Genomic DNA, 225,403 nt, shown 5'->3' on the forward strand with positions numbered 1-225,403 from the left:
TCGTCTACGCATCATGACCATGCTCGATCTCAGTGCGCATTTCACCCAGTTCCGTGCGGCGGCGCCGAACCGGATCAATCTCGCCTGCCACAGCCATCATGACTGGCCCGACGTGACGCTGGCCGCGCAGGAGTTGTGCTGGCGCGACGCGGCACGGCTCGCCGGCGACAAATGGGGCCTGGTGTTTTCTGAACTGATCCCGACGGTCCAAGCCGCCATCGCGAAACACCTGAACCTGCCTGACGCATCGACCATCGCGGTCGCGCCCAACACCCACGAATTCCTGCGCCGGCTGTTATCCTGCTTTCCGGCTGATCGGCCGACCCGCATCCTCACCACCGATGCGGAATTCCACACCGCGCGGCGGCAGCTCGAGCGGCTGGAAGAAGACGGGCTCGTCGCCGTGACCCGCATCGCTACCGAGCCGTTCGCGAGCTTCGGCGAACGGTTTTTTGCGGCCTGTCGCGCGGGCGGATATGATCTCGTCTTTGTCAGCCAGGTGTTCTTCAACTCTGCGGCAACCTGTGGCGATCTCCAGCAGCTTACGGACGCGCTGCCATCACGCGACACGTATCTGGTGATCGACGGCTATCACGGTTTCATGGCGCGGCCGACCGATCTCTCAGGCATTGCGGCGCGGGCCTTCTATCTGGCCGGCGGCTACAAATACGCCATGGCCGGCGAGGGCTGCTGTTTCCTGCATTGCCCGCCCGGCTACGGCGCGCGTCCCCGCGACACCGGATGGTTCGCCGATTTCGGCTCGCTGGCCGCACCGCCGGGCAAGTCGGTCGGCTATCCCGAAGATGCCGGGCGTTTCCTGGGCGCCACCTTCGATCCATCCGGCCTCTACCGGCTCGCCGCCGTGTTCGACTGGCTCGCGCGCGAGGGCATTGGTGCGGAGCAGGCGCATCGGCATGCGCAGGCCCTGATGGCCCGCTTCCTCGACGCGGTCACTCCCCTGAACATCGCGGGATTGCGCCGCGAGGATCTGATGACACCGTTCGGCCCTGCCACTGAGCATGGCAACTTCCTCACCTTCCGCACCTCGCGCGCCGGCGAAATCGAGACCAGGCTCGCTGCGGTCGACATGCATTGCGATCATCGCGGCGACCGGCTGCGCTTCGGTTTCGGGCTCAGCACCACGGCGGCAGTGGTCGATGAGGCGGTGGAGAGAATCGCGCGGGCTTTGGCTGGCTGAGACTCCTGGCGCAAAGCTTCCATTCGAACAAGGCTCCTGCCCGAAAATAAGTGATTGAAATCGAGGCGATGTTTGGCCACGGTCGGTTTGCCGGACCGTGGCGAGGATTGTGATCGCCATGGCCAAGAAAAATTGGGGAGAAACTCATGAGCGAAGCACCGGCGCATCTGCGCGTGGTTTCGGGCGACAAGAGCGAACTCGAGACCTCGACCATCCGGACGATCTCCTGGCGGATCATTCCGTTCCTGATCCTGGCCTACTTCCTGGCCTATCTGGATCGCGTCAATCTCGGCTTCGCTGCGTTGACCATGAACGACGAGCTCAAATTCTCGCCACTGGTGTTCAGCTGGGGCATCGGCATCTTCTTCATCGGCTATTTCCTGTTCGAGGTGCCAAGCAACATCATCCTGCACAAGGTCGGCGCCAGCCGCTGGATCGCGCGCATCATGGTGTCATGGGGCATCATTTCCGCGCTGATGGCGATCGTCAGCGGCCCCGTCAGTTTCTATGTGCTGCGTTTCCTGCTCGGCGTTGCCGAGGCCGGCTTTTTCCCCGGCATCATCCTCTACCTCACCTACTGGTATCCGGCCGAATATCGCGCCCGCATCCTCGCCGCCTTCGCCATCGCGGTGCCGGTCTCGACCGTGATCGGCGCGCCGGTCTCGGGATTTCTGCTCGGGCTCGATGGTGTCGGCGGACTGAAAGGGTGGCAGTGGCTATTCATCCTGGAAGGCATTCCGTCCATCCTGCTCGGCGTTGTCACCTGGTTCTATCTCACCGATCGTCCGGCCAAGGCCGCCTGGCTGTCGGCGGAACAGAAGCAGTGGCTGTCGACCAAACTTGCGAGTGAGGAGGCGGCCAAGGACGCTGCGCACGGCATGACATTGGGGCAGGCACTGTCGTCGCCGAAAGTGTTGCTTCTCAGCCTGATTTATTTCGGCTTTGTCGGTGCACTCTACGGCATGCAGTTCTGGCTGCCGACGATCGTCAAGGCGTTCGGCCTGAGCAACCTGCAGACCGGCTTCGTCACCGCGATCCCGTATCTGTTCGGTTCGATCGCGATGATCTTCTGGGGCCGGCACTCCGACAGGACGCGTGAGCGGATCTGGCATGTGGCGCTGCCGTTCTTCCTGACCGCGCTGGCGCTCGGGGTCTCGAGTTACCTGACCGACCCGGTCCAGACCATGATCGCACTGACCTTTGCGGCCATCGGCGTGTTCTGCATCTTTGCCCTGTTCTGGACGCTGCCAACCGCGTTCCTGAGTGGCACCGCGGCGGCGGGCGCGATCGCGCTGATCAATTCGATCGGCAATCTCGCGGGCTTCGGCGGCCCCTACCTGATCGGCTGGGTGAAAAACGCCACCGGCAGCACATCGTGGGGGCTGCTGGCCCTGGCGGTGATGCCGCTGATCGGCGGGCTGCTCGTCCTGGTGCTCAAGCACGACAGCAAGACCGAATTCGCCGGAGCGACTCAGACGCGCTGACGACAGCCTCTCAAAATCTCTCGCGACAGGTGTTGCAACTCCAGCGTGTTTTTGGCAAGCCTGTCGCGGGCTAGCATTCTGGGGGCATTATGCTGAAGACTTTGTTGGGGCTGGTGGCCATTGCCGCCATCGTGTCGGGCTGTGCGAGCGAACGGAGCGGTGCCGACTTTCTTGCGCTGTCGCAGAAGATGGGGCCGCCACGCGCGGGTCATTCGCGCATCGTGGTGTTGCGTGAAAAAGGCTATGGCGGAATCGTCGATCAGGGCTGGGACGTGAAGCTCGATGGCGGACCGATGGCCGATCTGAAGACCGGCACGTACGTCTATGCAGATCGGCCGGCCGGCCGCCATGAGCTTTCCGCAAGCGCGGATCTGTTTCCGGGGATCAGTAAGCGCGACTTTGCCGCGGCACCCGGCAAGACCTATTTTTTCCTCACGCGGCCGAGTGACAGAGCCAAAGCCCTCGGTGCCATGTCGGCTGCCGGTGGTGTCGCGGGGCTTGTCATCGGCGCCGCGGTGACCTCCAACAATGCCAACCCCGGTCCGCTCGACTTCTTTCCCATGGAGGAGGCGGAGGCGAGAACCATGATCAACGATCTTCGCCTCGCGCCGTAGCGCATCGTTTCGCCGGCTTCGGCGGTCCCGATCTGATCGGATGGGTGAAGGACAGGACGGGCAGCACGTCGTCGAGGCTGCCGGCCCTGACGGTGATGCCGCGTGCTGCAGCTCGGGACAATTTACAAACAGGGAGTCCGCCCTTGGGCAGGCTCCCTGAGGCTATGAGACCTTCCGAGCCATCCACACTTGCTCATTGCTTAGAGGGCTTTGGTTATTATATAGTCAAGATAGTCATTATGGTCATGAGGGTTTTGGCATGTCGAAAGTCAGCACCACGCCATCCTCACCGCCTCCCGGAGGCACCTGGACTCTTGCGGGGGCCAAAGCTCGGCTCTCCGAGGTGGTCGATCGTGCCCAAGCCGGACCCCAAACCATCACCCGCAACGGCAAGCCAAGTGCGGTTGTCGTCTCAGCCGAGGAATGGGCGCGCAAGACCATCCGCAAAGGCACCTTGGCTGAATTCCTGCTCGCCTCGCCGCTGCGAGGTGCTGATCTCGATCTGGAACGCCAGCGTGACACGCCTCGTGACGTCAAGCTGTGAACTTTCTGCTTGATACCAATGTGCTCTCGGAGGTGCAGCGACCTGCACCCAACCTGAAGGTCGTCGGCTGGCTTGATGTCGTCGACGAAGATCGGGTCTTCATCAGTGTCGCTTCGATTGCCGAACTTCGGCGCGGCATTGCTTTGATGGACGACGGTCGCCGACGCACCGCGCTGGCCGCTTGGCTCGCCAATGATCTGCCGGCTCGCTTCGCTGAACGAACCCTGCCGATCGATCACGCGGTCGCCGAGCAGTGGGGCGAACTGATGGCGCGCAGCCGCCGAAGTGGCGTTGCGCTATCCGTTATGGATGGCTTCTTTGCAGCGACCGCGCTTGCCAAAGACCTCACGTTGGTCACGCGCAATGTCACGGATTTTGCGTCATTCGGCGTACCGCTGTTCAACCCGTCGGAGGAGTGAGATCCGATAGGTAGTGAACTCCGGCTTGGGTGTTCATCGCTACGGCTTAAAATGCATCCTGCCAATTTCGGCCCTTGGGGAAGAACCGCAGAATCGTGACGCGATCGTCCTCCACCATGAAGTCTGTCGCTCAAATCCGACAATGCGCAAGTCTGGGCGGATATCTTCGCGCCGGTGACCGCGTTCCGAAGCGATGTCGAAACCGAGACAATAGATTTCCAGGCGTTCGATATAGGACATGGCCACGCGCACGCCGGCAGCTGCGGCAATATAATCGTAAAGTTCGATAAGATCGTCGCGTGCTTCAGGTGAAAAAATGACGTCTCGACGCCTCACGAGCCGTCCTTCAGCCGCGCGGCATGTCGTGTCTTGATCTCGGCAAAGGCCTGTTCGGCTGAGATGCCGCGGGCGGGATTGGCTTTCATGGCGTCATAGACTGGCGCCACCTCTTCGCGCAGCCAACGTTCGACGGCCGCGTCCCGCTCTTGTAGGGCGCGAAGACCGGCGCGAACCACTTCGCTTCCAGAGGCATACGCCCCCGACGACACAAGCGTGTCGATGAAAGCCGTGTGCTCGGCAGGAAGACTGAAGGTGCGTTTTTCGGAATTGGACATGACAGAGGTTTCCTGGTCGGCAGGATCTTATTCGCGGGTATGAATTTATCATACCCAAATCCGGTTCGCTTGATGACTGCAGCGGCATGATGCCTTGCGATTGTTCACTGACGATTATTGACATTCGTCAGTAGTCAGATAACTTGCCCCCAATCAGCCTTGGGAGCGACGGATGTCTGGTATCTCGGTTTATTCTCATAAAATCAGTGCCTTGATTAAAGTGCCGGCGGTGCTTCTGGCGGTCAGCCTGTTGGCGCTGACCCTGGCCGGCTGCAACGACAAGCCCGCCGAACAGGCTGCGACCGGTCGTCCGGTCCTGGTGGCGACCGTCCATTACGAGGCCGAGGCGCCCGAACGCAGCTTTGTCGGCACCATCCGCCCCCGCATCGAAACCGACATGGGCTTCCGGGTGGCCGGCAAGGTGGCGAAGCGCCTGGTCGAGGTCGGCCAGCGGGTCGAGGCCGGGCAGCCACTGGCGGTGCTCGACGAGGTCGATTTGAGGCTGCAAGCCGAGCAGGCGGAAGCGGAATACCGCGCCGCCACCGGCGTGGTGGCACAGGCGGTCGCGGCAGAGACCCGCGCCAAGGAGTTGCGTGGCAAGGGCTGGTCGACCGATGCCCAGCTCGACCAGACCAAGGCGGCTGCGGATGAAGCCCGCTCGCGCCTCATCCGTGCCGAGCGCTCGGTCGAGCTGACCAAGAATTCGCTCTCCTACACCACGCTAACCGCAGACGCCCGCGGCGTCGTCACCGCGACCCTGATCGAGCCGGGCCAGGTGGTGGCGTCGGGCCAGACCGCGATCCGTGTCGCGCGTTCGGCCGAGAAGGAAGCCGTGGTCGCGATCCCCGAGACGCTGCTGGCACGCGCCCGCGGCGGAGCCGCGCGCGTGACCCTGTGGTCGGAGCCCGACAAGAAATACACGGCGAAGCTGCGCGAACTCGCCCCGATCGCCGATGTCGCGACCCGCACGTATCTGGCTAAGTTCTCGCTGCCGGACGCGACCGATGACATGGAGCTCGGCATGACCGCGACCTTGACGCTGGCGGATGCCGACCAGGAGCGCGTCGCGCGCGTGCCGTTGTCGGCGCTGTTCAACCAGGGCGACAAGGCTTCGCTTTATGTGGTGGATCGCGAGAGCGGCGCCGTGAAGCTGTTGCCGGTGACCGTCAAATCCTACGGCACCGATACCGCCGTGATCACCGGCGGGGTGGAAGAAGGCGCGCGGGTTGTCGCGCTCGGTGTGCAGAAGCTCGATCCGGCCCAGAAGGTCCGGGTCGTCGCGTCGCTGTCGTTCTGAGCGGGGAGGGGATCATGAAGCGTTTCAACCTGTCCGCGTGGGCCGTCGCTCATCCTGCTTTGATCCTGTTCTTCATCGTTGCGCTCGGCGTCGCCGGCTTCTTCTCTTATCGTTCGCTCGGCCGCGCCGAAGATCCCTCCTTCACCATCAAGCTCGCGGTCGTCACGGCGATCTGGCCCGGCGCCACTGCGCAGGAAATGCAATCCCAGGTCTCGGACGCCATCGAAAAGAAGATGCAGGAGCTGCCTTACTTCGACAAGGTAACGACCTACACCAAACCATCGTTCACCGCGATGCAGGTGTCGTTCAAGGACAACACGCCGGCCAAGGACGTGCCGTACCTGTTCTATCTGCTGCGCAAGAAACTGGTCGATATCCAGAGCGATTTGCCGAGCGGCCTGATCGGCCCGAACGTCAATGACGAATACGGCGACGTCGACTCCATCCTCTACATGATGACCGGCGACGGGGCGAACTATGCCCAGCTCAAGACCATTGCGGAGGGCATGCGGCAGCGGCTGCTGAAGGTTCCCAACGTCACCAAGGTCAATCTGTACGGCGTGCAGGATCAGAAGATCTATGTGGAGTTCTCCCACGCCAAGCTCGCGACGCTTGGCATCTCGCCGCAGGCGATCTTCGATTCCCTGGCGAAGCAGAACGCGGTCAATCCCGGCGGCGTGGTCGAGACTTCGTCGCAGCGCGTGCCGCTGCGCGTCACCGGCGCGCTCGACGGCGCCAAGGCGGTGGCGGAGACGCCGGTGGAAAGCGGCGGCCGGGTGTTCCGGCTCGGCGACATCGCGACCATCACCCGCGGCTATGAGGATCCGTCCGACTACAAGGTGCGGCAGGAAGGCAAGCCCGCGCTCGGCATCGGCATCGTGATGGCGAAGGGCGCCAACATTATCGAGCTCGGCGAGGATATCAAAAAAGCCACCGCCGAATTCATGGCGGCGGTGCCCCAAGGCGTCGATCTCAAGCAGATCGCGGACCAGCCGCAAGTGGTCGATCACGCGGTCAGCGAGTTCGTCCATTCCTTCATCGAGGCGCTGGCCATCGTGCTGTTCGTCTCGTTCCTGGCGCTGGGATGGCGCACTGGCATCGTGGTGGCGCTCTCGGTGCCGCTGGTGCTGTCGATCGTGTTCGTGGTGATGAACGCGATGGGGCTCGACCTGCATCGCATCACGCTCGGCGCGCTGATCATCGCGCTCGGCCTGCTGGTCGACGATGCCATCATCGCGGTCGAAATGATGGTGGTGAAGATGGAGCAGGGCTGGGACCGCGTCAAAGCCGCGTCCTTTGCCTGGGAATCCACCGCGTTCCCCATGCTCACCGGCACGCTGGTGACCGCGGCGGGCTTCCTGCCGATCGGCTTCGCCAATTCGTCGGTCGGCGAGTATGCCGGCGGCATCTTCTGGATCGTGGCGATCTCGCTGGTGGCGTCCTGGTTCGTCGCGGTGATCTTTACGCCCTACATCGGTGTCAAGCTGCTGCCGAATTTCGCCAAGGGTGGTGCGCATCATGCCGATCCCCACGCGATCTATGAGACGCGGATGTACCGCGGTCTGCGCCGCGTGATCGACTGGTGCGTGCGCTGGCGCGGCACGGTGGTGATGGCGACGATCGGCGTGTTCGCGCTGTCGATCGTCGGCTTCGGCGCGGTGCAGCAGCAGTTCTTCCCGCTGTCGGAGCGTCCCGAGCTGTTCTTCCAGTTGCGGCTGCCGGAAGGCACCGCCTTCGGTGTCACCGAGAAGTCGGTCGAAAAGGCGGAAGCCCTGCTGAAGGGCGATCCGGATATCGCCACTTACACCAGTTATGTCGGGCAGGGTTCGCCGCGGTTCTGGCTCGGACTCAATCCGCAGCTGCCCAACGAATCCTTCGCCGAAATCGTCATCGTCTCCAAGGACGTCCAGGCGCGTGAGCGGATCAAGGCGCGGCTGGAAAAGGCCGTGGCCGAGGGCCAGCTCTCGGAGGCGCGGGTGCGCGTCGACCGCTTCAATTTCGGCCCGCCGGTCGGTTTCCCGGTCCAATTCCGCGTGGTCGGCCCGGATCCGCAAACGGTGCGCGACATCGCGTATCAGGTGCGCGACGTGATGCGCGCCAACACCAAGACGATCGATGCGCATCTCGACTGGAATGAGAAGACGCCCTACCTCAAGCTCGTGGTCGATCAGGACCGCGCCCGGGCGATGGGCCTCACCCCGCAGGACATCTCGCAGGCAACAGCAATGCTGATCTCGGGCGCGCCGGTCACCACCGTGCGTGACGGCATCGAGAAGGTCGGCGTGGTGGCGCGTGCGGTGAGGTCGGAGCGGCTCGATCTTGGCCATGTCGCCGATCTCACCGTCTACTCCCGCAACGGCGTTGCGGTGCCGCTCTCCCAGATCGCCAAGATCGAATATGCCCACGAGGAGCCGATCCTGTGGCGGCGCAACCGCGACATGGCGATTACCGTGCGTGCCGACATCGTCGATGGCGTGCAGGCACCTGACGTCACCAACGCGATCTGGCCGAAGCTCGAGGGCATCCGCAAGAGCCTGCAGCCTGCCTACCGGATCGAGATGGGCGGCGCGATCGAGGAATCCGCCAAGGGCAATGCCTCGATCTTCGTGCTGTTCCCGCTGATGGCGATCGCCATGCTGACGCTCCTGATGATCCAGCTACAAAGCTTCTCGCGGCTGGCGCTGGTGTTCCTCACCGCGCCGCTCGGCATCGTCGGCGCCGCGCTTGGCCTGCTGGTGGCGAATCAGCCGTTCGGCTTTGTCGCGCTGCTGGGCCTGATCGCGCTGGCTGGTATGATCATGCGAAACGCGGTGATTCTGGTCGATCAGATCGAGACCGATGTCGCCCATGGCATGACCCGCAGGGAGGCGATCGTGGAGGCTACGGTTCGGCGCGCGCGACCGGTGATTCTCACGGCGCTGGCCGCGATTCTCGCCATGGTTCCGTTGTCCCGCTCGGCGTTCTGGGGTCCGATGGCGATCACCATCATGGGTGGCCTGTTTGTGGCCACCTTCCTGACCCTGCTGTTCCTGCCCGGCCTCTATGCGTTATGGTTCCGCAAGAGTCTGGACCAGAGCGGTCCGGTGGAGGATACGGCGCTGGCGCCGGCGCTTCCGGAGGCAAAACACGGCGCGCAGCAACCCATTTATCCGGTTGCGGCGGAGTGACGAAGATACCATCTTCGGAGACCCGCCTTGACGTATTCGTCAGCGCGGGAATCGACCCAACACGGGAACGAAACAAGGGACTCTGAAATCTGAATGGTCATGATCGCCGATAACGTCGAAGCCGATACCCAGGGGCGCATTCTCACCGCCGCCGAACGGCTGTTTCGCGAGATCGGCTATCAGAAGACCACCGTTGCGGATATCGCAAAAGTCCTGCGGATGAGTCCGGCCAATGTCTATCGCTTCTTCGAATCCAAGCGCGCGATTCATGAGGCGGTGGCCAAGCGGCTGATGGACGAGGTGGAGGTGGCGGCCACCACGATCGCCTTCGAGACCGATGAGCCGCGCACCCGGATGCGGCGGCTGCTGTCGACCATTCATCACATGAACGCCGAGCGCTACACCGGTGACGAGAAGATCCACCAGATGGTCGCCATGGCCATCGAGGAGGACTGGGACGTCTGCACCGCGCATTTCGAACGCATCACCGGCATCGTTGCCAAGGCGATCGATGACGGTGTCAAGCAAGGTGTGTTCGAGGCGCCGGACATTGCGCTGGCCGCGATGTCCACCACCACGGCCATGAGCCGCTTCTTCCACCCGCAGATGATCGCCCAGTGCGCCAACAAGCCGGGCCCGTCGCTGGACGAGATGATCGACTTTGTGCTCGCCGCTCTGGCGCCGCGCGCCAGAGCGTGATCCACCACTGTGTTGTATGCGAGACGTATCCATCCCCACTCCGTCATTGACGGGCTTGACCTCAGCGACTTGGCTGCGCCAAGTCGCGATCACAATCCAGCTTTCTTCGATAGAAGCCCAAAGCGTATTGGGCGCTTAAGCTGGATCACCGGGTCAAGCCCGGTGATGACGCTGAATATGATGAACCGCTGCCCGTCATTCTGAGTCATCCTCTCAGGATGAGGGATTTTGGCTCGAGTATGACGCGGGATGACCACCACGTGATCGTCATCCCGCTTTATCTTTTCGCCCGGGCATGATCATGCTTGCGTCCCGCGGTTTGGACGAAGGCAAAAGGTGACATGAGCGGACGCGACTACCATTTCTACGAGCCGAAGAATGGCCACGGGCTGCGGCACGATCCGTTCAATGCCATTATCGGGCCGCGCCCGATCGGCTGGATCTCGTCTCGCGGCAACAACGGCAATGTCAATCTCGCGCCCTACAGCTTCTTCAACGCCTTCAATTACAAGCCTCCGATCATCGGCTTCTCCTCGACCGGGTCGAAGGATTCCGTGCGCAATGTCACGGAGACCGGGGAGTTCGTCTGGAATCTCGCCACCAAGGATCTCGCCCAGCAGATGAACGCCACGGCGGCGCATGTTCCCCACGAGGTCGACGAATTCGAGCTTGCGGGCCTGACCAAAGTGGAGAGCAAGCTGGTCAATGTGCCGCGGGTCGGCGAGAGCCGGGCAGCGATGGAGTGCAAGGTGCTCGACATCATCCAGTTGCACGATAAGGAAGGCAATAGCGTGCCCTCCTGGCTGACCCTAGGCGAGGTCGTTGCGGTTTACATCGATACCTCGTTGATCCGGGATGGCGTGTACCAGACCTTCGAGGCCCACCCCATTTTGCGCGCCGGCCGGATGGGCGACTATGCCGAGATCTCCCCGGACATCATGTTCGAGATGAAGCGGCCGGACTAGCTGGACCAAAGGCCGCGGTCGGAACCGTTCCGGTCCCCCCATCGTTAATGTGGAGCGACGAGTTGCGCGTCAATTTGCTCAACTTTCGCCGCAAGTTATAACGATTCCGCGTGCTAGGGTTGCGATCCGACACCGGTCTTTCGAGGGCATCACCATGACGTCTTCCTCCTTCCGCCGCGACTGGCTCACCAGGCCGATCTTCACCTGGGGGCGCAAGGTGATGCCGGAGATGTCCGACACCGAGCGCGAGGCGCTGGAGGCCGGCGATGTCTGGTGGGACGCCGACCTGTTCACCGGCACGCCCGACTGGTCCAAGCTGCTGGCCTATCCGCCGGCGAAATTGACCGCTGAAGAGCAGGCCTTCCTGGACGGCCCGGTCGACGAGCTCTGCGCCATGATCGACGACTGGCAGATCAATTGGGAGCTGCGCGACCTGCCGCCGCAGGTCTGGGACTTCATCAAGCACAACAAATTCTTCGGCATGATCATCCCCCGGCAGTTCGGCGGTCTCGGTTTCTCGCCCTATGCCCACTCCGAGGTGGTGCGCAAGATTTCCACCCGCTCCTGCGCCGCTGTCGTCACTGTGATGGTGCCGAACTCGCTGGGACCGGGCGAACTGTTGATGCGTTTCGGCACTCCCGAACAGCAGCAGCGCTGGCTGCCGCGGCTGGCCGATGGCCATGAGATTCCCTGCTTCGGCCTCACCAGTCCGGAGGCCGGCTCCGACGCCGCGTCGATGATCGACAGCGGCATTGTCTGCAAGGGCACGTTCGAAGGCCGGGAGGTGCTGGGGCTGCGGCTGAACTGGCACAAGCGCTACATCACGCTGGGCCCGGTGGCGACGCTGCTCGGCCTCGCCTTCAAGGCCTATGATCCCGATCATCTGCTGGGCGAGAGGGAAGACCTCGGCATCACCGTGGCGTTGATCCCGACCGATCTGCCCGGTGTCGAGATCGGCCACCGCCATCTGCCGTCGATGCAGGTGTTCCAGAACGGCCCGAACTGGGGCCGCGACGTGTTCGTGCCGCTCGATTTCATTATCGGTGGCCAGGAGCGCATTGGCGAAGGCTGGAAGATGCTGATGACCGCGCTGGCCGCCGGCCGCGGCATCTCGCTGCCGTCGTTGTCGGCGGCGGCTGCGGTTTATTGCGCGCGCACCACCGGCGCCTATGCCCGCATCCGCGAGCAGTTCAACGTGCCGATCGGCAAGTTCGAAGGCATCGAGGAGCCGCTGGCCCGCATCGCCGGCATCGCGTACCTGCTCGACGCCGCGCGGCGGCTGACCTGCGCCGCACTCAATGAGGGCCATCACCCTGCGGTGATTTCCGGCATCATGAAGCTGCATGCCACCGAGCGGATGCGCATCGCCATCGACGATGCCATGGATATCCATGGCGGCAAGGCCGTGATCGACGGCCCGCAGAACTACATGGGCAATCTCTATCGCGCGGTGCCGGTCGGCATCACCGTGGAAGGCGCCAACATCCTCACCCGCAATCTCATCGTGTTCGGCCAGGGCGCGATCCGCGCCCATCCCTATCTGCTGGCCGAGATGACGGCGCTGGGCGACGACAATGCAGCGCGGGGGCTCGAGACCTTCGACAAGGCGTTCTGGGGCCATGTCGGTCACACCCTCGCCAATACCTTCCGCGCCCTCGGCCGCTGCTGGACCGGCGGCGCGTTTGCGCCGGCCCCGGACGCAGGCGCTGCGACGCCCTTCTACCGGCAGCTGTCGCGGCATGCCTCGGCGTTCGCGCTGTGCGCCGACATGGCGCTGCTGACGCTCGGCGGTGCGCTGAAACGCAAGGAGATGCTCTCCGCCCGGTTCGGCGACATTCTGTCCGAGCTGTATCTGCTCTCGGCTGCGCTAAAGCGCTGGGAAGACGAGGGCCGTCAGGAAGCTGATTTCGCGGCGCTGGAATGGTGCATGGCCAGCGGGCTGAAGACCATCGAGACGCGCTTCTCGGACATCCTTGCCAATCTGCCGAACCGGTTCGTGGCCTTTGTGCTGAAAGTGATCATCCAGCCGTTCGGCGCCCATGCGGTCGGTCCCTCGGACACCCTGGTCCATCGCCTGGCGCAGCTCATCCTGGAGCCGTCGGCGGCGCGGGACCGCCTGACCCCAAACCTGTCCCATGTCGACGATGACCGCGGCGTGGCCCGGCTGGAAAAGGCCTTTGCGCTGGTCACCGGCAATGAGGACATCGCCAAAAAGATGCGTTCGGCGCGGATCAGGGATTGGCGCGAGGCGCTGCGCAACGGGGTCATCAACCAGGCCGAGGCCGACCGGCTGGCGGCGGCGCATGAGGCGGTGGCGAAAGTCATCGACGTCGACGATTTTGCCCCAGAGGTCTTGTCACCAATGAGTGTTAGGCTGCACGATCACAGACGATACCCGCAGGAAGTGACCACACGAGCAGCAAGCTGATGCGCCCCGTTTATATCGTTGATGGAAGCCGGACTCCGTTTCTCAAAGCCCGCAGTGGTCCCGGGCCGTTCACGCCGGTCGATCTGGCCGTGCAATGCGGCCGGCCGTTGCTGGCCCGCCAGCCCTTCGCGCCTGACGCCTTCGATCAGGTCATTCTCGGCTGCGTCAATGTCATCGCCGACGAGATGAATCCGGCGCGGGTCGCCGCGCTGCGGCTCGGCATGGGCGAGAAAATGGTGGCGTTCACCGTGCAGATCAATTGCGGTTCCGGTATGCAGTCGATCGACACCGCCTATCGTTACATCCAGCAGGGCAAGGGCGATCTCATTCTCGCCGGCGGCGCCGAGGCGCTGAGCCATGCGCCGCTGGTCTGGCCCCAGAAAGGCGTGCGCTGGTTTGCCGGCCTTGCCACCGCCAAGGGCGCGCTGGCCAAGGTCGCCGCATTCGCCCGGGCCCGGCCGGCCTATTTCAAGCCGATCATCGGCCTGGAGCGCGGGCTGACCGATCCGATCACCGACCTGAACATGGGCCAGACCGCCGAGGTGGTCGGCCATCTCTTTGGCATCACCCGTGCGCAGTCCGACGCCTATGCGGTGGAAAGCCACAAACGCCTTGCCACTGCGCAGGCGCAGGGCTTCCTGAAAGGCGAGGTCGAAACCGCGTTCGACCGGCAGGGCAAATTCTACGACCATGACGACGGCGTGCGTCCCGATTCCAGCGTGGACAAGCTCGCGACATTAAAGCCGGCGTTTGAGCGTCCCTGGGGGCAGGTGACCCCGGGCAATTCCTCGCAGATCACCGACGGTGCCTGCTGGACCATCCTCGCTTCGGAAGAAGCTGTGCGTAAGCATGGTCTCACGCCGAAGGCGGTGATCGTGGACAGCCAGTGGTCGGCGCTCGATCCCTCCATCATGGGGCTGGGTCCGGTGCTGTCGGCGACAGCGCTTCTGAAGCGCAACAATCTCTCCCTGCACGATGTGGAGACCTGGGAATTGAACGAAGCTTTTGCGACCCAGGTGCTGGGATGTCTCGCGGCCTGGAATGACGACAAATTCTGTCGCGAGGTGCTGGGCCTCGACGGTGCAGCCGGCGAGATCGATCGCGCCAAGCTGAATGTCGACGGTGGCGCCATCAGTCTGGGTCATCCGGTCGGCACGTCCGGCAATCGCATCGTGCTGCACCTGGTCAATGCCATGAAGCGGCTCGGCACTAAACGCGGTGTCGCCACCGAATGCATAGGTGGCGGCCTCGGCGGCGCCATGCTGATCGAGACGGTGTGAGGGTGACCATGGATAGCCAGATCATGGACGTTCTCAGGGACCGTGTGCTCGAACTCGGGCCGGCACCGGTGCCCGGCGGCAGCTACCGCCATTTTCATCTCACCCGCGATGCCGACGGTATTGCGTGGTTGCTGTTCGACCGCGAAGGCGCCAGCGCCAATTCGCTGTCGACCGGCGTGATGGAGGAACTCGACAAGGTCATCTCGGCTCTTGCAAGTGAGCGGCCCGCCGGTCTCGTCATCCGCTCGGCCAAGCCGTCCGGCTTCATCGCCGGCGCCGACATCAACGAATTCCGCGGTGCCAGCGACGCGCATCAGGTCGAAACCGAAATGGTGCGGGCCCATGCGGTGATCTACCGGCTGGAGGAATTGAAGCTTCCCACCGTTGCCGTGATCCACGGCTTCTGCCTTGGCGGAGGCCTGGAAGTGGCGCTGGCCTGCAACATGCGCATCGCCATCGACAATGCCCGTTTCGGTTTTCCGGAGGTGATGCTGGGCCTGCATCCCGGCCTCGGCGGCACCGCGCGTTTCACCGAACTGGTCAATCCGACAGAGGCGATGACGCTGATGCTGACGGGCAAGACCATCGATGCCCGCCGCGCCAGGTCGCTGGGTCTCGTCGATGCGGTAACGCAGGAACGCCATGTCCGCAACGCCGTGAAGGACGCGATTTTCGGCCGGCTCAAGCGGGTGAAGCCGGGCGCTCTCAACGGCGTGCTGAACTTCGCGCCGGTGCGCGGGCTGCTCGCCAACCGCATGCGTTCTGAAACAGCGAAGGCCGCGCCGCGCGAGCATTATCCGGCGCCTTATGCGCTGATCGATCTCTGGGAAAAGCACGGCGGCGACAAGGTGGCGATGCTTGCCGCCGAGCGGTCGTCGTTCGCGAAGCTGATGGTGACGCCGACGGCGCAGAACCTCATCCGCGTGTTCTTCCTGCGCGAGCAGATTAAGAAGCTCGCGGATGGTGCGAATAGCGGTGAGAACACCATCAAGCATGTCCATGTCATCGGCGCTGGCGCCATGGGCGGCGACATCGCCGCCTGGTGTGCCAATCAGGGCCTGCGCGTCACGCTCGCCGACATGAAGGCCGAGCCGATTGCGGGCGCCATCAAGCGTGCTGCCGAATTGTTCGGCAAGATCATTCGCAAGCCGACCGAGGTGCGCGACGCGCTTGATCGGCTGATTCCGGACATGTCCGGCGACGGCGTCGCCGGTGCCGATCTCATCATCGAGGCTGTGCCGGAGAAGCTGGATCTGAAACAGAAGGTCTATGCGTCGCTTGAGCCGAAGATGAAGCCGGGCGCCATTCTCGCCACCAATACGTCCAGCATTCCGTTGCAGGACCTGCGCACCACGCTGGCCTCGCCGCAGCGGCTGGTCGGCCTGCATTTCTTCAATCCGGTGTCGCGGCTGCAACTGGTTGAGGTGGTCAGTCACGATGCCGCCGATCCGCAGGTGTTGTCGGCAGCGCGCGCCTTTGTCGGCGCCATCGACCGGCTGCCGCTGCCGGTGAAGAGCTCGCCGGGCTTCCTGGTCAACCGCGCGCTGACGCCGTACATGCTGGAAGCCATGCTGATGCTCGATGAGAAGGTCGACAAGACCACCATCGATGCAGCGGCCGAGAAGTTCGGCATGCCGATGGGGCCGATCGAACTCGCCGACCAGGTCGGGCTCGATATCTGCCTCGCCGTCGGCGACATGCTGCGCACCCGGATGGGCGACAGCCTGCCGGCCGCGCCCGACTGGCTGCGCAACAAGGTGGCCAAGGGCGAACTCGGCCGCAAGACCGGCCGGGGCTTCTACGAATGGAAGGACGGCAAGGCGCAGAAGACGCCGGCGCTCGCGCAGCCGACCTCCGACATGATCGATCGGCTGATCCTGCCGATGTCGAACGTCTGCGTCGCCTGCCTGCGCGAAGGCATCGTCGACAATGCCGACGTGGTCGACGGCGCCATGATTTTCGGCACAGGTTATGCGCCGTTCCGCGGCGGGCCGCTCAATTACGCGCGCTCGCGTGGCGTGGCCGACGTGGTGGCGACGCTGCAAGGGCTCGCCAACCGCTTCGGCGATCGCTTCAAGCCGGACACCGGCTGGGATGATTTCAAAGCTTCTGTCGTCGACAACGGACCGCAGTCATGACCGATACGCCTCCCACCAGTTCATCCGTCCACGCGCCGCCACCGCCGACCGAGCCGACCGGCGATCTCTGCATCCGCACCATGGCGATGCCGGCCGACACCAATGCCAACGGCGATATCTTCGGCGGCTGGCTGTTGAGCCAGATGGACGTCGGCGGCGGCATTATGGCCTCCAAGACCACCAAGTTGCGCACCGTCACGGTATCGATCGAGACCATGACCTTCCGCAAGCCGGTCTATGTCGGCGACGTGGTGTCGGTACACTGCTCGGTCATCCGCATCGGCCGCACCTCGATCACCATCCGAGTCGAAGCCTGGGTCATGCGGCGCAGGGAAACCGGCCTGATCCTGGTGACGGAAGGCAACTTCACCTATGTCGCCATCGACGAGAACGGCCGGCCGCAGGTGATCGCGAAGGGGTGAGAGTTGGTAGGCGTGTCGCCACCCACTCCGTCATTGCCGGGCTTGACCTCAGCGACTTGGCTGTGCCAAGTCGCGGTTACAATCCAGCTTTCTTCGTCCAGCGTTGATAGGTTTGTAAGCTGGATGCGCGGGTCAAGCCCGCGCATGACGCCGGTATACGATTGGCACCGTTCTGCGGGGGCGTCCGTCTACCCCCGCACCGCCCGCAGCGTCTCCCTGGCCGCCTTCGGCGCCGCCAGCATGTCCGCAATCGTCAGCGTGTCCAGGATCTCCGACATCGCGTCGCGCACCTTGGTCATGGTCAGCCGCACGGTGCAGGTCTTGACGTCCTTGCAGTCGCGGCAGGGCTGGTAGGCGGTGCGGCTGGCGCAGCCGATCGGCGCCAGCGGGCCGTCGAGGGTACGGATGACATTGCCGACCTTGATGGCCGCGGCTTTCTTCGCCAGCGCGTATCCGCCGCCGGGGCCCTTCTTGCTGTGAATGAGGCCGGCGTTGCGCAACTCACCAAGGATGGCGTCCAGAAACTTCTTCGGAATGTTGTTGGAAACAGCGATGTCGCTGGCCTGGGTGGTCTCGCCCGGTTCCAGCGCGGCCAGATGCACCAGCGCCTTCAATCCGTATTTGCCTTTTGCCGTCAGCATGCCGTCGAATCGCCCTTGAGAAAAATCTGCCGCCGCAGAGTGGTCTACTGAAATAATCGAGCTCTGCATAAGCGCTGCCAAAGAATATTTCCAGCGCGTTGCTGCGGGCACAAAAGCGTTTCCGCAACGATATGATGAGCTTATCTGATCAGCCGCAAGGCGTCCAACACGGCGGCGTGATCGGTGCAAATCGTCTTCCAATTCCGCTGGTGGCCTTGGAATAATCGTGTGCTCTGCGCGAGGTCGACAGCATGACTGTCGTTTTCTTCGCCAAATGCTTGATCAAATTGATGGATTACTCACATCTTCTCTCTGGATTGAAGCTGGAGAGTGTTGATGAAGCGCCGTGGGTTTTTACGATGGCTGATCGCGTCAAGCGCGTTTGTGGCGGCGGTCGCGCCGGCGTCGCTGCTGGCGCAAGCGCCGAAAGAGATCCGCATCGGCTATCAGAAGAACGGCGTGCTGGTGATTGCGCGCCAGCAGGCGTCGCTTGAGAAGCATTTTGCCGGTCAGGGCATCCAGATCAAGTGGGTGGAGTTCTCCTCGGGACCGCCGATGCTGGAAGCGATGAGCGCCGGCAGTGTCGATTTCGGCGCCGTCGGCGATTCCCCGCCGATCTTCGCGCAGGCGGCCAATGCCAATATCGTCTACGCTGCGGCGCAGCCGATCACCAACGGGCAGGGCATTCTGGTGCCGGCGTCGTCGACCATCCGCTCCATCGAAGACTTGAAAGGCAAGCGCGTCGGCTTCACCAAGGGATCGAGCGCCCACAATGTGGTGCTGCAGACCCTGGAAAAGGCCGGGCTGAGCTATGCCGACATCACGCCTGTGTACCTGACCCCGCCGGACGCCGGTGCGGCGTTCGCCAACGGCAGCATCGAGGCCTGGGCGATCTGGGATCCCTACTTCGCCATCGGCGAGGTGAAGCAGCATGGACGGATCCTGATCAATTCCAAGGATGTGACCAAGACCAATTCCTTCTATATCGCCAACCGCGATTTCGCCACGACGCAGGGCGCCGCGTTGCGTGACGTGATCGCGGTGCTGACCCAATCCGCGCACTGGGCCGAGAGCCATCGTACCGACGTGGCGAAATCGTTGAGCGATGTCACCGGCGTGCCGCTGGATATCCAGACCGTGGCTGCGGAGCGCTCGTCCTACGCCATCGGACCCGTCACCGATGACATCGTCGCGACCCAGCAGGGCGTCGCCGACCGTTTTCACAAGCTGGGCCTGATCCCGAAGCCGATCGTCATCAAGGACATCGTCTGGAAGCCCGCGCAGAGCTGATCCCCCGCCATCCCTTTCATCCCGCCATTTCAACGCCGAGGATTTGACATGAAGCCGTTGCGAACTTTTGCCGCCGTCGTTGCCGTTGCCCTCGGGCTCGCCGCATCGATCGGTGCAGCCACGGCGCAAGACAAGATGCTGCGCATCGGCTTCCAGAAATACGGCAAGCTCGTGCTGCTCAAGAGCAAGGGCTCGCTGGAGCCGAAACTGAAGCCGCTGGGCTATTCCGTGGTGTGGACGGAGTTCCCGTCGGGGCCGCCCTTGCTGGAAGCCGTCAATGTTGGTGCCATCGATTTCGGCAACACCGGTGAAGCGCCGCCGATCTTCGCGCAGGCGGCCGGTGCCCCGATCCGTTATGTCGCCTACGAGCCGCCGGCGCCGAAGGGCGAGGCGATCCTGGTGCAGAAGAACAGCCCGCTGAAGAGCGTCGCCGAGTTGAAGGGCAAGACCGTCGCTCTCAACAAGGGCTCGAACGTTCATTATCTGCTGGTCAAGGCGCTGGAGAAGGCGGGCCTGAAGTACTCCGACATCACCCCGGCGTTCCTCGCGCCGGCCGACGCGCGCGCCGCGTTCGAACGCGGCTCGGTCGATGCGTGGGCGATCTGGGATCCCTACCAGGCCTCTGCCGAAGTGGCGCTCGAGGCCCGCGTGCTGTCCGATGGTACCGACACCGTCGCCAACACCCAGTTCTATTTCTCGTCGGAAAAATTCCTCGCCACGGATCCCAAAGTGCTCGATGTGCTGCTGGACAGCCTGCGTGAGGTCGACGCCTGGGCGAAGACCGACATTCATGCTGTGGCCGAGCAGCTCAGCCCGTCGGTCGGCCTTCCGGTGCCGGTGATCGAACTCGCGCTGAAGCGCCAAGCCTACGGTATCAAGCCGATCGATGCCCAGGTGCTGGCCGAGCAGCAGAAATTGGGCGATACCTTTCATCAGCTTGGGTTGATCCCCAAGGCCATCACCGTTTCCGATATCGCACGAAAGTCAGGTTCATGAGTGTTGCTCCATCCCCTAATGCCAACGTCCTTTGGTTCCTGCCGACTCACGGCGACGGCCGTTATCTCGGCACCACCAATGGCGGCCGGCATGTCTCGCTGTCGTATCTGAGGCAGATCGCGCAGGCGGCCGACGATCTCGGCTATTTCGGCGTGCTGCTGCCGACCGGACGCTCCTGCGAGGATTCCTGGGTCGTGGCCTCGGCGCTGGTGCCGCTGACCAAGCGGCTGCGTTATCTCGTGGCTGTGCGCCCGGGCTTGCAGTCGCCGAGCGTCGCCGCGCGCATGACCGCGACACTGGATCGCATCTCCGAGGGCCGGCTGCTGATCAACGTGGTTACCGGCGGCGATCCCGTGGAGAACAAGGGCGACGGCATCTTCCTTGGACATGACGAGCGTTATGAAGTCACCCGCGAGTTCTTGAGCGTCTACAAGGATCTGCTCGCCGAGAAGACCGTCGAATTCAAGGGCAAGCATCTCGCCATCGAGGATGGCCGGCTGCTGTTCCCGCCGCACCAGGCGGGTGGGCCGCCGCTGTATTTCGGCGGATCGTCCGATGCCGGCATCGATGTCGCCGTCGACACCGTGGACAAGTACCTGACCTGGGGCGAGCCGCCGGCCTCGGTGGCGGAGAAGATCAATCGCGTCAATGAAGTGGCGCAGGCGCGCGGCCGCAAGGTGTCGTTCGGCATCCGCCTGCACGTCATCGTGCGCGAGACCAATGCGGAAGCCTGGAAGGCCGCGGACGAACTGATCCATCATGTCAGCGACGAGACCATTGCCTCGGCGCAGAAGATCTTCTCGCGGATGGATTCGGTGGGGCAGCAGCGCATGGCGCAGCTGCATGGCGGTCGCCGCGACAAGCTCGAGATCAGCCCGAACCTGTGGGCCGGTGTCGGCCTGGTGCGTGGCGGTGCGGGCACGGCGCTGGTCGGCGATCCCGAAACCGTCGCGGCGCGGATCAAGGAGTATCAGGCGATCGGCATCGATACCTTCATCATGTCGGGTTATCCGCATCTCGAAGAAGCCTATCGTTTTGCCGAACTGGTGTTCCCGCATCTGTCGCTCAACAAAGGCGACAATGTCGCGCCGCTGCGCGTCAACACCGGGCCGTTCGGCGAAACCATCGCCAACGAGCATCGTCCCCTCATCAAGGCGTCGCAGTCATGAGCCTGATCGATTCCCTGCCGCGGGTCGGCGGCCTTCGTGCCCCGCGGCTCGACGGCCTGACCCAATGGATCGTGCCGATAACGATCATCGCGATCTGGCAGCTGGCGAGTGTCGCCGGCTGGATCTCGGTGCGCGTGCTGCCGGCGCCGAGCGACGTCGCGCTGGCCGGTTGGAAACTGCTGCTATCAGGTGAGCTCGCGCGCAATATCTGGGTCAGCTTCTGGCGCGCCATTGTTGGTTTTGTCATCGGCGGCGGCATCGGTTTCGCCTTCGGCCTTGCCAACGGGCTGTCCAGGCTCAGCAACAAGCTGACCGACACCACGCTGCAGATGGTGCGCAACGTGCCGCATCTGGCGCTGATCCCGCTGGTGATCCTGTGGTTCGGCATCGATGAGGTGGCGAAGCTGTTCCTGGTGGCGCTCGGCGTGTTCTTCCCGATCTATCTGAACACCCTGCACGGCATCAAGACGGTCGATCCGCAGCTGATCGAGATGGGCCGCAGCTACGGCATGAGCGATGGCGAACTGTTCCGCCGCGTCATCTTCCCGGGCGCATTGCCCTCGATCTTCGTCGGGCTTCGTTTTGCGCTCGGCATCATGTGGCTGACGCTGATCGTGGCTGAGACCATCGCTGCGTCCTCCGGCCTCGGCTACATGGCGATGCAGGCGCGCGAGTTCATGCTGATCGACGTCGTGGTGCTCAGCATCCTGATCTATGCGCTGCTCGGCAAGCTCGCCGACAGCGCGTCGCGCGTGCTCGAACGGCTGACGCTGTCGTGGCATCCGGCTTTCCAGAAACAGTGAGAATGGTCATGCAGCAGCCGCTCCGTTTTGCTCCAGTGTCCGCGCGTCCGGTCGACAGTGCCGACTATCTCCGCGAAGCCGACGCCGCGCGCACCAGTGTGCCGTCGGTGTCGCGTGGGCTTCCCATCACCATCCGCGGCCTGCGCAAGGCGTTCGGCGACAACCAGGTGCTGCGCGGCATCGACCTGCATATTCCTGCCGGCCAGTTCGTGGCCATTGTCGGCCGCAGCGGTTGCGGCAAGAGCACGCTGCTGCGGATGATCGCGGGTCTCGACAAGCCCGATGCCGGCACCATCGCGTTCGGCGACCAGGATTCGACCGAGGCCGGCGTGCAAAAGCAGGTGCGGATGATGTTCCAGGAGCCGCGCCTGCTGCCCTGGGCGCGGGTGCTGTCGAATGTCGAGGTCGGTCTCGGCGCCGATCGCAGCTCGCCCGATGCCAAGCAGCGCGCCGAACGCGCGCTGCACGAGGTCGAGCTCGATGCCAAGCGCGATCAGTGGCCGACCGTGCTGTCGGGCGGCCAGCGGCAACGCGTGGCGCTGGCCCGCGCGCTGGTCAGCCATCCGCGGGTGCTGGCGTTCGACGAGCCGCTCGGCGCGCTGGATGCATTGACCCGCATCACCATGCAGCGGCTGCTGGAGCGGGTATGGGCCGATCAGGGCTTCACCGGCATTCTCGTCACCCACGATGTCACCGAAGCCGTCGCGGTGGCGGATCGTGTGCTGGTGCTCGAAGAGGGGCGCATCGCCAACGACATCCATGTCGATCTGAAACGGCCGCGCGGCCGCGGCTCGGCGGCGGTTGCGGCGTTCGAGGAAGCGATCCTGCGCGATCTGCTCAAGGACGCGACCGACGACAACTGAGACGATAAGAAGAATCAAGGTGCCATCATGAACTCGCTCGTTCGTATCGTGCAGACCGACCTGGATGCCTCCGTCGCAAGCTTCCGCAGCGCCATGCGCCAGCTTGCCGGCGGCGTCAGTGTCATCACTGTCGGCCGGGACAAGGATATCTCCGGCATGACCGTCACCTCGGTGACGTCGCTGTCGGCCGAGCCGCCGAGCCTTCTGGTCTGCATCAACCGTTCCTCGTCGTCCTGGCCGTTGTTCGAGAAGTACGGCGCGTTCGCCGTCAACATCCTGAATGGCGATCAGCAGGATATCGCCGATCGGTTCACCGGGCGCGGCGGCGCGACTGGCGCGGCGCGCTTCGACGGCGCGCAGTGGACCACGCTCGCCACCGGCGTGCCTGTACTGGCCGATGGGCTCGCCGGAATCGACTGCAAGATCGAGGAGGTCATCCATCGCCACTCCCATGCCATCGTCATCGGCCGCGTCGCGGCGGTGCGGGTGGCGGGACAGACGGCGGCGCTGGCTTACTGGCAGGGTGAATATGTCGCACTCGATCGCGACCAGGATGCGGTGCGGCTGGCCGCGGTGAGCCTGCCGTCCGGATACGGCAAACCGTAAGCGTCAAACCGTAAGATGGGTGTCATGGCCTTGTCGCGTGAAGCATCTAGAGCGGCCGCACGGAGCACGATCCGGGTGCGGGAGCTTGTGAACGCGCAGTGGCCTGGTTTGAACCTGACCAACTCGCATCCGGGGTTCCCGAATCCAATGGTGTTGGATTCAAGCGCCGATTCCATCGCTATCACCTTGGAATTGGAACCGTGGCTCTGCCTGCGGCATCTCTCCGCAGCGACCGGCTGTTGTCGCAACAGACCCTGAACTTTTCCACGTCTTCATCGTTAATGGGCGCAAGGGTGGGTGACCGTGAGTTCCCCGCATCTTGCTGTTACTGGAAGCGCCGGCTCGTCCGGCGGCGGGAAAACCATGTCTGATAGCTACGTCATCGAAGTCAGTTCCAAAACCGCAGGTATCGTTGTTCGCGACAAATCGGGATTCAAGTTCTTTGCCTCGAATCACGATTTCAACTCCCTGGAAGGGCGCTATTTCCGCAGTGCAAGAGAAGCGGAACGCGCGGCCATCCTCTTCATCCAGGCCAAGGACAATAACAAGGATGACAGGGCGCGCGACAAGGTCGCATGATCGCGTCGACGGACCTATTGCAGCGCAATTCTGCTGTTGCGCTCACGCAGGCAACCTGAAAATCGCAAGTTGACCCCATTGTGGAACACGATCACCATGTGACGTTCTCTTGCGCTGCGTGGTGATCGTCGTGACCGGACTAACCCATCGTCAATCCGAAATCCTCAACATCGCCCGCTCCATTGGGCGGGTGACGGTGGAGGATTTGTCCCGCCGCTTCGAAGTCTCGGCGCAAACGATTCGCAAGGATCTCAACGATCTCTGCGATCGCCGCTCGATGACCCGGGTGCATGGCGGCGCCATCATCGCGTCAGGGGTCGAAAACCTGGCCTACGAGGCACGGCGCTTCGTCGCCGCCGAGGAGAAGAAGGCGATCGGCATTGCCGCGGCCGAGCAGATTCCCAACGGCTGTTCGCTGTTCATCAACATCGGAACCACCACCGAAGAGGTCGCGAGCGCGCTGGTCTCCCATGAAGACCTGCTGGTCATCACCAACAACCTCAATGTGGCGATGGCGCTCTACCGTCATCCGCGCATCGAGGTGATCGTCGCCGGCGGCAATGTGCGGCGTTCCGACGGCGGTGTGATCGGCTCCGCCGCCATCGACCTGATCGGTCAGTTCAAGGTGGATTATGCCATCATCGGCGCGTCGGCGATCGACGAGGAGGGCGCGCTGCTCGACTTCGACTATCGCGAGGTGCAGGCGGCGCAGGCCATCATCGCCAATGCCCGCAGCGTGATGCTGGTGTCGGACTCCACCAAGTTCGAGCGCAGCGCCCCGGTCCGTATCGCCCACATCGGCCAGATCCAGACCTTCGTCACCGATCCCGGGATTCCACCGCGTTTCCGCGCGTTGTGCCAGGAGCGGGGCATCACCGTGATCGAAGCCGGCTCCAAAACCGCCGATGACGACGAAGTCCCGGCAGAGCCCGCGGAGGCAGTTTCGGCCAGCTAACCTGACGCTTTCGGTTATCTTTCGCTTGCTTTCGTTTTTGGGTGTGTTTTAATCCCGATACGAAAGCGAAATCGCCTTTCGATTAATAAGGCGAGCGCCAGGGGAAGCGTCTGTTGAATCAAGCCACCGATCAGGTTTTCGACCTCGCCATCATTGGCGGCGGCATCAACGGATGCGGCATCGCGCGCGACGCGGCCGGCCGTGGCAATTCCGTTTTCCTTTGTGAAATGAATGATTTGGCCAGTGGCACGTCGTCGTGGTCGACCAAGCTGATCCACGGCGGCCTGCGTTATCTCGAATATTATGAGTTCCGCTTGGTGCGCGAAGCGCTGATGGAGCGGGAGGTGCTCTGGCAGATCGCCCCGCACATCATTCGCCCGCTGCGTTTCGTTTTGCCGCACCATCGCGGCTTGCGGCCGGCCTGGCTGCTGCGCCTCGGGCTCTTCATGTACGACCATCTCGGTGGCCGCAAACTGCTGCCATCGGCCCGCTCTGTCGATTTGCGCCGTGATGAGGTCGGGCGCCCGCTGGCGCCGGACCGCTTCAGCCGCGGTTTCGAATATTCCGACTGTTTCGTCGACGATGCGCGGCTGGTGGTGCTGAACGCCATCGATGCGGCCGAGCGCGGCGCCGTCATCCGCACCCGCACCCGTGCGGTGCAGGCGCGCCGCGTCGCCGACTGCTGGCAGGTCACCGTGCAGGATACGATCACCGGCGCGCAGGAGACGATCCGCGCCCGCACCCTGATCAATGCTGGCGGCCCCTGGGTCGACGAGGTGCTGTCGCAGCGTGCCGGCGTCAATGCCAAAGCCAAAGTGCGCCTGGTGCAGGGCTCGCACATCGTGGTGCGCCGGCTGTACGAGCATGACCGCGCCTACATCTTCCAGAACGAAGACGGCCGCATCATTTTCGCCATTCCCTACCAGAATGATTTCACGCTGATCGGCACCACCGACCGCGACTATGACGGCGATCCGGCCAAGGTGAAGATCACCAACGACGAGATCAATTATCTCTGCGAGGCGGTCAGCGAGTATTTCGCCAAGCCGGTGCTGCCGGAAGACGTGGTCTGGACCTATGCCGGCGTCCGGCCGCTCTATGACGACGGCGCCAGCGATGCCAAGGCCGCGACGCGCGATTATGTGTTCGAGCTCGACACCCCCGGCGGCCTGCCGCTGCTGTCGATTTTCGGCGGCAAGATCACCACCTACCGGCGCCTGTCCGAAGAGGCGCTGGAGCATGTCGCCGCTCATCTGCACGGCACCAAGGCACGTGCTGGCTGGACCGCCACCGCGGCGCTGCCCGGCGGCGATCTCGACGTCTCGGCGATTCCTGCACTGAGCAACGAGCTGCTGCGCGAATTCGCCTTCCTGACCCGCACCCATGCTGACCGGCTGGCGCACGCCTATGGCAGTCGCGCCAAACTGGTGCTGGGCCGCGCCAAATCGCTTGCCGATCTCGGCCAGTCGTTTGGCGCCACCTTGACGGAAAGCGAAGTCCGCTACCTGATGGCGAATGAATGGGCGCGCACCGCGGAAGACGTGGTGTGGCGGCGTTCCAAGCTTGGCCTGCGCTTGTCGGTGGATGAGATCGCTGCTCTCGAGGCCTGGATGGCCACACAATCGGTCCCTGCAAAGCCCCTGCAGGAAGCGGGATCGCGGCGATGAGCATCACCCTGGACCATGTGTCGCGCGAGGTGAATGGCACGCCGCATATCCGCGACGTGTCGATGACCCTGGAGCGCGGCACCTTGAGTGTGCTGCTGGGGCCAACGCTCGCCGGCAAGACATCGCTGATGCGGCTGCTCGCCGGCCTCGACAAGCCGAGCCAGGGACGGGTGCTGGTCGACGGCACCGACGTCACCGGTTTCGACGTGCGGCAGCGCTCGGTGGCGATGGTCTACCAGCAGTTCATCAATTATCCCTCGCTCACGGTCTATGAAAACATCGCCTCGCCCTTGCGGGTGCAGGGCCGCCCGCGCGAGGAAATCGAGCAGCGCGTGCGCGAGGCCTCGCGTCTGCTGAAGCTCGATCCGTATCTGACCCGCACCCCACTGCAGCTCTCCGGCGGCCAGCAGCAGCGCACGGCAATCGCGCGCGCGCTGGTCAAGGGCGCGGACCTGGTGCTGCTCGACGAGCCGCTGGCCAATCTCGACTACAAATTGCGCGAGGAATTGCGCGCCGAATTGCCGCGAATCTTCGAGGCGTCCGGCGCGATCTTTGTTTATGCCACCACCGAGCCGTCCGAAGCCCTGCTGCTCGGCGGCGACACCATCTGCATGTGGGAAGGGCAGGCGCTGCAAATCGGGGAGACCGCCAAGGTCTATCGCCGTCCGGATACGGTGCGCGTGGCCGAGGTGTTTTCCGATCCGCCGCTCAACACCATCGGCATCGAAAAGAAAGGCAATACCGTTGCCTATGCTGTCGGTCTGGAGGCGCCGGCGAGCGGTCTTTATGCGGGTCTTGGCGATGGTCACTATCGCGTCGGCTTCCGTGCGCATCAGGTCGCGGTCGCGACCGGCGCGGCCAATCGCCACGCTTTTTCCACCGAGGTTGTGTTGACGGAAATCACCGGGTCCGAGAGTTTCGTGCATCTGCGGCAGAACGGTTCCGACTGGGTGGCCGTGCTGCCGGGCGTGCACGAATTCCAGCCGGGAAACCGGCTGCAGGCGGCGCTCGATCCGGATGATCTGTTCGTGTTCGATTCGACCGGCCGGCTCGTCGCCGCGCCACAGTCGATGTGAGGCCCGGCCATGGCGCGCATTGACCTCGTCGATCTTGCAAAATCCTACGGTGGCGACGCCGCTGATCCGGATTCCTATGCCCTGAAGCCGATGTCGATGACCTGGCGGCAGGGCGGCGCCTATGCGCTGCTCGGCCCCTCCGGCTGCGGCAAGACCACGCTGCTCAACATCATCTCCGGCATCGTCGCGCCGTCGCGCGGCAAGATCCTGTTCGACGGCGCCGACATGACGCAGCTGTCGACCCAGAAACGCAACATCGCCCAGGTGTTCCAGTTTCCGGTGATCTACGACACCATGACGGTGGGCGAGAACCTGGCGTTTCCGCTGAAGAACCGCGGCGTGGCCCGGGCGCAGATCGATGCCCGTGTTGCCGAGATCGCCAAGCTGCTGGACCTCACGCCCTATCTCAACCGCAAGGCGCAGCGCCTCACGGCCGACGCCAAGCAGAAGATCTCGCTGGGTCGCGGCCTGGTGCGCTCCGACGTCGCCGCGGTGCTGTTCGACGAGCCGCTGACGGTGATTGATCCGCATTTGAAGTGGGAGCTGCGCTCCAAACTCAAGGCGCTGCACAACGCGCTCGATTTGACCATGATCTATGTCACCCACGACCAGACCGAAGCGCTGACCTTCGCCGACACCGTGGTGGTGATGCATGACGGCCGCGTGGTGCAGAGCGGCACGCCGCAGGAGCTGTTCGACAAGCCGGCGCACACCTTCGTCGGCTATTTCATCGGCTCGCCCGGCATGAACATCCTGCCGGCGCAGGTGCATGACAGCGAGGCCAGTCTCAGTGGCCATGTCATCCGGCTGCAGCGCAGCTATGGCGCGCTGCCCGTTGGCGCCAAGATCGAGATTGGGGTGCGGCCGGAATTCGTCACCGTGGCGCAGCCGGCGACCGATCTGCTCACCGCGCAGGTCGAGCGCATCGATGATCTCGGACGCGCGCGTTTCGCTCGCGTCCGTGTCGGCGACCAGAAGCTGTCAGCCCGGATGCCGAACGGCTTTTCCGTGCAGGGCGACAGCGTCGGTCTGGCGTTCGATCCGTCGCGGGTGCACGTCTATGTCGACAGCCGGCTTGTCGAGGGGGCTGTCTGATGGACAAGACCTTCAACAACAGGGCCTGGTTCCTGGTGCTGCCGGTGTTCCTCATCGTGGCCTTCTCGGCGATCCTGCCGCTGATGACCGTGGTGAACTATTCGGTGCAGGATACCTTCGGCAACAACCAGTTTTTCTGGAACGGCATCGGCTGGTTCAAGGAGCTGCTCGATCCCTCCACCGATCTCGGTGGGCGCTTTCTCGCCTCGCTGGGACGCAACCTGTTCTTCTCCGGGGTGATCCTCGCCATCGAGATCCCGCTCGGCATCCTGGTGGCGCTGTCGATGCCGCGTGATGGCTGGACCGTTGCCGCTTGTCTCGTGATCATGGCGCTGCCGCTGCTGATCCCGTGGAACGTGGTCGGCACCATCTGGCAGGTGTTCGGCCGGCCCGACATCGGCCTGATGGGGTATGCGCTGAATGCCATCGGCATCAACTACAACTACGTGTCCAATGAATTCGACGCCTGGGCCACCGTCATTGTGATGGACGTCTGGCACTGGACCAGCCTGGTGGCGCTGCTGTGTTATGCCGGCCTGAAGTCGATTCCCGACGCCTATTATCAGGCGGCGCAGATCGACGGCGCCTCGCGCTGGGCGGTGTTCAGCGCGATCCAGCTGCCGAAGATGAAGCGGGTGCTGCTGATCGCCGTGCTGCTGCGCTTCATGGACAGCTTCATGATCTACACCGAGCCGTTCGTGGTGACCGGTGGTGGCCCCGGCAATTCCACCACCTTCATCTCCATTGAGCTGGTGAAAATCGCGCTGGGTCAATTCGACCTCGGCAAGGCGGCGGCGCTGTCGCTGGTTTATAACCTGATCATCCTGATCGTGTGCTGGGTGTTCTACACCGTGATGACCAATACCGGCACTGAGCGGCAACCGCAGGGAGAAGCCTGATGCAGAGCATCCCCGGCCGTCGTGTCATCATGATCCTGTTTCTGGTGTTCCTGCTGCTGCCGATCTACTGGCTGGTCAATATGAGCTTCAAGACCAACAGCGAGATCGTCTCCTCCATGACGCTGTGGCCACGGCAGCCGACCATCGCGAATTACGTGCGGATCTTCACCGATGCCAGCTGGTATTCCGGCTACATCAATTCGATCAAGTATGTGGTGATCAACACCGTCATCTCGATCACTTTCGCGCTGCCGGCGGCCTACGCATTCTCGCGTTATCGTTTTCTCGGCGACAAGCATCTGTTCTTCTGGCTGCTGTCGAACCGGATGGCGCCGCCGGCGGTGTTCGCGCTGCCGTTCTTCAACCTCTATTCGGCGATCAACCTGTTCGATACTCCATGGGCGGTGGCGCTGGCGCACTGCCTGTTCAATATCCCGCTCGCGGTGTGGATCCTGGAGGGATTCGTCTCCAGCGTGCCGCGCGAGATCGACGAAACCGCGTTTCTCGACGGCTACTCGTTCCCGCGCTTCTTCATCAAGATCCTGGTGCCGCTGATCGCCAGCGGCATCGGCGTGGCCGCGTTCTTCTGCTTCATGTTCTCCTGGGTGGAACTGCTGCTGGCGCGCACCCTGACCTCGGTCAACGCCAAGCCGATCGCGGCCACCATGACCCGCACGGTGTCGGCCTCCGGCATGGACTGGGGCCTGCTCGCCGCTGCCGGCGTGCTGACCATCATCCCCGGCGCATTGGTGATCTGGTTCGTTCGCAACTACATCGCGCGCGGCTTCGCGCTTGGCCGGGTGTAGGAGGGGCCGATGGAAAACATCGCATGGATGGCCTGGACGCTGCCGACCGCGATCTTCTTCGTGCTGCTGGCATCGACACTCGGCGTGATGACATGGCTGGCCGCGGTCTATCCCGAGGCCGAGCGCGTTGGGGTCTTGAGGATTCCGACCACCCGCGGCGACCGTCTGTTCATTTCACTGATTGCGGCTGCGGTGATCCATCTGGTGTGGATTGGCGTGGTCGGCACCAATCCGATTTTCACTCTTCCGATCGGAGAGGAAGGCGTTGAGGTTTCGAGCCTGTGGCTCGCGACCATCATTTCGCTGCTCACGGCTGTTGCAATCTTTCGCAAGGTCTGAGCGGTGAACAATTGAGGCAAAGCGAATGGTTCGCTTTGAATAATACTGGCAGATCCGGGAATAACCCGGGCCTGAGTTGAAGTTTTGTCGCATCAACGGAGGAAACACATGCGATTCAAGACCGGGACCAATCGTCTCCTGACGATGACAAGCGCAGCGGCGCTGATGCTGGCGTCGGCGGCCGTCGCACCGTCCGCATTTGCGGACGATGCCATCAACCAGAAATGGATCGACAGCGAATTCCAGCCCTCGACGCTGTCCAAGGCCGACCAGCTCAAGGAGCTGCAGTGGTTTGCCAAGGCAGCCGAGCCCTTCAAGGGCATGGAAATCAACGTCGTCTCCGAAACCATCACCACCCATGAATACGAAGCCGGAACGCTGGCCAAAGCGTTCAGCGAAATCACCGGCATCAAGATCAAGCACGACGTCATCCAGGAAGGCGACGTGGTCGAGAAGCTGCAGACCCAGATGCAGTCCGGCAAGAACGTCTATGACGGCTGGATCAACGATAGCGATCTGATCGGCACGCACTTCCGCTACGGTCAGACCATCGCGCTGTCGGACTACATGACCGGCGAGGGTAAGGACGTCACCGATCCGATGCTCGACGTCGATGACTTCATCGGCAAGTCGTTCACCACCGGCCCCGACAAGAAGCTGTATCAGCTGCCGGACCAGCAGTTCGCCAACCTCTACTGGTTCCGCTACGACTGGTTCAGCAATCCCGACTACAAGGCGAAGTTCAAGGCCAAGTACGGCTACGACCTCGGCGTTCCCGTGAACTGGTCGGCCTATGAGGACATCGCCGAGTTCTTCACCAACGACATCAAGGAAATCAACGGCGTCAAGGTCTATGGCCACATGGACTATGGCAAGAAGGACCCGTCGCTTGGCTGGCGGTTCACCGACGCCTGGCTGTCGATGGCCGGCAACGGCGACAGGGGCATTCCCAACGGCCTGCCGGTCGACGAATGGGGCGTGCGCATGGAAGGCTGCCGTCCGGTCGGCTCATCGGTCGAACGCGGCGGCGACACCAACGGCCCGGCGGCGGTCTACTCCATCGTCAAGTATCTCGACTGGCTGAAGAAGTATGCCCCGCCGCAGGCCCAGGGCATGACCTTCTCCGAGTCGGGTCCAGTGCCCGCGCAGGGCAACATCGCCCAGCAGATGTTCTGGTACACCGCCTTCACCGCCGACATGGTGAAGCCGGGTCCGGTCGTCAACGCGGACGGCACGCCGAAATGGCGCATGGCGCCGTCGCCGCACGGCGCTTACTGGAAAGAGGGCATGAAGCTCGGCTACCAGGACGCCGGCTCCGCGACGCTGCTGAAGTCGACGCCGCCGGATCGCCGCAAGGCAGCCTGGCTCTATTTGCAGTTCATCGTTTCCAAGACGGTGTCGCTGAAGAAGAGCCATGTCGGTCTCACCTTCATCCGCGAGTCCGATATCTGGGACAAGTCGTTCACCGAACGTGCGCCGAAGCTCGGCGGCCTGATCGAATTCTACCGCTCGCCCGCGCGCGTGCAGTGGTCTCCGACCGGCAACAACATCCCGGACTATCCGAAGCTGGCGCAGCTGTGGTGGCAGAACATCGGCGATGCGTCATCCGGTGCGAAGACCGCGCAGGCGGCGATGGACTCGCTGGCGGCGGCACAGGACTCGGTGCTGGAGCGGCTCGAGAAGTCGGGCGTGCAGGGGGCCTGCGGTCCGAAGCTCAACAAGAAGGAGACGGCCGAGTTCTGGTTCGCCAAGTCTGAAAAGGACGGCAACATCGCGCCGCAACGCAAGCTCGCCAACGAAAAGCCGAAGGGCGAAACCGTCGACTACGACACCCTGATCAAGTCGTGGCCGGCGACCCCGCCCAAGCGCGCGGAAGCGAAGTGAGCTAGCTGTGCGCTGAAGTTACGCCAGCTGTCGGGTCCGCAATCCCCCGACGACAGCGGAGAGGCCGGGAGCGATCCCGGCCTTTTTTCTTTTTCAGTGTCCGATGCGCTTCCATGCATTCTACGTCATGGCCGGACTTGTTCCCAGCGACTCGGCTACGGCGAGTCGCCGTGACATCCGCGTCTTTCTTGTCGTGCGTCCGTAAAGACGTGGATGCCCGCGACAAACGCAGGCATGACGTTGGTGGGTATTGATGTGCCTCAATACATTCTCGCAGAACCTACACCCGCCGCCGCACCAGGTCGTCGATCATGCCCTGCACATGGGCGAGCCAGGCCTTGCGGCGCTCGTGGTCGGCGAGGTCGATCTGCATGTAGTTCGACAGGGTGTAGAGATTGGCGCGGTAGAAATAGGTCAGCGACAGGATCGACATGAAAACGAGGAAGCGGTCGCAGTCCGGCCTGAATTCGCCGCGCTCGGTACCGCTCTGCAGCACCCGGTCCAGCATGCCGAGCTGGGTATTGGCGAAGATGCCGCGGATGTTGTTCTTGACGTGGCGTCCCCTGAACAGGTTCTCCGAGGCGAGAATGCTCAAGAGCTCCGGATTGTCCCAGTAGTAATTCCAGTTGAACGCGACGAGGTCGGCGAGCGCCGCGCGCGGCCGACTGAAGTCCAGCGCCAGCGCCTCTTCGCTGGCGACGAGGTCGGCGTAGCAGTGCTCGATGACGTGATGGAACAGCTTCTCCTTGCTGGTGAAGTAGTAATACAGCATGCGGTCGTTGCTCTTCGCCGCCTTGCTGATGCGATCGACCCGCGCGCCGCCATAGCCTTCGCGGGCGAACTCGGCGACGGCGGCCCGCAGCAGCGCCTCGCGGGTCTGGTCCGGCGCGCGGGTGCGGCGGCCGGCGCGCTTCGCAATGCTCTTCGCTTTGGAAGGGGCTTTTTTCAGCATCGAATCCTCGTGTCCCTCTTCATAGCGCATTTGTCGGCTGCTTGCTTTTTGGCAAAGCCAGCCACTTTTTAAGCGTTCCAGGCTGTTGACAATTCGGCGGTGGCGTGATGCGTTATGAAGTAAGTACTACATACATAGCTCCGGCCTGCGACAGGAGGGTAACGTGCGGATATCGCGTGCGGCTCAAGTGGTGGTTCTTGCGTTGTCGGTGTCCGGCGCGCCCGCGCTGGCGGCGGACCCGCCGCCGATCCGGATCGGCGAAATCTCCAGCTATTCGGCGCTGCCGGTCGGCACCCGCGGCTATCGCCAGGGCTGGGAACTGGCGCGCGACGAGATCAATGCGCGGGGCGGCGTGCTCGGTCGCAAGCTCGAGATCATCGCCCGCGACGATGCCGGCAAGCCCGATGTCGCCATCACCGCGGCCAACCAGCTGGTCGAATCCGAGCGCGTCGATCTCCTGACTGGAACCATCCTCTCCCATGTCGGGCTCGCGGTCGCCGATTTCGCCAAGCAGAAGAAGGTGTTCTTCCTGGCCTCGCAGCCGCTCACCGACGCGTTGATCTGGGAGAAAGGCAACCGCTACACCTTCCGGCTGCGGCCCTCGACCTACACCCAGGCGTCGATCCTGGCGAAAGAGGCGGCCAAATTCCCCGCGCGCCGCTGGGCCACGATCGCGCCGAACTATGAATTCGGCCAGTCGGCGGTGGCGAGCTTCAAGAGCGAGCTGAAGCGACTGCGGCCCGACGTGGAGTTCGTCTCCGAACAATGGCCGCCGCTCGGCAAGATCGATGCCGGCGCGGTGGTTCAGGCGATGACTTCGGACAAGCCGGAGGCGATTTTCAATGCCACCTTCGGTCCCGATCTCGCCAAGCTGGTGCGCGAGGGCACCACGCGCAACACCTTCGTGGGCCGGCCGGTGGTCAGCCTCATGACCGGCGAGCCGGAATATCTGGCGCCGTTGAAGGACGAAGCGCCGGTCGGCTGGCTGGTGACCGGATATCCCTTCAGCGAGATCAGGACCAAAGAGCACGATGCGTTCCTGAAAGCCTATGTCGACCGCTTCAAGGACACGCCCAACATCGGTGCGCTGATCGGCTACATCAACACGCTGGTGCTCGCCAGGGCCATCGAGACCGCCGGCAACACCAACACCGATGATCTGATCAAGGCGATGGAGCATCTCAAGGTCGATACGCCGGCCGGCCGGGTGGCGTTCCGCGCCATCGACCATCAATCGACGCTCGGCGTCTATATCGGGCGGATCGCGGTCAGGGACGGGCAGGGCGTGATGACCGACTGGCGCTATGTCGACGGCGCCGACTTCCAGCCCACCGACACCGAAGTCGCCGCCAAGCTGAAGAACTAATTCGCCGCGTTCTCATTCCCCATCTCCGAAGGTCCGCCATGACGTCGAACGCTCCCCGCAATGCCTGGTATCCGCTGACATGGTCGCGCAATGTCACGCGCTCGCTCGCTCGCCATCGCCTGTTGGGGGGCGATCTCGTGGCCTACCGCAGCGAGGCCGGGGTGCCGGTCGCGCTCGACGACATGTGCCCGCATCGTCTCGCACCGTTGTCCATGGGCAAGCTCAAGGGCGACGCGGTCGAGTGCGGTTATCACGGCATGACGTTCGCCCCGAACGGCCGCTGCGTCCGCATTCCCGGCCAGAGCATGATTCCCGCCAACGCGCGGGTGCCGTCCTATCCGTTGCACGAGAAGATGGGGCTGGTCTGGATCTGGCCGGGCGATCCCGACCGTGCCGATCCCTCACTGATCTACGACCTGCCGCAATACAACGATCCCGGCTGGCACGCCGCTCATGGCGATGCGCTGCGGATCGAGGCGAACTATCTCAATCTCGCCGATAATCTCTGCGATCCGGCGCATGTCAGCTTCGTGCATCTCTCCACGCTGGGCAATGCCGCCAGCGAAGAGATCCCGGTCGAGCACACCTTCAGCGACAGCGGTGTGCTGGTCTGGCGCTGGATCAAGGACGCGCTGCCGATCCCGCTGTTCGCGAAATACGGCAATTTCCGCGGCAATGTCGACCGTTGGCACTATTATGATTATGCGGCGCCGTGCAGCGCCGTGATCGATTTCGGTAGCGCCGACGCCCATGTGATCAAGAATCCGGAGGACCGCGGGCAGGGCTTGCGCATCTTCGCTTGCCATTTCATCACGCCGGTGGACGAGCACGTCTGCATCGATCACTGGCTGCATGTCCGCAACTTCGCCATCGACGATGCCGACGTCGACCAACGCCTGCACGCGGATTTCCGCATCGCCTTCAATGAGGACAAGGAGATTCTCGAGCGCATCGAGGCGATGGAGCGGGCGCGGCCCAATGCCAAGCGTATCCGGATCGGCATCGATGCGGCGCCGCAGCGGATGCGCCGGATCGTCGAGCGTATGGCCGCGGGCGATGCCGCGGCACCAGCCGCCTGAGCGGATGGCGGGGCGGTTGCGATGAGCGGCGTGGTCATCATTGGTGGCGGGCAGGCGGCCGTACAGCTCGCCGCATCTCTGCGCGAAAACGGATACGGCGAACGCGTCACGATTGCAGCCGCCGAAGCGGCACCACCGTATCAGCGCCCGCCATTGTCCAAGGCGTTTCTCAAGGGTGAGGTCAGCAGCGCGAACCTGCTGTTGCGCGCGGACAATTTCTACACAGGCAACGTGATCGATCTGCGGCTCGGTGACAAGGCCACCGCGATCGACCGACGCGGGCGCAAGGTGCAACTCGCCTCGGGCCGTTCGCTGCCTTACGCGCATGTGGTTCTCGCCACCGGCAGCCGCAACCGAAGGCTCGATGTGCCAGGATCGGATCTGGACGGCATTTTCTATCTGCGTTCCCTGGCCGATGCCGAGACGATCAAGGCGCGGTTGGGTGGCCTGACCCAGGTCGTCGTGATCGGCGGCGGTTTTGTCGGCCTCGAACTCGCCTGCGTGATGCGCGATCTCGGTGCTTCCGTTGTCGTGCTGGAGGCCGCTGATCGCCCCATGGGGCGCGCGATTTCCCAGAAAATGTCGCATCACCTGATGGAGGCTCATGCAGGCTCGGGTCTCGATTTCCTGCTGGGCGCGAAGATCGCCAGGTTTTCCGGTGCGAGCGGTCGGGTCGCCGGCATTGAAACTGCTGACGGCGTGACAATCCCTGCTGATATGGTTCTGGTGGGCATCGGTGCCGATGCTGAAATGGGATTGGCGCGCGACTGCGGACTCGCCGTCTCCAACGGTATCCATGTCGATGATCATCTCTCCACCACGGATCCCGCCGTTCACGCCATCGGTGATTGTGCGCTGTTCGAAAACCCGGTCGCCGGCCGCAGGCTGCGCCTGGAATCGGTGCAGAATGCAGTTGATCAGGCCCGCTGCCTGGCGGCGACGTTGTCCGGTCGCCCGCAGGCTTATCGCAACGTCCCCTGGTTCTGGAGCGATCAGGGCGATCGCCGGCTGCAGATCGCCGGGCTGACCGAGGGACACGACAGCTCGATCGTCCGCGGCGATGTTGCGCGCGGCCGGTTCTCGATCTTCTGCTATGCGGGCGAGCGGCTGCTCGGCGTCGAATCCATCAATCAGGCCTCCGATCACATGATCGCGAGGCGGCTGCTGGCGTCACGCGTGACGCTCGCGCCCGAGCAGGCCGCGGACGCATCGTTCGATTTGAAGGCGCTGGCGGTTGCCGCGGAGAAAATTCCGGCAAACGCCTGAGTGTTCTTGCTGGAACGGAAATGTATCACTCTGCGTCATGCCCGCGCTTGTCGCGGGCATCCACTTAGTAGCGTTGCAGCAAGGAAGACGTGGATGTAGCGGCGACTCGGCTACGCCGAGTCGCTGGGGACAAGCCCGGCCATGACGAGTTCACAATGATCGTTCGTTTCCGAACAACGGCCACTTACTGCGCAGCCTGCGCCGCTTCCAGCGTCGGATAATCCGTATAGCCCTTGGCGCCGCCGCCATAGAACGTCGCCTTGTCGAAATCGTTCAGCGGCGCGCCCTGCTTCAGGCGTTCGACCAGGTCCGGGTTGGAGATGAACAGCTTGCCGAACGCGATCAGGTCGGCGTCGTCGGCCGCCAGCACCTGGCTCGCGAGGTCGAGCGAATAGCCGTTGTTGGCGATGTACGCTCCCTTGAAGCGTTTGCGCAGCGACTTGTAGTCGAACGGCGCGATGTCGCGCGGGCCGCCGGTGGCGCCTTCGACGACATGGATGTAGACGAGCTTCTGCGCGTTGAGCTGGTCGACGATATGATCGTACAGCGCCTGCGGGTTGCTGTCGGAGGCGTCGTTGGCCGGTGTTACCGGCGAGATGCGGATGCCGGTGCGCGCGGCGCCGACTTCGGCGACCACTGCCTGCGAGACTTCGAGGATCAGTTTGGCGCGGTTCTCGATCGAGCCGCCGTAGGAGTCCGTGCGCTTGTTGATGCCGTCCTTGGCGAACTGCTCCAGCAGATAGCCGTTGGCGCCGTGAACCTCGACGCCGTCGAAGCCGGCCGCGATCGCATTGGCCGCGCCGCGCTTGAAGTCGTCGATGATGCCGGGAATTTCAGCAAGCTCCAGCGCGCGGGGCTCGGAGACGTCGGCAAAGGTGCCGCCGACGAAGGTCTTGCCCTTGGCGCGGATCGCGGAGGGGGCGACCGGCGCGCCGTTGTTGGGCTGCAGGTCGGTGTGGGAGATACGGCCGACATGCCAGAGCTGGAGATAGATGTGGCCGCCGCGCTCGTGCACCCGGTCGGTCACCTTGCGCCAGCCGGCGATCTGCTCCTGTGAATAGATGCCGGGCGTGTCCTGGTAACCCTGGCCCTGCTGCGAAACTTGCGTCGCTTCGCTGATCAGAAGACCCGCGGAGGCACGCTGGCCGTAATACTCCACTGCCAGCGGATTGGGCACGAAACCGGCGAGCGCGCGGTTGCGCGTCAAGGGTGCCATCACGGCGCGGTTTGCGAGGGTGACGGAGCCGAGCTTGTACGGCTCGAAAAGTTTGGCGGTGCTCATGTGAAGCGGAATCCCCGAAGGTTGATAATGACATTCACGTGGACACGGCCGCCGCAAAACGCAAGCGAGGGGCTGCCATACTCAAGCCGTCGGGCTCCGCGCGATACCGCCCATATGTCCGCCATCGACGAACAAAGTATGAGCATTGACGTAGGACGATTCATTCGAAATCAGGAACAGGGCAGCATAAGCCACCTCCCAGCCGGTGGCCTGGCGGCCGAATGGCACTGTCACCGCCCGGTCCGAGCGCCGTCGGCTGGCATCGCGCCCCATCGGGGTGTCGACATAGCCCGGCGCGATCACATTGCAGCGAATGCCCTTGGGTTCCCCAGCCAGCGCGATGGCCCGGGCCAAAGCGATCTGCGCCGCCTTGGAAGATTCATAGGCCGGGTTGTGCCCGCTCGCCCGCTGGCTGGCGATCGACGAGGTTAATGTGATGGCGCCGCCGGGCGCCATCACCTCGAGCGCCTGCTGCGCGAACAACATGTGGCTGCGGACATTGACGGCGAAGTCCAGGTCCCAGACCTCGGGCGTCAATTTGGCAAGCGGCAGTCCCTGCGAGATCCCGACATTCAGCGCCAGGCCATCAAGCCCGCCGAGCCGCTGCACACAGCGCGCGAGCACCGGCGCGATGGCCGTGGGATCGGCGACATCGGCCACCTCGGGAAACGCCTTGCCTCCCTCGGCCGTGATCAGCATGCAGGTTTCCTCGGCGGCCTCGCGCGAGGCATCGACGCAGGCGACCCGCGCACCTTCGCGCGCGAACAGGATCGCCATCGCGCGGCCATTGCCGATCGGGGGCTTTTCGTCGACCACTCGGCGTTGCCCGGCGCCGACCACGATGATGTGGCGGCCGGTGAGCCGATGCCGTCCGGACCCGCGCCCCACCGACTCCGGATGCAGCGATGCGCCGGGGTCGAGATGCAGTGGCGCTTGGGTTGTGATCGACATGGCGTCCTCGCTGTTATTCTGCTCGAGGCAAGCCTAGCACGCTCCCTTGGCGAGGGAGTCCGCAAAGTGCGAATGGCGCAATGTCAGCCGCGCGACGCTCCGCGCAGCCGTCCGACCACGCCGGTCGGGAAGAAGTAGACACTGGCGATGAACAGCAGCCCGAGCCACAGCAGCCAGCGGTCGGGATGCAGCAGGCCCGGCAGCAGCGGCAGGCCGGCGTCGGCCGCGGCGCTGGAAGCCGCTCCCATCAATGCCTGGAGGTAATTTTGTGCCAGGATGAAGATCACGGCGCCGATCAGGGCGCCGTAGATCGTGCCCATGCCGCCGATCACCACCATCAGCAGGATGTCGAGCATGATCGAGAACGACAGCGAGGTGTCGGGGCCGGCATAACGCAGCCACAGCGCGTTGAGCACGCCGGCGCCCGCGGCCACCAGGGCCGCGATGCAGTTCGCCCAGGTCAGGTGAAACACCGTGCGATAACCCAGCGCTTCGGCGCGGAAACGATTTTCGCGGATCGCCTGCAGCACCCGCCCGAACGGCGAATTCACGATCCGCAGTAGCCCCAGGATCATCGCCGCCGACGCAATGAAGATCATGTAGTAGGTCAGCGTGCGGCCGGTGATCGCGATGCCGAACAGGTTCTTGACGAACACCGTGCCCGGGCGCAGCAACTCCGGCAACTGGAAGCTGCGGCCGTCTTCGCCGCCGGTCAGCCACGACAGTTGCGAGGCCAGCACCAGGAATGCGGACGCCACCGCCAGTGTGATCATGGCAAAGAAGATCGCCTGCACCCGCAGCGAGAACAGCCCGATCGCCAGCGCCAGCAGCGCGGCCAGCGGCAGGCCGACCACAAGCCCGGTCGCGACCGCGGCCCAGCTCGGCCCCATGCCATAGAGCGCAATGGCAATGGCGTAACTGCCGATGCCGTAGAACATGGTGTGGGCGAACGACACCGTGCCGGTGTAGCCCAGCAGCAGATCGTAGGAGGCGACCAGGGCCGCGAAGATGCAGATCTTGGTCGCGACATTCAGCGCCTTCGCGCCGGGAAACAGGAACGGCGCCGCGGCCAGCGCCACGACGATGAGCAAGAGCAGGGCGCTGAGCACGCGGCTGCGCGGCGGATCACCTGAAAGAATCATCATCGGTTGGTCACCGCATAAAGCCCGCGCGGCCGCCACATCAGGATGACGACCATCAGGAGGATGTTGGAGACCAGCGCCAGCTTCGGCACCAGGAAGCCGCCATAGTTGGCGACCATCGCCACGAGAATGGCACCGATGAAGCAGCCGCTGACCGATCCCAAGCCGCCGATGATGACTACGATGAAGATCAGCACCATCAGGTCGGCGCCCATCGAGGCATGGATCTGCTCGCGATACAGCCCCCACATCACCCCGCCGAGACCGGCCAGCGCCGAGCCCACCATGAACACGCCGAGGAACAGCCGGCGGATGCGATAGCCCAGCGCTTCCACCATTTCGCGGTTCTCGACGCCGGCGCGGATGAGCAGTCCTATCTTGGTGCGGTTGAGCACCAGCAGTGTGGCGACGAACACCACCAAGCCGACCACCATCGCCAGCACGCGATATTTGGCGATCGCGATGTCGCCGATAATGAACGAGCCGCGCAACGCCGCGGGCAGCGGCATCGGGATTTGCGCCGGGCCCCACAGCGCATAGAGCGCCTGCTCGGCAACGATTAGCCCGCCCATGGTGATCAGGATCTGCTTCAGATGATTGCCGTACACGGGAAGGATCAGCACCCGCTCGAACACCAGGCCCAGCGCGCCGGACACCGCCATCGCCAGCAGCACCGCGGGCGCCAGCGCCGCAAGGTTGGTCCAGAGCGCGTCAGCCTGGATCCAGCCGGCCAGCGGCCCAAGCACCAGCGTCGCCACATAGGCGCCGACGGCGATGAAGGCGCCATGGCCGAAATTCAGCACGTCCATCAGTCCGAACACCAGCGTCAGCCCGGACGCCATGATGAAGATCATCATGCCCATGGCGAGGCTCGCCACGGTGAGGGTAACCCAGGACGAGGTCGAACCGATCAGCGGCAGCATGATGGCCGCAAGCACAATCGGCAGCAGCACCGGGATGATATCGCGCGGCGGTTGCGGCAGGGTGTCGTCCAGCGCCGTATCGGTCATTGATGCGCCTCCAGGCTGAGGCCGAGAAAACGTTCCTGCAGCGTGGTGTTCTCGGCGAGCTCGGCCATCGCGCCGCGATGCACGATCCTGCCGTTGTCCATCACGGCGACATCGTCACCGAGCTGTTGCGCCACGCGAAAATTCTGCTCGACCAGCAGGATCGTGGCGCCGCGGCGCTTGATCTCGGCCAGGCAATCGATCAGGGCCATCACGATCGCCGGAGCGAGGCCCTTGGTTGGCTCGTCGATCAAGAGCAATTGCCGCGGCTCGACAATGGCGCGGGCGATCGACAGCATCTGTTTTTGGCCGCCGGACAGCGTGCCGGCGCGCGACAGCCAGAATTTCTTCAGCGCCGGAAAGAACTGGAAGATCCACACGAGTTGAGCGTCGTCGAGCGGGCCGTTGCGGGCGGCAAGGATCAGGTTTTCCTTCACCGTCAAATCGGAGAACACCGCCATGGTCTCCGGCACATAACCGATGCCTCGGCTGGCGATCTCGGGCGTGGTCTTCGCCTCGATCCGCTCGGTGCCGAGCGTGATGCTGCCCGACGACGCCGGCCACAGGCCCATGATGGTGCGCAGCGTCGTGGTCTTGCCGGCGCCGTTGCGCCCCAGCAGCATGGTGGTGCGGCCCTCGGCAACGCCGAGATCGACCCCCTGCAGGATGTGATAACGCCCGATATGGGTGTGCACGCCGGTGAGGGACAGAAGTGCGCTCATGCGGCGCTCTTTCCCGGGGCGATGCCGAGATACGCCTCCTGCACGATCGGCGAGGCGATCACTTCCGCCGGCTCGCCATCCGCGACCAGGCGGCCGTTGTGCAGCACAATGATGCGATCCGCCAGCGAGCGCACCACGTCCATCTTGTGCTCCACCAGGAGGATGATTTTGGTCGGGTCTCGTTTCAGTTTTGCGATCAGGTCGAGCACCACCGGCACTTCGTCCACGCTCATGCCGGCGGTCGGCTCGTCGAACATGAACACCTTCGGCTCCAGCGCCATCATCAGCGCCACTTCCAGCTTGCGCTGGTCGCCATGGGACAGCACGGTCGCCGCCACGGCGCGCTTGCCGCCGAGCGCCACGCTGTCGAGGATGGCGTCGGCGCGTTCGACAAGATCCGTGCGCTTCATCCAGGGCCGCAGCATGTCGTAGTGCACGCCGGCCGCCGCCTGCACCGCAAGGCGCACATTCTCTTCCACACTCAAATTCGGAAACAGATTGGTGAGCTGGAAGGCGCGCCCCAGTCCCGCGCGCGTGCGCAGCGGCGCGGAGAGTTTGGTGATGTCGTTGCCGTTCAGCAGCACCTGGCCTGCGCTGGCCGTCAGCTGGCCGGAGATCAAATTGAAATAGGTGGTTTTGCCGGCGCCGTTCGGCCCGACAATGGCGGTGAGTTCGCCGGGACGAAATGCGCAGCTCACGCCATTGACGGCGACATGGCCGCCGAAACGAATGGTGAGATCGCGGGTTTCGAGGGTGAGGGTCATGGGGATTATGCCGTTAGATCAGCAAAGACGCTTCGACACTCTCAGCGTCATGCGCGGGCTTGACCCGCGTATCCAGCTTTCTTCACAGAGGTTCGTGTTGCGAAGAAGCTGGATTGCCGGGTCAAGCCCGGCAATGACGCAGTGGGGGACGATACGTCTGGTGTAAACGATGCGACGTGGTTGCCCTTACCTCTTATTCCGGATCGGGATCGTCATGTCTTCGATCTTCAGTTCGCGCACCGGCTCGTTCACCGCCCAGGCCAGGTTCGGATCGATCTTGACCTTGAAGTGATACATGCTCTGCAGTGCCTGGTGGTCTTCCTTGCGGAAGATCATCTTGCCCTTCGGCGTATCGAACTCCAGACCTTCCATCGCGGTGATCAGCTTCTCGGTGTCGGTCGACTTCGCCTTCTCGACGGCCGTGACCACCGCCATCGCCGCTGCGAAGCCGCCCGCCGTGAAGAAATCCGGCGGCGCGTTGAAGCGCTTCTGGTGTTCGGCCACGAACCAGTCGTTGATCGGATTTTTCGGGATGCCGTAATAATAATAGGTCGCGCCTTCCATGTCCGGCAGCCGCTTGTAGGCGGCGAGTGCGGGCAGGATGTTGCCGCCGGTGGAGAGCTCGATGCCGTAACGCTTCGGGTCCATGTCCTGCAGCTTGGTCAGGGGATCACCGGCGCCGGCCCAGACCACCCAGATGATCTTGCGGCCCGGCTTGTCCTTCATGGCATCGAACAGCCGCTGGCCGGCCGCGGTGAAGTCGGTGGTGTTGGTCGGCACATATTCCTCTGTGGCCAACGTTGCGCCGGTCTTGGCCAGCGCTTCCTTGAAGGCGGCGACGCCGTCGCGGCCGAACGCATAGTCCTGTGCCAGCGTCGCGACCGTGACACCGGGCTTGCCGATCGCCACCGCATTGGAGATCGCGTCCTGCGACGAGTTGCGGCCGGTGCGGAAGATGTACCTGTTCCACTTCTCGCCGGTGATCTGGTCGGCCACCGCCGGCTCCACGATCAGGATCTTCTTGTTTTCCTCGGCGACGGGAAGATCGGCCAGCGCGGCGGCCGACGATGTTGTGCCGATGGCGATATCAGCTTTGTCGTCCTGGTAGGCTTCGGCCAGCGCCGCCTTGGAGAGGTCCGGCTTGCCCTGGTCGTCCTTGGTGATGATCACGATCTTGCGGCCGTCGACCGTCATCGAATTCTTGGTGGCGTACTCAAAGCCCATGCGCAGGCCGGTTTCGGTCTGCTTGGCATAGGCCTCGAGCGGGCCGGTCTTGCCATAGATCAGCGCCACCCGGAGGTCGTCGCTGTGGGCGGCGCTTGAGGCGGCCAGCACCGCGCCGGCCAGAAAAATGGTTCTTAAGGTCGTCATGTGGCTCCCTCCAGAGACGTGTCGGCTCTAAACTTGACACTTGATTCATGTTTCATATTTTGGCTATTGCTATCGGCTCCTAATGAAGCCGTCAAGCGACCAGCCTAGTCCTGCGGCAAAACTCCACGGTGACGATGATCGACGCTATTCCCGCGCCTAAAAGTTCGACGCCCAAGAGCTCGACACCGAAGACCAGCCGCGGCGAGCGCACTCGCCAGCGGATCCTTGCCGCGGCCGAACGCCAGATCGGCGAGCGCGGGTTTGCCGAGACCTCGGTGGTGTCGATCACGCAGGAGGCCGAGGTTGCGCAGGGCACGTTCTATGTGTACTTCCGCACCAAGGAAGAGGTGCTGCGCGAGCTGGTGCTGCGCATGGGCCGGCGGTTGCGCCGCTCGCTGACCCTGGCGACCGCAGGCATCGAGGATCGGCTCGAGGTTGAACGCCGCGGTATCCATGCCTTCTTTGCCTTCGTGCGCGACAATCCGAACCTCTATCGCGTGGTGGCGGAATCGCAGTTCATCGATGAGGCCGCCTACCGCGCTTATTACACCGACTTCGCCGCCAGCTATCGCATCGGGCTCGAGGCAGCCGTGACGCGCGGCCAGATCTCGCCGGGCGACGCGGAACTGCGCGCCTGGGCGTTGATGGGCATCAGCGACATGGCCGGCCGTCGTTACGCGCTGTGGGAGCGCGACGCAGCGTTCGATGCCGCGGCGGAAGCGGCGTTCGATCTTGTCGCGCATGGATTGGCTCCGCGTTAAAGCGGATGCTCAGCACCGCCAGCGCGATCTCACCAGACCGGTTACGATCCCAATCGCGATCATCAGCCCGACCACGGGAAGCCAGATCAGCACCGCGCCCACCACCAGCAGCAGGATCACCGCCACGATAATGATCGCAGCCAGCGCCACCAGCAGCAGCCCGAACGGTCCGGGCCGCGCGATGTAAATGCGCTGGAAGCGCGCGTTGAAAGGGCCATCCCTATCATGCGGCGGCAACGGCGCGCCTGGCGGAATGATCTCCGGCTCGGCGCGCGGTCTGTTGCTGGGCGGGTTGGATCCCTGGTCCGACATGATGGTGGCTGCGTCTCTGTTGGCTGCTACACCATCGCGCGCTTGCCGACGAAACACAATGCGGGCGGACAGCGCAGGTATGTAGCCCGGGTGAGCGAAGCGACACCCGGGATCTGCAACCCCGGATATCGCTGCGCTCATCCGGGCTACAACGTTTCTACCTCCGTCACGCCACCTGCTGGTTCGGCCCCGCGAGCTCCTTGGCGAGCGTGGTGGCACCGACATAATCGGTCTTGCCGGAGCCGAGCAGCGGGATTTTGTCCACGATGCGGATGTCGGCCGGGACAGACAGCTCCGACGCGCCGATGCTCTTGGCGTGCTTCGACAGTGCCTCGCGCGCTGCATCAGCCTGCGTGGTCAGCAGCACCACACGTTCGCCCTTGCGCGCATCGGGAATGGAGACGGCGACCGACATCGCCTGCGGCCACAGCGCCGCCGCCATCGCTTCCACCGCCGACAGCGACACCATTTCGCCGGCGATCTTGGCGAAGCGCTTGGCGCGGCCCTTGATGGTGATGAAGCCGCCGGCGTCGATCGACACGATGTCACCGGTGTCGTGCCAGCCGTCGGGCAGGGGCTCCAGCACGCCGGGTTTCTCCGCGCGCAGATAACCCAGCATGACGTTGGGACCGCGCACCGACAGCCGTCCGCCCTCCTCGATGCCGGGGACCGGATCGAGCTTCGCTTCCATCAGCGGCGAGATGCGGCCGACGGTGCCCGGACGATTGGCCATCGGTGTATTCATCGCCAGCACCGGCGCGGTTTCGGTTACGCCATAGCCTTCCAGGATGCGAATGCCGAAGCGCTCCATATAGACCGCGCGGGTGCGCTCCTTCACCGCTTCGGCGCCCGCGAGCACCAGCCGCAAGGTGCGGAAGTCGTAAGGATGCGCCGAGCGCGCATAGCCCGTGAGGAAGGTGTCGGTGCCGAACAGGATGGTGGCGCCGGTCTGATAGATTAGTTCGGGCACGATGCGGTAATGCAGCGGCGACGGATACATGAAGATCGGAATGCCCGACATCAGCGGCATCATCAGTCCACCGGTCAAACCGAACGAGTGGAACACCGGCAGCACATTGAACACCTTGTCATTGGCATTGGCATCGACCCGCGCCAGCGCCTGCGCGGCGTTGGCCAGGATGTTACGGTGGGACAGCACCACGCCCTTGGGCGTACCTTCGGAGCCCGACGTGAACAGGATCACCGCGGGGTCCTGCGCGCTGCGCTTGATGCGCGGGGCGATGCCGTCGAGCAGACCCTTGATCTTGTCCACGGTGCCGACAGAACCGCGGACGTCTTCAAGATAAACCACCTTGGCTTCAGCCGCGATCGCGGACACCAGCTTGTCGAGCTTGCCCTTCTCGATGAAGGCACGCGACGTCAGCACGGTCTTGACCTCCGCCGCCTTCATCGCGGCCAGCACGTTGACCGGACCGGCGGAGAAATTCAGCATGGCCGGGACGCGGCCGATGCTCTGCAGCGCCATGAACACCACGGCGACGCCGGCGGAGTTCGGCAGCAGCACGCCGATGTTCTCTCCGACAGCTGTGCCGGTTTCCAGCTTGCGGCTGAGCACCTGCGCGCCCAGGATCAGCTTGCGGTAGGTCAGCGAGGTGCCCAGCGCATCGGCGATGATCGGCTTGCCGGTGTCGCTGGTCTTGTAGGCATGGGCGAGGCCCTGGAACAGGGTCTGGTCCAGCATTGCCGTCTTCACCATGGCGTCGATCATGACGTCCTGCAGCGCGGCGCCGGCGGCGTTGCGCCGGATCTTGCCGCGCAGCGCCGGATCGATCTGCAGCTTGACCGGCGGCAGGATCGAGACCGTGATCTTGGGAAACCAGACCCGCTTGACCTGGTCGCTCTTCAGATAGCCGAGATGCGAGCGCTGCGCGCCGTCGATCCGCACCGGCACCACCACGGCATCGCCCTTGTCGGCGATCATCGCGGTGCCGTCATAGACCTTCATCAGGCTGCCGGTCACCGTGACGCGGCCCTCCGGGAAGATCACCAGCGGCTCGCCGCGGTTGACCAGGTGCACGAGGTCGCGCGCCGCCAGCGGACGCGATGGGTCCAGCGTATAGGACCGGATCATTGTCATGAACGGTTTGGCCCACCACGCTTTCGCGATGCCGGTGTCGACGGCGAATGCGGCGTCGATCGGCAGCACCGAATGCAGCAGCGGCCCATCGATCAGGCTGACGTGATTGGGCGCGATCACCATGCGGGTGCCGGCGGGCGGCAGGTTCTCCAGCCCGCGCACTTCAACCCGAAACAGCAGCTTGAACAGCAGCGCGCCGAAATCGCGCACGCCGGCGTCACCCCATTTGGTCAGCACGAACCAGGTCACGGGGAAGCTTGCCACCGCAAGGCCGAAGAACAGCCAGGCCACGGGAACGCCTGCGCCCTGCAGTGCTGCGACCGCGAGCGAAGCCACCACCATGAAAGCGGCCTGCATGATGTTGCCGGCGGCGATGACGCGGGCGCGTTCGCCCGGCGCCGACCAGGCCTGCACCGCCGCGAATGACGGCACCACGAACAGTCCACCGCCTGCGGCGAAGATGAAGAAGTCGATCAGCAAACGCGCGCCGGCAAAGCTGGCCGCGAACGCGCCGGGGCCGATATCGGTCGCCGTGGCCACGTGGCCGATGCTCCAGGCGAGGTCGAGGCCAACCACGCCCATCAGAAGGCCGCCGAGCGGCACCAGCGCCAGATTGGGCCGCACGTGGCTGAGCCGCGCCGCGATCAGCGAGCCGCTGGCGATGCCGACCGCGAACACCGTCAGGCACAGCGTGACCACCCCTTCACTGCCGCCGATATTGCCTTTCACCACCGCGGGCAGCAGCGACAGCACCACCGCGCCGACCAGCCAGAACCAGGACACGATCACCATGCCGTCCCACAGCCGCGGTTCGGCCTTCAGGGCTTTCAGCAATTGCACGGTCGAGGTCCAGGGATTGCGATCGACCACGAGGTCGGGCGCCGAGGGCGTGGTCGCCGGAATCATCCGTGCCGACAGCCAGCACGCCACCGCCAGCGCCACGATCGCGCCGGCGATCAGGCCGGGATGGCTGCCCTTGGACACCAGCAGGCCGCCACCGATGGTGCCGCCGAGGATGGCGAGGAAGGTCGCGCCTTCGACCAGCGCGTTGCCCATGGCGAGTTCGCCGGTGTCCAATTGATCCGGCAGGATGCCGTACTTCACCGGACCGAACAGCGCGGCGATGATGCCGAACAGCCCGAGTGCCACGAACAGCAGCGGGATCGAATGCAGGAAGAAGCCGCCGGCCGCGAAACACGCCGCGAAGATCTCGGCGAACTTCAGCCGCTTGGCGATGGTGCCCTTGACGTATTTGTCGGCGAGCTGGCCGCCGAGCCCCGACAGGATGAAGAACGGGAAGATGAAGACAGCGCCGGCCATGGTCACCAGCGCGCCGCCATCATGCCCCGCGCCATGCTCGGCGACCGCGCCGAACAGGATCAGGATCACCAGCGCGTTCTTCAGGAAGTTGTCGTTCAGGGCCGAGAAGAACTGGGCCCAGAACAGCGGCGCGAACCGCCGGGTCGTCATCAACTCCTTGAGCATCGTCTTAATCCTTGGGAACGGTTGTGGCTGATCGTTCGTCAGCGAGAGGTTGAAAATATGGTGGAAGCAATTCTTGATTTTGTCGATCCGGCGGCGCGGCGCACCGGCCGCGTCGCAGGCTGATGGTCAACATCTGGTTGACGCTGATGGCGCAATACCCGCAGCGCTTATTGTTCGGCGCGCAGCAGCCGCTCGGTGCGGGCTTCTTCGATCCGATGGATCATGCGGCCGGACTCGTGCATGTCACGCAGGCTCTTCGCCAAAGTGAAGCAGGACTGTACCAGCATGACCATGCCGATGGCGAAGTAGCCGCGCACCCACCAGTCGAGCGGCAGCGCAGCGATGCCGCCGCCGACCATGAGGATGGAGCCGGCGAACGAGACGTAGGAGAAATTCACCCAGGCGCTGCTGGGGCGATCGATCGGTGTGATCTGGTCGATGGACATGGTCGGATTCCCGTTGGTTCAGCGCTGCGATGGCGCGATGAGGGTGATGGGCGTGGTCTCGACGGCCATACCAGTGGCTTTGGCGCGAAGCCGCGACAGGACATCGGAGGGGCGGACGTGGATGGCGGCGCCGAATCCGAGATCCGACATTTGCTCGATGAGTCGCGCGGAGGGGGGCGCAAGTTCATCGCGGATCGCCTTGGCGTCGTGATTATCGGCCTCGATCCGGCTCAGGGTCGTCTCGGCCTCGGTGAAGCTGTCGATGCCGGACCGGGAGTGAGGTGCTGTCGCGTTCAGCGCGGCGCCGACGCGGACCAGGCGGCGCCCGCGATCGAGATCGGCAAGCCGTCGGCGTTGGGCATCGACCTCACGGCGGGCCAGCGCCACCTCGGCTGCGAAGCGGTGAGAGGCGTGGGTGGCCGACTGTACCTCGGTCTCCATCGCGGCGATCGCTTCGGACGCTATGGTCGCAAGGTCCTCGCGCCCGGCGCGCAGCGCGTCGATGGCGCGCTGTTCGAGATCGCTGATTTTGTCCCCAAGCAGGGCGCGGCGTCTGGTTTCGCGCTCCTCTTCGGCGATGGCGACGGCAAGTGCGCGTCGTGCCGCCAGGTGGGACATGCCGGCCGCCTTGATGGACCGATCGAGATGCGAGAGCGGCGTTTTCGATGTGAGAGCCGTCGTACCGAACAGCTCCGACAGGCGGGACAAAAAGGTCTGGAACATTGCTGCCTCCGGTCCGGTCAGGTCAGGTGCTTCAGGTTCTCGAACACTTTCCAGAAACGGACCTTCCGGCCCGGCTTGCGCCGGGCGCGGGGGAACAGGCGCCATCGGCGGCGGCCGGTGGTCCGGACCTTCGGCGTCTCGCCGAGCACGTTGCCGACGTCCACCGAGCGGGCCAGCCGGTCGATCGGGGCCATCACGATGTCCCGCAGCACGCGCAGCGGGTTCCAGCTGAGGTCCGGGGTCTGGATGCTGATAAACGGGGTGAATTCGATCAGAAGAGCTTGCATTGTTGCTATCTCCCAGGCATGAACATTGTTCAGCAATGATTAAGTAGCGCGAAAATGAACAATGTTCAAGAGCCCTCGTCGAATTCACGAAAAAGTGAGCGACACGCCCATCTGCTGGAGACGGCGCGCGCGCTGATCGCCGCCAAGGGCTTGCGATCCCTCAAGGTTCGCGATGTCGCCACCGCGGCCGGCTGCGCCGTCGGCACCGTCTATAACGAGTTCGAGGACTTCGACGCGCTGGTGATCGCCGTGAACCGCGACACCCTGGATGCGCTGGACGGGGCGCTTTCAACACTCGAGGACGACGACCCGGTGCGGCACCTGCATCGGCTGGCGCAGGGCTATCTCGACTTCGCCACCGCGCATCCGAACCTGCTGCGATCGCTGTACGAACACAGGATGGAGGGCGACCGTCCCTTCCCGCAGGACCTGCTCGACAAGGTCCAGAGCACCTTCGCCCTGATGTATCCGCCGCTGGTGAGGCTTTTGCCCGATTACCCGAGCGACGACGTCGCTTTGCTGGCCCGGATGATGTTCTCGGCAGTGCACGGCATCATTTCGCTCGGCATCGAGGAGCGCCTGGTGGCCGTTCCACCGCAGCAGCTGCGGCGTCAGGTGTCGCTGTTCGTCGATACCTATATTGCCGGTCTGGAGCGGCAGGGTGTCACACCGCGGGCGCCCTGATCACCTTCCCTGATAAAACAGGCATCAACCGAATCATCATGAGGCGCCAGATGGCAAACGACAGAACACGACGGCCCGGCACCAGCACCCGGGATCTCGCCGAAGCCGCTTTCAAGTCCGCGACCACCAAGCCGGTCGACCTGCCGCCGCCGAGGCCCGCCATCCCCGGCGCCAAGGAACAGGTGTCGCTGCGCATCGACCGCGACATCCTCGATCATTTCCAGGACGGCGGCCCCGGCTGGCAGGACCGCATCAACGACGCCCTGCGCAAGGCGATCGGGAAGTAGAGAAAGCGGGGTCGCTTGATCGCAGCGCTATACGCTCCTTGTCGACCCAAGCGCTTCATCATTCTCAGTCGTCATGCCCGGCCCTTGGGCCGGGTATCCACGACTTCCTTTTGCAGCACGGCCGTTGAGGCGTGGATGCCCGCGACAAGCGCGGGCATGACGGCGGAGGGTGGCGTGAGGCTGAGAGTCACCGCGCCGCCGTTCCTCCACCCCGCATCCGCGCCAGCAATTCCGCTGTCGGCCACGAATCCGCCGGCAGGCCATACTTCACCTGCATTGCCTTCACGCCGGTGCGGCTGGCCTGGCCCAGCACGCCGTCGATCTTGCCGACATTGAAGCCTTGCCGCGTCAGGATCTGCTGCATCTCGCGGATCTCGTTGAACGGCAGTTGCGCGACCTGCGTCGCAGGCTTGCGCATGGGCGCTGCGCCGGCGATGCGGGTGGCGAGATAGCCGGCGGTGGTGGCGTAGATCAGCGAGTTGTTCCACTCGGTGTAGGCGGCGAAATTGGCGTAGGCGAGGAACGCCGGCCCGGTCCGACCCATCGGCAGCAGCAGCGACGCCGGCATCGCGTCGCTCGGCAGCGGGCGTCCATCCGCATACGTCACGCCCCATTGCGCCCATTGCGAGCGCGGGTGCTTGATGGTGAGGTCGGCCTGGTCCCAAGGAAGACTTGAAGGAACGTTTGCGGAGACGCGCACCTCCTGCAGCCAGGGCTCGCCGCGCCGCCACTTCAACCCGGTGGCGATGTAATTCGCGGTCGAGCCGATCACGTCGGGACCGCTGCGCAGCAGGTTGCGGTGGCCGTCGCCGTCATAGTCCACCGCATAGTTGAAGTAATGCGTCGGCAGGAATTGCGTCTGTCCCAGCTCGCCGGCCCAGGAGCCGATCATCTCGTCGGGCGAGAGATCGCCGCGGTCGATGATCTTCAGCGCGGCGATGGTCTCGTCGTGGAACATCTGCGCGCGGCGGCAGTCATAGGCCAGCGACACCAGCGAGCGCAGGGTCGGCAAGTTGCCCATATTGGCGCCGAAGTCGCTCTCCAGTCCCCAGAACGCAGCGATCACCGCCGGCGGCACGCCATACTCCTTCTCGGCGCGGGCGAAGGCCTGTGCATAGGCCGCAATCTTCGCCTTGCCCTGCTGCATACGATAGTCGGCCGCCATGCGGGCGGCGAATTGGGTGAAGATCTGGCCGAACACACGCTGGCCGCGGTCGCGGTTGACGATGCCCTGGTCGTAGACGAGGCCGGGGGCTGCGTCCGCGATCGCCTGCTGCGACACCCGAGCCTTGATGGCGTCCTGCTTCAACTGCTCGAGGAAGCGCGGAAAATTCAAACCGCCATGGCAGGCCGCACCGCTTTGTGCGGAGGCGGGTGTGGTTGCGAGCAAGACGGTTGTGCAAGCGAGGGCGAAGATAAACCCAAAGACAAACCGGATCATGAAATGTGCGTGCCTTGAATGAGGGTGTCGTGGAGAGGCGTGATGAGCATCGCGGGGACAAAACCTGCGTCCACTCGAACATAACTGAATGAATTTATCCATCCCCAACCGAATTATAGATTTCCATTTGGTCGACTTGGCGCGGTGCTCGCGTACATTTCGATGCGTCAGTTCAGACACGTTCATCATCCCGACACAGAGATTTCCGTCATGCTGAAGAAGGCCGTCTTCCTTCTGCTCTCCACGCTTTTGCTGTTCAGTGAGGTCGATCCCGGCCATGCCGTCGATGCCGCCAAGACCGAGCTCAAGGTCGGCTTTGTGCCGGGGCCTTATGTCGACGGCTTCAAGGCGGGCATCGCGCCCGAGTTGAAGAAGAAGGGCTATGCCATCCGCTACTACGAATTCTCCACCGGGCTCGAAGCCAATACCGCGGTGTTTCGCAACGACATCGATGCCAACATCATGCAGCACACGGTGTTCCTGAACTCCTACAACGATCGCAACAAGACCGATCTCGCAGGCATCGTTCAGGTGCCGACGCCGCCGATGGGGCTCTACTCAAAGAAGCATCCGCGCGATGTCGCGGTGAAGCCAGGCATGACGGTGGTGGTGCCGAACGATCCGGTCAATCTGCAGCGCGCGCTGAAGATCCTGCGCGACCTCCGCTGGATCGACATCAGGGATAGCAACCCGGTGGATGTCACCGAACTCGACGTGGTCAGCAACCCCAGCGGCATCAAGATCGTGCCGCTGGAGAATGCGCAGGCGCCGCGCGCGCTGCCCGATGTGGACTTCGCCGCCGTGCAGGGCAATTTCGCCATCTACAGCGGCCTGAAGCTGACGGAGGCGATCGCGCTGGAAAAGATGACGCCGCCTTACATCAATGTGGTGGCGGTGCGCCGCGGCAATGTCGAGGCGCCCTGGGCGCGTGACATTGTCGACGCGTATCACTCGGATGGATTCAAAACAGCGATCCGATCCGATCGTTTCCACGATGGCTTCAGGCTGCCGGATTATTTCAACTAGAGCATTCCAGCCCGGGCGAATGCCGGCCACGCGTTAGCCGGGTTCGACCAACTCGGCCGCAAGCACGGCAGCCAACAGCCCGGGAAATCGCCGGTCGATCTCCTTGCGGCGAAGATCGTTCATATGGGCAGGGCCGTCGGTTCGTGTGCGCACCAGGCCTGCCTCGCGCAGGACACGGAAGTGGTGCGACATGCTCGATTTGGGGCGCCCACCGTCCAGGGCTGAGCAGGTCGCTTCCCCGTCGAGCGCCAGTTGGCGTACCACGCCCAGCCGCACCGGATCGCTCAGGGCGTAAAGCACCTGGCTCAGCGACACCTCTTCGACGGCGGGATGTTGGATTGCGCGCATGTCCGAACCCCTAGCACGGCCTTGCCTTTGTTTCAATGTTCGATTATATTCGAACTAACGTATGGTCCAGCTAACGTTTTAGGTCGGTCAAAGCTCTGGCTTCCGACATGTCCCTCTAAGTCCCTTGGAGCCGCAGCCAATGTCGTCCTTGTTCACGTCCTTCACGTTGAAGGACATCACGTTGAAAAACCGCATCGCGGTTTCGCCCATGTGCCAGTATTCGGCCGACGATGGTGTCATCAACAACTGGCACGAAGTTCATTTGGCTGGCCTGGCGCGCGGTGGTGCGGGCCTGGTGATTGCCGAAGCGACCGCGGTGTCGCCGGAGGGACGTATCACCCCCGGTTGCGCGGGCATCTGGACCGACGAGCAGGGCCAGGCCTGGAGCAAAGCGGTCAAGGCGATCAAGGCGGCCGGTGCAATTCCCGGGATCCAGATCGCTCACGCCGGTCGCAAGGCCAGCGCCAACCGTCCCTGGGAAGGTGATGATCATATTGCCGCCGGAGACCCGTGTGGGTGGGACACGATCGCGCCGTCGGCGGTTGCGCATGGCGCCAACTTGCCCAAGGTCCCGCGCGCGATGACGCTTGCCGATATCGAGCGGGTCAAGGCCGATTTCGTTGCTGCGGCCCGCCGGGCTCGCAGTGCCGGCTTCGAGTGGCTGGAACTGCATTTCGCCCACGGCTATCTCGCTCAGAGTTTCTTTTCGACCTGGGCTAACACGCGCGATGACACCTATGGCGGCAGCTTCGAGGGCCGTGCCCGCTTCCTGATCGAGACGCTCAAAGCCGTTCGCGAGGTCTGGCCGGAACATCTGCCGCTGGCGGCACGGTTCGGTGTCACTGAATTCGACGGCTCGAACGATCTGGAAGAAGGCATCGAACTGGTGCGCCGCTTCAAGGCCGCGGGCCTCGACATCATCGACGTCAGCGTCGGCTTCTCCACGCCAAAAGCGCAGATCCCCTGGGGACCGGCCTTCATGGCGCCGATCGCGGAGCGCGTCCGCCGCGAGACCGCACTGCCTGCCACCACCAGCTGGTTCATCAGCGAACCGGCGCAAGCCAATGCACTGATCGCCGATAACAGGGTTGATCTGGTGTCGCTCGGCCGCCAGTTGCTGGCGAATCCGCACTGGCCCTATCGCGCCGCGCGCGAACTGGGCGTCGAAGGAGCGGCTGCGGTTCTCCCGTCGCCTTATGCTTACTGGCTGGAGCGTTATCGCGCCGCATAAGGGGCTCTTGAGGGCGCGCCGTACGAATCTTGGTCCAGCGCCACGGTCTCACCCTCCGTCATGGCCGGCTTGTCCCGGCCATCCACGTCTCTTTGGCTGAAATGCCGTGAAGACGTGGATGCGTCCTGTGTAAGAACGCAAGTCGGATACATCCGACTTGCGGCACAAGGCCGGGCATGACGAGTTTCAACAACTGGGCCTGATTTCATAGGCTTGCATTTTCAGTCAGCAACTCGGGGTGAGGTCAAACTTTCTCGCGAATGCATCAAACCCTCATGGTGAGGAGCGCGAATGCGTGTCTCGATGCTACGCATCGCTCGGAGAACCATGAGGCCATGCGCTTCGCCGCAGGGCCATCTCTCCTAGTCTAGTGCATGGCCGGATCGATATCCGGGCAATCTATTCTACCGGAGCTGCGACTACGCCCGATTTTCGCCTGGGCGGATTCGAGTTTTGCCTGCGGGTCGCAGAAATCAACAAGGCTCCGCTGCACATCATCGCCAAGAGCCGTCCAGTCGGGTCAGTCATCTTTTCCTTCCTCGACGACTGGCGTGCGCTTGGCACTGTCATCGCCGATCTCATAGGTCTCGATGCAGAGAAACTCGACGAAGAGAAGATTCAGTTCGTTGAAGGCCGCGCGAAAATCGATTTGCGAGCTTCGGAATTCAACCTGATCCGGCTGCTATTCGAACCGGAGCGCAACCGCATTCTCGATGCCGCAACGGTCACCAGCCGAATTGATGCCATTCTCAATGAGTTGGATGCGGAAGCATTCGCTGACAACGGCCGCTATGTGCTGGCGCTTCGGCTCGGGCAGACAAGCCGCCTTTCCGCAATCCTGAACGACGCCTCAGGCGACACATTCGACACCGACGCTGCCGAAAGTCAGATCGACTTCATTCGCGCGGATCTGGAGACAGGAGCAAGTCTCACCCGTACAGCAAGGGGCGATCTCCTGCTGATGACCGAGGCCACTCTTGATGCTAACGATATCGACGACGGTGAGTCACAACAATTAGGTCGCCTGTCCCATTGATCTGCAGTGGCTCCCAATGAAGGCGATCGCCTGCGAGTATCGCCTACGCCATCGGCCCCGCGGAATGCCTTCTCGTCTTGGCAAGACGTTTGATGACTCTATCTCGCCGAAGCCTTGAGAGGCGGTCGATAAACAGCTTGCCATCGAGGTGCTCGATCTCGTGCTGCAAACAGGTGGCCAATAGCCCGCCCGCTTCGATTTTCCGTTGCGCTCCATTGATATCCAGATAGCGAACCCGAACAGAGGCTGGCCGCTCGACTTCCTCATAAGAAGTCGGGATCGACAGACAACCTTCCATATAAATCGCCGCTTCCTCAGAGTGCCACATCACTTCTGGATTGATGAACACTCGCGGTTGCCGCGGCTCGTTTTGGCCACCCAGGTCGATGGTGACGACGCGCCACGGCTCGCCGATCCGGATCGCGGCCAGTCCAATACCTGCGGCTGCATACATCGTGTCCAACATATCAGCGACAAGCGCCTGAACGGGGGATCAACTACGGCAACCGGCTTTGCCCACGCCCGCAAGCGATGGTCAGGAAAAACCAAGATTTCGCGGACTGCCATCCGTGGTTCCATGAGGCGTCTAGGATAATATACCTTCTTGCAATTGCTTCTCAATAGCATTAACAGTTTACGACGGTTCAACGGGGCCTGCAATGTACGAACACTCCGCATCAGTGACTTCAGTCGTTCTCAAGCGGCATTTGCGCCACCAGCATGTCGGGTATTCGATCCCACAGGCCCAAGATGTCCGCGCTCTGATCCAACAGGCGGCGCTTCGTCCGACGCGTCAGCGCCTGGAAATTGCGGCATTGCTGTTCAAGGATGATCATCGGCATGTGACGGCCGGGGACCTTGGCCGAGAGGCCGATGCGGCTGGCATCCGGGTCTCGCTGGCGACCGTCTACAATACGCTCAACCAGTTTGCGGAGGCGGGACTGCTGCGCCGCGTCACCGTGAATGGTGATCTGAGCTATTTCGATACGCATACCGGCGACCATCAGCACTTCTATGTTGAGGGCGAGGATCGCCTCATCGACGTGCCGGAAGGCTCAATCGAATTTGGACGTCTGCCGGATCCGCCGGATGGCTATGTCATCAGCAGGGTCGATGTGGTCATCCGCTTGAGGCGGATTGGTGAGGTGAGTCGCAATGTCTGCGCGAAAGAAGCAGGCATCAACTGCTGCACTGCAGGCGCCACCCCGCCGAGGTTTCCCAGATGATGTCAGTGGAAGGGCTTCGCCAATCACTGCCCGACTTCGCGCGCGACGTGCGCCTGAACCTGGGCACGCTGCTCGGTCCAGGCGACCTGCCGGGCTTGTCAGCGGGCCAAATCTGGGGATCAGCGCTTGCGGCCGCGACTTCTGCCCGCAACCCGCAAGTGGTCGAGATGATTGAATCCTCGGCCGTTGCGCATATCGATCCGGCGACGATCGAAGCCGCGCGCATCGCCGCCGCCATCATGGCGATGACGAATATCTACTACCGTGCCGTTCACATGGCGGACGATCCCGATCTGTCGGGGTTGCCGGCCGGTCTGCGGATGAACGTTCTTGCGAAGCATGGCATCGAGCAGGGTGGCTTCGAGTTGTTCGGTCTCGCCGCGTCCGCGGTGAATGGCTGTGCCGGCTGCATCAGGGCGCATATCGCCGGCGCCCGCAAGAACGGGATTGGCTCTCAGGCCATCCAGTCGACCATCAGGATTGCGGCCATGATCCATGCGGCCGCGACGGCTCTCGATACAATGTCAAATCGCTCTTCCGTGCATTCGAACTTGCAAACTCCGTTCATTTCCCACCCGCAACCCCTCTCAGGAGCTAACTGAAAACATGGTCACGATTGGTACGAAGCTGCCCGCCTTCGATCTTCAGGCCGTCGTCTCGAACGAGCCTAAGACCGCCTTCTCACGCATCACGGAAGCAAGCGACGCTGGCAAATGGAAGGTGATCTTCTTCTGGCCGAAGGACTTCACGTTCGTCTGTCCGACCGAGATCGCGGCCTTTGGTGCATTGAATAACGAATTCTCCGATCGTGACGCGGTTATCTACGGCGTCTCGACCGACAGCGAGTATGTTCATCTCGCCTGGCGGCAGAGCCGTGCCGATCTCAAGACCATCCCGTTCCCGATGCTCGCCGACATCAAGCGAGACCTGAGCATCGCTCTGGGCGTGTTGCATCCCCAGGAAGGCGTGTGCCTGCGTGCCACGCTGATCGCCGATCCGGACAATGTGATCCGCTTCGTCTCCGTCAATGACCTTTCTGTCGGCCGCAATCCGCAAGAAGTCTTACGCGTTCTCGACGCGCTGCAGACCGACGAACTGTGTCCCTGCAATTGGCAGAAGGGTGACGCGGTGCTCGACGCAGCCTGACCGGAGATGAAGGGTATGGACGCAAACTCGCACAATGGGGCCGAGAGAGCGACGCGGTTTTCCGCGGCTTTATCGCGAGCGAGAACTGGGGACGACACGACCTGGCGGAGGACCACCGAGGCAGCCAATGCAGCCTATGCGACGGGTGACCTCCGCCATGCCATCGACCTTTATCGTGAGGCGCTCGATGAAGCGGAACGGTTGTTCGCAGCCGCCTCGTTCTCAAGCGTGCCCGTCCCGGTCATCTACAACATCTCCTGCCACAATCTAGCTGAGATTGTCGAACGTTCGGGCGATGAAGGGGCCGCCGAAGACTTCTTGGTTAGGGCCTACGATAAGCTGCTTGCAAGCGCGGCGTCTCCTGAGACGCCGCTGCCGCTCCGGCTCGATTGTGTGCGGCATTTGAAGCATGCGTTGGCACAGCTTGTTCAACACCTGCGCCGGCGGGCAGCGCCGGATGCACGAATCGCGCGCTATGTAGATACCGCGAAGACGACCGCATTCGCTGTCTTTCACGCCGCAAAACATGCCGAGATTGCAGACCTAAACTGCGATCACTGCGCCGTCCGGCCATCGTGACCGACACGGCTTAACCTCAATCGACGAAGGATACTCTCGTGTTTCAGCTTCCGACCCTGCCTTACTCCATCGATGCGCTTGCGCCCTATATGTCCGCCGAGACCCTCGAATTTCATCACGGCAAACATCACAAGGCTTATGTCGACAAGCTCAACGAACTGACGGCGAATGGCCCCTATAGGGGAATGGGTCTTGAAACCATCATCAAGGCCAGCGCAGACAGACCCGCCGACCGCACGCTTTTCAATCAGGCTGGTCAGCACTGGAACCACAGTCACTTCTGGCTCGGCATGAAGAAAAACGGTGGCGGCTCGATCCCGGGCAACCTTGAAAAGCAGATCGCGTCAGATTTTGGCTCAATCGAAAAATTCAAGGAAGATTTCAAGGCCGCCTGTATCGCCCAGTTCGGCAGCGGTTGGGCGTGGCTCGTCTTCGACGGTGAAAAGCTCGCTGTTACCAAAACCGGCAATGCCGATACGCCACTGACCGAAGGCCATGCCGCATTGCTGACCTGCGACGTATGGGAACACTCCTATTACATCGACTATCGCAATCTTCGCCCGAAATACGTCGATGCGTTCCTGTCGAATCTCGTCAATTGGGAGGCTGTGACGGAGCGGTATGAACGGGCCGTTGGATAATTCGGACATCTCCGGCAGACCATAGGAAATAGAGAAGCTAGTCACGGTTCTGGTGCGACCCGGAATAACGCAAGACGGTAGAATGAATCTCGATGCAATGTTCGATCATGCTGCGGCCGGTACCGCGCCGATCGCGTCGATTAGCATTCGACGGCCTGACGACTGGCATGTGCATCTGCGCGATGGCGCGTTGTTAAGAGCGATTCTGCCGTTCACGGCCGCTCAATTCGCGCGGGGCAATATCATGCCGAATCTCACGCCGCCGGTGACGACGCCTGCCGCCGCCAAGGCGTATCGTGAACGTATCCTGGCCGCGCGGCCGGCCGGCTCGGATTTCCAGCCGTTGATGACTTGCTACCTGACCGACGCGACCATGCATGACGAGATTGAGCGAGGCTACGCCGAAGGCATATGGATCGCAGCCAAGCTCTATCCCGCCGGGGCGACGACGAACGCCCACCACGGCGTCACCGACATCCCGGCGCTGTCTCCCGTGCTGGAGCGCATGGAAAAGATCGGGATGCCGGTCCTGATCCACGGCGAGTCGACCGATCCGGAAATCGACATCTTCGACCGCGAGGCAGTCTTCATGGAGCAAAGCCTGTTTCCACTACTAAAGCGACACCCAGGACTCAAGGTCGTGATCGAACATGCCACCATGGCGGAGACGCTGGATATCGTACGTGCCCATTCGCTGCGGATGGCCGCGACGATCACGCCGCATCACCTCGTCATCAACCGCACGTCGATTTTCCAAGGCGGATTGCAGCCGCATCTGTATTGTCTGCCAGTCGCCAAGCGCGAGCGGCATCGCGTGGCCTTGCGCAAGGCCGCAACGTCCGGCGAGAGTTGTTTCTTCATCGGGACCGACACGGCGCCCCATCTACGCTCACGAAAAGAAGCCGAATGCTGCGCGGCCGGTGTATTCGGCGGCGCGACTGCACTACAAACGTACGTTCACGTCTTTGACGAGGAAGGCGCGCTGGACCATTTCGAAGCGTTTGCGTCCCTGAATGGCGCCCGCTTCTATGGGCTTGCGCCTAACGCGGGCACCCTTGTGCTTGAGCGACGTGAATGCCGTGTCATGCCAACAGTACCGATAGATAATGATGAGGTCGTCGTATTTCGAGGCGGCGTCACCTTGCCATGGTCTATCGGGCTCGTCACAGTGGCAGATTGACCAGATCGTTCAGATGACGGAACACCCTGACGTCGTCAGCTTGCACAAGCGAGGAGCAAAATCAGGGTCACGCCGTCTGTCGAATGATGAAAAGACCGGAGAATGTCGGCTACCCGAAAATCAAAAGTTATAGCCGAATCGGAGAACCGCCTGCGCGCGTTCGAAATTGCTCAGATCGAGTGAGGTGAAGGTGGCGTGTGATGTCCGGCCCCATACCTGAAGGCCCCACGCGGCAGCCATCCACGCGCGGTCGTTGAACTTCATGTAAAAGGTCGGCCCGACGAACAGGGCCTGGCCGCTGAGCGCGTCCAGCCCTAGACCGACCGCCGTCACATTGCGTCTTTTTTGGGGCGCACGAAGATGTGCCTTGCGCTCCGATCAGCCTCGTTATTGCCAACTTCGCCCGGCACTTAGACGCCTGTGGGTAGTGCGCTTGCGACCTGTTTACGGATCCTTGGGGACTTAATCGGCATTTAACTAAAACTCGCGTTAATGGCGCTTCGCCGCTTGGCCGCGCGCCTGGATCGATGAATCCAGGCCTGCGTGAGAGGCCTGCGCATCGACACATGATGGACTGACTGAGAGCGAGGGGAATGACGGACGGGGTGGCTACACTGGGACATTTTCCGGCAGACGATCGGGGTCGTGTCTCTCGGAAAACTCTTCCCTTCATCGTGCTTGGTGTGGCCGCGTTCGCATTCGGCACTGCGATGGGCGTGTGGAACTCCGCCTCCGATGATGCCGCCGTCGACGAGGCCGCGATCGAAAGCACCGATACCGCGCCCGCCACCACCGCCAGCTTCGGTGAATCCCGTATCGCCAAAAGCTTCGGCGCCCTGGCGCCCCGCGCCAACACGGTTGCAAAGACAATCGCAAGGCCGGCTGCCGCCAAATATCCCTATGTCGCGCTGTTCTTCGATCCCGGCTTTGCCAGGGGATCCGCGGTCGCGTTCTCGCAGACAGCTCCGGTGACGCCGGACTATCCGCTGAGTCCGAAGACGACCATGGCCCGGAATCAGAAGGTCCGGGTGCCCAATGTCGACATTTCGCTGGCCAGCATTCCGGAGCCGGATACGCTCTTGCCGCTGCCGGCCCAGCCGGCGCCGCAACTGGCGCTGAGCGTTCCGATGCCGCGCTCGCGTCCCGCCGACATGCGGCTGCCGGCGAGTGACGGACCGTCGCGCCAGGACGTCGCCAAAGAGATTGCGCAGCTGAACAACAAGACCTCCGTGGTCGCCACGTTGTCGCCGGACAAGCGCACCCTGCTGCAGAAACTGTTCGGCCAGCCGGAGACGGGTCCCGTGCTCGCTTACGCCGGCCCTGATGGCGGCATCCTGTCCAACGGCGACAGCGCCACGCCCGGAAAATTGCCGTCGCTGGATCAGCAGACCGCCGTCTACGATATCTCCGCGCGCACCGTATACATGCCCGACGGCAGCAAACTCGAAGCGCATTCCGGGCTCGGCAGCCTGTTGGACGATCCGCAACACGTGCATGTCCGCATGCGCGGCGCCACGCCGCCCGCGCTCTATGACCTGACCATGCGCGAGCGGCTGTTCCACGGCGTGCAGGCGTTGCGTCTGAGCCCGGTCGGCAGCGACGTGTTCGGGCGCACGGGCCTTCTTGCCCACACCTACATGCTCGGCCCGAACGGCGACTCCAACGGCTGCGTGTCGTTCAAGAACTACGAGACCTTCCTGCGCGCCTACCAGAACGGCAAGGTGAAGCGCCTGGCCGTGGTGGCGCGGCTCAGCTGATCATCTCTATGATCATGGGGTGTCGCGTTTCGATGTGGCAGTCCAGGCGCGATCGCGGATGACATTGCAAACCTGCACCCGGTAGTTGCTGAAGAAGCTTTCGATGCCGCGTCGCTTGGCTTGCGCATGCTCGGCGTGAAGGCTCCATTCACGCAGCGCGCTCTCCGTCTCGAACTCGACGACCGTCACGCGCTCGCCGTCCTCCGCAACAAAACCCTTATGGGAAATGTAGCCTGGAATTGTCTGCGCCAGTTCGCTCATTCGCTTGGCCATCGGGGCATAATCTTCCAGGACATCCGGGTTCAGCCTGGAACGAAACAACGTCACGATCATAGACCACGTCTCCTTTGTCATGCTGTTTGGCGATCGGCTGGCGGCTGTCGGTGAATTGGCTGCCCGGTCGCTCGCGCACCCGCGCATCGATTTCCGAGCGGCTCACCGCAATATCCTTCAGTTCCAGGTCGCCCAATGCGTGCAGTTCGGCAGCCGCGCGCCGTTCGCAGCGCTGGCGGCGCCAGCCGCGCAACTTGCGCCGCACCGCGCGGATCAGGATCGCGGTCCATCCGCCGAATGCGTTGCGGATCGCCGCTGCCTGCTCGGCGCGGGCGCGCCTGATCACGCCCGCCTTCCACACGGTCCATTCCTCCGGCGACAGCGCGCAGGGATTCGGCGGACTCTGATCGGAGCGATGCACGAACAGCAAGCGGGCCTCCATGAGATCCGGCGCGATCGCGCCGGCGTTTTGCCATGGAGGGTAGTTTACGCTTCGCTAGATATCTCATAAAATGAATAATTATGATATTATGCATCTTTAAAAAAGAAGTACCGCAGAAGCGGTGGCTTCGGGAGCGCACGATGGATCTGGCAGCGTTGAAAATATTCGTCGCCGTGGTGCGCGAGGGCAGCGTGACCGGCGCGGCGAAGCGCCTGCATCGCGTGCAGTCCAACGTCACCACGCGGATCCGCCAGCTCGAGCAGGATCTCGGCGTTGCGTTGTTCATCCGGGAGGGCAAGCGGCTGCATCTGGCACCCGAAGGGCAATTGCTGCTCGACTATGCGGACCGGCTGCTGGCGCTGGCGGATGAGGCGCGTGCGGCGATGCAGGATCCGCGGCCGCGCGGCGTGCTGCGGCTCGGCTCCATGGAAAGCACCGCGGCGGTGCGGCTGCCAGAGCCGCTCAACCGCTACCACCAGCTTTATCCCGATGTGACGCTCGAACTGCACATCGGCAATCCGCAAGTGCTGGGGTCGGCGATCCTCGCCGGAGAACTCGACGCCGCGCTGGTGGCGGAGCCGATTGCCGACGGGCCGTTCGACAAGGTCGCGGTGTTCGAGGAGGAGCCGGTGATCGTCGCGGCGGCCGGCCGATCCGGCCGCAAGGATGCGCTGCCGCGCACCATGATCGCCTTCGAGCCCGGCTGCCCGCACCGCGCGCGGCTGGAGAACTGGTTCGCCCAGCGCGGCGAGATGCCAGAGCGCATCATCGAGCTGGGCTCCTATCACGCGATGTTGGGTTGCGTGGCCGCGGGAATGGGCATCGCCTTGCTGCCGAAAAGCGTGCTCGCCACGTTTCCGGACAATATGCGGCTGCAGGTTCACAAGCTGCCGCAGGGAGAAAACCGTGTCGACACTGTGATGATCTGGCGCAAGGGTGGGGGCTCGCCGAAGATTCTTGCGCTGCAGAAGGTCTTGAGCGAGGGAAAACCGGCCGGGCGTGGTGGCCGCCGAAAGACCCAGGGGGTTTGAGCCTTTAAGGGCTTTGAGTCTTTACAACCTGTGCGAATTGCGCGAACAGGCGAAAGCGTCGCAGGCGAGAGTTCCGCGATGCCACGCGATGTTGACGAACGGAGATCGCGGTTACAAAGTTCGATCCAGGAGGGAGCAGGACTCGCAGCGCGAATGGCTAAACTGATCCCGTTTGATGCGTCCATCGCCATGCGCCTCAAGGCCGTCGATGCCGCGCGTCGCGCCCGCGCGCTGCCGGTCGGGCCGGAGCGCAACGAGTTGCGGCAACTGGCGCTCGCCTACAAGGCGCTTGCCGACAACGAAGCCTGGCTCGCTGGCGCCCGTGCCGGGGCGCGCCGCCGGCGCATGACCCGCCGCCTCCCGTCGGATGACGAGGCATAAACGCAAGGCGGCATCGTCAGCCGACTGGCTGCCTCAGCCCTTCCACGGCGACTGCCGGATCACGCTGCAGAAATTCCCCGGCATGAAGCCGTGCTCCTTGTCCTTGATCACGTCGGCCTTGACGTTGCCGAACGTCGTGTCCGGCTTGTGCTTGATGCCGTCATAGAACGCCTGGATGATGTCGTCCTTGAAGTGCGGCGTGCGCGGATGTGCGTGCACCACCGCCTCGCGCTCAGTGTCGCTGTACGCGTGATAGGTGAGGCCGAGCACGTCCATCTCGACGCCGGCGGTGACCAGCGCCACCACCGGATGCATGTGCTGGGGAATACCTGGCGTGGTGTGCAGGGCGATGGCGGTCCACACCGTGTCGATATCGGTTTGCGCGATGCCGCGGCTTTTGAGGAAATCCCGCGCGGCGTTGGCGCCGTCGACCTCGAAACGTTCGTTGGGGCTGGAGTGCTGGTGCGTCAGGCCCATGTCGTGAAACATCGCGCCGGTATAGAGCAGCTCCGGATCGAACTTGAGCCCGCGATGCTTGCCGGCCAGCGCGCCGAAATAATACACCCGGCTGGAATGGTGGAACAAAAGCGACGAGGCGGTGTCGCGCACCAGCTGCGTCACCTCGCGGGCCAGCTGGCTGTCGGGGATTTTCACTCCGTCGATGGAAGGCAATGTCGTGCTCATGGCCGGATGTCCTGGTTGCGGTGGCGATGACGACAAAGTGCGTCCGGCCGCCGTTGTCTTCAATTGACGTAACACGTCGATTTCTGCCATTGTCTGGCGAACCCGGACACCCGCGGACAAAACGATGCGCCCAGCAAGACCTTCCGTGAGACCGGCCAAAAGCATGGCCCGGCCGGTGCGAACCGTCGCCATCCTGGCGCCGCCCGGGGTGCAGTTGCTGGACGTCTGCGGCCCGCTCGACGTGTTCGCCGAAGCGAATACGCAGGCGGGGCGCGAGGCCTATCGGCTGCTGGTGATCGCCAGCAGCCGAGGTCCCGTCACCAGCTCATCGGGTGCGCGGCTGATGGCGGATCACACCATCGGCGATGAGATTGCAGCGACCATCGACACGCTTCTGGTCGCAGGTTCGCCCCACGCGCCCGATGTGCGGCTTGCGGCTCCTGCGCTGCAGTGGCTGCGCACGACCGCGCTGGCCGCACGGCGTTACGGCTCGGTGTGCAGTGGGGCGTTCTTCCTCGCGGCCGCCGGCCTTTTGAATGGCCGCCGGGTCGCCACCCACTGGGCGGTGGCCGAACGGCTGGCAGCGATCCATCCGTCGGTGAAAATCGACGAGGACGCGATTTATGTGCGTGACGGCAAGCTGCGCACCGCCGCCGGTGTCACCGCCGGGCTCGATCTCGCGCTGGCGCTGGTCGAGGAAGATCTGGGCCGCGAACTGGCCAAGCGGGTCGCCGCGCAACTCGTGATGTTCTTCAAGCGCCCCGGTGGCCAGATGCAGTTCAGCCGCAAGGGCGAGGCGGCGCTGGCCGGCCGCTCGGCGTTGCAGGAGGTGCAGCGCTTCATCGCCGCCAATCCGGCCGCGGACCATGGCGTGCCGGCGCTGGCCGCGCGTTTGGGCCTGAGCCCGCGGCATTTCGCCCGGCTGTTTCGCCATGAGATCGGCATCACCCCCGCCGCCTGGGTCGAGCAGGCCCGCGTTGCCGCAGCGCGGCGGCTGCTGGAGGCCGGCCAGGAGGCGCCCAAGCAGGTGGCGGCGCTGTGCGGCTTCACGGACGCCGACACCCTGCGCCGGGCCTTCATGCGCCAGGTTGGCGTCTCCCCCGCCGATTACCGCAGGCAGTTTGCGCGGGCGGCGTGACGGCCACGCCACAGTCGCCGGAGCTGAACCAAAATCCGGCTTGCACGATTGCAACGATGCCTTAGATAGCAACGGGGCAGGGGGCAAACAGGCGTATGCGTTTCGGCGTGTTTCTATTACCGGTTGTAGCGTGTCTGCTCGCGGCGTGTGGCCGCGTCGACGCCAATCTCACCATTGTGCCGGAGCAGTTTCGCCAGTCACCGTCGAGCACGCCCGCGGTCGATCCCCAGCCGGACGTCAAGGCGATCATTGCCGGCAATCTCGCCGGGGTGTTCGTCGGCACCCCCAGCAATGTGCGGGTCGGCCCGCCCCGTCGCGACGGCATGCACTGGCAGGCCTGCGTCAGCGCCATTGTTCCCGGCGTCACCGGTACGCCCATGTCCACCACTTTGCTCGTGACCATCGAGAGCGGCAAGGTCGGCACCCGCACCCGCACCACGGCGGAACATTGGTGCGCCAGGGAGACGCTGGAGCCGATCTAGTTCGGCGGGCAGACCCGTCGATTATCGCGGCATGATCTGGCGCAGGAAGGCTTGTGTGCGCTCGTGCCGGGGGCTCGAGAAGAACGGCTCCGGCAATCCTTCCTCGACAATCGCGCCGGCATCCATGAAGACGACACGGTCGGCCACGGTGCGGGCGAAGCCCATTTCGTGGGTGACGCAGACCATGGTCATGCCTTCGCGGGCGAGGCCGACCATGACGTCGAGGACTTCCTGCACCATCTCCGGATCGAGCGCCGAGGTCGGCTCGTCGAACAGCATGATCTTCGGCTTCATGCAGAGGGCCCGCGCGATCGCGACGCGCTGCTGCTGGCCGCCGGAGAGCTGGCTCGGATACTTGTCGGCCTGTTCGGAAATGCGCACCCGCGCCAGCAGCTGCCGCGCGGTGTCTTCGGCCTCGCGTTTGCTGACCTTGCGGATCTTGACCGGGGCGATGGTCAGGTTCTGCAGCACGGTGAGATGCGGAAACAGATTGAACTGCTGGAACACCATGCCGACATCGCGGCGGACCACGTCGACATTGCGCGTGCCGTGATCGAGCTCGACGCCGTTGACGATGATGCGCCCGTCGCGGTGCTCCTCCAGCCGATTGATGCAGCGGATCATGGTCGACTTGCCGGATCCGGACGGGCCACACACCACCACGCGCTCGCCGCGCGCCACCTTGAAGTCGATCTTGCGCAGCACCTGCGTGTCGCCATACCATTTGCTGACGCCCAACATCTCGATCATGGGTGCGGCTGACGTGTCGACCTGATGCGTCATTACAGTCTCCAAGGCCCGTGTCATGCCGCCATCCAGCCGCCGTCCACCAGGATGTTCTCGCCGGTGATGAAGGTTGCCTCGTCTGATGCCAGGAACAGCGCGGCGTTGGCCACGTCGTCGGGCGTGCCCAGCCGCGGCATCGGGGTGCGCTGGCGCGAATAGTCCATCCAGCGCGGCTCGGCGGCGCGTCCCGGCTTGCCGGTGACGATCTTGCCGGGCGCCACCGCGTTGCAGATGATGTGATCGCCGGCATAATCGGCCGCGATCTGGCGGGTGATGTAGACCACGCCCGCCTTGGAGGTGCCGTAGGACACATCCTCGGGGCAGGCGATCATGCCGTGCTGGGAGGAGATATTGACGATGCGGCCGCGCGCGCCATTGCGGACGTCCTGCGTCAGCATCTGCCGCACCGCGGCGCGTGACATCAGGAACACGCCGGTGAGATTGACCGCGAGCGCCCGATTCCATTCCGTGAGGCTGGTCTCGGTCAGCCGCTTGCCGACGCCGATGGCGGCGTCGTTGACCAGCCCATCGATGCGGCCGAACCGGCTGATTGTGTGATCGACGGCGCGGATCGTATCGGCCTCGGAGGCGACATCTATTTCGATGAACTCGACCTCATGCCCCTCGGCTGTGAGCAGATCGATGGTGGCGATGCCGCCTTCGCGCACCTCACGGGTGATGTCGGCCAGCACCAGCCGCGCGCCCTCGGTCGCGAAACGGCGCGCGATGGCGCGGCCGATGCCGGAGGAGGCGCCGGTGATCAGGATCGATTTTCCGGCCAGTCGCTGCGTCATTGCTTGTCCTCGGGTGCCAGCCAGGAGAGATAATCCGCCGCGGCCTGCTCCGGCGCATATGCCGGCCTGAAGCCGGTGTCCTGCGACAGGCGCGCGATGCTGAGGGGCGCGCGGTCCGCCGGCAGATTGTAGACGATGGTGGCCGGCTCGCCGGCGTTGGCGAGCCGCCAGCGAAACGATGCAAAGCGGCTGGTGAGAAGACGGCACCAGCCGGGTAGGTCCGACATTGTCCCGCCGCTGACATGATAGATCGCGTGGCCCAGCTTCTGCGCCTGGCAGATCCGGGCGATGCCCGCTGCGGCATCGCGGGAATAGATCCAGTCGGCCCGCATGTCGCGCGGCAGCACGACGTCGTCGCCGCGCAGCGCCGCCCGCAGCACCTGATAGTGGGGGCTCAGCGCATCGCGCACGCCGGTCTGCAATTCCCAGCGTCCATAGACCGGGCCGAGCCGCGCGATCCGGACGTCAAGCGCGTGCAGATGCCCGATGCGTAGCGCCGCCTGTTCGGCGGCGACCTTGGTGATGCCATAAAGCGCCGCCGGCGCGGGATGACTGAGGTCTTCCTCGAACTGCCCCGATGCGGCCGGCTGGGAGAAGCCGTAGACCGCGACCGAGCTCAGCATCACAACTCGCTTAAGCCCTTTGCGTGTGGCGGCACGTTCCATCAGGTTGACGGTGCCGCCGATATTGACGTCGACGATGCCACGCGGATCGATGCGCTCGCGCTGTTCGTTCGGCGTCACCGCCGCGGCGTGAATGATTGTCTCGATCGGGCCGGCGTCGAGGGCGCGGTCGATATCGCCGCTACTTCTGATATCGCCATCAATGCAGGCGATGCCGGCAAGCTCCGGCCGCGCCAAAATATCCGCGGGTGGAGGCGCGCGATCGAACAGCACCACATGCCTGCCGTCCGCGGTCAGGCGTTCCGCGAGCGCCAGTCCGACGAAGCCTGCGCCGCCGGTGATCAGGATCGTCATCGCCTCACCGCGCCACGAGCGCCTGCCGTTCCAGCCGCGCCACCCAGCGCGCGATCGGATACAGCAGCACGAAAAAGATCACCGCCGCCGCCATCAGCGGGGTCGGATTGTAAGTCTGTTCCTGGGCCACCCGCGCCGAGCGCAGCAATTCAGGCAGCGCCACCAAAGCGCCGATCGAGGTGGTTTTGATCAGCTCCAGCGAATTGCTGGCCAGCGGCGCCAGCACGTTGCGCAGCGCCTGCGGCAGGATGATGTAGATCACCGTGTGCAGCGGCTTGAAGCCGAGCGCGCGGGCCGCCTCGCGCTGCCCGGGTGGAACCGACTCGATGCCGGCGCGCAGGATCTCGCCATAATAGCCGGAATTGTTGAGCACGATCGCCAGCACCGCGGCGGAAAAGCCGCCCAGGGTGAGGCCGAGGAAGGGCAAGCCGTAGAACACCAGGATCAGCAGCACCACCACCGGAAACGACCGAAACAGGTCGATGTAGACCAATAGCGCAATGTTCAGCCAGCGATGGTGGAAGCTGTAGGCAATCGCGATCGCAAGCCCCAGCAGCAGGCCGAGCGGAAGCGCCACCACCGCGAGCATGACCGTGTAGAGCAGGCCCTGCAGCAGCAGGGGATAGACGCGCATCAGCGCATCGATGTCGGCGAAATTATCGAGCAACATCTGCATGGCCGGTTCTCACCGCCTGCGGCTGTGGCTGCGCTCGATCCAGCGGCTGGCGATCACCAGCGGCAGGAAGAACGTCAGGTAGAAGGCGGCGGCGAGCGTCAGCGGCGAGGGATTGGCGACGATGGCGGTGACGCTCTGGGCTTGTCCCAGGGTTTCCGGCAGCGACACCGCCGTGCCGAGCGCGGTGCCCTTGCTGATCGAAATGGCGCGGTTGGTCAAAAGCGGCACGGCTAGGCGAATGGCTTGCGGCAGGATGATCTGCAGCAGGGTGCGGGCGCGGCTGAAGCCCAGCGCGCTGGCGGCGTCCCACTGTCCGCGCGGCACCGCCATGATCGCGGACCAGAAGATCTCGGTGCTGAATGCGGAGAGCACCATGGCCAGCGACAGCACCGTGGTGACGAACGGCGATAGCGTCACGCCGAGATACGGCAGGCCGAAATAGATGAACACGATCACCACGAGCTGCGGCAGCGTCCGCAGCACGTCGACATAGGCGACGATCGCTGCGTTGAGCGCTTTGAAATTCGCGCAACGCAGCAGCGCCAGCGACAGCCCCAGCGCGATGCCGAACACGATGATCAGCAGCGACACGACGACCGTCACCCGAAAGCCCGCGAGCACATCCGGAAATGCGAGCGCGAGGACTTTCGGATTGAAGTAGTATTCGAGGATGCGATCCATCAGCCTGCGTTGTCCGTGATCGTCACTAGTTCCGCCGCGTCATCTCCGACTTAACCCCTCATCCTGAGGAGGCGCAAAGCGCCGTCTCGAAGGATGAGGCTCCGACACTTCCGGGCCTCATGGTTCGAGACGCGCTACGCGCTCCTCACCATGAGGAGCGAAGCCTCACTTCTTGCACGACGGCAGGTGCGCCACCGGCTCAAAGCCCTTGAAGCCGGGAGGGCCGTAGCCGAAATAGACGGTGTCCAGCGCCGAGCCTGCGTCGGGGGTGGCGCCGTACCACTTCTCGTGCAGCTTGCGCAGCCGGCCGTCGAGCTTCATGCATTCGATCACGTTCTCGACCTTGTTGCGGTACTCGACGTCCTCGAGGCGAAACGCATAAGCGAAGTTGCGGCCGTTGAAGTCCTTGTAGCCGACCTTGACCGCCTTGTTCTGGCTGGCCGCGAACACGGTGGTCGGGATTTCATTGAGCGCGGTGAAGGCGCGCCGCGTCATCAGCGCCTGCACGCTGTCGGGGAAGGTGTCGTAACGCTGCACCTCGAAGCCATATTTCTCGGCGTTCGCGGTGGCCCAGGTGTCCGAAATGGTGCCGCGGTTCACCGCCACCGCCTTGCCCTTGAGATCCTCGAAGCCTTTCATCTCGTCGGCGGCGCGAACCAGGAAGCCGTTGCCGGTGGTGAACAGCGGCTCGGTGTAGAGCATGCGCTCCGCGCGTTCCGCGGTGAGGTTCAGCGGATTGACCAGGAACTCGACGCGCTTGGCGAACAAGGCGGCGAACAGCCCGGAGAAGTTGATGTCGACGATCTCGACCTTGGGGCGGCCGAGGTCCTTGCCGATCTCGGTGATCAGGTCGGCGCCGAAGCCTTCCGGGCCGCTGGTGCCGCGCACCATCCAGGGCGCGACGCCGAAATCCGAGGCCACCACCAGCGGCTTGTCGGAGGGATGATCGGCTTCCTGCGCGCGGGCGCTTGCCCAGCTCACAATCTGCGCGGCGGCGAGGATCAGGGCGATTGCGACAGGCGTCGAGCGGGACATCATCGGTCCGGATCCTTGTGCTGGAGGGATGGGCATAGGTGTCATCCGAGTTGGAGTTGCGGTGGATGGGTGGCGATCCAGTGGTGCGCGATGTCGTTCCTCCGGCACACCCAGACCGCGGGATGGCGGGCGACATGGTCGAGAAAACGCGCGAAGCCGGCCGCGCGTCCCGGATGTCCGGCGATGCGGGTGTGCAGGCCGACCGACATCATCTTCGGCACGCTGGCGCCTTCCGCATAAAGCAGGTCGAACGCATCTTTCAGGCAATTGAAGAAGTCGTCCGAGGTCGCCATCGCGCCGCGCATGAACTTGGCGTCGTTGTTGATGAGGCCGTAGGGCACGATCAGATGCGGCTTGCCCAATACGGTGGTCCAGTACGGCAACTCGTCATTGTAGGCATCGGAGTCGTAGAGAAAGCCGCCCTCCTCGACCACCAGCCGGCGGGTGTTGATCCCGGCGCCGTAGCGGCAATACCAGCCGAGCGGGCGCTCGCCGGTGGTGCGCGCGAGGCTCGCCACCGTCTTGCGGATGCGTTCGCGCTCTTCGTCTTCGCTGAGGTTCTGGTGCCGCTCCCAGCGCCAGCCATGGGCGCAGACGTCGTAACCGAGTTCGGGAATGGCGGCCGCGGCTTCCGGATTGCGCTCCAGCGCCAGTGCGCAGCCCATTACGGTCGCGGTCATGCCGCGGTCCGCCAGCAGCCGGGTCAGGCGCCAGAAGCCGACGCGGCTGCCGTATTCGAACATCGATTCGGCGGCGAGGTCGCGGCCTGCAAAGCCGCCGCCACCTTCGGTCAACGCCGTCTCGGTGACGCCGTCGCCGTCGGCGAACGACGGCTCGGAACCTTCCTCATAATTGATGCAGATGTTGAGGGCGATCCGCGCGCCGCCGGGCCATTTCGGATCCGGCGGGTTGCGGCCGTAACCGATGAAGTCGCGATCGAGATGGGCGTCTGACGACATAGCCTGAACTTTTGCTAGAGGATATCGGGCATCACGATGGTCACGGCGGCGTCGAGCGGGTGGAACACGTCGTCATCGCCGCGACCGGTAATCCCCATCGCCACCGCGAAGTCCATGGGTGCATCCAGCACCGTGCTCGGATGATGCCAGACATTGCGCGCGTAGGTGATGGCCTGTTCGGGCCCGGCGAGAAAACCGCGCAGTGTCGCGAGATCCGGATCGCCGGCGCCCGTCGCCCCGCAGACGATGGCGAGATAATGCGCGGATCCCAGCGGGACGAAGGTCTGCGCCGAATAAGGATGCCGCTCCAGCGTGGTCGCTTGCAGCGGCAGGCGCACCTGCGCCGCGGCGCCACTGATCCAGAATGTGAAGCTCTGCGCCGCGTCGGCATCGTTCGACATGGTCGGAAGATACCGCCGCCGCTCCCCGGTCGGCCGCGTCGCGACATCGCCGAACGGCGCGAAAGCCTCCGGCGACAGCGGCTGGAGCGACACTGTGTAGGACTGGGTCATCGAACGTGGTCGGACCTTGGTTGTCGGATCGGAAGTCTCCGGTCCCCGGCAGTTGCAGCCGCGCGCCGATGCACTTCGTTATTCCAGTGGTATACCATTGGAGCGTTGCGTTATCCCCGTGTCAAGGGCGAGGCCGTCGCACCCGTCCGCAATTTTGGGCGGCCACGGTGCAAAATCCGGGCAATTGCGCAGGGGGTAGGCAGGTAGCGTGTTGATAATTGAATGGTTGCAAGGCGGCCGGTTATACTCAGCGTCATCACCGGGCTTGATGTTCAGTCCGGGGACATAGCCGACACCGTTCATGCACATCACCGACACTTTAGCTGCTCGTCAAGTCGATGGTTGCGACTTGGTGGGCGGCAAAGAACACTCCGTAGTGGCCGTCGTTTGAGGTTGGCCTGATTGCGAGGCGTTCGCCGCAGAAGGCGTGCGGAACCTTCCAGAGCCTCGCCTTGAAGCTGACATAGGCTTTGGTGGAGGAGACGCTCCGCACAATCTCGTCGCTGTCGTACTCAGGTGCAGGTAGACGGCTGGGCATCGCCCTGAGGCTCGGCCGGTAGCGGCTTGCAGGGACATCCTGTCCAAGCGCCTCGTGCGGCCGCTTAAAATTATAGACCTCCCGCCACGCATCGAAGGCGCGTTGCGTCTCGGCGAGATCGCGGAAGTGGCGCAGGGCAAATACTTCTGCCTTGAGCGTGCGGTGGAAGCGTTCGTTTTTACCGCGGCTCTGTGGATGGTAAGGACGGCTGTGAATGACGTTGATGCCGAGCTTCAGCAGCCACACCGCAAACCGGGTCCAGCGTTCGCCGGAAGGGTCGCCCCAAGGAGTTCCGTTGTCGACGAAGAAAGCCTCCGGCAGGCCATATCGACGGAACGTCAGTTCCAGCCGATTACGCACCGTATCACCGCGTTGATCTGAGCAGGCCTGCAGGCACAGATCGTAGCGCGAATGATCATCGACCACGGTCAGCGGGTGACAGAGCGCATCGTTGCCGAGCCGGACCCATCCCTTAAAGTCCATCTGCCACAGCAGGTTTGGCGCCGGCATCACGAAGCGCAGGCTCGCCACGGCGCCCCCAGGACGAGGCTTGATACGATCGTGCCGACGCAAGACAGCGTGCACGGTCGAAAATGCCGGGGAGCCGCCTGCATCCCGTTCCAGGCAGCGCACAATCTTGCGAGCGCCCCACGCTGGATGGTTGTCGCGGATGGCAAGAATGCGCTGTTCGAGCTCCGCTTCGGTCCGCCCAGGGCTGGTGTGAGGACGCCGCGAACGATCTGAAACGTCCTGATCGGCCTGCCATCGTGCAAGCCATTTGTAGCCGGTGCCCGGGTGAATGCCGAACCGCCGACATAGCTCCCGCCGGTTCGCTCCTTCCTGCATCGCAAGCAGGACAAACTCTCGTCGCTGATCCATTACCGACACCTCGCGCCATGGCATGGAAAGCCTCCTTAAAAGCCATTCCAAGCCAGTCTGATATGTGTCGGCTATGTCCCTGAACACCCGTCGGTGATGTGGTCGGACTGAACACTTGACCCGGTGATCCAGCTTTCTTCACCACGAAGGCAACGCTCTAAAGCTGGATTGCCGGGTCAGGCCCGGCAATGACGGAGTGGGGATGATAGGCGGCGCAAAAGCATAGCCGCATTCCCCACCGCAGCCGCGCCGTCACCCGTGACTATCCGGCAAAAAAATCCCGAATGTCTCCAGCATGCCCTGACGCACATTGGTGAGGTGGGTGATCATCGCCTGGCGTGCCACCACGGCATCGCGCTTGACGATGGCGTCGACGATCGCGAGGTGTTCGCGGCAGGCCGGCAGCAGGCGCTCGGGCCTGCGCTCCACATTGCACATCCTGATCTTGTGGCGGGTGTCGCCGATCAGCCGCCCCAGCGAGCGGTTGCCGCAATGGTTGGCGATCTGGTCGTGGATTTCGTCGTCCAGCGTCCAGTGCTTGGCCTTGGTGATCGATGCGGTCGCGAGAATTTTTTCCAGGCTGGCCTTGATCGGCTGCAGCACGTCGAGGCCGATGCGCGTGGCGGCGAGCGCCGCGGCTTCGCTCTCCAGCACCAGCCGCAGGTGGATCAATTCCAGCAGTTCGGCGATGCCGATGTTGCGAACGATCACCGAGCCGTTGGAGAGCTGTTCGAGCCGGCCTTCGCCCAGCAGCCGGCTGATGCCGGCGCGCAGCGGCGTGCGCGAGACCTTGAGGCGCAGCGCCAGCCGCCGCTCCTCGATCACTTCCCCGGGCGCCAGCTGCCGCGTTTCGATCAGCTCCAGCAGCTTGCCGTAGGTGGTCTCGGTCACGTTGCCGTTCGGCCGCGCGCGACCGGTCGTCGCTGTCGCCGTCTTGGGGGAGCGCTTGATCGCGGTTGCCTTCGTCACGGTTTTCCCCTGAACGGCATTGTCAGGGCGAATTGTTAAACGCACGACGCGGCGTTGTCGAGCCGTGGACAGGACCGAACGTATCCAGATGGAATACCAGATGGCTGGCTTTGGAGTGCTGGCGTCTAATGCCGGCGCGCCGCCAGCGCCGCGCCGAACGCCTGGAAAATCGCACGGTTCACCGGATTGCTTTGCGGATCGTATTCCGCGTGCCACTGCACGCCCAGCGCAAATCCCGGCGCGTCGGCGATCCGGATTGCCTCGATGGTGCCGTCCTCCGCGATGCCTTCGACCACGACACGTTTGCCCGGCTCGAGAATGCCCTGGCCGTGCAGCGAGTTGACCCGGATGGTGTCGCGCCCCAGCAGCTGCGCGAAGGCGCCGCCGGGGGTCAGGCGGACATCATGGCGATCGGCGAACACCACGGTGGGATCGGGGTGAATCTCCCCGGTCTCCAGCCGTGGCATCCGGTGATTCATGCGTCCGGGCAAATCGCGAATCTCCGGATGCAGCGAGCCGCCGAACGCGACGTTCATTTCCTGGAAACCGCGGCAAATCCCGAACAGCGGCACGCCGCGCGCCACGCAAGCTTCGATCAGTACGAGTGCCAGCGCGTCGCGGGCATTGTCGAAGGGTTCGTGCCGGGCATCCGGCTCGGTGCCGAAGTGGGAGGGGTGGACATTGGCGCGGGCGCCGGTCAGCAGCACGCCGTCGACGGTGTCCAGCAGCGTGTCGAGATCGGTCATGTTCGGGCAGCCGCCAAACATCAGGGGCAGGGCGCCGGTGACCTCGGCCACCGCCCGCAGGTTGCGCTCGCCGACATGCTGGACGGTGTATCGATTTTCGACCAGAAGCGCGTTTCCGATCACGCCGACCACCGGTTTCATTCCCGCCTGTCTCCTGTCGTTGTGTTCGGCCTCTGCCCTTGGGGAGAATATCGTTTCAGATCAGGGGAAAGTGGAGCAATAATTATGCCGGAATGGCCCCTGCGGAGCAGTCATGCAACTCCCGGCAGTGAATGCTGCACAGCAGCAACCGGGCCCGCCCGTGTCGCAAATGTGTCATCCGCGGCCTATAGTTCAGGCCGCAGGAAGCACCGGTAGGGGCCGGCTTCCTGTTGGCGGCGTTGGCTGCCCAGGGGATCTCCAATGACCATGATTAGGAACGTTCTGAAGGCCGTTTGCCTGGCTTTCGCACTGCTGGCGCTGCCGGCTGTCACCGCGCAGCCGGCCAAGGCCGCCGACGTGATCTGCTACAACTGCCCGCCCGAGTGGGCCGACTGGGCCTCCATGCTCAAGGCGATCAAGGCCGATCTCGGTTACGACATCCCGCACGACAACAAGAATTCCGGCCAGGCGTTGGCCCAGATCATCGCCGAGAAGGCCAATCCGGTCGGCGACATCGGTTATTTCGGCGTCACCTTCGGCATGAAGGCCAAGGCGCAGGATGCGCTCGAGCCCTACAAGCCCGCGCACTGGGACCAGGTCGCCGCCGGCCTGAAGGACCCCGACGGCTACTGGACCACCATCCACTCCGGCACGCTCGGTTTCTTCGTCAACAAGGATGCGCTCGGCGGCAAGCCGGTGCCGGCCTGCTTCAAGGATCTGCTCAAGCCCGATTACAAGGGCATGGTCGGCTATCTCGATCCGTCGTCGGCGGCGGTCGGCTATGTCGGCGCGGTCGCGGTCAATCTCGCGCTCGGCGGCTCGGCCACCGATTTCAATCCGGCGATCAATTTCTTCAAGGACCTCGCCAAGAACCAGCCGATCGTGCCGAAGCAGACGTCGTATGCCCGCGTCGTCTCCGGCGAGATGCCGATCCTGTTCGACTACGACTTCAACGCCTATCGCGCCAAATACTCCGAGAAGGGCAATTTCGAATTCGTCATTCCCTGCGAAGGCTCGGTGGTCTTCCCCTATGTCGTCGGCCTGGTGAAAAACGCCCCCGACAAGGACAAGGCCAAGAAGGTGATGGACTATCTGCTGTCCGACAAGGGCCAGGCGATCTGGACCAACGCTTACCTGCGCCCCGCGCGCCCGATCGACCTGCCCGCAGCCGTGAAGAGCAAGTTCCTGCCCGACAGCGACTACGCCCGCGCCAAGGCCGTCGACTGGGGCCAGATGGAAAACGCCCAGAAGGGATTCGTGGACCGCTATCTGGCCGAGGTGAAGTGAGGGGGCGACGATCTGTTGAAACACAGGTCGCCGAATGCTTAGCTCCTCATCCTGAGGAGGCGCGTAGCGCCGTCTCGAAGGATGAGGCCACCACGATGCCGGATGGAGCATTCGTTTATATCGTACGTTGTGCGGACGGCAGCCTTTATACCGGTACGACACGCACAACGCTCGATGAGCGAATTGCCCAGCATAATGCCGGATTTTATCAAGGCTATACCGCGACTCGGCGTCCCGTGATCTTGATTTACTCGCAATGGTTCGATCGCATCACGGATGCGATCGAGAATGAAAGAAAAATCAAGAGATGGTCTCGCCCCAAGAAGGAGGCGCTTGCGAACGGTGATATGTTTCGGTTGCGGCAACTCTCGAAGCGGAAGCCATCTCCTCATGGTGAGGAGCGCGGCCATAGCAGGCGCAGCCTGCGTACACTTGGCTGCATGCCGCGCGTCTCGAACCATGAGGCCGATGCGTAGCGGCGTCGGGGCCTCGTCCTTCGAGACGGCGCTTCGCGCCTCCTCAGGATGAGGGTTTGATATTGGTATTGCAGCAGTTCTCGGTCATTTTTCCCAGGGCATCCCTCCTTTGACATCCCACCGCTCCTTCGTCTGGCTGTGCCTCGCGCCACTCACCGTGGTCACCGCCGCGTTCTTCCTTCTGCCGATGGGCCGCCTGGTCATCACCGGCGCGGAGGGGCCGCAGGGCGTGCTTGGTTATCTCGCCATCCTCACCGAGCCGCGTTATCGCGTCACGCTGCTCAACACCGTGGTGCTGGCCGCCGGCACCACCGTGGTGACGCTGGTGGTGGCCACCATCGCCGGCATGTTCCTGCAGCGCCATCGTTTCCCGGGCCGCGCTGTGCTGATCGCGATGCTGACCTTTCCGCTGGCGTTTCCCGGCGTGGTGGTCGGCTTCATGATCATCCTGCTGGCCGGCCGCCAGGGCCTGATCGGCGATCTCTCCAACAAGATCCTCGGCGACAAGATCGTGTTCGCCTATTCGATCTGGGGGCTGTTCCTGGGGTATCTCTATTTCTCGATTCCGCGCGTCATCCTCACCATCATGGCGGCGATCCAGAAACTCGACCGCGGCCTGGAAGAAGCCGCGCGCTCGCTGGGCGCCAGCCCATGGGCGGTGCAGCGCGACGTGGTGCTGCCGGCACTGAAGCCGGCGTTCGTCGCCTCCGGCGCGATAGCATTCGCCACCGCCATGGGCGCGTTCGGCACGGCGTTCACCCTCGCCACCAACATCGATGTGCTGCCGATGCTGATCTACACGGAGTTTACGCTGGCCGCGAATTTCTCGACCTCGGCGGCGCTGTCGGTTGGTCTCGGCGTGATTGCCTGGGCGATGCTGGCGCTGGCACGCACCGTCAGCGGCGGCACCGTAGCGGCGGCGGGATGACATGATGCGTGATCGGATCATCATCACCGCGCAATTCCTGTTCACGCTGCTGCTCGCCGCCTTCCTGGTGGTGCCGGCGATCCTGTCGATTTCGGCCGGCGTCACCCAGAATTATTTCCGCGGCATCCAGTCCGGCGTCACCCTGCAATGGGTGGTGCAGGTGTGGGAGCTCTATTCCGGCACCATCCTGCTGTCGTTCATCATCGCGTTCGCCACGCTGCTGGTGACCCTCGTGGTCGGCGTGCCCGCGGCCTATGCGCTGCATGTGCGCGGCGGCAAGCTGGCGCGGATCGTGGAAGAGATCATCACGTTGCCGCTCGCCATTCCCGGCCTTGCGATCGCGCTGGCGCTGCTCTTGACCTATGGCGGCTTCGGCAGTTTCCGCCGTTCCTGGCTGTTCATTCTGGCCGGCCACGTGGTGTTCACCCTGCCGTTCATGGTGCGCTCGGTGATGGCGGTGTTTTCCACCATCGACATCAAGACCCTGGATGAAGGCGCGGCCTCGCTCGGCGCCTCGCCCTGGCGGCGCTTCCGCGATGTCATCGTGCCCAACGCGATGCCGGGCATTCTCGCGGGCTCGCTGATGGTGGTGACGCTGTCGCTCGGCGAATTCAACCTCACCTGGATGCTGCACACGCCGCTGACCAAGACGCTCCCGGTCGGCCTCGCCGACAGTTATGCCTCCATGCGGCTGGAAGTGGCCTCCGCCTACACCCTGATTTTCTTTGTCATGATCGTGCCGCTGCTGGTCGCGATGCAGATGCTGGCCGATAGGGACCACAAGAGATGAGCGATGCGATTTCGCACGGTGCGGCAGTGCGGGTCGAGGCCTGCGGCAAGACGTTTACAGACGGTACCCGCGCGCTGGAGCCCGCCACCCTCGACATCGCGCGCGGCGAAACCCTGGTGCTGCTCGGCCCCTCCGGCTGCGGCAAGACCACCATGCTGCGCATCATCGCCGGCCTGGAAACCCCGGATGCCGGTGGCCGCGTGCTGTTCGACGGCAAGGACATGACATCGGTGCCGATCGAGCGGCGCAATGTCGGCATGGTGTTCCAGTCCTACGCGCTGTTTCCCAACATGAGTGTCGCCGAAAATATCGGTTATGGCCTCAAGCTGCGCGGCGTCGGCAGGGCGGAGCGCGATGCGCGGATCAAGGAGCTGGTGGCGCTGACCAACATCGGCGGCCTGGAAGACCGCCGCATCGACCAGCTGTCCGGCGGCCAGCGCCAGCGCGTGGCCCTGGCCCGCGCGGTCGCGATCCGTCCCGGCATCCTGCTGCTCGACGAACCCCTGACCGCACTCGACGCCGCGCTGCGCGACCGGCTGCGCAGCGAGCTCAACCGCCTGCTGCGTGCGCTGGGCATCACCGCCATCTATGTCACCCATGACCAGTCCGAAGCCATGGAGCTCGGCGATCGCGTGGTGGTGATGCGCAAGGGATCCATCGCCCAGATCGGCGGCCCGCGCGAGATTTACTTCACGCCGCAAAACCGTTTCGTGGCTGAGTTCATCGGCGCGGCGAACATTGTCGAGGCCGAGCTTGTCGACGGCCATCTGCAACTGCCCGGCGGCCGGCTGGCGGTGGCCGGCGCGTCGCATGGCGGGGCCAGTGTCGCCATGATCCGCCCCGAGACCATCCGTATCGCCGATGTTGCCGGCGCATCGCTCACCGGCATCATCGACAGCATCGCCTTCATCGGCGACCGCCAGCGTTTCGTGATCTCGGGCGCATCGGGCAAGCTGTTGACCGTCGACGCGTCGAACACCATCACGGCGAAGGTCGGCGAGCGCGTCGGGCTTGTGATCGCACCGGATGCGGTGCGGTTGCTGCCGGCGGAGGGGTGATATGGGAGTCGCTGCGGTTCAACATTTAATGCCGTCATACGCGGGCTTGACCCGCGCATCCAGCTTGCTTCGATTGCCGGAAGAAAGCTGGATGGCCGGGACAAGCCCGGCCATGACGGAGTAAAATCAACCGTCACGGAATAAGAAACCCCATGCCCCCGCCCGTCCTCATCGCCCAGATTTCCGACCTGCACATCAAGCCCAAGGGTACGCTCGCCTATGGCCGCGTCGATACGGCGGCGGCGCTGGAGCGCTGCGTGGCCGCGCTGAATGCGTTGCTGCCCCCGCCCGATGTGGTGGTGATCTCCGGCGATCTCGTCGACACACCGCTGGTCGAGGAATACGATCTGCTCAAAAAGTTGCTCGCCCGACTCGAGCCGCCATTCCTGATTATTCCCGGCAATCACGATTCCCGTGAGCTGATGCGCGCGGCGTTCCCGCGCGAGCCTTACGCCTTCTCGTCGGGGCCGCTCAATCAGATATGCCCGGTCCGGGGTCTCGATCTGCTGCTGCTCGATTCCAGCGTGCCGGGGCAGCCGCACGGCCTGCTCGATGAGCCGACCCTGCAATGGCTGGATGCGACGCTCGCAGTGTCATCGCAGCTTCGGCCGGCGTTGCTGTTTCTGCACCATCCACCATTCGCCACCGGCATCTGGCATATGGATCGGCAGAATTTGCTCAATGCCAGCGGACTTGCGCCGATCATCAAGAAACATCCACGGGTTCAACTCGTTGCCGCCGGCCATGTGCACCGTGCCACGCTGACCATGTTCGCCGGCCGCCCGGCGACCATCTGTCCTGCCCCCAATCACGCCGTCGATCTTGATCTCTTCCATCTGCGTGACCCCTCCTTCAAGGTCGAACCGCCCGCATTCCATCTGCACACATGGTTCCCGGGTGAAAGCGCCGACGAGCCATTCGGCCGGGTGGTCACGCACTGGGTGCCGATCGGCGATTTCGACGGCCCGCATCCGTTCTTCGGGGCAGACGGGAAGTTGTTGTAGGCACGGCGTTGACTTTGCTCCTCATGGTGAGGAGCGCGGCACGCGCGTCTCGAACCATGTGGCCGGTGAGCCGCCACGTTGGGGCCTCGTCCTTCGAGACGCGGCCAAGTGGCCGCTCCTCAGAGGCTGTGAATCTTTCGTCAGACTTGGGGCGTAGCCGAAGAAGCCACGGGTATGATTCTCTGTGATCGACTGAGTCGCAGGAGATATTGATGGCAGGTGACGAGCTGTTTGGAGAACTGCCGGAAGCAAAGCCGCCAACCGCGGTAGCTTCGAGCGGCATCCCGCGCATGCTGGAACCTGAGCGCCAGCAAATCGAGCTTCAGGCGGTTGATATTGAGAGCTTAATTGGAGAGAACCACCCGGCGCGCGTGATCTGGGCGTACGTGGAGGGGCTCGATCTGAGCGAGCTCGAGGGCCGGATCAAAGCGCGGAGCGACCGGCCGGGCCATCCCGCCATTTCGCCACGGCTGTTGCTGGCTTTGTGGTTGGTCGCCACCAGTGACGGCGTCGGCAGCGCACGCGCTCTGGAGCGGCTGTGCGACAGCCATGATGTGTATCGCTGGCTGTGCGGCGGCGTGTCGGTGAACTATCACACGCTGGCGGACTTTCGGGTCGGCCATGCCGACCTGCTCGATCGGCTGCTGGCCGAGCATATGGCGGCGCTGGCCAAGGCAGGGCTGGTCGATCTCGACGCCCTGGCGCAGGACGGCGTGCGGATCCGGGCGAGCGCGGGCGCGGCCTCGTTCCGGCGTGAGGCGACGCTTGATCGGCATCTTTCGGCGGCCGAGGCCGTGGTGGATCAGCTCAAGCGCGAGGTGGAGACGCGTTCGGATGCCAGCAACCAGCGCATCAAGGCCGCCAAGGAGCGAGCCGCGCGCGAGCGCAGCGAGCGGGTCAGAGCGGCACAAGCCGCGCTTGAAGCGATCAAGCGGCAGCGTCAGGAGCGCGAGGAGAAGCGCGGCAACGGCAAAAAGCCGAAGGAGCCGCGCGCCTCCACCACGGATACACAGGCGCGGGTGATGAAGATGGCCGACGGTGGCTTCCGTCCCGGCTATAACGTGCAGGTGGCAAGCGTGGCCGCTCAGCAGATCGTGGTCGCCGTCGAGGTCTGCAATACCGGCTCCGACCGCGGTCTGATGCGGCCGATGCTGGAACGGCTGCGGGCTCGCAATGGCCGCTTACCAAAGAGCTATCTCGCCGACGGCGGCTTTGGCAGCGCTCGGGATCTCGAGTGGGCGCATACCGAGGGCGTCGAGGTCTATTGTCCTCCCACGCAATCCAAGCATGGCACTGATCCGTATCTGCCGCGACGCGGCGACGGCGCAGGGGTATTGGCTTGGCGCGCCCGCATGGCCAGCGACGCCGGCAAAGCTGCCTACAAGCCCCGCTCGATCTGCGAATGCATCCACGCCCGCTGGCGCAACTGGAATCTGCGACAACTGACCGTGCGCGGGATCGAAAAAGCCCGCGCCGTGGTGCTCTGCTACGCCCTCACCAATAACATCTTACAGGGATACAATCTCGCAAACGCATAAACCGGGGGGCCTCACCCCTGGCCAACAGCAAATCTGCTCGACATCGCACATGTTGTGCATCCAGAAGCCTGAAAGCTTCACAAGCTGTCAGGATGAGGAGTGAGGCGGCATTTCGCGGCGCGGCCCCATCGGAAATCGGGTGGTCGCCACTATCACCGGTTCCTATCGTCGTCCCATCCCTGCGACGTTCCGAAGGAGCCCCTCATGGCCAGATCCTATTACAGCACTGTGCTCGACCACCCGGCCGACGCGGTCTGGGCCGTCATTCGTCCGTTCGATCACTATGCCTGGGCCGGGGTCGAGAGCGAGACTGTGATCGAGGCGGGCAAACGAAGTGACCAGGTGTCGGCGATCCGCCGGGTCATCGCCGGCGACAAGGTGCTGCGCCAGATCCTGCTGGCGCATTCGGACATCGAGCGCAGCTACACTTACGCGTTCTATGATCCCTCGGCGCTGCCGGTGACCAATTACATTGCCACCATCCGCGTGCTGCCGGTGGTCGAGAATGACAAAGCGTTCGTGGAATGGTCGGCGACATTCGATTGTCCGGCCGGCGAGGTCGAACGCTGGACGCACTTTTATGAGCAGGAGGGCTTCGCCAAATGGCTGGGAGCGCTGCGCGGCTTCATGGCTCGAACCATGCAGTAACTGCGTAGCCCGGATGAGCGTAAGCGATATCCGGGATGGATGGTGAGGCTTGCCCCGGATATCGCGTTGCTCATCCGGGCTACACGTACCTCACGCCTCCGCCGGCATGTCATGCAGCAACCCCAGCGCTGTCAGCTCCCGTCGCAGCGCGTCCGGGCTGGTGAAATGGATGCCGTGCATGCCGAGATCGGTTGCGGCCTGCGCATTGCGGGTGTTGTCGTCGATATAGACCATGGTCTCGGCGACCAGCCCGTAGCGGTCCATCAGCAGGTGGTAGATGGCCGGATCCGGCTTGATCAGTTTCTCCTCGCCGGACACCACGACGCCGCCGAACCAGCTCATGAAGGCGAACTGCGAGGCGTGCACAAACGTTTCGTGCGACCAGTTGGTCAGCGCATACAGCGGCGTGTTGGCTTCCTTCAGTTCGCGCAGGATCGCCACCGTGCCGTCGATCGCACCGCCGATGGTTTCCGGCCAGCGCTTGTGAAACGCGTCGATCAGGTCGGCCTGCTCGGGATGCTCGGCCTTGAGCAGGGCCGCGCCTTCGGCGAAGGTGCGGCCGGCATCCTGCTGCAGGTTCCATTCGTTGGTGCAGACCTCGCTCAGGAACCGTTCCATGCCGGCATCGTCGCCGACAAACAGCTTGCGGTAGAGGTGGCGCGGATTCCAGTCGATCAACACACCGCCGAGATCGAACACAACGGTGGTGCGCGTGGAGCGCGGGCTCAAGGCGTGCACGTGACATCTCCCTGCGAAGGGGCGCGCACAACGCAAAGCCCCGGATCATTTACAAATGATGATTCAAGATCGCCACTTAAGAAGGAATGAATGGCCACATCAAGTCCGTGACATGACGTATGCATGACGCGGTAACCTTGATCGTTGAGGATAACGCGGTGGGATGTCGCGGTTACGCATTCTGCTCTTTTCGAAATTGGATCGCGGCGATTGGATCAGGCGGATCCATCGGATAACGTCGCGCCTCGTAGGCGTCGATCATGGTTGCGAGCACGTTCAGCCGGTCGCCTTTGGGCGTACCGCTCTTCGCACCCCACAGACGCTCGACCTCAGCGAGAGCGTTTTTGTAGTCCGCTTTTGAATGGATCGGCTTCAACTCAGCTGCCATGTTGCGCCCTGTCGCCCTGCTGCAAGGATGTTGGCCCGCACGCTTCCAAATATACGACCGTCATACGCGGGCTTGACCCGCGTATCCAGCTTCCAGCGTTGCCTTGAAAAGCTGGATGGCCGGATCAAGTCCGGCCATGACGCGGAGGGGGACGATGCGCGGCGGCAAACCCCACCCTCACCACTTGCGAAATCCGCCCGGGATTCCTAAACAATGGCCTGTCGCCGCCCGGGTTCCGGCGCGGCCCCCAAACCCACGCCAGCCAAGGGAAAACCACCGATATGACGACTGAGGCGCAGACCCAGCCCTTCCAGGCCGAAGTTGCCGAACTGCTGCACCTGATGGTGCACTCGGTGTATTCCGAAACCGACATCTTCCTGCGGGAACTGGTCTCGAATGCCTCCGACGCCTGCGACAAGCTGCGTTACGAGGCGATCGCGCGGCCGGAGCTGCTGGCCGAGGGCGGCGCCCCCGCCATCCGGATCGTGCCGAACAAGGAGGCTTCGACGCTGTCGGTGGTCGACAATGGCATCGGCATGGAGCGGCAGGAGCTGATCGACAATCTCGGCACCATCGCCCGGTCCGGCACCAAGGCGTTCCTGGCGCGGCTGAACGACGCCAAGGAAGGAAACGGCCTGATCGGCCAGTTCGGCGTCGGCTTCTATGCGGCCTTCATGGTGGCGGACAAGATCACGGTCACCAGCCGCCGCGCCGGCGAGACCGAGGCCTGGGTGTGGTCGTCCACCGGCGGTGCCGGCTTCGAGATCGCTCCGGCGGACGAGGCTGCGACGGCGCGGGTGGCCCGCGGCACCGAGATCGTGCTGCACCTGAAGGAGGATGCGAAAAAGTATCTCGAAGCTTACGAGATCAAGCGCATCGTGGGCGCCTATTCCGACAACATCCAGTTCCCCATCGAGCTGGTGCCCGAGGAGGGTGAAGTCCAGCAGATCAATTCCGCCAGCGCGCTGTGGCAGCGCTCCAAGTCGGAATTGAAGCCCGAAGACTATACGCAAGCATATCGCACCGTCAGCGGCGGCTTCGATGAGCCGGCGATGACGCTGCATTACCGCGCCGAGGGCCGTTATTCCTATGCGGTGATGCTGTTCGCCCCCTCGATGAAGCCGTTCGATCTGTTCGATCCGGAGCGCAAGGGCAAGGTCAAGCTCTATGTCCGTCGCGTCTTCATCACCGAGGATGCGGATTTGCTGCCGACCTATCTGCGCTTCATCCGCGGCGTGGTCGACAGCGAGGACCTGCCGCTGAATCTCTCCCGCGAGATGCTGCAGAATAATCCGCAACTGGCCCAGATCCGCAAGGCCATCACCGGCCGGGTGGTCAGCGAGCTGGAAAGCGTGGCGGAAAAGGACACCGAGACGTTTGCGAAAATCTGGGACGCGTTCGGGCCGGTGCTCAAGGAAGGCATCTGGGAAGACGGCGAGCGGCGCGAGAAGCTGCTGGGCCTGTCTCGTTTCACCACCACGGCGGGCGAGGGACGCACGCTCAAGCAGGTTGTCGAGGACCTTAAAGCCAACCAGACCGAGATTTATTATCTGGTGGGCGATGATCTGGAGCGGCTGAAGGCAAATCCGAAACTCGAGGCAGCCGCCGCACGCGGCGTCGAGGTGCTGCTGCTGTCGGACCACGTCGATGCGCTCTGGACCTCGGCGCCGCTGGAGTTCGACGGCAAGCCGCTGCGCTCGCTGAGCCAGGGCGACGTCGATTTCGGGCTGATCCCGCTGACCGACGGCGACAAGGACAAACCCGAGAGCGACGCCGACGAGGCGCTGATCATCGCGGCGCTGAAGCAGAATCTCGGCGAGCGCGTATCTGACGTGCGGGCCTCGCAGCGGCTCACCAGCAGCGCCTCGTGCCTGGTTGCGGCCGGGCAGGGGCCGGACCGCGAGCTCGAACGCATCCTGGCCCGACAAAACCGCGGCGTCGGCGCAAAGCCGGTGCTCGAGGTCAATCTGCGCCATGCGCTGGTGACGGCGCTCGGCGGGCTCTCGGCGTCCGATCCCGATGCCGCGGATCTGTCGCTGCTGCTGTTCGAACAGGCGCAGATCCTGGACGGCGATCTGCCCGAGGAGCCCGCGGCCTTTGCCGCCCGCGTCAATCGCTTTGCACTGCGCGGCTTGGGCAAGGCGTAAAGAGAAAGATACTTCGATCATCGAGAGCATCATGGCCGAACACCGGGTTCGGCCATGATGGAGGGGACGTCAGGGCGTGGTGGATCCCGCTTCGCCGGACAGTTCGCTGAATGTCGGCCGCCGATCGGCGTCGGCCACGGCGCGGCCGCACAGCGGGTGCAGCACGAGATAGCTTGCACCGGCGACCACCATGCCGGTCAGCCATGAGAGGTCGATCCCGCCGGTCATCAGCGCCAGCGGTCCCTGCATGGCGGGGATGCTCCCCATCTGGAAAACCCAGGCCGCCATCAGGCCGATGCCGAGCGCGATCAGCCCCGCCCAGTTCACGTCGCCATAACGGCTGCTGTGCCCTGGAGCATAAAGCTCTGCGACGTCAACACGCCCGCCACGCACCAGGAAGAAGTCGGTCAGCGTAACGCCGGCCCACGGGCTGATCCAGACCACCAGCGCCACCATGAAGTTGTCGAACGCATGGGCGAAATCTCCGGAGCGCAGAAAGAAATACAGAATGACCGAGGCGATGAGGCCGGAGATGACCGACACGGTCCAGCGCGGCCAGCGGATGTCCAGCGCCAGGCTCGACAGCGCCGCGGAATAGATCACGACGATGTTGGTTGCGATCGGGCCGTGCACCAGCACGAGCAGCACCGGCATGGCCATCACGCCGAACGCGGCAATGATGAGTTGCGACGGATCGGATCCCGCGCCGCCGGATGCGATGGCGGCACCGAGACAGGCGAGCCAGACGGTCGGCAGGAACATGCCGAGGAACGTTGCCCGGAAAACTTGGCCGGCGCGCAGGCCGGGCCTGGTGAAGCGCGTATAGTCGGAGGCATAGACCAGCCATGAGATGCCCCAGCCGATGCCGATCGCGGTCATCAGCTGGCTCGCCGCGGCAAACGTCTTGAGGCCGCTGGTGGTCGAGGTCTGCCATTGGATGTCGACCCGGATGAACGCCAGCGCGGTCATGATCGCCATGATCGCGAGAATAACAGGCATGGTGTAGCGCTCGAACACCTTGATGGTATTGAAGCCCCAGGCAGCGATGGCGATCTGCAGCACCATGACGACGGCGGCGATCAGATATTTGAGCTCGGGACCGCCGCTGAAACCCATCCGTTCCAGCGCCGCGACACAGAGATCGAGCACGATCCAGGTGTTGACCGCGACCCATCCCATCGGCATCAGCACCTGGGCAAGCGCCGGCAGATAGGCGCCGTGGCGGCCGAACGCCAGCCGGGCAAGCACCATCTGCGGTGCACCGGTCCGGTGCCCCATCAGGCAGACAGCGCCGAACAGCGCCGCGCCGAGCAGGTTGCCGACCACCACGACGGCGAGGACCTGCAGCAGGCTGAGGCCGAGCTGGATGCCGAGCGCGCCGAGCACCCAATTGATCGGCGCGACATTGGCGCCGGTCCAGATCCAGAACTGGTCGAACGGCGACGACGTGCGATGCGCGGCCGGCACCGGTGTGATGCCGTGGGCATCGAAGCCCGCCTGGCTCTGACCCGGATTGGCGATTCCGGTTTTGATGTCGGTCATGTTTCCCCCTTTGTGTTCGGTGCATGTCGGCTGCAAGGGGCATCTCAGCAGCAAGCATGTCCCTGGCGGTATCGAGAAAAACTCAAGCCCGGATGAGGAAAAGTTGAGAGTGAAGCCGTGCGATCCGAACGGCATGGGTTGATGCGGGAGCGGCGGGCCAGCGAGGCAGGCGCGCGCGTGTCGCGACATCGGGCTTCACTGTTGAGATTTTCTCAAGGTGGGTGCGGAAGATGTCATTCACGCCGAAGCGCGCTTTCGGCCCACTCTGCGACCGACTGCAGTTCAGCGGAGAAAGATCATGACCACACTTCTTCATATCGACGCCAGCGTGCGCGGCGGCGAGTCGTCGCTCAGCCGCCGGCTGTCGCAGGCATTCATCGATCAATGGCTGGTCCGGGAGCCGGAGGCCGTCGTCATCGCGCGCGATGTCGGCCGTGATCCGCCGCCTTTCGTGACCGAAGCCTGGATCGCTGCCGCCTTCACCGCGCCCGACAAGCGCCGGCCCGACCAGCAGCAGGAGCTCCGCCTGTCCGATGAGCTGATCGCCGAGCTCGATCGCGCCGATGTCATCGTCATCGGTACGCCGATGTACAATTACGGCATGCCTTCGGCGCTGAAGTCATGGTTCGACAAGGTCATCCGCATCGGCAAGACCTTCAGTTTCGATCTCGCCCGCGGAGATTTTCCGCTGCAGCCGGTGATGGGCGGCAAGACGCTGGTGGTACTGAGTTCCCGCGGCGAGTTCGGTTTCGGGCCCGGCGGGGTGCGCGAAAGCATGAATCACCTGGAAACCCACATCTTCACCTGCGCTCATTATCTGGGCGTGGAAGAGAGCCATCTGATCGCGGTCGACTACCAGGAGTTCGGCGATGACCGTCATCGGCAGTCACTCGCCGATGCTCTTGCGGCGATCCCCGTTCTGGTCGATCAATGTCTCGGCATCGACCGCCCCGGGCAAGCGGCGGCGGAGTAGCTCTCGCGGACGGACGGATACCGGCATGATCAGCAATCCCATTCCCTGGCCGAACGGCGCACGCTGCGCCTGCGCGATCACCTTCGACGTCGACGCGGACAGCCTGATCCATCTCGCGCGACCGGATGACAGTTTCGATCGGCTGTACCCGATATCGATGGGCCGCTATGGGCCCACCGTCGGCGTGCCGCGCATTCTCGAAACCTACCGCCGCCTCGGGCTGACGCAGTCGTTCTTCATGCCGGCCTGGACCATGGAGCATTATCCGCAGGCGGTGGAGGCGATCCTCAGGGAAGGCCACGAGATTGGCCATCACGGTTACATCCACGAGGATCCGACCTCGCTCCCGGCCGCGCAGCAGCGCACGGCGTTCGAGCGCGCGCTTGCAGTGCATGTGGCGATGACCGGCCGCAAGCCGCGCGGCTATCGCGCGCCGGTCTACAACGCCAACCAGGCGACGATCGACCTTCTGATCGAGCACGGCTTCACCTACGACTCGTCGCTGATGGCCGACGATATTCCCTATTTGATGCGGACAGGCCGCGGCGAACTCTACGAAATGCCGCCGCACTGGGGTTCGGACGACTGGCCGCCGTTCGCGCACTATGCGGAGATCGGCTACATGATGCCGGTGAAATCGCCGAGCGAGGGGCTTGCCGCGTCGTTCGAGGAGTTCGAAGCGCAATATGAAGCCGGCGGCTTCTGGATGGGGATCTGGCATCCATTTCTCACCGGGCGGCTGGCGCGCTGGCGTGTGGTCGAGCACTGGCTGGAGGATGTGCTCGCCAACCGCAATGTGTGGTTTGCGCCGCTCGAGCAGATCGCGGCCCATGTCGATGGCCTGGTCAAATCGGGGACTTACCAGATCCGCGTCGAGGATTTGCCGTACTTCACGCAGCCTGTGAAGCCGTGACACGGGAGGACTGGGTGCGGAACGCGGCGGCCTCGTCGTGCAGCCAGCCGACCAAGGCCGCCACCGTCTTGCGCCGGATGGGCGAAGGCGCTTCCACCAGCCGGTAGGCATAACCGGCGAGGGAGGGCCCCTCGATCTGCCGCAGCGTGCCTTGGCGCAAATGATCGTCCACCAGTGCGTCGCTGCACAACAGCGGCCCGAGGCCGCGTTCTGCCGCATGTAGCGCCAGCGTCTCTTCGCTGAACCAGGAGATGCGGAAATCGCGATGGGTGTCGTGCACGGCCCCGGCGAGCCATGTGGACCAGGCTGGTGAATCCAGCGTCGAGTTCTTCCAGCGATACGCCAGCAGTGGCCGGGTCGGAAAATCGTCGATCGAGAGCCGGGCCGCGGGCGGGCAGACCGCGCTTGCGGCAACGGCGATGTAGCGGTCGTCGAACAGCACGCCGGTGCGCTCCGTGCGCTCGGCGCGTCCGTAGCGAACTGCGAGGTCGATGCCGTGCAGTCCGGGTGTCGTCACGTCTTCGGTCGCGTCGATATGCACGACGATGTCCGGAAACGCCGCATTGAAGCGTTCGAGCCGCGGCATCAGCCAGCGTTCGGCGAAGGCACGGGTGGTCGAGACGGTGACGGCATCACCATCGCCCGGTGGGCGGATGATGGCGAACGCGCCGGCCAGATGATCGAAGCCGTCACGAAGCAGCGGAAAGATCGCACGCCCCTCGGCGGTGAGCACAACCGCGCGTCCGGAACGTTCGAACAGCTTGCGGTCCAGGATGGCCTCGAGCTGGCGGACCTGATGGCTGATTGCGGTCACGGTCACGCAGAGCTCGCTCGCGGCCGCGGTGAAGCTTTGGTGGCGTGCCGCGGCTTCGAACGCGCGGATGGCATTGAGCGGCGGCAATTTGCGCATGCGGGCCTCAGGTGATCAGGAAATGGGCGTCCGTCGGCTTCATGTCGTTCACCGGCACCATGTCCTGCGGGCAGGCCGAGAACACGATGACCAGGTCCATGTCGGCGCGAAGCGTGATGTATTGTCCGGGCTCGCTGACTGGCGGCTGGAAGCGGAGCGTGCCGTCGTCGGCCACCGGCACGTTCATGAACAGGTTGAGCGGCGCCGGCGTCTCGGGTGCGGCCAGCCCCAGTGCGTCGAGAGCGGCCGCGAGATTATCCGTGCAGCTGTCGTGATGTCCGACGGCGCCGAGCTGGCGATAACGATGGATGTCGCAAGCGGCGATCAGGGTGTCGTGAACGCCGGGCGTGGTGTCGGCGACGACGGTGAGGATCGCGCGCCGCCGGTTGGTCACCAGCGTATCGCCGATCTGCGGGGTGAGTCTCAGCATGGCCGCCCGGCTGTGTTCCATGGACATGAATTCGGTCATGTCGCTGGCGTTGAAGGCCCAGGTGTCGACCACCTGCTTGCCGTAGGTGTTCAGCACGCTGACACTCTGTCCCGCGCGAAGGCGCGCGGCGATGCCGTGGCGGGCCGGAATCAGGATGGCGCGGCTCGCGTCGATGGTCACTCTCTGGTTCACCCGTGCCTCCTGCAGTTATGCGACCGGCAATGGAGCACTTCGACCAATGCGATTCCAATAATATTACTTGTACTCACTATAGCTTATTCATATATGCTAATGCATGCACTTGCGGCAGCTGGAATGTTTTCGCGCCTTGATGCTTCACGGCACCACGATCCGGGCGGCCGAATTGCTCGGCATGTCGCAGCCCGGCCTCAGTACCATGATCGCGAATCTCGAACATGCCACCGGGCTGACCCTGTTCGTGCGGCGGGGGGGCCGGCTGCAGCCGACCGCCGAAGCCAGGCTGTTCTATGTCGAGGCGGCGCGCGCGCTCGAAGCGGTGGAGAACACGGCGCGGGTCGCCACCGAGATCCGGTCCGGCCGGCGCGGGCACCTGGCGATTGCGGCCTATCCCAGCATCTCCATCAGTCTGTTGCCGCGCCTGCTATCGCAATTCTCCAAGCCGCGCCCCGATCTGCAGGTCAAGATCATCACTCGCAACTCCGGCACCGTGCGCGAGCTGATGTCGACGCAGCAGTTCGATATCGCGATTGCCGAGCTGCCGCTCGATTATCCGACTTCGCACATGGAGATATTCTCCTACGAGTGCATGTGCATGCTGCCGAAGGCGCATCCGCTGGCGCGGCTCAAGCAGATCGAGCCGAACGATCTCGACGGCGTTCCCTTTATTACGCTGTTTCGTGGTGACCCGATCTATCAGCAGCTCGCCTCGGCGTTCTCCGAATATGGGGCGCGCTGGAATGTGGTGGCGGAGACGGAGTTCTTCTCCTCCGCGTGCGAACTGGTTGCGGCCGGCGTCGGCGTCGGCATCGTCGATCCGGTGGTCAGCCGTCCTTTCACCAGGGATCTGGTGCTGCGGCCGTTCAAGCCGGCGATCAGCTATCGCGTTGCGATCCTGTCGCCGACCGGCGAGGAGCTCTCGCTGGTCGCGCGCGATTTCGTCGACCTGCTGCGCAAGCACCTGCAGCCGTGAGCTGCCGGGCCTGCCCTGCCATCGAGGTGATGCAGCCCGGCGTCAGAACGACGTGCCGCCGCCGAACCGGAACTCCTGCACCCGGTCATATGGGCTCTTGGTCAGCGGCACCGCATAATCGAAGCGCAGCGGGCCGAACGGCGAGGCCCAGACCAGGCCGACGCCGACCGATGAGCGGACGATGCTGGAGTCGCTGTAGCTCATGGTCTCGGCCGTCTGCGCCCAGGATGTCGGCCCCTGGTAGCCCCATAGCGAACCGGCGTCGGCATAGACCGCGCCCTTGAGGCCAACTTCCTTGGGCAGGAACCAGAACGGCACCTGCATCTCGGCCGATGCACCCCAGTATTTGGTGCCGCCCAGCGCATCGTTGGTGGTGCCGGTGGTGATGTCGCGTGGGCCGATACCGTTGGTCTCGAAGCCGCGCACCAGTTGCGGGCCCATCTGGAAGTGATCGAGCATGCGCAGGTCGTCGTTGCCGATCTTGTTCAGGATGCCGCCCTGCAGATGGATCAGGCCGACGATATCGGCCACCAGCGGCTGATAATATTTCAGGTCCGCGGTCGATTTGACATAGCTGACATTGCCACCCACGCCGGCGAAATCCTGGCGCAGGTCGACCAGCAAGCCCGAGGTGGCGTTCTTGTTGTTGTCGAGGGTGTTGAAGGTCAGGGTGTAACCCAGCGCCGATGTGATGGCCCGGCCCTTGTCCAGTTCGATCCGGACCGGCAGCGACGCTTCGCCATCGTAGTAACAGCCGAGACCGCCGGTGGATGTCAGGTCGATGCCATGCGCGGCGGCATAAGCCGGCGTCGGATTGAAGGCCAGATTGGGATTCGCCGGGTTGTTGTTGCAGTTGTCATAGACCGATGTCAGTCCCATCTTCTGGCTCATGAGAGAATAGCGCAGTTGCAGCGTCAGATCCTCGCGCAGTTGAAAACCGAGTCGCGTGCTGAAGCCGTATGATTGGACCGAATACGACTGATAGCTGCTTTCCGCCTGGTTTTTGTAGAAGAGGTCGACGCCCAGCGCGACGCGGTAATCCAGCAGGTATGGCTCGACAAACGACAGCGAGACGCCGTTGGAATACTGGCCATAGGACACCGACGTCTTGGCGTAGAGACCGCGGCCCAAAAGATTGCGTTCGGACACGCTGACTTCGCCCAGGAAGCCGTCCGAGGTCGAGTAGCCGCCGGACACCGAGAATTCGCCGGTCGATTTCTCTTCGAGGTCCACATTGAGAATCACGCGGTCGCTGGAGGAGCCGGGCTCCGTGGTGATCTTCACGCTCTTGAAGTAGTCGAGATTCTTCAGCCGGCGTTCGGCGCGGTCGACCAGGGCGCGGTTGTAGGCATCGCCTTCGGAGATGTCGAATTCGCGGCGGATCACATAGTCGCGGGTGCGGGTGTTGCCGCGCACATTGATGCGCTCGATGTAGTTGCGCGGCCCCTCGTCGATCGCGAAGATGATCGCCACCGTGCGGGCTTCGAAATTGCGCTCGCCATTGGGACGCACGGTCGCGAACGCGTAGCCGCGCCGCGACGTCTCCAGTTGCATTTCCTCGACCGACTTCTCGATCAATTCGGCGTTGTAGACCGAGCCGACGCTGATCCGCGACACGTTCGCCAGCGAATTGCCGTCGAGGGTGGCGATGGTCGAGCGGAACTGGACCGACGCGACGCGGTACTGTTGCCCCTCCTCGATGGTGAAGGTGACGATGAAGCCCTTGCCCTCCGGATCATATTCGGTCAGCGCGGCAATCACCTGCACGTCGGCATAACCGTTCTTCAGATAGAAGCGCCGGATCAGGTCTCGGTCGGCCTCGACCCGGTCGGGATCATAAACATCGTTGCCGCCGAGGAAGCTCAGGAGATTGGACTCACGGGTCTTGATGATGTCGCGCAGCCGATAGGCCGAATAGGCCTTGTTGCCGACGAAGTTGATGGTCTTGACGCCGGTCTTGTTGCCTTCGGTCACCTCGAAGATCAGGTCGACGCGGTTGTTGGGCTGCTCGATGATCTGCGGCACCACGTGCACATCATAGCGACCGGAGCGGCGATAGATCTCCGAAATGCGTTGGGCATCCGATTGCACCATCGCGCGGGAAAACGTGCCGCGCGGCTTGGACTGGATCTCGGCAGTGAGCTGGTCGTCCTTGACCTTCTTGTTGCCTTCGAACGCGACGCGGCCGATCACCTGGTTCTCCACCACGATGACGACGAGATGGCCGCCGGCGTGATTGATTTTGACATCCTGGAACAGGCCGGTGTCGTACAGCGCCTTGAGGCCGTCATCGACGCGGCCGCTGTCCAGCCGCCCGGCCGCATCCGGCTTGAAATACGAGCGGATGGTTTCAGCCTCGACGCGCCGGTTGCCCTCCACCACGATCGACGCGGCCGATTGCGCCGCCGCCGGCGACGCGGCGAGGAGACCCATCATCGTGGTTGCTGCGGGCGGAACGATCATGAGCAGGGCGGCAAGCAGGCCTTCCCTCAATACCCGCACTCCAGTTGTCATGGATCAGGCAACCTTTCGCTTTGTTGTCGTGGTCTGTTTTGAATGACGTGTCGGATGGAGTGCGCCCACACGTGTGTGTCGCGCGAGACGGTCATCAATGAGGCTCCGCGCGGTGTCGCGGGTTTAAGTGTTGTTAAGTTTCATGTCTGCAGATGTCCGCGTGCAGGGTGAAGCACAACAGCCACGGCGGCGCCGTCACAGCGCGGTTCGTTCGGGTGCTGACGAATGACGTGAAGTGATGGTGGGTGGCCCCTCGGCAATGATGCTGGGGAGCACCGAGGGGCCTGACCCGAACCACGGTCGCTGAACGATGGCTCAAGCACGAACGATCGTGCCACGCCCGCATGTGTCCGTGTCTGACGTTTTGCTAAGTTGTGTGTCGATGGCTCCCGCACTGTGCGTACGCGGCGTTGCCGTCATCTCGACACGTTCGAGGAGCGCCGACACAAAACGTCACAGAACGTCAAACTAACGAACGGTCGCAGCCACATTGCGGCCCCGGATCGTCCCGTAACCATTACCTCAGCTCGTGCCACCGGACACTCTCCGATGGTTCGGGTCGGCCCCTGGCGGACAATGCCCCCAGCGCCTGCCGGGGGCCGCTCTCTCATGACCACAGCCATCGCGCGCGCGCCGCCTCGGCGTGTCCGAGGACAACTGGAGACCACTAAAATGAAAAGGATTCTGCTCGGCAGCATGGCGCTGGTCGCATTGAGCACGGCGTCGGCGTTTGCGGCCGACCTGCCGGCCCGCACCTACACCAAGGCTCCGGCTTATGTGCCGCCGCCCGCGCCGATCTACAACTGGACTGGCTTCTATATCGGCGGCCATATCGGTGGCGCGTTCGACGGCAACTCGGTGTTCGGCAATAATGATGGTCGCTTCCTCGGCGGTGTGCAGGTCGGCGCCGACTATCAGTTCGCGCCGAACTGGGTGATCGGCATCGAGGGCCAGTATTCCTGGACCTCGCGCGACACCAAATCGGCGGCCTTCACCACCGGCGGCTTCACGGTGTCCGATCGCGACAGCAATCTCGGTTCGGTCACCGGTCGTCTCGGCTACACCTGGGGCCCCGCGCTGCTTTATGCCAAGGGCGGCGTGGCGTTCCGCGAGGGCAGCAACGTCTCCGTGTTCGACACGGGGAGCGGCTCGGCGCTCTCATATACGGCGTCGGATGAGACCGTCGGTTACACCGTCGGCGCGGGCCTGGAATACCTGTTCGCCCCGAACTGGTCGGCCAAGGTCGAATATCAGTATTACAACTTCGGCAGCACCGACGTGACCGTGCCGTCGGCCTCCACCGTGGTGAGCTACACCAACGACATCCACACCGTGAAGGCAGGCGTCAATTATCGCTTCAACTGGGGCGATATGGCTGCGGCGAAATTCTGACGGCAACACGCTTGCGGTATGGCTCTGACGCGCTGCGCACAAAGAGTTGACGCGGCGCCACATTACGAAACGATGATGACCACATTGCCGCCGCGGATCGCTTCAAAGATGCCACGAGGTTGAGCCGTCAAAGTCGCCCCCTGATGGCGTAAGCCGCTTCCCGCGGACGCTGCCCCCAGCATCCGCGGGAAGTTTTTCTTTGGAGTCGGAGCGGCCGCAGCGGCTGCGTTGATTCCTCATCCTGAGGAGGCGCGAAGCGCCGTCTCGAAGGACGAGGCCCGGGCGCCTCTATCCCCGTGGCCTCATGGTTCGAGACGCGCGTGCCGCGCTCCTCACCATGAGGGGCTATCTCGCCGAGTGCCTCACAACGGATCGTACCGATAGAACGGCGGATCCGGCTTGAGCTTTGTCGCCTCGACGCTGTCGTCGGAATCGTCGAACGCGACGGCCAGCGCCCAGATGATCCCGCCCAGGGCGATCATCCCGATCAGCATTCCGAATAGAAGAATCATAAGCACTCCTCTGCAATGACGGTCGGCTTCGGTCGCGGCTGCGATCGATGAGTCGAGCCGTCACCCGTGTGCCGCAGAAGCCGACCATCAACGTGGCCGATGTGGTGATGCGGCATGAAGAGTTGTTAAGTTGTGTGACCACACGGATCGATGACGTGGTGCGCGTGATGCAGGAAGGACACGCCTCCATCGATAAACCGCGAATATGTCTGCGCGGAAACGCAATTCACATCTCTTCATCCGCGACATTTCGGCAATCACTTATTCACGAGATCGCGACGGAGGGGGGCACCCTCAGGGTCGCTCCGTCAGGAAGCGCGTGTCGAACAGCGGCGCGCGCAGACGGATCGAAATAACTTTGGAGGGTATTGATGAAAACAGCGAACAGAATTTTGCTGGGCACCGCGGCCGGCTTTATTGCGTCCAGTCTTGTTGCGCTCGGCGGCGCACGGGCGGCCGATCTTCCGGTCAAGGCCAAGGCGGTCGAGTATGTCAGGATATGCTCGCTCTACGGCGCGGGCTTCTATTATATCCCCGGCACCGACACCTGCATTCGCATCGGCGGCGCGCTGCGCCTGGATACCTCGTTCAACGCCAGTACATATGATGTGCCGTTCTGGCAGGGCGGCACCGGTGGCGCGGGATCGTACAACCGCAACTACTACTCGACCCGCGAGCGCCTTAACCTGTTCATCGACACCCGCCAGGCCACCGACTATGGCGTGCTGCGCACCTATGCCAACATCCAGTTCGACTATGCGCAGGGCCGCGAGAATATTGCCGGTGGCTTTGTCGAGAACGACTTCCTGTTCATCCAGTTCGCCGGCTTCACCTTCGGCAAGGCGGTGTCGCAGTTCGATCCGCAATGGGCGCTGGCCAAGCCGTACATTTCGTCCGGCTTCCTCTCCGGCTCGAACAACTCAACCGGCATTGCGCAGTTGGCCTACACCGCCTCGTTCGGTGGCGGCCTGTCGGCCACGATCTCGCTGGAAGATGCCCAGCCTTATCGTTCCGCGGGCGTGGTGAACACGTCGCTGGGTGGCGCGAACGCGCTGCTCGGCCCGTTCGGCGCCTCGGCCGCCAATTACGGCACCAGCGGCAACAACTTCCAGGGCAATGCGCAGGGCGGCGACCACGTTCCCGATATCGTCGGCAACCTGCGTCTCGACCAGGAGTGGGGCACGCTGCATTTTGGCGCCGCGGCGCATGAAGTGCACGGCACTTATTACACGCCGAGCGACAGCGATTCAGGCAAGCCGGACTCGACCTGGGGCTTTGCGGTGACCGGCGCGATCGAATTGAAGAACCTGCCCACCGGCGTCGGCGACAGCCTGAAGATCTCGGCGGATTTCGCCAATGGCGCAGCCAAGTATGTGTTCGGCGGCACCTACGACACCTCCGGCGCCGGTCGGTTCGCCGCCATCGGTGGCGGCGGCATGGCGTTCGGTTACGTGCTGGATGGCGTGTACGGCACCGGCACCAGCATCATCAAGAGCAATGCCTGGGATATCAGCGGCTTCTACGAGCACTACTGGAATCCGGCCTGGCGCACCTCGGTGTTCGCCTCCTACAGCTCGATCTCTTATGGCTCCAGCGGCGATGCGCTGTTGCTGGCGATGGCCAATGGCGGCCGGCTCAGCACCGGTGTCACCACGGCCTCCGGCAGCTTCGATTTCAATGTGCTGCAGGTCGGCACGCGGACGGCCTGGACGCCGGTCAAGAATCTCACGCTGTCGGCTGAATTCACCTACAGCCGGCTGGACCAGCACCTGAACGGCACCTTCACCACCACCACCGCCGGCGTGCCCGCGGGCTCTGCGGCGGGCTCGGTGTACACGCTGAAAGATCAGAACCTCTACAACGGATCGGTTCAGATCCTGCGCAGCTTCTAGAGCATGATCCGGAAAAGTGGAGACCGGTTTTCCGAAAAGATCATGCTCAGAAAAAGAAGATCAGATCATGATGCGATTCCTGTAATCGCGTCATGATCTGATCGCCAACAACAGGAAAGGACGAACTCACATCTTCATGTAAAACCTTTAAGACCTCCAGAGGCCTCCGGTGGTGCCCCGCCGGAGGCCTTTTGTCGTCGGGCTATCTCGCCGTCCGTTCACACCACCAGCCGCCCCTGCCGGTCGGCCAGCGCGATCTGCGCTTCGGTGCCGGAGTTGAAGTCGAGGCGATCGGCCTCGATGCCGTCGCTGAAGATCACGCCGTTCTCGGGCATTCGCGAGCGCAGCCGCAACTGGTCGCCCTCGGCGAGCCGGCCGAACACCAACTGGGTCTGCGAAGCTTTGCTCGGGAACGGCTCGCGCACCGCGAACCGCAATTCATGGGTGTCCCAGGGCTGCGTCGCATAGGCCTCCGGCATGTCGTCGTGATAATAGCCGCGCGCCACCGCCAGCGATCCCGTCACGATGCTCTTGAACCATGCGGTCGAGCCGAGCCCGGTCGAGACGATCAGCCCGCTCGATGACTGGGTTTCCTTCCGCCCGTCGGCCTCGATTTCGTAGAATGCCGAGGTGTGTGTGCGCGCGCCGATGAACAGGTCGTTGACTGCGTGCAGCACTTGCCCGTCGGTCAGGATCGCCCTGGCCATGGTGACGGTCTTGAACGGCCGCTTGTTGGCGGCGACCTCGCCGAGCAGCGCAGCAAGGTCAGCCGACACGAACGGCAGCAGCACGCCGTCGTAACGGCCGGCGTCGGGGTTGACGCCGATCAGCGGATGGCCGTCCAGGTATTTCATGGTGTTGGCGACGACGCCGTCCTGGCCCAGCGCCACCACGATGTCGTGCGGACCGAAGATGAAGTTCGGCAGGAAGCTGCGCTCGATGATCTGGTAGCGACCCCATTGCTCCAGCGTCGCCACCGTGTGGCGGCGCTGCGCCATGTAGACGTCGTGCTCACGCTGATAGTCGCCGAAGTCCGCGCCCAGGTGCTCGACATAGAATTTGGCCTGCGCCTGTGTCTGGTATTTCGCGATCAGATCCTCGAGCCGCGTCTTGCGCGTCACCAGGACGATCTTGCGATCGTCGTTAGCGGCCACGGCTTCTCTCCACGGGCATCGGCCTCTCCAGCAGCGTCTGCAGCAGATCGGGAGAGACGTTGAGCTGGCCGATCCGCTCGGCCTTTTCCGCGATGCCTGTGAAGGCCTGGGCGATCAGCTGGTTCGGCTGCATGCCGGAGGCCGCCAGGGCCTGGATCACCTTGGTGTCGACGCCCTCGAAGATCTTCATCAGCGCGCCGACCCGATAGGCTTCGGCGTCCGCCAGCGTGCGGGTGTTGTCGCTGCTCAGTGCCACCAGGCTCTTGCGCTTGTCTTCAAGGGCGATGTCCGCAACCATGCCGGCTTCGCGCAGCTCGTTCTGCTTGGCCACCACGCTTGCTTCCGCGTCCATCTGGGTCTCGCGGATCGAACGCTTCTTCAACTCCACCGCGATCTCGGTGTCGAGTTCGCTCTCGCGGATCGCGCGTTCCTGCTCCACCGCGAAGTTGCGCCGGGCGAAGATCGCCTCGTCGGCGTGCTTGAGGATGGCCTCGCGGGCCTCCGCTTCCAGCGCCTTCGCGGTGTCGGGGGAGGGCTTCACGCCGCGGATCGAGACGCCGAGAATTTCGAGCCCGAGGGAGGCGATGTCGGCGCGGCCCTTCAGCCCGGCCATGATGGTCTCGGCGATACGATCGGAGGCTTGCAGCGCTTCCTTCAGCGTCATCGCCTTCACCGCCTGCTGGGCCAACACTTCGACCGCGCTCAGGATGCGTTGCGGCAACTGCTCCGGATCGTCGGATTCATAGGCCTTGCCGTCGCTCTTCAGCGCGAAGTTCAGCATGGAGGCCGCGGCTTTCGGGTCGCCGATCCGGTAGGCCACCTGGCCCTGTACGGTGAGGGTCTGAAAATCCCTGGCGGTGTGCTGGAAGATGAAGGCCGCGTCGCGGCTGCCGATCGGCACCGCCACCAGCGAAGTGGACGGCGCGTAATAAAATGTGGAGAGCCCGGCGCCGGCCTGGGTCACGTTGCCGCCCTTGTATTTCATCAGATAGGTGGTCGGCGGGGCCTTGATGAAGCGAACTCCGAACATCGCACTCTCCTGTCAATAAGTTGGTCTGAGCAACTAATTAAGTTGCACTGTACAACTAAGTCGACTAGTGTCAACTCCGAAGACGAGGGGACGAGAACACGCATGGCGCGGGAGGCTTTGTTACGGCGGACGGCAGGTGCTGACGCACTGCAGTTCGGCCGGCCGCTGAGCACCGTCGATGTGGTGATCTTCACCATCATCAATGACAGGCTGCAGGTGCTGCTGGTCCGGCGCGGCGATGATCCGTCCGGGCCGTTTCCGGGCGCCTGGGTGCTGCCCGGCGGTTTTGTCGATGTCGAGCGGGATAAGGATCTGGAAGCCTGCGCGCTGCGCAAGCTGCGGGAGAAGACCGGCGTCGCAAGCCCGTATCTGGAACAGCTCGGCAGCTGGGGCAGCGCCACCCGCGATCCGCGCGGCTGGTCGGCGACGCATGCTTATTTCGCGCTGATTCCCGCTGTCACAATCACGCTGACCAGCGGCGCCAATGCGGCTGAAACTCGCTGGTGGCCGATTTCAGGCGACCGGGCCGAACCGAAGCTCGGCTTCGACCACGGCGAGATTCTGTCAACCGCCGTCCGGCGGCTGCGCAGCAAGGTGGAGTACACCTCGCTGCCGGCCTACCTGATGCCACCGGAATTCACGCTGCCGGAGCTGCAGCGGGTGTACGAGACGGTACTCGACCGCCCGCTGGAAAAGAGTGCCTTCCGCACCCGCATTTTGGCGATCGACCTGATCGAGCCGATCGCCAAGATGCGCAAGGGACCCAACCGGCCCGCGCAACTCTACCGGTTGCGGAAATCGAAGACGCCGGTGGTATTCGCGCGGCCGTTTAATGCGCCGGAGTAGGGGCCGTCCCTTTGTGCCAGGATATGCCTCTGTGTATTTTAGTTGACTGGCTTTATCCTGCTCTGCGGCGGCGATAAGGCGTCCCAAAGCAGGGACATCAAAGTGGCTTAGCGGATGGCGAAGGACGTTTGTTCAATGGCCCTCAAGACCACCAAGTTCGATGTCCAGGACCACCTGAAGTCGCTCGGGGAGCAGATCGCCTATCTAGAAGCGGCGATGGACGATGGCGATTCGTCATTCATCGCGACCGCAATCGGCGACATCGCCAGGGCACGTGGCGTCACGCAGTTCGCACGGGAAACCGGGCTGAGTCGCGAAGCCATCTACAAGGCATTCCGTCCCGGCGGCAACCCCACTATCGAAACGCTGAACAAGGCGATGAAGGCGCTTGGTCTGAAATTGAAGCTCGTTCCGGCGAAGGCGGCCTAACCGTTCAACACCCCGATCCCCTCCGCGAGCTTCGCCTCGACAAAATCCATGTGCGCCACAATCGCATCGCGGGCCTTGTCGGGCTTGCGGGTGCGCACGGCATCAAGGATGTCGGCGTGATGCTGCCAGATCAGGTGCTGATCCTCGCGGTTCGGCACGAAGCTCTTGAGGCGATACAGCGCCGAAAAGCCGTCGCGCAACAGCTCCATCATCCGCATCGCCAGCGGATTGCCGGTGGCCGCCGCCAGGGCCTGGTGGAAAGCGACATCGTTGCGCTCCCAGGCGGCTTCAGCGACATCCAGCGTGCGCATGGCCTGCAGCGGCGCCTTCATGGCGCGCAGGTGGATGTCGGTGCGCACCTTGGCGGCGTGGCTGGCGCACCAGCCTTCCAGCGCCCGGCGGATCTCGAAGAACTCGCCGATGCGATGGGCCTGGGTGCGGATCAGTTCGATCAGCGGCTGCTGGATGCCGATCTGCGGCTCGGTGCCCACCACGAAGCTGCCGGTGCCGTGGCGGGTCTCGATCAGGCCGACCAGCTCCGCATGATAGATCGCCTCGCGCACGGTCTGCCGGCTGGTACGGAACATCGAGGCGAGTTCGCGCTCCGGCGGCAGCCGGCTGTCAGTGGCGAATTGTCCCGCGCGCAGCATCTGCGAGATCTGCGCGAATACCTGCTCGGATTTGCGGCCGCCGGCGAGCGGCTGGAACGGCGGAGATTTTTTCGGCTTGCTGGTTTTGCTGACGGCTCCCGCCGCCGATTTTTTCGCGCGCTGCTTGGCGATCTTCTTCGCCGCCGCTTTCGTCGTTGTCGCACGCGCGGTCCGGCGCGGCTTGGCTGCGGCTTTGGCTGGTCTCCCCGACACTTGCGATCGTCGCGCCATGACGGTTACTCCACTGTAGGCCTTGGTGAGACGTCGGCCCCGCGAATGCCGAGATAGATTTCCTGCACCTGCTGGTCGGTTTCGAGACGGAGATGTGGTGCGCGTTTCCACAAAGCATCTGCCGCGGATATTTTTTCGCCGGGACGCCGGTTGTCGAACGCGACGCCGGCGGTTACGGTCCCGCTGGTCAGATGTCTGACCACTGTGAAATGGGCCGGAGCGGTTGTCAACGCGGAACGGCGTCGGGCCGAAGCAGCAAAAGCAACAAACAGACGCAACGATAAAAGGGGCTCGTGACCATGACCTACAACGTCACCATTCTCACCCTGCGGCCCGGCACCCAGGGCCCGGCGCTCAAGGAGATCAAGGCGCATGTGACGGGCGACAAGCCTGCGCTGTCAGGTGAACTGCTTGCCTGCTGGTATTCCGACATCGGCGCGCTGAACCGGGTTCTTGTGCTGCACCGCGCCGCGAGCGCCGAGCAGGCGCTGGCCGATCGCGAACGCCTGGTGCTGGCGGAGGATCCGTTCGGCCTGAAGGATGCGATCACGCAGCTGCAAGCCGACACCTTTCATCTGCTGCCGTTCCTCACAGGCATCGACACCGGCACGAAGGGGCCGATGTTCGAGGTGCGAACCTATGAGACCAGGGCCGGCGGCATGGGGCCGACGGTCGAGCTCTGGCGCAAGGCGCTGCCGGAGCGGATGAAACTGTCGCCGTTGCTCGCGGGGCTCTACAGCGTCAGCGGCGTCGCCGCGCGCTTCATGCACATCTGGCCCTACGAGAACCTCGAGGCCCGCTCACGGTTGCGCGCCAAGGCCGTCGCCGACGGCATCTGGCCGCCGCAGGGAGGTCCGGCGCATCTGCAGGTGATGCAGTCGGATATCTATCTGCCGGCGGAATTCTCGCCGTTGCGGTGATCGCAGCTGGAGGCGGGTCAGCCAACGTATCGGCGCGAAGCGCAGACCCGTTGGCGAACCCGCCCTGCATGCGGCGACGCCTGACATTTGAGCAGGCCGACCAGGAATCGGACAAGCGAATTGGCACGGCAACCCGCATTGTATCAGGATGCTCGTACAGTCATTCGCCAGAAAAACAGACTTCGCTGATAAACAATCATCACATCCCGGCCGTAGGATTGATCCCCGGTCGTGCAGCAGCTGACCAAGACCAGAGAGGTTTACAAGCCTACCCACGCAAACATCGACACCCAAAAAGGAGGCGCTCCATGCTTAGCCATCGGATGTTCGAAACGGCCTTGTCGATAACCAGGCACTTGCTGGCCGGGGCCGGCGTCCTCGCTGCCGTGCTCTTTGCCGGTCCATCGTTCGCCGACGATGGCGGACGACCGGTGAAGGTCATGATCATCAACATGTTCAACTCCGAAGCATCGGCTTTCACCGACAACCTCGGACTGAAGGAGTCGATACGTGTTCGAGGCCTGTCGCCCGACTATCCAAACATTCTCTGCAACGCGGACGATGTGTGCCAGATGGTCGCCGGCGAAGGGCACGCCAACGTGGCTGCATCGACCATGGCCTTGCTTCTCAGCGACAAGTTCGATTTGCGTCACACCTACTTCCTGATCGCGGGCATCGCCGGGATCGATCCTCACCAGGGGACAACCGGCTCGGCGGCCTGGGCGCGCTATCTGATCGACTACGGCATTTCCTGGGAAATCGACGCGCGCGAGATTCCGGGAACCACAGCCGATCCGACGCAGCCGGCGTGGCCTTATGGCTACCTCGCGATCTTTCCCACCGACATGACCAGGCAGCCCTGGAATTCGTTGCCCACCATCCCCACCCCCTATCACAGCGAGATGTATCGGCTGAACGAAGTCTTGTTGCAGAAAGTCCTGGCGTTGACCGGCAAGGTGGATCTCAAGGTCAACGACAATGCGACGGCCCAGGCCTATCGCGCCCACTATGCCGAGGCGAAGGCCAAGGCCCCGCCCAGCGTCATTCAGTGCGACACGATGGCGGGTGACACCTGGTATCACGGCATCAAGCTGGGCGAGCGCGCCGCGGCATGGACGGCGTTGTGGACGGGCGGCAAAGGCACCTACTGCACCACGCAACAGGAGGACAACGCCACTTACATGGCCCTTAGTCGCGGGGCCCTCTCCGGGCTGGTGGATCTCGACCGCGTCGCCGTGCTGCGGACCGCGTCGAACTTTGACCGTCCCTACCCGGGCGAGTCGGCCTGGCACTCGCTCTGCAGCTGCGGCATCGAGGGAGGCTCGGGCGGTTTCGCGCCCGCCATCAGCAATCTTTGGGCCGTGTCTGCGCCGTTCATCAAGGATGTCGTTGCCCACTGGGACAAGTGGAAGCGCGGCGTCCCAAAGTAGCCTTGATCGGGCGAAAATTGGGCCCGGGATTGATCGGGGGCGCGGTCGGGTCTTTGCTTCGCGACCAGCTCTCAGCGGTGGCGTCTATCGCGAGGGACTATTCGAACCCTCGGGATCTCCTCCGAAATCGGCACGATCGATGAAGGGGCGTCGCTAATTCTGCCAGCCGCAGATGCCACCGCTGCGGCAGGGCCAGGTCTGTAATTTCGGCTGCGCTCTCGCCTGCGTCTTCGGCCGGGCATAGGCCTGGGCATCGAGCGGATTGCCGTGAGGGCGGCTCGCGACCGCGCGGGTGCGTATTGCCGACGACTTGTGGACCTTGCTCTTGACCGATGGCGCCGCGGACTCATCCGCCGTCGCCTCGGTAGGCGGAGCCAGCGACGCAGTGTTGGACGGTTTGGTGTCGGACGGCTTGACGTCGGAAGACGCAGTCGCGCCCGGCCGCGGGGTGATGCGGGCGCCCGCCATGATCTTCGACGCCGTGCGGGCGGCATGTGGCGTGGTGTTCGGCAGGTTGTCGGCGGCGTCGGTTCTGGCCTCGATGCCGAACGGCTCGAAGCGGGCCTGCGGTCCGAGCGGGATCGGCGACAGCACGGCTTTGGACAGATCCAGGGTCAGGAACGCATCGGGCCGGTAGCGCGCGGTATTGCCGGCGCCCGACACCGCGGCGTTGGGCTGAGCGGTCATCGGCCGGGAGATCTGGGGCCGGGAGATCTGGGACTGCGTAATGATCTGGATATCGTCGGCGGACGCCGGTGCCGACAAGAGCAACGCGCCCGCCAAGGCCGGCAGCGCGATCGACAATAGGCCCTGCAATTTCATACGCGCGTGACGCAACATCTTCGCCCTCGCAAGCCCGCGACGCTCCCTCATTCGAAGCGATTATTCCTGGAAGTCCAATCTTCCAAAATGTAAGCGGGAACCCGCAATTTGCCAGATCCGCCCCACGGGCAATACCCATCCGCCGGTTCAAGTTTCGGCAAAGGTTAACGCGCGGTCCGCCGATTGGGTTCCCGTCGGGGGGCAAATTTCGCTGAAAATGGATGAACAATCCGGCCCAAAAAGGCGAGGGCGGCCATCATCTGAAGGCCGCCCTCCTGCCGTTTGTCTTTCGGGTTTTTGCAGCCTATGCCGGCCGCTTTACCAGTGGCGATGTCCCCAGCCGCCACCGCCCCAGCCGCGATGGCCCCAGCCGCCGTAATAGCGCGGGCCGCCGCCGTAGTAGCCGTAGTACCGCGGACGGGCGTAGCCATAAGCGCCGTAGGCACCGTAATAGTTCGGCCGCCACCAGCAGCGGCCCCACTCGTTACAGACATAGCGGACCTGCTCGGCGCCCGAGCCAGCCTTCACGTCGGACTGCGCACCCAACAATCCGTTCGGCATCGCGGAGGCGGCACCACTCGTCAGCGCCAGTCCGGCGGTCGCCGCGACAGCCAGCAAAGCCATTCTTGCCTTCATGATCATCTCCCAACTTTCAGGTCTTCAGCTCACCAATTCCACCACTTGTGAAAAGTTGCGGTGGCGGAACGTTGCGTTTTGATCATGGCGAAGTGTTGATTTATCGGGGCTGAACGCCGCGTTCACGTTGGTTACGTCTTGTCCATGCGGCTTGTTCATGGGGCTTGGAACAAAATCGGCGCAACGGTGTTGTAAATGTGGTGAAGTTCGCAAGGGCGATATCCGATGAACAGCCGGCCGCATACTCCCCAGCACACGCACACGCCCATGACCAGCGACGCGATCGCTTACGCTCTCCTGGGTATTACCCTGGTCGGTGGCATCGTGTTGCTGGCGACATTCTATTATCTGCTGGCGATGTGAGGCCGGCGCGCTTTTTCAACACAACGCAACAGGACGGACCAAGACAAACGGCCCCGGGATGCGGGGCCGTTTTCGCGTGCGGTTGAAGCTCACCCATCAATGGTGATGGCGATGGCCCCGCCGGATCACCACCACTTTGCGGTCGTGGTGATGGCGATGCCAGCCGCGATCGCGATGCCCGCGCATCTCGGCACGCGCGCTATAATCACGGTCATGGCCGCGCTTGATCACCGTCGTCTGGGCACTGGCGAGGGTGGGTGCCGCGATCGCCAAAGCCATGGCGGCTGCAAAGACATAACCAATCGATCTCTTCATTCATATTCCTCCAATGAAATGGAATCTGTCCAACGCGGAGACCCAACTTGCCCGCGGCAAAGCCGTTCCCGGATGGAACACGGGAAAATTCTGAACAACGGTTCATGCGTGACGTGCAGCATGCTCACTGGAGAGTCAGCCGGCGACTGCAGCGGCCGGCGTAAACCGCAGGGTGAACTGCGCCCCGCCGGAGGGCAGGTTCTCCACCGCGATGGTTGCGCCGTGGTCCTCGACCACGCCGCGCACGATCGAAAGGCCGAGGCCGGCCCCGTCGGCGCGCTGCCGGTCGCCGCGCCAGAAGCGCTGGAAGATCAGTTCGCGCTGCTCCAGCGCGATGCCGGGCCCGCTGTCGCTGACGCGGACCGCGCCGTCATCGTCGATCGTGATCTCCACGGTGGTGCCGCGCTCGGTGTGGCGAATGGCATTCTCGGCGAGATTGCGGATCGCCCGCCGCAGCATCTCGGCACTGCCCCTGACCGCCACGACGTCGTCGACACCCTTCAGCGCGATGTCCTTTCCGGCGGCGAGCGCCAGCGGCGCCAGCGCTTCCACCACGTCGGAACAGACCGCATGCAGGTCGGCCGTCTCCGACGGGTCGACCACCAGCGTATCGAGTTCGGCGATTTCGAGCAGTTGGCCGACGATGCGGCTCATGCTCTCGATGTCACGATGCAGGTCGGCGGTGGCGGCCTTGTCACTGAGCGTATCGAGCCGCGTCCGCAGGATCGCCAGCGGCGTGCGTAACTCGTGCGCGGCATCGGCGGTGAACTGGCGCTGTACGCGAAAGCCGGCCTCCAGCCGATCGAACGCCTGATTGACCGCGGTGACCAGCGGCAAAATTTCGCTCGGAATCTGCTCGACCGGCAGCCGGACGTCGGTCCGGGCGGGGCCGACGTTCTTCGCCTCTTCGGAGGCCTTCAGCAGCGGCGTGATGGCGCGGCGGAAAATGAAGATGTCGGTTGCGAGCAGCAGCAGCAGGATCGGGATCGTGATCCACCCGACGCGGCGAAAGAAATTGGCAACGATATCGTCGGTGATGACGTCGCGATGGGCCAGATCCTCGGCGACGCGGACCCGCAGGATCTGACCGGCGACGTGCTTCTGTACGCTGCCGCCGGCGATCATGCTGCCGGTGTCGCTGATGCCCTGAAACGCCGCGTCGGCTGCTGTCATATCGGCCGGGAAAATCGGCGTGCGATCCCGGTGCGACGAGAACAGCACATGCTCGGACGCATCGATCACGTCGTAGGCATAGCGTCCGTAGGCATCCGAATACTGGTCGCGCAGGCCCTGCGGCAGCACCAGCGTCGGCGTGTTGTCGGGCGCTGCCGCAAGATGGCGGGCAATCGTCTCGGCCTGTTCGCGCATCGCGTCGCGATGCAATTGGCTGATTTCCGAATTCAGCAGATAGAAAAGCACCAGCGGCATGACAATCGCCGTCAGCGCGATGGCGACGATGTGCAGGAAGACGATCCGCGATGTCAGGGATTCGAAGCGGATCACGCTTTCTCCTCCACCATCAGGTAACCGACGCCGCGCACGGTATGAATCTGGACTTTTGCGCCGTTGTCCGCGAGCTGCTTGCGTAGCCGGAATACATAGACCTCGACCGCATTGGAGCCGACGTCGCCTGATAGCCCGAAGATATGGTCCTCGACATTCTTCTTCGGCACCACGCGGCCCTGCCGGCGCAGCAGGATTTCCAGCACCGAGGTCTCGCGCGCCGAGAACACATGCGGGGCATCGTCGATGAACACCTGGCGGCTTTCGGTATCGTACACCAGGTTGGCGAGCCGCAACGAGGCGCCGAGCAGTTGTCCCGGGCGGCGCAGGATCGCCTCCAGCCGCGCCACCAGTTCTTCCAGGGCGAACGGCTTCACCAGGTAGTCATCGGCCCCGCTGCGCAAGCCTCCGACCCGATCCTCGATGCCGCTGCGTGCGGTCAGCACCAGCACCGGCAGCGGATCCCTGCGATGACGGATTTCGCGAAGGATCGCCAGTCCGTCACCGTCGGGCAGGCCGAGATCGAGCACCAGCGCCGCGTAATGAACAGCCGTGAGCGCCGCGCGTGCTTCCGCCGCGGTGTCGACGATGTCGGCCGCATAGCCCGCCGCCAGCAGCCCTTTGGCCAGCAGCTGCGAGAGTTCGACATTGTCCTCGACGATCAGCAGTCTCATGCGGATGGTTCACGTGGTGCGCAGCCATCCCGATGGTGCGCGAAGCGGGTTTGGCACGGTCCTGACAGGACGTGCCTGTGCGTGGTAGCCGACCCCGGCCGCTTTGTCATCGCAACAATCTGCATCGGTCGGGGGGGCCTGTAAGGTGGGCGTAAGCTGACTTTGCTACGCGGAACCGGGGCCGCGATGCCGGCCGTTGAATATCCGCGTCGTCGTGCGCGGCAATCCGGGCCGACCGGGCAGCAGGCAGGGACCATGGCGATGTCGATGAAACAGCGGATCCGGCACAAGCATGTTGCCATGCTTGCGGCCTGCGCGGTGTTGGTCGTGGCGGGCGGGTTGATGATTCACGACGGCGTGGCGGAAAGCATCAAGCCATTTGCCAACCGGGCTTTGCCGCAAAAAACAAGTCTGACCGCGGATGCGGATCGCGGCGCCGCCGTACAGACGGCCGATGCGACCGGGCCATCCGTGGAGCTGAACGGCAAGCAGGCGGGCGCCTTCGGGGTCGCGCCGGCCGAGCTGCGCGAATTTCGCACCGTGAAGAATTCGGTGGGTTCGATCGGCTTCAACGAGAACATGCTGGTGCAGTCGTTCACGCCCAGCGCGGGCAAGATCGTCGACACCTTCTTCAATGTCGGCGACGAAGTGAAGAAGGGCGAGGCGCTGTTCACCATCGACAGCCCCGATCTGCTGCAGGCGGAATCCTCGCTGCTGACGAGCGCCGGCGTGTTCGGGCTGCAGACCCGCACGCTCGCCCGCGTCCAGCAACTGCTGAAGGCCGGCGGCGGCTCGCAGCGGGATGTCGACCAGGCGATCTCCGATCAGCAGAGCGCCGAGGGCGCCTACAAGGCGGCCCGCAATGCGGTGCGCATTTTCGGCAAGACCGACGCCGAGATCGACCGCATTGTCGCCGATCGCAAGGTGGATTCCATTCTGGTGGTTCCGAGCCCGATCAACGGCCGGGTCATCGCGCGCAACGCCGCGCCGGGGCTTCTGGTGCAGCCGGGCAACGCGCCGGCGCCGTTCACGCTCGCCGACCTCTCCACCATGTGGATGGTCGCCAATGTGGTCGAGACCGACGCGCCGGCGTATCGGCTGGGCCAGTCGGTGGAGGTAAGGGTCCCGGCCTATCCCGACATGATCTTCCGGGGCCGTGTTACCACGCTCGGTGCGAGTATCGATTCGAACAGCCACCGCCAGCTGGTGCGATCGGTGATCGACGATCCGCAGCATCTGCTCCGCTCGGGCATGATGGCGAGTTTTGCGATCGAGACCGCGCCTCCGGCCACGTCGCCCGCTGTGCCGATGGAGGCGATCGTGCGCGAGGGCGACGGCAGCATGACGGTGTGGGTGACCTCCGATCGTCGCCGTTTCACCCGCCGCGTGATCAAACCCGGCGTCGCGCAGGCGGGCTATCGCCAGATTCTCGATGGCCTCGCCCCTGATGAGCTGATCGCGACCACCGGCGCGATCTTCCTCAGCAACAAGTTCGCCACGGCGGTTGCGGACCAGGGGGACTGACAGGCGGCGTCGTTTCCGATTCGCGCGCCGCGCCATCCGGAGCTGGCCGTCAGGCTCAAAAAAATCGCGCACCAAAAAGCAGATCTGACAACAGGTCTGTTCCAAAAAATCTTCCGACACCAACTCCCTTCTGAAAGTCGCGTGCCGTTGTGATCAAGCGCATTCTCGAGTTCGGTCTGACGCGTCGCGCCATTGTGGTGCTGGGCCTCGTGGTGTTCTGCGCCGCTGGCCTCGTGGCGTTCATGAAGCTCAATATCGAGGCCTATCCCAATCCGGCGCCGGTGATCCTGGAGATCACCGCCCAGGCGGCAGGGCTCTCGGCCGAGGAGATGGAAAAATATTACACCATCCCGATGGAGGTCGGGCTCTACACCACGCCGGGCGTGGTCAATATCCGCTCCACCTCGTTCTATGGCCTGTCGTTCGTGCGGATGACGTTCCGCTACGGCGTCGATTATTATTTCGCGCTCACTCAGGCGGCCAACAGCATCCAGCAGAACATCTCGCTGCCGGGCAATCTGGTGCCGACCATCCAGCAGTCCAGCCTTGTCGGCGAGATCTATCGCTACCAGATCGTCGGCCCGCCGAATTTCGGCCTGACCAACCTGCGCACGCTGCAGGACTATGTCATCACCCGCCGGCTGCTGACGGTGCCGGGCGTGGTGCAGATCAACTCCTGGGGCGGCACCACCAAGCAGTTCAATGTCGATGCCGACCTGCAGAAGCTCGAGGCCTACAACATCACGGTGCCGCAGCTGATCACCGCGCTCGGCAGCGCCAACAACAATGTCGGTGGCCGTGAAATCAGCATCGGCCAGCAGTCGGTCAACATCCGTGGCATCGGCCTGATCGACAGCGGCGGCGCCGACGATATCACCCGCGGCGACAAGGTCGGCGACATCGAGAACATCGTGCTGACCCAGGCCAACGGGCTGCCGATCCAGGTCAAGCAGGTGGCCAAGGTCTCGGTCGGCTATGTGCCGCGGCTCGGCATTGCCGGCCGCGACCATGACGATGATGTCGCCGCAGCGATCCTGGTGATGGGGCGTACCCAGCACACCAACGAGATCCTGCCGCTGGTGGAGCAGGAGGTGGCGAAGATCAACAGCGACGGCAGCCTGCCGCCGGGCGTCAAGGTCGTCTCCTATTACGATCGCGGCGCGCTGGTCGACGTCACCACCCACACCGTGCTGCACAACCTGGTGTTCGGCTGTCTCCTGGTGTTCGTGATCCAGTGGGTGTTTCTCGGCGACCTGCGCAGCGCGCTGATTGTCGGCGCCAACATTCCGTTCGCGCTGTTCTTCTCCATCATCATCCTGGTGTTGTGCGGGGAGGATGCCAACCTGCTGTCGCTCGGCGCGGTGGATTTCGGCATCATCGTCGATTCCGCCGTCATCCTGATGGAAAACATCTTCCGCAACATGCAGTCGCCCGAGAACCGGGTGCGGGTGCTGCGCCAGCTGGCTGCCGGCTATTGGGGCAGCGATCCCACCGCGCCCGCGCGCGGCGAGGGGACGGCGAGTTGGACCGAACGGATGCGGCTGATTTTCGTCAGCGCATTGCAGGTCGACAAGGCGGTGTTCTTCACCGCGGCGATCACGGTGGTGGCCTTCGTGCCGCTGTTCACCATGCAGGGCGTTGAGGGGCAGATCTTCGGGCCGATGGCGCGCACCTATGGGTATGCGCTCGCCGGCGCGTTGCTTGCCACCTTCACCGTGACGCCGGTACTCGCCTCGCTGCTGCTGCCCGAGAGCGTCAAGGAGACCGAAACCCGCATCGTGCGCGCACTGCGGCAGGCCTACACCCCGCTGTTGCGCTGGTCGCTGACACATACCCGCGCCGCGGTCGCGGCGGGACTGGTGTTCCTCGCGGCCGGCGGGCTTGCGGCCAGCCGGCTCGGCAGCGAGTTCCTGCCGGCGCTGGAGGAAGGCAATTTCTGGATCCGGGCGTCGATGCCTCCCACCATGTCGCTGGCGGCGGGTGCGGAGCCGACCCGCAAGATGCGCGAGATCCTGTTGCGGCATCCGGAGGTCATCACCGTGGTGTCGCAACGCGGCCGGCCGGACAACGGCAGTGATGCCTCGCCGTTCTCCAATGTCGAGCTGTTCGTGCCGGTGAAGCCGCTGGACCAGTGGCGGCCGGGCATGACCAAGGAGAAGCTGACCGAGCAGTTGCTGCAGGAGTTGCGCGAGGAACTGCCCGGCGTCACCTTCAACTTCTCGCAATACATCCAGGACAACATCCAGGAGGCGCTCTCCGGGGTGAAGGGGGCGAACTCGGTCAAGATCGTCGGGCCGAACCTGGAGACGCTGGAAAAGCTCGCTGTCCAGGTGCAGGCCGAGATGGCCAAGGTACGCGGCGTCGCCGACCTCGGCGTGTTCCGCCTGCTCGGCCAGCCCAATCTCAACATCAGGGTCGATCGCGAGAGGGCATCGCGTTATGGACTCAACACCGGCGACGTCAATGCCGTCGTACAAGCGGCGCTTGGTGGCAGTGTCGCGACCACGGTGCTGGAAGGTGATCGCCAGTTCGGCGTGGCGGTGCGGCTCGATCCGAAGTTTCGCGAGAACATCGATGCGGTCGGCGACATCAAGGTCGCCACCCAAACCTCCGGCGGCGGCAATGCCTATATCCCGCTGCGCGAGCTCGCCGCGATCTCGCTGGATACCGGCGCCTCGTTCGTCTACCGCGAGCGCAGCCAGCGCTACATCCCGATCAAGTTCAGCGTGCGCGGCCGCGACCTCGGCAGCACGGTGGCCGAGGCCCGGCAGCGGGTGGAACAAGCGGTGCCGCTGCCGTCCGGCTACCGCATGGTCTGGTCCGGGGAGTTCGACAATCTGGAATCTGCCAAGGCGCGGCTGATGGTGGTGGTGCCGATCACGCTGCTGCTGATCTTCGTGCTGCTGTACGGCCTGTTCAATTCGCTGCGCGACAGTCTGCTGGCGCTGGCCGGCATCCCCTTCGCGATCGGCGGTGGCCTGATCGCGCTGTTCGCCACCGGGCTCGATTTCAGCGTATCGGCGGCGATCGGCTTCATCTCGCTGTTCGGCGTGGCGGTGATGGACGGCATTCTCAACATCACCTATGTGCGCGAGCTGCGCGCCTCCGGCATGCGGCTCGCGGACGCGGTGTTCCAGGCGTCCGAGCAGCGCATGCGGCCGATGCTGATGACAGCGCTGTCGGCCGGCGTCGGGCTGCTGCCGGCGGCGCTGTCCCATGGCATCGGCAGCGAGGTGCAGCGGCCGCTCGCCACCGTGGTGGTCGGTGGCATGTTCATCGGTCCGCTGCTGCTGCTCGTGGTGGCTCCGGCGCTGCGCCAGCTTGCGCTGTCGCGGGAGACGACGGTGCACGACGAAGCCGCGGCCAGGCTGACCGATGTGGCGTCCGCGGGTGAGAGGGAATGACGGTGATGCGCGGACCTCTCCATGTCGAGGCAATGATTTCGCGGCTCCCTCCCCCCTTGTGGGGGAGGGGCGGGGAGGGGGGTATCCAGTCTTCTGAGCCCGAGAAGACGCGCATTCGGCAACTGCCCCAATCCGCTGCCGAGTCACGATCACCCCCCTCCCTATCCCTTCCCCGTAAATGGGGAGGGAACAGCTCGGTGGCTCCGACAATCGTTTTACGCATGCGTTTCTTCGGTGCGACAGCGCTATGCTTGCTGCTCACGGGCTGTGCGGTCGGGCTGGACTTTGTCACGCCCGCGGCGCCGGAGGTGAGCCGTTACACCCGCGAACCGCTGGCCTCACCGATGGTGGCAGCGGATGGACCGGCCATCGCGCCGCAGCGTTTTGCCGATGGTGCTGATATCGCCAGCCGCTGGTGGAGCGCGTTCCGCTCGCGTCCACTGAACGATCTGATCCGGATGTCGGTCGAGCAGAATCCGTCGCTGCAGGCAGCGGAGGCGGCGATCAAGGTCGCGCACTACAACGCGCTCGCGCAGCGCGGTCTGTTTCTGCCGCAACTGGGCGCAGGCTACACTGGGGCCGACCAGCAGTTTGCCACCACCCCCAGCCAGTCGCCGGATCGCTTCACTCTGCACACCGCGCAGCTCACCGTCAGCTTCGTGCCGGATGTCTGGGGCCAGAACCGCCGCAATGTCGAAAGCCTCGATGCGGTGACGGAGCAGCAGCAGTTTCAGCTGGAGGCCGCATATCTGACGCTGACCGCCAATGTGGTGACGGCCGCGGTTCAGGAGGCCTCGCTGCGTGGGCAGATCGCCGCTGCGCAGCGTATCGTCAAGATCGGGCGCGATATCCTCGGCATATTGAAGAGCCAGCACGCCGCCGGCCAGGCCGCCGAGGTCGACGTGCTGACCCAGCAGGCCACGCTCGCCCAGGCCGAACAGACGCTGCCGCCGCTGCAGAAGCAGCTCGCCGTGCAGCGCAATCTTCTGACCGCGCTTGCCGGCCGCGTCTCCGCCGACGAAATTCTGCAGACATTCGATCTCGCCAGTCTTCGTCTGCCCGCGAACCTGCCCGTGAGCCTTCCCAGCACCATGGTGCGGCAGCGTCCGGACGTGCGGGCGGCCGAAGCCAACCTGCATTCGGCGAGCGCGCTGGTCGGGGTCGCGATTGCGGCACGGCTGCCGAACATCACGCTGTCGGCCAATCCCGGCGTGAGCGCGGCGTCGTTCGCGGCGATGTTCACGCCGGGCACCGCGTTCTACACCGTTGCCGCCAGCGCCACGCAGACGGTGTTCGACGGTCTCACGCTCTATCACAAGCAGAAGGCCGCGGAGGCCGCGCTGGAACAGGCCGATGCGCTGTATCGCCAGGCGGTGATCACGGCGATGCAGAACGTTGCCGATGCACTGCGGGCCTTGCAGGCGGATGCGCGCGGGGTGCAGGCCGCGATCAAGGCCGAGACCGCCGCCAAGGCAAGTCTCGACATCGTCCAGAAGCAACTCGTGCTCGGGCAGATCAATCAGGTTACCGTGCTGACCGCGCAGCAGACCTATTTCAATGCGTCCATCGCACGCGTGCAGGCGGAGGCCACCCGGTTGGCGGACACGGCGGCGCTGTTCATGGCGCTCGGCGGCGGCTGGCCCGCCGATTGCCCGAGCACCGACTGGCGCAAGTGTGTGTTCGAACCGGCCGCCCTGCGCGAGGCGGCGGCCAAAGCGGAGGGACGGTAAGTCTCACGCGCTGCGCGAGCCCGGCCATGCGATGACCTGCCCGGACATCACCATACGGTTGCGGCCCTGGTCCTTGGCTGCGTAGAGCGCGCGGTCGGCGGCCTCGATCAGCGATGCGCACTCGGTGCTGGCCGCAGGCATGTTGGTGGCGCCGCCGAGGCTCGCGGAAACGCGGCGCGCCGGCAGGTTCTTGGCGTGCGGAATCGCCAGCGCGTGCAATGCTTCGCGGATGTCGTCACCGACCAGCACGCAGCCGTCCGCCTCGGTGCCGGGCATCAGCAGCACGAATTCCTCGCCGCCATAACGGGCGGCAAGATCGCCCGGCCGCCGGGCATGGGCTTGAAGCACCCGCGCCACCGCCCGCAGGCAATCGTCGCCGGCCTGATGGCCGTACTGATCGTTGAACGACTTGAAATGGTCGATATCGATCATCAGCAGCGACAGCGCCGTGCCCTCGCGCCGCGCTCGCGCCCATTCCTCCGCCAGCCGCTCGTCGAGGTGGCGGCGGTTGGCGATGCCGGTCAGGCCGTCGAGGGTTGCGAGTGCCGCGAGCTTGTCCTCCAGATCCTTGTGCTCGGTCATGTCGCGCGAGATCGCGACCACGCCGTTCACGATGCCGGTGTCGGCGGCGCGGGTGACGCGCAGCGCGCTCTCGATCCAGATTTCGCCCTTTTCGCGGTGGCGGGTCCGATAGATGACGCGCGCCTCTTCGAAGGCGCCGCTCTTCAGTTCGGAGACCGTGCCGCGCACGCGAGGCAGGTCTGCGGCATTGACGCCACCGAGTGCCGGCGTGCCGGTCAGTTGCGCCGGCTCCCAGCCGATCACCCGTGCGCAGGATGGCGAGGCATAGAGAATGGTCTCCTCGAGGCCGATGCGCATCACCATGTCGCTGGACTGCTCGGCCAGCAGGCGGAAATCGGCTTCCTTGGCGCTGAGAGCCACGGCCATCTGCTGCCGCTGCAGCAACTGGCGCACCAGCACGAAACCGGTCAGCGCGATCAGCATCACGAGGGTCGCGTCTACCGCGAGGTGGGTCAGTGCCTCGCGTCGCCAGCTTGCCAGCACGTCGCCCTCGGCCTGCGTCGCCAGCACCATGATCGGGTAGCGGCTGCTCAGCCGGTAGAAGCTCAATCGTTTGAGCCCGTCGAGCGACGAGGTGAAATAGTAGGTGCCCGCAGCGGCCCGGCTCTTCAGGTCGCGGAACAGCGGCGTCCCGGACATGTCGCGGCCGACATAGCTGCCATTGTCGGCGCTGCGGGCCAGAATAATGCCGTCGGCTGACAGCAGCGCCACCGAGCCGTTCGGCCCGATGTCGAACTGCCGGTAGAATTGCGCGAAGTAGTCGACATCGATGGTGACAAGCGCGACGCCCGCGAAGCTGCCGTCGGGATGGTTGAAGCGGCGCGACGCGGTGACGATCCACTGGCCGCCGGACCGGCTGTTCACCGGGCGGCCGATCAGGGTGCCGCGCGCCGCCGAGGCGCGGTGCGCCTTGAAGTAATCGCGGTCGCTGTTGTTCAGCGCCGCGATGTTGTCGACCTGTTCGGTGGTGGCGAGCCAGCGGCCGCTGTCGTCATAGACGAAGACGCCGCGCACGCGGCTTGATGGATTGCGCCGCTTGAGAAATATCTGGACCTTGGCCATCGCCGCGGGTCCCGCGCCTTCGAGCTCGAGCTGGTTGACCAGCACCGTCAGCGTGTTGTCGGCGATCTCGAAGGTGTCGTCGACGTGCTGCGTCAGCGAGCGCGCGAGATTTGCCATGTCGGTTTCGGCATTGCTCAGGGCGGCGCTGCGAGATTCCCATTCTCGCCAGCCGCTCAGCACCAGGATGGCGACGCAGGCCAGCGCGACGAAGCCCGCGGCAAGCAGCGGGAGAGGCATGTGGCCGGGTTCGCGACGGAAGCGGACCATGAGCGTTCTCCTGATCGGGGCACGCTCGCATGGTGAATCTTAATGCGGTGTTGCTGCTGTCAGGCGGTTTTCGGCGTAGCTAACGCCGGCCTACCGGGAACCGGGCAGCCGCGCCGCACCATCGCACGTGTTTGATTAAAACTGCACGCGTGCGGGCAACATGTCGCGCGCCGCAACGCAAGTGGCACGCGCACACCGATAGATCACGTCTGCATCGGGAAAAGATTGGTGCCGGTTACCAGGTGCCGAACAGGCCGCCAAAGAACGACGGCTGGCGCTGTGCCATGACGACACGGGTCGGCATCGGCTGCTGTGCGTATTGCCGCTGGCTCTCGGTGCGCGCAATCTTCGGCTTGGTCTTCCTCGGCGGCGCGGCCGCGATCGCGGGCTTGGCGGGCACGTCCATCTGCGCGAAGGCCTCGCGCGACGAAACCTGTGTCGCGCTTTGGGCTGCGGCGGTGTTGAGCGGGCGGCTCTGAGCAAGCGCGACATCCGTCGCCGGCACGATGGTCGGCAGGCTGGTGTCGATTTCGACCCGCTCGGGGCCCTTCTGGGTGGATGTGATCCGGATGGTCGATTTGTCGACGCCGACCCTCTGCTGCTGCGGCGGCAGTTCAGCGGGCTTCGGCAGGTAGATGTTCACGATGAACAGCAAGGCGAGCAACGCGCCGCCAACACCGACAAAGTAACGAACGAAGGGCATCACACACCAGCTTGGCTAGGGACTTATGGCAACACGATTGACTGCAACACTGTTGACTGAACGACTTCACGACGACGTGAGAAGAGATCAAACCTCGCGGCTCTCTCCCTCGATCCTGAGATCAGTACGCAAGACCATTCCCGCAAGGCAGCCATAGGGCTAACGCATCTCAATTCCCTGCGAGAACGAAGGTTCCATCCGACAGCGTTAATGTGGTTGAGCGTGTCAGCGCCTGCGTCCTGTTTGGTAGTCATTCGAATGGGGGAACAGGTTCAAAACAGGACTGGAACCTTACCGATCGGTGGCCGAATCGGGGCAAGATCAGGGAATCTATGTAATCCTGCGAAACTCTTGGGCGCCCGGTGCGCGGGCCTGTTTGATGGGCAGCGGTAAATGGTTGCGGGGTAACCGGAAGCGAGCCGGTGATTGCGGCGTCTTACGGGTATTGCGCCGACGCCAGCCGGCGAAAACCGTCGCGTTCGTTCAGCCGCGTCACATAACCGCGCACCGCGGGCAGGGCGGCGTGTGCCAGCGGCGTGGCGAAATAGCGATGCACCGAGAGCCCCAACACGATGTCGGCAACGGTGAACATATCACCCGCGACATAGGCCTGCGTGGTCGCAAGCTGCCGGTCGAGGATGTGCATCTTCGCGCTCCACGCGGTGCTGCTGGCCTCGATGGCGGCCGGATCGAACGCTGGATCCCGTCGCACCAGTCCGAGAAAGGCCGCGCGCCAGGCCGGGTTGAGCTCGGTCGCCTGCCAGTCCATCCACATCTCGATGCGTGCGCGCTGCTCCGGCGCACGCGGCAGCAGGTCGGTGCGACTGTGCCGTGCTGCGAGATAGCGGCAGATGGTGTTGGATTCCGTGAGCACGCCGTGCGCGTCGATCAGCACGGGCACGAGGCCGTTGGGATTGAGCGCGAGAAACTCGGGCGAGGTGGCCGGCCGTTCCGGCGTCGCCCAGTCCGCCTCGTGGTCGAACGGCACATTCAGCTCGGCGAGTGTCCACAGCACCTTGCGGACATTGATCGACGAGGTCCGGCCCAGCAGTCGCAGCATTGATGGTCTCCAAGGCCGATGGGCGCGACGTCTGCGCCCGGGGCTTGGACACCATCACTGCGGACGGCGAAACGATCAAGCCGATGCGCGTACTCTAGGACTTTCACGACAGCAGAACTTTCACGACAGCGTGCCGCGTACGGTGTGGCTGGTGAAGCTGACGCGACAGGGATCACCGTCGGTGCCAGCATAACATTTGTGGTCGAAATCGTCGCAGATGTACTGCACCTGCGTCAGCAGGTTGCGCGTCAAAGCGGAATCGGCGCTCCGTGCATGCGTCGGAGGCGTGCCTGTCACGTCCGCGGCGACAGAGGTATCTTTTTTCGCGGCTTCGCGGTTATGATATAAAACATTGATATACTCATTGATATATTCAAGGTTTTGTATCATATTCAGGATATGAAAAAAACACCGCTTCGTCAGGAAGACCGCGCGATCGCGCTCCTTCACGAGCAGGGCATGGCGCGGCTGTCTGAATTTCTTGAGCAGGACATCACGGCCGCAACCATCTCTCGTATGGAGCAGAAAGGGATTGTCATGCAGCTGAGCCGAGGCCTCTATCAGCTTCCCGATGCTCAGCTCGATGCCGATCACTCGCTTGCAGTCGCCGCGAAGCTCGTACCAAACGGTGTAATCTGCCTCGACTCCGCACTTGCCTTTCATGGACTGACAGATCGTATTCCGGCGTCTGTGTGGGTGGGTATCGGCGCCAGGGATTGGCGCCCCAAAATCGTGCGTCCTCGAATCCAGACCGTTCGGTTTGGACCGAAGGTGTTCGACAGGGGAGTTCAAACACACGTCATCGAGCGCGTGCCGGTTCGCATTTATTCGCCTGCCAAGACCATCGTCGATCTTTTCCGGCACGGTCAGCGTCAAAAGGTTTGGTATGATTCGCAGTCAGGCCTTACCGACGCCGTTCAAGGCATGAAAGAAGCCCTGCGACTTCGAAAGGCTACGCCCGCCGAGATCGCACAATTTGCGATGGAGGCGGGAGTTTGGGACAAGGTCGTTCAGCCTCGCCTGGAAGTGTTGACCGTGGATGCGTAAGTCGCTCAAAAATGTTGGCGCATCCGTCAGGGCGCGTCTGCTCAAGCTGGCGAACGAACGCGAGCAGCCTTTCGATCTGCTGCTGACGCGTTACGCGCTGGAACGACTTCTGTATCGGCTGAGCACAAGCAAATACCGGGAGCGTTTCGTCCTCAAGGGCGCGATGCTCATGATGAACTGGATGGACGACCCATATCGTCCGACGCGGGATCTTGACCTGCTTGGATTCGGCGATTCCGATCCCGATACAATCGTGAAAGTGTTCCGCGACCTTTGCGCGATCAAGGTTGATGACGCGGTCACCTTTGATATCGACGGAATGTCTGTTGATCGGATTCGCGAAGCCGCGGAGTACGGTGGCCTACGGATCAAAACCATCGCCACGGTGGACGGCGCCAAGGTGAGGGTGCTTATTGATATCGGCTTTGGTGATGCTATCGAGCCCGGCCTCATCGAGATCGAATTGTCGGTGCTGCTGGATCAACCCAAGCCACGCCTTCGCGCCTATTCATATGAAACCGTCATCGCTGAAAAATTCCAGGCGATGGTGGTGCTTGGACGCGCCAACACCCGAATGAAGGATTTTTACGATATCTGGATTTTGGCACGATCGTATGATCTTGATAGAGATAGATTGGCGAGGGCGATTGCCGCGACTTTCGCACGCCGCAACACCACAATTCCGGTCGAGCGACCCGACGCCCTCACCTCCGCTTTTGCCGCCGACCAGAGCAAGCAGCAGCAGTGGGCAGGTTTTCTAAGGGATGTCGCCGTCAAGCCAGGGACGCTCGCTGAGGTGGTTGAGGATCTTGCAGCCCTGCTTATGCTACATGCGACCGAAGCGCGGCTGCGGCAAAGCCGAATGAATAAATAACCTACATGCCCCCGATCGCTCGTCTATCCCGCCTGCAACCGGCGGCGATGATCGGCGCGGGTATCGGGACCGCTCTCGTGATCCGCGGCGAGCTGTTCGATCACCGCGTCCTGCACGCGGTCGCGCCAGTCATGCTCCAGCCGGTGATAGATGCGCAGATACAGCGTGTCGCCCTCATCCAGCATGACGGGCCTGCGTTCGAATGGGGGCAGGGGATATCCGCTGCGTGCGGCCATGGCGATGTCGTGCGCTGAGTGCGACAGCCGCCGCGCGCCGTCCAGCGCGATGCCGCGGATCGTCCATTCGCCATCGCGGTGATAGGCAATCTCGGCGGAGCCCGTGACGTCGCCTGCCGCGAAGCCGCCTTCCATCACCAGCGGCAACTCCTCGAACTGGAAATTGAGCGTCCGGCTCACGCGTGTTGTCTCCTCGTCTCGTCAGATGGAACCAGCCTAGTTTGAAATCAGTAGGTCTCAACAAATAAATCAGTTGTTCCCACCAAATCCTCTGGACGGCCCGATCGGAGCGGGCCACAGATCGGCCGGGAATAGCGCGCGATGTTGTGGTGTTTCTCGATGGTGCCGGGGCTCATCCGGCTTGCGGAGAAAAATCATGAACAAAATCATCCATCGCACACTTGCCGGTCTCATGTTCGGTGCAATCTCCATCGCGACATCAGCCCAGGCGCAGACCCAAACTCCGGCGCAAGACACCGTTCGCGTGCGCGGCACGGTGGAGCGGATCGATGGGGCGGATATCGTGATCAAGACCCGCGAGGGCGCGGAGGCGGTTTTGACACTGACCGATCACCCGCTGTTTGTGGCGATCGTGAAATCGACCATGGCCGACATCAAGCCCGGCATGTTCGTGGGCGCCACCGGCATGCCCCAGGCCGACGGCACCCAGAAAGCGGTCGAAGTTCACATCTTCCCGGAATCGATGCGCGGCACCGGCGAGGGCCACTATGACTGGGACCTCAAGCCGCAGAGCAAGATGACCAACGCCAATGTCGACAAGTCCGAAACCATCGCCGGCGTCGACGGCCAGATGCTGTCGGTGACATACAAGGGCGGCGAGAAGAAGGTGCTGGTGACTCCGGAGACCGCGGTCGTCACCTACACCACCGGCGATCGCGCCGACATCAAGCCCGGCATCCGTGTGTTTATCGGCGCCGCCAGGAAATTGCCCGACGGCCACCTGCAGACCGCGCGCATCACCTACGGCAAGGACGGTCTCAACCCGCCGATGTGAGCGGCATCCCGCCTCGTCGGCGACGGATCGTCAGGTTGCCAACGTCGTTTTGAGCATGCGCAGCATCGCCTGGACGGCGGCTGCGCTGATCCGGCGCTCGGGCACGGCCGCCTTGATCCAGAGTTCGGGGATGGGAAAATCCTGCAGGAGCGGGCGCAACGCTCCGGTTCGCAACGCGTCCTCCACGAGATACCGGGATGTCAAAACGATGCCGTTGCCGACGATAGCGCTTCGCGCCAACACCTGTCCCTCGTTGGAGCTGAGGATCGGCCGCACCTGAACGGTGATGCGGCCGCGCGGTCCGTCGAATATCCACTCGGGTCCGGTTGGAAGAAAGCTCAGGCAGCGGTACTTCAGAAGGTCGCGCGGATGATCGGGTGTGCCGTGCTTGCGAAGATAGCTCGGTGACGCGCACAGCAGCCTCGGAAGCTTGCACAGCGGTTCGTCGATGACGCCGCCGAAGGAATGCGGAAAGGCGCTGATCGCGATATCGAATCCCTCGGCGACGGGATCGACGGGTCGGTCGATCAGCACGATCTCGAGCTTCAACCTCGGATTTTGCGCCTGGAACCGGCTGAACGGTTCGGCGAGCCGTGCCACCGTCAGTGAGGTCGGCGCCTTGACGCGCAAATGGTCCGCGAGATCGCGATCCTTCTCTCCCATGCGTGCAAGAAGATCGGTCGCGTCGGCGACCACGCCGCGGGCGCGATGCACATACTGCTGGCCCGCCTGCGTGAGGCGAAGTTGACGCGTCGAGCGATGAAACAGCCGTGCGCCGATGCGCTGCTCCAGTTGCGTGACCCGCTTGGTCATGACCGAGGTCGATACGTTGAGTTTGCGTGCGGCGGCGGAGAAACCGCCGGCATCGGCGGTGGCTAGAAAAGCCTGAAGGTTGACGAGGACGTCCATCCCACTTTTCTCGATTCGAGAAAACTGATCGCATGATTTGGCTGATTGTACTCCAACTTGAGCAAATTCATAGTCGGATCAAGCAACAGATGAGGGCGGGAGACGCATCATGCGGATCAACATGATCGAAGAACCGGCGCGGCACGTGCCGGTCTATGGCGAATTCGATGTCGTGGTGCTCGGCGGCGGGCCCGCCGGCATCGCGGCCGCCGTCGCCGCCGGCAGAGCGGGCGCCGCGACCCTGCTGATCGAGCGTTATGGCTTTCTCGGCGGCATGGGCACCGCGGCAGGTGTCACCAATTTCTGCGGACTGCACGCCAATCGCTTCGGCGACATCAGTCAGGTGGTCCACGGCATCGCCGACGATCTGCTCGAGGGGCTGGCACGTCTTGACGGCCTGAAGGCGCCGCATACGATTTTCGGCAAGATCCAGGCGCAGGCCTACGATACCGCGGCCTACAAGATCGCCGCGGATCAGCTGTTGCTCGATGCCGAAGTGAAAATCCTGTTTCATGCGGTCGGCGCCGGCGTCCTGATGAGCACCGGCTCGACGATCGATGCGTTGTTCGTCGAAACCAAGTCCGGGCGCCGCGCGATTCGCAGCCGCGTCTTCATCGACGCCTCCGGCGACGGCGATCTCGCCGCATGGGCGGGCGCACCCTATGAACTCGGTGACGGCGCCGGATCGATGATGTTTCCCTCGACCATGTTCCGCATCAACGATGTCGCGCGGACCGCAGCGGCGGCGAAGGCATGGGAGCCGATCGCCGGGATGATGGAACAGGCGACGCGCGAAACCGGAAGGAGGTTTCCGCGGAAGACGCCGATCATTCGTCCGCAACATCATGAGATCGAGTGGCGCGCGAATATCACGCAGGTCGCCAACGCGGACGGCACTGCGGTCGACGGCACCGATGCCGATCAGCTCAGTTATGGCGAGATCGAAGGCCGTCGCCAGGTCAGGGAGACCTTCGAATTTCTGCGACAGTCCGTGCCGGCGTTCGCCGACGCCTATATCGTCGACCTGCCGCCGCAACTGGGGATTCGCGAGACACGCCGGATCGTCGGCGATTACCAGCTCAGCGAAGACGATGTGCTCCAGTGTTCGAGTTTTGCCGACACCATCGGCGTGAACGGCTGGCCCGTGGAGGATCACGTGGCCGGCGACATCATTTTCCGCTGGCCCGATATTCCCGGCAGCCGCGGCTTTAATCATCTGCCATTCCGGATGCTGCTGCCGCAGAAGGTCGACAACCTGTTGATGGCCGGCCGCTGTGCATCGATGACCCATGGCGGGCAGTCTGCAGCCCGGGTCTCAGGCGCCTGTTTTGTCATGGGCGAGGCGGCCGGCACGGCCGCGGCGATGGTTGCCGGCGGTAACGGCGAGTGCCGAAGCATCGATATCGGTGCGCTCCAGGCGGCGCTCGTGCGCAACGGGGTCTATCTCGGCACCGACATGTAATCGCCGGCCCGCGCACAATGTGGAGGACAATCCACAGGGCGACAGGTCATGAACAGCTCAGGGAGGGATGATGATGGAGGCCTTGAAGGCCGGCGGGGTCGCGGCCGTCCACTCGGATGACGATGTCGAACTCGGCGGCTACAGGTGGATCATCCTCGCGCTCGCCTGGTTGACGTTTCTCATCAGCTTCGTTGACCGGCTGGCATGGGGGAACGTGTCGATCCCGGTGGGGCAGACGCTGGGCATGCCTGTCGCGGCACTTGGGATCTTCGTCACGGCGTTCTATGTCGGATACGTCATTGCGAACTTCGTCGGCGGTTTCGGCAGCGACCGCGAGCAATGCTGGCCGGCGCCATTATCCCGCTCGGCGTCTTCACATTTCTCTTCAGCTTCTCCACGTCGGTGGCCATCGGACTCGTGCTCCAGGCCCTGATGGGTCTTGCGGCCGACGCCGACTATTCGGCATGCGTCAAGCTGATTACGGCCTGGTTCGGAAAACGCAGCCGCGGCTTTGCCATGGGGCTGTTCCTGACGGCGTCGTCGCTCGGTGTTCTCGTGACCAATGCCATTGTGCCGACCGTGCTGCAGGCCATGTCATGGAGTGCGGTGTATCAGATCCTCGGGATCGTCACCGTGCTGATCGGCCTGGTGTCTTTTGCGATGCTGCGGGACAGTCCGAATACCCGGGTTTGCGCGGCGACAGCGCCTCCGGATCTCAAAGCTCTGTTCGACAATCGCGATCTGATGTGTCTCGCTTTGGCCGGGTTTGGTGCGTTCTGGGGGACCTGGGGCTTTGCATTCTGGGCCAATGCGCTGATGATCCGCGGCCATAGCCTTTCCCCGGTCAGCGCGGGCTTCATCGTTGCATTGGTCGGGGCTGGTGCGATCGCGGGCAAGCCGCTGGTCGGCCTGATCTCCGACTGGTCCGGCGGGATTCGAAAAATCCCGATCATCGTCTGCCTGCTCGGCTTCTGTGCGCTGCTGCTCGTGTTCGGAACACTGACGAGCGAATTCCAGTTCAGGCTTGCCGCTCCGCTGCTGGGCGTCGCCGCGTTCGTCTACAGCCCCTTGATGGGGGCAATGGTCGCGGAGGTCGCGGGCCTGCGGCGAGCGGGGGCCGCAACCGGCGTGACCGCCGCGCTGTGGCAGTTGGGCAGTGTGGTCGTGCCTGTCGTTGTCGGTCTGGTGTATCAGGCAACCACGTCGTTCCCCACGGCATTCGTGACGCTGGCCGCGGGTCCCTTGCTGGGAGCGGTCTGCATGCTGTTCGTTCGCGAGGGGCGAGGGCCAACTGGCGAGGACACGCGGCCGTGACGCAGACGCGTCCTCACGCGATGTCCGTGAACGACCCATGCCGGCCCTGGCCGCGGGCAAACCGGGCCGCGCCTGCCGCGCCTTCCTTGTGATGCGCCTCCAGTCCATTGGCCCATTCACGCTTCAGGGCGTCCCGGATGCCGAGACCATGGGTCTCATAGACGTTGCGGCGATCTGCATGGACGGCGGCCTGCGGGAATGACGCGATCAGCTGCGCCATCTCCTCCGCGGCAGCCCGGGCGCCGCCGGTCGGCACCACCTTTTCGCAAAGCCCGATCCGCAAGGCTTCGTCGGCGTCGACCTTGCGGCCGGTCAGGATGATCTCCATCGCGCGCCCGACGCCAACCAGGCGTGGCAGCCGCACGGTGCCGCCGTCGAGCAGCGGAATGCCCCATCGTCTGCAGTAGACGCCGAAATAGGCTGTTGCGGCCATCACGCGCACGTCGCACCACAGCGCAAGCTCCATGCCGCCGGCGACTGCCGGTCCCTCGATCGCGCCGATCACGGGTTTGGATAATTCCAGCCGCGAGGGGCCGAGAGGCCCGCGTGGCGCGGGGGCCGATCCCTGCGGGAAGGCGAGCCCTTCGACGATGTCGGATTGGAAACGATCGCGGTCGGCGAGCGTGGCTGCGTATTTCAGATCCCAGCCGGCGCAGAAGGCGCCGCCCGCGCCCCAGAACACCGCAACGCGGGCGTCAGGGTCGGCGTCGAAGGCCAGGAAAGCATCGACAAGCGCATCCGCCGTTTCCGGATCGCCGGCGTTCCGGGCTTCGATGCGATCGTTGATGATCGTGGTCACGGCACCGGATTTCTCGATCCGAACGGTCATGTCCCGGTCTCCTTGTTGTTTGACGACGACGTGCCGGTTGCAGCACCCGTCTTCCTCCAGATGGGCTCTTTTTAATATATTGTTATATTCTGATAACATTGTTATCAATCGTTGTTATAAATTGTCGAGCACTATTTTCAACCGCTCTCGGGCGAGCGCTCGTGGCCGCCGGGATGAACAGCGACATCTGATGGGTCAGGCGCGATGGGGAACGCAGACGTCACAAGCGGCACGCCAAGGAACGCACCAAGGAACACACCAAGGAAAGCGGCGGTCGACGCCTTCAAGCGTCAACTGATCCGGGATGCCGCCCGGGAAGTCTTTCTCAGGCGGGGGCTTGCGGAGACCACCCTGCGCGAAATCGCGAAAGCCGCCGGCAGCACCACCGGCGCGATCTACGCGCAATACGCCAGCAAGGAAGAGGTTTACGGCGACATCTTGCGCCAGTCGCTGGCGGAATTGCGCGAGACCATGCAACGGGCGCGGCCCGCGGCGGCAAAAACCGACAGCACCGCGCGGATGCTGCGCGCGATCCTGCATTATTACGAAGAGCGCACGGCGGAGTTTGAACTGGGGTTCTATCTCAAGTCGGGCGCCGCGCGTGTCGGTCTCGGACGCGACCTTGATCGTGAACTCAACGCAGCCCTCAAGGCGGTGTTCGATCTCGTCGCCCAGGCCCTGATCGACGACCGCCGCTGCGCCCAGAAGCTGGCCGAGCGCCGGTCCGTCCTGCTCGTGACCACCGTCTTCGGCATCCTGCTGATGGACAAGACCGGCCGGCTCGCCACGTTGCGACAGGAGGCGCGGATTCTTCTCGAGGACCAGATATCCGCCCTGTGACGGCGTTGCGCCGAATGGCTGGCGAAACGCGCTGCAGCGCGGCAGGGGCGACCGGACATTGTCCCGGGCCGGCGTTTATTCCCGCCCGGCGGACGAAAAATTTCGATTGAGCGCGGAATGTTTTTCACCGACCCTCCTGCAGCAACGGACTTGATTGTCAGGGGAGGCCATCGATGAAGACCTTGAATGCCATTGTCGTTGTCGCGGTTCTGATTTTTGGTGTCGGGGCGGCAACGGCACAAAACGCCCCGCCGGTGTCGACCAAAAAGGTGGAGGGCACCGACAATGTCTACCTTTTCCGCTACGGCGGCCATCAATCGATGTTCATCGTGACACCGCAGGGCGTCATCGCCACCGATCCAATTTCCTACTTGCGCCCGGCCAAGCCCTATATCGACGCCATCAAGGCCGTCACCGACAAGCCGATCAAATACGTCATCTACAGCCATCACCATTATGATCACATCGCCGGCGGCAAGCCGTTCAAGGATCTCGGCGCGATCTTCATCGCGCACCGGCGCGCCCGCGAACGCCTGCTCGAATTGAAAAAGCAGAACGCGCTGCTGCCTGATGAGGTGATGCCCGACCAGGTGTTCGACGGCAAGAAAACCATCACGCTCGGCGGCACCACGCTGGAGCTGATCTATGTCGGCCGCAACCATTCGGACAATTCGGTGGTGATGCGGCTGCCGAAGGAGAAGCTGGTGTTCGTGGTCGACTTTGCGCCGATCGAGGCGGTGCAGTTTCGCAACATTCCCGACAATGCCTCGCCGGTGGACTATGTCGATTCGCTGAAGAAGCTTGCCGCGCTGGACTGGGACCGGATGCTCACCGGCCATCCCTATGCGGGCGGACGCTACGGCACCAAGAAGGATGTCCAGGACGACATCGCCTATATGGAGGATCTCTCGGCGGAAGTGAAAAAGGCGGCGGACGCCGGCAAGTGTTTCGACACCGCGATGAAGGAGGTCAAGCTGCCGAAATACGAAAAATGGGCGAACTATGAGACCAGCCTGCCCGCCAATGTCGAGCGCTTCTGCTACTGGTGGGCACGCGGATACTGATCGCGGCGAACGGCCGCCTCAAGGCACCGAAAACCGATGCGTAGCATCGCCTCGAGACGCGCGTGCCGCGCTCCTCACCATGAGGAGATCTGACGCAGTAAGACTACAGAGGCCTTCGCACCTACTGCGGCCGCGACGCACTCTCGCCTTGCGCGGTCATGTACGCCCGGTAATGCGCCAGCGACAGCTCCAGGCTGACATGGGACAATTCGGTCGCCGCCGCTTCGGCCGCGCCTGTTGCCGGCTCGACCACCCGGGAGAACATTTCCTCCTCGAAGGTCTTCACAGCTTCGCGCCAGTCGCTGCTTTCGCTGAGATGGCGCGCCAGTTCGGCGGCGTCGAGCATCGCGGCGTTGACGCCTTCGCCGCCGAATGGCGACATCAGGTGTGCGGCGTCGCCGATCAGCGTGATGCCGATGCGATTGGGCCAGTGATGGCCGACCGGCAGCGCATGGATCGGCCGGGCCGCGATCGCGTCATTGCCGGCACGGATCAGGTCGATCAGGCCCTCGGCCCAGCCGTCGTATTCGGCGGCGAGCTGCGCGCGCGCCGTGGCCGGAGTGGCGAAGTCGAAGCGCTGCGCCGCCCAGTCCGCGGGCACGCGGAAAAAAGCATAGCCGCGCAAATGGGCATGGCCGTTGCGTTGCACAATCAGGCCGCGCCCCTGGCCCTCGATGCCGATCTTGCCGCGTCCGACCAGCGCTGACAGCGCCGGATGGCGCGCATCCACATCGTCGATGCCGAACTCGACGAAGGTCAATCCGCTGTATTGCGGCTGATACCGCGAGACCAGCGGCCGCACCCGCGACCAGGCGCCGTCGGCGCCGACCACGAGATCGAATGGCCCCGCACGGGTGCCGTCGTCGAACGACAGATCGTAAGTGCCGTCGTCGCGCGCAGACACGTCGCGCAGGGTGTGGCCCCAGCGAACCGACGCCGCCGGCAGCGATGCCAGCAGGATCTCCCGCAGCGCGGTGCGGTCGACCTCCGGCCGGTCGCCGCCGCTGGCCTCGTCGTGGGCGAGCAGCAGCTGCCCCTGGCTGTCGTAGAGCCGGGTGCCCTGGTCGTCGTAACGCGCGATCCGCAGGAACTCCGCGGTGAGGCCGGCGCGCTCAAGCGCCAGCTGTCCGGTCTGCACATGCAGGTCCAGTGTGCCGCCCTGCGGCCGCTCCAGCGCATGGGCCTCGCGTTCGAACACGGTGGCGTCGAGGCCGGCGACAAACAGCAGGCGGGCCAGCGTCAGCCCGCCGGGGCCGGCGCCGACAATGGCAATGCGGGGTGGATGCGTCATGGACAGGGGCCTCATCGGTGATTTATATAGGGTCCTATATAATAAACATAGGCACCTATGCAAATGGCAACTTTATGACCGACCCCGAGCCGTTCGATCACCCCGCACCGCTGGTCAACATGGCCTCGCGTGCCTTCCTGCGGCTTGGCGAGCGGCGGGTGAAGCCGTTCGGCTTCAGCATCGGGCAATTGCCGGTGCTCTACCTGCTGCGCGACGGCTCGGCGATGTCGCAACGGGATCTGGCGCGCGCGATCAAGATCGAGCAGCCGTCGATGGCCCAGATCCTGGCGCGGATGGAGCGCGACGGCTGGATCCGCCGCACGCCCGATCCGGACGATGGCCGCAGCCATCTGGTGTCGCTGACCAAGGCGGCGCTGGCCAAACTGCCGGCCGCCCGCGCCGCGCTGCACCGCGACCGCGACAAGGCCCTCGTTGGCTTCAGCGCAACGGAAACCGCGACACTGCTGAAACTGCTGCGGCGGCTCAACCAGAATCTCGATCGTATTGTTGCTGAGGAGACGGAAGCGTGACTGCTGTCGCAACACGCGCGTGGCGCCTCAATGCCACACAAGCAGCAGTGCCGCCGCGGTCGCGAGGACGGCGAGCGGCACGGCACCGAGCGGCCACGCCTGCAGATAAGCCGCGCGTTCCAGATTGGGTTTTCCGACCAGGGCGCAGCCGACCGCGACCCGCACCGGAGACAGCATGGTCAGCGCGGCGGATGTCGTGTTCTGGATGGCGGCCAGCCATGGCAGGCTCAACGCGGCGTCCCTGGCGAGCGCGAACGTAGCCCGGATCAGCGCGAAGCGCGATATCCGGGGGGGCGATCCGCCTGCGCCAAGCCGGCGCGCTGTCTGGAGAAGGATTCTCCGCGCAGCGGCATTGTCGCGAACGCGTTCCCGTGTGGTTTGACCGGGGATGAATTGATTTTCGCGCGGGGCCCGCGCGGATGGTGGCTCGGTCGCTTTTGGACTATCGTTGCAGGTCGGTTGCCGCAGGGACGAAAAATGCTTGTCATCTCGATTCAAAGCCAGGTGGTTCACGGCCACGTCGGCAACAGTGCCGCCGTCTATCCCATGCAGGCGGAAGGCGTGACCGTGGCCGCGGTTCCCACCACGCTGCTGTCGAACCATCCGCGTTATCCCACCGTGCGCGGGCGCGTTCTGGATGCGGAGCTCGTGTCCGATCTGCTGCGCGGCGTCGAGGAGCGCGGCCTGGTCGAGCGGGCCACCGTTCTCATCACCGGATATCTGGGGTCGCCGGCCGTCGGCGCTGTCGTCGCCGATTTCGTCGCGCGGGCGCTGCGGCGAAATCCGAAGCTGCTCTATCTCTGCGATCCGGTCATTGGCGACGACGGTGTCGGCATCTTTGTCGCCGATGGCCTCCTGGAGGTGTTTCGGGACCGGCTGGTGCCGGCGGCGTCGCTGACGACGCCCAATCAGTTCGAACTGGAGCTGCTCAGCGGCACAAAGGCGCGTGATGCGTCCGGTCTGCTTGCTGCGAGCGCCGGGATGGCCGCTTACGGACGGGTAGGCGTCATTGCCACGGGATGCACCCTCGCCGATACAGCCCCGGGCAACGTCGAGACGATTCTCTGTGCGGATGGCCAGCTTTGGCGCTTGGCCACGCCGCGGCTGCCGATTCACCCTTGTGGCACCGGCGATCTCCTGACCGGTCTCGTGGCCGCGCATCTCGCCAAAGGCGCGCCCGTCGAGACGGCGCTTCGCCTTGCCGTGGATGGCGTCTTCGCTGTTCTCGTTCGCACCCAGGAGCTGGGATCGGAGGAGATGTGCCTCATTTCCAAACCTATCGCCGGTCTTTAGGCCCTGAGCCGGACAGCTTGCCATGAAGCGGTCCGCCCGCTACCTCAATGACACGTGCGTCACGTGTATGGCACGTCCAACGCCATCTTGAAGCCGAAGACGGCGCCGCGTTGCCGATCCCCAAACAACATACCCTGAGCGCGCCCGGCACCTGGAGCAAGCGGGGTGGGGACACGCCGTTCCGCCGCGAATTGACGGCCAGCATTCCGGCCGAACTCGACGCGGTACTCGGTTTCTATCGCCGTGAACTGTCCAAACTTGACTGGAAGGAAGCGGTGCAAGGCGCCGTAGTCAAACCGGATCAGGTGAAGCTCGCCTTCGCCGCGCCCGAGGGGCCGGCGGTGCTGAAGCTCGGCCGTGCGCAGGGCGAGACCACGGTCAATCTGGTGGTGAAGAACGCGGCCGAGGCGGCGAAAGCCGGCTCGTCTCCCGCGCCGGGACGCGTCAAGCTGATCTTCGGCAATATCGGCGAGACCGAAGCCACTATTACCATTGCCACGAAAACGATTGTGATTGCGCCGGGCGTCGGCAGCCCGCAGACCCCGAACGGCCCGACACTCGATTTGCCGCCGGGCAAATACAAATATTCGCTGAAGCGCCGCGGACAGCCGGTCCGATCAGCCGAACTGGACGCCGGTGCCGACGAGACCTGGGGCCTGATGGTCGGCCCCGCCGCGTCTGGTGTGCTGGATCTGCAGATCTACTGATCGTCAGCCGGTGTTGCGCGCAAGCTCATAGTCGCCTGTGAGAGACTCGATCGGAAGATTCCAGTCCTCGCTGATGCGGCGGATCATGTCCAGCGTAAGCCGGCGCTTGCGGTTCAGGATTTCCGAGGCGCGCGACGCCGAACCGAGAATGCGAGCAAGGTCAGCTTGGGTTTTGTCCATTGAATCGAGAGCGAAGTGCAGCACATCGATCGGGTCGGCGGCGGGGATGGCAACATGTTCGTTTTCGTAGTGCTCAATAAGAGCGGAGAGCACATCAAAGCGATCGCCCTCCTCGGAACCGGGGGCTGGCGGCTTCTTGAAATAGCGCTCGACCTCCTTGAGCGCCCATTGATGGTCTGCAGGCGTACGCAGCGGTCGGATATTTTTCATCATACGGTCTCCGGATCGATTTGGTCGTACTCCTTGTGCGTGCCGACGAATTTCACCAGAACGCGCTTGAACGGATAGGCGACATGAACGATCAGCCGAAACTTGTTGCCGCCGATGTCGAAAATGATCCTGTTGTCGCCGACGAAGTCGACACTGGCGCCAAAGGCCTTTTTGACATCGGATGGGCTGTCCCAGTCTGCGTCCGAGACGATCTTGTGCCAGCTCGTTAGCGGGCGTTCCGCATGCGGATGCCGCGTCCAGAAATCTCTGAGAGTTCGCTTCGACAGTACCTGCATAAAGATATACCCATTCCCAATCTGGGAACAAGCGAATTTCCCAGAATGGGAAAATATCCCGTCTAGCTCGCAAGCTCAGCCAAAACACCGAAAACCGCTCCACATAGCGCCCGAACACTGTGACCTCGTCCGGATCGAACGCCTGGTCCGGGTACATCTTGTTGTCTGACTTCAGCACATAGCGAATGTGGCCCTCGGCGCGTTCGATCTAGGCAAGCATCAAGATCCGACCCTCTTGCTTCGGCTTTGATGGTTTGAATTTGATCTCGACATCCGTCCCAAGCATGCGGACGAAAGAGAGAAGCCTTTCAAGTGAAAAGCCTTCAAATCGTCCGCGCAGGAGTTTCGACACATCGGGTTGCTTGAGGCCGATCCGTGCCGCCGCCTGGGTTTGCGTCAGGCCCTTTCGTTCGATCGCCTGGGCGATGGACATGACGAGGTGGGCCTTCAGCATCAGTTCGTCGGAGTCGGGCAAGCCGAGATCGGCGAAAACATTGCCGCTGCTCTTCTCGATTTTTACCCGCTTTTTCATGATTCACCCCGGTCTCTGGTCTGAATTTCTCTGGCTGCCTTTGCCGCGTCGTGTGCGGTCTGCGCTTGTCTAAGGCGCTTTGCTATCATGTCCATGTCGGCTGCGGATGTCTTGCGCCCCTGCGTGGACTTCTTCATGAAGGCATGGAGCACGTACACCGCCGTATCGAACTTGACGGTGTAAACCGCCCGATATGTGTTGGTATCGAAATCTTCGACGACTTCCAGGACTCCATCTCCGCCAAACCCTTTCAGAACTTTGGCATTCGGGTGCTTGCCACCGCGCTGGGCGAGCAGGATCGCATAGGCAAGTGCATATCGAACTTCGCGCGGAAGCCTCTGCAGATCTTTCCTGCTCGATCCGACAAAATAGGCCTCCTTTACAGTGAGGTCCTTTGCCAACCATTAGCTCCTATAGTAGATTTACTATATATCGCCTATGCTCGAACTTCAAGGACGGTGCGTGACAATCCGCGGAGCGGCATCCCTCAAAACACCGAAAACCGCCCCACATAGCGCCCGAACACCGTGACCTCGTCCGGATCGAAGGCCTGGTCCGGGTACATCTTGTTGTCGGACTTCAGCACATAGCGGATGTGGCCCTCGGGGCGCTCCACTGCGACGCGTTTCAGCGTGCGGCCGAGGCCGTAATCGACGGCCCAGATGCCGTCGGGCTCGATCTGCTGGCGGCTGGTGTCGACGAACACGATGTCGGTGCGCTGGATGGTCGGCTCCATGCTGTCGCCGTCCATGGTGAAGGCGACGGTGCGGGCGAGATTGGCGCGGGCGAGGCCACGCAGCACCGCGGCCGGGATCCGCCACCAGTCGGCGACTTCCTCGCGCGTCTGCATCTCGCCGACCTCGATGGTCATGACGGTGCCGGTGGAGCCGCCGCCGATCCGTCCGCGCATCTGCGGCAGTGCGTCGGGAAAGGGACGGTCCAGTTCAGTCGTCGGCCTGTCGAGATCGGGATCGGGCTCGAACTCCTCGCCCGCCGGCACGCGTTTCTGCTCGGGAGCTGCCTGCTCCTCGGTGCCCTTCCGCCACAGCAGCCAGTCCTCTGACGTCGACAGCACGCTCGCGATCTCGCGCAACAGCCTGGGACGTTTCACCCGGCCCTGTTCGATGGCGTCGATGCCCTGCTGCTTCATGCCGACACGATCCGCCAGCGTCTCCTGCGACAGCCCGAGCTTGGCGCGGCGCATCTTCATGCGACGGCCCAACGCCGATGCATCCACCTCTTTCATGGGAAGACCCTCCGATCAAAAGATCCGGTGCGTTTAATCCTCATGGTGAGGAGCGCGACAGCGCGTCTCGAACCATGAGGCCACCGACCTCGCCAACAATCTGTTCGGGCCGCATCCTTCGAGACGGCGCCGTGCGCCTCCTCGGGATGAGGAGAGAGGCACGGCAACCTTCAGCTCCGCCGCGCCGTACCAAAACTTCAGTTATCCACTCATACTGATTTTTAAGTTGCGGTCAACCGATTAATCAGTGACGATTGCGGCCATGACAAATAACAACCATGCCCCGCAAGGTCCTCCGGCACCCTCGCCACAGGCGCAAAACGACGCTCCGACAGTCGATCCCGCATCACCTCTGTCCGTCTCGGGCTTGCCGCTGCAGGGCCTGCACAAATCGGCGCTGCGCGAGGCTTGCGAGCTTGCCGGCGGGCAAAAATCCCTCGCCGCGCGCATCGGCACCACGCAGTCGATGGTCTGGTACTGGCTGGTGCGCAGCAAGCGCGGGGTGCCCGGCGAGTTCGTGCTTGCCGTCGAGGCGGTGACCGGCATCAGCCGGCACGCGCTGCGGCCCGACATTTTTCCCGAACCTGATCCAACGTCAAACACCGATGCGTCATCTGCGACCGGCGCATCGCAAACAATCGTGGAGGACTGCCGATGACACTCACGTCGATGATACCTGCCCGCGCGCCCGACCAGCCATCATCCGCCGATGTTCCTGCGGAACGCAGCGTCACCGCCGCGCTGACACCGGCGCAGGACAAGGCCATCCTGACACTGTGGGGCGAACTGCACGACACGTTGCAGATCGCGCGGCGGATGAATCGCAGCGAAGCCGAGATCGCCAACCGCCTGGCGCAGTTGCGCGACGAGGACGGCACCGCGATGACGCCGACGCAATACGCGCTGCATCACGCCCGCAAGCGGCGGCTGGCGCGGCTGACCGCGGCGGCGGCGCAGGTGCCGCAGGATTCTCCGGTGGTGCGGGTGGCGCCACGTGATCCATCGCGCGATCGACAGCGGGTTACTAATTCCTGGGTGAAACGACAGCGCGGCCGCTACAGTGCGCCGCTGGTCGCCCGCGAGCCGAATCCCGCATGGACAGTGCCGTCGCCAGGATCGCAGGCGAGATACGACCTGCCGGCGCCGACCGCGCGCACCATCCAGCATGCGGTGTGCGCCTATTACCAGGTCACCCTGCAGGATCTGCTGTCGCCACGGCGTCATGCCGAGATCATGCGGCCGCGCCAGGTCGCGGTCTGGCTCTGCCGCACCATGACGGCGCTGTCGATGCCGAAGATCGGCCAGCTGTTCGGCGATCGCGACCACACCACCATTCTCGCCGCGATCCGCAAGGTCGCCGACCAGCTGCCGCAGGACAAGGAGCTGCGCGCCGACGTCGAGGCACTGACGCAGCAGCTGCACGAAGGAACGGTGTTTCAGCCATGAGCGGAGCGGAATCTTCAAGCATGAGCGGAGCGGTGCCTTCAAGCATGAGCCAGGCGGCGTTTCAGATGAGTCAACCTGCGACGTCGACGCCGCCGGCCAGCGCGGCCCACTGGTTTCGCGTCTACAACGCCGTGGTGGACGATCCCAAGGTGCAGCAGCTGCCAGACGCCCTGTTCAAGGCGCTGGTCAATCTGTGGTGCCTGGCCTCCCAGAACGGCGGCACGCTGCCGCCGACCGACACTGTCGCTTATCGGCTGCGCATGAAGCCGGCGCGGGCGGCTGAGATCCTTGCGCGCCTGGTCGCTGCCGGCCTGATCGATGACCATGCGGGCGTGTTCGTGCCGCACAATTGGGGGACACGGCAGTACAAGCGTGGCGTCACGGACGTGACGTCGGCGGAGCGGTCACGGCGCTACAGGGCGCGCAAGCGTGACGCAGGTCGTGATCCGGGCCGTGACGCGAACGTGACCGTCACGCCCCAAGAGTCAGAGCAGATCAGATCAGAGCAGAGCACAGCAGAGGCGCGCGACGTTTCGAAATCGGATGAAGACAGGTTGCGACAGGCGATCGCCGGGGCCTTCATGGCGGCCAAGGCTCCGAGCGTGCCGGACACCGCACGCGCTGGCGTCTGGCTGCGCCAGGGGTATGACGCCGGCATCATCCTTGCCGTCGTCACCGAGATCGTCGCCCGCAAGCCCCGGTTGGCCAGCCTGAACTATTTCGACGGGCCGATTCGCGACGCTCACGCCGATAAAGCGCCTGTCCGCATTGGCCCAACTCTGGTGCAGACCGCGGCGGACATCCGCATCGAGGATGCGGTGAAGATGTTCGCCAGGACACACCACTGGTCGCGCCATGCGGGCCCCGCACCCGGGCTCGCCGGCTGCCGCGCCCCGGCGGCGCTGTTGGCGCAATTCGGCCTGTTGCCCGACGGGCGGCCCAATCCGGCGGCGTCGCGCGGCGAGGGCGAGCGGGCATGACGCATTTCCATATTCCCGGCAAACAGAAAGGCATCCCCATGGGCAACGACGTCGCCAACGACAATGTCACGCGGCCGGCGCCCCGGCGCGCGACCAAATCCAGGCGCGGCAAACGCAAGCGGGTCGGCCGTCTGCGGCGACAGCGTGCGGAGCAGGGCATGCCGACGCCGGAGCGGCTGGCGTTTGCCGAGGGCCATGTGGAGATCGGCGACGACGAACAGGGCGGCCGGGTCTACACCATTCGCGATGCGCCGCTGGAGCGGCTGAGTGCGCGCGGCGGCATCGACCCGAAGGAATATTCGGCGCTGATGAAGTTCAAGCAGCACTGGTATCACGCCGGCCTGCTGCCGATGGTCGGCAGCGTCGATCTCAACCGGGTGTTCGCGCCCGACCCCGGCGCCTATTCCGGCATGGCGAAAAACGAGCGCCAGGTGTTTCATCGCCAGCGTTATCGCGAGGCGGTGCAGCACATTGGCCTGCGTGCCTCGCTGGTGGTCGAGCGCGTGGTCTGCAACGAACAGACGCTCGAGATGGCGGGGCTGGCGCTGAACTGGCGCACCCCGGCGCAGGCCCGCGCCGCCGCCACTGAACTGCTGCGCGACGCCGGCTATCGTCTGGCGCAACTGTGGGGGATCGGATGATCAGTCCGTGGATCGTCTGGACCGCGATCATTGCGGCGCTTGTCGTCATCGAACTCGTGGCGCTCGCGGTCAATGGCGCGATGCATCTGCCGTGAGGACAGGTGTGGGCGTCAGCTTAGTGCGTGGAAGCCCGGCTGTCGTTGCAGCCGGCTTTCTTCCAGGCGTCGATGCCGCCTTCGATATGGCAGGCGGTGTTGAGGCCCGCGTCCTGCGCGGCCTGCACCGCCATCGCCGAGCGCTCACCAAAGGCGCAATAGAACACCAGCCGCTTGCCGGTGGATTTCGCCAGTTCATGCAGGGTGCCGCCGGGGGCGATGTTTTCCAAAAGCACCGTGTAGGGCACGTGCAGCGCCCCCGGAATCGCGCCGTGCCGCTCCCGCTCGGAACGTTCGCGCAGGTCGATCAGCGCGATATCGGGCCTGGCGGCAAGCGCCAGCGCCTGCTGCGCCGTCAGCGCCCAGCCGCGCCGCGCGATCTCCTCCTGGTGCAGGCCGACCCTGAGATTGGCCGGCACCACCACGTCCATCATTTTCGGGTTGGCGAGCTTGAGGTTGTTCATCAGCTCCACGTATTCGTCGACCGATGTCACCTGCAGCCGCGGATTGAACGCCTTCTCCTCGCCGATGGTGGAGACGGTGTCGCCTTTATAATCGTGCGCCGGGAACACCATGGTCGCATCCGGCAGCTTCAAGAGCCGGCCGAACAGCGATTCGAACTGCATCCGCGGATCGCCGTTCTGGAAATCGGTACGGCCGGTGCCGCGAATCAACAGCGTGTCGCCGGTGAACACCCGGTCCGGCATCACGAAGCTGTAGGAATCGTCGGTGTGGCCGGGGGTGTAGATCACGTCGAGGGCAAGGCCTTCGATGGTGAGCTTGTCGCCGTCGGCGAGCCGCATCGAGACGACGTCGGCCCTGGTCTGTTCGCCCATCACGGTGATGCAATGGGTCTTGTCGCGCAGCGCGCCGAGGCCGGTGATGTGGTCGGCATGAAGATGGGTGTCGATCGCCTTGACCAGCCGCAGATCGAGTTCGCGCACCAGTTGCAGGTAGCGGTCGACCTTCTCCAGCACCGGGTCGATGATCAGCGCTTCACCGCCGCGGCGGCTGGCGAGCAGGTAGGAATAGGTGCCCGAGGTCTGATCGAAAAGCTGACGAAAGATCATCTTCACCGCACCGCGCAATGGATGCGGAATCGTAACATTTTTACGCAATGCGCGGAAGATGGAAGCGAGTCCCGCGCTGTCACCTCCTTGCGATCTCGCGGCTTGAGGGCGAGGGCAGGAGACTTGTGGACAACGTTACGCGACCTTCGCCGCGTTTCTGACGCGCGTGTGCAGCATTTTCGCCACTTCGGATGCGCGTTTCGGCCGGCTGAAATAATAGCCCTGCATTTCGGCGCAGCCGTCGGCGCGCAGAATATCGAGCTGGTCTTCGGTCTCGACGCCTTCCGCCGTGGTCGTCTTGCCGAGACTGACGGCGAATCGCACCACCGCGCGCGCGGTAAGTCGCGCTTCTTCCTTCGCGCCCGCCAGTTCGCTGACAAAGCTGCGGTCGATCTTGATCTTGTCGAATGGAAATTTCTGCAGGAAGCTCAACGACGAGTAGCCGGTGCCGAAGTCGTCCAGAGCGATCCGGACCCCGAGCTGGTGCAACTGGCGCAGCGTCGCGAACACCGCCTCGCTGTCATGCATGATGACGGTCTCGGTCACCTCGAGCTCCAGCCGGTGCGGCGCGATCCCCGATGTGGCCAGCGCGCCCACCACCAGCGCCACCAGGTCCTTGCTGCGGAATTGCGCGGGCGACAGATTGATCGCGACGTTGAGGTCGCCGGGCCAGGCCGCCGCCGTGGCGCATGCGGTGCGCAACACCCATTCGCCGAGCGGCACGATCAGGCCGGTCTCTTCCGCCAGCGGAATGAAGTCCTTGGGCAGCACCAGTCCACGTCGCGGATGATGCCAGCGCAGCAGCGCCTCGACGCCGCTGATTCGTCCGCTCTCGAGTTCGAGGAACGGCTGGTAGTGCAGTTCGAATTCGCTGCTCGCCAGTGCGTTGCGCAGGTCGTGCTCGAGCTCCCGTCGCGCCCGCATCTGTTGATCGAGTTCGGGCTCGAAGAAGTGGAACGCGCCGCGCCCGCTGCCCTTGGAGCGATAAAGCGCAAGATCTGCGCACTTGAGGATCTCGTCGGAATCAGCGCCGTCGCGCGGAGCCACCGCGATGCCGATGCTGGTACCGGTGATCACCTGATGGTCGCCGAGATCGAACGGCGTGCAAAGCGCCTTCTGGATCTGCTCGGCGAGCGCTGTGGCCTCGATCATGGGATTGGAGACGTGCGCGATCACGGCGAACTCGTCACCGCCGAGCCGTGCGATCAGGGCTGTATCGCTGATGCAGGCATTCAGCCGCGCCGCGACGGCCTGCAGCAGCGCGTCGCCGGTCGGATGCCCAAGCGTATCGTTGATCTCCTTGAAATGGTCGAGATCGAGCATCAGCACGGCGAGGCTCGGCCCGTCCCGGCGCGTGATCGCCAGCGCATGTTCCAGCCGCTCCCGCAGCAGTGTGCGGTTCGGCAGGCCGGTCAGCGCGTCGTGCTGGGCCATGTAGATGATCCGCGCCTCGGCCTGCCGCTGCTCGGTGACGTCGAGATGGGTCGCGACCCATCCGCCGCCGGGCATCGGCTGCCGCGTGACGCAGATCAGGCGGCCGTCAGCCAGTTCGTCGACCCGGCTCGACGGCGTATCGCTCGGCAGTGCCCTCAGGTTGGACAATACCTGCGTTGCGGCACTTTCGCTGGTCTCGCCCTTGAGGATGCCGTTGGTGATGCGGTGCGTGATGATGGCGTGATGCGACGTTCCCGCTTGCAACAGCTGCGGCGGCAGCCGGTACATCCGGGCGTAACGATCGTTGCAGACCACGAGGCGCTTGTCCGCGTCGAACATGCACAGGCCTTCGCCCATGTTGTTGATCGCCGTGTCCAGCCGCAGTGTCTGCTCCTGCAGCTCGCGCTGCGAGTCTTCGAGCTGCTGCCGCGCCTGCGAGAGCTGCTGGATGATTCCTTCGAAGGTGCGGGTCCGGCTGGCGAGCCGGCGATCCGCCAGCACGCCGATAAAGCTCATGCCGAGCACCGACAGGGCGACGCCGGCAATCGCCAGCGCGAGGAGCGAGGCGGACAGCGACAGCGTATCCGGTGTCCGTGTCGGATCGGGGATGATCTCGATAGCGCCCATCGCCGTGAAATGATGCGACACGACCGCAAGGGTCAGGAAAAGCGCGGCGGTAAGTGTTTCCCGTCTGCCGCTGCCGCGCAGCGCGATCGTCAGGGCGACATAACCGAAGATCATTCCCAGCACGATGGATGCGATCACCAGGTCCGCCGCCCAACTGATGCGGCCCGGGACTTCGAGAGCCCACATGCCGAGATAGTGCATGCCCGCGATGCCGCCACCCACGATGCCGCCGCCGATCGGTGCACGCCATTGCGCGTGACCGCCGGCCGCAATGCCCAAGCCGATGGTCGTCAGGAGCATCGCGAGCGCGAGGGATACGCCGGTCAGGATGACGCCATATCCGGTGGACACGCCGGGCTCATAAGCGAGCATCGCGATGAAATGAGTGCCCCAGATCCCGAAGCCGAAGGCGGCGCCGGCGATCGCGATCCAGGCCCGGCGCATGGTGGCCTGCGATGCGATGGCACGATGAAAGATGCTGATGGCAACGATGCTGGCGGCAAAGCAAACGAGGCCGGCGAGCAGCACCAGCCGCCAGTCGTGCTCGTTCGTGAGACAGCCCAGAACACGGAACATGCCGTTTGCCCGCAATCGTTTGTGTCAAAGTATCCGGAACCGTTGCGCAATCTCGCTAACGCCGACAGGGATCTGGTTGCATGGTTATTGTGCCGTAAAACAAACCGCTCCGATTGTCGGCGCTGCCGCGGCGGAGCGGTATCACCTTGCTGCGATGCGACTTGGGGTGGGAGAAGTACGGTGAGGGATCTATGACGGTTGCGAGGGCGTCGCCGAATCGATCATCGCGTGCTGGTATTGCCGCATGCGCGTTTTCAGACATCCATTTCCGTGCCGGACAACTTGTCACGCGGCGCGCCGTCACAGGACAAGGCGTCACAGGACAATGCGTCGCTTTTCGCCCGCATGCGCGGTTTGCTAATCTCATTCGACTCCGGTTGCGGCCGGCGTCTTTGTCGCTCGCTGTCAATTGCGTGTGTTGATCGAATGCCGCTGTTGGTGGGGAAAACAAAATGAAGACCATTGTTTCGAATTCAGGCTGGAAACAGCGAGGCGGTTTCTCCGCGACGTCGTTTGGCGTTCTCGCGCTGTCCGTGCTGATTGCGGTGCCGACACTCCTGATCGCCCGCCTGATCGATCCCGCGCTTCTTCTGCCGGTGCTCAGCATCGTGCTGTTTGTGGGAGCGGCGGTCGCCGTCATCGTGGCCCGCTGGGTCCACTCTGAGCGGAATTCGGGATATGTGACGTTGTGGGATATCGCCGGCGCGTTCACCCTGATGGGATGCGCGGCGGCGATTTTCAGTGAGCCGGATCAGGTGGCGCAGTTTTTCGAACAGCTCGCCGAACGCGACCGGGTCAAGCAGTAGGACTAAAAGACCACCAGGCCGGGCCCCTCTGGCAGTCGACAGACTGCGATGTCGGACTGGAATTCAACTTGGAGTGGCCCCGTTTTGCTTTCGCGGCACAGGCGTGCGTCGCGTGGCGGTAAACCGTCGCGCGCGGGATCCTGTTGTTCGTTTCGAAGAGAGGCCACTCCCCGGCACCAAGGGGAGCCTGACCTGTGACCGAATTTTTCAATACCTCACTTCTCAATCCAGATGTCCTGAATGCGTTGTTTCAGGTCGTCCTGATCGACCTCGTGCTGGCCGGTGACAATGCCATTGTCATCGGCCTTGCCGCGGCCGGCCTGCCGCAGGAGCAGCGGGGACGGGCGATCTTGATCGGCATCGTCGCCGCCACCGTGCTGCGCATCGTGTTTGCGGGCGTGGCGACGCAGATCCTGCAGATCGTCGGTCTGTTGCTCGCAGGCGGCATCCTGCTGTTGTGGGTGTGCTGGAAGATGTGGCGCGAGTTGCGCGCGCCCGCGCATGTCGAGGCGATAAACGGAGCTGATGACGGCGCGCCGCGCAAGACACTGTCGCAAGCCATCTGGCAGATCATCATCGCCGACGTCTCGATGTCGCTCGATAACGTGCTGGCGGTGGCGGGTGCCGCGCGCGAACATCCCTGGGTGCTGATTTTCGGCCTGGCGCTGTCGATCGCGCTGATGGGTGCCGCCGCGACCTTCATCGCCCGGCTGCTGCAGAAGCATCGCTGGATCGCCTATGTCGGTCTCGCCGTCATCCTCTACATCGCCGGCGAAATGATCTATCGCGGCACGCTGGACGTGGTGAAGGCGACGGCCACTTAAGCCGGTCAGCGTCGCCGACGTGCGGCTGCGGCCAGAAGGCCGCGGCCGATGGTCTTGGGTGGTTCGCTGCGCAGCACGACCGAGGTCGTGACCGCGCCGAACCGGCCGATCGTGTCGACAATGGTGGCAAGGTCATCGGCCGCCGGCACGATCGCCTTCAGCACGAAGCAGTCCTCGCCGGTCACCCGGTGCACCTCGATCACGAACGGCAGCTCGTCGAACAGCTTCAGGCATGTGCGGATATGCTCGTGCGCCGTCTTCAGGCGGATGATCGCCATCATCTGCAAGCCGAGCGCGGCGAGATCGATCCGCGCGCCATAGCCGGAAATGATGCCGCGGTCTTCCAGCCGCTTGACCCGCTCGGACATTGCCGGCTGCGACAGGCCGACTTTGCGCCCCAGTTCCGACAGCGGAATGCGGCCGTCCTGCTGCAGGGCTTCCAGAATGGCGAGGTCCTTGGCATCGAGATCGGGCGCGAAAGCCGGCCGCGCGGACCGGGCTTTGAGGCCTGAAGGCTTGAGGTTTGAATCCATCGGCAAAATCGTCCTCTGGGCGATGAGTCAGTATGTCATCGCCGGCTGGCTTTCGCCATCCTCTTCGCTGTCGGCCAACCGGGCGAAGATGAGGATGTGATGCGACTGATCGGAATGCTGGATTCTCCGTATGTGCGGCGCGTGGCGGTGTCGCTGAAATGCCTGCGGCTGCCGTTCATCCACGAGCCGGTCTCCGTGTTCAGTCATTTCGACGCCTTCGCAGGCATCAATCCGGTGGTGAAGGCGCCGACCCTGGTGCTCGACGACGGCACCACGCTGATGGATTCAAGCCTGATCCTCGAGCATCTGGAGCGTCTCGCGCCGCCCGAACATCGCCTGATGCCCGCTGATCTCGCCGATCATGCGCGGGTGCAGCGGCTGACGGGGCTCGCGCTCGCTGCCTGCGAGAAGACGGTGCAGATCGTCTATGAACATGAACTGCGCCCGATCGAGAAGCGGCATCAGCCCTGGATCGATCGTGTGCACGGGCAGTTGCTTGCGGCTTATCGCCAGCTCGACGCCGAGATCGGTTCGGGGCGCGCGTGGCTGGTCGGCACGCAGATCACGCAGGCTGATATCTGCGCCGCAGTGGCTTGGCGCTTCACCCAGAGCATGCTCGCAGACCAAGTGCGGCGCGACGGCCACTGGGCGCTGACGCGGTTGTCGGAGCGGATGGAGGCATTGCCGGAGTTTGCTTCGACACCGGCGGAGTGAAACAACGCTGCGGGAACTCGACGGTTGGAGCGTCAGGCCGCTTCCGTCACGCGCGTAATCTTCGACAGCTGCTTGCCGATCTGATGTTTTGTAACCTGCACATCGTAATCAGTCTGCAGGTTCAGCCATACTTCGGGAGATGTGCCAAGTGCTTTGGCCAGGCGCAACGCGGTATCTGCGGTGATTCCGGTTTCCTCGCTCGCGAGCCGCTCCATGCGCGTCCGCGGAACACCGCAGGCCTTTGCCAGTGCACCGGCCGAGAGTGAAAGCGGGATCAGGAACTCTTCCCGGAGAACCTCACCGGGATGCATCGGTGCAAGTTTTTTCGTCATGGCGCAATCATCCTTGCTCAGGTTGGATCGTGAATCTTCAGCCCTCAGATTATCCAGCACGCGAGCAGCATGGAGATACATGCAGTAAGTATCATGTATCAAGTCGAGATATATGGCGTCCCGCCGTCAGCCGTTGCTGAGCGCCTTCTGGATATTGCGCCCGGTGCGCTCGATATGGTCGCGCAGCATGCCCGTTGCCTCGCGGATGCGGCGGGCGATCACGGCGTCGGCGATGGCTGTGTGCTCGGCCGGCACGTTGCGGTCGGGGGCGTGGTTTTTCAAGAAGATGCGGCGATAGCGGTCGCCCTGGTCGTGCAGGGTGGCGCAGAACTGCCGCAGCAGCGGCATGTTGCAGGCCGCGATCAGTTCGGCATGGAAAGCGCGGTGGGCGATCTCCCACGCCTCCTGCTCTTCGATCGAGGAGCGGGTGCTGCGCTTGCAGCGGCTGAGCTGATGCAGCGTCGCCAGGATGCGGCCCTCCCAGGCGACGTCGCCGTGCTGCATGGCCTCCTTGAGCGCCATGGTTTCGAGTTCGACCCGCAGCCGGATCACCTCGGCGAGATTCGCCGGCGACACCGGAGTGACGCGATAGCCGCGCTGGTCGACAATGCTGACCAGGCCTTCGTTCTCCAGCCGGCACAGCGCTTCGCGCAGCGGGCTGAGGCTGACGCCGAGATTGCTGCGCATGCGGTCGAGATTGAGCTTGCTGCCCGGCATCAGGTCGCCGCGCATGATGGAGGTGCGCAGCCGGCTCACCAGGGTGGAGGACAGTGTCGCGGAGCTCGGTGTATCCGTTGTGTCGGTCAGTCGATCGGTCATCTAGTCCATCCGATTCTCAGGCGATTGCGGCAAAACCGTACAGCGCGGCGGGGTTGTCGACCAGCGCCAGCCGTTGCGTGGTGGCATCCGGCAGCCAAAGCGGAATCAGGTCGATAAGGTCGCCGTCGTTCGGCATCGGCACCGGGCAGATCGGATGCGGCCAGTTGCTGCCCCAGATGATGCGGTCGGGCCAGTGCGCCACCACCCGTGCGATCATCGGCAGCATGTCGAGATGCGGATAAGGCTCGGCCGAGAGTCGGTACAGGCTGGCCAGCTTGACCCAGCAGCGGTCGGTGTCGAGCAGCCGCATCAGCATGGCGAAGGCTGCTGAATCGACCCCGTCACGGCCATCGATGCGGGCGAGGTGATCGAGCACGAACGGGCTGCGCACCCGCTGCAGCAGCGGCGCCACGTCGATCAGCTCGGTGGAGCGATCGAAGTGCAGCACCAGATGCCAGTCGAGGTCGAAAGTCTGGGCCGCGAGACCCTCCAGATGTGCAAACGAGGCGCCGCCGCTCACCACCGTCGACATTCGGCAGCCGCGCATGCCGCGGCGGTGCATGTCCTCGAGCGTGCGGCGCGGCAGCCCGGCGGGAATTACCGCGACGCCGCGCAGCCGGTCCGGTGCGCGGTCCAGCGCCGCGAGCGTCACGCGATTGTCGGTGCCGTGCGCGCCGCCATGGACGATGACGGCGCGGTCGATCCCGAGCGTAGCATGCAGGTGATCGAGCTGTTCGGCCGTGCAGTCTTCCGGCGTGTAGCTGCGCGCAGCGCTGAACGGAAACTGCGCCTGCGGTCCGAACACATGCACATGGCAGTCGCAGGCGCCGCGCGGCATCACGAACGCCGGCCGTCTGGGTTGGCGGTCGGGGCCGGGGCAGGGCTGCATGGTCCGGGGAGCAGTCTCGATCATTGGCAGCGTTCCCGTGTCCATCTGGCGCATGAGCCGATTTGACGCCCGCGCCCAGAGCTGTCAAGAATAATCGATGAGATAAGAAAAATCGATGATTTTGGGAGAGACGAAAATGCGTTGCGGAAGAGGACGGTCCCGAATGCGGGCGCTGGCTGGCGCGGTGCTGCTGGTATTGCTGGCCGCTTGGTCTGGTGCCGCTGCCGCAGCGGGATTTCCCGACCGCCCCGTGAAGATCGTGGTGCCGTTTCCCGCCGGCGGATCGAACGATGTGATCGCGCGGCTGCTCGGCGCCAAGCTCAACGAACTCTGGGGCCAGACGGTGATCATTGACAACCGCGCCGGCGCCGGCGGCAACATCGGTGCGGAATCCGTTGCCCGGGCCGCCGCTGACGGCACCACGCTGCTGTTGACCGCGCCGGGTCCGCTGGCCGTCAACCAGTCGCTTTACGCCAGCCTGCCATTCAACCCGATGAAGGACTTTGCGCCGGTGGCGCTGGTCGCCTCGGTGCCGATCGTGTTGGCGGTCAATCCGGCGGTAAAGGCCAAATCGGTGGCGGAACTGATCGCGCTCGCGAAAGCCGCGCCGGGCAAGCTGAATTTCGGCTCCTCCGGCTATGGCTCGACCAATCATCTTGCCGGCGAACTCTTCAAGACGCAGGCCGGCATCAACATCGTGCATGTGCCTTATCGCGGCGCCGCGCCGGCGATGAACGATCTGATCGCCGGACAGATCCCGATGATGTTCGACAACATGCCCGCGATCCGCCCGCAGATGCTCGGCGGCACCATCCGCGGCATCGCGGTGGCCGGGGCCAAGCGCTCGCCGCTGTTTCCGGACCTGCCGACCATGGCTGAGGCCGGCGTCAACGGTTTCGAGGCCTCGTCATGGTTCGGCCTGGTCGCGCCGTCAGCGACCCCGCCGGACGTGATGGCGGCGCTGATCGCGGCGGTCAGCAAAGTGCTGCAGGATCCGGACGTGGTGAAGAAACTCGCCGAAGTCGGCGCCGAACCCGGCGCATTGTCGGGCGCGGCATTCGCCACCTTCCTGCGCGCGGAAGCCGACAAGTGGGGCAAGGTCGTCACCACTGCCGGCGTCAAGGTCGAGTGACGGCGCAGCGCGCATTCCATCATCAACACACCACGCGAGAGATCCATGACCAAACCGCCCGCCACTCTTGATGACCTCGAAGGTCGCTACCGGGACATGATCGGCCTGGTGCCGCCGAAGATCGGCAAGCGGCTGAAACTCGGCCTCAAGGTCGATCCCGGCATCGTCACCGCGCTGGAAGACTGGCGGATCGCGGCGCTGACGCCGCAGGCGCTGGATCAGAAAACCGTACAGCTGATGTCGTTCGCCATCCTGCTGGTGCAGACCTCGGAGGCGGCGGCCAATCACGCCCGCGCGGCGATCAAGGCCGGCGCCACCCTGCAAGAGCTGCACGCCTCCGCCGCCATCGCCGCGCTGTTTCGCGGTGTTGCGGCCTTCAATCTCGCCGGTGAAATCTTGAGCTCGCTGTTTCCGGAGTCGGACAAGTAGCGCTGCGTTCGCGTTCTCACGCCACCAGCCGCTCCCGCAAGAGCTTCTTCATCACCTTGCCGTTGGCGTTGCGCGGCAGGGGCTCGGTGGTGAGATCGATGGTCTCCGGCACCTTGTAGTCGGACAGCTGTGTGGCACAGAGTGTGCGCAAGGCCTCGGTGTCGAGTGTCGGATTGCGGGTGACGATGACCGCGTGCACCCGCTCGCCCAGCACCGGGCAGGGTTTTGCAATGATCGCGCTTTCCACCACGTCAGGATGGCCTGATAGCACCGACTCCACTTCGGCGGAATAGATCTTGTGACCGCCGCGGTTGATCATGTCCTTCTGGCGATCGAACACGCGGATGAAACCCTGCTCGTCGATCGAGCCGAGGTCGCCGGAATGCCAGTAGCCGCCCGTGAAGCTCTCCGCCGTCGCCTTGGCGTTATTCCAGTAGCCCCGGACGACGGAGCCGCTCCGGATCCAGATCTCGCCGATCGCGCCGCGGGGCAGCTCGCGGCCGGCTTCATTCATCACCATGATATGGGCGCCGGGGCAGGCAAGCCCGACGCTGTCGAGGTGGCTCGCGGTCAGCTCCGGCGGCATGATGGTGGAGGGCGAGGTGGTCTCGGTCGCGCCATAGGCGTTGATCAGCTTCAGGCCCGGAATCTTCTGCGCCAGCTTCTCGATGGTGGCCACCGGCATCGGTGCGCCGCCATAACCGCCGATCCGCCATGCCGAGAGATAGTGGTTGTCGAAATCCACCTGCAGCAGGCAGAGATTGTACATCGCCGGCACCATCACCGTCTGCGTGACGCGTTCGCGCGCGGCGATCGCCAGATAGTCGGCGGCCTTGAACTCGGCGATGATGATCAGTGCGCCGGCGCAGCGCACCATGCTCATGATATTGGCGACCACGCCGGTGACATGAGCCAGCGGCACCGCGGCGATCGAGCGGTCTGATGGCGTCAGCGCCATGCAGGCTTCGTAGACCATGGCTGAATGGATCACGTTGCAATGAGCGAGCATCGCGCCCTTCGGCCGGCCGGTGGTGCCGGAGGTGTACAGGATCAGCGCGGTGTCTTCCTCGGACACCTCAGCGGGCGCATCCTGCGGCGTATCTATCATCAGGTCCGCGAATGCGGCCATGGCGACGCGATGCTGCAGCGCCCGCACATCGGCTGTATCAGGCAGTCGCTCGCCGAGCTCGGTTTCGTGGATGATGGCCCTGGCGCCGCTGTCGGCGACCACATAGGCGATCTCAGGCTTTTGCTGCCGGGTGCTCAGCACCACGGTCACGAGGCCCAGCCGCGCCGCGCCGAACATGGCCAGCGCAAATTCGATGCGGTTGCCGAGCAGGATGGCGAGGCGGTCGCCGGGCACAAGGCCGCGCTTTTGCAGACCCGCGGCGACGCGTGCCGACTGCTCGATCACCTCTGCCCAGGTCAGCCGCCATGGGCCGGCGATCAAGGCCTCGCCGTCCGGATTGCTGCGGGCCGCATCCTCGACCATCTGCCAGATGCTAAGGGGGCGTTCCCTGAACGCCGGCACCACGCGGTCGCCGAACCGCGCTTCGTCGCGCATTGTCGGAATCTCGTTGCCGAACCAGTTCATGGCGTTCCGTCCCGTTTATTCTTTTGGTTGTCGTTGATTGGCCGATCCGCGCGCGATTGTGCCGGGCGCGGGTGTGTCGATCAAGCCGCCTGCCTTTTCTCGAACACCGGCAGGAAAGTCAGCGCCGCGGTCAGCACCATGAACAATGCGGTGACGCCGAACACTGCCTGATAGTAGCCATGGTCGACCAGCCAGGCGAACAGGATCGGGCCGATGGCGCCGCCGATGTTGAAGCCGGTGGAGACGATCCCGAACACGCGGCCCTCGGCGCCGCGTGGCGAGGCAGCGCGAACCAGCAGATCTCGCGAAGGAGTAATCACGCCCGCGAGGAAGCCGGCACCGGCCATCGCGAAAATCAGCGGCAGGCCCGACAGATGCGTGATGGCGATGGCGAGGGTCAGCATCGCCGCAATCACCATGGCGATGGAGGCGACCACGCCGTGATGATGCAAGCGGTCGGCGAGAAAACCGCCGGCCAGTACGCCGCAAGCGCCGGCGAACAGGAACGCGGTCAGCGCCGAACTCGCCGACGGCAGGTCCGCGCCATAACCCTTGATCAGGGCGGTGACGGCAAACGCCGAAATGCCGATGCTGCTGAGGCTGAGCAGCACGAACAGCAGCGTCAGCAGCATCACTTGCGGCGTCGCCACGTCCTTCAGCCGGTGCGATGTCGGTTTTGCGACAACGCCGGACTTTCCGGGCTCGGCCCGGCGCGGTGCCGCGCCGAGAATGACCAGGGCCACCGTGACGCTGGCGATGCCGGCCAGCGCACACGCGCTGCCCGTGCTCATCTGGTTGGCGACCGCGAGCAGGACGGCGGGCGTGACAGCCGTGCCGAAAAAGCCCGCGAAAGTGTGGATCGAAAACGCCTTGCCCAGCCGCCGCTCACCAATCGAGGCCGACAGCAGTGCATAATCGGCCGGGTGATAGATTCCGTTGGCGACGCCGGCGAGCACCATGGCGGCCAGCAGCCAGCCATAACTCGGGATCAGCGCCAGCGAGCCGAAACTCGCACCGCCGAGCGTCAGCGCCAGGATCAGCATGGTCCAGGCACCGACCCGGTCGGTGATGAAGCCCATCGGAGTCTGCACCACCAGCGACACCAGGTTGAACACGGTCAGCGCCACGCCGATCTGAAGAAAACTGACCCCGAAATAGCCCGGCAGCAGCGGGATCAGCGCCGGCACCACCATGATGTGGACATGGCTGATGAAATGCGCCGCCGAGACGAACGACAGCAGGGTCGTCTCGCGCTTCGGAAAGCTCAGGCCCTCCACCGTCTCGATGGTCATGTTGGAAATATGCCGTATTTCGCGTTGCAGCAAAGGCCGGTTTGTATCAGCCCCTCATAGCAAGCCAGCGACGGCGGCTCCACCTAAAGAGAGCCGCGCTGACCGCGTGACCGCCATTCGTAAATCGTGACGGTGGCTTGCCCCGGGCAATGGGTGGCGTCATTCCAGCAAGGCGCGGCAGCCGAGATCATCGACCGCGAGCCAGATGCGTTCGAGATTGTTCCACCAGACCCGTGGAGCGATGTTGCCGAGGGCCTGCCTCACGGGCCGCGTGATCAGCCAGAGCGCGGAGAGCCGATAATCGTCCTCCAGTGCCTGGCGGTCATAGCCGCGCACGCCGCGCCGGACGAGATCCACGTGATAATGGTCTAGCAGCGGCCGCTCCATCCGTTGCCTGCGGTCGGGGTACCACAGCATCGCCATCATATACGCGAGGTCGTCGGTGGCGATGTCGAGGCTCCAGGCCTCCCAGTCGAACAATCGGGCACTGTCGTCGATGCCGGGCCGGGGAAGGAAGATGTTCCAGGTATGAGCGTCGCCGTGAACCAGCGTCAGGTGGCGCCGTGCGCGAATGCGCGAGAGACCCGGCGCACGGTCGAGCAAACGCTCATGCAGCGCACGTCGTTCGGGCGGCATCACTTCACCGAAACGATCGCTGAACTGCGCCAGTTGTTCCGCAAGGTGTTGCCGGGTTCGATCCCAGTCCTCTGCACCGGGCCAGTTTCCGATGGAAACACCGAGGCGCGGATCGTCCCACCACGCGGCATGGAAGCGCGCCAGCGTCGCCACCATGGCTTCACACTGCGCGAACGACGGCGGCAGCGGCCATTCGGTGGCGATGGCATGCGTCTGCGTCAGGTCTTCGAGCAGGAGGTGCCAGCTGTTGACATCGGTGGCCTCCCGGGCTTCGAAACAGCGCGGCACCACCCCATCCGGCAGGACCGGCGCGACATCGCGATAGAACGCGACCTCATTGCGGTTCGGGTACGACGGTCGACCCGCAGGGTCCAGATGTCCCGTTTTCAGGATGACGGATGCCGGCGCATCTGGCGCCGGGCCGTCGTAGGTGAGATGCAGCCGGAAGGTGCGCGAGCGTAGCTTCACGAATGGAGTTGCGGCCACGACTCCGGCGACACCTCCATCGCCAAGGACGCCGGCCCGGCGAAGCATGGCCGTGAGATGCTCCGCATCGGCAACCGCCGGCAGAACAACAACGGGATCGGCGGCATCGTGCGGGGCTGGCATGTCCATGGTCCGGATCGGGCGATGAGCTTGCCGCTTTGCTGGTCGAGGCGCAATGCCGACCCGCCCTATCCCCCGATCCGTTTCGCCGCACCACGAAATAGCGCAACGCTGTCGGGATCGAACTGCATGGCGGTGAGGAAATCGTGGATGTCGTAGCCCGCCCGGGTCTTGTGAATCTCCGCCAGATATCTGCGCGCATCGTCCAGGCGGCTGGCGAGCGCCAGGCAATAGGCGGCGATGGCGAGGATCTGGGCGTGGGCGTTGGGGCGGGCGGCTGCCTTGACGGCGAACTCGGCAGCCTCCTCGAAGCGCCCGAGACGTGCCAGTGCCATGGCGCGAGCGCCGAGCATCGCGAACAGCATCGGATCGAACGGGCTCAATTGTCGTGACTGGTCGGAGAAGGTCACCGCGGCCTGCGGATCGCCGGATTGCGAATGCACGAATGCCAGCGCGTACTGGCCCTGTGCGAAGTTCGGGCTGAGATCTACCGCTTGCGAGAGCTCGACGATGGACTGGTCGTGCGCGCCGCGCAGCCACAGCGCGCGCCCCATCGCCCAGTGCGCCATCGGATCGCGATCGTCGGCCATCAGGCTTTGCCCCGCGGCGTCGAAGGCGCTGATGGTCTCGCGCTCGCGCGGGGCCCAGCCCTGGAATGCATTCTGGAAATGGGCGAAGGACAAGCCGCCATAGGCGCGCGCGAAGGTGGGATCGAGCCGGATCGCGGTCTCGAAGAAGTGCTGCGCTCGCGCGTTGTCCTCCTTGTTGAAGCGATACATGTGCCACAGGCCGCGATGATGCGCCTCCCAGGCATCGAGGGAATTCGGCGGCTTCAGGATGGCGCGGTTGCGCTCCACGGTTTCGATCTCGCCGGCGATCGAGGACACGATGCGATTGCCGATGTCGTCCAGCACGATGAAAGCGTTGTCGATCGCCTGATCGAAAACCTCGGCCCAGACAATCCGCGCGGTGCGGGTCTCCGAGAGTTCGATCGAGACCGTGAGGCGGCTGCCCTGGCGACGCAGCGATCCGCTGACCACATAGTCGACATTCAGCATCCGGCCGGCCTCTTCGGCGCCGATGCGTCGCTCACCAAGCGCGAACACCGTGCCCTCGGCGATCACGAACAGGCTGCGCAGCTTGGCGAGCCGGGTGATCACGTCATGCACCAGCCCGTCCGCGAGCCCGCCGGGGAGTCCGGCCGCCGGATGATCTGTTGCGGTCGCCCGCTCGACAAACGGCATCACCGCAATCGAGGCGCGGCGTGGTCCGTCAAGCGGCCGTCCCGCTGAAACAGCTGCTGCCATCTCCGGCGGCGACGTATCGATGACGTGGGCCTTTGGCGCCGTGCCGGCGTTCGCCTTAGCGATACGCCACATCGCGTGCAGCGGCGCGACATCGAGCCCGTCGGCGTCGAACAGTTGCACCGTGGCAGCGAGGTGGTCGTCGCCCTCGCGCAACTGCCCGCGGCGGGCAAAGGCCTGCAGCAGTTTCTCATGCACCCGCGGATCGAGCGGCGCCAGCGCGAGCCAGGCCTCGAGCACGCCCATCATCTCGTTTTCGTCGACCGATCCGGCGAGTTGCTCCAGCACCGCCGCATGGCGGCCGCGGAACTGGCGGCGCTGCGCGGTGAGCCAGGTATTGAATGAGGGGTTGCGGTCGATCTCGAAGCCGTCGAGGAATTCGCCGGCGCAAAGGGTTGCGAGGGCGCGCAGCTGCACAGGCGGCAGTGTGGCGAGGCCGCTCTGCACGGCGCGTGTGATCGTGATTGCGTCCACGAACGCATCGGAGAGGTCGAGCCGCACGGTGTCACCGCTGGTTTCCACCCGGCGCCGCTCCGGTGTATCGATGATGGCGCGCAGCTTGCTCAGGCACCAGCGCAACTCGCCCCGCGGATCGTTCGGCACGTCCCACAACAGGTCGCAGAGCTGGCTGCGCGGCACCGCTCGCGGCGCCAGCGCCAGGTAGGCGAGCAGGGCGCGCACCTTGCGCGACGCCGGCAGCGCCATGGTCTTGCCATCCCGAATGACCGTCAGTGCACCGAGCAGGCGTACCTGCAGAGTTTCCACTGTCCGATTCTCCTGGGCGGATTCCATGGACATTTCCACGTCGGCTCCCTCGCTCCTCTCCATGCCGTCCTGCTCAAGTGGTCGCTGATGCGGCCGTTTGGTTCGAACGCTCTGGTACGACCTGTTTCAAGGCTCAAGACCTGGTTCAACCCGTGCGATTCGAACGCCGGCCCTCGTGCGCGGGATGGCGTGCACTTTATCCACATCACGACCCCAAGATCACGACCCCAAGTGCACCGCGCCCGTTGTTGCGGCGGGCCTGACCCCTCATGGAGATCGAAGATGGCCACTTCCGCTGACACAACGACGCAGGCCCGGCCGGCCGAGCAACCCGACCTTAAGGCGATCAAGGCGCGCCAACAAGGCGCGTGGTCGTCCGGCGACTATGCCATTGTCGGCACCACCCTGCAGATCGTCGGCGAGGAGCTGTGCGAGGCGCTGGACCTGCGCGCCGGCGCGCGCGTGCTCGACGTCGCCGCCGGCAACGGCAACGTCTCGCTGGCCGCGGCGCGGCGCTGGTGCGATGTGGTCGCGACCGATTACGTGCCTGCGCTGCTGGAACGCGCCCGCGAGCGCGCCGACGCCGATCGCCTCCCCATGGACATTCAGCAGGCCGACGCGGAAGACCTGCCGTTCGACGACGCGAGCTTCGACGTGGTGGTGTCGACCTTTGGCGTGATGTTCACACCCGACCAGGAGTGCGCGGCCCGCGAGATGCTGCGGGTCTGCCGTCCCGGCGGCCGCATCGGCCTCGCCAACTGGACCCCGGACGGCTTTATCGGCCAGCTGTTCAAGACCATCGGCAAGCACCTGCCGCCGCCAGCCGGCGCCCGGTCACCGGCGCTGTGGGGCACGCGCGAGCGCCTCGGGCAATTGTTCGAGCCGCATGCACGGATCAGCGCGACGCCGCGCACCTTCGTGTTCCGCTATCGCTCGGCCGATCACTGGCTGGAGATTTTCCGAACCTATTACGGCCCGGTGCTGAAAGCCTTCGCTGCGCTCGATGGCGCAGGACAGGCCGCACTCGAGAGTGATATCCGCGCGCTGCTCGCCCAGTTCAATCGTTCCGGTGACGGCACCGTGGTGGTGCCCAGCGAATATCTCGAAGTGGTGATCACGCGGCACTAAAACTCCTCCGAACGAGGGAGAAGATGACGTCATCCCGGGGCCATGCGCGGTCGCTTGTGTCCCGGGATAACAAAGACGTTGCTCCAATAGGTGCATTCGCCGCATACGACTGTGATCCTCCGCACACAATCGAACCATCTACGTGCCTGGCGTGACTACCAGAGCGCACCGGCACATTTTGCCACTCATGATTGTTCGATGACACCGTCGGTGACACGGTGTCATCCGGATCGAGGACTTTGCGACCATGATCGATGATCCCCGCGGCGCCATCGACTATGACGAAACCGGCGATGGCCCTGTCATTGTGTTCGTGCCCGGCTCCTGCAGCACTGGCGCTGCGTGGCGGCCGGTGATTGCATCGCTCGGGGGCCGCTTCCGTTGCGTCACCACCAGCCTTCTGGGCTACGGTGGCAGTACCGAACGTCGCACCGCGGCCAATCCCTCGATCGCCCGGGAAGCCGAGATGGTCGAAGCGGTGGTGCGCCGCGCCGCCGGCGCGCGCAATGCGCCGGTGCATCTGGTCGGCCATTCGTTCGGCGGCCTGGTGTCGCTCGCGGTCGCGATGCGTGATGAGGTCGAGCTCGCGAGCCTGACCATTGCGGAGGCGCCGGCGCCGGATGTGCTGCGCACTTGCGGCGAACCGCAGCTGTATCGCGCTTTCCACGACATGACCGACCGCTATTTCGCGGCCCATCAGCGCGGTGACGCCAACGCGATCGAGGCGATGGTCGATTTTTATGGCGGTGCCGGCACCTTCGCGTCATGGCCGCCGCGTGTGCGCGCCTATGCGGTGGAGACCACGCCAGTCAACATCCTGGACTGGGCCAGCGCCTACGATTGCGTGCTGTCGCGCGGGGTGCTCGAAGCGGTCACGGTACCGACGCTGGTGCTGTGGGGCGAGCATAGCCATCCCGCCGCGCAGCGCGCCAATGAACTTTTGGCCACCCACATCCCCGACGCCATGCTCACCACCGTCACCGGCGCGTCGCACTTCATGATCGCAACCCACGCGGCTGACGTGGCGCGCATCGTGGCGCGGCATTTGGCGGATCTGATGGCGGAGGCGGCGTGAGGGCAACCCACCCACTATTGTCATCACCGGGCTTGTCCCGGTGATCCCGCTTAGGGAGGCAGTGCGCTCCTAAGCGGGGTTGCCGGGACAAGCCCGGCAACGACAAATCACGACGCCCGCCGCGCCGAGGGCGTGCCGGCGATCCAGCCCTTGCGGTCGGCGACCGCGTTGTGGAACTGGTCCAGCGCGATGTTGAAGGCGGACAGGGTATCCTCTTCGACCGCGCCGTCCTCGAAACACTTCAGCGTGTCGCGCAGGATGTCGTCGGCTTCCTTCTGTAGCGCATCGAGTTCGTCGATTGAACTTCCGGCGCGGGCCTCGGTGATCATGTCCAGCATCCGGTTGCGCAGCGCGGTGTTGCGCGCGCGCTCGTCACGGCGCATGTAGCTGCGCAGTCCGGCGCCGCCGGACAGGATGCCAGACACCACCATCAGGCCCAGCCACATGAAATCGCTGTAGCGCTCCAGGAACGTCCGCTCGGTGCCGTCGATGTAGGCGGCGGCGCCCGGGTGCGCCGGGACCGCGGCGGCCTTGTCGGTCTCCGGGGTCTGGATGTTGGCGACGCCGGGGAAATCCTTCTGCAGGGTATGGCGAATGGCGAACAGCTGCTTGGTGAACGCCGTCACCGTCAGCTCATGCAATTCCTTGCGGGCGACGATCAGGTGATTGACGGCGAGGGTCGTAACGTCGTCGTCCGGCCGCGAGGGGCTGGCGCCAAACGCGCCCGCCGCGAGTTCGGAAGATTCATACACCGGAAACTTGCGCGCGACGATCTCGGCGGCATCAATCGGGATGAAGGTCGGGGAACTCCCGGCCTTGGTGGTGGCATTGAGCGCCTCGACGGTGATCTTGCTGTCGGCGGGTCCGACCGCCATGAACGCATCCACCTTCTGGGCGCGCAGCGCCTCGCCGATTTCACTGACGCTGAACTGCACGACGGTGACTTTGTCCGGCGCCACGCCGGACTCGGTCAGGATGGTCTTCAGCAGGTTGACGTTGGCGGGCGTCCTGCCGATGACGCCGATGCGGCGCCCGTTGAGATCGGCGACGGTCTTGACCGCCTTCTGGCCCTTCGCCGCAGGTGTGTTCGGCACCCACAGCACCACCAGGTTCTTGCGGAAGATCGCGGTCGAGAGCGCGTTGCGCGGCAGGTTGACGTCGGCGCGCACCACCGCGAGGTCGGCAGTGTTGTTGGCGATGGCGGCGGCGCTCTGCGTAGCACCCTCGGTCACCATCACCTTCAGCCGCACATAATGGCGTTCGCCGGTGAAGGCCTGAGCGACCTCCTGGATGACCTTGACGTCCTCGCTGCCGGCCGGCCCGACCGCAATGCGCAGCGTTGCCGGCCGCCAGTTGACGAACAGGTAGCCGAGCAGCGCGACCACGAACAGCAACACGCCGGTCGCCAGCAAGATAAGCGGAAGGCGCTTCATGAACAAACTCAGGCTCGACGGCGGAACACTTTGTCGAACGATCGACCGAGGATTTATGCACCAGTTGTGTCGACAATGCCATGACGACCTCCCGGTTTCACGGGACCGCAGCTGAATTTACCTTACCTGTTCATCTTCACGGCGACGCAGCCGTGCCAAAACACCGCCGATCGACTGCAGGCCGATGCCCACCAGCCAGCAGACACCGGATACGCTGCCCCAAACGCCCGAGAGCGTGTCGCCGAAGATCAGCAGGTCGATCGAGACCAGCGTTGCGGCGGCGGTGAGGAACGTCCCGCCGCCGCTCAGCAGTTCGATCGCGCCCGCGTCGCGGTCCGTCTGCGGGCGAACGCGAAGCCGCATCCGGGTCGGCATGTCGATCCCGAGGTAGAAGCCGGTGAACCCGCACAGCATCATGCCGACCACGAAGCCGACCGATCCCAGGATATCGATGTCGTTCCTGGCCATCGGCACGGATACGAACAGGCCGCAGACCGCGCCCGTCACGGCGAGGCCGATACGTTCCAGCACATGGGCCAGCGCTCCAAGCGGTGAACGCGCGTTGCGATGGATGTCGTTGTCGATCGTCATGGTGGCCTCCGGCGATTCCCGTTCGTTGTTCTGGAATGCGATGGTGTCTGCGAGCGCCGGGCAGCTATCGTGATCCCGTGCTGACGGCGCGCGTCGGCATGCGCGGCGTGATCCGCGGATTTTCGGTGCAACTTGCGCCGAGGCCCTGCCCGGTACGGCGGCATTGCTGGAAGCTGGTGTAATCGCAGCGCGCCTGATCGTCCTGGACAAGGCACCAACCGTTCTCTTCTGCATGCGCTGGTGTCGTAACGGTGGGGCCAAGCAGTGTTGCGGCCGATGCAGCGGCGAACAGGAGGGGCATGATGATGCGGCGAGTATGGACCTGGATGATCTTGACTTGGGTCATAAGAGTCTCTCCCGTCTGATTGCGCCGCTCAATCGCGGCGCTCGAAGGAAAAGACGCTGTGCGAGCTGCGTTTATTCTTGCGTTGCGGACTCGCGAGCGGCCTGCGGCGTCACGATCACGTGCGCGGATCGTGTTCGCCACACCAGCGCGATACTCCAGCGCCCGGCGCCGCACAGCGCCAGTGCGAACATCCCGCCGGCGATCGCAAGGTCCTTTTCGAAGTGCAGCAGTTCGTTGCGATTGGCGAAATTCGTGTGAAACAGCACAGCCGTCGCCACGCAGAACAGGCCGAGCGCTGCAGCTGCCGGGCGCAGCAGCACACCGGTGGCGATCGCAAGGCCGGCGACAAGCTGCAGGGCGATGGTGGCGATGACCAGCGGGGGCGGCACGCCGAGTTTCGCCATGCCGGCGGATGCGGTGCTGAAGTTCGCGATCAGAAGGACGCCTTCGTGCACGAAGATCCAGGCGAGCAGCAGGCGGCTGAGCAGGAGGATGAGGTCGTGCGGGAAGGTATGTGATGTGTCCGGTGCGGTGTTCATGGTCTTCATCTCACGTGTTGATGCGCCAAAACGCCTCCACATCTTCAGTGTCATCGTCCGGCTCGACCGGACGATCCAGTAATCCCGGTGCGTATGGCGTGATGGATGAGCTGGTAAATGTGGATCGGCGTCCACCGCTTTTGGCGTCGTCGTTCTACCCACTGGTTGTGTTGCCTACTGGGTCGCCCGGTCGAGCCGGGCGACGACACTGAAAATGACGCGACATTCGCGGGTCAAACTCGCGTATGTCGCGGAGTTCGGAGATGGTGCAGGCAGCAGTCTCTAATTGCTCGCCGACTTCGCGCTGATCGCCTTCTGCAGATCCTCGCGCTCCTCGCAGCCGCCGGGACACAGCTTGGCCAGCACCGCGAGTTGCTCTTTCGCCTTGTCCATGTTGCCGGTCTCCACATACAGTTCGCCGAGATACTCGTGCGCACCCTTGTGGTCCGGCTGCAACTCCAGCGCCTTGGTGTAGTAGGCGAGCGACGTCTTGGTGTCGCCGGTCTTGCGCAGCGTAAAGCCGAGCAGGTTGTAGACGTCGGCGTGCTGGGTGTCCTCGACCAGCTCGCGCAGGTCCTTCAGCGCCCCGGCGTAGTCCTTGTCCTTGATCTTGGCGCGCACGGCGGTCAGGTCTGGCGCGTCCGATGAGGACGACATGTTGTCGACGGCGTAGGCTGGTGCTGCGAAAAAAGCCGGGGCGAGGGCGAGGCCCAGCACCAAGGCGAGGGTTTGAAGGCGTTGCTGTTTGATCATGGGAGTTGTCTCTCTGTGCTTGTTAAGCGTGTGCTCTCGCCGGTCAGGCATTCGTGGTGGGCGTGAAGGCGTAGGCGTTGCCATCCCTGACGAACGTGCCGGCGCCGGGGAACGGGAAGTGCGAGCCCCAGATCATCATCTTGTCGGCGATGACGCGGTCGATCAGCTTGCGGCGGGTGGCGATCGCCATCGCTCCGTCCTGGTCGTAGGCGCCCTGCCACTCCGGATGCGGCGCAAGCAGCGCCGGCACATACATGGTGTCGGCCGATGCCATCAGTTGCTCCTTGCCGGAGGTGACGAGATAGGCCGAGTGGCCGGGGGTGTGGCCGAACGCCGAGACGATGCGAACGCCGGGAGCGACTTCCGCGTTGTCCTCCACCAGCTTCCAGTTCTTCCAGGCTGGAAACACGGTGGCGATGCGCTTGCCGGCGGCCTTGCGGCCCTCGGGGAGTTTCTCGACCCGGCCGGGCTCGGTCCAGAAGTTGTATTCGGTGGCGTTGACCACGAGTTCGGCATTGGGAAACACCGGCGCGTTGGTGCCTTTTTCCATCAGGCCCCAGGCGTGGTCGGGATGGAAATGGGTCATCAGGATGGTGCTGATCTGCTCGCGATCGATGCCCGCGGCCTTCATGTTGGCCGGCAGGTTGGTGGCGTTGGCCTGCCATTGGCCGACACCCGAGCCGGCATCGATCATGATGTGCTTGTCGCCGATCTTGAGCACCAGCACGGTGAGCGGGATCGGCATGAACTCGGTGGTGAGGCCCGCCTTGGCAAGCGCGGCCTTGGTCTCGTCGACCGATACGTCCTTGATGAAGGCGGGATCGTGCGGCTTGCGCCAGATGCCGTCATAGACGGCGGTGACTTCGATGGCGCCGACCTTGTATTTGTGGAAGCCGACGCTCGGCTCGAGCGGCGTCTGGGCGTGAGCCGGACCCACAAAGGCCAATTTCTTGTTGAGCCCGAAGGCGGCGGCGAAAGCCGCGGATGCCAGCAGGCTCCGGCGGGACAGATCGAGCATGGGTGTTCTCCTCTGATCGGATGGGAGCGCGCGCCGCGGCAAATCCCGTGGGGCCTCCGGGCAGACAGACCGGGGGCGGCGGCGATTTATTCTGCGCGATTGTCGATGAAGGGGGGCCGGCGGGGCAGGGGCCGTTCGCGTGGCCGGCTCCAACACCTTGAATCGAAGTGGTTTTCCCGGCTCTGCGAGAAGCGCCGCGAGGGTCGATGAAATTTTTTTGAACGAAGGAGAATAAAGCGGGAGATTGGGCGGTCTATTCTGCAGGTTCAGCAACGGCGAGACGGCGCGCGCATGAGTTCTCTATCGGTCACCGGCGGCAGAGAGGCTGGCTGGCTTGTGCTGGATGCCGTGGCATTGTCGGTTTGCCGTGCGGCGTCGGCCGCCAAAGCCTCGCTGATGGCAGCGATCGCCATCGATGGGTGGGGATCGCGCACACAATCCGCGCGCCCCGCGGCCGCGCCGCTGGCGATGGAACGAAGCGAGGCCGCGCCGCTGGTCCGATCGCACGGCGGTGCCAACGGGCTCGATCGGTTCCAGCGCGAGATCGTGCCGCATCTCGATGCTGCGTATAATTTCGCGCGCTTCCTCAGCCGCGATGCCGATGCGGCGCAGGATATCGTTCAGGAGGCGTTCCTGCGTGCCTATCGCGGGTTCGACGGTTACCAGGGCGGCGATGCCCGCGCCTGGATCTTCACCATTGTGCGCAACTGCTATCTCAACTGGCTGCAGCAGCGCAAACGCAAGGGGCGTGTCGAGGTTGATGTCACTCCGTTATCGGATGAAGCGCCGGCGTTCGATGTGGCTTCCGAGGACGACACGCCGGAGCAGGCCTTGCTGCGTCGCGCCGAGACGCAGGCGGTGCGCGGCGTGCTGAATACCTTGCCGCGGAGTTTACGCGAAATGCTGGTGCTGCGCGAGCTCGAAGGCCTGTCGTATCGCGAGATCGCCGAGATCGCCGCGCTGCCGATCGGCACCGTGATGTCGCGGCTGGCGCGGGCACGGCAGCAGTTCCAGCAGGCCTGGAGCTCGCGACGGGACGGGCAGGAGGCCGGCGCATGACGACCTCGGTTTCGGAGCCCTGCGCGGAGTGGGCGTTGACACTGCACGGCTTTGTCGACGGCGAACTCGATGCGATGCACGCGCTGCAGGTCGAGCGGCATCTGGCCGCGTGCACTGGTTGCACCCAGGAACTTGAAAGGCTGCGGGCTTTGAAACAGGCGATCGGACAAAACGGGGTACGGTGGCGCACGCCGGATCATGTCCGCGCTCAGGTGCTCGATGCGCTCGCACGGGAGGCGCGGACGCAGGAGCGCACGCCGCGTCAATCCGTCGAGGGGGCGGGATCGCGCTTGCTCGGATGGATCCGGCAGTGGCTGTTCATCCCGTCGCTGGCGGCGCTCGCCGCGAGTGTGTTCCTGGTGGTGGCGCCGCTGCAGCAGAATGGCTCGCTGCAGGACGAGATCGTATCAGGGCATGTGCGCTCGCTGCTGGCCAACCATCTGACCGATGTCGCCACCTCCGACCAGCACACGGTGAAACCGTGGTTCAATGGCAAGATCGATTTTTCCCCGCCGGTGGTCGATCTCGCGCCACAAGGCTTTCCGCTGGTCGGCGGCCGCGTCGACTATATCGGCGGCCGCGTTGTCGCGGCGCTGATCTACCGGCGCCACGGCCATCTCATCAATATCTTCATCTGGCCGGCGCCGGCGGCCGCCACCACCACGTCGTCGCGTGACGGCTACAACATCATGAGCTGGAGCAAGGACGGCTTGCTGTTCTCGGCGGTGTCCGACGTCAACGCCGACGACATCAGCCGGCTGCGCGAGGCGTTCATCGCCCGCACGGCGGGGTAGTGCCGGCTTCTCACGGTGAGGACGCTGCTTGCCTGCGACCAGGCCAGGCGAGCCGTGATGGACCGCGATCCGTGACCCGGCCGACGATTCCAAGCCCGCGTCCATCGAGTTTTTCAATCATTGCTCAACTTGGGCTCGCGTCGTAATTTTAGTTCCTCTGGCGCCCTCATTGCGCAATCAATGAACATGCGGCTGCGGCCATCACTCTCGAATGGCAACGTGGAGCCCGCATGCCATGCCGCAAAGCCGCCCCATTTTGCTTGAACCCCAAAGGATCTGGTGTTCTAAGCAAACCTCAAATGCGCGAGGCCGCTGCTCAAGACGGCCGCGCCGCCACAAACTGTCACGGGGGGAACCTGCTGATGAACAAACCGACTCTTGCTGTCTCTGTTTTGGCGCTTGCCGCCGCCGCTGCGATCTGGGCCGTGCCTGCCAAAGCCGACGATGTCACCATCGGCGCCATCGAAATCCTGACTGGCCCGAACGCCCGCTATGGCGTCGCCATCAAGAACGGTTTCGATCTGGCGCTCGGCGAGGTCAACAAGGCAGGCGTGCTCGGCGGCAAGAAGCTGGTGATCCAGTATGAGGACTCGGCCGGCAACAAGGACCAGGCCGTCAATGGTGCGCGCAAGCTGATCGGCCTCGCCAAGGTGCCGTTGCTGCTGGGGCCCACCATCTCCAACGAGATGTTCGCCGTCGGCCCCGTCGCCAATCAGCAGAAGGTGCCGATTGTCGGTACCTCGACCACGGCCGCCGGCATCACCGCGATCGGCTCCTATGTGTTCCGCACCTCGCTGCCGGAGAGCGACGTCATTCCGGTGACCCTGAAGGCGGCGCAGGCCAAGTTCGGCATCAAGAAGGTGGCTGTGATGTACGCCAACGACGATGCCTTCAGCAAATCCGGCTATGACGTGTTCAAGGCCACGCTCGACAAGCTCGGCATCCAGATCCTGACCACCGAAACCTTCGGCTCCAAGGACAGCGATTTCTCGGCGCAGCTGACCAAGATCAAGAGCCTGAACCCGGATGCGATCGTGGTCTCGGCCCTGGTCGAGCCGGCCTCCGGCATCCTGCTCGGCGCGCGCGCGATCGGCATCGATCCGAAGGTGCGTTTCATCGGCGGCAACGGCTTCAATTCGCCCAAGCTTGGCGACATCGCCGGCGAAGCGGCCGACGGCACGCTGGTGGGCAGCCCCTGGTTCATCGCCAAGGATGACGCCGCCAACACCAAGTTCGTGACCGACTACCGCGCCAAGTACAAGGAAGATCCGGACCAGTTCGCAGCGCAAGCCTACGACACCCTGCACATCGTGGCCGATGCCATCAACAAGGCCGGCGCCGCCGACAGCGAGAAGATCAAGACCGCGCTGCAGGCCACCAAGTCGACCGGCGTGATGGGTCCGTTCTCCTTCACCGCCGACCGCGATCCGGCCGACACCTCCGGCGTCGTGGTGATCGAGATGAAGGGCGGCAAGTTCCAGATCCTCAAGTAACTGTCCTTATTGCATGATGACGTTAGGTTCGATCAATGTGATCCGTCACCCTGAGGTGGCCATGCGCAGCATGGCCCTCGAAGGGCGACGGCCCGAGCAGCGATTCCGAGGCCGTTCATCCTTCGAGGCGCGCAAAGGCGCGCACCTCAGGATGACGGATATGACTCAGCTTAAACTCCTCGTGCTCTAGCAATCTTGCTCGTGGCCGGCGTTTGCCGGTCGCGGGCCTCGACCCGGTCCCGCCATGCTCGCGCAAATCCTCCAGCAGCTTCCGCAGCAGCTCCTCAACGGGCTGGTGCTGGGTTCGACCTACGCGCTGTTCGCGCTTGGCTTCACGCTGATGTTCGGCGTGCTTGGCGTCATCAATCTCACTTACGGCTTCTATTTTTCCACCGGCGCGTTTCTGGCCCTGTACGCCACCAAGGGGCTGGGCCTGCCGATTGGGCTGGCGCTGCCGGGCGCGGCCGTGCTCACCGGCCTGATCGCCGTGCTGTTCGATGCGGCGCTGCTGACACCGCTGCGGCGCAAGAAGGCGCCGGAGCTGGCATCGCTGATGGTGACGCTCGGCGCCACGCTGCTGCTGTATACGCTGATGACCGCGCTGTTCGGCACCGAGATCCGCCGGCTGCCGCCCGCCGTCATCAGCCATGCCGCTATCACGCTCGGCGATGTGCGCATGAACATGTCGCAGATCCTGATCATGGTCACCACCGTGCTGATTGTGCTGGCGCTGCTGTCCCTCATTCGTTTCACCCGTCTCGGATTGGCGATGCGTGCGCTGGCCGAGAATGGCGAGGCGGCGCAGCTGATGGGCGTCAACACCGATGCGGTGGTGTGGCTGGTGTCGTTCATTTCGGGCGCGCTCGGCAGCGCCGCCGGTGTGCTGATCGGGCTGAACTTCAACGCGATCCAGCCCTACATGGGCGAGACCATGATGCTGAAGGGCTTTGCCGTCATCATCATCGGCGGCCTCGGCGACATCAGGGGCGCGCTGGTCGCCGGCATCCTGATCGGGGTGCTCGAAGTGCTCACCGCGGGCTTCATCTCGTCGAACCTGAAGGATGCGGTTGGCTTCGTCCTGCTGGTCGCCACGCTCTGGTTTCGTCCGGTCGGCCTGTTCGGCCGCGCGCCGGTCAAGCGCGCCTGACCGGAGTCCCGCATGTCCGCCGCCCTCGACAACTTCTTCTTTTCCTACCAGAGCCTGATCTTTGCCGTCGGCATTAACGGCCTGCTGGCGCTGTCGATCTACACGGTGCTGGCGGTCGGCCAGCTCTCGCTGGGGCAGGCCGCCTTCATGGGCCTCGGCGCCTATGTTTCGGCGCTGCTGACGCTGCATCTGAACTGGCCGTTTCCCGCCGTGCTGCTCGCCGCCATGGTGGTGCCGGCGCTGGCGGCGCTCTTGATCGGCGGGCCGACGCTGAAGCTGACCGGTGTCTATCTGGCGCTGGCGACGATCGCGCTGGGCGAGATCCTGCGCATTGTCTGCAACGCCTCTGATTTCACCGGTGGTGCGCTGGGGCTGTCGGGCATTCCCAGCAAAACCAGTTTCACACTGATCTTCAGCCTGCTGGCACTGGTGCTGCTGGGTTTCGTGCTGGTCGCGCGCTCGCGCCTGGGACGCGCCATGGAGGCGATGCGCGAGGATGAAGTCGCGGCCGGCGTGATGGGCGTCAATCTGCCGGCGATGAAAATGGGCGCGCTGGTGGTGTCCGCTATGCTGGCCGGTCTGGCCGGCGCCCTCAACGCCCACGCCAACAGCTTCATCGGCCCGAACGATTATTCGTTCGACCAGGCGGTGACCATTCTCTCGTTTGCGCTGCTGGGCGGCATCGGATCGCCGTTCGGCCCGGTGCTCGGCGCCATCATTCTGACGCTGCTGCCGGAATTCCTGACCGCGCTGCATGATTTCAAGCTGGTGGTGAACGGCTTCATCATCGTGGTTGCGGTGCTGTTCATGCCGCGCGGCCTCCTGGTCTGGCGCATCGGACGGATCGGATGAGCGCCATGACAACCGACGCAACGATCAATCCGGCCGACAATGCAGAACTGCTCGATGTCCAGGATCTCACCATCCGTTTCCGCGGGCTGGTCGCGGTCGATCATGTCTCGTTCCAGGTCCGGCCCGGCACGGTGCACGGCTTGATCGGCCCGAACGGCGCCGGCAAGACCACCTGCTTCAATCTGATTTCCGGGCTGCTGCCGCCGACCTCCGGCTCCGTGAAACTCGCCGGCGCGCCGCTCGATGGCTTGCCGAGCTGGTTACGCACCCGCGCCGGCCTCTCGCGCACGTTCCAGAACATCCGCATGTTCGCGGAAATGACGGTGCGCGAGAATGTGATGACCGGCATGCAGGCGCGTTTGCACGCGACCGTGCCGGAGATCCTGTCGCGCCTGGGCCGTTTCCGCACTGAAGAAGCCGCCACCAGGGCGCGCGCCGATGAGCTGCTGGATTTTGTCGGCCTCGCCGCGGCCGCCGATCGGCGCGCCGGGGATCTGCCTTATGGCGACCAGCGCCGGGTTGAGATTGCGCGCGCGCTCGCGTCCGACCCGAAGTTGCTGCTGCTGGATGAACCCGCCGCCGGCATGAACCCGGCCGAGACCCAGGATCTGGTCGGCCTGTTGTTGCGCCTGAAGCAGCAGGGGCTGACGCTGCTGCTGGTCGAGCACGACATGCACTTTGTCATGAGCCTGTGCGACCGGATCACTGTGCTGAATTTCGGCCGCAAGATCGCCGAGGGCAGCCCGCGCGAAGTCCGCGACGATCCGGCGGTGATCGAAGCCTATCTCGGCGCCAAGGTGGCCGAGCGTCTGAAGAGGGGCGAGGCATGAGCGTGCTGGAGGTTCGCGGCCTGACGCTTGGCTACAACCGCACTGATGCGGTTAAGGCGATCGATCTCGATGTGCCGGAGGGTGCGGTGGTGTCGCTGATCGGCGCCAATGGTGCCGGCAAGACCACGACCCTGCGCGGTCTCAGCGGTTTGCTCAAGGCGCGCGCCGGCTCGATCCGCTTTCAAGGCACCGATATCACGGGACGATCGGCCTACAAGATCGCGCGCGCCGGCATCGTCCAGGTGCCGGAAGGGCGGCAGGTGTTCGCCAACATGACCATCGAGGAAAACCTGCGCATGGGCGCCTATCTGGTGCCGGCGCAGGCCGAGATCGCGCGCCGCCGGACCGGCGTGCTGGAGCGTTTTCCGCGGTTGGGCGAGCGGCTGCAGCAGCTCGCCGGACTTCTGTCCGGCGGCGAGCAGCAGATGCTGGCGATCGGCCGCGCGCTGATGGCCGATCCGAAACTGTTGCTGCTGGACGAGCCCTCGATGGGCCTGGCGCCGCTGTTCGTCGAAGAGATCTTTGCGATCATCCGCGCACTCAAGGCCGAGGGCCGCACCATCCTGCTGGTGGAGCAGAACGCCCAGGCCGCGCTCGAAGTCTCCGACCATGCCTATGTGCTGGAAACCGGCCGCATCAAGCTGCAGGGACCGGCAGCCGACATCGCCAACAATCCCGAGGTGATCGCGGCTTATCTCGGGGCGGCGTGATCGGGGTGAAATCTTGACGCAGAAAGTGGCAAAACGTCTCGACACCCGTTGCTGTCATGCCCATGAACGCGGGCATTCAGTACGCCCGGTGCGAGTGGGTGAACGCGGAGCACACCAAGTAACGCCTGCGTTTACTGGGTCCCCCGGTCGAGCCGGGGGACGACAGCAGAATAAGAGGATGTGCATCGACATCCATTGACCTCACACCAGCGTCGTAGCCCGGATGAGCGAAGCGACATCCGGGAGAGAGCGTGAGTCCCGGATATCGCTGCGCTCATCCGGGCTACATATCTCTCGTTCTCACACCAGCAGCACCGTCGATCCCGTGGTCTTCCGCGCGGCAAGATCCGCATGCGCCCTGGCCGCGTCCTTCAGCGGATAGGTCTGGTGCACCTCGATCTTCACCGCACCGGAGCCCACCACGTCGAACAGTTCGTCACCCATGGTGACGAGGTTCTCGCGCTTGGCGCCGTAGGTCTGCAGCGTCGGGCGCGTGACATAGAGCGAGCCCTTCTGCGCCAGCAGGCCCAGATTGAGCGGCTCCACATTGCCGGAAGACTGGCCGAACAGCGCGACCAGGCCATAGGGCGCGAGGCAATCCAGCGACTTCAGGAAGGTGTCCTTGCCGACGGAATCATAGACCACGGGCACCATCTTGCCCCCGGTGATCTCCTTCACCCGCGCCACGAAATCCTCCTTGTTATAGAGAATAGTGTGGTCGCAACCGTGCGATTTGGCGAGCTTCGCCTTCTCCTCGCTGCCGACGGTGCCGATCACGGTGGCGCCGAGATGTTTGGCCCACTGGCTGAGAATGGTGCCGACGCCGCCGGCGGCTGCGTGCAGCAGGATGGTATCGCCGGCCTTCACCTTATAGGTCTGCCGGATCAGGTATTGCGTGGTCAGGCCTTTCAGCATCATCGCAGCCGCCGTCTTGTCGTCGATGCTGTCGGGCAGCTTGTGCAGGCGGTCGGCCGGGATCAGCCGCGCCTCGGCATAGGCGCCCAGTGGCGACGAGCCATAGGCGACGCGGTCGCCGGCTTTCAGGTCGGTGACATCGGCGCCGACCTCTTCGACCACGCCCGCGCCTTCGGCGCCGAGGCCGCTCGGCAGCTGCACCGGATAAAGCCCGGAGCGGTTATAGATGTCGACGAAGTTGAGGCCCACTGCCGTGTGGCGGATGCGGGCTTCACCCGGGCCGGGCTTGCCGACCTCGACCTGCTCCCAGACCAGGACCTCGGGACCGCCGGTCTTGTGAAAACGAATGGCGTGCGTCATGGGATTGTCTCCTTCTGCTTATGATGATGACGGCGGCAGCGGACGCTGCGTCGGAGCGGGATCATACCCATGCCGCGCGCCGCGGGAAGGGCCGTTCCGGCAGGGGCGGTCGTCACGCCATGCAACATGAGCGGCATCTCGGGTGGTCGCGGAACGAAATTCTCGAAGCGGCCGTGCTGGAGGCAAAATTGGCGCGCAGGCATCAAGTTTAAGTGAGGATACGCGCGCCGCTGTCGGATTCCGATGGCAGCAGGGATCGCATCGCGCGTCGCCGGGCTGTAAACTTCTCCTGCGACAACAAGGAAGCAGATGCCACGTCAGTCCAGCGAGGGCGGCACGGAGCCGGGCCGGGCCTCCGGATTTCCATCCCCCGGCGGCCCGACATTGAGCGATCGCTCGTTCCGGGAACGGGTCGGCGCGCTGAAAAACCTGCGGCCGTTCATCGCCATGGTCTGGCGCACCAGTCCGGGCCTGATGACGGTGTCGCTGCTGCTGCGCCTGGTGCGGGCGCTGCTGCCGATCGTCACGCTTTATATCGGCAAGCTGATCATCGACGACGTCGTGCATCTGGTGCAGGCGCCGGACAAGCCGGCGACGCTCAGCCAATGGATCGACAGCGGCCAGCTGAACTGGCTCGGCATGCTGCTGCTGTCCGAGTTCGCGCTGGCCGTGCTGGCGGACATCCTGGGCCGTGTCGTCTCGCTGGTCGACAGTCTCTTGTCCGAGCGCGTCAGCAATGCCTCGAGTGTGCGGCTGATGCAGCATGCGGCGACGCTGGATCTGGAGGACTTCGAGGACTCCGAATTCCAGGACCGGCTGGAGCGCGCACGCCGCCAGACCAGTGGCCGCATGACCCTGCTGGGGCAGTTGTTCAGCCAGGCGCAGGATATCGTCACCGTGGTCAGTTTCGCCGCCGGGCTCGTGGCCTATGCGCCCTGGCTGATCGTGCTGCTGCTGATCGCGGTGGTGCCGGCGTTCCTGGGCGAGGCGCATTTCAATGCGCGCAGTTATTCGCTGGATTTCGTCCGCACGCCGGAACGGCGCGAGCTGGATTATATCCGCCAGACCGCGGCCTCGGTCGACACCGCCAAGGAGGTGAAGATCTTCGGCCTCAACGGCTTCCTGATCGAGCGTTATGTGCGCCTTGCCGGGGACTTCTATGCCGCCAATCGCGCGCTGGCGTTGCGGCGTGCCGGCTGGGGCGGGCTGTTCACCGCCATCGGCACCATCGGTTATTATCTCGCTTATGCCTATATCGCCTGGCGCACCTTGCAAGGCGCGTTCTCGATCGGCGATCTCACGTTTCTCGCCGGCTCGTTCCTGCGGCTGCGCACGCTGCTGGAAGGTCTGCTGTCGAGCTTCTCGGTCACCGCCAGTCTCGCGCTGTACCTGAACGATCTGTTCTCGTTCTTCGAGGTCGAGCCGGAAATCCTGTCGCCGACAAATCCGCGGCCGTTTCCGCAGCCGATCCGCCAGGGCTTCGTGTTCGAGGATGTCGGCTTCATCTATCCCGGCGCCGAGCGCTGGGCGGTGCGCCATCTCTCTTTCACCCTGCAGGCCAATGAAGTCATCGCCCTGGTCGGCGAAAACGGCGCCGGCAAGACCACTTTGGTGAAGCTTTTGACCCGGCTCTACGATCCGGATGAAGGCCGCATCCTGCTCGATGGCCATGATCTGCGGGAGTACGACCTCGATGCCCTGCGCGGCAACATGGGCGTGATCTTCCAGGATTTCGTCCGTTACAATCTCAGCGCCGGCGACAACATCGCGGTGGGCAAGATCGCGGCGCGCGCCGATCACGACCGCATCGCCCGCGCGGCCCAGCGTAGCCAGGCAGATGAAGTGATCGCGCGACTGCCCGGCGGCTATGAGCAGATGATCGGCAAGCGCTTCAAGAACGGCATCGAGCTCTCCGGCGGCGAATGGCAGAAGATCGCCATCGCCCGCGCCTACATGCGCGAGGCCCAGGTGCTGATCCTGGACGAGCCGACCGCCGCGTTGGACGCCCGTGCCGAATTCGAGGTGTTCCAGCGCTTCAAGGAACTGAGCCACGGCCGCACGGCAGTGCTGATTTCGCACCGCTTCTCCAGCGTGCGCATGGCCGACCGCATCCTGGTGCTCGCCGACGGCAAGGTCGAGGCCGCCGGCACCCACGATGAGCTGGTCACGCAGTCCGGTCGTTATGCCGAGCTGTTCGAACTGCAGGCGGCGGGGTATCGGTGAGCGGCGTGACGAACCGATTGTTGCGTCGCAGAGACTAACTCAGGCGGGATGCTGGCGGGTTAATCTGCGTCGCAAGGATCGTGTCATGAAAGCTCTGCGTCATCGCGCTGCGATCTGGTGTGTCGCGCTCTTCGCGGGTGTCGCAATACCGGCTGTCCGAATGGCAGGCGCAGCCGGACCGTCATTGGGCCCGCTGCCGGAGCGCGTCACCTTTGCTAGCGCTGATGGCCGCACCACGTTGGTCGGCTATGTCTTCAAGCCTGAGGGGCCACATCCGGCGCGCACGCCGGCGGTGGTGATGATGCATGGCCGCGCCGGCGCTTACTCGTCCGCCGCCAAGGGCCGTTATGACGCATCGACATTGTCGCGGCGGCATCAGGCCTGGGGTCATCATTGGGCGGAGCAGGGCTATCTGGCCGTCCTCGTCGACGGCTTCGGCCCGCGCGGTTATCCGCAAGGCTTCCCGCGCTTCAGCTATGATACACGGCCCGACACCTTGAACGAGGTCACGGTGCGCCCGCTCGACGCTTATGGCGCGCTGGCCTGGCTGCGGACGCGCGACGACGTCGTTGCGGACCGCATTGCACTGCAAGGCTGGTCCAACGGCGGCAGCGCAGTTCTCGCCACCATGTCGGCGTCGGCACCCGGCATCACGTCACCGACTCCGGCCACCGGCTTTCGCGCCGCGCTCGCGTTCTATCCCGCGTGCGGGCTGAAGGGACAGTTCGACAACGGGCTCGTGTCCTATGCGCCGGTGCGGGTGTTTCACGGATCGGCCGACGAAGAAGTGTCGCCGCGCCGCTGCGCCGAACTGGTCGACAGGAGTCGCGACCGCGGCGGCGACATCCAATTCCAGCTCTATCGCGGCGCCACCCATAATTTCGACGATCCCAGCCCCGCGCACCAGGACGACGACGCCAATGCCGCCGCGACCGCAGATGTCATCCGCCGCGTCACGGCGTTCTTCGCAAAGGCGCTGAAGCCTTAGCTTACGTTTCGCAAGGTTGCGTCAGGGCTGAGGAGCGGACGAATGTTCCTCGTCAGGAACGAAATGGCGCGACATGGAAAGAATTGCGTCCGCAGTCTCTGCTGGACGAAGCGTCGGATGCAAATGTGTGCCCTGCAGTTTCATCACCGGCCAGCCACGTCGCTGCGCTTCTGCGGCCGCGTGATCGTAGATTGCGGAAGTCTGGATAAGACCAGCGGGGATGTGGTCCCAGTTGGCCAGCTCTATCGTGTCGTCGAACCAATCGATATGCATGCGTGGAAGCTCGCTCTCGAACTGGGCGAATGCCACGGCGTCGCTTGCCAAAATATCTAAACCCACGAGCGATACACGCCGCCTGTCCCCCGCAGACCATCTCGACCAAATCGGAAGCATTCCGTCGGGTTCGACGAGGCTCTTGATGAGATCGAGCAAGGCTAGCCTGACGGGGAAGGCCGCGCCCTGCGATGGAGGCACGTCCCCGTCCACAATGATGACGCCCCGTGTGGGCAGTTTGGTCGCGAGATCGGCAACGAGCGCACTCGCCGAACTATGACCCACCAGGATTGGCTCATGGCAGGAGGTCATATGCTCAAGAAGGTGAGAGCTCCATGCGTTCCAGGAGGGGGGCGAGTGGTGATAGGCCAATACATCCGGCACTTCGACACGACATCCTGCCGCCCTCAGGCATTTGGCCGTTGGCTCCCAGCTTGACGCCTGGACCAGAGGTCCTGCCACAAGAGTGAAATGCAAGGACATGGTTTCTCGAATTGTGTGTCTGGATTGTTGGGGCGGGGCAGCCAAAGGCGTAACCCGCCGCTGTCAACGGTAGAATAGCATGGCGGATTACGCTGCGCTAATCCCGTCCTACATGCTTGAATTCACCGCAACGCCTGGGCCGAAGCCTCATCCAGGAAGCCGCGAATCTCGCGGAAGAACTGCATGCGGTTCTTTTCCATCATCACCGTGTGCGTGCCTTCGCCGAGTTCGACAAAGCGTTTGTAGGGCGTGTTGACCAGCTTGGTGAAATAGGCCTGCGCCTGATAGCTCGGCAGGTCAGCGTCCCATTCGGCGTGAATCAGCAGCGTTGGCACCGTGATCTTTCCCGGGTCGTAATACGGCTTGCCCGCGGCCCAGTAGTCATTGACGTCCTGAGCGACGCCGTTGGGCGCGCGCAGCATTTGCTCCTTCGCGCTGTCCGGATCGGTGGCCCAGGTGGCGTCGGCCCAGGCCTCGAACACGCCGGGCGGAATCAGAGTGGTCTTCTTGTCCTCCGGCACATCCTTGAGCCAGCGGTCCTTCGCCGAGGCCTTCGACACCAGCCGATAGGCACCGAGCGTCTGCCCGGCCGCCAGCACCCGTGTGCCTTCCTTGAAGAGCCAGATCGGCGCGTACAGCACCAGGCGGTTGACCTTGTCGTTATGGGTGGCCGTATAGGCACCGACGATCGAGGTGCCCCACGACCAGCCCATCACATTGATCTTGTCGAGCCCGCGTACTTTAAGGATGTGATCGACGGCCGTGCCGAAATCGGTGACCGCCTCGGTGGTGGACACCAGCGGCTTGTTCTTTTCCGGCGGCTCGCTCATGGCGGCGGGGCGGGTCGAGCCGCCATAGCCGCGCACGTCGACCAGCCACACGTCGTAGCCGGCGTCCGCGAACAGGTCCATCATCGAGGCGCCCGCGATCGGCAGGTCGAACGCGGTTTCCGCCGGATAAGTCGCGCCATGCACAAACAGCAGCGTGCGGTCCGGGCCGAATGTGGTGACATCCGCCCGCCGCTTGTTGCGGACGAACAGCTGGATGCCGGGTTCGCTGGAGGGAATGGTGTAGCTCTTGGTGTCCATCTGGGCGGCGCTCGCCGGAATGACTGGAGTGATGAGCAGAGCAATTGCAAGACCGAGCGCAAGAGCCGGCCAAATGGCACGCAGGCGCAATCTCATGAGGTTTCTCCCCTGTTTTTGTTGTGCCGGGAATCATCAGTTGGCCCGTTGCGGCCGCAGGCTATCATGCGGTTTTCCCCACGCGATAGATTTTCTGCGAACCGGACGCATACGCGGTGGATGGGAAGGTGTGAGGCGGTAGGAAAGTCGTGAGACGCGATACGTCTCGCCACCCTCCGCCGTCATGGCCGGGCTTGTCCCCAGCGACTTGGCGAAGCCAAGTCGCCGATACATCCACGCCTTCTCTTGCTGAGGTGCTCTCAAGACGTGGATACCCGCGACAAGCGCGGGCATGACGGAGAGAATGTGGATGCGCACCGCATCTCATTGCGCCGTGCTTATTCTCTTCGCCGCCAGCTACCTCGCTCCACCGCAGCAAAAAACCGCTCCACCTCCGCATTGAACGCCGCCGGCTCCTCCAGGTTGATCGCATGCCCGGTGTTCGGGCACATCCACAACCCCGCGGTGGGGATGGCGCTTTTCAGCATCAGATTGGTGTCCAGACAAGGCGCGTCCTCGTCGCCGACCGCCAGCAGCACCGGCGTGGTCATCTTGCCGAACGCGTCGCGGAAATCGTGCAGCGACGGCCGCAGCGCCTGGTAACGCGCGCAGGTGTTCGACATGCCCTGCGCCGAATGCGCGCGCAGGTGGTCCATGAACTCCTGCCAGCCGCGCGGGTCCTTGTGCTTGAGCTGGATGCGGGTGGGGCCGTGGCCCATCTCCTCGGCCATCGCGGCCATGCCGCGGGTGATGAAACCGCGCGCGGTTTCCGGCGCTTCCTTCAAGTAAGCGTCGCGCAGATGCGGCGGCGATCCGGTGCCGGCACCTGCCGCCACGATCGCGCTCGCCATGTCGGGATACTTTAGGCCGAACTGCAGCACCGCATAACCGCCCATGCTGAGCCCGACGAGATGGGCCTGCGCGATGCCGAGCCCGCGCATCACGGCGGCGATATCGTCGCGGGAAAATTCCCAGCCATATTGGTTGAGATCTTCCGGCACGTCGCTCGGCGGATAACCCCGCGCGTTATAGGTGATGCAGCGGTAGCCGCGCGAGAAGTAGCGCACCTGCGTTTCCCACTCGCGATGGTCGGCGCCGAACTCGTGCACGAACACGATGGGATATCCGCGCCCGGTGTCCTGATAATGCAGCTTGACGCCGTTCGCATCGATAGTGGGCATGGGCAGGTCCTTTTTTATTGGCCGGTGGCGAGGAGCACAGGCTAGACGATCCGGGTGTCGCCGCAACAGTGTATCAGCGACATGGCTTCAATGACGAAAGCGTTATTGCTACGAGCTCGTAGCCCGGATGAGCGTAGCGATATCCGGGGCATTTTGAGCGGCGGCATCAACCCCGGATCTCGCTACGCTCATCCGGGCTACACGTTCGTGATTTCAAATCTCAGCTTCGGGAGCGTTCGCCCCGGAATCGATTGCGAGATCGCAACGCCGACGTCGTGGGCCCCGAGGCGGCGATAGAATGGCGCCGCGTCCGGATCGGCTTCGATCAGGAGGTGCGTTGCACCCATATGCTTTGCTTCCACAGCAGCCCAATTGAACAGCGTGCGGCCGAGGCCGCGACGCAATCCGTGTGGCGCGATGAACAGCTTCAGCAGCTCCGCGTCTGTCCCCATCACCTTGATTTGAACGACACCGGCGATACCGCCGTCAGTTTCGGCGACCGCGATGCGGGTGGTGGCGAGTTCGTCCGGCCGCAATGCCAGTTCGCTGCGGCAGGCCTCGAGGAACGCCTGGTCGTAACCCCATACGGCCTTCGACCTCAGGCAGAGATCGCTGAGGTCGGGCAGTTCGTCCAGTGTGGCTTGGCGCACGATCACGACACATCTCGTTCCGTTGAGTTCGTAGCCCGGATGAGCGTAGCGACATCCGGGTTCTTTCTCCACGGGCATCAGCCCCGGATCTCGCTTTGCTCATCCGGGCTACGCGTGCGGGACCGCGCCCGCCATTTGCCCAGCGCCTGCATCAGCGGCGGCAACACCAGCAGGGCGGTGCCGAGCAGCACCAGCGAGGTCACCAGCATATTGTCAAAGAAGATTCCGAGCGAGCCCCTCGACATCAGCATGGCCTGGCGAAAGGCGTCTTCCGCCTTGTCGCCGATCACGATGGCCAGCACCAGCGGCGCCAGCGGATAATGCAGCTTCTTGAACAAATAGCCGAGCACGCCGAAGCCCATCATCAGCACCACGTCGAGGAACGAGTTCGACACTGAGTAGGCGCCGACAGTGCAGATGATGACAATGAGTGGCGCGATGATGAAGAACGGCACCCGCATCAGCGCGGCAAACAGCGGCACGGTGAGCAGCACCAGGATCACCGCAACGATATTGCCGAGATACATCGAGGCGATCAGGCCCCAGACGAAATCCGGCTGCTCGACAAACAGCATCGGTCCGGGGTTCAGGCCCCAGATCATCAGGCCGCCCATCATCACCGCGGCGGTGGCGGAGCCGGGAATGCCCAGCGACAGCATCGGCAGCAGCGCGCTGGTGCCGGCGGCATGGTCGGCGGTCTCCGGCGCGATGATGCCCTCAGGCTCGCCCTTGCCGAAATTGGCGTGGCGCGGCGACAGCCGCTTGGCGACGCCATAACTCATGAACGATGCGGCGGTGGGGCCGCCCGGCGTGATGCCCATCCAGCAGCCGATGGCGGCGCTGCGCAGCAGCACTCCGGCATGGCGCGGCAGGCCGATCAGGGTGCGGAACACTTCGCGCCATTCGACCTTGGATGAGATGGTCTTGGCCTGAAACTCCTCTTCGGTGGCGACCAAAAGTTCGCCGATGCCGAACAGCCCCATCACCGCGACCACGAAGCTGACGCCTTTCACCAACTCGTCGATGCCCATGGTCAGCCGGACGCTGCCGGACACCGTGTCGATGCCGATGGCAGCCAGTGCAAAGCCGATGGCGAGCGACACCAGTGTCTTGACCGGCGGCGCGCCGCCCATGCCCACAAAGCTTGCGAAGGCGAGGAAATACACCGCGAAATATTCCGGCGGCCCGAACGCCAGCGCGGCTTTCGCCACCCAGGAGGCGAGCAGGGTGATCAGCACTACGCCCACCAGCGCGCCGAACGCGGCCGACCCGAAGGCGGTGGCGAGCGCCGTGGTCGGCCGGCCGTCGCGCGCCATCGGATAGCCGTCGAAGGTGGTCGCGACCGAGGAGGGCTCGCCGGGGATGTTGAAGAGAATGGAGGTGACCGAGCCGCCAAACAGCGCGCCCCAATACATCGACGACAGCAGGATGATCGCGGACACCGGCTGCATGCCGAAGGTGAGCGGCAACAGCAGCGACACGCCATTGGGCGCGCCGAGGCCGGGCAGCACACCGACCAGGATGCCGAGCAGCACGCCGATCACCATCAGGGCAATGTGCTGGACGGAGATGGCGATGGTGAAGCCGTGGAGCAGGGACTCGAGATTGTCCAAAGAAAATCTCCCTACAATCCGAGTGCGTCGCCGAGCAGGCCGCGCGGCAGCGAGATCTGGAAAATGCGTTCGAACACCAGATAGAGCGCAAGCGCCGTGCACATCGCGACGGTGAGCGCAAGCAGCGGCGAGGCCCTCTTGCCCCAGACCAGTGCGCCCAGCACATAACCGGCTGACGCCAAAAATATGCCGAGCAGGGGAATCGCGCCGACATAGACGGCGGCCGGAATGAACAGCGCGCCCAGCCGCTTGAGATCGTCGCGCCGGAGCAGGATGTAGGGGCCCTGGATCCACCCCTGCACAAGATTGATGATGCTGCCGGCCAGGATAAGGAGTCCAAACATGAACGGAAACGTGCCGGCCTCGACGCCTGCGCGACTCCAGCCGATGCCGTTGTCCAGACTGGAGACAATGACCGCGGCGCCGAATGCGCCGGTCATCACCGCCGTTGCCGCTTCCAGATGGTGACGCGAGATCATTGCTGCGGCTCCTCTGAAGCAGCGTGAGAAGGACGAGCACGTGATCCGTCATCCTGAGGTGGCCATCCGTAGGATGGCCCTCGAAGGACGACGGCCGATGCCTTGGCCGTTCATCCTTCGAGGCTCGCCCCGGGGGCGAGCACCTCAGGATGACGGGGTTGATTCAACGCAAACCCATCCGCGCTAATTCGAAACCAGCCAGCCTTCCTCGGCCGCGACCTCGCGGGTCCGCGCGATATCCTCCGCGATGAATTTGGCGTAGGCGTCACCAGTCAGGAACGTATCGGTCTGCGATGTCCGCTCGATATACTCCTTCCACTCCGGCGTGCCCTGCACCTTCTTCATCAGATCGACATAGAACGCGGCTTGCTCGGCCGTCACCTTGCCAGGCAGCCACACCGTGCGCGGCTGCTGGTATTGCGAAATGGCAAGGCCGGATTCCATGCAGGTGGGAATGTCGTGCCAGCTTTGTGTCGCGGTCACCTTCGGGCCGGCGGGAAGGCGTTCGGACCGGAAGGCGCAGAGCGGGCGCTGGGTGCCGCCCTTCCACTGGCCGATGCTTTCGCTGGGATTGTTGACATGGGAGTCGATGTGGCCGCCGGCCAGCTGCACCGCGGTTTCCGAGCCGCTCTTGAAGGGGATATAGGTGAATTTCACCTTGGCGGCCTTGTCGATCATCCGCGTCAGCAGTTCGTCGGTGTCCTTTGACTGGGCGCCGCCCATCCGGACATCGCCGGACGGTTTGGCCGCCACCGCCTTCAGGTACTCCAGCACGTTCCGATAAGGCGCGTCCTGCTTGACCCACAGCAGGAATTCGTCCTGCACCATGGCGGCGATCGGGGTCAGGTCGGTGTGCTTGTAGGAGACCTTCGAGACCAGCGGCTGGGTCCAGGCATTCGAGGTGCCGAACAGCAACTTGTGCGGATCGCCGGCCATCGCCTTCAGATAAGTATAACCTTCGGCACCGCTGCCGCCGGCCTTGTTCACCACCACGATCGGCTGTTCGGTGAACTTGTATTTGACGATGATGTTCTGCACCGCGCGGGCGAAATTGTCGGTGCCGCCGCCGGGGCCCGCCGTCGCGATGAATTCGATCGGCTTGGTCGGCTGCCAGCCGGCATGCGCCGGCCCTTCCACCCAAGCCATCAGTCCGAAAGCGGCAATCGTTGCGAATTTCGCGCCTCGTGACATCGAACCCTCCCATTGGTTCTGATTTTTTGTTTTCTTCTTAAGTTTTATCGTCGCCTGGTAGCCTCGTTTTCGTTAGCTCCGTCATCCTGAGGTGCGAGCCTTGCGATGCTCTTGCATCGCGGGGCGAGCCTCGAAGGATGCACGGCCCGGGCCGTCGCCCTTCGAGGGCCGCGTTGCGGCCACCTCAGGGTGACGGATCACTTAACTACGCCACCGCACCTTCACTCTGCAGTGCCGCGATCTCATCGTCGCTGAACCCATAATCGCTCAGCACCCTGCCGGTGTGTTCGCCATACAGCGGCGCGCCGGTGCGCACGCCGCCGGGCGTGCGTGAGAACTTGATCGGCAGTCCCATGGTCTTCACCTTGCCGAGCGTCGAATGCTCGACTTCCACCACCATCTCGCGCGCAAGGGTCTGCGGATCGTCCAGCGCCTGCAGCATGTTCTGCACCGGCCCGCAGGGCACCCCCGCATCGTCCAGGGCGGCGAGCCAGTGCGCGGCCGGCTTGGTGTGGAAGCGTTGCGACAACTCGGCTTCCAGCTCCTTCAGGTGCGCCATCCGGTCGGAGCCGGTCTTGAAGCGCGGATCGGCCGCGAGCTCCGGCGACCCGAGAACCTCCAGCGTGCGTTGCCAGTTCCTCTGGTTGGCGCCGCCGACCACGATCCATTTGTCTGAGGCCTCGAACGCCTGGTAGGGCGCGTTGAGCGGGTGGGCGGATCCCATCGCCTTCGGCGCCACGCCGGTGGCCAGCGCAATCGCCGCCTGCCAGTAGGTCTGCACCAGCGCGGCCTCGAACAGCGAGGTTTCCACCCATTGGCCTTCGCCGGTCTTCAGCCGGTTGCTGTAGGCAGCGACAATGCCGAGCGCGGCCAGAATGCCGGCGGTGATGTCGGACAAAGGCGCGCCGCATTTGACCGGCGGGCCGTCGGGGCTTTCACCGGTGAAGGTCATGATGCCGCTCATCGCCTGCGCCACCAGATCGAAACCGCGGCGGTCCTTGTAAGGGCCGGTGCGGCCGAAGCCGGAGAGCGAACAGTAGATCAGCCCGGGATTGTCCTTGCGCAGGCCCTCATAACCGAAGCCGAGCCGTTCCATCGCGCCCGGCGCGAAATTCTCCACCAGCACGTCGGCCGATTTGATCAAGCGCCGCAACACCTCCGCGCCGCCCGGCGTCTTCAGGTCCAGCGCGATGCCGCGCTTGTTGCGGTTCATCATCAGGAACGCCGCCGCCTCGTCGCCGATCTTGGGCGGCACCGAATAGCGGGTGTCGTCGCCGGCGGGGATCTTCTCGATCTTGATGACGTCGGCGCCCATGTCGGCGAGCATCAGTGTGCAGGTCGGGCCCGCCATCACATGGGTCAGATCGACCACCTTCAGTCCGGCCAATGGGCCCATGATTGTTCTCCGCGTTTTTATGTGCCGGTCCATTGCGGCGGGCGCTTGTTGAGAAAGGCGTCCATGCCTTCGCGGAAATCCTGGCTCTGATAACACATCAGGATCAGGTCCTCGTCGTGCGGCAGGTCCTTCGATTGCAGGCGATGCAGCGCCTGCTTGGTGGAGCGCAGCGTCAGCGGCGCAAGGCTCGCGACCAGGCGCGCCAGTTCATCGCTGCGTCGCTGCAGGGCTGGAAGGTCCTCCACCACCTCGTTCAGCAGGCCGATGCGGGCGGCTTCCTCCGCCTCCACAAGCCGTGCGGTGAAGATCACGTCCTTGAGGCGCGCCGGTCCGATCAAAGTGGCAAGCCGGTTGATGCTGGACATCGACAGGCAGTTGCCCAGCGTGCGCGCGATGGGGAAACCGAATTTCGCACTTTGCGTGCCGATGCGCAGGTCGCAGCAGGCGGCGATGCCGGCGCCGCCGCCGGTGCAGGCGCCGGTGATCGCGGCGATGGTCGGCACCCGGCAGGTCTCGAGCTGGCCGAGCACGCGATCGATCCGCGCTTCGTACGCGATGGCATCCTCTGCCGTCTTGAAGGCGCGAAACTGGTTGATGTCGGTGCCGGCCGCGAACGCCTTGTCGCCGGCGCCGGTGAGGACCAGCACCTTGACCGTGCCGTCCAGGCCCGCGCTCTCGCAGATCTCGGCGAGACGCTCATACATCTTGAAGGTCAGCGAGTTGCGGGCCTGCGGCCGGTTGAAGGTGATCCGGCCGATGCCGTCGCTGACCTCGTAAAGCAGGTCGGAGGTGGGTTCGGTGGAGGGGCTCATGGGGCGACCTGCCTGGGGGAAATGCTGTGGGAGACCAAGGAGGCTTCAATTTTGAATGCAAAAGTAAGGTTTAACAAGCGAAAATTACCTGAAAAATCTTGTTTCAGTCTAATTTTGCATTCAAAATGTGTTACAAGCCGACGCCAAGGAGATTGCGGAGATGATGCACGACGAGGTGGTGTCCCGCCTCCGGCACATTCTGACGGAAGGCGAAATCGCGCCCGGCGCGCGGATTCCCGAGCGCGATCTCTGCGTGTCGCTGGGCATCTCGCGCACGCCGCTGCGCGAGGCGCTGAAGGTGCTGGCCGCGGAAGGCCTGGTGGTGCTGCTGCCCAATCGCGGATCGCGCGCCGCCAAACTCACGCAGAACGACGTCAAGGAATTGTTCGAGGTCTGCGAGGCGCTGGAGGCGACCGCGGGCGAACTCGCTTGTCCCCGCATTTCCGACGAGCAGCTTCGTGTCATCGCCGAACTGCAGACGGAGATGGTCGCCCATTATCGGACACGCGATCTCCTGGCGTATTATCGCTGCAACCGGCAGATCCATGAGGCCATCGTCAAAGCCGCCGACAATGCGGTGCTGGCTTCATTCTATGAGTCGGTGGCGGGACGCATCCGCCGCGCGCGCTTCATCACGCCGATGTCGGCGGAGCACTGGGCGCTCGCCGTGCAGGAGCACGAAGCTATTCTCAACGCCCTGCAGCGGCGCGACGGCAGCGGCCTCGCGCACATCCTGCGCACCCATCTGCGGCGCAAGCGGCAGGAGGTCGTGCTGGCCGGCTTCGCCGAACGCACTGACGATGGCGAACTGCCGGCGCAAGCTGATCGTTTGTCAGACCGAACATCGGCACGGGGCTAGGACGGTTCATCCATCGGCGGCGCGCAACTCGGTGTCCGGCAGATCTGAATCTACGTCTTCGATGTGACAAGCGATTTTACCTTGCTTGGGACATGAGCCTAGGATGGATCGATCGTTGCGGGTTTCCTTGAATTGGGAGGCGTTCGTGATAAATCTGGCTCCGCTTGATTTACATTCCCGATCTGGCAGGAAACTGCTGGAGGGGACAGCAAGTGTTGCGTCGGCCGAGCTTGTCGCGCTAGCGCCTCGTCTGGCACGCACCTTTTCGTTGACGTCTCCGTTCGCGCCGGGCCTGCATTGCATTGGCGGCGAAATAGCGGTCGACGCCGGTCCGGCTTTCGGCGCGGTGAGACTGAGCGTCGCGGGAAATGGCGAGACCTTGGAGACTGCGTTTGTCTCGTGTCTGGGCGAAGCGGCGGATCTGCTTTCACAATTCGAGAGGCCAGGCGACATCAGGGCTGTGGAAGCCGGTGGCGGGCATACGAATTTTATGGCAGACGGTTGGATTGCCGCGGCCGCGGCACGCGCCACCAGGTCGATCGATTGGATCAATGCATCGGACGCATCGAGTGGAGAACCCGCGCTGCTTCCGGTCGATCTTTGCCTCAGGCGGCCACCGGCACGACGGGCGATCGAACCGGTCGGCGCGCTGTCGGCAGGCGCAGCCGCAGGGCCGAGTCTCGAGATCGCCGCTCTTCGCGCTGCTTTGGAGCTCTGCGAGCGTGATGCGGCCGCCATCTGGTGGCTGGGCGGCTGCCGTCCGAAGGGTTTCGCGCTGGAGCATCCGGCAACCAAAGTCGGGGCTGAACTGATCGCGCGATTGCGCCAGGGAGAGACTGCGCGGCGAACCATTCTGCTCGATATCACGGCAGATATTGGCGTTCCAGTTGTTGCGGCTGTGTCGATGGATCATGACGGCCGAGGAATGGCGTACGGACTGTCGTCGAGATTGATCACGAGCGATGCAGTGAAGGCCGCGGTCCTTGAAATGTGCCAAATGGAAATGGCAGCTCCGATTGCGCAGGCCAAGCATGCTGAGGGTGGTGACGCTGTGCTCAACGAGGCGGATCGCCGCCATCTCCGTCGCGCGGAGTTCGCGGCAGCGGACTGTGAGCTTCTTCATCCGCAGGAGATGTCGGCGCAGGGGGCGAGCGGGCCGTCCGCCGGGTTGGAACTCCGGGGACTGACGGACCATCTGCGCAATCACGGTATTCGGCTCTTTCTGATTGACCACACGCGACAAGATATCGGCGTTCCTGTTGCAAGGGCCGTTTCGCCCGACCTGCAGCCGTTTTCAAGGGATGTTTCGACGATGCGGTTTACGCAGGCGCGCCGAGACCAGGATGGCGCAAGTCTCACGGAGCGCGAGAGGCTATTATTCTAGCAGTTGAGTAATCTAGTAGTGAAAATATCGCTGGACGCCCAGTGGTTGTATCTCGTAGGTTTACGCAGATTTGACCATGGGGCGCGCAATTGGACGGAGCGTCAGACGCCGCAAAGGATCGCATTCCTGAGGGGCCGGTGCGTGGGCAACTGATCCTCCATCTCCTCGGAGATTTCGCAGCCAAAATCGACGGTCGTGAGATATCGCTTGCAACCCGCAAGGCCAAGGCCCTGACGGCGTATCTCGCTCTTTCGGACAGCCCGCAGGACACACGCGAACGTCTTGTCGGACTGTTATGGAGCGAGAGCGACGAAGAGCGAGCACGGGCTTCGTTGCGGCAAGCCGTGCATGATATCAAGTTGGCCTTCGATGGTGCAGGATTTGCCGGATTCCGTGTCGACAAGCAGACCTTGTCGCTGGTCCGTGAACGGATCGTCTGTGATGTTGACGAGGTGGTCGCGGCGGCCGCGCAGGGCACGGTGCACTCGCGGCTGCTCGATACCCAACGCATTACCGACAGCCTGCTTTCAGGCCTCGACAATGTCGATCCGGCCTTCCAGGTCTGGCTGCTGGCCAAACGCCAACTGCTTCTCGATCGGTTGACACTTGCACTCGAACACCTGCTGCCGGCCGACGGAGATTCCCGTGAGGCAAGTGCCGCAGCCTTGGCCCTGCTGAATCTCGATCCGACGCATGAAGTTGCCTGCCGGCACCTCATTCGCTCACGTGCGGCCCGGGGCGACCTCGGCGGAGCCCTGAAAATTTACAAATCGCTCTGGGATCTGCTGGAGACAGATTACGATATCGAACCCTCCCGCGAAACGCAGGCATTAATCGTTGGCATCAAGCAGACGCCCGGCTTGAGCGAGCACCCGCAAACCGTGCCAGTTGCACCAGGCTTGCATGGCGCATCACGCGAGGCGTTCGCACCGAGGCGATTATTCATATCTGTTTGCGCATTCGACGGGAGCGGTGTACCCGAAGACAAGCGTCACGTCGTCAATGGTTTTCGACATGAATTTGTTGCCTGCCTCGCGCGCTTCCGCGAATGGTCGGTGCGAACACTGCCGCCACTCTGGGAATCGGAACCGAGAACGTGGTCCTCGCCGCCCGAGTATATCGTTGAGGGCAGCGCCTACGAGTCGAGCGGCACGGTTCGGCTCGTTGTCACCCTTCGCGATGCCGCAACGTCGATATGTATCTGGAGCGAACGCTACTCCATCACGCTGGCCGCGTGGTTCGAGACGCAGGAGCGCATCGTCCGCCAGATCGCGATGTCCCTGAATATCCATGTCTCTGCCGAGCGATTGCGTCGTCTTGCGACCGGTGGGGAGGTGACCCTCGAAATCCATGACCGATGGCTGCGCGGTCAGTCGCTGCTCCTGCAAATGACATCCGGACACTGGCCGGCCGGAGCCGCGCTGGTCGAGAGTCTGCTGGCCGATGCGCCTGATTTCTCTCCCGCTTTGAGTGGTCTGGTTCAGTTCCGCAACATCGCGCACATCGTGCTGCCCGGCCGATTTCGGAATACCGCCGGGCATCTGGAGACATTGCGGATAGCGCAACGTTCCGTTCAGCTCGACCCGCTCGATTCACGCGCGCAACTCAGTCTCGCCTGGACCTACCAATTGATCGGACAGCTGGACAAATCGACCCTGCATGCCGCGCTTGCGGTCGATCTCAACGACAACGATCCCTGGACCTTGATGGCGGCGGGGCAGATCTTCGCCTATTGCGGTGAGTACCAGCGCGCCGTGAGGCTGTCGGCCGCATCGCTTGGCAGCACGCCAATACCCATGCCGCCACAGGTCGCTTATTCCGGCGCAATCAGGTTTCTTTGCTCCGACTATACGAGATGCATTGACGCGTCCCCACGCGACCTCGGAGTGTCGCCTGCCTTCGCGATATGGGGCTGCGCGGCCAAGGCCCATGTCGGCCGGCTGGACGAGGCAAAAGCGGAATTCGAGAAGGCGCTGGAAGCGATCGCGGCCGACTGGCATGGCCAGCCGCCGCCGACACGCGAAAGCATGACCCGTTGGCTGCTGCACGTTTTTCCGATCGCGATCCCGGAAGATTGGGAGCGCCTCGCTGCGGGTCTCGGCGCAGCCGGCGCTCCGGTCACCGGAATCGAGTTCGGGGTGTGGTGAAGGCCGCGCTTCAGGCGCATGTACTCAGCGTGTAATCACCGATGCGCTCGGCGTGAAGAGTCATTTTCTTCACCTTGGTGTCCTGCTGCGCTGGGTCAATCGGCGCCCCAAATATGCGCTGGTAGAACGTCGGAAGTCGATACAGGGCGCCGGCAAGGATTCTGGCTTCGTGCGTCACCAGGATGTCCCGAGGCGGCAACCGGAGAACGAAGACGTCACCATCGCCCTGCGTCACCGCCAGACCCAGGCCTGCGTCACGGGGCACCGGCGTGTTCAGTCCGTCGTCGTAAATGAGGCCGACTCTCGCCTTCCTGCATTGTTCCCAAAATTCCACGAACGACGTTGGCCTGGGCCACTTGGGAGGTATTTCCTGCGTGGAGGGAACGGGGTCAGCTTCCGTCATTTCGTGGTCGACATAATTCATGCCGGTCGCCCAGCTTTTCACGAGTTTACCCCATGCGGGAAAATCGTTCTGGTTGATGGTGATCTTTTCACGTCCCATATTCCACCTCACTCTTGCTGCATGCGTGATGCTTGATACCGGCTACCCGCCGGTGGGGAATTCAATTCGAGCTCCGAGAAAGTCGATCAGCCGTTCTACCGTCGTGACGTTTTCGGCGCCGGAAAATGCGTCGGGCTTCCCGTCGAAAAGGATTTCCGATAGCCGTCGAAGTTGAGCTGCAAGGTCCCAGTTGCCGTCGATGTCGAGAAGGCGATCATGCTGGAAAATGCCGTAGAAGACATCAGCCACGACAATTGACGTCAGCACGCCAAGATGTTTCCCGGCGATGCCAGGGTCCAGTCCAGCTTCGAAGCGGGCGAAGAACGGGATCGGCGGATCCGTTGCCAGGATTCTGATATCGTTGTCGTCCAGGTGTTGCCCGGTTTCCGGTGCTGATCGACGCTCCGATAGCCAGCGGGAAATGTCCGCGTACCAGGGCGGAGCCTTCGGGGTGTCCAGAGGGCCCCTCAGAAAGGGCGACAGCTGGAGCAGTTTGCCGTGTGTTGGGCTCAGCCTTTCGGCCAGTGCGCGAACCGACCAAGGTTGCGTGGCAATTGAACTTGTCAGGTCGCGAAACGTCAATCCCGGTTCGTTTGTGTCTTGTCCCCGGGCAGCACCCTCGATGTCCAAACGGGACCACGGACCGATCGGCACGCTGAAGTTCGTTGTCGCCGGGTCGCTTCCGAAAAAACGCTGCCAATCGATCGTCCAGAATTCCTCAAACGGCATCAGACCGGCGTTCTTTTCCGAGGTGTGTTCAAGAATGAGGGGCAGACCGAGGCCGCGGTACTCCGAAATCTCTGTCCTTGGATTGAACGAATACACCGACCGGATCATCGCGTGACCAAAGCGAAAGAAGCCAAAAGAGAATTCCAGCGGCACCAACCAGGTACCGGTGTCGAGTCCCTGTGGTGGGTCAAGGACTGTAATCCTCCCGGACTCGTATTCTGCAAAGACACCCGGGTGCAAAATCTTGGACAAAATGTCGTTTCTGATAATGCTCCGGTAAATCAGTGCGCACGCAGACTGCCCAGCCACAAACTTCCTTTGCGCATTAACCAGGTGGCTCCCCGTCGGACAGATCTTTGGATTGTCGTCGAGACTTTCGAGTAATTGATTTTGAAGGTGGTGGAACATGACGACGATTTGCGAAAGAATCGCATGGGAGTCGTTGCGTCCGTCCGCGATCAGCGCCTCGGGATAGCTATTTTCGCCAAGTACTTCGGTCGCGCGTGCGCGCGCAATGTCTCTCAAGTCATCCGTATTGCCAGTATAGAACTTTCCGTCTTTTCGTACTTCCCCTAGTCGAAGGCGATTGCGAAAGCCGCTTTTGTCCTCGTTATAGGCAAACGGACATTGAATAGGGCCGCCGCCGAAGATTGTCTCAAGCCGCAGGGGCTTGCTGCGGACGTTGCTGAGGCCGAGCACGCTGCCTTCACTGCGTGACAAAAATAGCGAGCTCTCAACGAGGTCATGCGCGATCAATTGCAGAAAATACGTGTAGCCACTGGGAATCCAATCGTTGAATTGTTCACGTGCGCCAGGCTTAGGTTCGACCTCGATGATGCCGGCGAGTTTCTTCATCAGATTCTCGGCCTGTTGCCGCTGATCGGAACACTTCGGGTCGAAAGGCACTCCGTCGATCGCGAACCGCTGCGCCTCAGTGGGCTCGGGCTGCTGCGCGTCAGTGGGCTCGCACTGCTGCGCGGCAGTGGGGGGCTGAAGGGGGGACTGAAGGAAGTGCCTGAAACCGGGAATTGACCCCTCAGGCCCTGCATCGATCCGTGGCTCAAATGCTCTGGACTCGATCTCATCGCGCGCAGTCCAGAGAGAGATTGTCCCGTGTCCGCTCATCCGACCGTCCCCTTTGACGGCGATTCCGCCATACCTGCCGTTAACCCAGCGTGAAATGACCTCCCCCTGATCGCCAGGAGGGTTCTCACGCTGCCCTCACACCGTCTGCCCAAACTCACTCTCGCACGATGTTGCCGAAACTGAGAGCGAGCAGTGCGGTATTTTCATAACCAACAAATTTTGCGTCAAGGCATTGCCCGCCCTTCATACGCGGGCGGGGCTGGCGGCAGCATCGTGTACTGCCTCGCAAACCGGCAGGCTTTGTCCCGATTTGCCGTGCCACGCCGACCCAATCCGCGCATGGCGCCCGGTCGGATCGTCGCACGGCCCCCCGATGCGCCACCGCTGAGGGCGGTTGCCCCCAATCCATCTCGCAATCTTAGCCGCTCAGCCCGGGACCACATAATGGCCGACTTCTCCATCCGCATGAACAACATTCTCCGGTTTTCGAGTTGCGAGGTCCCGCATATTCCGACCAGCAAGCCGCATGAGGAAGTCCTCATTGTCGAGCTGCGCGGCGATCGTCTGACGATTACCCAGGATCGCGCGGATGGTGGTCTCGGAAGCCGCATCTACGCACGGCGAACGATCGACCTGCCGGAGGCTTCCATCTTCACGATCCTCCCTGAACTGCCGTCCCACGTTCGGGACGGCTCTTTTTTCTCCGCTCTCGGCTCCGTCGCTATTCTTGCGGCGGGTTGCGGCGAGCAGCGCCGGTTGCGCGCTGTCGGCACCGACAGGAACAGCGGCCAGTGTCACGGATGGATCTTCGACGCAACGGAGGCGTGAGGCGATGCACGGGCCAAGGCCGCGCGCATGTCGCTGGATAAAACCTGACGAACGGAAGTGTCCTTCCAGGGGAAGACCAAAATGCAGAAGATCGTAGGCAGGAGGCTGAGGGCGATATCGGGGCTGTCACCGGCAACCGCTGTCGCCCGGTCCATCGCACCGCTCTTATTTGGTGTGACAGCGGCGGTCTTCCTCTGCAGCTTAACCGTTCCGACCGGTGCACAATCGCCAGCTCCCGCGGCATCGTCCGGGTCTTGCGAACCCGCAGCGGCTGCGGTGGGACGGGTCTATCGCATCTCCCGCGGTGCTGCGGCGCCGGCGAGTCCAGACGAGCCGGGCGTGACGGATGTCGAGCTGGGCGACGAAATCGCGATCGAGGTGACGAATTACCCCAAGCTCAAGCCCTGCGCCACTCTTGCAAAGAGGCTCGTTCTGTTTATCGACGGCCGGCCCGCCGGACCCCTGAAACTGCCGCCGCAGATCGATCCGGCCGGGAACAACGTCAAGTTCGTTGCGAAGCTGGTCGTCGAGTTGCGCGAAGGGTCGCGCGAAACCCTCGCCGCCATTGTGGAGAGAGCCCGAGCGGAGCCAGCAGGCTTGCTCGTGAGCATCGGACCGGATGAACAGCCGGCTATTCGCTCCGAGGCAAAACTCAAGCTGAATCCGCTGCCTACCCGCTGGGGAATCACGTGGCTGATCGTATTCCTGGTTCTGCTCGCGGCTTTCGTCGTCTGCGCATTGCGCACCAACATCATTCGTGATGGCCAACCCGAGCCGGGCGCGCTGGATTGGCGCGGGGCCTACAGCCTGTCCCGCGCGCAGGCGGCCTGGTGGTTCTTCGTCGTGCTCGCCGCCTATCTGTTCATCGGGCTGGTCACGGGGGACTTCAACAATTCGTTCAACAGTACCGCTCTCACGCTGCTCGCGATCGGTGCCGGTACGGCGCTCGGCTCCGCCGCGATCAATGTTGCCAAGACATCCGACAAGGCAACGCTGGAAGCGCAAACTGCACGCGAGGCGGCAACGCAGGACGTGGCCATGCTTGCGGGGCGGGAAGCCGCCCTCAGGCAGGAAGTCGCTGTCGAAGCGAACGGCGAGCGCAAGGTCGAGATCGTCAAACAGGTCGCCGCGGTCCAGGCGCGGCTGAGCGCGCGGGAATCCGATCGCGCCAAACTGCTCAATCAATCGGAAAATTTCTTCCGCGACATCGTAAGCGACGCCAATGGAGTGAGCTTCCATCGCTTCCAGGTGGTCGCATGGACGGTCGTGCTGACGGTCGTCTTCGCGAAGGACGTGATGTCCGGCCTCGCAATGCCGGACTTCAACACAACGCTGCTTGGCCTGCAGGGTTTGAGCGCGGCGACGTTCCTTGGGTTGAAGACGACGGAGGCGACCGTTCCAAAAAATTGATCGGGCCTGCCGTCGGCAGGCCGCGCGATGCCCACTCCGAACACATCAAACCGGTGGAGAACACCATGCATAACGGACGTATCTTGCTACCCATCGCCGAAGCGCATGAAGGCGAGCCATATGTGCTTGGGGCGCGTGTGCCTATGGATAATGCAACGTTCCACGGGCCGTGGGACTGTGCCGAATTCGTGTCCTGGTGCGTCTATCAGGCCTACGGTGTGCTGTTCGGCGTGAGGCCGGACAATCCGCAGACCGCAGACGCCTATACCGGGTACTGGACCGAGGACGCGCTGTCGTCGCATGCGACCATTGCTGTCAGCCAGGCGCTGAATACGCCGGGGGCCATTCTGCTGCGCCGGCCGCGTTCTCAAGGCAGTGGTCATGCGATCGGGCACATCGCGATATCGCGAGGGGACGGCAGCACGGTCGAGGCGCGGGGGGCGAGGTTCGGCGTGGTGATCGCTACCGGCGCCGCATCGCGACCTTGGGACTATGGCGTGCTGGTTCCCGGCATCGAATATACAGCCGGCGCTGGGCAGCCCTATGTCCCGCAAGCGGGACAGCTGATGGTCACGTCGCCGCTGACGCGGGGGCCGACGGTCATCGCCGTGCAGCGTGCGCTCCAGCAGCGTGGCTACGAACCAGGTCGGATCGACGGCGTCTTCGGTGTGACAACCGAAGCGGCGGTTTACAATCTGCAAGCCGCGGAAGGGGTGGCGACGGACGGCGTCGTGGGTCCGGAAACCGCCGGTCTTCTCGGCTTGGGGTGGCCGATTGCAGTCAGCGAAGGCGATACGGACGCTTTTGCCGCGGTCGAGGCACGCGAGCAAACACGCATCGATGCGCTCAGCCTTCGTCTGCTGACGCCAGGACAGGATGGCGAGGCGCGCCCGGGTAATGCCGGGGCGCCCCAGGGCGATGTCGGTGATGCTGAAATGGCGGCTCGAGCCGATGCGCTGCTGCCTGGTCCAGGTGCGGATGAGATCACCGGATTCGAGCGCACCGAGCCGAGGCCCGGCCGGTTCGTTCATTTCGCGAAACTTGCAAATGACAGCCGCATCTATCTCGGCTCGGAGACGCGTTACACCGACGACATGGCGCGGCGCGGACTGTATCAGCCGTCCAACCGGCTGAACGAGATTGCGGACGCCGGCCGTTACGACCGCAATACAGCCATGGGCATCCACGGCCGGCTGGCCCAGATCATCTGGCCGACCGTCATGGGAGAGAGCGACGGCTATTTCGCCCGCCTGAACTCCTACGATCGCGCCGCTTTCACCTTCGGCTGTTACCAGGCGGCGGCGCATACGCCGAACGAAAATCTGATCGTGCTATTCCGCATGCTGCTGGCGTTGCCGTCTGCGGCCCGCTTCTTCCCCGATCTGACTCTGGTGGAGGACGGTGAACAGGTTCCGCGCGTGCATCGCAGGCTTCCTGATGGATCGGTCCGGTCGCTCGAAACGTCGCGCAGGGTGACGCGCCCGAACGGTGTCGTCGAGACGCAGATCGCTGACTTCATGCAGTACCTCAATGCCGATCCGACACGCGTCGACGATGCGGAGAGGACCACCACCGCCAGGCTGTTGCTCTGGTGCCGCCAGGAGGAGGCGCGCAATGTGCAGGTGCGCCACGCCATAGCGACGGCACGACGCAAGATCAGCGACACTATGCGACGCGTCGGGGCTTTCACCGGCAACGACTGGCGCGAGGTCATCTGGGTCAACGATATCCGCCATCAGGGGCGCGCCGGATTCCAGAGGATCGCGCAGGCCTTCGAAGGCGGCAACGCGCTCGAACGGCTGGCCGCCATCGGCGCGAGCAACTATCCGGATCGGATCAAGACCGTACGCGACTGCATTCGCACGTTGGAGAGCGAGGACATCTTGCGCGGCTGGTCCGCGGCCGATCTGCAATAGGGCCGGAACGATGCGACGCGGGAGCAGGGAAACAGCGGCGGCGTCTCAAGGAAAAATTCGGAATAGCCAGCCGTCGCGGTGCTGACAACCCATTCACGACAGGAGAGTGTCATGATTGCCAATTACGTTGAAATACCCGGAAGTCATCGCGAACCACCCAAAGGTCTGCCGGCGATCGCCTCGGCCCACGCTTCAACGCCCGGGGAGCCGATCGAAATCAGCGTCTATCTGAAAGATCGCAGCGCCGACGATCTTCTGCAGCAGGGACCTCTTTCTGCGTCAGCGGCCGCAGCAAAGAATGCGCCGGCATACGACGTTGCTGGCCAGCGGGCAGCGGAATACGCCAACGATTTCGCGAAAATCGCAGACTTTGCGAATGAAACGGGGTTGGCGATCGTCAGGCAGGATCCAGCGCGCCGGCTGGTCAAACTCTCCGGTCCGATCGACAAGATCGAAGCCGCCTTCAGGACCAAGCTGCACTACTACAATGACGGTCAGCAGGGGTTTCGCGCGCGTTCAGGCACCCTCTCGGCGCCGGCTGATGTGGTCGACAGCGTGGAGGCCGTTTTGGGCCTCGACACGAGACCGATTGCAAAGGCGAAGCTCACCCATCACCTGGACCCGCATGCCGTCGTGGGACATCTCCCCAACGAGGTGGCGAAACTCTACGGATTTCCGAACACGACCGGCAACGGAGCCGGCCAGTGCATCGCTCTGATCGAACTCGGCGGTGGCTTCCGGGACAGCGACAACCAAGCGGCGTTCAGGGCCATGAATCTGAATACGCCGAGGGTCATGCCGATCTCGGTGTCGGGAGGACAAAACCAGCCCGGCAGGGATCCCAACGCGGATAGTGAGGTCGCGCTGGATATCCAGGTCGCGGGCGGAGCGGCTCCGGGAGCCAGCATCGCGGTGTATTTCGCCCCCAACACCGTCCAGGGCTTCGTCGATGCCATCACCAGGGCGGTCCACGATCAGCAAAATCGTCCGTCGATCATCTCGATCAGCTGGGGATCGGCGGAACTGAACTGGAGCGGCCAGGGCCTCGCCGCGATGAACACGGCGTTCAAGGACGCTGCGTCGTTGAATATAACGGTGCTTGCGGCGGCAGGCGACAATCTTGCGACCGATGGTATCGGCGACGGCCGCGCGCATACCGATTTTCCGGCGTCGAGCCCGTTTGTCATCGGCTGCGGTGGCACTGTGATCGATACCAGTGACGGCGTCATCACCAGCGAGAAGGTCTGGAATCGCAACGGCGGCGGAACCGGCGGCGGCATCAGCGATGTATTCGCGATGCCCGCTTATCAGGCCAATGCGAACATCCCGGAGTCGGTCAACGATCGAAAAGTCAGGCGAGGCGTGCCGGATATTGCCGGCGATGCCGACCCCCGCAGCGGCTTTTCCGTCGTCGTCGGCGGCATTGGCGGAACGATTGGCGGAACCAGCGCGGTGGCGCCATTGTTCGCGGGATTTTTTGCGCTGATCAACGAGGCGTGCAGCAAGCCCGCCGGATTTGCCCTCCCGCTGTTGTATGGCAGTACGGCAGCGTTCCGTTCGGTTGTCAGCGGCGACAACAAGGTTGGCAATATCGGCTACACCGCCGGCCCGGGCTGGAATGCCTGCACTGGTCTCGGCGTGCCTGATGGTTCGAGACTCTTTGCCGTCTTCAAGCAGGCGTCCGCTGATCCAGCTTCGGCGGTTGCTTGAGCGTTGGCGCTTGCGTTGGGCATCGGTTTTGCCGGTCGCGATCTGGGGTGGCTTTGTGAAAGTAGGGCCACGCAAGGCTCCCCAGGATCGCGCCGCCAGCGCCGCCTAAACGTCAACCCGGCGACCGCACGGCGGCGCCGTTCAGTTCTGGGATCTGGAAAATCGGGGGGATACCGTGCGGCGATCAATCATCCTTTTTCTGCTGGCTGTGCTCGTTTCGGGGTGCCGCTTCGGCGATAGCGGGCGTGGCGTATCGGCCAAGCCAAGCGAGGTCCATGCGTTTGCCGGCGTTTGTTCCGCGCCCGTGCCGGACCTTACCCCGACCGGCTACACGATTGCGGGATTCGATTTCGTCGACGAACAGTGCGGGGTCTTCTTCGATGGCATAGTCGAACTGGCAAAGAATTCGCGGTACGCGTCGAGTTCGATCGCAACCGCAAATACCCAGGCGGCCCTGATCATGGCCGCCGTCGACGCCGCGACCAAATCGATCGCGATCGTCGCGGCGAGCAGTGAACTCGCGCGCAAGCTGATCGACGGCTACGCCGCGGAATATGCCTTCTCGCCCTATGCGCTGGAGGTCCGTCAGCTCGTCGTCGATGCGCTGAGTGCTTATCGCGCCGACAGCAAGACCGACGAAGCTGTGCGAACGCTGCAAGCGTTGCCGCCCGGGGACGCATTTTGCCTCGCGAACAATATTGTCCGCAACTACGCCAAGATCTGCACGATCGCGAACGTCGAAGCGCTGGCCCGACAGGCTGTCGCGAACTCGAAGATCGGCAAATCGGATTCCCCGGCGGCTAACCCGCAGCGCACATTTTCCCCAGCAGCGGCGAGCAGGGCCCTGCCTCGGGCAACGGCCGAGCAACTCACAAGCTTCCGCCGCGGGCTGGCCTTGCCGAACTATACCGCCGGCAAACCTTGAGTGGAGGCAGACATGAACGATCATTCGATATTCGCATTCCGATCCGGCGACGGCGTGATCGCGCCCGATAAACTCGAACTGACCGATGCCGAGTTGCAGCGGGCGAGAGTGCAGGAGCAATCGGCGGACGACCCGGCGCCGGAACCTGAAACGCTGATGCAGCGGGCTTCCCGGTTCATCGCAACCTTCAGTGCCGCAACGCCGCTGAAGGCGAAGTGGCCGGAGCAGGATGCGCATGCCCCGGATTACCGCCATTTGAGCGCCAGCACGATCGGCGCGGCGACAACCTTCATGTTGACGCCCGATGTCGTCGAACTGCTGATCGGCGCCAATCGGTTCGACCCCCACGGCATGAATGATGTCATCGCCCTCGCTTTTCGCGGGTTGGCGCTGGGCAAGGCGACGGAAATCGGATCCAGGCACGAAGTGGAGAACGCCACCTCGATCGAGGTTACCGACGTTCGGCCCAATCACAGCGACTATCGCTGCCTCCTGGGTTTCTACAAGCGCGACGCGGATCCGACGAAACGCCGTCTGACCTTGTTCTCGGGTTCGACGGTTCCGAACCCGTACTACATGCGCGGCTATTACAACAAGGTGAACTTCGGCGTGTCGTTCAGTACCGCATGCAACATGGTCCCGACCGGTGGTTACGTATTCCGGGTGGCAGCGCACAAGCATGGCACTATCAAGCCCGCGCTGCGCATGACCGATCCCGACGACCTGGCGCAGGACGCGACGTGCACGGTACTGCGAACGACCAACGACCTCATCTTCGGAGTCGACGATACTTGGGACACCAGCATGCCTTACGACAACGTGCACTGCACCTATGTCACGAGCGTGAAAGCCGAATGGGAAGCATCGTTTTCGTCGGCCGGCTGCCTGACTGTCCGTGGCAAACAGCTCACGAGCGACCAATGGGCCAAGTTTCAGGCCGTGCTGAACCAGCTCGGATCGGGCAAACGCTGTGATCTTGTGCTGTTGACGGGCCGCGACGCGGGCATCGCGGCTGCGATGCTTCTCAATGGGCAGTCGGGCGACGACGTCGCGCTGCGTCGTGAACTCATCCGGTTGCGGCCGGGCTCGCAAAGCGCCGAGGTTGCTCGTCTGCGCGAGAAGCTCGGCCTCTCCGCCGGAAACTATTTCGGTCCGGTCACGAAAAAGAAGCTCACCGAGCGGCAGACCCAGCAAGGCCAGCCCGCTGACGGCATCTTCACGCCTGAGCTCGATACCTTGTGGGGCTGGAACGTGTTCGGAGCACCGCCAGGCGTATGATCGATATCGCCGCTGGAGGAGTAGACGTTCAATGCCCGCGACCCAAACACCTCGCTGCGGAAAAACCAACATTTGAAAACCGAGAACAATTGTCATGCCAGTCTTCAAGACAGGATTGAAGCCACCTTTCAGTGGACACGGATTTTACGTCTACGACCTCGAAACTTTGCTGAACGCCTATGGCAGCACGGCCGCGCTGATCGGCGAATTGCACCGCCTGAAGGTCGATCATCTGTGGTTGCGCATCCACGGCCGCAACTACGTCGGCAGCCATCAGCACACCAATCTGAATCGCGAGACCGCTTTCGCGGATGATGCCCGTGCGGCTGGATTTGCGATCGCCGGCTGGGGCTGGTGCCAGGGCGAAGACATCCCGGCGGAAACCGCTCTCGCGTTGGGGGCGATCAATACCTATGGTGTCGATCATTACATCGCCGACATCGAGCAGGGAGAGAACGGCGCTCATTGGACCGCGCAGGAGATTCAGCAGTTTCTCGGCGGCATCCGCGGTCATGTCGCCGGACTGGGCTTTACCAGTTTCGGCTTCATCGACGGGCATGCACCTCAGCTGCTTCAGGCGGCCGCGGCTTTTGTCGACATGATCAATCCGCAAGCCTATTGGTTCAAGAACTTCCCGAAAGCCTCGATGCTGAATCAGACGGGAACCGTCGGAGAATATCCGCTTGCCAACTCGGCCGGATATGCCGGATTCTGCTGCGACCGATATCAGCACTGGGCTGCCAAACCCGTGGTGATTTCCGGCCAGGCCTATACCGCCGACGGATTCGACAGCGCGGACGCGGTCGCGAAGCTCAGTCAATTCTTCAATGACTTCGGCCGCTATGGCGATATTTGCGGCTTCAACTGGTGGCACCTGGGTGACGCGAACAAGGCCATGCGCGATGTTATTGCGGCCCACATGTGATCACAACGCGCCGTTGAACCAAAAATGCACAGTGCGTTGCGAGGATCGCGACTGCACAGGCTCTCCATGGCGCGATAGCGTTGATGCACATGCTAGGCGCTCGCACTGGAGGAGACGATAATGGATATCCGCAAGACGGTTGTTTTCGATGAGGAGATCGCGGTGGAGCATGGGACGCGGCTTGCGTCCCCGCTGCGGCGGGTGGCGCTCGGCGTGGTGCTGAAAAATCCGCTGGTCGGCAAGCCGGTCGGCACGGATCTGGCGCCGCTGATCGATATCTCTTTCAAGGTCGGCGACATGCTGACCAGGAAAGCGCTCGAGCTGATCGGCGACCCCAAAAATCTGCGAGCTTATTCCAAGGCGGCGCTGGTGGGCACGGCCGGTGACCTCGAACACGGCGCGGTGATGATCCACGCCCGCATCGGGATGGCGATGCGCGGGGTGATCCGCCGCGGTCGGGTTCCGATTCCGGGCAATGCCAAGGTGGTGGCGCCCGGCGCGCATGCCGACATGATCTTCGGCCCGATCGACGATGGATGGGATCTCGATGCCATCGACACCATGCCGGTCATGGTTGCGGACGCGCCGCGTCCGGACGAGATCCTGCTGCTGGTCGGCTACATGGCCGGTCCGCGCCCGCACGCGCGGTCCAAGGGGCCGGATCAGAAGGATGTCGATGCGCTCCTCAAATCATTCGCTTGAATCTCGCGCTCCGAGGCGGCCCAATGAGGCGTTGCCATAACGCCCCATTGGGTCCGTGCCGGAGACGAGCGATGCAAGCTGGACCGACGTCATGAAGTCCCGGACCAGGTCGGCTGGACCGGGGCCAGGGAAAGCGAGCGCGCCTGAGACAAAGGTCGCTGTGTTTCCCTGGGACGACGTGCAGTATTTCCTCGAACTGGTGCGCAAGACCACGCTGCTCAAGGCGGCGCGGCGGCTGGGCGTGTCGCACACCACCGTGCTGCGCCGCATCGCCAATCTGGAGCGACGCCTCGATCACAAGCTGTTCGAGCGAACCCAGAAAGGGTTCGTGCTGACGGAAGCCGGATGGCGGCTGCTGGCGCATGCGGAAGCAATGGCGCAGGCCGCGGATGAAATCTCGTCGGTCGGCCATGTCGGCAACGATTTGTCCGGCCCGGTTCGCATCGCGGTGGTGGAAGGCTTTGCCGCGCGGATTCTGTCGCCCGCGCTGCCGGCATTTCGCGAACAGCACCCCAATATCGCGGTCGAGGTGGTCACCGCGATGCAGATCGCCAACCTGACCAGGCGGGAAGCCGATATCTCGATCGGCCTGGTGCGGCCGACCGGTCCGCGCCTGGTCGCGCGCCGGCTGGCGCGATGCGATGTTCATCTGTATGCGTCGCACACATATGTCGAGCGCCATGGCGAGCCGGCGCGCATCGAGGACATCGATGAGCATGTCTTCGTCGATTATATCGAGGATCTCATCGAAATCCCCAGCCTGAAATGGCTTCGCGACACCACGGGCCAGCGCAACGTGGTGTTTAGCAGCACAAGCCCGCTGGCGCAGCTCAATGCGGTTCTTGCCGGCGTCGGCATCGGGATGTTTCCCGATTACATCGTGCGTGGCGAGCCGTCGGTCAGGATGATCCTGCCGAAGCAGGTGAAGGCGGAACGCGAGTTCTGGCTGGCGATCCATGAAGATCTCAGGAACGTGCCGCGCATGGCCGCCGTGTTCAATTTCATCAAGGCGATGGTCCAGGCGGATTCCTCGTTTCGACGATGAGATGGCTCTGGCCCTCCGGCATCGGGGATGGCATGGAGGCCGGCATTCCGACCATGGGCAAACCGGGCCGCATGGCAAGATGAGATTCGGCAGCGATGACAAAAACGGCAATTGCGATCCGCCATATTGCTTTCGAGGATCTCGGCAGCTTCCAGACGGTGCTGGAAGCGGCAGGATACACGGTCCAGTATCGCGACGCCGGTGTCGATGATCTCCGCGCGCTTCGAGCCGACACCGTCGATCTCTTGGCCGTGCTGGGCGGTCCGATCGGCGCCTATCAGGACGATGATTATCCGTTCCTGACTGGCGAGATCTCGCTGATCGAAAGCCGGCTTGCGTTGGGCCGGCCGACGCTGGGCATTTGCCTCGGTGCGCAGCTGATGGCACGGGCGCTGGGCGCGCGGGTCTATCCCGGCCCGGCCGCCGAGATCGGCTGGGCACCGGTCACCTTGACCGATGCCGGCCGCGCCGGACCGCTGCGTTGTCTTGCTGACGTCGCCATGCTGCATTGGCACGGCGATACCTTCGATCTGCCGGAGGGAGCGGAGCGGCTGGCGTCGACATCGATCTGCGCCAACCAGGCCTTTGCCATCGGGCGCAACACACTCGCATTCCAGTTTCATCCGGAGGCCGGCGGCCGCGATTTCGAGCGCTGGCTGATCGGCCATGCGTCCGAACTGGCCCGCGTCGGGCTTTCGCCCCAAAGCCTGCGCGCCGATAATGCGCGCCTGTCGGCGGCAAACATCGCCGCCGGGCAACATTGCTTGCGTGCCTGGCTGGAAGAGCTTGACCGGCAATGACGCCGGAGCGATTGCTGAAAATCTCGCAGTCATGTTTGCCGGGGTGGTTGGGGGGCTTGGCTGCTGCTACAGGGGATCCGCGACGCCGGGCACTCCCTGCGCGCTCTTCGCCAAGCCAGGTTCGCACCATCATGTTCAAGCTCACATTTCTCGGGACCTCGGCCAGCGTGCCGTCCGCCGAGCGCAATCATCCGGGTCTCCTGATCGAGGCGGGTGGTCATCGGTTGCTGGTGGACTGCGGCGAGGGCACGCAACGGCAATTGTTGCGCGCAGGCGCCGGCTTCAGGCGGCTCGAGCGCCTGCTGCTCACCCACGCCCATTTCGACCACGTGCTTGGAATACCCGGGTTATTTTCGACGCTGCGGACGCGACAAAACGAGGAACTCGTCACCATTCACGGCAGTCCCGGCACGCTCGAAATTGTCACCCGGATGCTGGCCGGTCTCTGGGGCGAGGGACGGGCGCCGATACCTTTGGAGATGGTGCCGCTGCAGCCGGGCAGAGTTCTCGACGCCGGCGAGTTCGTGATCGACTGCTTTCCGGTCCGCCACCGCGACACCGACAGTTATGCCTTCGTGTTCGAGACGCCCGCGCGTCGCCATCTTCGTCCGGACCATCTGGCGGACCTGGGTGTGCCGGACGGACCGATGCGCAGGGAATTGGCGGAGGGGCGTGCGATCGTCCTGGCGGACGGTCGAACGATTGTTCCCGAAAACGTCCTGGGGCCGCTGGAACGCGGTACCAAGCTGGTCGTCGTCGGCGACATCGAGACCACGGACGGATTGGCGGACCACGTGCGGGATGCCGATCTGCTGGTCATCGAGGCCACGTTCCTGCAGCGCGACGCCGCCATCGCGCGCGACTACGGACACCTCACCGCGGCGGAGGCAGCCGCATTGGCTGCGGCGAACAGCGTGAAGCAGCTGGTTCTCACGCATATCTCGGGTCGTTATCCTGATGATGAAATCCTGGCGGAAGCCGTAGCAATATTTCCGGCCAGTCGGATCGCGTCGGATCTCGCCACCATGACCGTTTAGGACGCATCGATCGATGGTCTTCAGGATCGGCATCATTTCCGATACGCACGGCTTGCTGAGGCCGGAGGCGGAGCGAGCCCTGACGGGGGTCGATCACATCATCCACGGCGGCGACATCGGTGATCCCGACATTATCACCGCCCTTCGCAGGATCGCTCCCGTCTCCGCGATCAGGGGAAACGTCGACACCGGCGATTGGGCCGGTCAATATCCTGAGACCGAACGCGTGCGTCTCGCCGGGCGGTGGTTCTACCTCTTGCACGACCTCAAGACGATGCAGATCGATCCCGTAACACAGGGCATCGACGTTGTCGTCTCCGGCCACTCCCATGTGCCGGAGATCGACACGGTGGACGGCGTACTCTACGTCAACCCAGGCAGCGCGGGCCGGCGACGCTTCAAGCTCCCGATCACACTTGCAATCCTGCACGTCACGACCGAGGCGCTGCGACCGGTTATCCACGATCTGGAAGCTGATTGAGGCGTCATGCGCCGGTGTCGATCTCGTCGCGGGGCGGACTTCGCCGACGCGGCCGGCCGTGTAAGGTGAACTGCGCCGCTGACGCGTTGGATCGCGATGATCCCGCCTGGGCGCCGTCAGAACTGCTTTGCCAGCAGCGCAAAACTTTGCCGGACGTAATAGGCGAGGGGATGCGCCGCGTCGTTCTGCTTCCATTTCTCCAGGGCCAGGCGCAGCGTTCCCATCGCCACCATCGCGACCAGCCGAAGCCCGTCCCGCCGTGCCGGCGACGGCCAGAGCTCGCACATGGCATCGAACAGGATCTGCTCCGTCTCGACGAAAACGGCTTCCTTGCGGGCGCGCAGCGCTTCGGTTGACTCCATCAGGCGGTCGAACACGATGGACTCCTTGGTCTCGTGGCGCGAGGCGAGCTTGATCAGGCACTTCTGGACGGCATCGAGAGGGGCCTGATCGGACGACTCGGCGAGCATCGCCGGCCTCAGTGCTTCCCGAAAGCCGCTGTCGTGCGCGGCCAGCAGAACGTCCTCCTTGGACTTGAAATAATAGAAGAAGGTCCGGCGCGAGATGCCGGCGGCCTCCGTGATGGCGTCGAGCGTGGTGCCGTCGTAACCGTGCTTCACGAACAATTTCAAACCCTTGTCAACGATTCGCTCGGACGTCTCCCGCCGCTTGCGTTCCCGCAGGCCTTCCGGTCGTTCCAGCGCCCCCCTCATATCAACCGCCTCCGCCGGTGCCCACTTGCATAATTACACCGAGTGTAATAAATATCGCACTGGGTGCGATATTTATAGTCGGATCGGCGCGTGGCCTCAAGCGAAGATTGAGGCGGAGGGTGGCGCTGACGACGTGGAGTAAGGGACGTGTGTTTTGCTGTATGATGTCGTGATTGCCGGTGCGGGTCCGGTCGGCCTTTATCTCGCGTGTGAGCTGCGCCTCGCAAATCTCTCGGTGCTGGTGCTGGAGCAGAACGAGAGCCCGGATTCCCCGCTGAAGCGGCTGCCGTTCGGCTTGCGCGGCCTCTCGGTGCCCACCATCGAGGCCTTTGATTGTCGCGGTCTGCTGGACGACATCGCAGCGCCGCAGCGCGCCAGAGATCAATCGGGCAGCAACAACGCATCCGGTTCAGCGCACTGGATGCAGCAGCCGCGCCGTCCGGGCGGCCATTTCGCCGGCATCCAGTTTTTCCACGACAACATCGATGCCTCGAAGTGGCCGTATCGCCTGGCAAATCTGCGCTCATCAAGTCCGGCCGACAGCAACATGGCGGTCGCGATGGAGCACATCGAATCCGTCCTGGCCGCGCGCGCGAGTGCCATGGGAGCTGAGATACGTCGTGGCCGCGGCGTCGAAGGCGTCGATCAATCGGACGACAGCGTGACCGTTCGCGCCGGCGGCGAGATCTTTCGCTGCCGCTGGCTGGTTGGCTGTGATGGCGGCCGCAGTACGGTTCGCAAGGCCAGTGGCTTCGACTTCGTCGGCACCGATCCCGAGTTCACCGGCTATTCTGTTGACGTCGAGCTGGCCGATCCGGACAAGCTCGCCCCCGGCCGCCATTACACGCCGACCGGCATGTATACGTACGCGCAGCCCGGGACCATCGCGATGGTCGATTTTGACGGCGGCGCTTTCCACCGAACCCAGTCGATCACGCTTGCGCATGTGCAGGCGGTGTTGCGCCGCATCTCCGGCACCGATGTCACCTTGACGGCGCTCAAGCTTGCCACCACCTGGACCGATCGCGCCTTTCAGGCGACCATATACCGCAGGGGGCGGGTGCTGCTGGCGGGCGATGCCGCGCACATCCATTCGCCCCTGGGCGGCCAGGGGCTTAACCTCGGCTTTGGCGACGCCATGAACCTCGGATGGAAGCTGGCTGCGACCATTCGCGGTGACGCACCGGCCGGCCTGCTCGACAGCTATGCGAGCGAGCGGCATCCGGTGGGCGCGCAGATCCTGGACTGGTCCCGCGCCCAGGTGGCGCTGATGCGGCCGACCAAGAGTACGCGCGCCCTCGAAGCGATCATCCGCGATCTCATCGACACCCGTGACGGCGCGACCTATTTCGCCGAGCGCGTCTGGGGGGTGTCGCTCCGCTATGATCTCGGCGAGGGCCATCCCCTGGTAGGCCGCAGCGCGCCCGATTTCGAATTGGCCGACGGCACGAAGCTGGGTGAACTGCTCAGGAACGGGAAAGGCTTGCTGCTGGACTTTGACACCCGGCCGTCACGTCGAACGCTCGCAAGCCGCTGGAGCGGCCGGATTGCGTATGCCGCAGGCGAGGCCAGGGATCGGCTGGGCCTGAGCGCGCTGCTTGTGCGCCCCGATGGCGTTGTAGCCTGGGCCGCGGACACCTTTGCTGACGAGGATGTCACACAGGCCGCGTCGCGATGGTTCGGCGACCCCGAAGAGATGCGCGAATCCACATCATAGTTCCGACGCATGGTCGGTCTTCCGCGGACAAAACGGCGGTGTGCGGCGTGGCCCGGATGAGCGAAGCGACATCAGCGATCGCATAGGGTGCGTATCCATCAGGAGATCGTGATCGGCGGGTGTCCCTGGGCGATCGACTCTTATATGTGCAGGCAGTCGCAACGGCTTCGCGGCATCCACCCGCCACAGGTTTTACGACGGTCTCATGACAGTTCACATCGTGCCTCCATCCGCGGATCTCTCCGTGGATCCCGACTTCTTTGACCTGCTCACCGGCAGCTTTGCGCGCCTGACCGGCAACTCCCTCGTTGATGAAGGGCAGCTCGCCAAAGCAAATGGGCCGCACTGGCTCTATCGCGACGCGCCGTTTGCGGTGCTGGCTCACAACACCGACGCGGATCCGCGCTTCATCTATGCAAACAAGGCGGCCCAGACCTGCTTCGAATATGACTGGGACGAGTTCATCACCCTGCCGTCGCGCCTTTCTGCCGAGGCGCCCGATCGCGCCGAGCGCCAGCGGCTGATGGAGAGCGTCACGCGTCACGGTTTCATCTCCGATTACCGCGGCGTTCGTATTTCCAAAACCGGCCGCCGGTTCTGGATCGAGAGCGGCATCGTCTGGAATCTGATCGACCGCGACGGCCATCTGCGCGGGCAGGCGGCGACGTTTTCCGGCTGGAGCGGCGTGTAGAGCGCTTTGTGGGTTGTGGGGACAGCGCTGGCCGGACACCGAAAAGTCCGAAAGCGCGTTCCATGATCCGAGGTCATCTTTGTCGGAGAGGATTGATGCGCGCCCTGCTGTTTGTGGTCCTGATGGTGTTTGCCGCCCTGCCGGCCGGCGCGGCGGAGCGATGGGAGACCCTGCCGCCGACGCCGGCGCCGATTCCCACCGATCGCAGCGGCGAGGCCGAGGTCAACGGCATCCGCATCCATTATGCGATCTATGGCCAGGAACTCGGCAAGGGTTCGCCGGTGATCTTTTTGCACGGCGGCCTCGCCAACACCGATTATTGGGGCAACCAGGTCGGCCCGGTCGCCGCCCATCACACCGTGATCCTGATGGACAGCCGCGGCCATGGCCGCAGCACCCGCGACAGCCGCCCGTATGGCTACGATCTGATGGCCGACGACGTTGTCGCATTAATGGTCCAACTCAAGATCGAAAAAGCCGATATCGTCGGCTGGAGCGACGGCGCCATTCTCGGCCTCGATCTCGCCATGCGTCACAAGGACCGCGTCGGCAAGGTTTTCGCGTTTGCCGCCAACACCATGACGTCAGGCGTGATCGACGGCGTCGAAAAGAATCCAACCTTCGCCGCCTACATCGCCCGCGCCGGCCAGGAATACGCTGCCCGCTCGGCAACGCCCGGCGACTACGATGCCTTTGTCGAGCAGATCGGCAAGATGTGGGCCAGCCAGCCGAACTGGAGCGACGCGCAGCTCAGGAGCATCGACACGCCGGTGCTTATTGTCGACGGCGACCATGACGAGGCGATCAAGCGCGATCACACCGAATACATGGCGGCGACCATCCCGCACGCCGGATTGTTGATCCTGCCCAACGCCAGTCATTTCGCCTTCCTGCAGGATCCGAAGCTGTTCAACTTCGCGCTGCTGCATTTTCTGGGTGACGAGTAGGACGAATTTGTCGGATTTCCTCGCCCGGCGTGAGAGCCGGGCGATGATGTGGATCAGTTGCAGAGGTCAGTTGCAGACCTCGACCGGCCGCCGGCGCCAGCCATGTTTCGTGTGCACCCGCTGATGCACCACATAACAGCTGCCGGTGTCGGCGTCGGAATCGTCGTAAAACGAGTTGCCGGCATACGGATATCCGTAGTCATAGTCGTCATAGCCGTATGGTCCATAAAGGCCATAACCAAAGCCGCCGAACGCCAACCCACGGCCAAAGCCGTGATGATGGAATCCGTGGAAGCCTCCACCATGGAATCCGCCACCGTGGAAACCGCCTCCGCCGTGGAAGCCACCACCCCCGAAGCCGCCGCCATGGCCACCGCCGTCGCCGCGTGCGGATGCCATCGTCGGGGCAACCAGTCCGACAGATGCAACCGTCAGGAGCGCGATCATCGTTTTGCGCAACATTGTCATTCTCCGTAATCCATCGCTCGATTGCTCCCAACCGTCATCAATGTCGCTATGAACGTAGGACGCGTTCGAAGAAGCGCCACGGTGCGCGGCACCTGTGCCGCTCAACTCTGCGCGACCGCCAGCGCTAAATTCCAGTTTACAATCCAGCGATCGCCGCAGCTGCAATAGAACTCGAGACAGATGCAATAAGACGACCCACATTGGTGCCGAACCACTGCATGGGAGAAACTGCCATCGAGCGAGTGATGCCGGAGGGATCAGATCAGGCGCGGCGGCTGCAGGCTTCGCCGATCGGGCCCACCTCTCCCGCGGCTTCCGCAGCAGCCTCGGCGTAACGGCCGGGCATTCACGCGCGTGCTCGTGGGCTCGCATGCGGAGCCGGAAATTCGGCTCCCTAAGATCAGGTGCGTTTGTGATCGCCTTGGAAAGACCACTGGGGCCGCTCAATCCGCCCAGCGTTTGGCGCGGACCGTCACCCGTGCAATCGGGTGTCCGGTTACGCTTTGCACGACGGCGGCGAGCTGGCGTCCGTAGCGGGTTTCGATCTGGTTGGCCTGGTATTCGCTGCGTGCGCGGGCAAACACTGCTTCGTCTTCAATGTCCTCGACGCGGAATCCGAGGAACATGCGGTCATAGTCTGCGGCGCCCAATACCAGATTGAGCTTGGCCTGAATGGCAAGCTGCTGTGCGTCCGTGGGGCGAGTCATGGTCTGTTCCGTACGGTATCGATGTCTGAAATACGCAGGCTTCAAAATACGTGTATGCTCTGAGTTGGTTTCAAATGGACCGGTTCCACATATGCCAATTTTCACAGGGCAGAATTTATCCGTCCCGATTCTGCACGCCCCGGCTTTAACGCCCAGATCTTGACCGCATCGGATGGGGTCGGTCCCGCCCGCCACAGTTTTCGTAGCGCCCAACAGTGCGCGCGACCGACGGTGGAGGCAAGTCCTTATGCTGCGGTTCTCGCAAGAAATTGCGGCATCACCCCTGGATCTGCGGCTTGTCCGGCCAGAACAGCCGTCACAGAACCGCTCCACGTCAGTCCGCGAGCTGAAACCGCTCGAACCGGTCCAGCGCGTCCTCGATCAGCGGTTTCAGCGCCTTGCGCTGCCCTCGGCCGATCCAGCTCCATTTCTGCATCAGCAATTTTTTGGCCTGGCGGTCGGTCTTGAGATCGAGCGCTGCGATGATGGTGTCGCCGACCAGCACCGGCAGCGCGAAATAACCGAACAGGCGTTTTTCCTTGGGAATATACGCCTCGAACCGATGTTCATAATCGAACACCAGATGGGTGCGCTTGCGCTGGATGATCAGCGGATCGAACGGCGAGAGGATGTGAACGAGCTCGGATTGCGGTGCGGCGGTGTCCTGAAGCGCTTCGGGTTTCGCCCAATGCTCCTGCTTGCCTGCGCCTTCGAGCGTGACGGCGACAAGCTCGTGGCGGCGCAGCCGCGCCTCGATCTGCCGGCGCACGGCGGCCTTGCTCGGCGCGTCGAGGTGGCAGATCGAATCGAGGCTGACGATGCCCTGCGCACGCAGGCCGCGGTCCAGCAGATAGGCGGCGGTGTCGGTGGCTGACGCCGGCTTTGGCGGTGTCTCCCAGCCGAAATGCCGCGCCATCAGATCATAGCTCTTCAGCATCCCGGTCCGCTCGCTGATGGTCAGCATGCCGGTGTAGAATGCGAGCTGCAGCGCCCGCTTGGAGGGCTTGCGGCTGGCCCAGGGATGGATCTTGTCCACCAGCACGTCGTCGTCGATATCGCGGATCGAGAGCGGGCCGCCGGTGCGGATCAGCCGCAGCACCTTGCGCATGTCGGCGGGGCTCACCGTCTCGAACCAATTGCTGGGGTTGCGTTTGTGCTCGCGCATGGCTGCGATGAAGAAGCGAAGATCGCGGGTCGGCACATAGGACAGCGCGTGGGTCCAGTATTCGAACACGCTTTTGTCGAGGCTCTGCGCCTGTCGCAGGTCAGCACGGCGATAACTCGGGATCCGGCTGAACAGGATGTGGTGATGGCAGCGCTCGATCACATTGATGGTGTCGATCTGCACATAGCCGAGATGCTCGACCGCAGCTTGTGTCGCCTGCGGCCCCTCGCCGAACGGCGCTGACGTGTCGAGCCGCTGCGCATGCAGCCAGATGCGGCGGGCCTGGGTTTTGCTGACGGGATGGTGCGGAAGGGGGCGGGGCATGGGAGCGCGAGTGTAGCGCTGATTCGGCGCTCGCAAATCCCGCTGTCTGCGGCGCTGCCGCGCCAGTGCGGCCGATTTCCCAAGTCTAAGACCAACAAGTCTAAGACCAACAAGTGTCTAAGACCAACCAGTGTCTAAGACCAAACGGCGCCGGTCTGACTGCGAATACGTGATCAAATACACCAGACCTTAAATACATCGGTCGGTCGTTCAATAATCACACCGGCGCCGGCCAAGGTCTAAGTGGAAGGTGACCGGGGCAGTTCTGACCATAAGCCCGGCTCCCGCCGGCAGACTGTGATTAAAATCACATTCCGTAGCAGAGCGCGGGGCAACTGGCTTTGCGTCCCGTCGCGCGGCCGGTAACCTTAAAGCGTTAGGTTAAAAACTGTATGATGATGCGGCGGCGCCGCGTTGCGCTATCATATCTGTGTCTCGCAACGTCGCAGGTCGACCCCAATCTTCCAGCGTCCTGCGGGATGGGGGCCGCCGAGCGTTTGAGTACGGCGGCCCCGCTTGTTTTGGGTGCGAGGTCGCCGATGGATGTCGCGAGATGAAGGACGGAGCACTCCATGACGGATTCCCGCGCCAACACCTCGAGCCGCACATCACGGATCATCAGGGCCCGACCCGAGGAGCTTTACGCTGCCTTCATCGATCCGATGGCGCTGGTTGAATGGCTGCCGCCAGCGGAGATGACCGGCACGATTCACGCATTCACGGCCGGGGTCGGCGGTGGCTACAGCATGTCGCTGGTCTATCCCGAGAGTGAGCGCACTTTTCAAGGCAAGACGTCCGAGCGGGAAGACCGGGTCAGCGTGCGTTTCGTCGAACTCACGCCGCCGCGGCGGATCGTCGAAGCCGTCGTTTTCGACAGCCCCGATCCTGCCTTCCACGGCGAGATGACAATGGTGATCACGTTCGGCGATGTGCCCGGCGGCACTGAGGTCGTATTCGCCTGCAGCAATCTGCCACCGGGCCTGCGGCCGGAGGACAACGATGCCGGCGCGCGGCTGTCGCTCGCGCAATTGGCGCAGCGTTTCGAGGGATCCGAGGCAAGCCAATGAAAAAGGGCCCGGCGTTTCCACCGGGCCTCACGAAGTGCCGTCGCAGGAGGTAGCCCGGCGACAGGTCTTGCGATGTTACGCGGCAACCGACGTGAGCGTAATCCGTCAAAGGTCCAACTGCCCGGCGGGAATAAATCCTCCTTTCCCCTTCGTGTCCTGCTGATGTCGGCGCTCAGGCGCGCGCCCCGGTTACGGGGAGCAGCCGCGGTTTAGGTTGCGGTCCGGGGCGTGTCGGCAGGTCTCGCGATGCCCGGCAAGTCTTTCAAAATATGTGTGAAAATGCACCGGGGGCGGCGCGGCGCATGGGGCTCTGCGGCGGCGTTCTCTGGACGGCAGGTGGGGAAGCGCGTAGCACAGATGGCGAAAATCCAGTTTCCGGCCGCGTGTCCGCTGAGGACCTCCCGGCCATGGACGCGCTGAAGAAACCGGGAGTGAGACATTGGCTGACCAACGGCCCACAGCCTCGATCGAGACCGTGCAAAACGGCTTGGCCTCGGCCGGCTACATCGCCAGCCGTCAGATCGCGACCGCGGTCTATCTCGCGCAGCAGATCGAAAAACCCATCCTGGTCGAAGGCCCCGCCGGCGTCGGCAAGACCGAGCTTGCGAAGGCGATCGCCTCCTGGCGCGGGCTGAAGATGCTTCGCCTGCAATGTTATGAGGGCCTCGACGAGGCCAAGGCGCTGTACGAGTGGAAATACGCCAAGCAGCTGCTCTACACCCAGATCCTGAAGGACAAGCTCGGCGAGGTGCTGGGCGGCGCAGAGACGCTGCCGGCGGCGCTCGACCAGCTGCACAATTTCGGCGACGTGTTCTTCTCCAAGGAATTTGTCGAACCGCGCCCGCTGTTGCAGGCGCTGGAGCAGCCGGGAGGCTGCGTGCTGCTGATCGACGAGATCGACAAGTCGGATGCCGAGTTCGAATCGCTGCTGCTGGAGATCCTGTCGGATTTCCAGATCAGCATTCCGGAGCTCGGCACCGTGTCGGCGGTGGTGCCGCCGACGGTGATCCTGACCTCGAACGGTGAGCGTGATCTCGGCGACGCCCTGAAGCGGCGCTGCCTGCATCTCCATATCGGCTTCCCCGAACAGAAGCTGGAGGAGCGCATTGTCGAGACCCGCGTTCCCGGGATCTCGGAGGTGCTGCGCAAGCAGATCGTCGGCTTCATCAACCAGGTCCGCACCCTCGACCTCAAGAAGCTGCCGTCGGTGAGCGAGACCATCGACTGGGCGAAGGTGCTGCTTCTGCTGCAATCCTCCGAGCTCGACCACGACATGGTCAAGGACACCCTCAACGTGCTCCTGAAGTACGAGGCCGACATCGAAGCCACGCTGCCTCAGGTGCACACGTTCATTTCCAAGGCGGCGCGGCCCAACGTCTTCGGGTGACGGCGATGAAGGAGAACCTGCATCGTTTCTTTCGGGCGGCGCGGGGCGCGGGGGTCCGCGTCTCGCCGGCCGAGAGCATCGATGCGATGCGCGCCGTGGCGGAGATCGGCTTTTCCGATCGCCTGGTGTTGCGCGATGCGCTGCTGCTGACCCTGGCCAAATCCCAGGACGAGAAGCAGGCGTTGAGCGACTGCTTCGATCTGTTCTTCGATCATCCCGATCTGAATACTGCGCCTGAGGCCGATGGTTCGGATGCGTCCGAGACGGATGGGACAGATCAGGATCGCACCGATGAGGCGGCCGAACAGGCCGGGCAGGAGGCCACGGCGGCCGGTGGCCCGCCCAGCCTCGGCACGCTGGCGCAGATGCTGCTGTCGGGGGACCGCGCCGCGATGGCGGCGGCGCTTGCCAATGCATCGAATGCCGCGTCGCTGCCGGACATCCGTTATTTCACCCAGCGCGGCATCTACTCGAACCGCATTCTCGATCAACTCGGCATTGCGCGCCTGCGCGACGATCTGGACGCGCTGACGGTGTCCAATCCCGCGGACGCCGAGCGGTTGGCGGCGGCGCTGGATGCGCTGCGCGGCAATGTCCGGGAGCGTGTGACCCAGGCGCTGCTGCTCTACGGGCGCGAGGAGAAGGAAAGCCTGCGCAACGAGATCCTGCGCAATGCGCCGCTGTACCAGATCGAGCCGCGCCGGATCGAGGAAATGCGTGCGCTGATTCGCCAGATCGCGCGCCGGCTGCGCGAGCGCTACAGCAAGCCGCGCAAGCGCCAGCGTCGTGGGCACCTCGACGTCCGCCGCACCATCCGCCGCAACGCCTCCTGGGGCGGTGTGCCGTTTCTCACCGCCTGGAAACGCCGGCATCGCGACCGGCCGCAGATCGTGGCGTTGTGCGATGTCTCCGGTTCGGTGGCGAAAGTCTCGGATTTCTTTCTGCTGCTGATCCACAGCCTGCATGAGGTAGTGTCGGATGTGCGCTCGTTCGCGTTCTCCGGCCATCTCGTCGAAGTCAGCCGGCTGTTGGAAGAAAAGGATCCCGAAGACGCCATGAAGGAGATCATGGCGAGCGTCGGCTTCGGCTCGTCCGATTACGGCAATTCGTTCGCCGATTTCGAAAACCAGTGGATGAACGCGATCACGCCGCGCACCACCGTGATCATCCTGGGCGATGCCCGCACCAACAACCTCGATCCGCGCGCCGATATCCTGCGCCGCATCGCCGAGCGCTCCAAGCGCCTGGTCTGGCTCAACCCCGAGGGACGCATGGCCTGGGGCTGGGGCGATTCCGAGATGCCGCGTTATTCGACCTTCTGCACCGTGGTGCGCCAGTGCGCCACCGCGCAGCAACTGGAGCGCGCGGTGTCGGATATCGTGGCGACGTATCAGTAGTCGTCGACACGCCCATCAGCTCGGCGCTGCGTCATATCTCTGCTCGACATGAAACGACTTGGCTGTGATCAGCCACGCGCCATCGATGCAATGATAGGCGAGGTAGTCCAGATACTGGATCGCATCGATCCGGACGCGGACCTTCACCATCGCCTGTGTCGGCGACGCAATATCCACCAGCAAGATTTCCTGCCGGCGTGGCGCATGTTTTGATTTCGGCGAAGGTCCTGACGCGAGCGCGTCCTTGTAGGTCTGCGCGGGTAGCAGCCGCAGTTGTCCGTCGCGCAGTCCATGCAACTGGGCGCTTGGGGTGAACACCTCGTCGAAGCGCGAGATATCGTTGTCGAACATCAGCTCGAAGTAGCGTGCAACGGCTTCGAGGAGTGCATGCAGGGAGGAGCGATCGGTCATTGCGAAGATCCTTGGCAAAGGTGTCGATGCTAATGATGCTGTCATGGTTATCCGGCGCATGTCCTTGCGAAGTGTGCTAAGGGAGATGTATCCAGCGCAATAATCCGCTCTTTTTAGATTCAGGAATGCGTGATCATGCCAAAATCGAACCTTGATGCTATCGACTGTCGCATCGTTGCCGAGCTGCAATCCGACGGCCGTTTGAGCAACGTCGAACTGGCCGACAAGGTCGGCCTGTCACCTTCACCTTGCCTGCGCCGGGTCAAGCGCCTGGAGCAGGACGGCTATATCGAAGGTTATCGGGCGGCGCTGCGGCGGGACCGCGTGGGCCTCGGCTTTTCGGTCTTTGTCGGCGTCAAGATCGAGAGCCATGGCAACAAGCGTGCGCTGGCGTTCGAGAAAGCGGTTGTCGCGATGCCGGAGGTGGTCGCATGCCATCTGGTGTCCGGCGAGGCGGACTATTTCCTCGAGGTCGTGGTGCCTGACCTTGCCGACTATCAGCACTTTCTCGTCGGCAAGCTGCTCAACCTGCCGATCGTGCGCGAAGTCCGCAGCAACATCGCCATCCAGACCCTGAAGGCCGGCGCGCCGTTGCCGCTGGGGCATCTTGGTGATCTATGATGCCGGCTTGAATTTTTGATGAGAGAGTGAAAATGCCTTCCGATCCCGCGCGGCCGCAGGCCCGCATCACCATCCGTGACGCCGATCCTTCCGACACCGCTTTCATGCACAGCCTCTCCCCGCGGCTATCCGGCGTGCCGGGGCCTGTGTGGCACACCCGCGCGGCGATGGATGGGTTTCAGGACCGGCACATGGCGGCCACCGTCGATGCCGGGCTTGCGGGCGCGCGCACGCTGATGGCGCTGTCGGAAGGGGGGCAACGGCTCGGCTACATCCATCTGCAGCCGGGCAAGGACGGCGTGACCGATGAGCCCTGCGGTTATGTGGCGGTGCTCGCGCTTGTGGAGGAGGCCGAAGGGCAGGGCGTCGCCGCACAATTGATGGCGCAGGCGGAAGCCTGGGCGCGGGCGCAGGGCTATCGCTTTCTCAGCCTCGATGTGTTCGCCGACAATGTCCGTGCGATCGATGTCTACACCCGTGGCGGCTTCGGCGCCGAGACCATCCGGATGGTGAAGCCGCTGACGTGAGAGGGCGTGTCGCGACGCGTGACGTCAGCGAACGACAGCCGTGGTCGCGACCACGGAGCTTTCGCTGCTGACAGAATCTGGCGCACCGGTCCGCTAGGTTTGCCCTCCAGGATGGCCGCGAAGGCCGTTCACGATCAGGAGAATCCCATGCCGCAGGCAACAGCCCTCACGTTTCACGATGCGCAGGCCGTGATCGAGCGCGCGCAGCGGTTGATGAACGCCGGCGACCTCGCCGAGGTCACGACGACGTTTGCCGCGGATGCCGCAGTCCGGCTCGACGACCTTCCAGATGCATGGGGTCGCTCGCCACTCGAGACATTTTTGATGGCTCGTTTTGCGCGCCAGAAGAACCATCGTTTGCAGAAGCAGTTGCGCGCGGTCTCCGACAATATCGTCGCCTGCACCTGGGAAGGCGAGTGGGACGACGGGCAGAATGGCCGCCGGATGCAGGGGCGGGGCTTCGAACTCCTGACCACGCGGGGCGGCGAAATCACCCACTGGGAAGCCGTTTTCAATGTGGCGCCGAAGACGGGTGTGTCGCTGCAGCCGGTCAATTGAGCAGGCGGTTCTCTGAGCTTGCCGCCGCGGTCTTGACTTTTAAGACGAACGGTCATATTGGTGGCACATGGCACGCCACAGCCTCAAGGAGCAGATCGTCGAAGCGGGCATGAAGACCTTTCTTGAGAAAGGCTTCAACGGCTGCGGCGTGCAGGAGATCACCTCCACCGCCGGGGTGCCGAAGGGCTCGTTCTACAATCACTTCGAAAGCAAGGAAGCGCTCGGCGCCGAGATCGTCGATCGGTACGGCGAGGGCACCGAGCGGCGCAAGATCTTGCGCGATCGCACGTTGCATCCGCTCAAGCGGCTGAAACGTTATTTCGAAGACCTGATGACGATCTCGACGGAGTCGAATTTCGAGCGCGGTTGCCTGCTCGGCAATTTCAGCGCCGAAGTCTCGACCCAGAGCCCGCTGATCCGCGAGCGGCTTGATGCGATTTTCGTCCGCTGGACCAAGGATATCGAAACCGCCATTGCGGATGCACAGGAGCAAGGCCTCGTCGCCACCGACCTGAAGGCCGGCGTGCTCGCGAGCGTGGTGCTCGATGCCTATGAGGGCGCGGTGCTGCGGGCCAAGGTCGAGAAAAACCGGCGTGCGCTCGATGCCTTCATGAAGGTCACCTTCAGCAGGATCCTGGCGCCGCCGGGCTGAGAGGGCGGAAACGCTTCCGCAAAATCTGGCCTCGCCAAATCCGTCATCTGACACAAGCCAGTCGCCTCTTCGTCGTTCTTTCTTGATCTGAATTGAGACGACCGGTCATATTGAAATATCGAGAGCATTCAATCTTCACTCGCATCAAAAGGCATCCTCCGATGACATCTCCCGCACCGCAGACCAGTTCATCCGCCGCAGCTCTGCCGTCCCGCGCGCCGCTGGTCTGGCTCGCCTTCGGCGCGTTTGCCGTTGCCACCGAAGCCTTCATGATCGCGCCGCTGCTGCCGGACATCGGCGGTGACCTCTCGGTCGGCGTCGGCCAGGCCGGTCAGCTCATCACCGCGTTCGCGTTGACCTATGCGATCTCCTCGCCGGTGCTCACCGCTCTCACCGCGGGCGTGCATCGCCGCCGGCTTCTGATTGTCTGCATGGGGGCGTTCACACTCGCCAACCTGCTGGCGGTGGCGGCTGGCGATTACTGGGAACTGATGGCTGCGCGCATTCTGCTTGCCCTCGCCGCCGGACTTTATCTGCCGAATGCCACCGCACTTGCGGGGGCGCTGGTGCCGTCGCAGCAGCGCGGGCGTGCGCTTGCCATCATCAGCGGCGGCAGCAGTCTCGCCATCGTGCTCGGCGTGCCGCTCGGGGCTCTCATCGGCCACGCGCTGGGCTGGCGTATGACCTTCGGTGGCGTTGCCATCCTCGCAGCCATTGCGACCGCTGGACTGATGATCGGCCTGCCGGGCGACATTGGTGCTGCGCTGCCGGTGGCGAGCCTGCGTCAACGGATCGACGTGGCGCGGCGGCCGGCGGTGCTTGCGGCAATGCTGGTGACGGTGCTGTGGGCAAGCGGCGCCTACACGCTCTATGGGTATCTGGCGACCTATCTTGCCGCCGCGGCCGGTATCAGCGGCACATCTCTGAGCGCAGTGCTGTTCGTATGGGGCGTTGCCGCCGCGACCGGCGTGTTCTGCGGTGGCAGCCTGACCGACAGGTTCGGCGCCCGCCAGGTCATCGTGCCGGCGCTGTCGATCCTGGCTTGCGCCTTCGCCAGCCTGTCGGCATCGGCGGCATGGCTGACGCCGGCGCAGGCGCTTGCGCCTGTGCTGATTTCAATCGTGATCTGGGGTGTCAGCGCCTGGACATTCATGCCCTCGCAGCAGGCGCGGCTGATCGCGATCGGAGGCGTCGCGGCGGCACCTGTCGCGCTCTCGCTCAACGCCTCGTTCATGTATGCCGGCTTTTCCCTCGGCGCGGTGATCGGCTCGGTTACGCTTGCAGTGTCCTCGCATGTGAGTCTCGGCCTGGTCGGCGCCGTGCTCGAACTGTCGGCCGTCGGTCTCGTGCTCGCCACCAGCCGCAAGCCTGTGGCCGCGCCGGCGGTCGCCTCGTCGTAACGGGCGTCGCCCGACGCCTTATCCGGCTTTTCCCGTCCCGTGGTTCTGGCGGCCCGTCTTGTTCGGGCCGCTTTCCTTTGACGTCCCGACGGTCTTGCGCCCCGGCTTATTTGCTGGCGGCTTGAGTGTTATCTCGGCTTCGGGCTGCCGCAACAGGCCGGTGCCGAGCCGCTCCGTCCGGATTGGTGATCGACGGCGGGCCTGGATCCGTTCCGCATCTGGCGGTTGCATCCGGTTCGGAATGCTTATAAACGATAATCAAGATTGGTATTTTAGCAATTTTATTGTTGGCGGCTGGCCGGCAGACGTCGAAGCCACTGCGCGCGTTTCACGGCGTGCGTTTGCCGAACGACTGTCGCGGTTCGACAACTTCAGTCAAATTTCAAATCCGTCGGACCGAGAAAACCTGTTTTGGAGTCCCCGCGATGAGCGCCGATGAGTCCAAATCTGCCGAATCCAAATCCGTCCCCATTGAGATAGTCGCGTCCGATGTCACGCAAGGCGACGGAAGGGCGGTAAGGCTGGTCCAGGACAATCGCTCGTCGTTGCCGAACATTAGCGCCGCCGAAAGCCTGCGGCTGATCCAGGCGTTTACGAAAATCAGTGACACGGACGACCGCATGATCATCATCGAACTGGCCGAACAGCTGGCGCAGAAGTCGCGCTAGAAGACGTGCGGAACGCCTGTGCCTGCGTCGCCGGGCGATGGGGCGTCAGTCGTCCCGCTGCTTGCCTCCGGCCAGCGACAGCGTAAGGCGGTCGTAGAGCGCGAGCGCTTCGTCGGCCCGTCCCGCTTCGCAGGCGGCTCGTGCGCGGATCAAGGCGGCAAATGTGGCGTACAGCGTTTCGCCTGGAATATCCTGCGCTTCGCCATGGGCTTCGATCGCGGTTACCAGTCGCAGGTCGCGTGCTGCGCATCGTGGGAGGAGGGCGGGCTCCGCCGCCCGCGCCTCGGAGAGGCCGGCGTTTGGCAGCAGCGAGATCGTGCGTTCGCCGCTGATCGCGTCGAGACGCCAATCGAGTCCGATCGCCAGCATGGCGACGATGAGTATTGCGAGCCAGCCGCAAACTGCCGCCGTTCCGGCATTCCATGTCTTGTCCGGGCGCATGAGAAATCCCTGTCTCGCGGGCGCCGCATGGCCGCGACGCATGGTCGATGTTGGTCGAATGTCGTCGACGGTCGTGTTCAGTCGCCGGTGACACTCAGCGAGGCGTGGCTTGGGCCAGTGGCCGACATTGCGCTCTCGAGCTTGTGCCATGCGATGGCGTGGGCGGATGCGAACGCTGTGATGGCGGCGATCAACAAGGCGCGCTGAAACATTTGTGACGGCTCCGGGACGTAAGGTCCTTGTTTCGGATCATTGCCGAGCATCGTTCGGGCCGCGACCGCCGTTCGAGGGACATGGCGCGAACTATTTTTTTGCCGCGGCGTTGAACGTCGTGCCGTATGAATCGGCAGGCCCGGAAGGCAAATGTGCTAGCGCAGCGCCGCCTTGCCGGTCTCGCGGATGTCGCGCGGGGTGAGGCCATAGAGCTTGCGGAAGCGACGGTTGAAATACGACAGGTCGCCGAAGCCGGCGTCGTAGGCGATGGCGCCGACCGGCAAGCGGTCGAAGTCGGCTTCGCACAACATGCGATGGGCGTCGGCAAGCCGGCGGTCGAGCAGGAACGCCGAGAACGTGGTGCCGTCGCGCTCGAACAATCGCTGCAGATACCGCACGGTGACGCCGAGGTGGGTGGCGACGTGCTGGATCGACAGCCCCTGCTGGTCGCTGTGCGCGGCGATGTAGATCTTCGCCGCCTGCAGCCGCGCGGCGCGCACGCCGCGATCCGCTGCGGCTCCCGCGGCGAGATCGGCGGCACTGAGCGTCAGTGCGATCAGGTCGTTGACATGACCGGCGACGAGTTCGTGGAGTCCCGGCGACTGCAACACATCTTCCGCGAACAGCGGGGTCGCATAGCTCGCGAGGAGTCTCAATGCATCGATGTGCCCGGGGATATGCTGCATTACGGCATCACCGATGTTTTCGACCAGAGGCGCGAGGGCGGTGCGCGGGACCTGTATGGAGACCGAGCTTCCGGGACCCACGCGCTGGAACGTTGTGACCTCGGCGCCGCTCATCAGCACGGCATCGCCGCCGCGAAGTTCGATGTCGCGGCCGCGTGAGGAGGCGAGCGCAGAGCCGGTACGATTCACGGTCAGGATCAGATCGTCGTTGCCGTCGGCGATGGAGGCCCGGCTGCGGGTGATGCACATGGCGGACGATCTGCCCGACAGCAATTGCAATCCCGGAAGCGAACGGACCGTGACGTCGCAGCGAAAAGGAACATCGGGCGCCGGTTCCATGTCGACCTTGAGCAGCGAGCGCCCGTAATACTCGCGCCACATCGGCACGCGGTCCTTCTCGGCGAGGCCCTCGGTCGAAAACCGGATTGTCGAAACGTCAATGGGGTCTATCATCTCGAAGCAATCATCGTTGGTGGCGGTCGAATGGCACTGATCGAACGGGCTGGAGCAAAAGGCCCCAGGTGATTAACAATCCGGCGAGGCAAAAATTCCGCGGCGGGATCGTCCGCGTCTTGCGTTGGAAGGACGTGGCCACCATCGATCGGCGCAGCATCGGCGCGGATCCCGCACGGAGCGCATGATCGATGACGTCGTTCAAAAATGTGAAATGAATGCGTCTTTTACTTGGCGCACGCAAGCAAAGCCGGATGCCGGCTTTTGCGGGAAACGCAGGTCACTTTGTCCGAAAGTGCATTGGTGCCGGCGATCCGAAGTTCGCCTGATCGCGAACTTCGGATCTGGATGTTCGGCAGGCCGATCACTCGCAGAGTTCGGTCGGCAACCGGATGTCGCGACGGGCCGTGTCGACAAAAGGCGTCGCGAAACGCGCAACGATTTTGACCAGGTCGGCCTGGCGGCGGGTGCCGGTCTTTTCGAACAAGTTGCTGAGATGGGTCTTGGCGGTGCTGTAGGCGATGCCGAGTGAGGCGGCGACCTCGGGCACCCCGCCGACATCCACGATCGCCAGTAGCACGCGCAGTTCGGTCGCCGTCAGCTTGTAGTGCCGTGCCAGCATCTGGGGTTGCGACAGGGTCAGCGGCTCGGTCCTGTGCACGATCAGGGCCGTCACCGCCGTGGTGGTCAACCGGGACGCGTGTCCCGCACTGGAAAGCGGCAGCACGTGTGCCACATGGAGGCTGCCGTCGTTGGCGAGCAGCGGCAAAGCGATTGCGTGCGGGCCATTGGCGGCATCGTGGCAGCTCGCGGCGGACAAGGCTTCGCGCAGGGACTGCTCGGTAGCTGTGTCGGTTGCGACCAACTTGCCACCGATCTCGCACAGGCTGTCGCTGGCCGACAGCAGCGCGCGAAAGCTCGTATTGGCGTGCACAACGCCGCCGTTGGCGTCGATCAGCGCGATGCCGGCGTTCAGGCCGTCCAGTGTATCGGTGAACGTCGCCGCTTCCGAGGTCTTCAGGTCGACCGTCCGCCCGATCTGCATGGCCCGGCGAAGATGCGGAACGATCGCGCGCAGGCGACGGCGGGCGTCGCTGTCGTCGTCGCGTTGCGGGCAGATCGCGCTTGCGAGGGCCGTACTGCTGTCGAGTTGCCGAAACAATTGTGACGCGCCGTCGTCGAGGTAATAAACGTTGCTGCTCTCGCCCGCACCGTCCTTCGGCGCGAGCGTTGGCGCGCAGCCGACGAAACGGCTGGCCTTGCAGATCACATGCCGCCACTGCACCGGGTCGAGCGCCGCGTCATAAATCTCGCCAATCAGGTTTGAGAGTTGTTCGGCCTCGCTCGTCACGGTCTCCGGACCGATTGCAGAGACCTGGTCGGACTGTTGAGCCAAGATAGTTGCCTCCGTTTGCCGCTGAAGTCGCGAGTCGGTTTGCGATCCTAGTTGCGTCGCCGTGATCGCGCTTGGACTGGAGCGACGGTTTGCCGGATGCGGCCGATATCGCGCAATCGTGAATACGGGCTGACACTCGACGTGCGGATTCATGCGTTTGGTGCGTGGAATGCGGCGTGGATCGCGGCGTGGAATAACTTGTGCGGGTACGCGATTTTTTTTGTGCTGTCGTCGCCGGAAGTGTTGAACCTAATTAGGGGATGGCGAGACCAAGGCCAGTCGACGGCGCGGCGCCATGGGTTCCGCGCCCGTCGCTGTTTGGGCAAACCCTGTTGTTATCGGTGTCCACGCGTCTGTCGCTGGAGTCCAAATCTAATCTAAATCCAAGTCCAAGTCTCGATCCAAGTCTCGATCCAAGTCTCGATACAGGTCTCGGCCGCGGGCTCCACTGTGCAGCGCCTGCCGTCAGTGTTCGCCGAGGCGCGCCTGCAGCAACGTATCCGCGCGTTCCCGCGTCTTGTGGAATGCGGCCAGGGTCTCGCCGTCGAGCACGCGGCCGGCGCGCAGCCGCACCCGCAGCGGATCGACGTTACGGCCGTTGATACGGACCTCGTAATAGAGATGCGGTCCGGTGGAGAGCCCGGTCGAGCCGACATAGGCGATGGTCTGGCCCTGGCGCACCCGCTCGCCGACATGCAGGCCGCGCGGCACGCCGGAGATATGCGCGTAGGTGGTCTCATAGCCATAGTCGTGGCGGATCCGGATATATTCGCCATAACCCGATTGCCGGTCGATCTTCTCGACCACGCCGGCAGCAGCCGCCGCGATCGGCGAGCCGAACGGCGCCGCATAGTCCACGCCCTCATGGAAGCGGCGGTCACGCAGCACCGGATGCACGCGCCAGCCGAAGCCATCGCCGAGATGGCCGGCATCGACCGGCTTGCGCAGCAGCGAGGTGGTGACCGAGTGGCCGTCGGCGTCGTAATAGTCCGAGCTGTCGTCGTCCGGTGCGGTAAAGCGATAGTAGCGGTGGGTCTTGCCATCCAGCATCAGTGCGGCGAAGGCCAGTTCCGGCTGGCCCAGCGCATTGGGGCTGTAGAGCAGTTCGGCGCGGTCGCGCGCCGATGCCGGAGCGTCGAGATCGACATCGTGGCCGCACAGCCGCAACAGTTCGTCGACCAGCGCGCGATCGATCCGGCTCGACCGCACCATGGCGTCGAGGCTTTCGCGCAGGCTCGCGCCGGATGTCGGCCGCAACGCCGCTTCATCACTGGCGTGGTGCTGCGGTGCGCGGGTTGAGGCTGCCGTGCTGGCCGTCACCGGCACGTAGCGTCCGTTGTTGGACAGCGCCGCCGCCACCTCCGGCTTGTCGGCGCCTGCGATGCTCACCTTGCGCAGCCGTCCCGTCGCCTGTCCCCGGCGCTCCTGCAGTACGGTGATGGTTTCGCCGCCGGCGAAGGCGTCGCGGCCGAACCATTTGCGCGGTGCGAGCAGCGAGGCGATCGCCTCGGTGTCCCGCCCCGCGGTGCCAAGCGCCGTGAGAATCTGCTGCAGCGTGTCACCAGTGCGCGCAACGATGACATGCCGCATGTCCTGTGCCTGAGCCAACGCCTGGGCTTTAGCCTTCTCGATCACCGTGACGTTGATGGCGTCGACCGGCGGCGCTGCCAGCGGCTGCGTGTCATCGGCCGGCGCATACGCGCTGGCGTGCGCCGGCGGCGCGGGATGTGCAGGCATTGCCGGATGTGAGTTGCCGAAGCGGATTTCGTGCGGCAGTGCCGGTTTCGTCGCGGCACCGGCCACCTCGTGCGTAGCGTTCGCTGGCGCAGCGGCAACCTGGGCGATCGGCGCC

The 225,403-nt window shown here is 63.8% G+C and carries 228 protein-coding genes and 1 pseudogene (2 of these 229 cut by a window edge); 128 read left to right on the forward strand and 101 right to left on the reverse strand.

Features of this window, described 5'->3' with window-relative positions; translation table 11 throughout:
• The 6 genes from RS897_RS19685 to RS897_RS19710 all read left to right on the forward strand — a co-directional run.
• A protein-coding gene (locus RS897_RS19685; protein ID WP_315838170.1) for a tryptophan 2,3-dioxygenase family protein crosses the window boundary here: on the forward strand, nt 1-17 show its 3' portion. The gene continues 1,054 nt to the left of window position 1, outside the view; 17 of the gene's 1,071 nt are visible here — the last part of the coding sequence; its start codon lies off the left edge, out of view; its stop codon occupies nt 15-17.
• Complete coding sequence (locus RS897_RS19690; protein ID WP_315838171.1) at nt 14-1,198, forward strand: aminotransferase class V-fold PLP-dependent enzyme; 1,185 nt, start codon at nt 14-16, stop codon at nt 1,196-1,198. The genes RS897_RS19685 and RS897_RS19690 overlap by 4 nt, the downstream gene beginning before the upstream one ends.
• Before the next feature lie 146 nt (nt 1,199-1,344).
• Nucleotides 1,345-2,682: an MFS transporter gene (locus RS897_RS19695; protein WP_315838172.1), complete on the forward strand. Its 1,338-nt coding sequence runs from the start codon at nt 1,345-1,347 to the stop codon at nt 2,680-2,682.
• Between the two features lie 89 nt (nt 2,683-2,771).
• Nucleotides 2,772-3,296, forward strand: coding sequence for a DUF2846 domain-containing protein (locus RS897_RS19700; protein ID WP_315838173.1), 525 nt, complete (start codon nt 2,772-2,774; stop codon nt 3,294-3,296).
• 259 nt (nt 3,297-3,555) lie between these two features.
• A complete protein-coding gene (locus RS897_RS19705) occupies nt 3,556-3,840 on the forward strand; it encodes a type II toxin-antitoxin system Phd/YefM family antitoxin (RefSeq protein WP_315838174.1) in 285 nt (94 codons plus the stop codon).
• A complete protein-coding gene (locus tag RS897_RS19710; RefSeq protein WP_315838175.1) occupies nt 3,837-4,259 on the forward strand; it encodes a type II toxin-antitoxin system VapC family toxin in 423 nt (140 codons plus the stop codon). Before RS897_RS19705 ends, RS897_RS19710 begins: the two co-directional genes overlap by 4 nt.
• A gap of 39 nt (nt 4,260-4,298) precedes the next feature.
• Here RS897_RS19710 and RS897_RS19715 read toward each other — a convergent pair whose 3' ends face one another.
• A complete protein-coding gene (locus tag RS897_RS19715) occupies nt 4,299-4,595 on the reverse strand; it encodes a type II toxin-antitoxin system RelE/ParE family toxin (protein ID WP_315838176.1) in 297 nt (98 codons plus the stop codon).
• Nucleotides 4,592-4,873, reverse strand: coding sequence for a type II toxin-antitoxin system ParD family antitoxin (locus RS897_RS19720; RefSeq protein WP_315838177.1), 282 nt, complete (start codon nt 4,871-4,873; stop codon nt 4,592-4,594). Before RS897_RS19720 ends, RS897_RS19715 begins: the two co-directional genes overlap by 4 nt.
• A gap of 172 nt (nt 4,874-5,045) precedes the next feature.
• Here RS897_RS19720 and RS897_RS19725 point away from each other — a divergent pair, with 172 nt between their 5' ends.
• From RS897_RS19725 to RS897_RS19760, 8 genes are all read left to right on the forward strand, one after another.
• A complete protein-coding gene (locus RS897_RS19725; RefSeq protein ID WP_315838178.1) occupies nt 5,046-6,170 on the forward strand; it encodes an efflux RND transporter periplasmic adaptor subunit in 1,125 nt (374 codons plus the stop codon).
• Between the two features lie 14 nt (nt 6,171-6,184).
• On the forward strand, nt 6,185-9,337 hold the full coding sequence (locus RS897_RS19730; protein WP_315838179.1) for an efflux RND transporter permease subunit: 3,153 nt from the start codon (nt 6,185-6,187) through the stop codon (nt 9,335-9,337).
• A 93-nt stretch (nt 9,338-9,430) separates the two neighbouring features.
• Complete coding sequence (locus RS897_RS19735; protein WP_315838180.1) at nt 9,431-10,036, forward strand: TetR/AcrR family transcriptional regulator; 606 nt, start codon at nt 9,431-9,433, stop codon at nt 10,034-10,036.
• A 341-nt stretch (nt 10,037-10,377) separates the two neighbouring features.
• The gene (locus tag RS897_RS19740) at nt 10,378-11,001 is read left to right on the forward strand and encodes a flavin reductase family protein (RefSeq protein WP_315838181.1); all 624 of its coding nucleotides are present in this window, start codon (nt 10,378-10,380) and stop codon (nt 10,999-11,001) included.
• 154 nt (nt 11,002-11,155) lie between these two features.
• Nucleotides 11,156-13,429 carry an acyl-CoA dehydrogenase gene (locus RS897_RS19745; protein WP_315838182.1) on the forward strand — a complete coding sequence of 758 codons (2,274 nt, stop codon included), beginning with the start codon at nt 11,156-11,158 and terminating at the stop codon, nt 13,427-13,429.
• Entirely contained in the window at nt 13,426-14,709 is a 1,284-nt protein-coding gene (locus RS897_RS19750; RefSeq protein ID WP_315838695.1) for an acetyl-CoA C-acetyltransferase, read from the forward strand. The genes RS897_RS19745 and RS897_RS19750 overlap by 4 nt, the downstream gene beginning before the upstream one ends.
• Before the next feature lie 8 nt (nt 14,710-14,717).
• Nucleotides 14,718-16,847: a 3-hydroxyacyl-CoA dehydrogenase NAD-binding domain-containing protein gene (locus RS897_RS19755; RefSeq protein WP_315838183.1), complete on the forward strand. Its 2,130-nt coding sequence runs from the start codon at nt 14,718-14,720 to the stop codon at nt 16,845-16,847.
• A complete protein-coding gene (locus RS897_RS19760; protein WP_315838184.1) occupies nt 16,844-17,269 on the forward strand; it encodes an acyl-CoA thioesterase in 426 nt (141 codons plus the stop codon). The genes RS897_RS19755 and RS897_RS19760 overlap by 4 nt, the downstream gene beginning before the upstream one ends.
• A 188-nt stretch (nt 17,270-17,457) precedes the next feature.
• On the opposite strand, the gene RS897_RS19765 is transcribed toward RS897_RS19760, so the two are convergent.
• The gene (locus RS897_RS19765) at nt 17,458-17,910 is read right to left on the reverse strand and encodes an RrF2 family transcriptional regulator (RefSeq protein WP_315838185.1); all 453 of its coding nucleotides are present in this window, start codon (nt 17,908-17,910) and stop codon (nt 17,458-17,460) included.
• A gap of 336 nt (nt 17,911-18,246) precedes the next feature.
• Here RS897_RS19765 and RS897_RS19770 point away from each other — a divergent pair, with 336 nt between their 5' ends.
• From RS897_RS19770 to RS897_RS19840, 15 genes are all read left to right on the forward strand, one after another.
• On the forward strand, nt 18,247-19,200 hold the full coding sequence (locus RS897_RS19770; RefSeq protein WP_315838186.1) for a sulfonate ABC transporter substrate-binding protein: 954 nt from the start codon (nt 18,247-18,249) through the stop codon (nt 19,198-19,200).
• 48 nt (nt 19,201-19,248) lie between these two features.
• Nucleotides 19,249-20,196: a sulfonate ABC transporter substrate-binding protein gene (locus RS897_RS19775; RefSeq protein WP_315838187.1), complete on the forward strand. Its 948-nt coding sequence runs from the start codon at nt 19,249-19,251 to the stop codon at nt 20,194-20,196.
• Entirely contained in the window at nt 20,193-21,365 is a 1,173-nt protein-coding gene (gene ssuD / locus RS897_RS19780; protein ID WP_315838188.1) for an FMNH2-dependent alkanesulfonate monooxygenase, read from the forward strand. The genes RS897_RS19775 and ssuD overlap by 4 nt, the downstream gene beginning before the upstream one ends.
• Complete coding sequence (gene ssuC, locus RS897_RS19785) at nt 21,362-22,168, forward strand: aliphatic sulfonate ABC transporter permease SsuC (RefSeq protein ID WP_315838189.1); 807 nt, start codon at nt 21,362-21,364, stop codon at nt 22,166-22,168. The genes ssuD and ssuC overlap by 4 nt, the downstream gene beginning before the upstream one ends.
• An 8-nt stretch (nt 22,169-22,176) precedes the next feature.
• Nucleotides 22,177-23,031: an ATP-binding cassette domain-containing protein gene (locus tag RS897_RS19790; protein ID WP_315838190.1), complete on the forward strand. Its 855-nt coding sequence runs from the start codon at nt 22,177-22,179 to the stop codon at nt 23,029-23,031.
• A gap of 27 nt (nt 23,032-23,058) precedes the next feature.
• Nucleotides 23,059-23,637 carry a flavin reductase family protein gene (locus tag RS897_RS19795; RefSeq protein ID WP_315838191.1) on the forward strand — a complete coding sequence of 193 codons (579 nt, stop codon included), beginning with the start codon at nt 23,059-23,061 and terminating at the stop codon, nt 23,635-23,637.
• 363 nt (nt 23,638-24,000) lie between these two features.
• Nucleotides 24,001-24,216, forward strand: a complete 216-nt coding sequence (locus RS897_RS19800) for a hypothetical protein (protein ID WP_315838192.1) — start codon at nt 24,001-24,003, stop codon at nt 24,214-24,216.
• Nucleotides 24,217-24,346: 130 nt separating this feature from the next.
• The gene (locus RS897_RS19805) at nt 24,347-25,171 is read left to right on the forward strand and encodes a DeoR/GlpR family DNA-binding transcription regulator (protein WP_315838193.1); all 825 of its coding nucleotides are present in this window, start codon (nt 24,347-24,349) and stop codon (nt 25,169-25,171) included.
• Nucleotides 25,172-25,284: 113 nt separating this feature from the next.
• Nucleotides 25,285-26,838: a glycerol-3-phosphate dehydrogenase gene (glpD, locus tag RS897_RS19810; protein WP_315838194.1), complete on the forward strand. Its 1,554-nt coding sequence runs from the start codon at nt 25,285-25,287 to the stop codon at nt 26,836-26,838.
• Entirely contained in the window at nt 26,835-27,914 is a 1,080-nt protein-coding gene (locus RS897_RS19815) for an ABC transporter ATP-binding protein (protein ID WP_315838195.1), read from the forward strand. Before glpD ends, RS897_RS19815 begins: the two co-directional genes overlap by 4 nt.
• A gap of 9 nt (nt 27,915-27,923) precedes the next feature.
• Nucleotides 27,924-29,009 (forward strand): ABC transporter ATP-binding protein, encoded by a 1,086-nt coding sequence (locus tag RS897_RS19820; RefSeq protein ID WP_315838196.1) that lies wholly within the window; start codon nt 27,924-27,926, stop codon nt 29,007-29,009.
• Nucleotides 29,009-29,908, forward strand: a complete 900-nt coding sequence (locus RS897_RS19825) for a carbohydrate ABC transporter permease (protein ID WP_315838197.1) — start codon at nt 29,009-29,011, stop codon at nt 29,906-29,908. Before RS897_RS19820 ends, RS897_RS19825 begins: the two co-directional genes overlap by 1 nt.
• Nucleotides 29,908-30,714: a carbohydrate ABC transporter permease gene (locus RS897_RS19830; RefSeq protein WP_315838198.1), complete on the forward strand. Its 807-nt coding sequence runs from the start codon at nt 29,908-29,910 to the stop codon at nt 30,712-30,714. Before RS897_RS19825 ends, RS897_RS19830 begins: the two co-directional genes overlap by 1 nt.
• Nucleotides 30,715-30,723: 9 nt before the next feature.
• A complete protein-coding gene (locus RS897_RS19835) occupies nt 30,724-31,053 on the forward strand; it encodes a DUF2160 domain-containing protein (RefSeq protein ID WP_315838199.1) in 330 nt (109 codons plus the stop codon).
• 144 nt (nt 31,054-31,197) lie between these two features.
• On the forward strand, nt 31,198-32,937 hold the full coding sequence (locus RS897_RS19840; protein ID WP_315838696.1) for an ABC transporter substrate-binding protein: 1,740 nt from the start codon (nt 31,198-31,200) through the stop codon (nt 32,935-32,937).
• 280 nt (nt 32,938-33,217) lie between these two features.
• Here the strand turns inward: RS897_RS19840 and RS897_RS19845 are convergent, their stop codons facing one another.
• The gene (locus RS897_RS19845) at nt 33,218-33,889 is read right to left on the reverse strand and encodes a TetR/AcrR family transcriptional regulator (protein ID WP_315838200.1); all 672 of its coding nucleotides are present in this window, start codon (nt 33,887-33,889) and stop codon (nt 33,218-33,220) included.
• 169 nt (nt 33,890-34,058) lie between these two features.
• Between RS897_RS19845 and RS897_RS19850 the strand changes: the two genes are divergently transcribed.
• Genes RS897_RS19850 through RS897_RS19860 form a run of 3 tightly spaced genes read left to right on the forward strand, consistent with a single transcriptional unit; the run spans nt 34,059 to nt 37,600 of the window.
• Complete coding sequence (locus tag RS897_RS19850) at nt 34,059-35,255, forward strand: ABC transporter substrate-binding protein (RefSeq protein WP_407654557.1); 1,197 nt, start codon at nt 34,059-34,061, stop codon at nt 35,253-35,255.
• Nucleotides 35,256-35,293: 38 nt separating this feature from the next.
• Nucleotides 35,294-36,334 carry an aromatic ring-hydroxylating dioxygenase subunit alpha gene (locus RS897_RS19855; RefSeq protein WP_315838201.1) on the forward strand — a complete coding sequence of 347 codons (1,041 nt, stop codon included), beginning with the start codon at nt 35,294-35,296 and terminating at the stop codon, nt 36,332-36,334.
• Between the two features lie 21 nt (nt 36,335-36,355).
• Nucleotides 36,356-37,600, forward strand: coding sequence for an NAD(P)/FAD-dependent oxidoreductase (locus tag RS897_RS19860; RefSeq protein WP_315838202.1), 1,245 nt, complete (start codon nt 36,356-36,358; stop codon nt 37,598-37,600).
• Nucleotides 37,601-37,784: 184 nt separating this feature from the next.
• Here the strand turns inward: RS897_RS19860 and RS897_RS19865 are convergent, their stop codons facing one another.
• The 7 genes from RS897_RS19865 to RS897_RS19895 all read right to left on the reverse strand — a co-directional run bounded on the left by RS897_RS19865 (nt 37,785) and on the right by RS897_RS19895 (nt 44,839).
• Entirely contained in the window at nt 37,785-38,882 is a 1,098-nt protein-coding gene (locus RS897_RS19865; protein WP_315838203.1) for an alkene reductase, read from the reverse strand.
• 81 nt (nt 38,883-38,963) lie between these two features.
• Nucleotides 38,964-39,833 carry an SDR family NAD(P)-dependent oxidoreductase gene (locus tag RS897_RS19870; RefSeq protein ID WP_315838204.1) on the reverse strand — a complete coding sequence of 290 codons (870 nt, stop codon included), beginning with the start codon at nt 39,831-39,833 and terminating at the stop codon, nt 38,964-38,966.
• Between the two features lie 83 nt (nt 39,834-39,916).
• Nucleotides 39,917-40,978, reverse strand: coding sequence for a branched-chain amino acid ABC transporter permease (locus tag RS897_RS19875; RefSeq protein WP_315838205.1), 1,062 nt, complete (start codon nt 40,976-40,978; stop codon nt 39,917-39,919).
• Nucleotides 40,975-41,985, reverse strand: coding sequence for a branched-chain amino acid ABC transporter permease (locus tag RS897_RS19880; protein WP_315838206.1), 1,011 nt, complete (start codon nt 41,983-41,985; stop codon nt 40,975-40,977). Before RS897_RS19880 ends, RS897_RS19875 begins: the two co-directional genes overlap by 4 nt.
• A complete protein-coding gene (locus RS897_RS19885; protein WP_315838207.1) occupies nt 41,982-42,704 on the reverse strand; it encodes an ABC transporter ATP-binding protein in 723 nt (240 codons plus the stop codon). The genes RS897_RS19880 and RS897_RS19885 overlap by 4 nt, the downstream gene beginning before the upstream one ends.
• Nucleotides 42,701-43,468 (reverse strand): ABC transporter ATP-binding protein, encoded by a 768-nt coding sequence (locus RS897_RS19890; RefSeq protein WP_407654518.1) that lies wholly within the window; start codon nt 43,466-43,468, stop codon nt 42,701-42,703. Before RS897_RS19890 ends, RS897_RS19885 begins: the two co-directional genes overlap by 4 nt.
• Nucleotides 43,469-43,654: 186 nt before the next feature.
• Entirely contained in the window at nt 43,655-44,839 is a 1,185-nt protein-coding gene (locus RS897_RS19895) for a substrate-binding domain-containing protein (RefSeq protein WP_315838208.1), read from the reverse strand.
• 134 nt (nt 44,840-44,973) lie between these two features.
• Between RS897_RS19895 and RS897_RS19900 the strand changes: the two genes are divergently transcribed.
• Nucleotides 44,974-45,600 carry a TetR/AcrR family transcriptional regulator gene (locus tag RS897_RS19900; RefSeq protein WP_315838698.1) on the forward strand — a complete coding sequence of 209 codons (627 nt, stop codon included), beginning with the start codon at nt 44,974-44,976 and terminating at the stop codon, nt 45,598-45,600.
• Nucleotides 45,601-45,609: 9 nt separating this feature from the next.
• Here RS897_RS19900 and RS897_RS19905 read toward each other — a convergent pair whose 3' ends face one another.
• The 5 genes from RS897_RS19905 to RS897_RS19925 all read right to left on the reverse strand — a co-directional run bounded on the left by RS897_RS19905 (nt 45,610) and on the right by RS897_RS19925 (nt 50,951).
• Nucleotides 45,610-45,912: a hypothetical protein gene (locus RS897_RS19905; RefSeq protein WP_315838209.1), complete on the reverse strand. Its 303-nt coding sequence runs from the start codon at nt 45,910-45,912 to the stop codon at nt 45,610-45,612.
• A 166-nt stretch (nt 45,913-46,078) separates the two neighbouring features.
• Nucleotides 46,079-49,495: an acyl-[ACP]--phospholipid O-acyltransferase gene (locus RS897_RS19910; protein ID WP_315838210.1), complete on the reverse strand. Its 3,417-nt coding sequence runs from the start codon at nt 49,493-49,495 to the stop codon at nt 46,079-46,081.
• A gap of 167 nt (nt 49,496-49,662) precedes the next feature.
• Complete coding sequence (locus tag RS897_RS19915; RefSeq protein ID WP_315838211.1) at nt 49,663-49,941, reverse strand: YiaA/YiaB family inner membrane protein; 279 nt, start codon at nt 49,939-49,941, stop codon at nt 49,663-49,665.
• Between the two features lie 18 nt (nt 49,942-49,959).
• Complete coding sequence (locus RS897_RS19920; RefSeq protein WP_315838212.1) at nt 49,960-50,664, reverse strand: PspA/IM30 family protein; 705 nt, start codon at nt 50,662-50,664, stop codon at nt 49,960-49,962.
• Between the two features lie 17 nt (nt 50,665-50,681).
• On the reverse strand, nt 50,682-50,951 hold the full coding sequence (locus RS897_RS19925; protein ID WP_315838213.1) for a hypothetical protein: 270 nt from the start codon (nt 50,949-50,951) through the stop codon (nt 50,682-50,684).
• A gap of 54 nt (nt 50,952-51,005) precedes the next feature.
• Here RS897_RS19925 and RS897_RS19930 point away from each other — a divergent pair, with 54 nt between their 5' ends.
• Together RS897_RS19930 and RS897_RS19935 are read left to right on the forward strand one after the other, a co-directional pair.
• Nucleotides 51,006-51,635, forward strand: a complete 630-nt coding sequence (locus RS897_RS19930) for a TetR/AcrR family transcriptional regulator (RefSeq protein ID WP_315838214.1) — start codon at nt 51,006-51,008, stop codon at nt 51,633-51,635.
• A gap of 50 nt (nt 51,636-51,685) precedes the next feature.
• A complete protein-coding gene (locus tag RS897_RS19935) occupies nt 51,686-51,922 on the forward strand; it encodes a BrnA antitoxin family protein (RefSeq protein ID WP_315838215.1) in 237 nt (78 codons plus the stop codon).
• A 187-nt stretch (nt 51,923-52,109) separates the two neighbouring features.
• On the opposite strand, the gene RS897_RS19940 is transcribed toward RS897_RS19935, so the two are convergent.
• Nucleotides 52,110-53,363, reverse strand: a complete 1,254-nt coding sequence (locus RS897_RS19940; protein WP_315838216.1) for a lytic murein transglycosylase — start codon at nt 53,361-53,363, stop codon at nt 52,110-52,112.
• A 213-nt stretch (nt 53,364-53,576) separates the two neighbouring features.
• Here RS897_RS19940 and RS897_RS19945 point away from each other — a divergent pair, with 213 nt between their 5' ends.
• A complete protein-coding gene (locus RS897_RS19945; protein ID WP_315838699.1) occupies nt 53,577-54,389 on the forward strand; it encodes a MetQ/NlpA family ABC transporter substrate-binding protein in 813 nt (270 codons plus the stop codon).
• Nucleotides 54,390-54,422: 33 nt separating this feature from the next.
• Here the strand turns inward: RS897_RS19945 and RS897_RS19950 are convergent, their stop codons facing one another.
• Nucleotides 54,423-54,737, reverse strand: coding sequence for an ArsR/SmtB family transcription factor (locus tag RS897_RS19950; protein WP_315838217.1), 315 nt, complete (start codon nt 54,735-54,737; stop codon nt 54,423-54,425).
• Between the two features lie 139 nt (nt 54,738-54,876).
• Between RS897_RS19950 and RS897_RS19955 the strand changes: the two genes are divergently transcribed.
• Nucleotides 54,877-55,968, forward strand: coding sequence for an NADH:flavin oxidoreductase/NADH oxidase (locus RS897_RS19955; protein WP_315838218.1), 1,092 nt, complete (start codon nt 54,877-54,879; stop codon nt 55,966-55,968).
• Nucleotides 55,969-56,338: 370 nt separating this feature from the next.
• Nucleotides 56,339-57,004, forward strand: a complete 666-nt coding sequence (locus RS897_RS19960) for a hypothetical protein (protein ID WP_315838219.1) — start codon at nt 56,339-56,341, stop codon at nt 57,002-57,004.
• Between the two features lie 43 nt (nt 57,005-57,047).
• Here RS897_RS19960 and def read toward each other — a convergent pair whose 3' ends face one another.
• Nucleotides 57,048-57,458 carry a peptide deformylase gene (def, locus tag RS897_RS19965; protein ID WP_315838220.1) on the reverse strand — a complete coding sequence of 137 codons (411 nt, stop codon included), beginning with the start codon at nt 57,456-57,458 and terminating at the stop codon, nt 57,048-57,050.
• Nucleotides 57,459-57,663: 205 nt separating this feature from the next.
• Between def and irrA the strand changes: the two are divergent.
• The 6 genes and pseudogenes from irrA to pyrC form a co-directional block, all read left to right on the forward strand.
• Nucleotides 57,664-58,140, forward strand: a pseudogene (gene irrA / locus RS897_RS19970) (iron response transcriptional regulator IrrA); the annotation flags it as partial.
• Between the two features lie 95 nt (nt 58,141-58,235).
• Complete coding sequence (locus tag RS897_RS19975) at nt 58,236-58,832, forward strand: carboxymuconolactone decarboxylase family protein (RefSeq protein WP_315838221.1); 597 nt, start codon at nt 58,236-58,238, stop codon at nt 58,830-58,832.
• A gap of 4 nt (nt 58,833-58,836) precedes the next feature.
• Nucleotides 58,837-59,376 carry a peroxiredoxin gene (locus tag RS897_RS19980; protein ID WP_315838222.1) on the forward strand — a complete coding sequence of 180 codons (540 nt, stop codon included), beginning with the start codon at nt 58,837-58,839 and terminating at the stop codon, nt 59,374-59,376.
• A 15-nt stretch (nt 59,377-59,391) separates the two neighbouring features.
• Nucleotides 59,392-59,955, forward strand: coding sequence for a hypothetical protein (locus tag RS897_RS19985; RefSeq protein WP_315838223.1), 564 nt, complete (start codon nt 59,392-59,394; stop codon nt 59,953-59,955).
• 38 nt (nt 59,956-59,993) lie between these two features.
• The gene (locus RS897_RS19990) at nt 59,994-60,596 is read left to right on the forward strand and encodes a superoxide dismutase (RefSeq protein WP_315838224.1); all 603 of its coding nucleotides are present in this window, start codon (nt 59,994-59,996) and stop codon (nt 60,594-60,596) included.
• An 82-nt stretch (nt 60,597-60,678) separates the two neighbouring features.
• A complete protein-coding gene (gene pyrC / locus RS897_RS19995; protein ID WP_315838225.1) occupies nt 60,679-61,776 on the forward strand; it encodes a dihydroorotase in 1,098 nt (365 codons plus the stop codon).
• 120 nt (nt 61,777-61,896) lie between these two features.
• On the opposite strand, the gene RS897_RS20000 is transcribed toward pyrC, so the two are convergent.
• Nucleotides 61,897-62,109, reverse strand: coding sequence for a hypothetical protein (locus RS897_RS20000; protein WP_315838226.1), 213 nt, complete (start codon nt 62,107-62,109; stop codon nt 61,897-61,899).
• A 260-nt stretch (nt 62,110-62,369) separates the two neighbouring features.
• Here RS897_RS20000 and RS897_RS20005 point away from each other — a divergent pair, with 260 nt between their 5' ends.
• Entirely contained in the window at nt 62,370-63,533 is a 1,164-nt protein-coding gene (locus RS897_RS20005) for a DUF2778 domain-containing protein (protein WP_315838227.1), read from the forward strand.
• Between the two features lie 12 nt (nt 63,534-63,545).
• Here RS897_RS20005 and RS897_RS20010 read toward each other — a convergent pair whose 3' ends face one another.
• Nucleotides 63,546-63,866 carry an antibiotic biosynthesis monooxygenase family protein gene (locus tag RS897_RS20010; RefSeq protein ID WP_315838228.1) on the reverse strand — a complete coding sequence of 107 codons (321 nt, stop codon included), beginning with the start codon at nt 63,864-63,866 and terminating at the stop codon, nt 63,546-63,548.
• Complete coding sequence (locus RS897_RS42295; RefSeq protein WP_407654519.1) at nt 63,751-64,248, reverse strand: DUF1127 domain-containing protein; 498 nt, start codon at nt 64,246-64,248, stop codon at nt 63,751-63,753. Before RS897_RS42295 ends, RS897_RS20010 begins: the two co-directional genes overlap by 116 nt.
• A gap of 140 nt (nt 64,249-64,388) precedes the next feature.
• Between RS897_RS42295 and RS897_RS20020 the strand changes: the two genes are divergently transcribed.
• On the forward strand, nt 64,389-65,279 hold the full coding sequence (locus RS897_RS20020; RefSeq protein ID WP_315838230.1) for a LysR family transcriptional regulator: 891 nt from the start codon (nt 64,389-64,391) through the stop codon (nt 65,277-65,279).
• 153 nt (nt 65,280-65,432) lie between these two features.
• A complete protein-coding gene (locus RS897_RS20025) occupies nt 65,433-65,660 on the forward strand; it encodes a hypothetical protein (protein ID WP_315838231.1) in 228 nt (75 codons plus the stop codon).
• A 33-nt stretch (nt 65,661-65,693) separates the two neighbouring features.
• Here the strand turns inward: RS897_RS20025 and RS897_RS20030 are convergent, their stop codons facing one another.
• On the reverse strand, nt 65,694-66,344 hold the full coding sequence (locus RS897_RS20030) for an HD domain-containing protein (RefSeq protein WP_315838232.1): 651 nt from the start codon (nt 66,342-66,344) through the stop codon (nt 65,694-65,696).
• 163 nt (nt 66,345-66,507) lie between these two features.
• On the opposite strand from RS897_RS20030, the gene RS897_RS20035 reads away from it, so the two are divergent.
• Together RS897_RS20035 and RS897_RS20040 are read left to right on the forward strand one after the other, a co-directional pair.
• Nucleotides 66,508-67,482, forward strand: a complete 975-nt coding sequence (locus tag RS897_RS20035) for a GlxA family transcriptional regulator (RefSeq protein WP_315838700.1) — start codon at nt 66,508-66,510, stop codon at nt 67,480-67,482.
• A 95-nt stretch (nt 67,483-67,577) separates the two neighbouring features.
• Nucleotides 67,578-67,964 carry a hypothetical protein gene (locus RS897_RS20040; protein ID WP_315838233.1) on the forward strand — a complete coding sequence of 129 codons (387 nt, stop codon included), beginning with the start codon at nt 67,578-67,580 and terminating at the stop codon, nt 67,962-67,964.
• A 21-nt stretch (nt 67,965-67,985) separates the two neighbouring features.
• On the opposite strand, the gene RS897_RS20045 is transcribed toward RS897_RS20040, so the two are convergent.
• From RS897_RS20045 to RS897_RS20095, 11 genes are all read right to left on the reverse strand, one after another.
• Nucleotides 67,986-68,747, reverse strand: a complete 762-nt coding sequence (locus tag RS897_RS20045) for an amino acid ABC transporter ATP-binding protein (RefSeq protein WP_315838234.1) — start codon at nt 68,745-68,747, stop codon at nt 67,986-67,988.
• A gap of 20 nt (nt 68,748-68,767) precedes the next feature.
• Nucleotides 68,768-69,544 (reverse strand): SDR family NAD(P)-dependent oxidoreductase, encoded by a 777-nt coding sequence (locus tag RS897_RS20050; protein ID WP_315838235.1) that lies wholly within the window; start codon nt 69,542-69,544, stop codon nt 68,768-68,770.
• Complete coding sequence (locus RS897_RS20055) at nt 69,541-70,521, reverse strand: NAD-dependent epimerase/dehydratase family protein (protein ID WP_315838236.1); 981 nt, start codon at nt 70,519-70,521, stop codon at nt 69,541-69,543. The genes RS897_RS20050 and RS897_RS20055 overlap by 4 nt, the downstream gene beginning before the upstream one ends.
• 4 nt (nt 70,522-70,525) lie before the next feature.
• Entirely contained in the window at nt 70,526-71,197 is a 672-nt protein-coding gene (locus RS897_RS20060; RefSeq protein ID WP_315838237.1) for an amino acid ABC transporter permease, read from the reverse strand.
• A gap of 9 nt (nt 71,198-71,206) precedes the next feature.
• The gene (locus tag RS897_RS20065) at nt 71,207-71,878 is read right to left on the reverse strand and encodes an amino acid ABC transporter permease (RefSeq protein ID WP_315838238.1); all 672 of its coding nucleotides are present in this window, start codon (nt 71,876-71,878) and stop codon (nt 71,207-71,209) included.
• A 165-nt stretch (nt 71,879-72,043) separates the two neighbouring features.
• Nucleotides 72,044-72,916, reverse strand: a complete 873-nt coding sequence (locus tag RS897_RS20070; protein ID WP_315838239.1) for a substrate-binding periplasmic protein — start codon at nt 72,914-72,916, stop codon at nt 72,044-72,046.
• Nucleotides 72,917-72,954: 38 nt separating this feature from the next.
• Nucleotides 72,955-73,872, reverse strand: a complete 918-nt coding sequence (locus tag RS897_RS20075; RefSeq protein WP_315838240.1) for an allantoinase PuuE — start codon at nt 73,870-73,872, stop codon at nt 72,955-72,957.
• 14 nt (nt 73,873-73,886) lie between these two features.
• Nucleotides 73,887-74,384, reverse strand: coding sequence for an ureidoglycolate lyase (locus RS897_RS20080; protein ID WP_315838241.1), 498 nt, complete (start codon nt 74,382-74,384; stop codon nt 73,887-73,889).
• Between the two features lie 319 nt (nt 74,385-74,703).
• Nucleotides 74,704-75,825: an IS481 family transposase gene (locus RS897_RS20085; protein WP_315838242.1), complete on the reverse strand. Its 1,122-nt coding sequence runs from the start codon at nt 75,823-75,825 to the stop codon at nt 74,704-74,706.
• Between the two features lie 228 nt (nt 75,826-76,053).
• A complete protein-coding gene (locus RS897_RS20090) occupies nt 76,054-76,770 on the reverse strand; it encodes a GntR family transcriptional regulator (RefSeq protein ID WP_315838243.1) in 717 nt (238 codons plus the stop codon).
• Nucleotides 76,771-76,895: 125 nt separating this feature from the next.
• Nucleotides 76,896-77,657: a gamma-glutamyl-gamma-aminobutyrate hydrolase family protein gene (locus RS897_RS20095; protein WP_315838244.1), complete on the reverse strand. Its 762-nt coding sequence runs from the start codon at nt 77,655-77,657 to the stop codon at nt 76,896-76,898.
• Between the two features lie 261 nt (nt 77,658-77,918).
• Here RS897_RS20095 and RS897_RS20100 point away from each other — a divergent pair, with 261 nt between their 5' ends.
• From RS897_RS20100 to RS897_RS20135, 8 genes are all read left to right on the forward strand, one after another.
• Nucleotides 77,919-78,944, forward strand: a complete 1,026-nt coding sequence (locus RS897_RS20100) for an ABC transporter substrate-binding protein (RefSeq protein ID WP_407654520.1) — start codon at nt 77,919-77,921, stop codon at nt 78,942-78,944.
• 95 nt (nt 78,945-79,039) lie between these two features.
• Complete coding sequence (locus tag RS897_RS20105) at nt 79,040-79,420, forward strand: GIY-YIG nuclease family protein (protein ID WP_315838245.1); 381 nt, start codon at nt 79,040-79,042, stop codon at nt 79,418-79,420.
• A gap of 109 nt (nt 79,421-79,529) precedes the next feature.
• Nucleotides 79,530-80,348, forward strand: a complete 819-nt coding sequence (locus tag RS897_RS20110) for an ABC transporter permease (RefSeq protein WP_315838246.1) — start codon at nt 79,530-79,532, stop codon at nt 80,346-80,348.
• A 4-nt stretch (nt 80,349-80,352) separates the two neighbouring features.
• Nucleotides 80,353-81,138 (forward strand): ABC transporter permease, encoded by a 786-nt coding sequence (locus tag RS897_RS20115; RefSeq protein ID WP_315838247.1) that lies wholly within the window; start codon nt 80,353-80,355, stop codon nt 81,136-81,138.
• Nucleotides 81,135-82,196 carry an ABC transporter ATP-binding protein gene (locus tag RS897_RS20120; RefSeq protein WP_315838248.1) on the forward strand — a complete coding sequence of 354 codons (1,062 nt, stop codon included), beginning with the start codon at nt 81,135-81,137 and terminating at the stop codon, nt 82,194-82,196. The genes RS897_RS20115 and RS897_RS20120 overlap by 4 nt, the downstream gene beginning before the upstream one ends.
• 152 nt (nt 82,197-82,348) lie before the next feature.
• On the forward strand, nt 82,349-83,200 hold the full coding sequence (locus tag RS897_RS20125; protein WP_315838249.1) for a phosphodiesterase: 852 nt from the start codon (nt 82,349-82,351) through the stop codon (nt 83,198-83,200).
• A gap of 212 nt (nt 83,201-83,412) precedes the next feature.
• Nucleotides 83,413-84,738 (forward strand): IS1182 family transposase, encoded by a 1,326-nt coding sequence (locus RS897_RS20130; RefSeq protein ID WP_315837919.1) that lies wholly within the window; start codon nt 83,413-83,415, stop codon nt 84,736-84,738.
• A gap of 204 nt (nt 84,739-84,942) precedes the next feature.
• Nucleotides 84,943-85,386, forward strand: coding sequence for an SRPBCC family protein (locus RS897_RS20135; RefSeq protein WP_315838250.1), 444 nt, complete (start codon nt 84,943-84,945; stop codon nt 85,384-85,386).
• 90 nt (nt 85,387-85,476) lie between these two features.
• On the opposite strand, the gene RS897_RS20140 is transcribed toward RS897_RS20135, so the two are convergent.
• The gene (locus tag RS897_RS20140; protein WP_315838251.1) at nt 85,477-86,124 is read right to left on the reverse strand and encodes an HAD family hydrolase; all 648 of its coding nucleotides are present in this window, start codon (nt 86,122-86,124) and stop codon (nt 85,477-85,479) included.
• Between the two features lie 172 nt (nt 86,125-86,296).
• The gene (locus RS897_RS20145; protein WP_315838252.1) at nt 86,297-86,512 is read right to left on the reverse strand and encodes a helix-turn-helix domain-containing protein; all 216 of its coding nucleotides are present in this window, start codon (nt 86,510-86,512) and stop codon (nt 86,297-86,299) included.
• 281 nt (nt 86,513-86,793) lie between these two features.
• On the opposite strand from RS897_RS20145, the gene htpG reads away from it, so the two are divergent.
• On the forward strand, nt 86,794-88,659 hold the full coding sequence (htpG, locus tag RS897_RS20150; RefSeq protein WP_315838253.1) for a molecular chaperone HtpG: 1,866 nt from the start codon (nt 86,794-86,796) through the stop codon (nt 88,657-88,659).
• Between the two features lie 69 nt (nt 88,660-88,728).
• Here the strand turns inward: htpG and RS897_RS20155 are convergent, their stop codons facing one another.
• On the reverse strand, nt 88,729-90,201 hold the full coding sequence (locus tag RS897_RS20155; protein WP_315838254.1) for a purine-cytosine permease family protein: 1,473 nt from the start codon (nt 90,199-90,201) through the stop codon (nt 88,729-88,731).
• A 298-nt stretch (nt 90,202-90,499) separates the two neighbouring features.
• On the opposite strand from RS897_RS20155, the gene RS897_RS20160 reads away from it, so the two are divergent.
• Both RS897_RS20160 and RS897_RS20165 read left to right on the forward strand, forming a co-directional pair.
• Entirely contained in the window at nt 90,500-91,174 is a 675-nt protein-coding gene (locus RS897_RS20160; RefSeq protein WP_315838255.1) for an FMN-dependent NADH-azoreductase, read from the forward strand.
• A gap of 25 nt (nt 91,175-91,199) precedes the next feature.
• A complete protein-coding gene (locus RS897_RS20165) occupies nt 91,200-92,087 on the forward strand; it encodes a polysaccharide deacetylase family protein (RefSeq protein WP_315838256.1) in 888 nt (295 codons plus the stop codon).
• Here the strand turns inward: RS897_RS20165 and RS897_RS20170 are convergent.
• Nucleotides 92,065-92,997 carry a LysR family transcriptional regulator gene (locus RS897_RS20170; RefSeq protein ID WP_315838257.1) on the reverse strand — a complete coding sequence of 311 codons (933 nt, stop codon included), beginning with the start codon at nt 92,995-92,997 and terminating at the stop codon, nt 92,065-92,067. The genes RS897_RS20165 and RS897_RS20170 overlap by 23 nt on opposite strands.
• Before the next feature lie 7 nt (nt 92,998-93,004).
• A complete protein-coding gene (locus RS897_RS20175; protein ID WP_315838258.1) occupies nt 93,005-93,619 on the reverse strand; it encodes a DUF1989 domain-containing protein in 615 nt (204 codons plus the stop codon).
• Nucleotides 93,620-93,722: 103 nt separating this feature from the next.
• On the opposite strand from RS897_RS20175, the gene RS897_RS20180 reads away from it, so the two are divergent.
• The gene (locus tag RS897_RS20180; RefSeq protein ID WP_315838259.1) at nt 93,723-94,598 is read left to right on the forward strand and encodes a LysR substrate-binding domain-containing protein; all 876 of its coding nucleotides are present in this window, start codon (nt 93,723-93,725) and stop codon (nt 94,596-94,598) included.
• Nucleotides 94,599-94,640: 42 nt separating this feature from the next.
• On the opposite strand, the gene bamA is transcribed toward RS897_RS20180, so the two are convergent.
• Nucleotides 94,641-97,112: an outer membrane protein assembly factor BamA gene (bamA, locus tag RS897_RS20185; RefSeq protein WP_315838260.1), complete on the reverse strand. Its 2,472-nt coding sequence runs from the start codon at nt 97,110-97,112 to the stop codon at nt 94,641-94,643.
• Nucleotides 97,113-97,784: 672 nt separating this feature from the next.
• On the opposite strand from bamA, the gene RS897_RS20190 reads away from it, so the two are divergent.
• Nucleotides 97,785-98,504 carry an outer membrane protein gene (locus RS897_RS20190; protein WP_315838261.1) on the forward strand — a complete coding sequence of 240 codons (720 nt, stop codon included), beginning with the start codon at nt 97,785-97,787 and terminating at the stop codon, nt 98,502-98,504.
• A 362-nt stretch (nt 98,505-98,866) separates the two neighbouring features.
• On the opposite strand, the gene RS897_RS20195 is transcribed toward RS897_RS20190, so the two are convergent.
• The gene (locus RS897_RS20195) at nt 98,867-99,016 is read right to left on the reverse strand and encodes a hypothetical protein (protein WP_315838262.1); all 150 of its coding nucleotides are present in this window, start codon (nt 99,014-99,016) and stop codon (nt 98,867-98,869) included.
• A gap of 371 nt (nt 99,017-99,387) precedes the next feature.
• Here RS897_RS20195 and RS897_RS20200 point away from each other — a divergent pair, with 371 nt between their 5' ends.
• Nucleotides 99,388-100,908: a porin gene (locus RS897_RS20200; protein ID WP_315838263.1), complete on the forward strand. Its 1,521-nt coding sequence runs from the start codon at nt 99,388-99,390 to the stop codon at nt 100,906-100,908.
• A gap of 218 nt (nt 100,909-101,126) precedes the next feature.
• Here RS897_RS20200 and RS897_RS20205 read toward each other — a convergent pair whose 3' ends face one another.
• Both RS897_RS20205 and RS897_RS20210 read right to left on the reverse strand, forming a co-directional pair.
• Nucleotides 101,127-102,062 carry a diacylglycerol kinase catalytic domain-containing protein gene (locus tag RS897_RS20205; protein ID WP_315838264.1) on the reverse strand — a complete coding sequence of 312 codons (936 nt, stop codon included), beginning with the start codon at nt 102,060-102,062 and terminating at the stop codon, nt 101,127-101,129.
• Entirely contained in the window at nt 102,052-103,092 is a 1,041-nt protein-coding gene (locus tag RS897_RS20210) for an SPFH domain-containing protein (RefSeq protein WP_315838265.1), read from the reverse strand. Before RS897_RS20210 ends, RS897_RS20205 begins: the two co-directional genes overlap by 11 nt.
• 102 nt (nt 103,093-103,194) lie before the next feature.
• Here RS897_RS20210 and RS897_RS20215 point away from each other — a divergent pair, with 102 nt between their 5' ends.
• Together RS897_RS20215 and RS897_RS20220 are read left to right on the forward strand one after the other, a co-directional pair.
• A complete protein-coding gene (locus RS897_RS20215) occupies nt 103,195-103,938 on the forward strand; it encodes an NUDIX hydrolase (RefSeq protein WP_315838266.1) in 744 nt (247 codons plus the stop codon).
• 135 nt (nt 103,939-104,073) lie between these two features.
• On the forward strand, nt 104,074-104,367 hold the full coding sequence (locus tag RS897_RS20220) for an addiction module antidote protein (protein WP_315838267.1): 294 nt from the start codon (nt 104,074-104,076) through the stop codon (nt 104,365-104,367).
• Here RS897_RS20220 and RS897_RS20225 read toward each other — a convergent pair.
• The gene (locus tag RS897_RS20225; RefSeq protein WP_315838268.1) at nt 104,364-105,248 is read right to left on the reverse strand and encodes a FadR/GntR family transcriptional regulator; all 885 of its coding nucleotides are present in this window, start codon (nt 105,246-105,248) and stop codon (nt 104,364-104,366) included. The genes RS897_RS20220 and RS897_RS20225 overlap by 4 nt on opposite strands.
• Before the next feature lie 299 nt (nt 105,249-105,547).
• On the opposite strand from RS897_RS20225, the gene RS897_RS20230 reads away from it, so the two are divergent.
• Both RS897_RS20230 and RS897_RS20235 read left to right on the forward strand, forming a co-directional pair.
• Nucleotides 105,548-106,168, forward strand: coding sequence for an NIPSNAP family protein (locus tag RS897_RS20230; protein ID WP_315838269.1), 621 nt, complete (start codon nt 105,548-105,550; stop codon nt 106,166-106,168).
• Between the two features lie 68 nt (nt 106,169-106,236).
• Nucleotides 106,237-107,598 carry a purine-nucleoside phosphorylase gene (locus RS897_RS20235; RefSeq protein ID WP_315838270.1) on the forward strand — a complete coding sequence of 454 codons (1,362 nt, stop codon included), beginning with the start codon at nt 106,237-106,239 and terminating at the stop codon, nt 107,596-107,598.
• A gap of 153 nt (nt 107,599-107,751) precedes the next feature.
• Here the strand turns inward: RS897_RS20235 and RS897_RS20240 are convergent, their stop codons facing one another.
• The 5 genes from RS897_RS20240 to RS897_RS20260 all read right to left on the reverse strand — a co-directional run bounded on the left by RS897_RS20240 (nt 107,752) and on the right by RS897_RS20260 (nt 111,911).
• Complete coding sequence (locus RS897_RS20240) at nt 107,752-108,438, reverse strand: hypothetical protein (RefSeq protein ID WP_315838271.1); 687 nt, start codon at nt 108,436-108,438, stop codon at nt 107,752-107,754.
• A 300-nt stretch (nt 108,439-108,738) separates the two neighbouring features.
• Nucleotides 108,739-109,056 (reverse strand): hypothetical protein, encoded by a 318-nt coding sequence (locus tag RS897_RS20245; protein WP_315838272.1) that lies wholly within the window; start codon nt 109,054-109,056, stop codon nt 108,739-108,741.
• Nucleotides 109,057-109,515: 459 nt separating this feature from the next.
• Nucleotides 109,516-109,734: a hypothetical protein gene (locus RS897_RS20250; RefSeq protein ID WP_315838273.1), complete on the reverse strand. Its 219-nt coding sequence runs from the start codon at nt 109,732-109,734 to the stop codon at nt 109,516-109,518.
• A 135-nt stretch (nt 109,735-109,869) separates the two neighbouring features.
• Complete coding sequence (locus RS897_RS20255) at nt 109,870-111,237, reverse strand: sensor histidine kinase (protein WP_315838274.1); 1,368 nt, start codon at nt 111,235-111,237, stop codon at nt 109,870-109,872.
• On the reverse strand, nt 111,234-111,911 hold the full coding sequence (locus tag RS897_RS20260; protein ID WP_315838275.1) for a response regulator: 678 nt from the start codon (nt 111,909-111,911) through the stop codon (nt 111,234-111,236). Before RS897_RS20260 ends, RS897_RS20255 begins: the two co-directional genes overlap by 4 nt.
• 267 nt (nt 111,912-112,178) lie before the next feature.
• Here RS897_RS20260 and RS897_RS20265 point away from each other — a divergent pair, with 267 nt between their 5' ends.
• The 3 genes from RS897_RS20265 to RS897_RS20275 all read left to right on the forward strand — a co-directional run bounded on the left by RS897_RS20265 (nt 112,179) and on the right by RS897_RS20275 (nt 118,569).
• Nucleotides 112,179-113,435, forward strand: a complete 1,257-nt coding sequence (locus RS897_RS20265; RefSeq protein ID WP_315838276.1) for an efflux RND transporter periplasmic adaptor subunit — start codon at nt 112,179-112,181, stop codon at nt 113,433-113,435.
• Between the two features lie 149 nt (nt 113,436-113,584).
• Nucleotides 113,585-116,839 carry an efflux RND transporter permease subunit gene (locus tag RS897_RS20270; RefSeq protein ID WP_315838277.1) on the forward strand — a complete coding sequence of 1,085 codons (3,255 nt, stop codon included), beginning with the start codon at nt 113,585-113,587 and terminating at the stop codon, nt 116,837-116,839.
• A gap of 221 nt (nt 116,840-117,060) precedes the next feature.
• Nucleotides 117,061-118,569, forward strand: a complete 1,509-nt coding sequence (locus RS897_RS20275) for an efflux transporter outer membrane subunit (RefSeq protein WP_315838702.1) — start codon at nt 117,061-117,063, stop codon at nt 118,567-118,569.
• A 3-nt stretch (nt 118,570-118,572) separates the two neighbouring features.
• Here the strand turns inward: RS897_RS20275 and RS897_RS20280 are convergent, their stop codons facing one another.
• The 4 genes from RS897_RS20280 to RS897_RS20295 all read right to left on the reverse strand — a co-directional run bounded on the left by RS897_RS20280 (nt 118,573) and on the right by RS897_RS20295 (nt 122,693).
• The gene (locus RS897_RS20280) at nt 118,573-120,480 is read right to left on the reverse strand and encodes a diguanylate cyclase (protein WP_315838278.1); all 1,908 of its coding nucleotides are present in this window, start codon (nt 120,478-120,480) and stop codon (nt 118,573-118,575) included.
• 235 nt (nt 120,481-120,715) lie between these two features.
• Nucleotides 120,716-121,183: a hypothetical protein gene (locus RS897_RS20285; RefSeq protein ID WP_315838279.1), complete on the reverse strand. Its 468-nt coding sequence runs from the start codon at nt 121,181-121,183 to the stop codon at nt 120,716-120,718.
• 436 nt (nt 121,184-121,619) lie between these two features.
• Nucleotides 121,620-122,243, reverse strand: a complete 624-nt coding sequence (locus RS897_RS20290; protein WP_315838280.1) for a glutathione S-transferase family protein — start codon at nt 122,241-122,243, stop codon at nt 121,620-121,622.
• Between the two features lie 120 nt (nt 122,244-122,363).
• Nucleotides 122,364-122,693, reverse strand: coding sequence for a hypothetical protein (locus RS897_RS20295; protein WP_315838281.1), 330 nt, complete (start codon nt 122,691-122,693; stop codon nt 122,364-122,366).
• A 9-nt stretch (nt 122,694-122,702) separates the two neighbouring features.
• Here RS897_RS20295 and RS897_RS20300 point away from each other — a divergent pair, with 9 nt between their 5' ends.
• Together RS897_RS20300 and RS897_RS20305 are read left to right on the forward strand one after the other, a co-directional pair.
• Complete coding sequence (locus RS897_RS20300; RefSeq protein WP_315838282.1) at nt 122,703-123,290, forward strand: type IV toxin-antitoxin system AbiEi family antitoxin domain-containing protein; 588 nt, start codon at nt 122,703-122,705, stop codon at nt 123,288-123,290.
• Complete coding sequence (locus tag RS897_RS20305; RefSeq protein WP_315838283.1) at nt 123,283-124,164, forward strand: nucleotidyl transferase AbiEii/AbiGii toxin family protein; 882 nt, start codon at nt 123,283-123,285, stop codon at nt 124,162-124,164. Before RS897_RS20300 ends, RS897_RS20305 begins: the two co-directional genes overlap by 8 nt.
• A 23-nt stretch (nt 124,165-124,187) precedes the next feature.
• Here RS897_RS20305 and RS897_RS20310 read toward each other — a convergent pair whose 3' ends face one another.
• Nucleotides 124,188-124,580, reverse strand: coding sequence for a hypothetical protein (locus tag RS897_RS20310; protein WP_315838284.1), 393 nt, complete (start codon nt 124,578-124,580; stop codon nt 124,188-124,190).
• Between the two features lie 196 nt (nt 124,581-124,776).
• Between RS897_RS20310 and RS897_RS20315 the strand changes: the two genes are divergently transcribed.
• Complete coding sequence (locus RS897_RS20315) at nt 124,777-125,415, forward strand: hypothetical protein (protein ID WP_315838285.1); 639 nt, start codon at nt 124,777-124,779, stop codon at nt 125,413-125,415.
• Nucleotides 125,416-125,445: 30 nt separating this feature from the next.
• Here RS897_RS20315 and RS897_RS20320 read toward each other — a convergent pair whose 3' ends face one another.
• On the reverse strand, nt 125,446-126,324 hold the full coding sequence (locus tag RS897_RS20320) for a LysR family transcriptional regulator (RefSeq protein WP_315838286.1): 879 nt from the start codon (nt 126,322-126,324) through the stop codon (nt 125,446-125,448).
• A 109-nt stretch (nt 126,325-126,433) separates the two neighbouring features.
• On the opposite strand from RS897_RS20320, the gene RS897_RS20325 reads away from it, so the two are divergent.
• From RS897_RS20325 to RS897_RS20335, 3 genes are all read left to right on the forward strand, one after another.
• Nucleotides 126,434-127,786 carry an FAD-dependent oxidoreductase gene (locus RS897_RS20325; RefSeq protein ID WP_315838287.1) on the forward strand — a complete coding sequence of 451 codons (1,353 nt, stop codon included), beginning with the start codon at nt 126,434-126,436 and terminating at the stop codon, nt 127,784-127,786.
• A gap of 73 nt (nt 127,787-127,859) precedes the next feature.
• The gene (locus RS897_RS20330) at nt 127,860-128,219 is read left to right on the forward strand and encodes a hypothetical protein (RefSeq protein ID WP_315838288.1); all 360 of its coding nucleotides are present in this window, start codon (nt 127,860-127,862) and stop codon (nt 128,217-128,219) included.
• A complete protein-coding gene (locus tag RS897_RS20335; protein WP_315838289.1) occupies nt 128,126-129,100 on the forward strand; it encodes an MFS transporter in 975 nt (324 codons plus the stop codon). Before RS897_RS20330 ends, RS897_RS20335 begins: the two co-directional genes overlap by 94 nt.
• A 13-nt stretch (nt 129,101-129,113) precedes the next feature.
• On the opposite strand, the gene RS897_RS20340 is transcribed toward RS897_RS20335, so the two are convergent.
• Nucleotides 129,114-129,929, reverse strand: coding sequence for a crotonase/enoyl-CoA hydratase family protein (locus RS897_RS20340; RefSeq protein ID WP_315838290.1), 816 nt, complete (start codon nt 129,927-129,929; stop codon nt 129,114-129,116).
• A gap of 204 nt (nt 129,930-130,133) precedes the next feature.
• Between RS897_RS20340 and RS897_RS20345 the strand changes: the two genes are divergently transcribed.
• Together RS897_RS20345 and RS897_RS20350 are read left to right on the forward strand one after the other, a co-directional pair.
• The gene (locus RS897_RS20345) at nt 130,134-130,769 is read left to right on the forward strand and encodes a TetR/AcrR family transcriptional regulator (protein WP_315838291.1); all 636 of its coding nucleotides are present in this window, start codon (nt 130,134-130,136) and stop codon (nt 130,767-130,769) included.
• Between the two features lie 173 nt (nt 130,770-130,942).
• A complete protein-coding gene (locus RS897_RS20350) occupies nt 130,943-131,833 on the forward strand; it encodes an MBL fold metallo-hydrolase (protein WP_315838292.1) in 891 nt (296 codons plus the stop codon).
• A 121-nt stretch (nt 131,834-131,954) separates the two neighbouring features.
• Here RS897_RS20350 and RS897_RS20355 read toward each other — a convergent pair whose 3' ends face one another.
• Entirely contained in the window at nt 131,955-133,124 is a 1,170-nt protein-coding gene (locus RS897_RS20355; protein ID WP_315838293.1) for an FAD-dependent oxidoreductase, read from the reverse strand.
• Between the two features lie 74 nt (nt 133,125-133,198).
• Here RS897_RS20355 and RS897_RS20360 point away from each other — a divergent pair, with 74 nt between their 5' ends.
• On the forward strand, nt 133,199-133,654 hold the full coding sequence (locus tag RS897_RS20360; RefSeq protein ID WP_315838294.1) for a MarR family winged helix-turn-helix transcriptional regulator: 456 nt from the start codon (nt 133,199-133,201) through the stop codon (nt 133,652-133,654).
• Nucleotides 133,655-133,681: 27 nt separating this feature from the next.
• Here the strand turns inward: RS897_RS20360 and RS897_RS20365 are convergent, their stop codons facing one another.
• A complete protein-coding gene (locus tag RS897_RS20365) occupies nt 133,682-133,885 on the reverse strand; it encodes a hypothetical protein (protein ID WP_315838295.1) in 204 nt (67 codons plus the stop codon).
• 246 nt (nt 133,886-134,131) lie between these two features.
• On the opposite strand from RS897_RS20365, the gene pdxY reads away from it, so the two are divergent.
• Both pdxY and RS897_RS20375 read left to right on the forward strand, forming a co-directional pair.
• Nucleotides 134,132-134,947, forward strand: coding sequence for a pyridoxal kinase (gene pdxY / locus RS897_RS20370; RefSeq protein ID WP_315838296.1), 816 nt, complete (start codon nt 134,132-134,134; stop codon nt 134,945-134,947).
• 47 nt (nt 134,948-134,994) lie between these two features.
• On the forward strand, nt 134,995-135,654 hold the full coding sequence (locus tag RS897_RS20375; protein ID WP_315838297.1) for a hypothetical protein: 660 nt from the start codon (nt 134,995-134,997) through the stop codon (nt 135,652-135,654).
• A 3-nt stretch (nt 135,655-135,657) separates the two neighbouring features.
• Here the strand turns inward: RS897_RS20375 and RS897_RS20380 are convergent, their stop codons facing one another.
• The 5 genes from RS897_RS20380 to RS897_RS20400 all read right to left on the reverse strand — a co-directional run bounded on the left by RS897_RS20380 (nt 135,658) and on the right by RS897_RS20400 (nt 138,118).
• On the reverse strand, nt 135,658-136,044 hold the full coding sequence (locus tag RS897_RS20380) for a helix-turn-helix domain-containing protein (RefSeq protein WP_315838703.1): 387 nt from the start codon (nt 136,042-136,044) through the stop codon (nt 135,658-135,660).
• Complete coding sequence (locus RS897_RS20385) at nt 136,044-136,340, reverse strand: type II toxin-antitoxin system HigB family toxin (RefSeq protein WP_315838298.1); 297 nt, start codon at nt 136,338-136,340, stop codon at nt 136,044-136,046. The genes RS897_RS20380 and RS897_RS20385 overlap by 1 nt, the downstream gene beginning before the upstream one ends.
• A 208-nt stretch (nt 136,341-136,548) precedes the next feature.
• Nucleotides 136,549-136,872, reverse strand: coding sequence for a helix-turn-helix domain-containing protein (locus RS897_RS20390; RefSeq protein WP_315838299.1), 324 nt, complete (start codon nt 136,870-136,872; stop codon nt 136,549-136,551).
• The gene (locus tag RS897_RS20395) at nt 136,869-137,273 is read right to left on the reverse strand and encodes a type II toxin-antitoxin system RelE/ParE family toxin (protein WP_315838300.1); all 405 of its coding nucleotides are present in this window, start codon (nt 137,271-137,273) and stop codon (nt 136,869-136,871) included. Before RS897_RS20395 ends, RS897_RS20390 begins: the two co-directional genes overlap by 4 nt.
• An 86-nt stretch (nt 137,274-137,359) precedes the next feature.
• Nucleotides 137,360-138,118 (reverse strand): XRE family transcriptional regulator, encoded by a 759-nt coding sequence (locus RS897_RS20400; RefSeq protein WP_315838301.1) that lies wholly within the window; start codon nt 138,116-138,118, stop codon nt 137,360-137,362.
• Between the two features lie 262 nt (nt 138,119-138,380).
• Here RS897_RS20400 and RS897_RS20405 point away from each other — a divergent pair, with 262 nt between their 5' ends.
• The 4 genes from RS897_RS20405 (at nt 138,381) to RS897_RS20420 (ending at nt 141,185) form a co-directional block, all read left to right on the forward strand.
• Nucleotides 138,381-138,776, forward strand: a complete 396-nt coding sequence (locus RS897_RS20405) for a transcriptional regulator (RefSeq protein ID WP_315838302.1) — start codon at nt 138,381-138,383, stop codon at nt 138,774-138,776.
• Nucleotides 138,773-139,564 carry a helix-turn-helix domain-containing protein gene (locus tag RS897_RS20410; protein ID WP_315838303.1) on the forward strand — a complete coding sequence of 264 codons (792 nt, stop codon included), beginning with the start codon at nt 138,773-138,775 and terminating at the stop codon, nt 139,562-139,564. The genes RS897_RS20405 and RS897_RS20410 overlap by 4 nt, the downstream gene beginning before the upstream one ends.
• 65 nt (nt 139,565-139,629) lie before the next feature.
• Complete coding sequence (locus tag RS897_RS20415) at nt 139,630-140,544, forward strand: hypothetical protein (RefSeq protein WP_315838304.1); 915 nt, start codon at nt 139,630-139,632, stop codon at nt 140,542-140,544.
• Complete coding sequence (locus RS897_RS20420; RefSeq protein ID WP_315838305.1) at nt 140,541-141,185, forward strand: hypothetical protein; 645 nt, start codon at nt 140,541-140,543, stop codon at nt 141,183-141,185. Before RS897_RS20415 ends, RS897_RS20420 begins: the two co-directional genes overlap by 4 nt.
• Nucleotides 141,186-141,300: 115 nt before the next feature.
• Here the strand turns inward: RS897_RS20420 and RS897_RS20425 are convergent, their stop codons facing one another.
• Together RS897_RS20425 and RS897_RS20430 are read right to left on the reverse strand one after the other, a co-directional pair.
• On the reverse strand, nt 141,301-142,350 hold the full coding sequence (locus tag RS897_RS20425; RefSeq protein ID WP_315838306.1) for an MBL fold metallo-hydrolase: 1,050 nt from the start codon (nt 142,348-142,350) through the stop codon (nt 141,301-141,303).
• Between the two features lie 135 nt (nt 142,351-142,485).
• Nucleotides 142,486-144,987: a bifunctional diguanylate cyclase/phosphodiesterase gene (locus RS897_RS20430; RefSeq protein WP_315838307.1), complete on the reverse strand. Its 2,502-nt coding sequence runs from the start codon at nt 144,985-144,987 to the stop codon at nt 142,486-142,488.
• A gap of 452 nt (nt 144,988-145,439) precedes the next feature.
• Between RS897_RS20430 and RS897_RS20435 the strand changes: the two genes are divergently transcribed.
• Together RS897_RS20435 and RS897_RS20440 are read left to right on the forward strand one after the other, a co-directional pair.
• Nucleotides 145,440-145,793, forward strand: coding sequence for a hypothetical protein (locus tag RS897_RS20435; protein WP_315838308.1), 354 nt, complete (start codon nt 145,440-145,442; stop codon nt 145,791-145,793).
• A gap of 194 nt (nt 145,794-145,987) precedes the next feature.
• Nucleotides 145,988-146,617 carry a TerC family protein gene (locus RS897_RS20440; RefSeq protein ID WP_315838309.1) on the forward strand — a complete coding sequence of 210 codons (630 nt, stop codon included), beginning with the start codon at nt 145,988-145,990 and terminating at the stop codon, nt 146,615-146,617.
• A gap of 5 nt (nt 146,618-146,622) precedes the next feature.
• Here RS897_RS20440 and RS897_RS20445 read toward each other — a convergent pair whose 3' ends face one another.
• Nucleotides 146,623-147,150, reverse strand: a complete 528-nt coding sequence (locus RS897_RS20445) for an Lrp/AsnC family transcriptional regulator (RefSeq protein ID WP_315838310.1) — start codon at nt 147,148-147,150, stop codon at nt 146,623-146,625.
• A gap of 99 nt (nt 147,151-147,249) precedes the next feature.
• Here RS897_RS20445 and RS897_RS20450 point away from each other — a divergent pair, with 99 nt between their 5' ends.
• On the forward strand, nt 147,250-147,864 hold the full coding sequence (locus tag RS897_RS20450) for a glutathione S-transferase family protein (RefSeq protein ID WP_315838311.1): 615 nt from the start codon (nt 147,250-147,252) through the stop codon (nt 147,862-147,864).
• Nucleotides 147,865-147,896: 32 nt separating this feature from the next.
• Here RS897_RS20450 and RS897_RS20455 read toward each other — a convergent pair whose 3' ends face one another.
• The 3 genes from RS897_RS20455 to RS897_RS20465 all read right to left on the reverse strand — a co-directional run bounded on the left by RS897_RS20455 (nt 147,897) and on the right by RS897_RS20465 (nt 149,928).
• Nucleotides 147,897-148,196, reverse strand: coding sequence for a HigA family addiction module antitoxin (locus tag RS897_RS20455; protein WP_315838704.1), 300 nt, complete (start codon nt 148,194-148,196; stop codon nt 147,897-147,899).
• Between the two features lie 126 nt (nt 148,197-148,322).
• A complete protein-coding gene (locus RS897_RS20460) occupies nt 148,323-149,015 on the reverse strand; it encodes a GntR family transcriptional regulator (protein WP_315838312.1) in 693 nt (230 codons plus the stop codon).
• 16 nt (nt 149,016-149,031) lie between these two features.
• Complete coding sequence (locus tag RS897_RS20465; protein ID WP_315838313.1) at nt 149,032-149,928, reverse strand: amidohydrolase family protein; 897 nt, start codon at nt 149,926-149,928, stop codon at nt 149,032-149,034.
• Between the two features lie 139 nt (nt 149,929-150,067).
• On the opposite strand from RS897_RS20465, the gene RS897_RS20470 reads away from it, so the two are divergent.
• A complete protein-coding gene (locus RS897_RS20470; RefSeq protein WP_315838314.1) occupies nt 150,068-151,036 on the forward strand; it encodes a tripartite tricarboxylate transporter substrate binding protein in 969 nt (322 codons plus the stop codon).
• A gap of 45 nt (nt 151,037-151,081) precedes the next feature.
• On the forward strand, nt 151,082-151,465 hold the full coding sequence (locus RS897_RS20475; protein ID WP_315838315.1) for a carboxymuconolactone decarboxylase family protein: 384 nt from the start codon (nt 151,082-151,084) through the stop codon (nt 151,463-151,465).
• Between the two features lie 16 nt (nt 151,466-151,481).
• Here RS897_RS20475 and RS897_RS20480 read toward each other — a convergent pair whose 3' ends face one another.
• From RS897_RS20480 to RS897_RS20495, 4 genes are all read right to left on the reverse strand, one after another.
• Complete coding sequence (locus RS897_RS20480; RefSeq protein ID WP_315838316.1) at nt 151,482-153,059, reverse strand: class I adenylate-forming enzyme family protein; 1,578 nt, start codon at nt 153,057-153,059, stop codon at nt 151,482-151,484.
• A gap of 80 nt (nt 153,060-153,139) precedes the next feature.
• Complete coding sequence (locus tag RS897_RS20485; protein WP_315838317.1) at nt 153,140-154,351, reverse strand: MFS transporter; 1,212 nt, start codon at nt 154,349-154,351, stop codon at nt 153,140-153,142.
• 159 nt (nt 154,352-154,510) lie between these two features.
• Nucleotides 154,511-155,602: a protein kinase family protein gene (locus tag RS897_RS20490; RefSeq protein ID WP_315838318.1), complete on the reverse strand. Its 1,092-nt coding sequence runs from the start codon at nt 155,600-155,602 to the stop codon at nt 154,511-154,513.
• A gap of 59 nt (nt 155,603-155,661) precedes the next feature.
• Nucleotides 155,662-157,689, reverse strand: coding sequence for a transcriptional regulator (locus RS897_RS20495; protein WP_315838319.1), 2,028 nt, complete (start codon nt 157,687-157,689; stop codon nt 155,662-155,664).
• A gap of 255 nt (nt 157,690-157,944) precedes the next feature.
• Here RS897_RS20495 and RS897_RS20500 point away from each other — a divergent pair, with 255 nt between their 5' ends.
• Complete coding sequence (locus tag RS897_RS20500; protein WP_315838320.1) at nt 157,945-158,790, forward strand: class I SAM-dependent methyltransferase; 846 nt, start codon at nt 157,945-157,947, stop codon at nt 158,788-158,790.
• A gap of 247 nt (nt 158,791-159,037) precedes the next feature.
• The gene (locus tag RS897_RS20505) at nt 159,038-159,865 is read left to right on the forward strand and encodes an alpha/beta fold hydrolase (protein ID WP_315838321.1); all 828 of its coding nucleotides are present in this window, start codon (nt 159,038-159,040) and stop codon (nt 159,863-159,865) included.
• A 107-nt stretch (nt 159,866-159,972) separates the two neighbouring features.
• Here the strand turns inward: RS897_RS20505 and RS897_RS20510 are convergent, their stop codons facing one another.
• From RS897_RS20510 to RS897_RS20535, 6 genes are all read right to left on the reverse strand, one after another.
• Complete coding sequence (locus tag RS897_RS20510) at nt 159,973-161,298, reverse strand: TAXI family TRAP transporter solute-binding subunit (RefSeq protein ID WP_315838322.1); 1,326 nt, start codon at nt 161,296-161,298, stop codon at nt 159,973-159,975.
• Nucleotides 161,299-161,415: 117 nt separating this feature from the next.
• Nucleotides 161,416-161,889 (reverse strand): hypothetical protein, encoded by a 474-nt coding sequence (locus RS897_RS20515; RefSeq protein WP_315838323.1) that lies wholly within the window; start codon nt 161,887-161,889, stop codon nt 161,416-161,418.
• 64 nt (nt 161,890-161,953) lie between these two features.
• Nucleotides 161,954-162,235: a DUF3551 domain-containing protein gene (locus tag RS897_RS20520; protein ID WP_315838324.1), complete on the reverse strand. Its 282-nt coding sequence runs from the start codon at nt 162,233-162,235 to the stop codon at nt 161,954-161,956.
• 71 nt (nt 162,236-162,306) lie between these two features.
• Complete coding sequence (locus RS897_RS20525) at nt 162,307-162,774, reverse strand: DoxX family protein (protein WP_315838325.1); 468 nt, start codon at nt 162,772-162,774, stop codon at nt 162,307-162,309.
• Nucleotides 162,775-163,056: 282 nt separating this feature from the next.
• Complete coding sequence (locus RS897_RS20530) at nt 163,057-163,527, reverse strand: tetratricopeptide repeat protein (protein WP_315838326.1); 471 nt, start codon at nt 163,525-163,527, stop codon at nt 163,057-163,059.
• 43 nt (nt 163,528-163,570) lie between these two features.
• On the reverse strand, nt 163,571-164,545 hold the full coding sequence (locus RS897_RS20535) for an MBL fold metallo-hydrolase (RefSeq protein WP_315838327.1): 975 nt from the start codon (nt 164,543-164,545) through the stop codon (nt 163,571-163,573).
• Between the two features lie 291 nt (nt 164,546-164,836).
• On the opposite strand from RS897_RS20535, the gene RS897_RS20540 reads away from it, so the two are divergent.
• The 7 genes from RS897_RS20540 (at nt 164,837) to RS897_RS20570 (ending at nt 171,430) form a co-directional block, all read left to right on the forward strand.
• Entirely contained in the window at nt 164,837-165,604 is a 768-nt protein-coding gene (locus tag RS897_RS20540; RefSeq protein WP_315838328.1) for a sigma-70 family RNA polymerase sigma factor, read from the forward strand.
• Nucleotides 165,601-166,398: an anti-sigma factor family protein gene (locus RS897_RS20545; protein WP_315838329.1), complete on the forward strand. Its 798-nt coding sequence runs from the start codon at nt 165,601-165,603 to the stop codon at nt 166,396-166,398. The genes RS897_RS20540 and RS897_RS20545 overlap by 4 nt, the downstream gene beginning before the upstream one ends.
• Before the next feature lie 362 nt (nt 166,399-166,760).
• Nucleotides 166,761-167,891 carry an ABC transporter substrate-binding protein gene (locus RS897_RS20550; protein WP_315838330.1) on the forward strand — a complete coding sequence of 377 codons (1,131 nt, stop codon included), beginning with the start codon at nt 166,761-166,763 and terminating at the stop codon, nt 167,889-167,891.
• Nucleotides 167,892-168,135: 244 nt separating this feature from the next.
• Nucleotides 168,136-169,038: a branched-chain amino acid ABC transporter permease gene (locus tag RS897_RS20555; protein ID WP_315838331.1), complete on the forward strand. Its 903-nt coding sequence runs from the start codon at nt 168,136-168,138 to the stop codon at nt 169,036-169,038.
• A 12-nt stretch (nt 169,039-169,050) separates the two neighbouring features.
• Complete coding sequence (locus RS897_RS20560; protein WP_315838332.1) at nt 169,051-169,890, forward strand: branched-chain amino acid ABC transporter permease; 840 nt, start codon at nt 169,051-169,053, stop codon at nt 169,888-169,890.
• 5 nt (nt 169,891-169,895) lie between these two features.
• Entirely contained in the window at nt 169,896-170,720 is an 825-nt protein-coding gene (locus RS897_RS20565; RefSeq protein ID WP_315838333.1) for an ABC transporter ATP-binding protein, read from the forward strand.
• 2 nt (nt 170,721-170,722) lie between these two features.
• Nucleotides 170,723-171,430 carry an ABC transporter ATP-binding protein gene (locus tag RS897_RS20570; protein ID WP_425476424.1) on the forward strand — a complete coding sequence of 236 codons (708 nt, stop codon included), beginning with the start codon at nt 170,723-170,725 and terminating at the stop codon, nt 171,428-171,430.
• Nucleotides 171,431-171,730: 300 nt separating this feature from the next.
• Here the strand turns inward: RS897_RS20570 and RS897_RS20575 are convergent, their stop codons facing one another.
• Nucleotides 171,731-172,705, reverse strand: a complete 975-nt coding sequence (locus RS897_RS20575) for a quinone oxidoreductase family protein (RefSeq protein WP_315838335.1) — start codon at nt 172,703-172,705, stop codon at nt 171,731-171,733.
• A gap of 309 nt (nt 172,706-173,014) precedes the next feature.
• Here RS897_RS20575 and RS897_RS20580 point away from each other — a divergent pair, with 309 nt between their 5' ends.
• Both RS897_RS20580 and RS897_RS20585 read left to right on the forward strand, forming a co-directional pair.
• Nucleotides 173,015-174,928 (forward strand): ABC transporter ATP-binding protein, encoded by a 1,914-nt coding sequence (locus RS897_RS20580; protein ID WP_315838336.1) that lies wholly within the window; start codon nt 173,015-173,017, stop codon nt 174,926-174,928.
• 85 nt (nt 174,929-175,013) lie between these two features.
• A complete protein-coding gene (locus tag RS897_RS20585) occupies nt 175,014-175,916 on the forward strand; it encodes a dienelactone hydrolase family protein (protein WP_315838337.1) in 903 nt (300 codons plus the stop codon).
• Between the two features lie 21 nt (nt 175,917-175,937).
• Here the strand turns inward: RS897_RS20585 and RS897_RS20590 are convergent, their stop codons facing one another.
• From RS897_RS20590 to RS897_RS20630, 9 genes are all read right to left on the reverse strand, one after another.
• Nucleotides 175,938-176,672 (reverse strand): alpha/beta hydrolase, encoded by a 735-nt coding sequence (locus RS897_RS20590; protein ID WP_315838338.1) that lies wholly within the window; start codon nt 176,670-176,672, stop codon nt 175,938-175,940.
• Nucleotides 176,673-176,794: 122 nt separating this feature from the next.
• Nucleotides 176,795-177,856: an alpha/beta hydrolase gene (locus RS897_RS20595; RefSeq protein ID WP_315838339.1), complete on the reverse strand. Its 1,062-nt coding sequence runs from the start codon at nt 177,854-177,856 to the stop codon at nt 176,795-176,797.
• A gap of 338 nt (nt 177,857-178,194) precedes the next feature.
• A complete protein-coding gene (locus RS897_RS20600; protein ID WP_315838340.1) occupies nt 178,195-179,037 on the reverse strand; it encodes an alpha/beta fold hydrolase in 843 nt (280 codons plus the stop codon).
• Between the two features lie 197 nt (nt 179,038-179,234).
• A complete protein-coding gene (locus RS897_RS20605; RefSeq protein ID WP_315838341.1) occupies nt 179,235-179,693 on the reverse strand; it encodes a GNAT family N-acetyltransferase in 459 nt (152 codons plus the stop codon).
• Between the two features lie 71 nt (nt 179,694-179,764).
• Nucleotides 179,765-181,300, reverse strand: coding sequence for a tripartite tricarboxylate transporter permease (locus RS897_RS20610; RefSeq protein WP_315838342.1), 1,536 nt, complete (start codon nt 181,298-181,300; stop codon nt 179,765-179,767).
• A gap of 11 nt (nt 181,301-181,311) precedes the next feature.
• The gene (locus RS897_RS20615) at nt 181,312-181,779 is read right to left on the reverse strand and encodes a tripartite tricarboxylate transporter TctB family protein (RefSeq protein WP_315838343.1); all 468 of its coding nucleotides are present in this window, start codon (nt 181,777-181,779) and stop codon (nt 181,312-181,314) included.
• Between the two features lie 183 nt (nt 181,780-181,962).
• Complete coding sequence (locus RS897_RS20620) at nt 181,963-182,925, reverse strand: tripartite tricarboxylate transporter substrate binding protein (protein ID WP_407654558.1); 963 nt, start codon at nt 182,923-182,925, stop codon at nt 181,963-181,965.
• 250 nt (nt 182,926-183,175) lie between these two features.
• Nucleotides 183,176-184,366: a CaiB/BaiF CoA transferase family protein gene (locus tag RS897_RS20625; protein ID WP_315838345.1), complete on the reverse strand. Its 1,191-nt coding sequence runs from the start codon at nt 184,364-184,366 to the stop codon at nt 183,176-183,178.
• A 17-nt stretch (nt 184,367-184,383) separates the two neighbouring features.
• Nucleotides 184,384-185,178: an enoyl-CoA hydratase/isomerase family protein gene (locus RS897_RS20630; protein ID WP_315838346.1), complete on the reverse strand. Its 795-nt coding sequence runs from the start codon at nt 185,176-185,178 to the stop codon at nt 184,384-184,386.
• Nucleotides 185,179-185,338: 160 nt separating this feature from the next.
• Here RS897_RS20630 and RS897_RS20635 point away from each other — a divergent pair, with 160 nt between their 5' ends.
• The 3 genes from RS897_RS20635 (at nt 185,339) to RS897_RS20645 (ending at nt 189,568) form a co-directional block, all read left to right on the forward strand.
• Nucleotides 185,339-186,037 (forward strand): GntR family transcriptional regulator, encoded by a 699-nt coding sequence (locus RS897_RS20635; protein ID WP_315838347.1) that lies wholly within the window; start codon nt 185,339-185,341, stop codon nt 186,035-186,037.
• Between the two features lie 103 nt (nt 186,038-186,140).
• Complete coding sequence (locus RS897_RS20640) at nt 186,141-187,421, forward strand: YcaO-like family protein (protein ID WP_315838348.1); 1,281 nt, start codon at nt 186,141-186,143, stop codon at nt 187,419-187,421.
• Nucleotides 187,422-187,558: 137 nt separating this feature from the next.
• Nucleotides 187,559-189,568, forward strand: coding sequence for a BTAD domain-containing putative transcriptional regulator (locus RS897_RS20645; RefSeq protein WP_315838349.1), 2,010 nt, complete (start codon nt 187,559-187,561; stop codon nt 189,566-189,568).
• A gap of 10 nt (nt 189,569-189,578) precedes the next feature.
• On the opposite strand, the gene RS897_RS20650 is transcribed toward RS897_RS20645, so the two are convergent.
• Together RS897_RS20650 and RS897_RS20655 are read right to left on the reverse strand one after the other, a co-directional pair.
• Nucleotides 189,579-190,070 carry a hypothetical protein gene (locus RS897_RS20650; RefSeq protein WP_315838350.1) on the reverse strand — a complete coding sequence of 164 codons (492 nt, stop codon included), beginning with the start codon at nt 190,068-190,070 and terminating at the stop codon, nt 189,579-189,581.
• A gap of 42 nt (nt 190,071-190,112) precedes the next feature.
• Nucleotides 190,113-191,654 (reverse strand): peroxidase family protein, encoded by a 1,542-nt coding sequence (locus RS897_RS20655; protein WP_315838351.1) that lies wholly within the window; start codon nt 191,652-191,654, stop codon nt 190,113-190,115.
• A 675-nt stretch (nt 191,655-192,329) separates the two neighbouring features.
• Between RS897_RS20655 and RS897_RS20660 the strand changes: the two genes are divergently transcribed.
• The 12 genes from RS897_RS20660 to RS897_RS20715 all read left to right on the forward strand — a co-directional run bounded on the left by RS897_RS20660 (nt 192,330) and on the right by RS897_RS20715 (nt 204,942).
• Nucleotides 192,330-192,713 (forward strand): hypothetical protein, encoded by a 384-nt coding sequence (locus RS897_RS20660; RefSeq protein WP_315838352.1) that lies wholly within the window; start codon nt 192,330-192,332, stop codon nt 192,711-192,713.
• A 339-nt stretch (nt 192,714-193,052) separates the two neighbouring features.
• Nucleotides 193,053-194,123, forward strand: coding sequence for a hypothetical protein (locus RS897_RS20665; protein WP_315838353.1), 1,071 nt, complete (start codon nt 193,053-193,055; stop codon nt 194,121-194,123).
• Between the two features lie 143 nt (nt 194,124-194,266).
• Nucleotides 194,267-196,039 carry a peptidoglycan-binding domain-containing protein gene (locus RS897_RS20670; protein ID WP_315838354.1) on the forward strand — a complete coding sequence of 591 codons (1,773 nt, stop codon included), beginning with the start codon at nt 194,267-194,269 and terminating at the stop codon, nt 196,037-196,039.
• A 111-nt stretch (nt 196,040-196,150) separates the two neighbouring features.
• Nucleotides 196,151-197,749: a S53 family peptidase gene (locus tag RS897_RS20675; RefSeq protein WP_315838355.1), complete on the forward strand. Its 1,599-nt coding sequence runs from the start codon at nt 196,151-196,153 to the stop codon at nt 197,747-197,749.
• Between the two features lie 175 nt (nt 197,750-197,924).
• Nucleotides 197,925-198,674, forward strand: coding sequence for a hypothetical protein (locus RS897_RS20680; RefSeq protein WP_315838356.1), 750 nt, complete (start codon nt 197,925-197,927; stop codon nt 198,672-198,674).
• 12 nt (nt 198,675-198,686) lie between these two features.
• Nucleotides 198,687-199,952 carry a peptidoglycan-binding domain-containing protein gene (locus RS897_RS20685; RefSeq protein WP_315838357.1) on the forward strand — a complete coding sequence of 422 codons (1,266 nt, stop codon included), beginning with the start codon at nt 198,687-198,689 and terminating at the stop codon, nt 199,950-199,952.
• A gap of 94 nt (nt 199,953-200,046) precedes the next feature.
• Nucleotides 200,047-200,877: a hypothetical protein gene (locus RS897_RS20690; RefSeq protein WP_315838358.1), complete on the forward strand. Its 831-nt coding sequence runs from the start codon at nt 200,047-200,049 to the stop codon at nt 200,875-200,877.
• A gap of 120 nt (nt 200,878-200,997) precedes the next feature.
• Entirely contained in the window at nt 200,998-201,579 is a 582-nt protein-coding gene (locus RS897_RS20695; RefSeq protein WP_315838359.1) for an amino acid synthesis family protein, read from the forward strand.
• Nucleotides 201,580-201,670: 91 nt separating this feature from the next.
• Nucleotides 201,671-202,624 carry a LysR family transcriptional regulator gene (locus RS897_RS20700; protein ID WP_315838360.1) on the forward strand — a complete coding sequence of 318 codons (954 nt, stop codon included), beginning with the start codon at nt 201,671-201,673 and terminating at the stop codon, nt 202,622-202,624.
• Between the two features lie 95 nt (nt 202,625-202,719).
• On the forward strand, nt 202,720-203,424 hold the full coding sequence (locus RS897_RS20705; protein WP_315838361.1) for a glutamine amidotransferase: 705 nt from the start codon (nt 202,720-202,722) through the stop codon (nt 203,422-203,424).
• A 131-nt stretch (nt 203,425-203,555) separates the two neighbouring features.
• Complete coding sequence (locus RS897_RS20710) at nt 203,556-204,461, forward strand: MBL fold metallo-hydrolase (RefSeq protein WP_315838362.1); 906 nt, start codon at nt 203,556-203,558, stop codon at nt 204,459-204,461.
• Nucleotides 204,462-204,474: 13 nt separating this feature from the next.
• Nucleotides 204,475-204,942 (forward strand): metallophosphoesterase family protein, encoded by a 468-nt coding sequence (locus RS897_RS20715; RefSeq protein WP_315838363.1) that lies wholly within the window; start codon nt 204,475-204,477, stop codon nt 204,940-204,942.
• A 116-nt stretch (nt 204,943-205,058) separates the two neighbouring features.
• Here the strand turns inward: RS897_RS20715 and RS897_RS20720 are convergent, their stop codons facing one another.
• Entirely contained in the window at nt 205,059-205,655 is a 597-nt protein-coding gene (locus RS897_RS20720) for a TetR/AcrR family transcriptional regulator (RefSeq protein WP_315838364.1), read from the reverse strand.
• Between the two features lie 154 nt (nt 205,656-205,809).
• On the opposite strand from RS897_RS20720, the gene RS897_RS20725 reads away from it, so the two are divergent.
• The 3 genes from RS897_RS20725 (at nt 205,810) to RS897_RS20735 (ending at nt 209,010) form a co-directional block, all read left to right on the forward strand.
• Nucleotides 205,810-207,372 carry an FAD-dependent monooxygenase gene (locus RS897_RS20725; protein ID WP_315838365.1) on the forward strand — a complete coding sequence of 521 codons (1,563 nt, stop codon included), beginning with the start codon at nt 205,810-205,812 and terminating at the stop codon, nt 207,370-207,372.
• Between the two features lie 205 nt (nt 207,373-207,577).
• Nucleotides 207,578-208,063 carry an MEKHLA domain-containing protein gene (locus tag RS897_RS20730; protein ID WP_315838366.1) on the forward strand — a complete coding sequence of 162 codons (486 nt, stop codon included), beginning with the start codon at nt 207,578-207,580 and terminating at the stop codon, nt 208,061-208,063.
• Nucleotides 208,064-208,158: 95 nt separating this feature from the next.
• A complete protein-coding gene (locus RS897_RS20735; RefSeq protein WP_315838367.1) occupies nt 208,159-209,010 on the forward strand; it encodes an alpha/beta fold hydrolase in 852 nt (283 codons plus the stop codon).
• Between the two features lie 66 nt (nt 209,011-209,076).
• Here the strand turns inward: RS897_RS20735 and RS897_RS20740 are convergent, their stop codons facing one another.
• From RS897_RS20740 to RS897_RS20750, 3 genes are all read right to left on the reverse strand, one after another.
• A complete protein-coding gene (locus RS897_RS20740; RefSeq protein ID WP_315838368.1) occupies nt 209,077-209,472 on the reverse strand; it encodes a hypothetical protein in 396 nt (131 codons plus the stop codon).
• A 449-nt stretch (nt 209,473-209,921) separates the two neighbouring features.
• Entirely contained in the window at nt 209,922-210,185 is a 264-nt protein-coding gene (locus RS897_RS20745; RefSeq protein WP_315838369.1) for a hypothetical protein, read from the reverse strand.
• Nucleotides 210,186-210,519: 334 nt separating this feature from the next.
• Nucleotides 210,520-211,674 carry a winged helix-turn-helix domain-containing protein gene (locus tag RS897_RS20750; protein WP_315838370.1) on the reverse strand — a complete coding sequence of 385 codons (1,155 nt, stop codon included), beginning with the start codon at nt 211,672-211,674 and terminating at the stop codon, nt 210,520-210,522.
• Nucleotides 211,675-212,246: 572 nt separating this feature from the next.
• On the opposite strand from RS897_RS20750, the gene RS897_RS20755 reads away from it, so the two are divergent.
• From RS897_RS20755 to RS897_RS20765, 3 genes are all read left to right on the forward strand, one after another.
• A complete protein-coding gene (locus RS897_RS20755; protein ID WP_315838371.1) occupies nt 212,247-212,741 on the forward strand; it encodes an SRPBCC domain-containing protein in 495 nt (164 codons plus the stop codon).
• Between the two features lie 439 nt (nt 212,742-213,180).
• A complete protein-coding gene (locus RS897_RS20760; RefSeq protein ID WP_315838372.1) occupies nt 213,181-214,128 on the forward strand; it encodes an AAA family ATPase in 948 nt (315 codons plus the stop codon).
• A 5-nt stretch (nt 214,129-214,133) separates the two neighbouring features.
• Entirely contained in the window at nt 214,134-215,525 is a 1,392-nt protein-coding gene (locus tag RS897_RS20765) for a vWA domain-containing protein (protein ID WP_315838373.1), read from the forward strand.
• 15 nt (nt 215,526-215,540) lie between these two features.
• On the opposite strand, the gene RS897_RS20770 is transcribed toward RS897_RS20765, so the two are convergent.
• Entirely contained in the window at nt 215,541-215,936 is a 396-nt protein-coding gene (locus tag RS897_RS20770) for a nuclear transport factor 2 family protein (protein ID WP_315838374.1), read from the reverse strand.
• Nucleotides 215,937-216,071: 135 nt separating this feature from the next.
• On the opposite strand from RS897_RS20770, the gene RS897_RS20775 reads away from it, so the two are divergent.
• From RS897_RS20775 to RS897_RS20800, 6 genes are all read left to right on the forward strand, one after another.
• Nucleotides 216,072-216,557, forward strand: coding sequence for an Lrp/AsnC family transcriptional regulator (locus RS897_RS20775; protein WP_315838375.1), 486 nt, complete (start codon nt 216,072-216,074; stop codon nt 216,555-216,557).
• 32 nt (nt 216,558-216,589) lie between these two features.
• A complete protein-coding gene (locus tag RS897_RS20780) occupies nt 216,590-217,084 on the forward strand; it encodes a GNAT family N-acetyltransferase (RefSeq protein WP_315838376.1) in 495 nt (164 codons plus the stop codon).
• A gap of 147 nt (nt 217,085-217,231) precedes the next feature.
• The gene (locus RS897_RS20785; RefSeq protein ID WP_315838377.1) at nt 217,232-217,642 is read left to right on the forward strand and encodes a nuclear transport factor 2 family protein; all 411 of its coding nucleotides are present in this window, start codon (nt 217,232-217,234) and stop codon (nt 217,640-217,642) included.
• A gap of 67 nt (nt 217,643-217,709) precedes the next feature.
• Complete coding sequence (locus RS897_RS20790; RefSeq protein WP_315838378.1) at nt 217,710-218,294, forward strand: TetR/AcrR family transcriptional regulator; 585 nt, start codon at nt 217,710-217,712, stop codon at nt 218,292-218,294.
• A gap of 161 nt (nt 218,295-218,455) precedes the next feature.
• Entirely contained in the window at nt 218,456-219,694 is a 1,239-nt protein-coding gene (locus RS897_RS20795) for an MFS transporter (protein WP_315838379.1), read from the forward strand.
• A gap of 425 nt (nt 219,695-220,119) precedes the next feature.
• Nucleotides 220,120-220,362, forward strand: coding sequence for a hypothetical protein (locus RS897_RS20800; protein ID WP_315838380.1), 243 nt, complete (start codon nt 220,120-220,122; stop codon nt 220,360-220,362).
• A gap of 45 nt (nt 220,363-220,407) precedes the next feature.
• Here RS897_RS20800 and RS897_RS20805 read toward each other — a convergent pair whose 3' ends face one another.
• The 5 genes from RS897_RS20805 to RS897_RS20825 form a co-directional block, all read right to left on the reverse strand.
• The gene (locus tag RS897_RS20805; protein WP_315838381.1) at nt 220,408-220,803 is read right to left on the reverse strand and encodes a hypothetical protein; all 396 of its coding nucleotides are present in this window, start codon (nt 220,801-220,803) and stop codon (nt 220,408-220,410) included.
• 77 nt (nt 220,804-220,880) lie between these two features.
• Nucleotides 220,881-221,015, reverse strand: a complete 135-nt coding sequence (locus RS897_RS20810) for a hypothetical protein (RefSeq protein WP_315838382.1) — start codon at nt 221,013-221,015, stop codon at nt 220,881-220,883.
• A 156-nt stretch (nt 221,016-221,171) separates the two neighbouring features.
• Nucleotides 221,172-222,155 (reverse strand): AraC family transcriptional regulator, encoded by a 984-nt coding sequence (locus tag RS897_RS20815; RefSeq protein ID WP_315838383.1) that lies wholly within the window; start codon nt 222,153-222,155, stop codon nt 221,172-221,174.
• Between the two features lie 364 nt (nt 222,156-222,519).
• A complete protein-coding gene (locus RS897_RS20820; RefSeq protein WP_315838384.1) occupies nt 222,520-223,551 on the reverse strand; it encodes a helix-turn-helix transcriptional regulator in 1,032 nt (343 codons plus the stop codon).
• A 465-nt stretch (nt 223,552-224,016) separates the two neighbouring features.
• A protein-coding gene (locus RS897_RS20825; RefSeq protein ID WP_315838385.1) for a M23 family metallopeptidase crosses the window boundary here: on the reverse strand, nt 224,017-225,403 show its 3' portion. The gene runs 416 nt beyond the window's last position; the window shows 1,387 of its 1,803 coding nt (coding positions 417-1,803); its start codon lies beyond the right edge, outside the window — the gene reads right to left on this strand; it ends in the stop codon at nt 224,017-224,019.

The sequence above is a fragment of the Bradyrhizobium prioriisuperbiae genome (assembly GCF_032397745.1).
Taxonomy (GTDB): domain Bacteria; phylum Pseudomonadota; class Alphaproteobacteria; order Rhizobiales; family Xanthobacteraceae; genus Bradyrhizobium_A; species Bradyrhizobium_A prioriisuperbiae.

Bases quoted from the DNA above. Each gene is read 5' to 3' on its own strand.
- RS897_RS19690 (WP_315838171.1), top strand. From the start codon at position 14: ATGACCATGCTCGATCTCAGTGCGCATTTCACCCAGTTCCGTGCGGCG.
- RS897_RS19695 (WP_315838172.1), top strand. From the start codon at position 1,345: ATGAGCGAAGCACCGGCGCATCTGCGCGTGGTTTCGGGCGACAAGAGC.
- RS897_RS19700 (WP_315838173.1), top strand. From the start codon at position 2,772: ATGCTGAAGACTTTGTTGGGGCTGGTGGCCATTGCCGCCATCGTGTCG.
- RS897_RS19705 (WP_315838174.1), top strand. From the start codon at position 3,556: ATGTCGAAAGTCAGCACCACGCCATCCTCACCGCCTCCCGGAGGCACC.
- RS897_RS19720 (WP_315838177.1), bottom strand. From the start codon at position 4,873: ATGTCCAATTCCGAAAAACGCACCTTCAGTCTTCCTGCCGAGCACACG.
- RS897_RS19725 (WP_315838178.1), top strand. From the start codon at position 5,046: ATGTCTGGTATCTCGGTTTATTCTCATAAAATCAGTGCCTTGATTAAA.
- RS897_RS19730 (WP_315838179.1), top strand. From the start codon at position 6,185: ATGAAGCGTTTCAACCTGTCCGCGTGGGCCGTCGCTCATCCTGCTTTG.
- RS897_RS19735 (WP_315838180.1), top strand. From the start codon at position 9,431: ATGGTCATGATCGCCGATAACGTCGAAGCCGATACCCAGGGGCGCATT.
- RS897_RS19740 (WP_315838181.1), top strand. From the start codon at position 10,378: ATGAGCGGACGCGACTACCATTTCTACGAGCCGAAGAATGGCCACGGG.
- RS897_RS19745 (WP_315838182.1), top strand. From the start codon at position 11,156: ATGACGTCTTCCTCCTTCCGCCGCGACTGGCTCACCAGGCCGATCTTC.
- RS897_RS19755 (WP_315838183.1), top strand. From the start codon at position 14,718: ATGGATAGCCAGATCATGGACGTTCTCAGGGACCGTGTGCTCGAACTC.
- RS897_RS19760 (WP_315838184.1), top strand. From the start codon at position 16,844: ATGACCGATACGCCTCCCACCAGTTCATCCGTCCACGCGCCGCCACCG.
- RS897_RS19765 (WP_315838185.1), bottom strand. From the start codon at position 17,910: ATGCTGACGGCAAAAGGCAAATACGGATTGAAGGCGCTGGTGCATCTG.
- RS897_RS19770 (WP_315838186.1), top strand. From the start codon at position 18,247: ATGAAGCGCCGTGGGTTTTTACGATGGCTGATCGCGTCAAGCGCGTTT.
- RS897_RS19775 (WP_315838187.1), top strand. From the start codon at position 19,249: ATGAAGCCGTTGCGAACTTTTGCCGCCGTCGTTGCCGTTGCCCTCGGG.
- ssuD (WP_315838188.1), top strand. From the start codon at position 20,193: ATGAGTGTTGCTCCATCCCCTAATGCCAACGTCCTTTGGTTCCTGCCG.
- ssuC (WP_315838189.1), top strand. From the start codon at position 21,362: ATGAGCCTGATCGATTCCCTGCCGCGGGTCGGCGGCCTTCGTGCCCCG.
- RS897_RS19790 (WP_315838190.1), top strand. From the start codon at position 22,177: ATGCAGCAGCCGCTCCGTTTTGCTCCAGTGTCCGCGCGTCCGGTCGAC.
- RS897_RS19795 (WP_315838191.1), top strand. From the start codon at position 23,059: ATGAACTCGCTCGTTCGTATCGTGCAGACCGACCTGGATGCCTCCGTC.
- RS897_RS19800 (WP_315838192.1), top strand. From the start codon at position 24,001: ATGTCTGATAGCTACGTCATCGAAGTCAGTTCCAAAACCGCAGGTATC.
- RS897_RS19815 (WP_315838195.1), top strand. From the start codon at position 26,835: ATGAGCATCACCCTGGACCATGTGTCGCGCGAGGTGAATGGCACGCCG.
- RS897_RS19820 (WP_315838196.1), top strand. From the start codon at position 27,924: ATGGCGCGCATTGACCTCGTCGATCTTGCAAAATCCTACGGTGGCGAC.
- RS897_RS19825 (WP_315838197.1), top strand. From the start codon at position 29,009: ATGGACAAGACCTTCAACAACAGGGCCTGGTTCCTGGTGCTGCCGGTG.
- RS897_RS19830 (WP_315838198.1), top strand. From the start codon at position 29,908: ATGCAGAGCATCCCCGGCCGTCGTGTCATCATGATCCTGTTTCTGGTG.
- RS897_RS19835 (WP_315838199.1), top strand. From the start codon at position 30,724: ATGGAAAACATCGCATGGATGGCCTGGACGCTGCCGACCGCGATCTTC.
- RS897_RS19840 (WP_315838696.1), top strand. From the start codon at position 31,198: ATGACAAGCGCAGCGGCGCTGATGCTGGCGTCGGCGGCCGTCGCACCG.
- RS897_RS19845 (WP_315838200.1), bottom strand. From the start codon at position 33,889: ATGCTGAAAAAAGCCCCTTCCAAAGCGAAGAGCATTGCGAAGCGCGCC.
- RS897_RS19855 (WP_315838201.1), top strand. From the start codon at position 35,294: ATGACGTCGAACGCTCCCCGCAATGCCTGGTATCCGCTGACATGGTCG.
- RS897_RS19860 (WP_315838202.1), top strand. From the start codon at position 36,356: ATGAGCGGCGTGGTCATCATTGGTGGCGGGCAGGCGGCCGTACAGCTC.
- RS897_RS19865 (WP_315838203.1), bottom strand. From the start codon at position 38,882: ATGAGCACCGCCAAACTTTTCGAGCCGTACAAGCTCGGCTCCGTCACC.
- RS897_RS19870 (WP_315838204.1), bottom strand. From the start codon at position 39,833: ATGTCGATCACAACCCAAGCGCCACTGCATCTCGACCCCGGCGCATCG.
- RS897_RS19875 (WP_315838205.1), bottom strand. From the start codon at position 40,978: ATGATGATTCTTTCAGGTGATCCGCCGCGCAGCCGCGTGCTCAGCGCC.
- RS897_RS19880 (WP_315838206.1), bottom strand. From the start codon at position 41,985: ATGACCGATACGGCGCTGGACGACACCCTGCCGCAACCGCCGCGCGAT.
- RS897_RS19885 (WP_315838207.1), bottom strand. From the start codon at position 42,704: ATGAGCGCACTTCTGTCCCTCACCGGCGTGCACACCCATATCGGGCGT.
- RS897_RS19890 (WP_407654518.1), bottom strand. From the start codon at position 43,468: ATGACCCTCACCCTCGAAACCCGCGATCTCACCATTCGTTTCGGCGGC.
- RS897_RS19895 (WP_315838208.1), bottom strand. From the start codon at position 44,839: ATGACGACCTTAAGAACCATTTTTCTGGCCGGCGCGGTGCTGGCCGCC.
- RS897_RS19900 (WP_315838698.1), top strand. From the start codon at position 44,974: ATGATCGACGCTATTCCCGCGCCTAAAAGTTCGACGCCCAAGAGCTCG.
- RS897_RS19905 (WP_315838209.1), bottom strand. From the start codon at position 45,912: ATGTCGGACCAGGGATCCAACCCGCCCAGCAACAGACCGCGCGCCGAG.
- RS897_RS19910 (WP_315838210.1), bottom strand. From the start codon at position 49,495: ATGCTCAAGGAGTTGATGACGACCCGGCGGTTCGCGCCGCTGTTCTGG.
- RS897_RS19915 (WP_315838211.1), bottom strand. From the start codon at position 49,941: ATGTCCATCGACCAGATCACACCGATCGATCGCCCCAGCAGCGCCTGG.
- RS897_RS19920 (WP_315838212.1), bottom strand. From the start codon at position 50,664: ATGTTCCAGACCTTTTTGTCCCGCCTGTCGGAGCTGTTCGGTACGACG.
- RS897_RS19925 (WP_315838213.1), bottom strand. From the start codon at position 50,951: ATGCAAGCTCTTCTGATCGAATTCACCCCGTTTATCAGCATCCAGACC.
- RS897_RS19930 (WP_315838214.1), top strand. From the start codon at position 51,006: ATGAACAATGTTCAAGAGCCCTCGTCGAATTCACGAAAAAGTGAGCGA.
- RS897_RS19935 (WP_315838215.1), top strand. From the start codon at position 51,686: ATGGCAAACGACAGAACACGACGGCCCGGCACCAGCACCCGGGATCTC.
- RS897_RS19940 (WP_315838216.1), bottom strand. From the start codon at position 53,363: ATGATCCGGTTTGTCTTTGGGTTTATCTTCGCCCTCGCTTGCACAACC.
- RS897_RS19950 (WP_315838217.1), bottom strand. From the start codon at position 54,737: ATGCGCGCAATCCAACATCCCGCCGTCGAAGAGGTGTCGCTGAGCCAG.
- RS897_RS19955 (WP_315838218.1), top strand. From the start codon at position 54,877: ATGTCGTCCTTGTTCACGTCCTTCACGTTGAAGGACATCACGTTGAAA.
- def (WP_315838220.1), bottom strand. From the start codon at position 57,458: ATGTATGCAGCCGCAGGTATTGGACTGGCCGCGATCCGGATCGGCGAG.
- RS897_RS19980 (WP_315838222.1), top strand. From the start codon at position 58,837: ATGGTCACGATTGGTACGAAGCTGCCCGCCTTCGATCTTCAGGCCGTC.
- RS897_RS19985 (WP_315838223.1), top strand. From the start codon at position 59,392: ATGGACGCAAACTCGCACAATGGGGCCGAGAGAGCGACGCGGTTTTCC.
- pyrC (WP_315838225.1), top strand. From the start codon at position 60,679: ATGAATCTCGATGCAATGTTCGATCATGCTGCGGCCGGTACCGCGCCG.
- RS897_RS20005 (WP_315838227.1), top strand. From the start codon at position 62,370: ATGACGGACGGGGTGGCTACACTGGGACATTTTCCGGCAGACGATCGG.
- RS897_RS20010 (WP_315838228.1), bottom strand. From the start codon at position 63,866: ATGATCGTGACGTTGTTTCGTTCCAGGCTGAACCCGGATGTCCTGGAA.
- RS897_RS42295 (WP_407654519.1), bottom strand. From the start codon at position 64,248: ATGGAGGCCCGCTTGCTGTTCGTGCATCGCTCCGATCAGAGTCCGCCG.
- RS897_RS20020 (WP_315838230.1), top strand. From the start codon at position 64,389: ATGGATCTGGCAGCGTTGAAAATATTCGTCGCCGTGGTGCGCGAGGGC.
- RS897_RS20025 (WP_315838231.1), top strand. From the start codon at position 65,433: ATGGCTAAACTGATCCCGTTTGATGCGTCCATCGCCATGCGCCTCAAG.
- RS897_RS20030 (WP_315838232.1), bottom strand. From the start codon at position 66,344: ATGAGCACGACATTGCCTTCCATCGACGGAGTGAAAATCCCCGACAGC.
- RS897_RS20035 (WP_315838700.1), top strand. From the start codon at position 66,508: ATGGCCCGGCCGGTGCGAACCGTCGCCATCCTGGCGCCGCCCGGGGTG.
- RS897_RS20040 (WP_315838233.1), top strand. From the start codon at position 67,578: ATGCGTTTCGGCGTGTTTCTATTACCGGTTGTAGCGTGTCTGCTCGCG.
- RS897_RS20045 (WP_315838234.1), bottom strand. From the start codon at position 68,747: ATGACGCATCAGGTCGACACGTCAGCCGCACCCATGATCGAGATGTTG.
- RS897_RS20050 (WP_315838235.1), bottom strand. From the start codon at position 69,544: ATGACGCAGCGACTGGCCGGAAAATCGATCCTGATCACCGGCGCCTCC.
- RS897_RS20055 (WP_315838236.1), bottom strand. From the start codon at position 70,521: ATGACGATCCTGATCACCGGCGGCGCAGGCTTCGTCGGACTGGCGCTC.
- RS897_RS20060 (WP_315838237.1), bottom strand. From the start codon at position 71,197: ATGCAGATGTTGCTCGATAATTTCGCCGACATCGATGCGCTGATGCGC.
- RS897_RS20065 (WP_315838238.1), bottom strand. From the start codon at position 71,878: ATGGATCGCATCCTCGAATACTACTTCAATCCGAAAGTCCTCGCGCTC.
- RS897_RS20070 (WP_315838239.1), bottom strand. From the start codon at position 72,916: ATGATGTCCCGCTCGACGCCTGTCGCAATCGCCCTGATCCTCGCCGCC.
- RS897_RS20075 (WP_315838240.1), bottom strand. From the start codon at position 73,872: ATGTCGTCAGACGCCCATCTCGATCGCGACTTCATCGGTTACGGCCGC.
- RS897_RS20080 (WP_315838241.1), bottom strand. From the start codon at position 74,384: ATGACCCAGTCCTACACAGTGTCGCTCCAGCCGCTGTCGCCGGAGGCT.
- RS897_RS20085 (WP_315838242.1), bottom strand. From the start codon at position 75,825: ATGCCATGGCGCGAGGTGTCGGTAATGGATCAGCGACGAGAGTTTGTC.
- RS897_RS20095 (WP_315838244.1), bottom strand. From the start codon at position 77,657: ATGAAACCGGTGGTCGGCGTGATCGGAAACGCGCTTCTGGTCGAAAAT.
- RS897_RS20100 (WP_407654520.1), top strand. From the start codon at position 77,919: ATGACCATGATTAGGAACGTTCTGAAGGCCGTTTGCCTGGCTTTCGCA.
- RS897_RS20105 (WP_315838245.1), top strand. From the start codon at position 79,040: ATGCCGGATGGAGCATTCGTTTATATCGTACGTTGTGCGGACGGCAGC.
- RS897_RS20115 (WP_315838247.1), top strand. From the start codon at position 80,353: ATGCGTGATCGGATCATCATCACCGCGCAATTCCTGTTCACGCTGCTG.
- RS897_RS20120 (WP_315838248.1), top strand. From the start codon at position 81,135: ATGAGCGATGCGATTTCGCACGGTGCGGCAGTGCGGGTCGAGGCCTGC.
- RS897_RS20125 (WP_315838249.1), top strand. From the start codon at position 82,349: ATGCCCCCGCCCGTCCTCATCGCCCAGATTTCCGACCTGCACATCAAG.
- RS897_RS20130 (WP_315837919.1), top strand. From the start codon at position 83,413: ATGGCAGGTGACGAGCTGTTTGGAGAACTGCCGGAAGCAAAGCCGCCA.
- RS897_RS20135 (WP_315838250.1), top strand. From the start codon at position 84,943: ATGGCCAGATCCTATTACAGCACTGTGCTCGACCACCCGGCCGACGCG.
- RS897_RS20145 (WP_315838252.1), bottom strand. From the start codon at position 86,512: ATGGCAGCTGAGTTGAAGCCGATCCATTCAAAAGCGGACTACAAAAAC.
- htpG (WP_315838253.1), top strand. From the start codon at position 86,794: ATGACGACTGAGGCGCAGACCCAGCCCTTCCAGGCCGAAGTTGCCGAA.
- RS897_RS20155 (WP_315838254.1), bottom strand. From the start codon at position 90,201: ATGACCGACATCAAAACCGGAATCGCCAATCCGGGTCAGAGCCAGGCG.
- RS897_RS20160 (WP_315838255.1), top strand. From the start codon at position 90,500: ATGACCACACTTCTTCATATCGACGCCAGCGTGCGCGGCGGCGAGTCG.
- RS897_RS20165 (WP_315838256.1), top strand. From the start codon at position 91,200: ATGATCAGCAATCCCATTCCCTGGCCGAACGGCGCACGCTGCGCCTGC.
- RS897_RS20170 (WP_315838257.1), bottom strand. From the start codon at position 92,997: ATGCGCAAATTGCCGCCGCTCAATGCCATCCGCGCGTTCGAAGCCGCG.
- RS897_RS20180 (WP_315838259.1), top strand. From the start codon at position 93,723: ATGCACTTGCGGCAGCTGGAATGTTTTCGCGCCTTGATGCTTCACGGC.
- bamA (WP_315838260.1), bottom strand. From the start codon at position 97,112: ATGACAACTGGAGTGCGGGTATTGAGGGAAGGCCTGCTTGCCGCCCTG.
- RS897_RS20190 (WP_315838261.1), top strand. From the start codon at position 97,785: ATGAAAAGGATTCTGCTCGGCAGCATGGCGCTGGTCGCATTGAGCACG.
- RS897_RS20195 (WP_315838262.1), bottom strand. From the start codon at position 99,016: ATGATTCTTCTATTCGGAATGCTGATCGGGATGATCGCCCTGGGCGGG.
- RS897_RS20200 (WP_315838263.1), top strand. From the start codon at position 99,388: ATGAAAACAGCGAACAGAATTTTGCTGGGCACCGCGGCCGGCTTTATT.
- RS897_RS20210 (WP_315838265.1), bottom strand. From the start codon at position 103,092: ATGTTCGGAGTTCGCTTCATCAAGGCCCCGCCGACCACCTATCTGATG.
- RS897_RS20215 (WP_315838266.1), top strand. From the start codon at position 103,195: ATGGCGCGGGAGGCTTTGTTACGGCGGACGGCAGGTGCTGACGCACTG.
- RS897_RS20220 (WP_315838267.1), top strand. From the start codon at position 104,074: ATGGCCCTCAAGACCACCAAGTTCGATGTCCAGGACCACCTGAAGTCG.
- RS897_RS20225 (WP_315838268.1), bottom strand. From the start codon at position 105,248: ATGGCGCGACGATCGCAAGTGTCGGGGAGACCAGCCAAAGCCGCAGCC.
- RS897_RS20230 (WP_315838269.1), top strand. From the start codon at position 105,548: ATGACCTACAACGTCACCATTCTCACCCTGCGGCCCGGCACCCAGGGC.
- RS897_RS20235 (WP_315838270.1), top strand. From the start codon at position 106,237: ATGCGGCGACGCCTGACATTTGAGCAGGCCGACCAGGAATCGGACAAG.
- RS897_RS20240 (WP_315838271.1), bottom strand. From the start codon at position 108,438: ATGTTGCGTCACGCGCGTATGAAATTGCAGGGCCTATTGTCGATCGCG.
- RS897_RS20245 (WP_315838272.1), bottom strand. From the start codon at position 109,056: ATGAAGGCAAGAATGGCTTTGCTGGCTGTCGCGGCGACCGCCGGACTG.
- RS897_RS20250 (WP_315838273.1), bottom strand. From the start codon at position 109,734: ATGAAGAGATCGATTGGTTATGTCTTTGCAGCCGCCATGGCTTTGGCG.
- RS897_RS20260 (WP_315838275.1), bottom strand. From the start codon at position 111,911: ATGAGACTGCTGATCGTCGAGGACAATGTCGAACTCTCGCAGCTGCTG.
- RS897_RS20265 (WP_315838276.1), top strand. From the start codon at position 112,179: ATGAAACAGCGGATCCGGCACAAGCATGTTGCCATGCTTGCGGCCTGC.
- RS897_RS20275 (WP_315838702.1), top strand. From the start codon at position 117,061: ATGCGTTTCTTCGGTGCGACAGCGCTATGCTTGCTGCTCACGGGCTGT.
- RS897_RS20280 (WP_315838278.1), bottom strand. From the start codon at position 120,480: ATGGTCCGCTTCCGTCGCGAACCCGGCCACATGCCTCTCCCGCTGCTT.
- RS897_RS20285 (WP_315838279.1), bottom strand. From the start codon at position 121,183: ATGCCCTTCGTTCGTTACTTTGTCGGTGTTGGCGGCGCGTTGCTCGCC.
- RS897_RS20290 (WP_315838280.1), bottom strand. From the start codon at position 122,243: ATGCTGCGACTGCTGGGCCGGACCTCGTCGATCAATGTCCGCAAGGTG.
- RS897_RS20300 (WP_315838282.1), top strand. From the start codon at position 122,703: ATGGCGCGGCTGTCTGAATTTCTTGAGCAGGACATCACGGCCGCAACC.
- RS897_RS20305 (WP_315838283.1), top strand. From the start codon at position 123,283: ATGCGTAAGTCGCTCAAAAATGTTGGCGCATCCGTCAGGGCGCGTCTG.
- RS897_RS20315 (WP_315838285.1), top strand. From the start codon at position 124,777: ATGAACAAAATCATCCATCGCACACTTGCCGGTCTCATGTTCGGTGCA.
- RS897_RS20320 (WP_315838286.1), bottom strand. From the start codon at position 126,324: ATGGACGTCCTCGTCAACCTTCAGGCTTTTCTAGCCACCGCCGATGCC.
- RS897_RS20325 (WP_315838287.1), top strand. From the start codon at position 126,434: ATGCGGATCAACATGATCGAAGAACCGGCGCGGCACGTGCCGGTCTAT.
- RS897_RS20330 (WP_315838288.1), top strand. From the start codon at position 127,860: ATGGAGGCCTTGAAGGCCGGCGGGGTCGCGGCCGTCCACTCGGATGAC.
- RS897_RS20335 (WP_315838289.1), top strand. From the start codon at position 128,126: ATGCTGGCCGGCGCCATTATCCCGCTCGGCGTCTTCACATTTCTCTTC.
- RS897_RS20340 (WP_315838290.1), bottom strand. From the start codon at position 129,929: ATGACCGTTCGGATCGAGAAATCCGGTGCCGTGACCACGATCATCAAC.
- RS897_RS20345 (WP_315838291.1), top strand. From the start codon at position 130,134: ATGGGGAACGCAGACGTCACAAGCGGCACGCCAAGGAACGCACCAAGG.
- RS897_RS20350 (WP_315838292.1), top strand. From the start codon at position 130,943: ATGAAGACCTTGAATGCCATTGTCGTTGTCGCGGTTCTGATTTTTGGT.
- RS897_RS20355 (WP_315838293.1), bottom strand. From the start codon at position 133,124: ATGACGCATCCACCCCGCATTGCCATTGTCGGCGCCGGCCCCGGCGGG.
- RS897_RS20360 (WP_315838294.1), top strand. From the start codon at position 133,199: ATGACCGACCCCGAGCCGTTCGATCACCCCGCACCGCTGGTCAACATG.
- pdxY (WP_315838296.1), top strand. From the start codon at position 134,132: ATGCTTGTCATCTCGATTCAAAGCCAGGTGGTTCACGGCCACGTCGGC.
- RS897_RS20375 (WP_315838297.1), top strand. From the start codon at position 134,995: ATGACACGTGCGTCACGTGTATGGCACGTCCAACGCCATCTTGAAGCC.
- RS897_RS20380 (WP_315838703.1), bottom strand. From the start codon at position 136,044: ATGAAAAATATCCGACCGCTGCGTACGCCTGCAGACCATCAATGGGCG.
- RS897_RS20385 (WP_315838298.1), bottom strand. From the start codon at position 136,340: ATGCAGGTACTGTCGAAGCGAACTCTCAGAGATTTCTGGACGCGGCAT.
- RS897_RS20390 (WP_315838299.1), bottom strand. From the start codon at position 136,872: ATGAAAAAGCGGGTAAAAATCGAGAAGAGCAGCGGCAATGTTTTCGCC.
- RS897_RS20400 (WP_315838301.1), bottom strand. From the start codon at position 138,118: ATGAAAGAGGTGGATGCATCGGCGTTGGGCCGTCGCATGAAGATGCGC.
- RS897_RS20405 (WP_315838302.1), top strand. From the start codon at position 138,381: ATGACAAATAACAACCATGCCCCGCAAGGTCCTCCGGCACCCTCGCCA.
- RS897_RS20410 (WP_315838303.1), top strand. From the start codon at position 138,773: ATGACACTCACGTCGATGATACCTGCCCGCGCGCCCGACCAGCCATCA.
- RS897_RS20415 (WP_315838304.1), top strand. From the start codon at position 139,630: ATGAGTCAACCTGCGACGTCGACGCCGCCGGCCAGCGCGGCCCACTGG.
- RS897_RS20420 (WP_315838305.1), top strand. From the start codon at position 140,541: ATGACGCATTTCCATATTCCCGGCAAACAGAAAGGCATCCCCATGGGC.
- RS897_RS20425 (WP_315838306.1), bottom strand. From the start codon at position 142,350: ATGATCTTTCGTCAGCTTTTCGATCAGACCTCGGGCACCTATTCCTAC.
- RS897_RS20430 (WP_315838307.1), bottom strand. From the start codon at position 144,987: ATGTTCCGTGTTCTGGGCTGTCTCACGAACGAGCACGACTGGCGGCTG.
- RS897_RS20435 (WP_315838308.1), top strand. From the start codon at position 145,440: ATGAAGACCATTGTTTCGAATTCAGGCTGGAAACAGCGAGGCGGTTTC.
- RS897_RS20445 (WP_315838310.1), bottom strand. From the start codon at position 147,150: ATGGATTCAAACCTCAAGCCTTCAGGCCTCAAAGCCCGGTCCGCGCGG.
- RS897_RS20450 (WP_315838311.1), top strand. From the start codon at position 147,250: ATGCGACTGATCGGAATGCTGGATTCTCCGTATGTGCGGCGCGTGGCG.
- RS897_RS20455 (WP_315838704.1), bottom strand. From the start codon at position 148,196: ATGACGAAAAAACTTGCACCGATGCATCCCGGTGAGGTTCTCCGGGAA.
- RS897_RS20460 (WP_315838312.1), bottom strand. From the start codon at position 149,015: ATGACCGATCGACTGACCGACACAACGGATACACCGAGCTCCGCGACA.
- RS897_RS20465 (WP_315838313.1), bottom strand. From the start codon at position 149,928: ATGATCGAGACTGCTCCCCGGACCATGCAGCCCTGCCCCGGCCCCGAC.
- RS897_RS20470 (WP_315838314.1), top strand. From the start codon at position 150,068: ATGCGGGCGCTGGCTGGCGCGGTGCTGCTGGTATTGCTGGCCGCTTGG.
- RS897_RS20475 (WP_315838315.1), top strand. From the start codon at position 151,082: ATGACCAAACCGCCCGCCACTCTTGATGACCTCGAAGGTCGCTACCGG.
- RS897_RS20480 (WP_315838316.1), bottom strand. From the start codon at position 153,059: ATGAACTGGTTCGGCAACGAGATTCCGACAATGCGCGACGAAGCGCGG.
- RS897_RS20485 (WP_315838317.1), bottom strand. From the start codon at position 154,351: ATGACCATCGAGACGGTGGAGGGCCTGAGCTTTCCGAAGCGCGAGACG.
- RS897_RS20490 (WP_315838318.1), bottom strand. From the start codon at position 155,602: ATGGACATGCCAGCCCCGCACGATGCCGCCGATCCCGTTGTTGTTCTG.
- RS897_RS20495 (WP_315838319.1), bottom strand. From the start codon at position 157,689: ATGGAATCCGCCCAGGAGAATCGGACAGTGGAAACTCTGCAGGTACGC.
- RS897_RS20500 (WP_315838320.1), top strand. From the start codon at position 157,945: ATGGCCACTTCCGCTGACACAACGACGCAGGCCCGGCCGGCCGAGCAA.
- RS897_RS20505 (WP_315838321.1), top strand. From the start codon at position 159,038: ATGATCGATGATCCCCGCGGCGCCATCGACTATGACGAAACCGGCGAT.
- RS897_RS20510 (WP_315838322.1), bottom strand. From the start codon at position 161,298: ATGAAGCGCCTTCCGCTTATCTTGCTGGCGACCGGCGTGTTGCTGTTC.
- RS897_RS20515 (WP_315838323.1), bottom strand. From the start codon at position 161,889: ATGACGATCGACAACGACATCCATCGCAACGCGCGTTCACCGCTTGGA.
- RS897_RS20520 (WP_315838324.1), bottom strand. From the start codon at position 162,235: ATGACCCAAGTCAAGATCATCCAGGTCCATACTCGCCGCATCATCATG.
- RS897_RS20525 (WP_315838325.1), bottom strand. From the start codon at position 162,774: ATGAACACCGCACCGGACACATCACATACCTTCCCGCACGACCTCATC.
- RS897_RS20530 (WP_315838326.1), bottom strand. From the start codon at position 163,527: ATGATCAAACAGCAACGCCTTCAAACCCTCGCCTTGGTGCTGGGCCTC.
- RS897_RS20535 (WP_315838327.1), bottom strand. From the start codon at position 164,545: ATGCTCGATCTGTCCCGCCGGAGCCTGCTGGCATCCGCGGCTTTCGCC.
- RS897_RS20540 (WP_315838328.1), top strand. From the start codon at position 164,837: ATGAGTTCTCTATCGGTCACCGGCGGCAGAGAGGCTGGCTGGCTTGTG.
- RS897_RS20545 (WP_315838329.1), top strand. From the start codon at position 165,601: ATGACGACCTCGGTTTCGGAGCCCTGCGCGGAGTGGGCGTTGACACTG.
- RS897_RS20550 (WP_315838330.1), top strand. From the start codon at position 166,761: ATGAACAAACCGACTCTTGCTGTCTCTGTTTTGGCGCTTGCCGCCGCC.
- RS897_RS20555 (WP_315838331.1), top strand. From the start codon at position 168,136: ATGCTCGCGCAAATCCTCCAGCAGCTTCCGCAGCAGCTCCTCAACGGG.
- RS897_RS20560 (WP_315838332.1), top strand. From the start codon at position 169,051: ATGTCCGCCGCCCTCGACAACTTCTTCTTTTCCTACCAGAGCCTGATC.
- RS897_RS20565 (WP_315838333.1), top strand. From the start codon at position 169,896: ATGACAACCGACGCAACGATCAATCCGGCCGACAATGCAGAACTGCTC.
- RS897_RS20575 (WP_315838335.1), bottom strand. From the start codon at position 172,705: ATGACGCACGCCATTCGTTTTCACAAGACCGGCGGTCCCGAGGTCCTG.
- RS897_RS20580 (WP_315838336.1), top strand. From the start codon at position 173,015: ATGCCACGTCAGTCCAGCGAGGGCGGCACGGAGCCGGGCCGGGCCTCC.
- RS897_RS20585 (WP_315838337.1), top strand. From the start codon at position 175,014: ATGAAAGCTCTGCGTCATCGCGCTGCGATCTGGTGTGTCGCGCTCTTC.
- RS897_RS20590 (WP_315838338.1), bottom strand. From the start codon at position 176,672: ATGTCCTTGCATTTCACTCTTGTGGCAGGACCTCTGGTCCAGGCGTCA.
- RS897_RS20595 (WP_315838339.1), bottom strand. From the start codon at position 177,856: ATGAGATTGCGCCTGCGTGCCATTTGGCCGGCTCTTGCGCTCGGTCTT.
- RS897_RS20600 (WP_315838340.1), bottom strand. From the start codon at position 179,037: ATGCCCACTATCGATGCGAACGGCGTCAAGCTGCATTATCAGGACACC.
- RS897_RS20615 (WP_315838343.1), bottom strand. From the start codon at position 181,779: ATGATCTCGCGTCACCATCTGGAAGCGGCAACGGCGGTGATGACCGGC.
- RS897_RS20620 (WP_407654558.1), bottom strand. From the start codon at position 182,925: ATGGCTTGGGTGGAAGGGCCGGCGCATGCCGGCTGGCAGCCGACCAAG.
- RS897_RS20625 (WP_315838345.1), bottom strand. From the start codon at position 184,366: ATGGGCCCATTGGCCGGACTGAAGGTGGTCGATCTGACCCATGTGATG.
- RS897_RS20630 (WP_315838346.1), bottom strand. From the start codon at position 185,178: ATGAGCCCCTCCACCGAACCCACCTCCGACCTGCTTTACGAGGTCAGC.
- RS897_RS20635 (WP_315838347.1), top strand. From the start codon at position 185,339: ATGATGCACGACGAGGTGGTGTCCCGCCTCCGGCACATTCTGACGGAA.
- RS897_RS20640 (WP_315838348.1), top strand. From the start codon at position 186,141: ATGGATCGATCGTTGCGGGTTTCCTTGAATTGGGAGGCGTTCGTGATA.
- RS897_RS20650 (WP_315838350.1), bottom strand. From the start codon at position 190,070: ATGGGACGTGAAAAGATCACCATCAACCAGAACGATTTTCCCGCATGG.
- RS897_RS20655 (WP_315838351.1), bottom strand. From the start codon at position 191,654: ATGAAGAAACTCGCCGGCATCATCGAGGTCGAACCTAAGCCTGGCGCA.
- RS897_RS20660 (WP_315838352.1), top strand. From the start codon at position 192,330: ATGGCCGACTTCTCCATCCGCATGAACAACATTCTCCGGTTTTCGAGT.
- RS897_RS20670 (WP_315838354.1), top strand. From the start codon at position 194,267: ATGGATAATGCAACGTTCCACGGGCCGTGGGACTGTGCCGAATTCGTG.
- RS897_RS20675 (WP_315838355.1), top strand. From the start codon at position 196,151: ATGATTGCCAATTACGTTGAAATACCCGGAAGTCATCGCGAACCACCC.
- RS897_RS20685 (WP_315838357.1), top strand. From the start codon at position 198,687: ATGAACGATCATTCGATATTCGCATTCCGATCCGGCGACGGCGTGATC.
- RS897_RS20690 (WP_315838358.1), top strand. From the start codon at position 200,047: ATGCCAGTCTTCAAGACAGGATTGAAGCCACCTTTCAGTGGACACGGA.
- RS897_RS20695 (WP_315838359.1), top strand. From the start codon at position 200,998: ATGGATATCCGCAAGACGGTTGTTTTCGATGAGGAGATCGCGGTGGAG.
- RS897_RS20700 (WP_315838360.1), top strand. From the start codon at position 201,671: ATGAAGTCCCGGACCAGGTCGGCTGGACCGGGGCCAGGGAAAGCGAGC.
- RS897_RS20705 (WP_315838361.1), top strand. From the start codon at position 202,720: ATGACAAAAACGGCAATTGCGATCCGCCATATTGCTTTCGAGGATCTC.
- RS897_RS20710 (WP_315838362.1), top strand. From the start codon at position 203,556: ATGTTCAAGCTCACATTTCTCGGGACCTCGGCCAGCGTGCCGTCCGCC.
- RS897_RS20715 (WP_315838363.1), top strand. From the start codon at position 204,475: ATGGTCTTCAGGATCGGCATCATTTCCGATACGCACGGCTTGCTGAGG.
- RS897_RS20720 (WP_315838364.1), bottom strand. From the start codon at position 205,655: ATGAGGGGGGCGCTGGAACGACCGGAAGGCCTGCGGGAACGCAAGCGG.
- RS897_RS20730 (WP_315838366.1), top strand. From the start codon at position 207,578: ATGACAGTTCACATCGTGCCTCCATCCGCGGATCTCTCCGTGGATCCC.
- RS897_RS20735 (WP_315838367.1), top strand. From the start codon at position 208,159: ATGCGCGCCCTGCTGTTTGTGGTCCTGATGGTGTTTGCCGCCCTGCCG.
- RS897_RS20740 (WP_315838368.1), bottom strand. From the start codon at position 209,472: ATGTTGCGCAAAACGATGATCGCGCTCCTGACGGTTGCATCTGTCGGA.
- RS897_RS20745 (WP_315838369.1), bottom strand. From the start codon at position 210,185: ATGACTCGCCCCACGGACGCACAGCAGCTTGCCATTCAGGCCAAGCTC.
- RS897_RS20750 (WP_315838370.1), bottom strand. From the start codon at position 211,674: ATGCCCCGCCCCCTTCCGCACCATCCCGTCAGCAAAACCCAGGCCCGC.
- RS897_RS20755 (WP_315838371.1), top strand. From the start codon at position 212,247: ATGACGGATTCCCGCGCCAACACCTCGAGCCGCACATCACGGATCATC.
- RS897_RS20765 (WP_315838373.1), top strand. From the start codon at position 214,134: ATGAAGGAGAACCTGCATCGTTTCTTTCGGGCGGCGCGGGGCGCGGGG.
- RS897_RS20770 (WP_315838374.1), bottom strand. From the start codon at position 215,936: ATGACCGATCGCTCCTCCCTGCATGCACTCCTCGAAGCCGTTGCACGC.
- RS897_RS20775 (WP_315838375.1), top strand. From the start codon at position 216,072: ATGCCAAAATCGAACCTTGATGCTATCGACTGTCGCATCGTTGCCGAG.
- RS897_RS20780 (WP_315838376.1), top strand. From the start codon at position 216,590: ATGCCTTCCGATCCCGCGCGGCCGCAGGCCCGCATCACCATCCGTGAC.
- RS897_RS20785 (WP_315838377.1), top strand. From the start codon at position 217,232: ATGCCGCAGGCAACAGCCCTCACGTTTCACGATGCGCAGGCCGTGATC.
- RS897_RS20790 (WP_315838378.1), top strand. From the start codon at position 217,710: ATGGCACGCCACAGCCTCAAGGAGCAGATCGTCGAAGCGGGCATGAAG.
- RS897_RS20795 (WP_315838379.1), top strand. From the start codon at position 218,456: ATGACATCTCCCGCACCGCAGACCAGTTCATCCGCCGCAGCTCTGCCG.
- RS897_RS20800 (WP_315838380.1), top strand. From the start codon at position 220,120: ATGAGCGCCGATGAGTCCAAATCTGCCGAATCCAAATCCGTCCCCATT.
- RS897_RS20805 (WP_315838381.1), bottom strand. From the start codon at position 220,803: ATGCGCCCGGACAAGACATGGAATGCCGGAACGGCGGCAGTTTGCGGC.
- RS897_RS20810 (WP_315838382.1), bottom strand. From the start codon at position 221,015: ATGTTTCAGCGCGCCTTGTTGATCGCCGCCATCACAGCGTTCGCATCC.
- RS897_RS20815 (WP_315838383.1), bottom strand. From the start codon at position 222,155: ATGATAGACCCCATTGACGTTTCGACAATCCGGTTTTCGACCGAGGGC.